At 70.9% G+C, this 225,036-nt stretch carries 204 protein-coding genes, 1 tRNA gene and 2 pseudogenes (1 of these 207 only partly in view); 118 read left to right on the forward strand and 89 right to left on the reverse strand.

Going from position 1 to position 225,036, the window contains the following annotated elements; translation table 11 throughout:
- Positions 1–384: 384 nt before the first annotated feature.
- The 8 genes from J2X36_RS04145 (at position 385) to J2X36_RS04180 (ending at position 10,649) form a co-directional block, all read left to right on the forward strand.
- Entirely contained in the window at positions 385–1,434 is a 1,050-nt protein-coding gene (locus J2X36_RS04145) for a methyltransferase (protein WP_310346577.1), read from the forward strand.
- Positions 1,431–2,093, forward strand: coding sequence for a uridine kinase (locus tag J2X36_RS04150; protein ID WP_310346579.1), 663 nt, complete (start codon positions 1,431–1,433; stop codon positions 2,091–2,093). The genes J2X36_RS04145 and J2X36_RS04150 overlap by 4 nt, the downstream gene beginning before the upstream one ends.
- Positions 2,090–4,498, forward strand: coding sequence for a tryptophan 7-halogenase (locus J2X36_RS04155; protein WP_310346580.1), 2,409 nt, complete (start codon positions 2,090–2,092; stop codon positions 4,496–4,498). Before J2X36_RS04150 ends, J2X36_RS04155 begins: the two co-directional genes overlap by 4 nt.
- Positions 4,495–5,367, forward strand: a complete 873-nt coding sequence (locus tag J2X36_RS04160; protein ID WP_310346581.1) for a hypothetical protein — start codon at positions 4,495–4,497, stop codon at positions 5,365–5,367. Before J2X36_RS04155 ends, J2X36_RS04160 begins: the two co-directional genes overlap by 4 nt.
- A 13-nt stretch (positions 5,368–5,380) precedes the next feature.
- Positions 5,381–6,292, forward strand: a complete 912-nt coding sequence (locus tag J2X36_RS04165; RefSeq protein ID WP_310346583.1) for a radical SAM protein — start codon at positions 5,381–5,383, stop codon at positions 6,290–6,292.
- 328 nt (positions 6,293–6,620) lie between these two features.
- On the forward strand, positions 6,621–7,676 hold the full coding sequence (locus J2X36_RS04170; protein WP_310346586.1) for a hypothetical protein: 1,056 nt from the start codon (positions 6,621–6,623) through the stop codon (positions 7,674–7,676).
- A 116-nt stretch (positions 7,677–7,792) separates the two neighbouring features.
- Positions 7,793–9,955 (forward strand): methylmalonyl-CoA mutase, encoded by a 2,163-nt coding sequence (scpA, locus tag J2X36_RS04175; RefSeq protein ID WP_310346588.1) that lies wholly within the window; start codon positions 7,793–7,795, stop codon positions 9,953–9,955.
- Between the two features lie 91 nt (positions 9,956–10,046).
- Positions 10,047–10,649 (forward strand): PRC-barrel domain-containing protein, encoded by a 603-nt coding sequence (locus J2X36_RS04180; RefSeq protein WP_310346591.1) that lies wholly within the window; start codon positions 10,047–10,049, stop codon positions 10,647–10,649.
- A 59-nt stretch (positions 10,650–10,708) separates the two neighbouring features.
- On the opposite strand, the gene J2X36_RS04185 is transcribed toward J2X36_RS04180, so the two are convergent.
- Together J2X36_RS04185 and J2X36_RS04190 are read right to left on the reverse strand one after the other, a co-directional pair.
- The gene (locus J2X36_RS04185; RefSeq protein ID WP_310346592.1) at positions 10,709–12,166 is read right to left on the reverse strand and encodes a helix-turn-helix transcriptional regulator; all 1,458 of its coding nucleotides are present in this window, start codon (positions 12,164–12,166) and stop codon (positions 10,709–10,711) included.
- Positions 12,167–12,637: 471 nt separating this feature from the next.
- The gene (locus tag J2X36_RS04190) at positions 12,638–12,790 is read right to left on the reverse strand and encodes a hypothetical protein (RefSeq protein WP_310346594.1); all 153 of its coding nucleotides are present in this window, start codon (positions 12,788–12,790) and stop codon (positions 12,638–12,640) included.
- Between the two features lie 252 nt (positions 12,791–13,042).
- Here J2X36_RS04190 and J2X36_RS04195 point away from each other — a divergent pair, with 252 nt between their 5' ends.
- Positions 13,043–13,450 carry a hypothetical protein gene (locus J2X36_RS04195; RefSeq protein ID WP_310346597.1) on the forward strand — a complete coding sequence of 136 codons (408 nt, stop codon included), beginning with the start codon at positions 13,043–13,045 and terminating at the stop codon, positions 13,448–13,450.
- Between the two features lie 9 nt (positions 13,451–13,459).
- Here J2X36_RS04195 and J2X36_RS04200 read toward each other — a convergent pair whose 3' ends face one another.
- Together J2X36_RS04200 and J2X36_RS04205 are read right to left on the reverse strand one after the other, a co-directional pair.
- On the reverse strand, positions 13,460–13,594 hold the full coding sequence (locus J2X36_RS04200; protein WP_310346601.1) for a hypothetical protein: 135 nt from the start codon (positions 13,592–13,594) through the stop codon (positions 13,460–13,462).
- A gap of 438 nt (positions 13,595–14,032) precedes the next feature.
- Positions 14,033–14,257, reverse strand: a complete 225-nt coding sequence (locus J2X36_RS04205; protein WP_310346603.1) for a hypothetical protein — start codon at positions 14,255–14,257, stop codon at positions 14,033–14,035.
- Positions 14,258–14,669: 412 nt separating this feature from the next.
- On the opposite strand from J2X36_RS04205, the gene J2X36_RS04210 reads away from it, so the two are divergent.
- The 4 genes from J2X36_RS04210 to J2X36_RS04225 all read left to right on the forward strand — a co-directional run bounded on the left by J2X36_RS04210 (position 14,670) and on the right by J2X36_RS04225 (position 20,086).
- On the forward strand, positions 14,670–15,794 hold the full coding sequence (locus J2X36_RS04210; protein WP_310346606.1) for a carboxylate-amine ligase: 1,125 nt from the start codon (positions 14,670–14,672) through the stop codon (positions 15,792–15,794).
- A 171-nt stretch (positions 15,795–15,965) separates the two neighbouring features.
- Positions 15,966–16,358: a hypothetical protein gene (locus J2X36_RS04215; protein WP_132255681.1), complete on the forward strand. Its 393-nt coding sequence runs from the start codon at positions 15,966–15,968 to the stop codon at positions 16,356–16,358.
- Positions 16,359–16,549: 191 nt separating this feature from the next.
- On the forward strand, positions 16,550–16,765 hold the full coding sequence (locus tag J2X36_RS04220) for a hypothetical protein (protein ID WP_132255682.1): 216 nt from the start codon (positions 16,550–16,552) through the stop codon (positions 16,763–16,765).
- A gap of 627 nt (positions 16,766–17,392) precedes the next feature.
- Positions 17,393–20,086 (forward strand): ATP-binding protein, encoded by a 2,694-nt coding sequence (locus J2X36_RS04225; RefSeq protein ID WP_310346611.1) that lies wholly within the window; start codon positions 17,393–17,395, stop codon positions 20,084–20,086.
- Positions 20,087–20,127: 41 nt separating this feature from the next.
- Here the strand turns inward: J2X36_RS04225 and J2X36_RS04230 are convergent, their stop codons facing one another.
- Entirely contained in the window at positions 20,128–20,718 is a 591-nt protein-coding gene (locus J2X36_RS04230; protein WP_310346614.1) for a pilus assembly protein, read from the reverse strand.
- 581 nt (positions 20,719–21,299) lie between these two features.
- Here J2X36_RS04230 and J2X36_RS04235 point away from each other — a divergent pair.
- The 3 genes from J2X36_RS04235 (at position 21,300) to J2X36_RS04245 (ending at position 24,430) form a co-directional block, all read left to right on the forward strand.
- On the forward strand, positions 21,300–22,343 hold the full coding sequence (locus tag J2X36_RS04235) for an HD domain-containing phosphohydrolase (protein ID WP_310347178.1): 1,044 nt from the start codon (positions 21,300–21,302) through the stop codon (positions 22,341–22,343).
- Positions 22,344–22,451: 108 nt separating this feature from the next.
- Positions 22,452–23,864: a pilus assembly protein gene (locus J2X36_RS04240; protein ID WP_310346616.1), complete on the forward strand. Its 1,413-nt coding sequence runs from the start codon at positions 22,452–22,454 to the stop codon at positions 23,862–23,864.
- On the forward strand, positions 23,861–24,430 hold the full coding sequence (locus J2X36_RS04245) for a TadE/TadG family type IV pilus assembly protein (protein ID WP_132256857.1): 570 nt from the start codon (positions 23,861–23,863) through the stop codon (positions 24,428–24,430). Before J2X36_RS04240 ends, J2X36_RS04245 begins: the two co-directional genes overlap by 4 nt.
- Positions 24,431–24,567: 137 nt before the next feature.
- Here J2X36_RS04245 and J2X36_RS04250 read toward each other — a convergent pair whose 3' ends face one another.
- Positions 24,568–24,717, reverse strand: a complete 150-nt coding sequence (locus J2X36_RS04250) for a hypothetical protein (protein ID WP_310346619.1) — start codon at positions 24,715–24,717, stop codon at positions 24,568–24,570.
- A gap of 114 nt (positions 24,718–24,831) precedes the next feature.
- Here J2X36_RS04250 and J2X36_RS04255 point away from each other — a divergent pair, with 114 nt between their 5' ends.
- Positions 24,832–25,560, forward strand: coding sequence for a M15 family metallopeptidase (locus J2X36_RS04255; protein WP_310346620.1), 729 nt, complete (start codon positions 24,832–24,834; stop codon positions 25,558–25,560).
- 102 nt (positions 25,561–25,662) lie between these two features.
- Positions 25,663–25,821 (forward strand): hypothetical protein, encoded by a 159-nt coding sequence (locus J2X36_RS04260; protein ID WP_165937977.1) that lies wholly within the window; start codon positions 25,663–25,665, stop codon positions 25,819–25,821.
- A gap of 67 nt (positions 25,822–25,888) precedes the next feature.
- Here the strand turns inward: J2X36_RS04260 and J2X36_RS04265 are convergent, their stop codons facing one another.
- The 3 genes from J2X36_RS04265 to J2X36_RS04275 all read right to left on the reverse strand — a co-directional run bounded on the left by J2X36_RS04265 (position 25,889) and on the right by J2X36_RS04275 (position 27,159).
- Positions 25,889–26,167: a hypothetical protein gene (locus tag J2X36_RS04265; protein ID WP_245516750.1), complete on the reverse strand. Its 279-nt coding sequence runs from the start codon at positions 26,165–26,167 to the stop codon at positions 25,889–25,891.
- Positions 26,168–26,169: 2 nt separating this feature from the next.
- Positions 26,170–26,406 (reverse strand): hypothetical protein, encoded by a 237-nt coding sequence (locus tag J2X36_RS04270; RefSeq protein ID WP_132256861.1) that lies wholly within the window; start codon positions 26,404–26,406, stop codon positions 26,170–26,172.
- A 135-nt stretch (positions 26,407–26,541) separates the two neighbouring features.
- Positions 26,542–27,159: a DNA-3-methyladenine glycosylase gene (locus tag J2X36_RS04275; protein WP_132256863.1), complete on the reverse strand. Its 618-nt coding sequence runs from the start codon at positions 27,157–27,159 to the stop codon at positions 26,542–26,544.
- A gap of 261 nt (positions 27,160–27,420) precedes the next feature.
- On the opposite strand from J2X36_RS04275, the gene J2X36_RS04280 reads away from it, so the two are divergent.
- A complete protein-coding gene (locus tag J2X36_RS04280; protein ID WP_310346626.1) occupies positions 27,421–28,308 on the forward strand; it encodes an alpha/beta hydrolase in 888 nt (295 codons plus the stop codon).
- A 105-nt stretch (positions 28,309–28,413) separates the two neighbouring features.
- On the opposite strand, the gene J2X36_RS04285 is transcribed toward J2X36_RS04280, so the two are convergent.
- Positions 28,414–36,675, reverse strand: coding sequence for a VCBS domain-containing protein (locus J2X36_RS04285; protein WP_310346630.1), 8,262 nt, complete (start codon positions 36,673–36,675; stop codon positions 28,414–28,416).
- A gap of 639 nt (positions 36,676–37,314) precedes the next feature.
- Here J2X36_RS04285 and J2X36_RS04290 point away from each other — a divergent pair.
- The 3 genes and pseudogenes from J2X36_RS04290 to ppk2 all read left to right on the forward strand — a co-directional run bounded on the left by J2X36_RS04290 (position 37,315) and on the right by ppk2 (position 42,501).
- A complete protein-coding gene (locus J2X36_RS04290) occupies positions 37,315–38,433 on the forward strand; it encodes an efflux RND transporter periplasmic adaptor subunit (protein WP_310346633.1) in 1,119 nt (372 codons plus the stop codon).
- 4 nt (positions 38,434–38,437) lie between these two features.
- Positions 38,438–41,623, forward strand: a pseudogene (locus tag J2X36_RS04295) (efflux RND transporter permease subunit).
- 56 nt (positions 41,624–41,679) lie between these two features.
- A complete protein-coding gene (ppk2, locus tag J2X36_RS04300; protein WP_405029729.1) occupies positions 41,680–42,501 on the forward strand; it encodes a polyphosphate kinase 2 in 822 nt (273 codons plus the stop codon).
- Positions 42,502–42,530: 29 nt separating this feature from the next.
- Here ppk2 and atpC read toward each other — a convergent pair whose 3' ends face one another.
- From atpC to J2X36_RS04330, 6 genes and pseudogenes are all read right to left on the reverse strand, one after another.
- On the reverse strand, positions 42,531–42,938 hold the full coding sequence (atpC, locus tag J2X36_RS04305) for an ATP synthase F1 subunit epsilon (protein WP_132249285.1): 408 nt from the start codon (positions 42,936–42,938) through the stop codon (positions 42,531–42,533).
- 37 nt (positions 42,939–42,975) lie between these two features.
- Positions 42,976–43,758, reverse strand: coding sequence for an enoyl-ACP reductase FabI (gene fabI / locus J2X36_RS04310; protein ID WP_310346638.1), 783 nt, complete (start codon positions 43,756–43,758; stop codon positions 42,976–42,978).
- Positions 43,755–46,113: pseudogene (locus tag J2X36_RS04315) on the reverse strand (DUF3141 domain-containing protein). The gene fabI and the pseudogene J2X36_RS04315 overlap by 4 nt, the downstream one beginning before the upstream one ends.
- A 25-nt stretch (positions 46,114–46,138) precedes the next feature.
- Positions 46,139–46,639, reverse strand: coding sequence for a hypothetical protein (locus tag J2X36_RS04320; protein ID WP_132249279.1), 501 nt, complete (start codon positions 46,637–46,639; stop codon positions 46,139–46,141).
- 16 nt (positions 46,640–46,655) lie between these two features.
- Positions 46,656–47,861, reverse strand: coding sequence for an acetate/propionate family kinase (locus tag J2X36_RS04325; protein WP_310346642.1), 1,206 nt, complete (start codon positions 47,859–47,861; stop codon positions 46,656–46,658).
- 3 nt (positions 47,862–47,864) lie between these two features.
- Positions 47,865–48,839 carry a phosphate acetyltransferase gene (locus J2X36_RS04330; protein ID WP_132249275.1) on the reverse strand — a complete coding sequence of 325 codons (975 nt, stop codon included), beginning with the start codon at positions 48,837–48,839 and terminating at the stop codon, positions 47,865–47,867.
- 521 nt (positions 48,840–49,360) lie between these two features.
- Between J2X36_RS04330 and J2X36_RS04335 the strand changes: the two genes are divergently transcribed.
- Together J2X36_RS04335 and J2X36_RS04340 are read left to right on the forward strand one after the other, a co-directional pair.
- Positions 49,361–49,726 carry a PRC-barrel domain containing protein gene (locus J2X36_RS04335; RefSeq protein ID WP_310346645.1) on the forward strand — a complete coding sequence of 122 codons (366 nt, stop codon included), beginning with the start codon at positions 49,361–49,363 and terminating at the stop codon, positions 49,724–49,726.
- 79 nt (positions 49,727–49,805) lie between these two features.
- The gene (locus tag J2X36_RS04340) at positions 49,806–50,342 is read left to right on the forward strand and encodes a GNAT family N-acetyltransferase (RefSeq protein ID WP_310346648.1); all 537 of its coding nucleotides are present in this window, start codon (positions 49,806–49,808) and stop codon (positions 50,340–50,342) included.
- A 39-nt stretch (positions 50,343–50,381) separates the two neighbouring features.
- On the opposite strand, the gene J2X36_RS04345 is transcribed toward J2X36_RS04340, so the two are convergent.
- From J2X36_RS04345 to J2X36_RS04385, 9 genes are all read right to left on the reverse strand, one after another.
- Positions 50,382–50,723, reverse strand: a complete 342-nt coding sequence (locus tag J2X36_RS04345; RefSeq protein WP_310346650.1) for a hypothetical protein — start codon at positions 50,721–50,723, stop codon at positions 50,382–50,384.
- A 146-nt stretch (positions 50,724–50,869) separates the two neighbouring features.
- The gene (locus J2X36_RS04350) at positions 50,870–51,301 is read right to left on the reverse strand and encodes a hypothetical protein (protein WP_310346653.1); all 432 of its coding nucleotides are present in this window, start codon (positions 51,299–51,301) and stop codon (positions 50,870–50,872) included.
- Between the two features lie 124 nt (positions 51,302–51,425).
- Complete coding sequence (locus J2X36_RS04355; protein WP_310346655.1) at positions 51,426–51,848, reverse strand: hypothetical protein; 423 nt, start codon at positions 51,846–51,848, stop codon at positions 51,426–51,428.
- Between the two features lie 300 nt (positions 51,849–52,148).
- Positions 52,149–52,240: transfer RNA gene (locus J2X36_RS04360), tRNA-Ser, on the reverse strand.
- Positions 52,241–52,338: 98 nt separating this feature from the next.
- Complete coding sequence (locus J2X36_RS04365) at positions 52,339–53,871, reverse strand: AMP-binding protein (RefSeq protein ID WP_310346658.1); 1,533 nt, start codon at positions 53,869–53,871, stop codon at positions 52,339–52,341.
- Between the two features lie 74 nt (positions 53,872–53,945).
- Positions 53,946–56,171 (reverse strand): xanthine dehydrogenase family protein molybdopterin-binding subunit, encoded by a 2,226-nt coding sequence (locus J2X36_RS04370; protein WP_310346661.1) that lies wholly within the window; start codon positions 56,169–56,171, stop codon positions 53,946–53,948.
- A gap of 19 nt (positions 56,172–56,190) precedes the next feature.
- Positions 56,191–57,162: a xanthine dehydrogenase family protein subunit M gene (locus J2X36_RS04375; RefSeq protein ID WP_310346664.1), complete on the reverse strand. Its 972-nt coding sequence runs from the start codon at positions 57,160–57,162 to the stop codon at positions 56,191–56,193.
- Between the two features lie 10 nt (positions 57,163–57,172).
- Positions 57,173–57,781 carry a 2Fe-2S iron-sulfur cluster-binding protein gene (locus tag J2X36_RS04380; protein ID WP_310347180.1) on the reverse strand — a complete coding sequence of 203 codons (609 nt, stop codon included), beginning with the start codon at positions 57,779–57,781 and terminating at the stop codon, positions 57,173–57,175.
- 230 nt (positions 57,782–58,011) lie between these two features.
- Entirely contained in the window at positions 58,012–58,749 is a 738-nt protein-coding gene (locus J2X36_RS04385) for a sigma-70 family RNA polymerase sigma factor (RefSeq protein WP_310346667.1), read from the reverse strand.
- A 377-nt stretch (positions 58,750–59,126) separates the two neighbouring features.
- On the opposite strand from J2X36_RS04385, the gene J2X36_RS04390 reads away from it, so the two are divergent.
- From J2X36_RS04390 to J2X36_RS04410, 5 genes are all read left to right on the forward strand, one after another.
- Positions 59,127–59,957, forward strand: a complete 831-nt coding sequence (locus tag J2X36_RS04390; RefSeq protein ID WP_310346670.1) for an aldo/keto reductase — start codon at positions 59,127–59,129, stop codon at positions 59,955–59,957.
- Between the two features lie 151 nt (positions 59,958–60,108).
- The gene (gene nadA, locus J2X36_RS04395; protein ID WP_310346673.1) at positions 60,109–61,128 is read left to right on the forward strand and encodes a quinolinate synthase NadA; all 1,020 of its coding nucleotides are present in this window, start codon (positions 60,109–60,111) and stop codon (positions 61,126–61,128) included.
- Positions 61,125–62,648 (forward strand): L-aspartate oxidase, encoded by a 1,524-nt coding sequence (locus J2X36_RS04400; protein WP_310346676.1) that lies wholly within the window; start codon positions 61,125–61,127, stop codon positions 62,646–62,648. The genes nadA and J2X36_RS04400 overlap by 4 nt, the downstream gene beginning before the upstream one ends.
- Positions 62,645–63,502 (forward strand): carboxylating nicotinate-nucleotide diphosphorylase, encoded by an 858-nt coding sequence (nadC, locus tag J2X36_RS04405; RefSeq protein WP_310346679.1) that lies wholly within the window; start codon positions 62,645–62,647, stop codon positions 63,500–63,502. Before J2X36_RS04400 ends, nadC begins: the two co-directional genes overlap by 4 nt.
- A gap of 490 nt (positions 63,503–63,992) precedes the next feature.
- Complete coding sequence (locus J2X36_RS04410; RefSeq protein WP_310346681.1) at positions 63,993–64,658, forward strand: L,D-transpeptidase; 666 nt, start codon at positions 63,993–63,995, stop codon at positions 64,656–64,658.
- A 91-nt stretch (positions 64,659–64,749) separates the two neighbouring features.
- Here J2X36_RS04410 and J2X36_RS04415 read toward each other — a convergent pair whose 3' ends face one another.
- On the reverse strand, positions 64,750–65,169 hold the full coding sequence (locus J2X36_RS04415) for a gamma-butyrobetaine hydroxylase-like domain-containing protein (protein ID WP_132249135.1): 420 nt from the start codon (positions 65,167–65,169) through the stop codon (positions 64,750–64,752).
- A 150-nt stretch (positions 65,170–65,319) separates the two neighbouring features.
- Between J2X36_RS04415 and moaA the strand changes: the two genes are divergently transcribed.
- Complete coding sequence (gene moaA / locus J2X36_RS04420; RefSeq protein ID WP_132249134.1) at positions 65,320–66,348, forward strand: GTP 3',8-cyclase MoaA; 1,029 nt, start codon at positions 65,320–65,322, stop codon at positions 66,346–66,348.
- A gap of 49 nt (positions 66,349–66,397) precedes the next feature.
- Here the strand turns inward: moaA and J2X36_RS04425 are convergent, their stop codons facing one another.
- From J2X36_RS04425 to J2X36_RS04435, 3 genes are read right to left on the reverse strand one after another with little or no spacing between them, the layout of a single operon-like run.
- Complete coding sequence (locus tag J2X36_RS04425; protein ID WP_310346687.1) at positions 66,398–67,030, reverse strand: hypothetical protein; 633 nt, start codon at positions 67,028–67,030, stop codon at positions 66,398–66,400.
- Positions 67,020–67,784, reverse strand: a complete 765-nt coding sequence (locus J2X36_RS04430) for a TPM domain-containing protein (protein ID WP_310347182.1) — start codon at positions 67,782–67,784, stop codon at positions 67,020–67,022. The genes J2X36_RS04425 and J2X36_RS04430 overlap by 11 nt, the downstream gene beginning before the upstream one ends.
- 19 nt (positions 67,785–67,803) lie before the next feature.
- Complete coding sequence (locus J2X36_RS04435; protein WP_132249131.1) at positions 67,804–68,439, reverse strand: LemA family protein; 636 nt, start codon at positions 68,437–68,439, stop codon at positions 67,804–67,806.
- 129 nt (positions 68,440–68,568) lie between these two features.
- On the opposite strand from J2X36_RS04435, the gene J2X36_RS04440 reads away from it, so the two are divergent.
- The 3 genes from J2X36_RS04440 to J2X36_RS04450 all read left to right on the forward strand — a co-directional run bounded on the left by J2X36_RS04440 (position 68,569) and on the right by J2X36_RS04450 (position 71,985).
- Complete coding sequence (locus tag J2X36_RS04440; RefSeq protein WP_310346691.1) at positions 68,569–69,324, forward strand: exonuclease domain-containing protein; 756 nt, start codon at positions 68,569–68,571, stop codon at positions 69,322–69,324.
- 92 nt (positions 69,325–69,416) lie between these two features.
- Positions 69,417–69,719, forward strand: coding sequence for a SelT/SelW/SelH family protein (locus J2X36_RS04445; RefSeq protein ID WP_310346694.1), 303 nt, complete (start codon positions 69,417–69,419; stop codon positions 69,717–69,719).
- A gap of 121 nt (positions 69,720–69,840) precedes the next feature.
- A complete protein-coding gene (locus J2X36_RS04450; RefSeq protein WP_310347184.1) occupies positions 69,841–71,985 on the forward strand; it encodes an HWE histidine kinase domain-containing protein in 2,145 nt (714 codons plus the stop codon).
- Between the two features lie 66 nt (positions 71,986–72,051).
- Here the strand turns inward: J2X36_RS04450 and J2X36_RS04455 are convergent, their stop codons facing one another.
- A complete protein-coding gene (locus J2X36_RS04455; RefSeq protein WP_132249127.1) occupies positions 72,052–73,044 on the reverse strand; it encodes an NrtR DNA-binding winged helix domain-containing protein in 993 nt (330 codons plus the stop codon).
- Between the two features lie 319 nt (positions 73,045–73,363).
- Here J2X36_RS04455 and thiE point away from each other — a divergent pair, with 319 nt between their 5' ends.
- The 3 genes from thiE to J2X36_RS04470 all read left to right on the forward strand — a co-directional run bounded on the left by thiE (position 73,364) and on the right by J2X36_RS04470 (position 75,636).
- The gene (gene thiE, locus J2X36_RS04460) at positions 73,364–74,047 is read left to right on the forward strand and encodes a thiamine phosphate synthase (protein WP_310346698.1); all 684 of its coding nucleotides are present in this window, start codon (positions 73,364–73,366) and stop codon (positions 74,045–74,047) included.
- Positions 74,044–74,853 (forward strand): bifunctional hydroxymethylpyrimidine kinase/phosphomethylpyrimidine kinase, encoded by an 810-nt coding sequence (gene thiD / locus J2X36_RS04465; protein WP_310346701.1) that lies wholly within the window; start codon positions 74,044–74,046, stop codon positions 74,851–74,853. The genes thiE and thiD overlap by 4 nt, the downstream gene beginning before the upstream one ends.
- A 153-nt stretch (positions 74,854–75,006) precedes the next feature.
- Positions 75,007–75,636: a helix-turn-helix domain-containing protein gene (locus J2X36_RS04470; protein ID WP_132249299.1), complete on the forward strand. Its 630-nt coding sequence runs from the start codon at positions 75,007–75,009 to the stop codon at positions 75,634–75,636.
- A gap of 24 nt (positions 75,637–75,660) precedes the next feature.
- On the opposite strand, the gene J2X36_RS04475 is transcribed toward J2X36_RS04470, so the two are convergent.
- From J2X36_RS04475 to J2X36_RS04495, 5 genes are all read right to left on the reverse strand, one after another.
- On the reverse strand, positions 75,661–76,245 hold the full coding sequence (locus tag J2X36_RS04475) for an ABC-type transport auxiliary lipoprotein family protein (RefSeq protein ID WP_310346703.1): 585 nt from the start codon (positions 76,243–76,245) through the stop codon (positions 75,661–75,663).
- A 109-nt stretch (positions 76,246–76,354) separates the two neighbouring features.
- Positions 76,355–77,437: an MlaD family protein gene (locus J2X36_RS04480; protein ID WP_132249119.1), complete on the reverse strand. Its 1,083-nt coding sequence runs from the start codon at positions 77,435–77,437 to the stop codon at positions 76,355–76,357.
- An 89-nt stretch (positions 77,438–77,526) separates the two neighbouring features.
- Entirely contained in the window at positions 77,527–78,330 is an 804-nt protein-coding gene (locus J2X36_RS04485; RefSeq protein ID WP_310347185.1) for an ABC transporter ATP-binding protein, read from the reverse strand.
- 26 nt (positions 78,331–78,356) lie between these two features.
- Positions 78,357–79,481, reverse strand: coding sequence for an MlaE family lipid ABC transporter permease subunit (locus J2X36_RS04490; protein WP_310347186.1), 1,125 nt, complete (start codon positions 79,479–79,481; stop codon positions 78,357–78,359).
- A 66-nt stretch (positions 79,482–79,547) separates the two neighbouring features.
- Entirely contained in the window at positions 79,548–80,744 is a 1,197-nt protein-coding gene (locus J2X36_RS04495; protein WP_405029730.1) for an MFS transporter, read from the reverse strand.
- Positions 80,745–80,877: 133 nt separating this feature from the next.
- Here J2X36_RS04495 and J2X36_RS04500 point away from each other — a divergent pair, with 133 nt between their 5' ends.
- Together J2X36_RS04500 and J2X36_RS04505 are read left to right on the forward strand one after the other, a co-directional pair.
- Complete coding sequence (locus J2X36_RS04500) at positions 80,878–81,948, forward strand: hypothetical protein (protein WP_310346709.1); 1,071 nt, start codon at positions 80,878–80,880, stop codon at positions 81,946–81,948.
- A 110-nt stretch (positions 81,949–82,058) separates the two neighbouring features.
- Positions 82,059–82,499 carry a DUF1489 domain-containing protein gene (locus J2X36_RS04505; protein ID WP_310346713.1) on the forward strand — a complete coding sequence of 147 codons (441 nt, stop codon included), beginning with the start codon at positions 82,059–82,061 and terminating at the stop codon, positions 82,497–82,499.
- A gap of 54 nt (positions 82,500–82,553) precedes the next feature.
- On the opposite strand, the gene J2X36_RS04510 is transcribed toward J2X36_RS04505, so the two are convergent.
- A complete protein-coding gene (locus tag J2X36_RS04510) occupies positions 82,554–89,174 on the reverse strand; it encodes a hypothetical protein (RefSeq protein WP_310346715.1) in 6,621 nt (2,206 codons plus the stop codon).
- Positions 89,175–89,434: 260 nt separating this feature from the next.
- Here J2X36_RS04510 and J2X36_RS04515 point away from each other — a divergent pair, with 260 nt between their 5' ends.
- Together J2X36_RS04515 and J2X36_RS04520 are read left to right on the forward strand one after the other, a co-directional pair.
- A complete protein-coding gene (locus tag J2X36_RS04515; RefSeq protein ID WP_310346718.1) occupies positions 89,435–89,773 on the forward strand; it encodes an Hpt domain-containing protein in 339 nt (112 codons plus the stop codon).
- Positions 89,774–89,961: 188 nt separating this feature from the next.
- The gene (locus J2X36_RS04520) at positions 89,962–90,282 is read left to right on the forward strand and encodes a 2Fe-2S iron-sulfur cluster-binding protein (protein WP_132253556.1); all 321 of its coding nucleotides are present in this window, start codon (positions 89,962–89,964) and stop codon (positions 90,280–90,282) included.
- Between the two features lie 29 nt (positions 90,283–90,311).
- On the opposite strand, the gene J2X36_RS04525 is transcribed toward J2X36_RS04520, so the two are convergent.
- Positions 90,312–91,487: a VWA domain-containing protein gene (locus J2X36_RS04525; protein ID WP_310346723.1), complete on the reverse strand. Its 1,176-nt coding sequence runs from the start codon at positions 91,485–91,487 to the stop codon at positions 90,312–90,314.
- 296 nt (positions 91,488–91,783) lie between these two features.
- Here J2X36_RS04525 and J2X36_RS04530 point away from each other — a divergent pair, with 296 nt between their 5' ends.
- Positions 91,784–92,188 (forward strand): hypothetical protein, encoded by a 405-nt coding sequence (locus J2X36_RS04530; protein WP_132253552.1) that lies wholly within the window; start codon positions 91,784–91,786, stop codon positions 92,186–92,188.
- Positions 92,189–92,197: 9 nt separating this feature from the next.
- On the opposite strand, the gene J2X36_RS04535 is transcribed toward J2X36_RS04530, so the two are convergent.
- Positions 92,198–94,039: a cation:proton antiporter gene (locus J2X36_RS04535; RefSeq protein WP_132253549.1), complete on the reverse strand. Its 1,842-nt coding sequence runs from the start codon at positions 94,037–94,039 to the stop codon at positions 92,198–92,200.
- Positions 94,040–94,375: 336 nt separating this feature from the next.
- Here J2X36_RS04535 and J2X36_RS04540 point away from each other — a divergent pair, with 336 nt between their 5' ends.
- The 5 genes from J2X36_RS04540 to J2X36_RS04560 all read left to right on the forward strand — a co-directional run bounded on the left by J2X36_RS04540 (position 94,376) and on the right by J2X36_RS04560 (position 98,752).
- Positions 94,376–95,584, forward strand: coding sequence for an ATPase (locus J2X36_RS04540; RefSeq protein WP_132253547.1), 1,209 nt, complete (start codon positions 94,376–94,378; stop codon positions 95,582–95,584).
- Positions 95,581–96,231 carry a hypothetical protein gene (locus J2X36_RS04545; protein WP_132253545.1) on the forward strand — a complete coding sequence of 217 codons (651 nt, stop codon included), beginning with the start codon at positions 95,581–95,583 and terminating at the stop codon, positions 96,229–96,231. Before J2X36_RS04540 ends, J2X36_RS04545 begins: the two co-directional genes overlap by 4 nt.
- Positions 96,232–96,313: 82 nt before the next feature.
- A complete protein-coding gene (locus J2X36_RS04550; RefSeq protein ID WP_310346730.1) occupies positions 96,314–97,165 on the forward strand; it encodes a MoxR family ATPase in 852 nt (283 codons plus the stop codon).
- A gap of 70 nt (positions 97,166–97,235) precedes the next feature.
- Positions 97,236–98,216, forward strand: a complete 981-nt coding sequence (locus J2X36_RS04555; RefSeq protein ID WP_310346733.1) for an aldo/keto reductase — start codon at positions 97,236–97,238, stop codon at positions 98,214–98,216.
- Between the two features lie 11 nt (positions 98,217–98,227).
- The gene (locus J2X36_RS04560) at positions 98,228–98,752 is read left to right on the forward strand and encodes a histidine phosphatase family protein (protein ID WP_310346735.1); all 525 of its coding nucleotides are present in this window, start codon (positions 98,228–98,230) and stop codon (positions 98,750–98,752) included.
- 15 nt (positions 98,753–98,767) lie between these two features.
- Here the strand turns inward: J2X36_RS04560 and J2X36_RS04565 are convergent, their stop codons facing one another.
- A complete protein-coding gene (locus tag J2X36_RS04565) occupies positions 98,768–99,757 on the reverse strand; it encodes an alpha/beta hydrolase (protein ID WP_310346737.1) in 990 nt (329 codons plus the stop codon).
- Between the two features lie 190 nt (positions 99,758–99,947).
- On the opposite strand from J2X36_RS04565, the gene J2X36_RS04570 reads away from it, so the two are divergent.
- The gene (locus tag J2X36_RS04570; protein ID WP_310346740.1) at positions 99,948–100,421 is read left to right on the forward strand and encodes an Hsp20 family protein; all 474 of its coding nucleotides are present in this window, start codon (positions 99,948–99,950) and stop codon (positions 100,419–100,421) included.
- Positions 100,422–100,486: 65 nt separating this feature from the next.
- Here the strand turns inward: J2X36_RS04570 and J2X36_RS04575 are convergent, their stop codons facing one another.
- Both J2X36_RS04575 and J2X36_RS04580 read right to left on the reverse strand, forming a co-directional pair.
- Positions 100,487–100,786 carry a hypothetical protein gene (locus J2X36_RS04575; RefSeq protein ID WP_310346743.1) on the reverse strand — a complete coding sequence of 100 codons (300 nt, stop codon included), beginning with the start codon at positions 100,784–100,786 and terminating at the stop codon, positions 100,487–100,489.
- A 60-nt stretch (positions 100,787–100,846) separates the two neighbouring features.
- On the reverse strand, positions 100,847–101,293 hold the full coding sequence (locus J2X36_RS04580) for an RNA polymerase subunit sigma-70 (protein ID WP_310346746.1): 447 nt from the start codon (positions 101,291–101,293) through the stop codon (positions 100,847–100,849).
- 178 nt (positions 101,294–101,471) lie between these two features.
- Here J2X36_RS04580 and J2X36_RS04585 point away from each other — a divergent pair, with 178 nt between their 5' ends.
- From J2X36_RS04585 to hemC, 3 genes are all read left to right on the forward strand, one after another.
- On the forward strand, positions 101,472–102,338 hold the full coding sequence (locus J2X36_RS04585) for a Kdo hydroxylase family protein (protein WP_310346748.1): 867 nt from the start codon (positions 101,472–101,474) through the stop codon (positions 102,336–102,338).
- Between the two features lie 24 nt (positions 102,339–102,362).
- Positions 102,363–102,662, forward strand: coding sequence for an antibiotic biosynthesis monooxygenase family protein (locus J2X36_RS04590; protein ID WP_310346750.1), 300 nt, complete (start codon positions 102,363–102,365; stop codon positions 102,660–102,662).
- A 78-nt stretch (positions 102,663–102,740) separates the two neighbouring features.
- Positions 102,741–103,664, forward strand: coding sequence for a hydroxymethylbilane synthase (hemC, locus tag J2X36_RS04595; protein WP_310346752.1), 924 nt, complete (start codon positions 102,741–102,743; stop codon positions 103,662–103,664).
- 8 nt (positions 103,665–103,672) lie between these two features.
- On the opposite strand, the gene J2X36_RS04600 is transcribed toward hemC, so the two are convergent.
- On the reverse strand, positions 103,673–104,740 hold the full coding sequence (locus tag J2X36_RS04600; RefSeq protein ID WP_310346757.1) for a GSCFA domain-containing protein: 1,068 nt from the start codon (positions 104,738–104,740) through the stop codon (positions 103,673–103,675).
- Positions 104,741–104,837: 97 nt separating this feature from the next.
- On the opposite strand from J2X36_RS04600, the gene J2X36_RS04605 reads away from it, so the two are divergent.
- The 6 genes from J2X36_RS04605 (at position 104,838) to glmM (ending at position 112,512) form a co-directional block, all read left to right on the forward strand.
- Positions 104,838–105,866, forward strand: coding sequence for a WcbI family polysaccharide biosynthesis putative acetyltransferase (locus J2X36_RS04605; protein ID WP_310346760.1), 1,029 nt, complete (start codon positions 104,838–104,840; stop codon positions 105,864–105,866).
- Positions 105,867–106,149: 283 nt separating this feature from the next.
- Complete coding sequence (gene pal / locus J2X36_RS04610; protein WP_310346762.1) at positions 106,150–106,650, forward strand: peptidoglycan-associated lipoprotein Pal; 501 nt, start codon at positions 106,150–106,152, stop codon at positions 106,648–106,650.
- Positions 106,651–106,749: 99 nt separating this feature from the next.
- Positions 106,750–107,724, forward strand: coding sequence for a tol-pal system protein YbgF (gene ybgF, locus J2X36_RS04615; protein ID WP_310346765.1), 975 nt, complete (start codon positions 106,750–106,752; stop codon positions 107,722–107,724).
- A 185-nt stretch (positions 107,725–107,909) separates the two neighbouring features.
- Positions 107,910–109,058, forward strand: a complete 1,149-nt coding sequence (gene tilS / locus J2X36_RS04620) for a tRNA lysidine(34) synthetase TilS (protein ID WP_310346767.1) — start codon at positions 107,910–107,912, stop codon at positions 109,056–109,058.
- Complete coding sequence (ftsH, locus tag J2X36_RS04625) at positions 109,055–110,977, forward strand: ATP-dependent zinc metalloprotease FtsH (protein ID WP_310346769.1); 1,923 nt, start codon at positions 109,055–109,057, stop codon at positions 110,975–110,977. The genes tilS and ftsH overlap by 4 nt, the downstream gene beginning before the upstream one ends.
- A gap of 194 nt (positions 110,978–111,171) precedes the next feature.
- A complete protein-coding gene (gene glmM / locus J2X36_RS04630) occupies positions 111,172–112,512 on the forward strand; it encodes a phosphoglucosamine mutase (RefSeq protein ID WP_132253509.1) in 1,341 nt (446 codons plus the stop codon).
- 10 nt (positions 112,513–112,522) lie between these two features.
- Here the strand turns inward: glmM and J2X36_RS04635 are convergent, their stop codons facing one another.
- On the reverse strand, positions 112,523–112,861 hold the full coding sequence (locus tag J2X36_RS04635; protein ID WP_310346772.1) for an MmcQ/YjbR family DNA-binding protein: 339 nt from the start codon (positions 112,859–112,861) through the stop codon (positions 112,523–112,525).
- Positions 112,862–112,873: 12 nt separating this feature from the next.
- Entirely contained in the window at positions 112,874–113,116 is a 243-nt protein-coding gene (locus tag J2X36_RS04640; protein WP_310346775.1) for a hypothetical protein, read from the reverse strand.
- Between the two features lie 253 nt (positions 113,117–113,369).
- On the opposite strand from J2X36_RS04640, the gene J2X36_RS04645 reads away from it, so the two are divergent.
- From J2X36_RS04645 to J2X36_RS04655, 3 genes are all read left to right on the forward strand, one after another.
- Positions 113,370–114,362, forward strand: a complete 993-nt coding sequence (locus J2X36_RS04645) for an outer membrane protein (protein ID WP_132253504.1) — start codon at positions 113,370–113,372, stop codon at positions 114,360–114,362.
- 294 nt (positions 114,363–114,656) lie between these two features.
- Positions 114,657–115,598 (forward strand): outer membrane beta-barrel protein, encoded by a 942-nt coding sequence (locus tag J2X36_RS04650; RefSeq protein WP_310346778.1) that lies wholly within the window; start codon positions 114,657–114,659, stop codon positions 115,596–115,598.
- Positions 115,599–115,627: 29 nt separating this feature from the next.
- Entirely contained in the window at positions 115,628–115,942 is a 315-nt protein-coding gene (locus J2X36_RS04655) for a hypothetical protein (protein WP_310346781.1), read from the forward strand.
- Between the two features lie 2 nt (positions 115,943–115,944).
- On the opposite strand, the gene J2X36_RS04660 is transcribed toward J2X36_RS04655, so the two are convergent.
- The gene (locus J2X36_RS04660) at positions 115,945–116,493 is read right to left on the reverse strand and encodes an HNH endonuclease (protein ID WP_132253497.1); all 549 of its coding nucleotides are present in this window, start codon (positions 116,491–116,493) and stop codon (positions 115,945–115,947) included.
- Between the two features lie 601 nt (positions 116,494–117,094).
- On the opposite strand from J2X36_RS04660, the gene J2X36_RS04665 reads away from it, so the two are divergent.
- The gene (locus J2X36_RS04665) at positions 117,095–119,848 is read left to right on the forward strand and encodes a DUF3772 domain-containing protein (protein WP_310346783.1); all 2,754 of its coding nucleotides are present in this window, start codon (positions 117,095–117,097) and stop codon (positions 119,846–119,848) included.
- A 20-nt stretch (positions 119,849–119,868) separates the two neighbouring features.
- Positions 119,869–120,378 (forward strand): CAP domain-containing protein, encoded by a 510-nt coding sequence (locus J2X36_RS04670; protein ID WP_405029723.1) that lies wholly within the window; start codon positions 119,869–119,871, stop codon positions 120,376–120,378.
- Positions 120,379–120,396: 18 nt separating this feature from the next.
- Here the strand turns inward: J2X36_RS04670 and J2X36_RS04675 are convergent, their stop codons facing one another.
- Together J2X36_RS04675 and J2X36_RS04680 are read right to left on the reverse strand one after the other, a co-directional pair.
- A complete protein-coding gene (locus tag J2X36_RS04675; protein ID WP_132253490.1) occupies positions 120,397–121,230 on the reverse strand; it encodes a flagellar motor protein MotB in 834 nt (277 codons plus the stop codon).
- Positions 121,231–121,259: 29 nt separating this feature from the next.
- Entirely contained in the window at positions 121,260–122,033 is a 774-nt protein-coding gene (locus tag J2X36_RS04680) for a motility protein A (RefSeq protein ID WP_132253488.1), read from the reverse strand.
- A gap of 293 nt (positions 122,034–122,326) precedes the next feature.
- Between J2X36_RS04680 and J2X36_RS04685 the strand changes: the two genes are divergently transcribed.
- On the forward strand, positions 122,327–124,105 hold the full coding sequence (locus J2X36_RS04685) for a glucan ABC transporter ATP-binding protein/ permease (protein ID WP_310346787.1): 1,779 nt from the start codon (positions 122,327–122,329) through the stop codon (positions 124,103–124,105).
- A 232-nt stretch (positions 124,106–124,337) separates the two neighbouring features.
- Here the strand turns inward: J2X36_RS04685 and J2X36_RS04690 are convergent, their stop codons facing one another.
- Complete coding sequence (locus J2X36_RS04690; RefSeq protein ID WP_310346789.1) at positions 124,338–125,222, reverse strand: YihY/virulence factor BrkB family protein; 885 nt, start codon at positions 125,220–125,222, stop codon at positions 124,338–124,340.
- A 233-nt stretch (positions 125,223–125,455) separates the two neighbouring features.
- Between J2X36_RS04690 and J2X36_RS04695 the strand changes: the two genes are divergently transcribed.
- Entirely contained in the window at positions 125,456–127,855 is a 2,400-nt protein-coding gene (locus tag J2X36_RS04695; RefSeq protein WP_310346792.1) for a PAS domain-containing protein, read from the forward strand.
- Between the two features lie 91 nt (positions 127,856–127,946).
- On the opposite strand, the gene xoxF1 is transcribed toward J2X36_RS04695, so the two are convergent.
- Positions 127,947–129,752, reverse strand: coding sequence for a lanthanide-dependent methanol dehydrogenase XoxF1 (gene xoxF1, locus J2X36_RS04700; RefSeq protein ID WP_310346795.1), 1,806 nt, complete (start codon positions 129,750–129,752; stop codon positions 127,947–127,949).
- Positions 129,753–130,520: 768 nt separating this feature from the next.
- On the opposite strand from xoxF1, the gene J2X36_RS04705 reads away from it, so the two are divergent.
- From J2X36_RS04705 to J2X36_RS04715, 3 genes are all read left to right on the forward strand, one after another.
- Positions 130,521–131,444 carry a DMT family transporter gene (locus J2X36_RS04705; RefSeq protein ID WP_310346798.1) on the forward strand — a complete coding sequence of 308 codons (924 nt, stop codon included), beginning with the start codon at positions 130,521–130,523 and terminating at the stop codon, positions 131,442–131,444.
- Positions 131,445–131,547: 103 nt separating this feature from the next.
- Positions 131,548–133,230 carry an acyl-CoA dehydrogenase family protein gene (locus J2X36_RS04710; protein WP_310346801.1) on the forward strand — a complete coding sequence of 561 codons (1,683 nt, stop codon included), beginning with the start codon at positions 131,548–131,550 and terminating at the stop codon, positions 133,228–133,230.
- Between the two features lie 218 nt (positions 133,231–133,448).
- Positions 133,449–135,389 (forward strand): C1 family peptidase, encoded by a 1,941-nt coding sequence (locus J2X36_RS04715; protein WP_310346804.1) that lies wholly within the window; start codon positions 133,449–133,451, stop codon positions 135,387–135,389.
- A 6-nt stretch (positions 135,390–135,395) separates the two neighbouring features.
- On the opposite strand, the gene J2X36_RS04720 is transcribed toward J2X36_RS04715, so the two are convergent.
- Together J2X36_RS04720 and J2X36_RS04725 are read right to left on the reverse strand one after the other, a co-directional pair.
- The gene (locus J2X36_RS04720; RefSeq protein ID WP_132255719.1) at positions 135,396–135,581 is read right to left on the reverse strand and encodes a hypothetical protein; all 186 of its coding nucleotides are present in this window, start codon (positions 135,579–135,581) and stop codon (positions 135,396–135,398) included.
- A 143-nt stretch (positions 135,582–135,724) separates the two neighbouring features.
- On the reverse strand, positions 135,725–137,017 hold the full coding sequence (locus J2X36_RS04725) for a glycosyltransferase family 4 protein (protein ID WP_310346808.1): 1,293 nt from the start codon (positions 137,015–137,017) through the stop codon (positions 135,725–135,727).
- A 121-nt stretch (positions 137,018–137,138) separates the two neighbouring features.
- Here J2X36_RS04725 and J2X36_RS04730 point away from each other — a divergent pair, with 121 nt between their 5' ends.
- The 6 genes from J2X36_RS04730 to J2X36_RS04755 all read left to right on the forward strand — a co-directional run bounded on the left by J2X36_RS04730 (position 137,139) and on the right by J2X36_RS04755 (position 142,890).
- Positions 137,139–138,407: a glycosyltransferase gene (locus J2X36_RS04730; RefSeq protein WP_310346811.1), complete on the forward strand. Its 1,269-nt coding sequence runs from the start codon at positions 137,139–137,141 to the stop codon at positions 138,405–138,407.
- A gap of 331 nt (positions 138,408–138,738) precedes the next feature.
- Positions 138,739–139,092, forward strand: coding sequence for a phasin (locus J2X36_RS04735; RefSeq protein WP_132255722.1), 354 nt, complete (start codon positions 138,739–138,741; stop codon positions 139,090–139,092).
- A gap of 177 nt (positions 139,093–139,269) precedes the next feature.
- Positions 139,270–140,106, forward strand: coding sequence for a hypothetical protein (locus J2X36_RS04740; RefSeq protein WP_310346814.1), 837 nt, complete (start codon positions 139,270–139,272; stop codon positions 140,104–140,106).
- A gap of 210 nt (positions 140,107–140,316) precedes the next feature.
- Positions 140,317–141,771 carry a Do family serine endopeptidase gene (locus J2X36_RS04745; protein ID WP_310346816.1) on the forward strand — a complete coding sequence of 485 codons (1,455 nt, stop codon included), beginning with the start codon at positions 140,317–140,319 and terminating at the stop codon, positions 141,769–141,771.
- A gap of 44 nt (positions 141,772–141,815) precedes the next feature.
- Positions 141,816–142,190, forward strand: a complete 375-nt coding sequence (locus tag J2X36_RS04750; RefSeq protein WP_310346818.1) for a hypothetical protein — start codon at positions 141,816–141,818, stop codon at positions 142,188–142,190.
- A gap of 73 nt (positions 142,191–142,263) precedes the next feature.
- Positions 142,264–142,890 carry a DUF305 domain-containing protein gene (locus tag J2X36_RS04755; RefSeq protein WP_310346820.1) on the forward strand — a complete coding sequence of 209 codons (627 nt, stop codon included), beginning with the start codon at positions 142,264–142,266 and terminating at the stop codon, positions 142,888–142,890.
- Between the two features lie 120 nt (positions 142,891–143,010).
- Here the strand turns inward: J2X36_RS04755 and htpX are convergent, their stop codons facing one another.
- Positions 143,011–143,919 (reverse strand): zinc metalloprotease HtpX, encoded by a 909-nt coding sequence (gene htpX / locus J2X36_RS04760; protein ID WP_405029724.1) that lies wholly within the window; start codon positions 143,917–143,919, stop codon positions 143,011–143,013.
- 155 nt (positions 143,920–144,074) lie between these two features.
- Between htpX and J2X36_RS04765 the strand changes: the two genes are divergently transcribed.
- The 9 genes from J2X36_RS04765 (at position 144,075) to J2X36_RS04805 (ending at position 152,732) form a co-directional block, all read left to right on the forward strand.
- Positions 144,075–145,403, forward strand: a complete 1,329-nt coding sequence (locus J2X36_RS04765) for a replication-associated recombination protein A (protein ID WP_310346823.1) — start codon at positions 144,075–144,077, stop codon at positions 145,401–145,403.
- Positions 145,400–145,732, forward strand: a complete 333-nt coding sequence (locus J2X36_RS04770; protein WP_310346826.1) for a GlpM family protein — start codon at positions 145,400–145,402, stop codon at positions 145,730–145,732. The genes J2X36_RS04765 and J2X36_RS04770 overlap by 4 nt, the downstream gene beginning before the upstream one ends.
- 72 nt (positions 145,733–145,804) lie before the next feature.
- A complete protein-coding gene (locus J2X36_RS04775; RefSeq protein ID WP_132255728.1) occupies positions 145,805–146,056 on the forward strand; it encodes a hypothetical protein in 252 nt (83 codons plus the stop codon).
- A gap of 73 nt (positions 146,057–146,129) precedes the next feature.
- Positions 146,130–147,377 (forward strand): Hsp70 family protein, encoded by a 1,248-nt coding sequence (locus J2X36_RS04780; RefSeq protein ID WP_310346830.1) that lies wholly within the window; start codon positions 146,130–146,132, stop codon positions 147,375–147,377.
- A 136-nt stretch (positions 147,378–147,513) separates the two neighbouring features.
- Positions 147,514–148,935, forward strand: a complete 1,422-nt coding sequence (locus J2X36_RS04785) for an RluA family pseudouridine synthase (protein ID WP_310346833.1) — start codon at positions 147,514–147,516, stop codon at positions 148,933–148,935.
- A 145-nt stretch (positions 148,936–149,080) separates the two neighbouring features.
- A complete protein-coding gene (locus J2X36_RS04790) occupies positions 149,081–149,506 on the forward strand; it encodes a hypothetical protein (protein ID WP_310346837.1) in 426 nt (141 codons plus the stop codon).
- Positions 149,507–149,540: 34 nt separating this feature from the next.
- A complete protein-coding gene (locus J2X36_RS04795; protein WP_310346840.1) occupies positions 149,541–150,242 on the forward strand; it encodes an HAD-IA family hydrolase in 702 nt (233 codons plus the stop codon).
- A 42-nt stretch (positions 150,243–150,284) separates the two neighbouring features.
- Positions 150,285–151,088 (forward strand): ATP12 family protein, encoded by an 804-nt coding sequence (locus J2X36_RS04800; protein ID WP_310346843.1) that lies wholly within the window; start codon positions 150,285–150,287, stop codon positions 151,086–151,088.
- A 111-nt stretch (positions 151,089–151,199) separates the two neighbouring features.
- Complete coding sequence (locus J2X36_RS04805) at positions 151,200–152,732, forward strand: acyl-CoA carboxylase subunit beta (RefSeq protein ID WP_132255099.1); 1,533 nt, start codon at positions 151,200–151,202, stop codon at positions 152,730–152,732.
- A 24-nt stretch (positions 152,733–152,756) separates the two neighbouring features.
- Here J2X36_RS04805 and J2X36_RS04810 read toward each other — a convergent pair whose 3' ends face one another.
- The 5 genes from J2X36_RS04810 to J2X36_RS04830 all read right to left on the reverse strand — a co-directional run bounded on the left by J2X36_RS04810 (position 152,757) and on the right by J2X36_RS04830 (position 156,621).
- Positions 152,757–153,236 carry a hypothetical protein gene (locus J2X36_RS04810; protein WP_310346846.1) on the reverse strand — a complete coding sequence of 160 codons (480 nt, stop codon included), beginning with the start codon at positions 153,234–153,236 and terminating at the stop codon, positions 152,757–152,759.
- The gene (locus J2X36_RS04815; protein ID WP_310346849.1) at positions 153,203–153,649 is read right to left on the reverse strand and encodes an ABC transporter ATPase; all 447 of its coding nucleotides are present in this window, start codon (positions 153,647–153,649) and stop codon (positions 153,203–153,205) included. The genes J2X36_RS04810 and J2X36_RS04815 overlap by 34 nt, the downstream gene beginning before the upstream one ends.
- A 62-nt stretch (positions 153,650–153,711) precedes the next feature.
- A complete protein-coding gene (locus J2X36_RS04820) occupies positions 153,712–154,644 on the reverse strand; it encodes a metallophosphoesterase (protein ID WP_310346852.1) in 933 nt (310 codons plus the stop codon).
- Between the two features lie 111 nt (positions 154,645–154,755).
- Positions 154,756–154,968 carry a hypothetical protein gene (locus tag J2X36_RS04825; RefSeq protein WP_132255102.1) on the reverse strand — a complete coding sequence of 71 codons (213 nt, stop codon included), beginning with the start codon at positions 154,966–154,968 and terminating at the stop codon, positions 154,756–154,758.
- A 255-nt stretch (positions 154,969–155,223) separates the two neighbouring features.
- Positions 155,224–156,621, reverse strand: coding sequence for an aminotransferase (locus J2X36_RS04830; RefSeq protein ID WP_310346859.1), 1,398 nt, complete (start codon positions 156,619–156,621; stop codon positions 155,224–155,226).
- A gap of 106 nt (positions 156,622–156,727) precedes the next feature.
- Between J2X36_RS04830 and J2X36_RS04835 the strand changes: the two genes are divergently transcribed.
- The 5 genes from J2X36_RS04835 (at position 156,728) to greA (ending at position 161,046) form a co-directional block, all read left to right on the forward strand.
- On the forward strand, positions 156,728–157,264 hold the full coding sequence (locus tag J2X36_RS04835) for a hypothetical protein (RefSeq protein ID WP_132255104.1): 537 nt from the start codon (positions 156,728–156,730) through the stop codon (positions 157,262–157,264).
- A 230-nt stretch (positions 157,265–157,494) separates the two neighbouring features.
- Positions 157,495–158,649 carry a cell wall hydrolase gene (locus J2X36_RS04840; RefSeq protein WP_245516618.1) on the forward strand — a complete coding sequence of 385 codons (1,155 nt, stop codon included), beginning with the start codon at positions 157,495–157,497 and terminating at the stop codon, positions 158,647–158,649.
- Positions 158,650–158,875: 226 nt separating this feature from the next.
- Complete coding sequence (locus tag J2X36_RS04845; protein WP_310346862.1) at positions 158,876–159,469, forward strand: hypothetical protein; 594 nt, start codon at positions 158,876–158,878, stop codon at positions 159,467–159,469.
- 64 nt (positions 159,470–159,533) lie between these two features.
- Positions 159,534–160,520, forward strand: a complete 987-nt coding sequence (locus J2X36_RS04850; RefSeq protein ID WP_310346864.1) for an MDR family oxidoreductase — start codon at positions 159,534–159,536, stop codon at positions 160,518–160,520.
- Positions 160,521–160,584: 64 nt separating this feature from the next.
- Complete coding sequence (greA, locus tag J2X36_RS04855; protein ID WP_132255107.1) at positions 160,585–161,046, forward strand: transcription elongation factor GreA; 462 nt, start codon at positions 160,585–160,587, stop codon at positions 161,044–161,046.
- Here greA and J2X36_RS04860 read toward each other — a convergent pair.
- A complete protein-coding gene (locus J2X36_RS04860; protein ID WP_310346870.1) occupies positions 161,039–161,920 on the reverse strand; it encodes a LysR family transcriptional regulator in 882 nt (293 codons plus the stop codon). The two genes, greA and J2X36_RS04860, sit on opposite strands and share 8 nt — an antisense overlap.
- A 160-nt stretch (positions 161,921–162,080) precedes the next feature.
- Here J2X36_RS04860 and wrbA point away from each other — a divergent pair, with 160 nt between their 5' ends.
- Positions 162,081–162,680 carry an NAD(P)H:quinone oxidoreductase gene (wrbA, locus tag J2X36_RS04865; protein ID WP_132255108.1) on the forward strand — a complete coding sequence of 200 codons (600 nt, stop codon included), beginning with the start codon at positions 162,081–162,083 and terminating at the stop codon, positions 162,678–162,680.
- Positions 162,681–162,825: 145 nt separating this feature from the next.
- On the opposite strand, the gene J2X36_RS04870 is transcribed toward wrbA, so the two are convergent.
- On the reverse strand, positions 162,826–163,833 hold the full coding sequence (locus tag J2X36_RS04870) for an L-threonylcarbamoyladenylate synthase (RefSeq protein ID WP_310346875.1): 1,008 nt from the start codon (positions 163,831–163,833) through the stop codon (positions 162,826–162,828).
- 151 nt (positions 163,834–163,984) lie between these two features.
- Between J2X36_RS04870 and J2X36_RS04875 the strand changes: the two genes are divergently transcribed.
- The 8 genes from J2X36_RS04875 to J2X36_RS04910 all read left to right on the forward strand — a co-directional run bounded on the left by J2X36_RS04875 (position 163,985) and on the right by J2X36_RS04910 (position 172,875).
- Positions 163,985–165,760: an acyl-CoA dehydrogenase gene (locus J2X36_RS04875; protein ID WP_310346878.1), complete on the forward strand. Its 1,776-nt coding sequence runs from the start codon at positions 163,985–163,987 to the stop codon at positions 165,758–165,760.
- A gap of 25 nt (positions 165,761–165,785) precedes the next feature.
- Positions 165,786–166,565 carry an enoyl-CoA hydratase-related protein gene (locus J2X36_RS04880; protein ID WP_310346882.1) on the forward strand — a complete coding sequence of 260 codons (780 nt, stop codon included), beginning with the start codon at positions 165,786–165,788 and terminating at the stop codon, positions 166,563–166,565.
- Complete coding sequence (locus tag J2X36_RS04885) at positions 166,562–167,413, forward strand: SDR family NAD(P)-dependent oxidoreductase (RefSeq protein WP_310346885.1); 852 nt, start codon at positions 166,562–166,564, stop codon at positions 167,411–167,413. Before J2X36_RS04880 ends, J2X36_RS04885 begins: the two co-directional genes overlap by 4 nt.
- Positions 167,414–167,477: 64 nt before the next feature.
- Positions 167,478–168,338 carry an NAD(P)-dependent oxidoreductase gene (locus tag J2X36_RS04890; protein ID WP_132255112.1) on the forward strand — a complete coding sequence of 287 codons (861 nt, stop codon included), beginning with the start codon at positions 167,478–167,480 and terminating at the stop codon, positions 168,336–168,338.
- 8 nt (positions 168,339–168,346) lie between these two features.
- Positions 168,347–169,351 carry a magnesium transporter CorA family protein gene (locus J2X36_RS04895; RefSeq protein WP_132255113.1) on the forward strand — a complete coding sequence of 335 codons (1,005 nt, stop codon included), beginning with the start codon at positions 168,347–168,349 and terminating at the stop codon, positions 169,349–169,351.
- Positions 169,352–169,489: 138 nt separating this feature from the next.
- On the forward strand, positions 169,490–171,010 hold the full coding sequence (locus J2X36_RS04900) for an ATPase domain-containing protein (RefSeq protein WP_310346890.1): 1,521 nt from the start codon (positions 169,490–169,492) through the stop codon (positions 171,008–171,010).
- Complete coding sequence (locus J2X36_RS04905) at positions 171,007–172,095, forward strand: HWE histidine kinase domain-containing protein (RefSeq protein WP_310346893.1); 1,089 nt, start codon at positions 171,007–171,009, stop codon at positions 172,093–172,095. Before J2X36_RS04900 ends, J2X36_RS04905 begins: the two co-directional genes overlap by 4 nt.
- A gap of 24 nt (positions 172,096–172,119) precedes the next feature.
- Entirely contained in the window at positions 172,120–172,875 is a 756-nt protein-coding gene (locus J2X36_RS04910; RefSeq protein ID WP_310346896.1) for an SOS response-associated peptidase, read from the forward strand.
- A 39-nt stretch (positions 172,876–172,914) separates the two neighbouring features.
- On the opposite strand, the gene J2X36_RS04915 is transcribed toward J2X36_RS04910, so the two are convergent.
- The 3 genes from J2X36_RS04915 to J2X36_RS04925 all read right to left on the reverse strand — a co-directional run bounded on the left by J2X36_RS04915 (position 172,915) and on the right by J2X36_RS04925 (position 175,249).
- Complete coding sequence (locus J2X36_RS04915; protein WP_310346899.1) at positions 172,915–173,193, reverse strand: hypothetical protein; 279 nt, start codon at positions 173,191–173,193, stop codon at positions 172,915–172,917.
- Between the two features lie 65 nt (positions 173,194–173,258).
- A complete protein-coding gene (locus J2X36_RS04920; protein WP_310346901.1) occupies positions 173,259–174,506 on the reverse strand; it encodes an RNA methyltransferase in 1,248 nt (415 codons plus the stop codon).
- Positions 174,503–175,249 carry a TlyA family RNA methyltransferase gene (locus tag J2X36_RS04925; RefSeq protein WP_310346904.1) on the reverse strand — a complete coding sequence of 249 codons (747 nt, stop codon included), beginning with the start codon at positions 175,247–175,249 and terminating at the stop codon, positions 174,503–174,505. Before J2X36_RS04925 ends, J2X36_RS04920 begins: the two co-directional genes overlap by 4 nt.
- A gap of 126 nt (positions 175,250–175,375) precedes the next feature.
- Between J2X36_RS04925 and J2X36_RS04930 the strand changes: the two genes are divergently transcribed.
- Entirely contained in the window at positions 175,376–175,924 is a 549-nt protein-coding gene (locus tag J2X36_RS04930) for a superoxide dismutase family protein (protein ID WP_310346907.1), read from the forward strand.
- Positions 175,925–175,978: 54 nt separating this feature from the next.
- Here J2X36_RS04930 and J2X36_RS04935 read toward each other — a convergent pair whose 3' ends face one another.
- The gene (locus tag J2X36_RS04935; protein WP_132255121.1) at positions 175,979–177,346 is read right to left on the reverse strand and encodes an MFS family transporter; all 1,368 of its coding nucleotides are present in this window, start codon (positions 177,344–177,346) and stop codon (positions 175,979–175,981) included.
- A 265-nt stretch (positions 177,347–177,611) separates the two neighbouring features.
- On the opposite strand from J2X36_RS04935, the gene J2X36_RS04940 reads away from it, so the two are divergent.
- A complete protein-coding gene (locus J2X36_RS04940; protein ID WP_310346909.1) occupies positions 177,612–178,445 on the forward strand; it encodes a DUF1236 domain-containing protein in 834 nt (277 codons plus the stop codon).
- A 39-nt stretch (positions 178,446–178,484) separates the two neighbouring features.
- Here the strand turns inward: J2X36_RS04940 and hrcA are convergent, their stop codons facing one another.
- Positions 178,485–179,522 (reverse strand): heat-inducible transcriptional repressor HrcA, encoded by a 1,038-nt coding sequence (hrcA, locus tag J2X36_RS04945; protein WP_245516560.1) that lies wholly within the window; start codon positions 179,520–179,522, stop codon positions 178,485–178,487.
- A gap of 303 nt (positions 179,523–179,825) precedes the next feature.
- Between hrcA and rph the strand changes: the two genes are divergently transcribed.
- From rph to J2X36_RS04975, 6 genes are read left to right on the forward strand one after another with little or no spacing between them, the layout of a single operon-like run.
- Positions 179,826–180,551, forward strand: a complete 726-nt coding sequence (rph, locus tag J2X36_RS04950) for a ribonuclease PH (protein ID WP_310346911.1) — start codon at positions 179,826–179,828, stop codon at positions 180,549–180,551.
- Positions 180,548–181,177, forward strand: coding sequence for an RdgB/HAM1 family non-canonical purine NTP pyrophosphatase (gene rdgB, locus J2X36_RS04955; RefSeq protein ID WP_132254105.1), 630 nt, complete (start codon positions 180,548–180,550; stop codon positions 181,175–181,177). The genes rph and rdgB overlap by 4 nt, the downstream gene beginning before the upstream one ends.
- A gap of 40 nt (positions 181,178–181,217) precedes the next feature.
- The gene (gene hemW, locus J2X36_RS04960) at positions 181,218–182,384 is read left to right on the forward strand and encodes a radical SAM family heme chaperone HemW (RefSeq protein WP_310346915.1); all 1,167 of its coding nucleotides are present in this window, start codon (positions 181,218–181,220) and stop codon (positions 182,382–182,384) included.
- A gap of 9 nt (positions 182,385–182,393) precedes the next feature.
- Positions 182,394–182,576, forward strand: a complete 183-nt coding sequence (locus tag J2X36_RS04965) for a hypothetical protein (RefSeq protein WP_310346917.1) — start codon at positions 182,394–182,396, stop codon at positions 182,574–182,576.
- An 11-nt stretch (positions 182,577–182,587) separates the two neighbouring features.
- The gene (locus J2X36_RS04970) at positions 182,588–182,905 is read left to right on the forward strand and encodes a hypothetical protein (protein WP_310346920.1); all 318 of its coding nucleotides are present in this window, start codon (positions 182,588–182,590) and stop codon (positions 182,903–182,905) included.
- A gap of 9 nt (positions 182,906–182,914) precedes the next feature.
- Entirely contained in the window at positions 182,915–183,217 is a 303-nt protein-coding gene (locus tag J2X36_RS04975; protein WP_310346923.1) for a hypothetical protein, read from the forward strand.
- A 10-nt stretch (positions 183,218–183,227) separates the two neighbouring features.
- Here J2X36_RS04975 and J2X36_RS04980 read toward each other — a convergent pair whose 3' ends face one another.
- Positions 183,228–184,433 (reverse strand): penicillin-binding protein activator, encoded by a 1,206-nt coding sequence (locus J2X36_RS04980; RefSeq protein WP_310346927.1) that lies wholly within the window; start codon positions 184,431–184,433, stop codon positions 183,228–183,230.
- Positions 184,434–184,566: 133 nt separating this feature from the next.
- Between J2X36_RS04980 and rsmI the strand changes: the two genes are divergently transcribed.
- Both rsmI and J2X36_RS04990 read left to right on the forward strand, forming a co-directional pair.
- Positions 184,567–185,523, forward strand: a complete 957-nt coding sequence (rsmI, locus tag J2X36_RS04985) for a 16S rRNA (cytidine(1402)-2'-O)-methyltransferase (protein WP_310346930.1) — start codon at positions 184,567–184,569, stop codon at positions 185,521–185,523.
- Entirely contained in the window at positions 185,513–185,896 is a 384-nt protein-coding gene (locus tag J2X36_RS04990) for a YraN family protein (RefSeq protein WP_310346932.1), read from the forward strand. Before rsmI ends, J2X36_RS04990 begins: the two co-directional genes overlap by 11 nt.
- Positions 185,897–185,905: 9 nt before the next feature.
- Here J2X36_RS04990 and J2X36_RS04995 read toward each other — a convergent pair whose 3' ends face one another.
- On the reverse strand, positions 185,906–186,295 hold the full coding sequence (locus J2X36_RS04995) for a response regulator (protein ID WP_132254116.1): 390 nt from the start codon (positions 186,293–186,295) through the stop codon (positions 185,906–185,908).
- A 262-nt stretch (positions 186,296–186,557) separates the two neighbouring features.
- On the opposite strand from J2X36_RS04995, the gene J2X36_RS05000 reads away from it, so the two are divergent.
- From J2X36_RS05000 to J2X36_RS05010, 3 genes are read left to right on the forward strand one after another with little or no spacing between them, the layout of a single operon-like run.
- Positions 186,558–187,499 (forward strand): ABC transporter substrate-binding protein, encoded by a 942-nt coding sequence (locus J2X36_RS05000; RefSeq protein ID WP_310346939.1) that lies wholly within the window; start codon positions 186,558–186,560, stop codon positions 187,497–187,499.
- Positions 187,496–188,710, forward strand: a complete 1,215-nt coding sequence (locus tag J2X36_RS05005; protein ID WP_310346942.1) for an ABC transporter permease subunit — start codon at positions 187,496–187,498, stop codon at positions 188,708–188,710. Before J2X36_RS05000 ends, J2X36_RS05005 begins: the two co-directional genes overlap by 4 nt.
- Positions 188,711–188,729: 19 nt before the next feature.
- Complete coding sequence (locus J2X36_RS05010; protein ID WP_405029731.1) at positions 188,730–189,452, forward strand: ABC transporter permease; 723 nt, start codon at positions 188,730–188,732, stop codon at positions 189,450–189,452.
- Here the strand turns inward: J2X36_RS05010 and J2X36_RS05015 are convergent.
- The 3 genes from J2X36_RS05015 to J2X36_RS05025 all read right to left on the reverse strand — a co-directional run bounded on the left by J2X36_RS05015 (position 189,442) and on the right by J2X36_RS05025 (position 191,839).
- Positions 189,442–189,696 (reverse strand): DUF6894 family protein, encoded by a 255-nt coding sequence (locus tag J2X36_RS05015; RefSeq protein WP_132254123.1) that lies wholly within the window; start codon positions 189,694–189,696, stop codon positions 189,442–189,444. The genes J2X36_RS05010 and J2X36_RS05015 overlap by 11 nt on opposite strands.
- 121 nt (positions 189,697–189,817) lie before the next feature.
- Positions 189,818–190,921: a L,D-transpeptidase gene (locus J2X36_RS05020; RefSeq protein WP_310346948.1), complete on the reverse strand. Its 1,104-nt coding sequence runs from the start codon at positions 190,919–190,921 to the stop codon at positions 189,818–189,820.
- A 72-nt stretch (positions 190,922–190,993) separates the two neighbouring features.
- Positions 190,994–191,839, reverse strand: coding sequence for an extensin family protein (locus J2X36_RS05025; RefSeq protein ID WP_310346950.1), 846 nt, complete (start codon positions 191,837–191,839; stop codon positions 190,994–190,996).
- Between the two features lie 61 nt (positions 191,840–191,900).
- Here J2X36_RS05025 and J2X36_RS05030 point away from each other — a divergent pair, with 61 nt between their 5' ends.
- The 3 genes from J2X36_RS05030 (at position 191,901) to J2X36_RS05040 (ending at position 195,746) form a co-directional block, all read left to right on the forward strand.
- Complete coding sequence (locus J2X36_RS05030; RefSeq protein WP_310346953.1) at positions 191,901–192,575, forward strand: dienelactone hydrolase family protein; 675 nt, start codon at positions 191,901–191,903, stop codon at positions 192,573–192,575.
- A gap of 95 nt (positions 192,576–192,670) precedes the next feature.
- Positions 192,671–194,752 carry a M3 family metallopeptidase gene (locus J2X36_RS05035; protein WP_310346956.1) on the forward strand — a complete coding sequence of 694 codons (2,082 nt, stop codon included), beginning with the start codon at positions 192,671–192,673 and terminating at the stop codon, positions 194,750–194,752.
- 115 nt (positions 194,753–194,867) lie between these two features.
- Positions 194,868–195,746: a hypothetical protein gene (locus J2X36_RS05040; RefSeq protein ID WP_310346959.1), complete on the forward strand. Its 879-nt coding sequence runs from the start codon at positions 194,868–194,870 to the stop codon at positions 195,744–195,746.
- A 15-nt stretch (positions 195,747–195,761) separates the two neighbouring features.
- Here the strand turns inward: J2X36_RS05040 and J2X36_RS05045 are convergent, their stop codons facing one another.
- The 13 genes from J2X36_RS05045 to rpsT all read right to left on the reverse strand — a co-directional run bounded on the left by J2X36_RS05045 (position 195,762) and on the right by rpsT (position 210,078).
- Entirely contained in the window at positions 195,762–195,980 is a 219-nt protein-coding gene (locus J2X36_RS05045; protein ID WP_132254137.1) for a hypothetical protein, read from the reverse strand.
- 265 nt (positions 195,981–196,245) lie between these two features.
- Positions 196,246–197,130, reverse strand: a complete 885-nt coding sequence (locus J2X36_RS05050; RefSeq protein WP_310346965.1) for an SMP-30/gluconolactonase/LRE family protein — start codon at positions 197,128–197,130, stop codon at positions 196,246–196,248.
- A gap of 71 nt (positions 197,131–197,201) precedes the next feature.
- Complete coding sequence (locus tag J2X36_RS05055; protein WP_310346967.1) at positions 197,202–198,101, reverse strand: NAD(P)/FAD-dependent oxidoreductase; 900 nt, start codon at positions 198,099–198,101, stop codon at positions 197,202–197,204.
- A 135-nt stretch (positions 198,102–198,236) separates the two neighbouring features.
- A complete protein-coding gene (gene grxD, locus J2X36_RS05060) occupies positions 198,237–198,575 on the reverse strand; it encodes a Grx4 family monothiol glutaredoxin (RefSeq protein WP_132254144.1) in 339 nt (112 codons plus the stop codon).
- A gap of 69 nt (positions 198,576–198,644) precedes the next feature.
- Positions 198,645–199,139 (reverse strand): DUF29 domain-containing protein, encoded by a 495-nt coding sequence (locus J2X36_RS05065; protein ID WP_310346972.1) that lies wholly within the window; start codon positions 199,137–199,139, stop codon positions 198,645–198,647.
- 26 nt (positions 199,140–199,165) lie between these two features.
- Positions 199,166–199,402 (reverse strand): BolA family protein, encoded by a 237-nt coding sequence (locus J2X36_RS05070; protein ID WP_109886983.1) that lies wholly within the window; start codon positions 199,400–199,402, stop codon positions 199,166–199,168.
- A 31-nt stretch (positions 199,403–199,433) separates the two neighbouring features.
- The gene (gene purL, locus J2X36_RS05075) at positions 199,434–201,659 is read right to left on the reverse strand and encodes a phosphoribosylformylglycinamidine synthase subunit PurL (protein ID WP_310346980.1); all 2,226 of its coding nucleotides are present in this window, start codon (positions 201,657–201,659) and stop codon (positions 199,434–199,436) included.
- A gap of 162 nt (positions 201,660–201,821) precedes the next feature.
- Positions 201,822–203,027, reverse strand: coding sequence for a hydrolase (locus J2X36_RS05080; RefSeq protein WP_310347192.1), 1,206 nt, complete (start codon positions 203,025–203,027; stop codon positions 201,822–201,824).
- Between the two features lie 144 nt (positions 203,028–203,171).
- On the reverse strand, positions 203,172–205,025 hold the full coding sequence (recQ, locus tag J2X36_RS05085; protein ID WP_310346982.1) for a DNA helicase RecQ: 1,854 nt from the start codon (positions 205,023–205,025) through the stop codon (positions 203,172–203,174).
- 269 nt (positions 205,026–205,294) lie between these two features.
- On the reverse strand, positions 205,295–206,476 hold the full coding sequence (recF, locus tag J2X36_RS05090; RefSeq protein ID WP_405029732.1) for a DNA replication/repair protein RecF: 1,182 nt from the start codon (positions 206,474–206,476) through the stop codon (positions 205,295–205,297).
- 20 nt (positions 206,477–206,496) lie between these two features.
- A complete protein-coding gene (dnaN, locus tag J2X36_RS05095) occupies positions 206,497–207,618 on the reverse strand; it encodes a DNA polymerase III subunit beta (protein ID WP_132254152.1) in 1,122 nt (373 codons plus the stop codon).
- A gap of 160 nt (positions 207,619–207,778) precedes the next feature.
- A complete protein-coding gene (gene dnaA, locus J2X36_RS05100) occupies positions 207,779–209,272 on the reverse strand; it encodes a chromosomal replication initiator protein DnaA (protein WP_310346985.1) in 1,494 nt (497 codons plus the stop codon).
- Positions 209,273–209,799: 527 nt separating this feature from the next.
- Complete coding sequence (gene rpsT / locus J2X36_RS05105) at positions 209,800–210,078, reverse strand: 30S ribosomal protein S20 (RefSeq protein ID WP_132254157.1); 279 nt, start codon at positions 210,076–210,078, stop codon at positions 209,800–209,802.
- Between the two features lie 310 nt (positions 210,079–210,388).
- Here rpsT and speB point away from each other — a divergent pair, with 310 nt between their 5' ends.
- A complete protein-coding gene (gene speB / locus J2X36_RS05110; RefSeq protein ID WP_310347197.1) occupies positions 210,389–211,330 on the forward strand; it encodes an agmatinase in 942 nt (313 codons plus the stop codon).
- A 19-nt stretch (positions 211,331–211,349) separates the two neighbouring features.
- On the opposite strand, the gene J2X36_RS05115 is transcribed toward speB, so the two are convergent.
- Together J2X36_RS05115 and J2X36_RS05120 are read right to left on the reverse strand one after the other, a co-directional pair.
- The gene (locus tag J2X36_RS05115; protein ID WP_310346989.1) at positions 211,350–212,276 is read right to left on the reverse strand and encodes a pyridoxamine 5'-phosphate oxidase family protein; all 927 of its coding nucleotides are present in this window, start codon (positions 212,274–212,276) and stop codon (positions 211,350–211,352) included.
- Positions 212,277–212,283: 7 nt separating this feature from the next.
- Positions 212,284–212,907, reverse strand: a complete 624-nt coding sequence (locus tag J2X36_RS05120; RefSeq protein ID WP_310346993.1) for a glutathione S-transferase — start codon at positions 212,905–212,907, stop codon at positions 212,284–212,286.
- 98 nt (positions 212,908–213,005) lie between these two features.
- On the opposite strand from J2X36_RS05120, the gene J2X36_RS05125 reads away from it, so the two are divergent.
- Complete coding sequence (locus tag J2X36_RS05125; RefSeq protein ID WP_310346997.1) at positions 213,006–213,908, forward strand: LysR family transcriptional regulator; 903 nt, start codon at positions 213,006–213,008, stop codon at positions 213,906–213,908.
- A 12-nt stretch (positions 213,909–213,920) separates the two neighbouring features.
- Here J2X36_RS05125 and coaBC read toward each other — a convergent pair whose 3' ends face one another.
- From coaBC to ubiE, 3 genes are read right to left on the reverse strand one after another with little or no spacing between them, the layout of a single operon-like run.
- Positions 213,921–215,207 carry a bifunctional phosphopantothenoylcysteine decarboxylase/phosphopantothenate--cysteine ligase CoaBC gene (gene coaBC / locus J2X36_RS05130; protein WP_310346999.1) on the reverse strand — a complete coding sequence of 429 codons (1,287 nt, stop codon included), beginning with the start codon at positions 215,205–215,207 and terminating at the stop codon, positions 213,921–213,923.
- Between the two features lie 9 nt (positions 215,208–215,216).
- Positions 215,217–216,773 (reverse strand): 2-polyprenylphenol 6-hydroxylase, encoded by a 1,557-nt coding sequence (gene ubiB / locus J2X36_RS05135; protein WP_310347002.1) that lies wholly within the window; start codon positions 216,771–216,773, stop codon positions 215,217–215,219.
- Between the two features lie 43 nt (positions 216,774–216,816).
- The gene (gene ubiE / locus J2X36_RS05140) at positions 216,817–217,590 is read right to left on the reverse strand and encodes a bifunctional demethylmenaquinone methyltransferase/2-methoxy-6-polyprenyl-1,4-benzoquinol methylase UbiE (RefSeq protein ID WP_310347005.1); all 774 of its coding nucleotides are present in this window, start codon (positions 217,588–217,590) and stop codon (positions 216,817–216,819) included.
- A gap of 248 nt (positions 217,591–217,838) precedes the next feature.
- On the opposite strand from ubiE, the gene J2X36_RS05145 reads away from it, so the two are divergent.
- The 5 genes from J2X36_RS05145 (at position 217,839) to gmk (ending at position 222,413) form a co-directional block, all read left to right on the forward strand.
- Complete coding sequence (locus J2X36_RS05145; RefSeq protein WP_132254174.1) at positions 217,839–218,171, forward strand: hypothetical protein; 333 nt, start codon at positions 217,839–217,841, stop codon at positions 218,169–218,171.
- A gap of 85 nt (positions 218,172–218,256) precedes the next feature.
- Complete coding sequence (gene mutM, locus J2X36_RS05150; protein ID WP_132254176.1) at positions 218,257–219,168, forward strand: bifunctional DNA-formamidopyrimidine glycosylase/DNA-(apurinic or apyrimidinic site) lyase; 912 nt, start codon at positions 218,257–218,259, stop codon at positions 219,166–219,168.
- Between the two features lie 179 nt (positions 219,169–219,347).
- Complete coding sequence (gene mltG / locus J2X36_RS05155; RefSeq protein WP_132254178.1) at positions 219,348–220,727, forward strand: endolytic transglycosylase MltG; 1,380 nt, start codon at positions 219,348–219,350, stop codon at positions 220,725–220,727.
- A 69-nt stretch (positions 220,728–220,796) separates the two neighbouring features.
- Positions 220,797–221,663, forward strand: coding sequence for a YicC/YloC family endoribonuclease (locus tag J2X36_RS05160; RefSeq protein WP_310347012.1), 867 nt, complete (start codon positions 220,797–220,799; stop codon positions 221,661–221,663).
- Positions 221,664–221,720: 57 nt separating this feature from the next.
- The gene (gmk, locus tag J2X36_RS05165; protein ID WP_310347016.1) at positions 221,721–222,413 is read left to right on the forward strand and encodes a guanylate kinase; all 693 of its coding nucleotides are present in this window, start codon (positions 221,721–221,723) and stop codon (positions 222,411–222,413) included.
- 96 nt (positions 222,414–222,509) lie between these two features.
- Here gmk and J2X36_RS05170 read toward each other — a convergent pair whose 3' ends face one another.
- The gene (locus J2X36_RS05170) at positions 222,510–223,100 is read right to left on the reverse strand and encodes a biliverdin-producing heme oxygenase (RefSeq protein WP_310347019.1); all 591 of its coding nucleotides are present in this window, start codon (positions 223,098–223,100) and stop codon (positions 222,510–222,512) included.
- Positions 223,097–225,036, reverse strand: partial view of a histidine kinase dimerization/phosphoacceptor domain -containing protein gene (locus J2X36_RS05175; protein WP_310347022.1) — the 3' portion only. Its footprint extends 664 nt past the window's final position; 1,940 of the gene's 2,604 nt are visible here — the last part of the coding sequence; its start codon lies off the right edge, out of view — the gene reads right to left on this strand; its stop codon occupies positions 223,097–223,099. The genes J2X36_RS05170 and J2X36_RS05175 overlap by 4 nt, the downstream gene beginning before the upstream one ends.

A 225,036-nucleotide genomic window follows, 5' to 3' on the forward strand; every position in this document is an offset into this window, starting at 1 on the left:
TTGGCGAAGTGGGTCGCCATGGCCTCCTCGCGCCACGCGATCGCGCGGACCGCCTCGGGTCCGGTCTGCCTGGTGTCGCTCACGGGCGTCCCTCTTCTGGCGCGAGCGCGGCGCGGGGCCGCGGTAGTCAGGTGTTGGTGGAGTAAAACCGCGGCTTTGTATGCGGTCTGGCCGTGTTGCATATCGGTTTGGCGAGGCTTGGCAAGTGTCGCGCGGCCACAGGAACAGTGCTATCCCGGCGCGGGATGGAAGCGAATCAGGATTGGAATGTGGCGCGGTCGGGCGGCGGGGGGATTTGGTGTTGATCAAGCGTCTCACGCCCGCCCCTGCCGGCCCCGGCTCTCGCCCGGGTCCCGGCCCGGCCAGCAGCCGAGATCCCGGCCGATGCCCGCGCTGAGCCGGCCCGCGCCGGGCCCGAGCCCTGCCTTCCCCCGCATCGACACCTTCCTCAAACACCACATCGCCGCCCGAGCCCTGGCCTTCGCTCTCGAGCGCGGTCTCGTCGATCGGCTCGCCACGCGCCCGATGCCGGCTGGCGAGCTCGCCGCGGCGCTGCGCCTGCCGCCGGAGAGGCTCGACGTCCTCGTTGGTCTTCTCGTCGCGAGCGGCGTCCTCTCCGACGGTCCCGCGGGTTCGATCAATCTCTCGCCGGCGTTCCGAGCCGTTCTGCCGGCCCGCGACCTGATCGAGGCAAAGCTTGCCTTCGCGACGGCGGCCGCGGACGATCTGAACACCCTCTTCCCGGAATTCATCGCCGACCTGCCGGCCTTCATGGAGCGCTCGCGGACCTTCGAGCTGTTCCGGTACGACCGCTGCTTCGAGGTGACGGAGGACAATCTCGTCGCAACCCGGCGCTGGGTTTCCTACACGACCTGCCTGACCCGTTACGAGGCTGGGCCCTGCCTGGATCACCTCGATCTGGCGCGGCACCGTCGCATGCTCGATCTCGGCGGCAACAGCGGCGAATTTGCCGCCCAAGCCTGCGCCCGCGCCCCAGACCTCCGCGCGACCGTGGCCGATCTGCCCGTAGTCTGCGTGCTCGGCCGGGAGAACCTCGCGGGCCGACCCGAGGGGGAGCGCGTCGCCTTCCATCCCTGTGACATGCGCCGCGACCCGCTGCCGGAGGGGCAGGATCTCGTGACGTTCAAGTCGGTGCTGCATGACTGGCCCGAGATCGAAGCGCGCGCGTTGCTCGCTCGCGCTCACGCGGCCCTCGTACCGGGAGGCCGCCTCGTCATCTTCGAGCGCGCGCCGATGTCTCTCCGGAGCACAGAGTCCGATTTCGCGGCCTCGGCCAACCTCGTCTTTGAGCCATTCTTCCGTCCGGCCGACTTCTATCGATCGGCCCTGTGGGGCGTCGGCTTCGGGCGCATCGCCGTCGCCAGCGTCGAACTCGAGACGGCCTTCCACCTCATCGAGGCGACCAAGCCTTGACCTTGGCTGCAAACGGGCCGGCATTCGTCATCGCCATTTCCGGGGCGCCCGGCAGCGGCAAGACCACGCTCGCCGAAGCGCTTGCACGCGATCTCGGCGGCGCGCCGATCCTCGATTACGATTCCTACGAGCAGATCACGATCTGGCCACCGGAGCGGGTGGCGGCCTGGCTGGGGCGCGGCGCGCCCATCGCGGAGGTGCCGCTGCCGGGGCTCGCAGCCGACCTGGCAGCGCTCAAGCAGGGCCGGGCCGTGGCCGACCGTGCACGCGGCGGGACGATGCGCGTCTCCCGCGCGGGTCCCCGTGCCATCGTGTTCGACACTCTGCTCGGTCGCGCGCATCAGGACAGCGGCCTCCTGATCGACTATCTGATCTGGCTCGACGTGCCCCTTGACGTGGCCCTGTCGCGCAAGCTGCGCAGCTTCACCGCGGAGGCACGGGGCGACCTGCGTGCAGGTGCGTCCCTCCTCTCCCACATCGACACCTATCTCGGCCATTACGAGGACCTCTTGCGCCCGACCTACGCGATCCAGCGGCAGCGCGTGCGCCCGGGTGCCGACCTCGTCCTGCCGGCAGCGCCTCTCGCCGCCCACCGCGATAAGGCGCTCTCCGCCCTGATGCGCGCCGTGCCCGATGCAACGAGCGAGACTTCGGAATGATGCGACCGCAGCCCGAGACCCCAGCGCCCCGCGTCGTCGTGGTGGGGGGTGGCCTCGCGGGCTGGATCGCCGCGGCCTATCTCCGCCGCGTCCTGCGCCGGCTCGGCGGGCCGGTGACGCTTGTGGCTTCCTCTAGCGTGTCGGCCACGGGCGTCCTCGCCACCCGGCCCGGCCTCACCCGTTTCCTGCGCGGCTTCTCCATCGACGAGACCGTGTTCATGCGTCGCTGCGGAGCGACGTTTCGCCTTGCGAGCCGGTTCGAGGACTGGTTCGAGGTGGGCCGGGGGCATTGGCACCCCTTCGGCGAGTGCGGACCGCGGGTGGATGGGCTCGACCTGTTCCATTTCTGGCTGAAACAGGGCTTGGAGGCCGAGGATGCGGGCGCCTACGCGGACTACGCGCCGCAGGCCCGAATGGCGGCTGCCGGGCGCGGGCCGATGAGCGAGGCCGGCAGCTCGACGGCGATGGAGGCCGGAAGCTACGGCTACCACCTCGATCGCGCGGGTCTCGTCCGCTTCTTCCGGGAGGTCGCTCTCTCCGAGGGCGTACGGGTGGTGACGGGACGCGTCCAGTCGGCCGAGCTCGGCCTCCTCGGGGATGTCGCGAGCCTCTCGATCGAGGGTGGAGGCACGGTCTCCGGCGACCTCTTCATCGACGCCACCGGCGCCGCGGCCTTCCTGATCGGCGAGACCCTCGGAGAGCCCTGGATCGATGGCCTCGCGGGAGCCTGTGATCGGGTCGCGAGCCTCGCGCTGCCGCCCGATCCCGAACGGCCGCCCTTCACGACCTATGCCGGATCGGCCGAGGGCTGGATGGCGCGAGTGCCCGTCGCGGGTCGCACCGAGGCGTCGCTCGCCTACAGTGCCACCCTGAGCACGCCGGAGGCCGCCGAGGCGGCCCTGCGCGGATGGACCGGCGCGGATCCTGCGACCGCTATCGGTCACCGCCCCCTACGCATCGGGCGCCGCCGGACGCCATGGCTCGCCAACGTCGTCGCGATCGGCGCCGCGGCACGCGAGATCGGACCGCTCGCCGGTCTCGAAACTGACCTCATCGTCTCCGCGCTCGAGGCGTTCGTGGAGCACCTGCCACGTGGGGAGGGGACGCCGGTGCTGAGACGGGCCTACGGCGCGCGGATGGCGGCGCTCGCCGACGAGGCGGAGGGCGCACTCGCCCTGCACTGTGCGCTCGGCCGCCGTCCGGAGCCGGTCTGGGCGGCCCTGCGCGCCGGTTTCCTGCCTGACGCCCTGGCCGACCGCCTTGATCTCTACGAGATCGGCGGCCGGATCGCCGTGCCGGAGGCGCAGCTCTTCGACGAGACGGACCATTACCATCTCCTCGCCGGCGCCGATCTGCTGCCGCGACGCCCCTTCGCTCCGGTCGATCTCGCCGGCCCGCGCGGGCTCGGCACCTTCCTCGCCGGCATCCGCGCGCAGGCGGATCAGATCGCGGGCGCGATGACGCCGCACGCCGTCCTGATGGAGCGCCTGCACGGCCCCGCCGAGATAGCCCGCCCCCCCGCCCGGCTCGCACCGGTCACGCGCCCCGCCACCGGTCCGGCAAGCCTGCGCAGGACGCCTGAGGGCGCACGGCTCGCGGACCTCGTCGCCGCGTTGGGCCAGCCCTTCGGCTACGAGCGGTCGGTCAAGGCATCCGACGGCGTGCTGCAGACGGATCGTTTCCTGATCAGCGTCCACAAGGTCGGACTCGGGCCCGAGCCGGGCCCTGCGCTCTCCGTCCTCGCCGCCAAGCTCGGCCTGGGCGAGGCAGAGCGCGACGAGGCCGCGGCCCTCGTCGCGGATGCCGACATCGTCCATCTCGGCTACGAGGACGGACCCTCGGGTGCCCTCTACAAACTCTACATCGAGTGGTCCGCGCGCAGCGATACCGCCTGGGCGAGCGCCGAGAACGGGGCGGCGGACCCGATCCTCGTCCACCGTGCCTATAAGTGGAACTTGCAGCGGCCTGGTCCGGCTGTCGTCACCCTCTATCACTGGCCCTGGGTGCGAAGCGCCGACGAGATCGCCGGCCGATTGTCGCGGATCGGCTCGGGACAGGCCGGCTGGGGCGAGGCTGGCCCCCGTGTCGTCGGTATTGCGCAGGCATTGCTGCGCCTGGCCGAAACGCAAGGGCGCGGCACGCCGCACTACCTGGAGGCCCGCGAGGCACAGGGGCCGCGTCTCTCCTACGACCTGAACCTGTACGATTGCCACCTGACGGTCGGACAGGCCGAGTCGCTGCTCGCCACGGCCTTCGTCGATCTCGATGTGCCGCGCGCCGAAGCGGCCTCGGTGCTCGCTGACCGCCGCGAGGACGTACTCGGCCATGTCGCGGGCGGAGTCGGCCGGGACGGAAGGCCCTTCCTCACCGTCTATTCCCGCACATCCAGGGACAGGACAGAATGAGGCTCGACCCGGCCCGTATCGAGCTCGCCGAGCCGGGCGACCGCTACGCCGATTACTGCCTGTGGGATTACGAACCGCTCGGGCCGACCCGCGGGCGGCTCAAGCAGGCGACCGTCCTGTGGCATTCATTGGCCTGTGCGGGGGCGCATCCGCGCCTCTACGCGATCTGCGAGACCTTGCGCGCCGGTCTAGGGCCGGGGCGCAGCGTCTGGGGCGCCAAGCGGCGCGGTGACGTCACGACCTGGGAATTCTACTTCTACGATTATGAGCGGCTGGAGCGCACCGTCTCGGTGGAGCGCGTCCTCGAGATCCTTGCCCCCCTCGCTCCCTCTCGACTCCGGTATTCCGGCCGCCGGCCCTACTTCATGTTCTCCCTCGATCTCGACGAAGCGCTGGCGCGGGGCGAGCGCGAGATCGATCAGATCAACATCTATGTCGGCAATCCCGGAAGCACCGTCTCATCGGGCCTGTCCTACGCGGTCACGGAAACGGATCTGCGCTTCGACAACCTCTACTGCTTCTTCGATGCACGCACCGAGCGAGACGCGATCCGTGACAAGGTCGCCTGCTCCGCCCATCTCGACCAGCCCGGCCTCGATCTCGACGCGATCCTCTGGCCCGAGCTGATGACGTGCCGCACCTTGGTCGTGGCCAACAAGCGCCTCTGCGACGGCATCTATTTCTCGCGGGTCGACATCGACCTCCTGATCGTCGCCCTTGAGCGACTCCACTATCCGGAGGAGGAGGTTGCGTTCCTGCGGGAGGAGCGGCGGCGGCTCGCGCATCTGCTCTTCGACGTCGGTATCGACTACGCCGTGGTGAACGGAGCGCCGAGGGTGACCAAGAGCGCCTATTACGGATTGCTGTGAGGCACGGGGGCCGATGACGGGACGCTACGATCACGCCGCCTACGTCTCTCTGACGATGGAGTTCCGCTGCAATCTCAAGTGCGTCCACTGCATGATCGAGGGCACGATGGACCGGTTGGCACCGGAATCCGACGCCCATTTCGAGGCCGTGCTCTCCGAGAATCTGCGGACGCGGCGCTGGACCGGCCTGATCCTGACCGGGTCGGAGATCACCCTACGCAAGGATCTGCCCGAACTCGCCCGGCGGGCGCGCGCCAGCGGGTTCGAGCACGTGCGCATTCAGACTCACGGCATGCATCTCGGCCAGCCGAGCTTCTGCCGACGGCTCGTCGAGGCCGGCGTCGACGAGTTCTTCGTGTCGATCGCTGGCTCCGATGCCGCGACCCACGATGCCCTGACGCTCGTGCCCGGCTCCTTCGAGAAGGCGATGCGCGGTCTAGAGACGCTCGACGCGATGCACGGGGTCGAGACCCTGACGAACACCGTCGTCACGGCGCGCAGCTACCATCTCCTGCCCGGCATCGTGCAGCGGCTCGCGCACCTGAAGCGCCTGACGCAGATGGAATTCTGGGTCTATTTCCCGATGGCGGAGCGGGACGAGAAGGACCTCGTCGCCTCGCACGCCGTCGTCCTGCCCTACTTGCGGGAGGCCGTAGCAGAGGCACGAGCGCTCGGCCGTGCGGTCGAGGTGAAGAACTTTCCCGAGTGCCTGCTCGGGGATCTGGGAGACGCGCTCGCCAACGGGCAGCCCGAACTCCACATCGATCCGGATTTCTGGCGCGAATTCGAGCGCAACGGCTTCTACCAGTGTATTCATCGCGAGAGCTGCGCGTCGCGGGAATGCCTCGGGTTGAACAGCGCCTACATCGCCAAGTTCGGCACCGAGGCCGACCTGCTGCGGCCGTTGCGTGGGCGCCGCGTCTGACTTCTGCGCGCTGCGCGCCGCTACCGCGGCACCTTCCCTGCCTGTTCGCGCCGACCGCTTTCACTCTCACGCCGGCGATCACCGGTGTTCTCCGGCGATTCGCCGGAGACGAGCGGGGCAGCGAACTGAGGCTCGCGTTACTCCCGCCGGCCGATCTTGAACCTGTGCGACGCCTCGCGCGTCGCGCGGAGCAATTCGTTTTCCCTTTCCGTACGGCGCAGCTTGGGTTTAATCTTTCGATACGGCTCGACGTGCGAAGTTTCGTGGGCTGAAAATCAGATTCGCCGGCGGAACAGCCGGGAACGACCGATCTTTCTGGGGGCATGGCATGAAGTTTGGACCGCTCTCGTTGCGCCTCACCGGCGCGGCGCTCCTGTTCCTCGCGGCCGCGCCCGGCGAGGCCGCCAACCGGAAACTCTTCGAGAAGATCGGCAAATGGGAGGTCGAGCGCGATTTCGCGGTCGACGGCCCCCACGCCTGCCTCGCCGCCAAGCTCTACAAGGACAAGAGCGACGAGGACGCCGAGAACGCGATTGTGCTGAAGCGCGAGGAAGGGGCGATCGTCATCTCCCTCGGCTACGAGAACTGGGGCTGGGACAAGAAGGAGGAGGTCGAAGTCGCCTTCCTCCTCGACAAGCGCATGGTCCTCAAAGATTCGAAATGGACGGGTGACGATACGATCCTGGTGACGAGCTTTCCCGACAAGATTCTGCCCGACCTTGTCGGTGCCAAGAAAATCGTCCTGCGTTTCAGCGACGGAGACGCGGATTTCGACTTGGCCGGCTTGCCGGACGCCTACGATGCCTTGAAGCGCTGCGATGCGGCAGCGTCCGTCGCCGCGGATCTCGGGCGCGCGGTCGCTCCGGCGCCCGCTCCGCAAATCGCGGCTGCGCCCCCGGCCGCCGCTCCCGCTCCGCAGGTGGCAGCCGTGCCTCCGGCCGCCACGACGCAAGCCGCGGCACCGCTCCCGGTCGCGCCCGCAACGCCGAGTGCAGCCGCGGTTCCGGCCGCCCAGCCTGCTCCGGCCGCGGCCCCGGTCTCGCCGGCGCTGCCGAACAAGGAGCGCATCGCGGTCTATTTCTTCGGGAGCATGGTGCAGGAGGCGCTGAAGACCTGCGACATTCGCTCGACCGGCAAGCAGCGCATGGACCTCGACGCCAAGCTTGCTTCGATGAAGGCCGAAATGGCCCCGGTCGAAGCTGAAATCCGGCAGAGCGTCAAGGAGGCCCTCGCCGCGAAGCCGTGCCCGGGCGGTGCGGACCTCGCGAAGGTCGAGCGCACGCTTCAGAACTTCATCGACAAGTCTCCCGAGGCTTTCGCAGCGCAGATGGAGACCGAAGCTGCGGCCGCGTCGAAGGAGGCGGCGGCTGGCGCAAACCCTTGAACCGCCGATGCTGATCGGGAGGCGGGAGGGGATCTCAGGTCGACCAGAGTAGGAGTAGCCCTGCCTCCCGCCTTGCCTATAATGCGCCGCAATTCGAGCCCCGCACGAGCGAGCGCATGACGTCCCGCATTCCCGACTTCACGACGATTCCCTTCGAAGCGAGCTCCGCGGCTCCGCTGCCTCCGGCGAGCGAGCCGTGGATGACGCCCGAAGGGATTCCGGTGAAGGGCCGTTACGGGCCCGAGGATCGCGCCGGCATCGAGTTCTTGAACACCTATCCGGGCGTCGCACCCTATCTGCGGGGCCCCTATCCGACGATGTACGTCACCCAGCCTTGGACGATCCGGCAATATGCCGGCTTCTCCACGGCCGAGGATTCGAACGCCTTCTACCGGCGCAATCTCGCAGCCGGGCAGAAGGGACTCTCGGTGGCCTTCGATCTCGCCACCCATCGCGGTTACGATTCGGACCATCCGCGGGTCTCGGGCGATGTCGGCATGGCGGGCGTCGCGATCGACTCGATCTACGACATGCGCACCCTCTTCTCCGGCATCCCGCTCGACGAGATGACCGTGTCGATGACGATGAACGGCGCCGTGCTGCCGATCCTCGCGCTCTACATCGTCGCCGCGGAAGAGCAGGGCGTGCCGCCGCAGAAGCTCGCCGGAACGATCCAGAACGACATCCTGAAGGAGTTCATGGTCCGCAACACGTACATCTATCCCCCCAAAGGATCGATGCGGATCATCTCGGACATCTTCGCCTACACCTCGGCGAACATGCCGAAGTTCAATTCGATCTCGATCTCCGGCTACCACATGCAGGAGGCCGGGGCGACGAACGATCTCGAACTAGCCTACACGCTCGCCGACGGCGTCGAGTACATCAAGGCCGGCCTCGCGGCGGGGCTGACGATCGATCAGTTCGCGCCGCGCCTGTCCTTCTTCTGGGCAATCTCGACGAACTTCTTCATGGAAGTCGCGAAGATGCGGGCTGCGCGCCTGATCTGGGCGAAGCTCGTGAAGGAGTTCAAGCCGAAATCCGACAAGTCCCTGCCCCTCCGCACACATTCGCAGACGTCGGGTTGGTCGCTCACCGCGCAGGACGTGTTCAACAACGTCACCCGCACCTGCATCGAGGCGATGGCGGCCACTCAGGGGGGGACGCAATCCCTGCACACCAATGCCCTCGACGAGGCGCTGGCTCTTCCGACCGACTTCTCGGCCCGCATCGCCCGCAACACGCAGCTCTTCCTCCAGCAGGAGAGCGGCACCTGCCGCATCGTCGATCCCTGGGGCGGCTCCTACTACGTCGAGCGGCTCACCGCCGATATCGTGGCCCGCGCCTGGGAGCACATCCGCGAGGTGGACGAACTCGGCGGCATGGCGAAGGCCATCGAGGCCGGCATCCCCAAGCTTCGGATCGAGGAGGCAGCGGCCCGTGCACAGGCGCGCATCGACTCGGGGCGGCAGACCATCGTGGGCGTCAACAAGTACAAGCCGGACGACGAGCGCGCGATCGAGTTGCTGCGCGTCGACAATGGCAACGTGCGGACCCTCCAGATCGACAAGCTCAAGCGTCTGCGCTCCGAGCGCGACGAGGCCGACGTGCAGGCCCGCCTCGCGGCTCTCACGAAGGCGGCCGAGGGTACGGAGAACCTTCTCGCGCTCGCCGTCGACGCCGCGCGCGCCAAGGCCACGGTCGGCGAGATCTCCGAGGCGCTCGAGAAGGCCTGGGGCCGGCATCGGGCGGAGATCCGTTCGATCTCGGGTGTCTACAAGCGTGAGGTGGGTGGCATGTCGCCGGTGGTGGAGCAGGTCCGCAAGCTCGTCGAGGCTTTCGAGGAGAACGACGGACGGCGGCCGCGAATCCTCGTCGCGAAGATGGGCCAGGATGGGCACGACCGCGGGCAGAAGGTGATCGCGTCGGCGTTCGCCGATCTCGGCTTCGACGTCGATATCGGCCCGCTCTTCGCGACCCCCGCCGAGGCGGCGCGGCAGGCGGTGGAGAACGACGTCCACATCGTCGGTGTCTCCTCGCTGGCGGCGGGCCACCTGACGCTGGTGCCGGAATTGCGGTCCGCTCTCGCAGAGGCCGGGCGCGACGACGTGATGATCGTCATCGGAGGCGTCATCCCGCCCGCGGATTATGCCGCGCTCTACGAGGCCGGTGCGTCGGCGATCTTCCCACCCGGAACGGTGATTGCGGAGGCGGCCGTCAAGCTCATCGGCGAGTTGAATGAGCGCCTCGGCTACGTCGAGCGGCAGGCCGCCGAGTAATCGGCGGCAACGGAGGCACCCCGCCCGTCGATGAACCCTCCCGCCCTCCAGCCGTTGCTCCCGGCGAACGGAGATTCGGTTGGAGTACGAGATGGTTCGATTTGCCTGCGCGGCCGTGCTCATGGCCGCGGCATTCGCTCACGGCGCGTCCGCCGCAGCGGAGGAGGCGCCCGGCACACCGTTTCTCGGTGCCCGTCCGCCGGGTCTCTTCAGTGCAACGAAGCTGAAGGGGCTTCGCGTCATCGGGCAGGACCATGTCCGGGTCGGGTCGATCGACGACGTGCTGGTGGACGAGGAGGGCAAAGTCCGTGCGGTCGTGATCGACGTCGGCGGCTTCCTCGGCATCGGCGAGAAGCAGGTGGCGGTCCCCTTCGACCTTCTGGCCTGGAACGCGGGCGGCGGCGAGACGACGCGCGCGACCTCGGTCGCGACGCCCGCCAATGCACCCTCCGCCGAGGCGGCGCGATCGGCCGGACCCGACACGATGCCGGGTGCTGGAACCAGTGATCAGGCCCTGGCCGCCGTCGAGGAGCGACGGAGCGGGACGGTCGACGGCACGACGGGATCGACGAGCCGAACGGACACCTCCCGCGGGCGGGCCACGGTGCCGATCGGGGAGCCGACGGAGACCGAGATCCGACTGACCAAGGCACAACTTGAGGCTGCCCCGACCTTCGACGGCAACCGCCGCTGAACTTCAGGCGCTCTGTTCTTCGAGCGGTTTTGCCGGCCGACACGCATCCTCGGGCCGCGTCATGCTCCAGTCGGGGCCGAAGGAAAGCCGTGGTTGCGTCCCCAGACGATCACTTCCGACCGCTTGTGCAGGCCGAGCTTGCGGTAGAGGGCCGCCGTGTGGTTCCGGACCGTGTTCCGCGATAAGCCGAGGCGTTGGCTGATCGCATCGTCACCGAAGCCTGAGCAGATCAATTCGAGCATCTGACGCTCGCGAACCGTGAGGTTCAGGGTGGCATCCTCGCCACTCCGGCCAGGGTGGCGCAGACTGGCGAGCTTCTCGATCAGTCCGCGACTGAACCACGACGTGTCCGCCATCACGGCCTCGATCGACGCGAAGAGCTCGCGCTCGCTCCGCTTGCGATCCGTGATGTCCTGCAGGACGCAGAGCAGAAAGTCCTCATCTCCTATCGCAACGCGCTCGGCCGCGATGAGACTGTCGAGTTCGCCACCGTCCTGATGACGGAGGCAGGTCTCGAATCCGGCAACGATACCGGTGGTGGCCACCTGCGCCTCGAATTGCTGCCGAGCCGTCTCCCGGATCCACAGCCCGACCATCTGGGGTGAACGCCCAATGACAGCCTCCTCCCCGTAGCCGAAGACACGGGTGAAGGCCGTGTTGACGCCGCTGATCACGAAGTCCGAGGCCCGCATCAGCACGGTCGGCACGGGTGTGAGGCGGAATGCCCTCTCGAACCGCTCTTCGCTCTGGCGCAACGCCGTCTCGGCCTTCTTGCGCAGTTCGAGATCGGCGAAGGTGAAGAGCATGCAAGGCTCCTCGGCCATCTCGATCGGCTGCCCCGCAACGATCACGAAGCGCGTGCCGCCCTCCGGCAAGCGCAGGCATGCCTCCATCTGCGGTATGGTCCGGCCCGCGTTGAGGCGCTCGATCGCCAATTCCCGGTTGAGGGCGCAACCCAATACGTCGAGTTCATAGACACTGCGCCCGATCACGTCGCTCCGGCGGTAACCGGTCATCTCCAGGAAGCCGCTGTTCACCTTGACATGGCGCAGGTCGGACAATCGGCAGATGACGGCAGGCGCCGGATTGGCGTTGAACGTCCGCTCGAACCGCTCCTCCGCCTCGAATTGCGGCGTGACGTTCTGCAGGATCAGGGCGAGGCAGGTGGGCTCGCCTGCCGCGTCGCGCACGATCAGGCTGCGCAGGGAGTGGACGAAGGCGATCCCGGGCTCCGTTCGGGACACGACATCGACGATCACGTCTTGGAAATGCTCACCCGCTGCGGCGCGCCGCATGGGCGGGGATGAGATCGCCCCGTCCTCTCGATAGCCTGACCGAAACTGCGCCTCGTAGTTCGCGATCGTGGCGCCGAGAGCCGGAAGGCTGGAGACGCCGTGCATGGCGAGGGCTGCGTCGTTCGCCCACGTGATGCGCCCATCGCTCTCAAGCAGGATGATGCCCTCGGAGAGGCCGGCGACGATCTGCCGAAGTTCCGATCGATCGACGCCTTCCGTCAACTTTGGTGCCTTGACCCTGCCAGAACGGATCCGAAAACCCAGCTACAACAGGGCCAAAACAGACAAGTTCCCATTTGTCAGAGTGAGGCCTCGTTGAGGGGAGACCATTCGGCCTCGCCGGAATGATGCGGCGAATTACGCGAAATCCCCTCCGACCGCCTGTTCTCCACGCGACTTCGTCATCGAGCGCGTTATGCGAGAACAATTCTGAGTTGTGTGTCCGCGACGAGGCTGGGTGAGTCTCACTCGAAACGATCACGACGCCACCCCGTCGAAGCGCAATCTCAAGCAATCGTCGCCCGGCCAGACGTCTGATTTCTCGGACAGGGCGGAACCGGGCACCCGGACCACGATCCTCGATAGCGTCCGATCCTTCCTACCCCGCGCAGACCGCCTCAAGAGGCGAGCGCGGATTTGCGGCAGCCGCGATCCCACCAAGGTCGATCTGCGCCACGTCAGAGCCGCAGAGGCTCAGATGTAATGCCGGAAGACGACGCTCGACGTGGCCTCGGGTTTGACAGGGCTGGCTTGGCGAAGGCCGCCCTCACGGCAGGTCGCCGCGAAGGCGGGTATGACGAGAGCGGTGAGGGTGAGGAGCCAGCGGAAAGGACGGGCAGCGAGCATGCGAGCCTCCTCGACAAGGGGGCCGGCTGGTAGGCCCCGGATCATTCCTGGCGCAACCGGGCCGGAAAGGCCGTGCTTCAGCGCACACGGCCGCGCCCGGCGCCCCGTTTCGTGACGACCAAACCTCCGAGGGATGATCTAAGTTAGGAAATCCAGGCCGCGACTAATACTTTCGATCATCAAGACAAGCCGCCCTACTATAAGCTAAGACGATCGGGGACACAGACGGCGAAAGCCGCGTGAGGGGACTCGATGAGATCGCTGATCGGCATCGCGATTGTGCTCGCACTGCTCGGCACGATACCATCCCTGTCGCAGTCGCGCCGCGCCCTGATTTGCGTGGAGGAAGTGTCTGTCGGCCTCTCGCCCGCGGAAACCCCGGCCGTGCCGAAGCCCGAGCCGGTGGCGCCCCGTACCTTCTCGCTGATCCTCAACCGCGATATGCTGAATCTGATCTTCGCCGGCCGGACGGAGTTCTTCGAATGCCAGGAGGTCTACTACCGCGGTGAGGGACGCCGGCGAACGAACACGATCAAATGCCAGAACGCCACCAACTTCTTCACGCTCGACCTCGTGCGCCTGAAGTTCGCCAAGTCGCAGCTCAACCCCGAGGACCAGACCGAGATCAAGTTCAGCTATGGGTCCTGCAAGCCGCTGTGAGGCCAGCATTCATTCGAGCATCATCAGCGCAGCCCCGTAGGCGAGGATCACCACCATCACGAACGCGATGAGGAGGATGAAGCGGCCTCCGGTCTCTCGGTTATCGGAAGGGTTCGGATCGTTGCCCATGCGACCGCCGACCATGTACCCGTCGACGGATCATCCGTGAAGGCGGCAGATCTTGCCTGAACAAATGAACGCTCGCCATCCGCACAGAATATGGACGATCGCACCGCGTACGGGCCCGTACAGGGCCAAGCGTTACTGTGCTGAAGTGGGCGCTAGACCATGCCTCTCAGCATCCGATGCAGATGTCGTGGACGGCTCGATCGCGTTTGGGGCCGGTGTGCTGATTGGGTAGGCGGCCCGGAAACGGAGCCGGATCGGCGGGTCGCACAATCGCTGCCCTCCGGAAGCCCGACGCTTCGGGCATTCCGGGCTTTGCAACCAGCGCCATCCCCTGCCAGGGGGTGGTCAAAGCCATCCCGCCCGCAGGAGCGAAGCCAGGGCGCTCCGCCGCAGGCGCGGTCGTCGTCAGACAGGCCAGGGCAAGTCCGGGAACGAGGTAGGATCGAAGGGTCATCAGGCGCCTCCGTCGCCGTCCTCAACGCCGCCGTCCCGTCGAGGTTGCAAATCCGACACGGGCCGGCCGAGGAGGTCCGCACCATCGACGCCGAGCGCCCAGGCGAGACGGAGCAGTCCAGCAAGATCGAGGCCGCCCCCGTCGCCGGCCTCGATGGCACGCAGAAGGTCTTCGTCCAGCTCGGACAGGTAGGCGAGATCCTCGCATGTCAGACCGAGCCTCAACCGGCTCCGCCGGGCACTGACGCCCAACCGGCGGAGCAAGTGGGCTGCGTCTCGCGCGCGGCTGGGCATGCCGCAGAGATGGGGGCGCCCGCGCGATTCCGGCCAGAGGGTGCGTCGCCATCGCCCCGGCGCATCCGCACCGTCGCGGTGAGCCTCTCGAATTCGGCAGCCGGCGATCAAGTCGCTGGGGCTGCCATCAATCCCGATCCGCAGCGCGCCGCTCGGAAGGCCCTCTCGTGCTCTGGCGTGGAGGATGGGATGGCGCTCCTGACGAGCGGCATTCGCGGTCCGAACCTTGCTCAAGCGAATTTGACGCTCCGCATCCGCAGGGCGCCGCTCCTTCTGCGCGGGCGAACCGCCGACAGGATCCGTCCGTTACGATCGGCGAGCGTTGCGGTGGCGGGGTATGGGTATGGCGGACGGATACCAGTTCGGAATCGAGGAAGAGCTCTTCCTGGCGAGCGCGCGCTCACGCTCGGCACCGCGTCGGTCGGTCTCGGCCTTCCACGTGGAGGCGGAGCAGCAATTCGATTCGGTCGAGCGGGAACTGCTGAAGAACCAGGTCGAGATCTGCAGCGCTCCCTCGTCGAGCTTTCCGGAGACACGGGCCGCGCTCGTGCGGCTTCGCTCCGGCCTTGCCGGGGTCGGACGCCGGCACGGGCTTCTCGTCTTCGCCGCCGGCACCCACCCGACCGCTCTCTGGCCCCACCAGCAGCAGACCGAGAAGGCGCGCTACGAGGCGATGATGCACGATCTGCAGATCGTCGGGCGCCGTTCCATCGTGTGCGGCCTCCACGTCCATGTCGAGGTCCCGCGCCCCGAGCGGCGCGTCGACACGATGCAGCGCCTGATGCCCTTCCTGCCCGTGCTTCTTGCGCTCTCGACCTCCTCGCCGTTCTTCGAGACGCGCCGCACCGGACTCGCCGGCTACCGGCTGCGGGCCTATGCCGAGCTGCCCCGGACCGGACTGCCGGAACTCTTCCACGACGCGGCGGATTTCGATCGCTACGTCAAGGGCATGACGCAGGCGGGCGCTGTGAAGGACCCGACCTATTTCTGGTGGCAGATCCGTCCATCGGTGCGCTACCCGACCCTCGAACTGCGCGTTGCCGATAGCTGCACGCGCATTGCCGACACGATCACGATCGCGGCGCTGTATCGGTGTCTCGTCCGCCTCGTCGACCGGCAGCCCGACCTGCATGCCGGGATGACCGGCTCCTCCCGCGGCTTCGTGATGGAGAACCTCTGGCGGGTCGAACGGGACGGTGTCGCGGCGACCCTCATCGACGAGAGGAGCCTCCGCGCGATCCCGCTATCCCAGGCGCTCGACGAGATCCTTGATCTGACCGAGGAGGATGCCGCGATCCTCGGTTGCCGCGCCGAGTGCGAGCATGCGCGGCGGATCGCCCGCGAGGGGTCGAGCGCGGACCGGCAGGTGTCGATCTACGAGGCGGCTCTGAGCGAGGGCCGGCCCGAGCGGGACGCGCTGGCGGCCGTAATCGACTGGCTGGCAGACACGACGGCGGCCGACAGCTGAAGGCCGCTTGGCCGCAGGCCGCGAGGCTCGATGCCGGCGGGTGAGGCGCAAGACGCCACGCCCGAGCTCCAGTACGATATCTAACTCATTCTGAACGCGCCACTTTCTCGCCACGCACCAAGTCCTAGGCTTGGGGTGGGTGTTGGCGTGTGGGTAGCGTAGGAGAGCGGTATGGGCGACCGGAGTCAGGAAACCCTCGCCACCATTCTGGAGAATGCCTGGGCGCAGACACAGGCCGTTCGTGAGCGGAGTGGGATCGTCATCGAACTTCGGTTCACCACCCTTGGCCTCACCGTCGTCTCGAACGACTTCCTGTGCGGCCGCATGGTGAGCATCTCTTGGAGCGACTTGAGGCGGGCCGACGATCTCGCCGCCCGGCTGTCGGACGCGATCGAAGCGGTCGCCGACCAGCCGCGGCGAGATCTGCGCGCGCCGCACGGATCGACGCACCGAGAGCCCGCTCCCGCGGCGGCCCGAAGTCAGGAGGCCCATCGAAGGCGCCGGTCCGTCGGCCGGTCGCCTGCCAAAACAAGCCGCGCCGAGCGCAAGCGTTCGCAGGGCTGACATGTCCAGGCAGGCGAGCCGGGGCCGCGGGCGGAACCCGTGCGGCCCTTGCATGGCAGGGCCGGGACGCGCCGTTCCCGGCTCTCCGACACCGCAGTGCAACAGCAACCGGCATGCGGTTTGCTCGTTCCCATTTCAAGAAGAGAGAGCAGTTCGGAGGTAGCGCCCGGAACGCCAGAGGATCACGGCGCATGCTCTACGGCCTCTACTTCCTGACCTGCCTGTCCGCGAACCCGACCCATTGCGTGACCCGCGTGCATTATTTCAGCGAGGAGGTGACCACTCCGCAGCAGTGCCTCACCGTGGCGCAGCCGCAGATGGCGCAGTGGCAGCGGATGCACGAGCGCTGGCGCGTGGAGAAGTACCGCTGCGGCAAGCCGCCGAGGGATGATGGTGCGCGGATCTGATCAGTCCATCGGGATCCGGCTTCCCGCAAATCCGGCGCTCGACGGGCCTGCGCGATAGCATCGCATCCGCCGCCCGCTCGGGCCGCGGCGCCGTCATCCAATCCTGTCGTTCGCCGCGCGGGATGGACCGATCGTCCAATGCGCATCGTCGGCCTTTCCGGGCGCGAGAACCGATCTCGTCTCACCGAAGGCTTACATACGTCTCTCACTCCCGGATGCGGGCGAGCCGCGACGAGATCCGGCGCATCGCTGCGGCCCGCTCGATTGTTGCAGGCGTGTGACGCTCGCTCTTTAAGCGCATGGTCAGCACTTATCCTCACACGGTGGTCAGATTTGGGGTGTTAATCGGTGGGCCATCCACCCTCGGTCCGCAGGCGCCATCCGATCATGTCTAGCGCCCTCGACAATCTCCTGTTCACGTATCGTGAAGTCGTCGCCGTCGCCCTAAGCTCCAGCCTGTTTCTGGCTGCCGTGCTTCTCGGGACCTGGATCGTCACCTGAGCCGGCCGTCACGAACCGGCACGCACTCCCCACCGGCCTGACGCCGCCGTGATCGGCGGCCCTCGTAAGACGATACAAAGATGTGGCGGTGCATCCTGGCAGCGAGACCCGCGGGCCGAGCTGCCGATGACATCTTCGAACACGTACCGCTCCCTGGCGCGCCGACTGGGCCGCGCCGTGGTCAGCGCCGTCCTCATCGCCCTCGTCGTCGGCTCGGCTCTGACCGTTCTGAGCGAGGCCGGCCGCTATGCCGCCGACAAGCGCGATGCCCTGCGCGCGGTCGCGACGATCTTCGCCAGCGCGACCGCGAAGGCCGTCGCGGCAGGCGATGAGGTCGCGGCCGCCGCCGCTCTTCGGGGCATTGCCGAGCAGCGCAACGTCACCTACGCCGCCGTCGTGCGCGCGGACGGGTCGCTCGTCGCGGAGCAGGGCCTCGGACTGCGCCTCGCCGACGATCTGGATCTCGACCGGAAGGAGGGCGTCTCCGCCGTCGATCTTGCCCTGACCCGCTCCGTCCGTCTCAGCGTGCCCGTCATCGATGGCGGACGGGAGATCGGGTCTGTCACCGTCGTGGCCGAGACCGCCGACCTCGCCGAGCGCCTGCTGGCGGTTCTGCAGAATGCGGCTCTCGCCGCGGTGGCGGCCGTCGCGATCGGTCTCCTCGTCGCCTGGCGGCTGCAGAAGGCACTGACGACCCCTCTGCGCGCGCTCGCCGAGACCATGAACGCGGTGCGCGAGAACCACGATTACGCGCGCGTTGCGGCCGTCACCACCAACGACGAGGTCGGCGTCCTCGCCACCACCTTCAACGGCCTTCTCGGCGCCGTGCGCGAACGCGACCAAGCCCTTGCCGAGCACCGCGCGAGCCTGGAGCAGGAAATCCTCGACCGCACCGTCGACCTGCGCGACGCCAAGGACATGGCGGAGGCCGCGAATGCGGCGAAATCGACCTTCCTGGCCACAATGAGCCACGAGATCCGCACGCCGATGAACGGCATGCTCGTGATGGCAGAGCTTCTCGCCGGCGCCGATCTTCCCGCCCGCCAGCAGCGCTACGCCGAGGTCATCGCGCGCTCCGGTCAGAGCCTGCTGGCCATCATCAACGACATCCTCGATTTCGCGAAGGTCGAGTCGGGCAAGCTCGAACTGGAGCGCATCCCAGTCTCGACCTCCGATCTCGTCGACACGGTCGTCACCCTGTTCGGCGAGCGGGCCCGCGCGAAGGGCCTCGACATCGCGGCCGAGGTGGCCGCCGACGTGCCCGCGAGCTTCGTCGGCGATCCCGTCCGGCTCGGGCAGGTGCTCGGCAATTTCGTCAACAACGCGCTGAAGTTCACCGAGACCGGCCATGTGCTGATCCGCATCGCCGCGCTCGGGGCGGGCGGCATTGAGATCCGCGTGAGCGACACCGGCATCGGCATCCCGGCCGACAAGCTCCCGACGATCTTCTCGGCCTTCTCCCAGGCCGACCAATCCACGACGCGCCGCTTCGGCGGCACCGGTCTCGGCCTCTCGATCGCCCAGTCGCTCGTCGCCGCGATGGGCGGCGAGATCGGCGTCTCGAGCGAGGTGGGCGTTGGCTCGACCTTCTGGATCCGACTGCCGGTCGAGGCTCTGTCTCCCGCAAACCCGGCAGAGCGGGCGCCCTCCGTTCTGCCGCTCGTCGGCATCGCGGGTCTCGGCTCCGCGACAGAGGCTGCGTTGCGAGCCGGGCTCGACGCCGCGGGCTTCACTGCGGCCGCGTCTAGCGAGAAAGGAGCCGTCCACTGGGTCGTCGCCGCGGACGCGCTGCTGCGGCAGGGTCGGCGGCCGTCCGAGGGCGGCCGGGTTCTTGCCGTCGCGCCGATGGGGGATGCGAGCGGACCACAGGTGCAGAGACGCGGCCTCGCCGACGAGGTGCTCCGCTGGCCCCTGGTGCAGGCCGAGTGGCAGGCGGCGCTCGCCGCGCTCGCCGGGGGGCACCCCTTCGCGAGCGGCGAGGCGTCCGCGACCGCGTCAGACGGGCCTCCTCGGTTCGCGGGGCTCCGGGTGCTCGTGGCCGACGACAATGCCGTCAACCGAGAGGTCGCGTCGGAGGCTCTGCACCGCTGCGGCGTGACCGACATCCGCATGGCGGAGAACGGCCGCGAGGCGGTCGATCTCGCTCGGCAGGGCAGCATCGACCTCATCCTCATGGACGGGAGCATGCCGGTGCTCGACGGATTCGATGCATCGCGCGAGATCCGCGCCGCGGAGGCGGCGGGCAATGCGGATCGCGTGCCGATCTTCGCCCTCACGGCCCATGTCATCGGCACGGCCGCCGATGCCTGGCGGGACGCGGGCATGGACGGTGTCCTCGTGAAGCCCTTCACCCTGGCCGACCTCGCCCAGCTCCTGGCGTCGATCGCCGATCCCGCACCGAGGGTCTTCGAGCCTGCGGCGGCGGGAGCCGAGATGCAGCCCGTTGCCGAAGCGGAGACGCCGCTCCTGAACCTCGACACGCTGGCGAGCTTGTTCGAGATCGCCGAGCAGAGCGGGACCGACTTCATCGATCGCCTGTTGCGGCTGTTTCGCGAGCATGGGCCGACGGCGCTCGACGCGCTGCAGGCGGCCATCGATTCCGCGGACGCCGCCGCGGTGGGGAGCGCCGCCCACAGCCTCAAGTCGATGAGCGCGAATATCGGCGCGGCGGCACTCGGCCACGAACTTGCGCAGATCGAGCGCGGAGCGCGGATCGAGGCGGTGTGCCCAGAGGCCACGATCCTGCCCATCCTGCGCACGCTGTTCGAACGGACCAGCACGGAACTTGAGGGCGTCTTCGCGCAGAAGATCGCGGCCTGAGGGGTTTCTTCCGCTCGCGAGGAGCAACGAAGCGCCGCGGCTCAGGTCGCGATCAGCGGGCAGGCCTGTCCACCCGGGAGGATGACCTCGTCCCGACCGTTGACAGCCTTGCCTTCGCGCACCGGCCAGAGCGTGGTGTAGGAGAAATCCCAGCCGTTGAGCAGCGGGACCAGCTTGAAGACCGCGCGGTAGCGCATCTTCACCTCCGCCATCACGAACCGCGCTCCCTCCGTTCGCATTCCGAGCGGTGCCGGCCCGATCGTGGAGCCCGCGGCGCGGGCCGTATCGCGCTGCGCGGTGCTGGAGCAGACCTTCGCCACGTACCCGTCCAGGGTCTTGTAGATGCCGCCCGCGGTCAGCACGATCCGCGCCGTTCCGACATCGTAGGGTGTCGCGACAGCCTGCACCGCGGCAAAGACCGCGTCGAGATTCTGGAAGTCGTTGCGCGAGATGAGATCCGCCATCGTGCTGGCGCCGTAGGAGAGGCGCCGGCCGGTCGAGAAGGCGCGCGGCACGTCGATCGTGGCGGTGAAGAGGAGGATCAGCGCGGGCGCGATCAGCGCGAATTCGACGGCGCTCACGCCGCCGCGTGCCGCCGCGAACCGACGCAGATGGCGTCGCACCGTGCTCACGCCGCCCATCCGTCGGAATTGCGGGAACGCGACGGCGCAAAGCCGCCGCCGCGGGTGGATTCCTTGCGGCGTGAACGCGGGTGGATCGGGGCGCTCCACGGTCTCAGCATGGACCGCCCCGCCGCGCGGACCGTTTCGGAGACAGCATCCGGCAGGAGCGCCCGTGCAGATGCGCGCCCCCGGTCAGTGTGGGGCCGATACGGTCTGCAACAGACGAGAGAGAACCGCCGCCGACCATCTTCCGAAACGTCCTCCCGCTCGTTCCGGGACAGTCTGCGCAGGCAAAGCACAAGACAAGGTGAAACAGATGGCCAACGTTCAGGAGATGAATTCGCGTCGTTAACGCTTTCTCATCAGGAGCAATTCCCGCGGCCCTCGCGATACCGCGCTGCATTGGCGTGCGGCGGCGGATCGTGGCCACTGGGGCGCAGGGCGCAGAAGCGCAACCGCAGAAACAAAGCTCTCGCTAACACACTCAGGGGTTGCTCAAACACTTGCCCGAAAGGTCGAACGGTTTGGCAAGATTCTCGGCATAACAATCGCGTTCCAAGGGGAGGGCGGCTTCGGCACGGGTGGAGATGATGAGGGTACTCGTCCTCGACGATGCGGAGATGAACAACCTCCTGATGGTGGAGGCTCTGCGCCCTATCGCGGATTGCCGGTCGCACGATTTCACCCGGCCCGCGGACGCGCTCGATTTCGCCGAGGCGCATGCGCAGGATCTCGGCGCGATCCTGACCGACTACGACATGCCGGGCATGAACGGGGTCGCCTTCATCCGGGCGATCCGGGCGATGCCGGCCCTCCTTCACGTGCCGATCGTGATGGTGACGAGCATCGAGGAGCGTCGGCTGCGCCGCGAAGCGCTCGAGGCGGGCGCCACCGATTTCCTCAACAAGCCCTTCGATCCGATCGAGATTCGCGCCCGGGTGGCGAACCTGCTCGCGCTCAGCCGCGCCCTGCGGCAGGAGCGCGCGCACGCGGAGATCCTCGAGCGGGAGGTCGCCGCGGCGGTTGCCACGGTGGAAGCTCGCGAGCGGGAGATCATCACGCTTCTCATGCGGGCCGCCGAGCATCGCGACACCGATACGGGCAACCACATCGCCCGGGTGGCGAACTATGTCGCGCTGACCGCGGCGGCGCTCGGCTTCTCGGTGGAGGAATGCCGGCAGATCAGCCTCGCCTCGACGATGCATGACGTGGGCAAGATCGCCGTGCCGGACTCGATCCTGCTGAAGCCCGGCCCGCTGACGGGGGCGGAGCGGGACGAGATGGAGCGGCACGCCGAGCGCGGGCAGCGCATCCTGGAGACGTCGTCCTCACCGATCGTCCGGCTCGCAGCCGAGATCGCCGGCACGCATCACGAGCGCTGGGACGGCAGCGGCTACCCGAACGGCATCGGCGGAGAGACAATCCCCCTGTCGGGCCGCATCGTCGCGGTCGCCGACGTGTTCGATGCGCTCACCACGGCGCGTCCCTACAAGCAGGCTTGGTCGCCGCAGGAGGCGCGCGCTTATCTCCTCGACAAGAGCGGGTCTCATTTCGACCCGGGCGTCGTCGCGGCCTTCCTCAGCCGTTGGGCCGACATCGCGGCCCAGCTCAATTCGGTGAGCGAGGCGGCATGAACGCGGCGAGCTGCCGGACGATCTGACATGCACGAGACGACCAAAGACCGGATGTCCGCGGGGCGCCTTGGGGCTGCGGCGACACGCTTTAGACGGGCATGGGACAGCATGCAGGGTGGTGAGACGGGCCGGAGCGGTTCCTGGCAGGGCAGCGCGTGGCGGCGTCGCGCGAGCCTTGCGGCGCTGCGCACCGACCGGCGCGGCTCGGTCGCCGTGCTCTTCGGCCTCGGGGCGACGGTGCTGATCGGCCTCGCGGGTGGAGCGAGCGACTATGCGCGCCTGATCCACCGGCGCAGCCAATTGCAGGCGGCGGTCGATGCCGGGACTCTGGCCGGCGGCAATGCTCTGAAACTCGCCGCCTCGACCCCGGCCAGCATCGTCGGCCTCACCGAGCAGACCATCCGCGACGCCGCGAAGGCCGCCCCCGATCGACCCATCACCGTCAACGTCACCGTCTCCGAGGACCGTACGGGCGTCTTCGCGCGGGCGGAGGAAAGCATTCGCCTAACCTTCGGGGCATTCGTCGGCTACGGAAGCACGATTGTCGCCGCAAAAGCCCGGGCGAATATCGTCGGCCGGATGCGGCTGTGCATGCTCGCCCTCGATCCCGGCGCGGCGGGCGCGTTCAACCTGCAGAAGAATGCCCAGGTCACGGCCAACAATTGTTCGCTGTACTCGAATTCCCGCAACCCGATGGGGATGGTGGGCGGCGACAATGCGCTCGCCAAGGCCCAGACGATCTGCTCCTCGGGCGGCTATCTCGGCCCGAGGGCCAACTTCTCACCGAACCCCCAGACGGATTGCCCGGCGATCGAGGATCCGCTGAAGGACCGGCCGGCCCCGACGATCGAGGCGTGCCGGGAGCTGCCGTTCCCGCTGAACCTCCTCAAGCTCACCGAGAACAAGATCGACACCACCGTCACCCTCGAGCCCGGAACCTATTGCGGCGGCCTCCACATCACGAAGAACGCCGTCGTCACGCTGAAGCCCGGCATCTACGTGATGAAGGACGGGCCGCTCGTCGTCGACAAGAAGGCGACGATGACGGGCACGGAGGTGGCCTTCTACTTCACGGGCAACAAGGGCGGCCTCGTCTTCGACAAGAAGACCACCATCAGCCTCACGGCGCCGACCACGGGCGTGATGGCCGGCCTGCTGATGTCCGAGGAGCGGACCGTCGCCCTGCCCATCGACCCAACGACCCTGGTCGAGACCCTCGTCGGCGACATCATCTCGCCGACTCCGCCGGCGCTGAGCCTGACGAAGCCGCTGCGGGTCTACCGCATCATCAGCGACAACGCCCGCACCATGCTCGGGACGATCTACCTGCCGAGCGGGCGGCTCGTCATCGACGCGAGCAAGCCGGTGGCCGACCAGTCGGCCTACACGGTCGTCGTCGCGCAGCAGCTGAACCTCTACGAGGGGCCGAACCTCTATCTCAACGCCAATTACGACGCGACGAGCGTGCCGGTCCCGAAGGGCGTCGGCCCCGTATCGGGCAAGCTGATGCTCACGCAATGAGCTGGCGCCGCGCAGTCTCGGCGAGGTTCGGACGTCTCTTCGCCCAGAACAGCGACGGCGCGACGGCGGTCGAATTCGCGCTCGTCGCCTTTCCCTTCATCGTTCTGCTGTGCGCCACCTTCGAGGCCGCGTTCCTCTTCCTGTCGCAACAGACGCTCGACGTCGCGGTCGACCGCGCCGCCCGCCTGCTGCGCACCGGCGAGTTCCAGGACCTCGCCGATGGGACCGAGGCGTCGGAGCGGATGCGGCGGATCATGTGCGGGAGCAGGGCGGTGTTCTTCCGCTGCGACGACCTGCGCCTCGACGTGACCCGGCAGTCCGGCTTCTCGGCGAGCGAGATTCCGCCGGCCTATGACGGGAAGCGGAAGGATTTCGTCGTCAGCTTCGGTACGCATTTCGAGTGCCCGGAGGGCAACGACGTGGTGGCGATCCGCGCGGCGGTGCCGGTGGCCCGGCCGTTCAGCTTCCTCGATGTCAGCGGCAACGGCATGACCGGCGGGCGGCAGCTCCTGACGACGACCGCGATCTTCCGGACCGAACCGTACAGCGGCAAGTCGTGCACCTGAGAGCGCGATCACCTCACCAGGGCGCGATCCTGTTTCGAGGCCACCGAACGTAGATCGCGATCATGGGCCGCCGAGGCGCGAAGGCCCGCGCGGATCGCCGCCGGCCCGCTCCCGACGCCGTGCCCGACGCCTGCGCGCTACCTGCTCTTTCCGGCCGTCTTGCCGCCCTTCTTGCCGAGTTCGGCCTGGGCCGAGGAGGAGGTGCGCGGGTTCGATTTGCCCTCGTGGCTCGCCTTGGCGTTCGCCCTCTTGGCCGCCGCGCTGCCGTGGCCCTTCTTCTCCGTCATGGTCCGCTCCTCCGCGATCACCGGCAATGCGGGCAAACCGCGATGCGTTCCGGGAGCCGCGCGCCTATGAGATGCCCGGGACCGGATGCCACTGGGCCGAGAGGGTGAAGGGCGATGCCGAGGGACGCAATTCCCGTGTCGGGCGACGGGCCGGGGCGGCGCGGGTGGCGGCTGATTCGCGCCGCGTCGGTCGCCGCGCTGCTCCTGGCGGCGGGCGGCGCGCGGGCCGAGCCCGATCTCGTCGACGCCGCGCGCCGCGTGTCCGGCCTCGTCACCGAGATCCGCTACGCGGGCCGGCACAATTTCGTCGGGAGGCCGATCGCGGGCTACGAGGCGCCGCTCTGCCTGCTGACCCCCGCCGCCGCGGCCGCGCTTGCCCGCGCCCAGGCCGCTCTGGAGCGGGACGGGCTCGGCCTGAAGGTCTTCGATTGCTACCGGCCGCTCCGGGCGGTGGCCGATTTCGTCCGCTGGGCCCGCGACACGGCCGATGTCTCGGGCAAGGCCGAGTTCTATCCCGATCTCGACAAGGGCGACCTGTTCCGGCTCGGCTACATCGCCGAGCGATCCGCCCATTCCCGCGGCTCCACCGTCGACATCACCCTCGTCGAGCGCGCCACCGGGCGCGAGCGGCCGATGGGCACGCCCTTCGACCTGTTCGGGCCGCGCTCGGGGGAGGGGGCCGCGCTCTCCGACGAGGCCCGTGCAAACCGGGCGCGCCTGCGCGAGGCGATGAGCGCGGCGGGCTTCACGCCCTACGCGCCCGAATGGTGGCACTTCACCTTGCGCGACGAGCCTCACCGGACCCAGGGCTTCGACGTTCCGGTGCGCGCGCCGGAGCCCTAGCAGAGAGCGGCCGGAGCGCCGCTCGGACCCGGCCGTCTGTGTGCGAATCGGGACGGGGAGCGAAAGCGGGCGGATGAGGGTTGATGCAGGGAGGGCCTGCTCATGACACCATCCCCGTTCGACCGCCTCGATCTGGTTCGCCTGCCCGACGGGCGCGTGGGCGCCATCGTCGGCGTCTGGAACCTCGGCGAAGCCTACGAGATCGATGTCGGCGATGTCCGCGAGACGTGGTCGGCCGACGATCTCACGCCGACGGATTAGGCCGCCTCAGGGCACAGGCGCCGCCGGCGCGCGCAAGCGCCGGCCGCCTCTGCGCGTGCGCGTCGCGCTAGCTGCGCGACGCCATGAGGTCGTGCGTCAGGACCGTCAGCTTGCCGATCAGGCTCACAATGTCCTCGTTGGTGCAGGACCAGTGCGTGCCGACGGCGCCGCCATCGGCCGCGACCGAGACGACGGCCACGGAGCGGAGCTTGCCCTCGCGGGCCAGGGCGAGCTGATCCTGCAGGACCGCGATCAGCGAGGCGATGTTCTCGTCGGCCTCGACATCGACGGCGCGGGTCGGCAGCCGCGCGACGTTGACGCGCTCGGGGGAGGAAGTGCCTGCCAACATCACGCAACCTTTCGACGCGAGGAGGCCCGGAACGGGCCCAGAGGCCCGCTCAACAGGCGCCGGATCAGGGGATCGAAGCGCGTCGGAAGCGCCTCCCCGTCCGGAAGGGGCAGCACGTCGCGCAGCCCGGAGGCGACACCGCGGGTGACGCAGCCGGCGGCGTGCCGGTCGAGATCGGCGACGGGCCGTCCGGGGCCGATGGCCGCCGAGCTTCTGGCCGTGCGAAGAGCAAACATGACGCGCTCCCTGGTTCCCCGATCCGCCGCGCACCTCATCCTCCCCGGGTGGAGGGAATGTGGCCGCGGCGAGGGGGCGGCACGTTTGTGCGGCCTGCGTGTCCTTTGGGCGACACCCCGGTGTGATCGGACCGGTCAGGCCACGAGCGCGTCCCGCACGTCGCGGATGCGCCACGCGTAGCGCGCCAGGATCGACCGGTAGGGCGCAAACGCGGCGGCGAAGGAGGCCGTGTCCGTGCAGCCGGTCAAGCGCCGGAGGCTGCCCACGGCGGCCACGTCCCCGACCGGCCAGATGTCCGGGTCGAGGTAGTGGAAGATGCCGATCATGTCGGCGGTCCATTGCCCCACCCCGCGGATGCCGCAGAGAATGGCCGAACGGTCCGCGTGGGGCATTCCGGCGAGATCGGCCGTCAGCAGCCCGGCCTCGTCCGCCTCGCGGATCGCCTGCAGGGCCCGCACCTTGTTCCGGGAAATGCCGCAGGCCCGCAGTGCCTCCTCGTGCCCAGCGACGAACAGGTCCCGCGGCGACAAGGCCCGCGCCGCCGCCGCGGCCTCGACCCGTGCCCAGATCGCGGCCGCGGCCCGGGTGGAGAGCTGCTGGTTGACGACCTCGACGAACAGCCGGTCCGCGACGCGGGCATGGATCGGCACCGCGATGCCGATCGGCCCGACGCGCTCGATGGCGGACAGGAGCGGCTCGGAGACCGTGCCGGCCACCTGCCGCAAGTGATCGTAGACCTCGGGATCGAGCATCGGACCCGGCCACCCCCTTCGACGCGTCTCGACTGACGCTCCCCCGGGACAAGTCGGTCCCTCCGGCGTCGCCTGCAACCAAACCCGGCCGGGGGCCCTTGGTTCGGCGGCGGCGCAGGCGCGATGCGGCGCCGGCCTACGACGTCCCCCAGCCGGACGGTGGGCGCTGCCCGCGCCTGGATGCGGGCCGAGCGAGCCCGGCATGCCGGCCCGCCGATGTCGCCGCGAACGCCCCCCGCAGGAACAGGATGCCCCCCCGCGATGACCGAGCCTTCGCCCCTCCTGCAGCCCGGCTGGCGCGACACGGCGCGGACGATCAACGGCCTCTCGCTCCACGTCGTCGAGGCCGGCCGCCCCGGCGATCCGCTGCTCGTCCTGCTGCACGGCTTTCCCGAGTTCTGGTGGGCGTGGCGCCACCAGATCACCCCGCTCGCGGAGGCGGGCTTCCACGTCGTGGTCCCCGACATGCGCGGCTACAACTCGAGCGACGCGCCTCAGGAGGTCGGCGCCTACGACCTCGACACGCTCGCGGCGGACGTGGTCGCGCTGGGCGACGCCTACGGGGCAGGCCGGTTCCACCTCGTGGGCCACGATTGGGGGGCGGTGATCGGGTGGTGGGTGGCGGCCCGGCACCCCGAGCGGATCGGGCGCGCGGTGCTGATGGACGGTCCGCATCCCGACATCTGGGCACGGCAGGTTCGGCGCCATCCGACCCAGGCGCTGCGCAGCACCTACGTGGCCTTCTTCCAGCTGCCCTGGCTGCCCGAGGCGAGCCTCGGCAGCTTCGATTTCGCGGGCCTGCGGACGATGATGCAGGGGAGCGGGGGGCCCAAAACCTTCGAGCCCGGCGCGCTCGACCGCTACGCCGAGGCATGGGCGCATCCCGGCTCGCTCACGGCGATGCTGAACTATTACCGAGCCCTGCGCGAGCGGCCGGCGCGGGGCGAGCCGGCCCGGCTGGCGCCGCCGACGCTGATCCTCTGGGCGGGCGAGGACAGCTTCCTGGAGCGTCACGTCGCCGAGGCCGGCCTCGCGCTCTGTGACGATGGCCGGCTCGAGATCGTGGAGGGCGCGAGCCACTGGCTGCATCTCGAACAGCCCGACCGCATCAACCGGCGCATCGTCGCGTTCCTGTCCGGCGAGGGATGACGCTCTCGGGCGGCGCGCCGCTTCGAGGATCGCCTGACATGGCCAGGAATGCGCCCCGCCCGGTTCGGCAGCCCCTGCCCGGTGGCGGGCGAAGGCGACGCGGCATCAGACGACGTGGAAATCCGCCGCCGTCAGGCTTGCCGTCGCCACGTTCTGCAGGGTCAGGCTGTGGGTGGCGTCGAGGCTGATCACCGTGTCGGCGCCGACCTGCGTCGCCTGGGCGAGGATGGCCGCTTCATCGGCGAATGCGTTGGACGACACTTCGACCACGTCGCGGTGGATCTCGAAATCGGCGATCCGCGCATGTCCGGCGAGGGGGCTGAACACGAAGGTGTCGGCCCCCGCTCCGCCCGAGAGCAGGTCGTCGCCGCCTCGCCCGTCGAGCCGGTCGTCGCCCGCGCCGCCTTGCAGGACATCGTCGCCGGCCGTTCCCGTCACGACGGACGCAGCGGTGCCGCCATTCGCCGGAGGCGCGGCGGCGTCCGGCTTGACCGTCAGGTCGATGGTCCCGGTCGCGGCGAGGCGGCCGTCGCTCGCCGTGAAGGTGAAGCCGTCGCTGCCGGCGTAGCCCGCGTCCGGCGCGTAGGTGTAGCGGCCGTCCGCGCCGAGGCTGAGTGTGCCGTGCACGGGTGCCGTCCCGACCGAGTAGGTGAGGGCGTCGCCATCGATGTCGGACGCGGAGACGCTGCCGGAGAGCGGCGTGCCCGCCTCGGTCGCCGCTGCGGCGCTCGAGGCCGAAGGGGCGTCGTTGACGCCATGGAGGACGAGCGTCTGCGTCTGCCGAACGCTGCCGCCCTGGCCGTCCACGATGTCGTACGCGGCCACGATGGTCCGTGTCGCCCCCTCGGCCAGGGCGTCGAAGGCCGGATCCGACGGATCGACCGCGAGCGTGCTGCCGGACAGGCTCAATCCGGCCGGCGGGGCGGCCGAGGGCTGACCGTCCACGCTGTAGCGGAGATCGGTGATGGCGAGGGCGTCGCCGTCCGCATCCCGGGCATTGAGGAGAAGGTCGAGGAGGCGGGCGGCGCTCCCCTCGTCCGCCTCGAGGGTGAGCGGGCCGGCCACCCTCGGCGCATCCTCGACCGGCCGCACCGTCAGCGTGACGGTGGCGACGTTGCCCGCGTCCGATCCGTCATTGACCCGATAGGTGAATTGGTCGGTGCCGTTGAAATCCGCGTCCGGCGTGTAGGTGTAGTGGCCCCGTGCATCGATCGCGACGTGGCCGTGGGCGGCCTCACCCACCAGCGCGACGATGAGGTCGTCCACCGAGGTGTCGGGGTCGATCGCGGAGAGCTGTCCTGCGAGAACGCCATCCTCGTCGCCCGAGGCGGCGGCGTCCGCGGCGACCGGCGCGTCGTTGCTCCCCGTGATGGTGAAGGCGATGTCCTTGTTCAGGCCGCCGACGAGACGGATCTCGACCTTCTCGGTGACGATGGCGCCGGCCTGGAGCGCGTTCGTCGCGCTGCGCGCGTTGTCGAGGGCGTAGGTCAGCGTGTTCGCTGCGGTATCGAGGAGGGTGGTGCCGTAGGTCCCGGCCTTGGCGAAGGTCGCGGGCGTGAGTTGCGTCCAGCCGGCGGTGTCGTAGGCGGGCGCATTCGCGGCGCGCACGAGCCTCACGACCGATTCGGGCACGCCCGCGGTCTCGGCGCCGGCCTCCACCAGGATCTCGCTCGGCGGCGAGGCGCCGAGGCCCGGCGGATCGAAGGCGTGCGGCAGCACGCCCGTCACGACGAGATCCGTGACGAGGGTGGTGCCGTCCGTGAAGGTGACGCTGGCCACGACCGTGTTGCTGTCGCCGAGATAGGGCTTGAGCGCGGCGAGGTTCGCGTCGATCTTGAGGCCGAGCGGCGTGGAGACGAGGTTCGCCTTGGTGATGCCGGGCACCACGCGCGCGTTCACGCTCAGCGTGAAGGCGGCGATGCTCGCCGAGGGCACCGGCGAGCCCAGAAGCGAGGCCGAGAGCGCGCTCGGCGTCGTCACCTTCTCGGCCCCGCCGGTGTTGTCGATCGGATCGAGATAGGTCAGCGAACTGTCGCCGATGCCGATGGCCGAGATCTTCGCCTTGTAGACCTCGGTCAGCGTTTTCACCTCGTCGGCGAATTTCGCGATGATGGCGGCTTGGTTGGTGGGGCTCGGATTGATGGTGACGACGCCGGTCGTCCCGCTGGCCGGCACTTGGTTCGCAGGGGTGGCGGCGTTCTGCGAGGTCGGCTCGCCGTCCGAGACGAAATAGACGAAGTTGCTGGCCGTCCTGTTCGGGTCCATCACCGCGAGCGCCGAGATGGTGCTGCGCAGGGCGTCCTCGTAGTTGGTGCCGCCGGTGGCCCGGAGGGTCTTCAGGTAGCTCGTCGCGCTGGAGACGCCGGCCGCGTCCAGCGCGAAGACCGGCTTGGCCTCGGGCGCGGACCCGTTGACCCCGAAGGTCTTCCCTGCCGAGTCGAAGGGCACGATGGCGAGCCGCGTCGAGGCCGGGTTGAAGCCCTGGGCCAGGATCTTGTTGCTGAGGGCCGTGAGCGCCTGGATCTCGGCGTCGATGCGGGTGTTGGCGGTCCCGTCTCCATTCAGGTCGCCGATGCCGTTGGCGAAGAAGGTCTGCTCGCTGCCGGACGTATCGACCACGTAGACGATGTTGATGGCGGGCTGCTGCACGGTGCCGAGGCCGATCGTGGCCGTGACCTTGGTGCTGCCGTCATTGGCGCGGGAGGCCCCGTCGAGCTGCAGGAACACGGCCTGTTTGTTGCTCGTCAGGACGGTGCTGCTCGTATCCGTCTGGTTGCCGGGCACGAAGGCGCCCGAACCCTGAACCTGCACGGTGGCGCTGGCCGTGTCGGTGCCGCCGCGCCCGTCCGAGACCGTGTAGGCGAAGCTCACCGTCGCGGTCTGGCCCGCCGCGAGGCCGGCGAAGGTGCTGCCGGGATCGAACACGGCCCGGCCGTTCTCGATCGTGACCCGGCCCTCCAGGGGCTGCGTCACCGCCGTGATGGCGAGGGCGTCGCCGTCGGGATCGCCGTCGTTGGCGAGGAGGTCGAGGACGGTGAGGCCCTCCCGTGCGGCCGTCTGCTGGTCCGCGGCGGCGACCGGCGAGTGGTTGGTGCCCGTCACCGTCACCGTGGCGGTCCGGGTGACGGCGGCGCCGGCCGAATCCGTGACCGTGTAGGTGAAGCTGTCCTGCGCGGTGATTCCCGCCGGCAGGTTCGCGAAGGCGCCGTTCGGATCGTAGCTGAACGTGCCGTCGGCATTCAGCGCGACATGCCCCCGCGTCGGCGTCGCATCGAGGCTGAGCCCGTGCGTGTCGCGTGTATCGACGTCGGTGTAGGCCGGGTGCAGGACGAGCGGCGGGCTCCCGGTCGCGGCCGTGGCGCCGGTGATGTCGAGGACGACCGGCGCGTCGTTGGTACCGGTGATCGTCACCGTCACGTCCTGGCTCGCGATACCGCCCTGGCCATCATCGACCGTGACAGTGAAGACCTCTTGGCGGGTCTCGCCGGCCGCCAGGAACTGCGCCTTGGCTTGATCGAGGACGTAGCTCCAGCCGAGCGAGCCGGTCGCGGCATCGGCCGCCTCGTCCACCGCCGTCAGGGCGAAATGGCCGAGGGCAGTCTGGCCGGGAGCCGGGACGAAGCTCGCCGTATGTCCGTCGGAAAGGTCGACATCGGTGAAGCTGATGGTGCCCGTGGCCGGGGCCGGCGCATCCTCCGTCACGCTGCCCGCCTGCGCGGCGGAGGTGATGGTCGGCGCGTCGTTCGTGCCGGTGATCGTCACCGTCACGTCCTGGCTCGCCCGACCACCGCGGCCGTCATCGACGATGACGGTGAAGATCTCCCGCCGCGTCTCGCCGGCTGCCAGGAACTGCGCCTTGGCCTGATCGAGGACGTAGCTCCAGCCGAGCGAGCCGGTCGCGGCATCGGCTGCCTCGTCCACCTCCGTCAGGGCGAAATGACCGAGCGCGGTCTGGCCAGGGGCCGGGACGAAGCTCGCCGTATGTCCGTCGACCAGATCGACATCGGCGAAGGTGATGGTGCCGGTGGCCGGTGCCGTGACGTCTTCCGTCACACTCCCCGTCTGCGTCGCGGACGTGATCGTCGGCGCGTCGTTCGTGCCGGTGATCGTGATCGTGACGTCCTGGCTGGCGGTGCCGCCCTGGCCGTCATCGACCGAGACGGTGAAGGCTTCTCGCCGCGTCTCGCCGGCTGCCAGGAACTGCGCCTGCGCCTGATCGAGCACGTAGCTCCAGCCGAGCGAGCCGGTCGCGGCATTGGCCGCCTCGTCCACCGCCGTCAGGGAGAAATAGCCGAGGGCAGTCTGGCCGGGAGCCGGGACGAAGCTCGCCGTATGTCCGTCGGAAAGGTCGACATCGGTGAAGCTGATGGTGCCCGTGGCCGGGGCCGGCGCATCCTCCGTCACGCTGCCCGCCTGCACGGCGGAGGTGATGGTCGGCGCGTCGTTCGTGCCGGTGATCGTGACCGCGACGTCCTCGCTGGCGGTGCCGCCCTGGCCGTCATCGACCGTGAGGGTGAAGCGCTCGACACGGGTCTCGCCCGCCGCGAGATACTCCACCTTCCCCGCCTCGACCGCGTAGGCCCAGCCCAGGCTCCCGTTCGCGCCCGAGCCCGTCGTGTCGCTCACGATCCGGGGGCTCAATGTGCCGAGGACGCTGCCCTGCGCCACCGCCGTGACGCTGTGGCCGTCCCTGAGGTCGAGGTCGGCGAAGCCGATGCTGCCGCCGCTGGTCAGGCTGCCCACTGGCGTCGCGAGTTCCGTCACGCCGCCCGCGACGCTGCCGCCGGTGATGGTCGGCGCGTCGTTGGTGCCGGTGATCGTCACCGTCACGTCCTGGCTCGCGGTGCCGCCGCGGCCGTCATCGACGATCACGGTGAAGACCTCTCGCCGCGTCTCGCCGGCCGCCAGGAACTGCGCCTTGGCTTGATCGAGCACGTAGCTCCAGCCGAGCGAGCCGGTCGCGGCATTGGCTGCCTCATCCACCGCCGTCAGGGCGAAGCGGCCGAGCGCGGTCTGACTGGAAGCGGCCACCACGCTCGCCGTATGCCCGTCCGAGAGGTCGGCGTCCGTGAAGCTGATGGTGCCGGTGGCCGGGACCGGCGCATCTTCCGTCACGCTGCCCGCCTGCGCGGCGGAGGTGATGGTCGGCGCGTCGTTGGTGCCTGTGAGGGTGACCTCGACCGACCGGGAGACGGTTCCGCCCTGGCCGTCGCTGAGCGTGACGGTGAAGCGCTCGATCCGCATCTCGCCGGCCGCGAGATATTCGAGCTTGCCGGCCTCGACGCTGTAGACCCACTCGACGCTGCCGCCCGTGCCGCGCCCCGTCGTGTCGGTGACGACCCGCGCCGTGAGCGCCCCCAGCACGTCGCCCGCGGGCGCCGCGGCCACGGTATGGGCATCGGTCAGGTCGAGGTCGGCGAAGCCGATGCTGCCGCTGCCCGTCAGGCTGCCCGCAGGCGTCCTGAGCTCGGCCAGGCCGGCGGCGACGCTGCCGCCCGTGATCGTCGGCGCGTCGTTGGTGCCGGTGATCACGAAGCTGACCGGCCGCGTGCTGGCGCCGCCATTCGCGTCGCTCACCGTCACGTCGTAGGTCACCGTCAGCGACTCGCCCGCCGCCAGGAAATCGGCGAGCCGGTCGGGCAGCGCGAAGGTCGCCGTCACCTGCCCGGCGGCGCCGCCCGTTGAATCCGCCGCCAGGCCGAGGCCGAGCGCGCCCGCGAGGGCCGCCTGCGTCGCAGTCGGCAGGACGCCCTTCGAGGCGGTGGCGGAGGCGAGCTTGGCCGAGAGCGTGTGCCGGTCACCGAGATCCGCGTCGGTGAAGCTCAGCGTCGTCGTGGCGCGGTCGAGGGCGTCGCTGCCCGCCGTGCCGGCCCGCTCGGAGAGCGCTGTGGGCGCCCGCAGCGAGACATTGTCGACAAGGCCGCCATAGCCGTCGTTCAGGATTTCCCGGAAGGCCAGGGTACCGCTCGGGCCGGTCGCCACCACGGCGTAGCTGTGGCGCTCGAAGGCGGTGGAGGCGGCGGTGACGCGGTCGATCACCTGCCCGTTCCAGAGCACCTCGAAGGTGTTGGTCTCGGGCCGCGTTCCGGCGCGCAGGGCGGTGTCGAAGCTGAAGACGTAGGTCTGGCCCGCCTGGGTGGCGATCGTCTGCGATACGGTGTCGAGGGCGTTGGCGTAGTCGACCTCCATGACGGCGCCGGCGGCCGGATCGACGCCGTAGGCCCAGGAGGGATAGACCTCGACGAGGCCGCCGGTATTGGCCCAGCCCTGGCCGCCGGCCGAGAAGTCGCCGTCGCGGACGAGTTCGCCCGAGGCGAGGATCGGCGCGTCGTTGGTGCCGGTGAGGGTGACCTCGACCGGCCGGACGACCGTCCCGCCCTGGCCGTCGCTGAGCGTGACGGTGAAGCGCTCGACGCGCGTCTCGCCGGCCGCGAGGTACTCGAGCTTGCCCGCCTCCACGCCGTAGGACCACGCGAAGCGTCCGCCCGCGCCCGTCCCCGTCGTGTCCGCGAGCTGGGTCACGGAGGCGCTGCCGAGCACCGTGCCCACCGGCGCGATCGTGACGCTGTGGACGTCGCGCAGATCGACATCCGCGAAGGCGATGACGGAGGCGGCGGACAGCGTGCCCGCCGGTGTTGCCTGCTCCGTGAGCCCGGCCGCGAAGCTGCCGCCGGTAATCGTCGGCGCGTCGTTGGTGCCGGTGATCGTGACCGCGACGTCCTGGCTTGCCCGTCCGCCCTGGCCGTCATCGACCGTGAGGGTGAAGCGCTCGACACGGGTCTCGCCCGCCGCGAGATACTCCACCTTCCCCGCCTCGACTGCGTAGGCCCAGCCCAGGCTCCCGCTCGCGCCCGAGCCCGTCGTGTCGGTCACGATCCGCGGGCTCAGCGTGCCGAGGACGCTGCCCTGCGCCACCGCCGTGACGCTGTGGCCGTCCCTGAGGTCGAGGTCGGCGAAGCTGATGCTGCCGCCGCTGGTCAGGCTGCCCACCGGCGTCGCGAGTTCCGTCACTCCGCCCGCGACGCTGCCGCCGGTGATGGTCGGTGCATCGTTGGTGCCGGTGATCGTGATCGTCACGTCCTGGCTCGCGGTGCCGCCGCGGCCGTCATCGACGATGACGGTGAAGACCTCTCGCCGCGTCTCGCCGGCCGCCAGGAATTGCGCCTTGGCCTGATCGAGCACGTAGCTCCAGCCGAGCGAGCCGGTCGCGGCATTGGCTGCCTCGTCCACCGCCGTGAGGGCGAAACGGCCGAGCGCGGTCTGGCCGGAAGCGGGCACCACGCTAGCCGTGTGCCCGTCCGAGAGGTCGACGTCCGTGAAGCTGATGGTGCAGGTGGCCGGGGCCGGGATGTCTTCCGTCCCGCTGCCCGCCTGCGCGGCGGACGTGATGGTCGGAGCGTCATTGGTGCCGGTCAGGGTGACTTCGACCGACCGGGAGACGGTTCCGCCCTGGCCGTCGCTGAGCGTGACGGTGAAGCGCTCGATCCGCGTCTCGCCGGCCGCGAGATACTCGAGCTTGCCGGCCTCGACGCTGTAGACCCACTCGACGCTGCCGCCCGTGCCGCGCCCCGTCGTGTCGGTGACGACCCGCGCCGTGACGGCGCCCAGCACCGGACCGATCGCCGCCGCGCTCGCCGTGTGCACGTCGCGCAGATCGACGTCGCTGAAGGTGATCGTGCCGCGATCGGTGAGGGCCGCGCCCGGAACGGCGGCCTCCGTCACCGCGCCCGCGAGCTTCGCGCCCGTCACGACGGGCCCCTCGTTGGTGCCCGTCACCGTGATGGTGACCGTGGCCGTTCCGCTGTCGCCGTCCGCGTCGGTGACGCGGTAGCTGAACGAGACCTGCGTCGCCTCGCCGGCGGCGAGATAGGCGAAATCCGGACCGGCCTGGTAGGTGAAACTGCCGTCCGGACGAAGGGCGAGGGTTCCGGCGGCGGGCTTCGAGACGAGCTCGACGGATCGCACGAGGTCGGCGACCCGGTCGTTGGCCGTGACGTTGCCGCTGACCGACCCAGCCGCCAGCACCGAATATGCGTCGTTGACCGCGAAGACGGCATCGTCGGCGAGGGAGAGGACGGTGCCGTCGACGACGAAGTCGATCGCCTCGATGTCCTCCATGCTGAGGGGGAAGGCGGTGAAGCTGAAATCCCGGGAGAGGCGGCCCTCGGCGAAATAGGCCCTCAGGCGCTCGAGATCGGCCTGGAAGGCGGCGCTCATCCACTGCTCGCGGGTCAGCAGGAGACGCAGTGTGTCGTAGCCGCCGTCGCCGTCGTAGCGGTAGGCGGTCCCGGCTTGCGAGGACGCGTTGTAGGTGAAGGTGTCGGCGCGCGACGAACCATCGATGCGGATCGTATTGGAATAGGTCATGACGCCCCCGCTCGGCTGCGCCCGCGACGCGCCGAATTGTTGTTCTGATGGAAATGGAATGTCGTTCCGGTCACGCGCATCGAGCGCGCGCGGTCAGGGCCGCACGAACAGGTTTGGCATGATCATCCCCCGTGTCGCCTGCTTGCCGCGGGGCCTCTTATCTGCGGGGCCTACGCGGTCGATCCCGCAATCGCTCTAAAGCAGCATAGCGCGTCAGCATATACCGTATTGAGTGCGGATCAACATGTCTGATCCTGGCGATCAAGCCTGTAGATCCACTCGCTGCCCGCTATAATCCCTTGCCGATATTATCGATTGTGGATAGAGGGTGATCATTATTTAGAGTTGCGTCCTCGCGCCCCAGCGGCGCCGCGTCGACGGCGTCCGGCGTCCGGCGTCCGGAGCAGGGCACGCGCGGTTTTGCTCGCGCAGTGTCGGGCGAGCGGGTCTCCGAGCGGTGTGGAGCCCGGTTCGCGCGAAGAAACGGGCTTTCATCAAGGGGTTGGAGTGATTTCCCGGATCCGCGGTTCCCGGAAAATGCCCTCGTCCTGTCCCCTCCGATCAAGCCGGCGCCGGCCGGAACTGCGAAGATCGGGCGTCCGCGCGGGCATCCGAGGCGCGGCGAAGCGAGGGACGATCATGGCCCGATTCTCCCTTCTCCTGTGCGCTCTGGGATTGGCCGGCGGTCTCGTCTCGGCCGCGCGGGCCGAGCCGGACCCGGCGGCCGCGCTGCCGGTCGGGACGGTCGCCGCCGAGCGCAGGGCCATCGATCAGGCGCTCGACTTCGTCGGGCGCGTCGAGGCGATCGGCCGGGTCGAGGTGCGCGCGCGGGTCACCGGGTTCCTCGACGCCGTCCTGTTCCGGGAGGGCGAGCCGGTGAAGGACGGGGCGGACCTGTACCGCATCGAGCCGGACCTGTTCGTGGCCGCCGTCAAGCAGGCGGAGGGTGCCCTGGAGCGCAGCAGGGCCGCCCAGACGCTGGCCGAGATCCAGCTGCACCGGGCGCAGGAACTCCTCGACCGGAATTCCGGGACGGTCGTGGCCCGCGACCAAGCCCGCGCCGCCCTCGACCAGGCCAAGGGCGCGGTCACCGGGGACGAGGCGAATCTCCAGACCGCCCAGATCAACCTCGGCTACACGCGGATCCTCGCCCCGATCACGGGCCGGATCGGCCGCACGAGCGTCACCAAGGGCAACGTCGTCGGCCCCGACAGCGGCGTGCTGACCTCGATCGTCAGCCAGGATCCGATGTACGTCACCTTCCCCGTGAGCCAGCGGGAATTCCTGCGCTACCAGCAGGGCGCCGACCGGCCCGACCGCAGCAAGGTCGGGGTGAGGATCCGGTTCCAGGACGGCTCGGATTACGGCCAGGTCGGCCGCCTCGACTTCGTGAACATCAGCGTCGACCGCGCGACCGACACCGTCGTGGTCCGCGCCGTCATGCCGAACCCGGCCGGCGCCCTGCGGGACGGGCAGCTCGTCCGGGTCGCCCTCCAGATCGGGGCGCCCGAGCAGAAGGTCGTCATCCCGCAGGCGGCCCTCATCGCCGACCAGGGCGGCGTCTACGTCTTCGCCGTGGAGGACGGGCGGGCGGTCACGAAGCGGGTCAAGCCGGGCCAGGGCGGCACCGGGGCGGACGTGGTCATCGAGGAGGGCCTCTCCGGCGGCGAGCTCGTCATCGTCGACGGCCTGCAGCGGGTGCGGCCCGGGATCCCCGTTCGGGCGAGCCCGATCGGCCCCTCCGCGAGCAGGACCTGAGCCCATGCTCTCCGCCATCTTCGTCGACCGGCCGCGCCTCGCGATCGTCATCGCGATCGTGACCTCGATCGCGGGCCTGCTGGCGCTCGTGACGATCCCGGTCGCGCAGTACCCGGACATCGTGCCCCCGCAGGTCTCCGTGACGACCACCTATCCGGGCGCCGCCGCGGACGTGGTCGAATCGACCGTTGCGCAGCCGATCGAGTCCCAGGTCGTGGGCGTCGACAAGATGATCTACATGAAGAGCGTCAGCGGCAACGACGGCAGCTACACGCTCACGGGCTCGTTCGAGCTCGGCACGGATCCGGACATCAACGCCGTCAACGTCAACAACCGGGTCCAGATCGCCCTCGCCAAGCTCCCCGAGGACGTCCGCAAGCAGGGCGTCACGGTGAAGAAGAAGTCCTCGGCCCTGCTCGGCGTGCTGGCGGTCTACTCGCCGAAGGCGACCCAGGACCCGCTCTTCATCTCGAACTACGTCACGATCAACCTGCTCGACCGGATCAAGAGCACGCCGGGCGTCGGCGACGCCACGCTCTGGGGGCCGCAGGATTACGCCATGCGGGCCTGGGTGCGCACGGACCAGCTCACCGGGCTCAACCTGACCACCGGCGACGTGATCGGCGCGATCCAGGCCCAGAACGTGCAGGCGCCGGTCGGGCGGATCGGCGCCCGCCCGATCTCGAACGAGCAGCAGCTGCAGCTCAGCATCCAGACGCAGGGGCGCCTCGCCTCGGCCGACCAGTTCCGCAACATCGTCCTGCGCACGAACCCGGACGGCTCGGTGCTGCGCCTCGGCGACGTCGCCCAGATCGAGCTCGGCGCGGCGAATCTCGACCGCGAGACGCGGCTGAACGGCAGCCCGGCGACCGTGATCGCGATCTACCAATCGCCGGGCGCGAACGCGATCACCACCCTGAAGGAGGTCGAGCGGCGGGTCGGCGAGCTCGCCAAGACCTTCCCCGAGGGGCTCGCCTGGAAGGTCACCTACGATCCCACGAGCTTCATCACGGAGACCGTCCACGAGGTCCAGAAGACGCTCGTCGAGGCCTTCATCCTCGTGGTGATCGTGGTGTTCCTGTTCCTCGGCAGCCTGCGCGCCACGCTGATCCCGACGCTGGCCGTGCCGGTGAGCCTGATCGGGACCTTCATCGTCCTGAAGGCGGTCGGCTACTCGGCGAACTCGGTGTCGCTCCTCGCCCTGGTTCTCGCGATCGGCATCGTCGTCGACGACGCGATCGTCGTCGTCGAGAACGTCGAGCGCGTCATGGAGGAGCACCCCGAGCTGACCCCGCGCGAGGCGACGAAGCAGGCGATGGCCGAGATCACGGCGCCGATCATCGCCATCACGCTCGTCCTGCTCTCCGTCTTCGTCCCCGTCGCCTTCGTGCCGGGCATCTCGGGCGAATTGTTCCGGCAATTCGCGGTCGCGGTCGCGGTCTCGATGCTGCTCTCGGCGATCAACGCGCTGACGCTCTCGCCGGCCCTGTGCGGCGTGCTGCTGCGGCCCCATCACGGCCCGCGGCGGGGCATCATGGGCTGGGTGATGCGGGGGATCGACCGGATCCGGGACGGCTACGGCGCGGCCGTGGCCCGCATCGTGCGCCTCTCGGTGATCGGCCTCGTGCTGGCCGGCGCGGCGGCCTACGGGACGGTGCAGCTCGCCCGGATCACCCCGACCGGCTTCCTGCCCGAGGACGACCAGGGCGCCTTCTTCGTCGTGGTGCAATTGCCCGAGGGCGCCGCGGTCGGGCGCACCTCCGCCATCGTGGCCCGCGCCGAGGAGATCCTGCGCCAGGAGCACGCGGTGGCGGACTACACCTCGGTGATCGGGCTCAACTTCATCGACAATTACTCGCAGGGCAACGCCGCCTTCATGGTCGTGACCCTGAAGCCCTTCGAGGAGCGCAAGGGGGCCGCGGACGGGGCCGCGGCGATCATCGCGCGCCTCGGCCAGCGCTTCCGGGAGATCCAGGGCGGCGTGGTGGTGCCGCTCGCGCCGCCGCCGATCATCGGCCTCGGCACAGGCGGCGGCTTCGCCTACGTGCTCGAGGACCTGCGGGGCGGCGATGCGAAGGAACTCGCGCAGGTGCTGCGCGGCCTCGTCGTGGCCGCGAACGAGGAGCCGAAGCTCAACCGCGTCTTCAGCACCTTCTCGGCGACGAACCCGTCGGTCTACCTCGATATCGACCGCAACAAGGTCCAGATCCTCGGCGTGCCCCTGAACAACGTGTTCCAGGCGCTGCAGGCGTCGCTTGGCGGCTACTACGTCAACGACATCAACCTGTTCGGCCGGACCTGACAGGTGCAGGTCCAGGCCGATGCGGCCGACCGGGCGCGGATCGACGACATCTACCGCATCAACGTGCGCAACAAGGACGGCCAGATGGTGCCGCTGCGCAGCCTCGCCGAGGTCCGGATCGTGGTCGGGCCGCCGGCGCTGATCCGCTACAACAACCTGCGCGCCGTCACGATCCAGGGCTCGCCCGCGCCGGGCGTCTCCTCCGGTCAGGCGCTCGCCGCGATGGAGAGCGTCGCCGCCCGCACGCTGCCGGCGGGATTTGCCGGCGAGTGGACCGACACAGCCTTCCAGGAGAAGCGGGCGGAGGGCAAGACGGCGATCATCCTCAGCTTCGCGATCCTGTTCGCCTTCCTGTTCCTCGTCGGCCTCTACGAGAGCTGGACGATCCCGGTGCCGGTGCTGCTGTCGGTCACGGTCGGCATCCTCGGCGCCTTCGTGGCGATGGTGTGGGGCCGGCTGACCCTCGACCTCTACGCGCAGATCGGCATGGTGGTGCTGATCGGGCTGGCCGCCAAGAACGGCATCCTGATCGTCGAGTTCGCCAAGGAGCAGCGGGAGCGGGGCGTGCCCGTCCGCGAGGCGGCGACCGAGGGCGCGCGCCTGCGCTTCCGCCCCGTCATGATGACGTCCTTCGCCTTCATCCTGGGCCTGCTGCCGCTCGTGATCGCGACCGGCGCCTCGCAGCTCGCGCGGCGCGACGTCGGCACGCCGGTCTTCGGCGGCATGATCGCGGCCTCCTTCCTCGGCATCTTCGTGATTCCGCCCCTCTACGTGGTCTTCCAGACCCTGCGTGAGCGGGCCTGGGCGGTGATGGGCGGCAAGGGCGCGAAGAAGGCGGCCGGACCCGGGAAGCCGGCGGGCGGCCCGGAACACCTCCCGGCCGAATGAGCCGAGCGGCCAGGCGGACGTGAAGGAGCACGGCGATGCAGGATACCGGTGAGATCATGCTGACCGACCGGCCCGAGGCGGATCCGGGCGAGGGCGAAGGCGCGGGCAAGCTGAAGCGGAAGGTCTACGAGCGGGAATTGCGCAAGCTGCAGGTCGCGCTCTGCCACATGCAGGAAGCGGTCAAGCGCGACGGCGCGCGCATCATCGTCGTCTTCGAGGGGCGGGACGCCGCCGGCAAGGGCGGCACGATCAAGGCGATCACGGAGCGGGTCAGCCCGCGCGTGTTCCGGGTCGTCGCGCTGCCGGCCCCGTCCGACCGGCAGAAGACGCAGATGTTCCTCCAGCGCTACATCGAGCATTTCCCGGCCGCCGGCGAGATCGTGATCTTCGACCGCAGCTGGTACAACCGTGCCGGCGTCGAGCGCGTGATGGGCTTCTGCAGCAAGGCCGAGTCCCGGCGCTTCCTCGATCTCTGCCCGCGCGTCGAGCACTTCATGATCGATGGCGGGATCCAGCTCATCAAGTTCTGGCTGGAGGTCGGCAAGCAGGAGCAGAAGCGTCGCTTCGAGGCGCGGATCGAGGATCCCCTGCGGCAATGGAAGCTCAGCCCGATGGATCTCGAATCCTATCGCCGCTGGTACGATTACTCGAAGGCCCGCGACGAGATGTTCGCGGCCACCGACACCGACGAGGCGCCCTGGCACGTCGTCCGCTCCGACGATAAGCGGCGGGCGCGCCTCAACTGCATCGCCCATCTCCTGAACCTCATCCCGCACAAGGCGGTGAAGCGCGAGCCCGTGACGCTGCCCAAACGCTCCAAGGACGAGGCCTACGACGACACGCTCCGGAACAGGCGCTTCGTCCCGGAGGTGTACTGACGAAGGCCGCGCCCCGGCTTGCGGCCGGATCAGGACCGGAGATCGAGGCTCGCCTTGTACTCCTCCAGGCGCCCGATCGAGACGTCGAACTGGGCGCGGATCGCGTCGTCCATCGTCCCGTCCCGCTGCGTGTGCAGGTGGAGGATCTCCTCCTCGAGCTGGTCGCGGGTGAGCTCCTCCATCGGGAGCACCCGTTCGGCCAGGATAGTGAGGCGGTTGTTGCTCATCTCCGCGAAGCCGCCGCTCACGAAGGCGCGGCGTCCCGTGCCGGTCACGTCGGTGGCGAAGACGATGCCCGGATGCAGCATGGTCAGGATCGGGGCGTGGTCCGGCAGGATCGTCATATCGCCCTCGACGCCCAGCAGCACGACGGACCGGACCTCCCCCGAGAAGACGATCCGGCCCGGTGATACGAGCTCGGCGAAGAGCGTGGCCATGGCTCAATCCCCTGCGGGTTCGGGTGGCGGAGAGGCCTCAGGCCATGATGCTGAGGCCGCCATCAACGTAGACGGTCATGCCGGTCAGGTGGGCGGCGGAGGGCGTGGTCAGGTAGGCGGCGGTGAGGCCGACATCGTCGATGTCGACGAGCTCGCCGATGGGTGCGCGCTGCACCGCCTCCGTCAGGAGCAGGTCGAAATCCTTCAGGCCGGAGGCCGCCCGGGTCTTGAGGGGGCCGGGCGAGACCGCGTGGACGCGGATCTCCTGCTTGCCGAGTTCGTAGGCGAGATAGCGGACCGCGCTCTCCAGGGCCGCCTTGACCGGTCCCATCAGGTTGTAGTTCGGCACGACCTTGTTGGCGCCGTGATAGCTCATGGTCAGGAGCGTGCCGCCCTCCGGCATCAGCGGGGCGGCGAGCCGCGCCATGCGGATGAAGGAGTGGCAGGAGACGTCCATCGCCACCTTTAAGCCCTCGGACGAGCTGTCGACGAGCCGCCCCTGCAGATCGTCCCGGGGCGCGAAGGCGATCGAGTGCAGGGCGATGTCGAGCCCGCCCCAGCGCTCGGAGATCTGTCGGAACACGCCCTCGAGATCGCCCTCCCGCTGGACGTCGCAGGGCAGGAAGAGCGGCGCTTCGAGCTCGCGCGCCAGCGGCTCGACGTAGGGCCTCGCCTTCTCGTTCAGGTAGGTCAGGGCGATGTCCGCGCCGAGCCGGCGGAACACCCGGGCGCAGCCGTAGGCGATCGAGTGCGCGTTGGCGACGCCGAGGACGAGGGCGCGCTTGCCGGCGAGGGCGTGGCCGTCGGGGATCTGCGTCATCTCTGAGCCCTCTGCGACTTGCCGTGGCCGGCCTGGCGTCGGGGCGACCGTGCTGCCACGGCCGCCGGCATCAGCTCCGGCACCGCGTCCGCTGCCAGGAGGCGCCGGAAGGCCGGCATCAGCGCCCGCTGCTCCGGCTCGAGGTCGATATTGCCCATCAGCCGCTCCAGCAGCCGGAGCAGGCGCCCCCGCTCCTCGTCCGTCCGGAGGAGCCTCGGCAGCGTCTCAAGCGCGCGCTCGGGCGCGTGCTCGACGATGCAAGCCTGCAGCCGCACGACCTGGCTCGCCTCGCCGGCCGGCAGGTCGAGCAGGCCGACATCGTGTCCGACGAGCTCGCGCATGCGCTTGAAGGTCGAGAGCCGGCGCTCGTGCCCGCCCTGCCGGGCGGCCAGCAGGGCCGCGCGGACCGCGGCCTCGGTGAAGCCGCCCGCCTCGATCCGGTCCAGGGCCTCGCGGACGAAGGGCGTGTCGCGGCCGGGCTGCGCCTCGGGCTTGGCGGCGGCCGGTTGCGCCAGGGCCGAGACGCTCATCGGGGCGTAGAGATTGTAGAACAGGTTCTCGACCGCGGCGTCGCGCAATTGCCGGTAGAGATCCCAGGAGGCGGTGACCTCGGCCGCGACAAGCCGCTCGGCCGCGACGCTCGGGCCGGCCTCGTCGCGCGGCGTGCGATGGGCCCGGGCGATGTCGGCCCACCCCTTCACGGGCGCGAGCCAGGGGTTCAGGTCCGAGAGCGCCCAGCGGCGCGCCCGGAGCGGGTGCCAGGCCCGGGCGAGGGGAGCCGCGTCCCGCGGCACGAGCGCGCCGAGCACCGGATGGACGAAGGTTTCGTAGAGCGAGGCGTTGAACTCCGAGACCTTCTCCACCGCGCCGAAGGGGACCTCGTCCTTGCGGGCGTATTTCTGGAGCGTCTGCAGATCCTCGACCCGGTGCTCGGTCAGGACCACGTCGTAGCGGCTCGCGCCGTTCGTGCGCTGCTCCTCGACCTTCATCCCGTAGAGGCCGGGGGGCAGGTGCTCGATGTATTCGAGCAGGTCGACGATCTGCGCGTGCTCCTTCCGCGCCACGCTCGCCGAGACGAAGATGCCGAGATGGCCGATGCTCCGGTGCATCAGGCCGACGATGACCTGCCCGTTCTCCTTCAGCGCCTCGGTCGTCGGATAGAGATCCGCGACCCAGTTGAAGGCCTGCTGCGGCGGGGTGATGTTGTCCCCGAGCGAGGCGAACAGGATGATCGGCGAGCGGATGGCCCGCAGGTCGAACGCGTGGCCCGCCGACCATTCCGCGTCGCCGCCGGCCAGCTTGTTGCCGACGAACAGGTTGTCGACGATCCAGCGGATCTCGTCCCGGTTCATCAGGAAGTACCCGCCCCACCAGCGCTCGAATTCCAGGTAGCGCTCGGGCTCGGTGTCGATCTTCGCGAAGAGATTGTAGCTCTTGCCGAAATAGGTGTTGGCCGGGTTCAGGGCCTCGAAATTCTCGACGAGGTAGGCCCCGTCGAAGGTGCCCCCTCCGAGGTCGCTCGCGAGCAGCGCCGTCCAGCTTCCGCCGAGCATGCCGCCCGCGTAGCGCATCGGGTTCTCGGCGTCGTTGCCGGCCCAGTAGGACATCGGGGCGCCGTTCACCACGATGGGGCCGGCGCAATCCGGATCGAGGGCGCCGACCAGCATCGCGGCCCAGCCGCCCTGGCAATTGCCGACGATGACCGGCTTGCCGCGGGTCCGATGGCGCGTGCGGACGATGCGCAGGAACTCGGCCTCCGCCTGCGCGACGTCGGAGAGCGTCTGCCCCTCGACCGGGTCGGGAAAGAAGATCACCACGTAGACCGGGTGTCCCGCCTTGAGGGATACGCCTACCTCGGAGTCCGCCTTGAAGCCGCCGATGCCGGGGCCGTGGCCGGCGCGGGGATCGATGATGACGTAGGGGCGCTTGTCGGGGTCGGTCCGCGTGCCGGGCGGGGCCTTGATCCGCACGAGCGCGTAATTCACCGGCCGCGCGAAGGTCCGCGCATCCGCCACCATCTCGTAATCGAAGGCGAGGAGCGGGGGCTTGCCCGCCTTCTCGTGCTCCAGCCAATTGTTGCCGCGCTGCCGGAGCGTGTCCCAGAACAGGAGCGAGCGCTGGGTGAAGTCGCTCCAGTAGCCGGCGGCGTCGCTCCAGGCCTGCATCGGCGTGGAGCGGCCGCGCCGCATCGAGCCAAGCGCGGTTCGCCGCGCCGAGCGCGTCGAGATAGGTCTCGGCCGCCGATGCGCAGCGGTCGCGGTAGACCTCCGCGACGCGGGTCTGGATCGCGGCGAGCGACGGCGGCGCGGCGCCCGCGGCTGCCGGGGCGGATGGGATCGTCTGGGCATCGGTCATGGTTGCCGTCCCGAACCGTGAGGATTCATTGGCGGCGGCCTTCCCAGGTGAGGAAGAAGCCGACATCGCCCGGCATGCCGTCCGGCCAGTCGACGATCATCGCCTTCAGGCCGTAGCCGGCGGGCCGCAGGCGGTCCTGCCAGAACTCGAAGGCTTGGCGTGGCCGGCCCGTCAGGGTCTGGGGCCACTCCGCCTCCGAGTTGTTGATGGCCCGCCCCGCGTCGCTGCACATCACGTTCGGGAAGCGCATCACGAGGAGCTCGTTCTTGCCCTGCTCGGCGGCGATGCGCAGCTTGTGCAGCAGCGACTTCGTGATGTCGTGCACCTTCTCGGGCGTGACCTCGACGGGCTCGGACAGGGCCTTGATCAGTTCGGTCCGCGCCTTGCCGGCACGGTCCTGGGCCTGCATGTCCTTCATGACCTTCGCGGCCTTCAACTGGGCCGTGTAGGCGCCGAGTTCGGCGGCGGACATGAAGGTCTCGTCCCCGAGTTCGTGCTCGGCCGGCTTCGTCTTCAGCGCTTCCATCTCGGGCTCCCTTCGCTCACAGGGCCGGCTGGCGCCGGGCATGATCCAGCGCGTCGCGGGTGCCGCGCGCGATCATCGATTCCTCGTCCGTCGGAATGCCCCAGGCCGCCGGTCCTGCCCCCCGCGTCAGGCGCGGGCCGCCCGCCGCGTTGGCGGCCTCGTCGAGGGCGAATCCGGCCCAGGCCGCGCCGTGCAGGACCTCGGCGCGGGTGGCGGCGTCGTTCTCGCCGATGCCGCCGGTGAAGACGACGGCGTCGAGGCCGCCGAGCGCCGCCGTCAGGGAGCCGAGTTCCCGCCCGATCCGGTAGACGAACAGGTCGATCGCGCGCCGCGCATCGGGGTCGGCGCCCGCCAGCGAGCGCAGCCTGCGCATGTCGTTCGACAGCCCGGAGACCCCGCGGAGCCCGGACTGCGTGTAGAGCACCTGCTCCGCCTCGTCGGGCGTGAGCCCCATCTCGCGCAGCATGTAGAACACCACCCCCGCATCGAGGGCGCCGCAGCGGGTGCCCATCGGCAGGCCGTCCAGGGCGGAGAAGCCCATCGTGGTCGCGACGCTCCGGCCGCGATCGAGGGCGCAGAGGCTGGCGCCGTTGCCGAGATGGGCCACCACCACGCGGGAAGAGGCGAGGGCGGGGTCGTAGGCCGCGAGCACCGAGGCGATGTAGGCGTAGGACAGGCCGTGGAAGCCGTAGCGGCGCACGCCCTTCTCGGTCATCGCATGCGGCAGGGCGAAGAGCTGCGCGATCTCCGGCTGGCCGCGGTGGAAGGCCGTGTCGAAACAGGCGATCTGCGGCAGGTCGGGGAAGCGCTGCCTGAGGATGCGGATCGGCTCGAGATTGTGCGGCTGATGGAGCGGAGCGAGGGGCACGAGGCGCTCCAGGTTCTCCAGCACCTCCGCATCCACGCGCACGGGCGCGTCGTAGGCGAGGCCGCCATGGACGACCCGATGCCCGACGGCAGCGAGCCGGAGGCCGCTGCCGTGCGCGCGCAGCCACGCGGCGACGTGCAGGAGCGCCTCCTCGTGGCCCCACCCGGGACCCTCGAAGGCGTCGTCGGCGACCGCATTCCCGGCCCCGTCCCGGATGAGCAGGTGCGCGGACCCGCCCAGGCCCTCGAACAGGCCCCGGAAGAGGCGCAGCGGCTCCTCGGCCTCGCCGAGCTCGAAGACCTGGAACTTCAGGCTCGACGAGCCGGCATTGAGGACGAGCAGGACCGGGACCATCGCCTAGACCTCCGGCATGACCCGCCGCGCGCGCTCGGCCGCGGCGACGAGGGAGGCGACCGCGCAGGAGGCGAGGCGGGTCAGCCGCGCATCGGCCCGGCTGGTCAGGATGATGGGCACCCGCGCGCCGAGCACGATGCCGGCCGCGTCCGCGCCGGCGAGGAAGGTCAGGCTCTTGGCGAGCATGTTGCCCGAGGCGAGATCGGGGACGACGAGGACGTTCGCTTGGCCCGCGACGGGCGAGCGGATCTTCTTGATCCGCGCGGCGCCGAGATCGATGGCGTTGTCGAGGGCGAGCGGCCCGTCGAGCACGGCCCCGGTGATCTGCTCCCGGTCCGCCATCTTGCAGAGGGCGGCGGCATCGAGCGTCGAGACCACCTTCGGGTTGATGGTCTCCATGGCCGACAGGATGGCGACCCGCACGGTCCCGACGCCGAGGGCGTGGGCGAGGTCGATGGCGTTCTGCACGATGTCGCGCTTGTCCTCGAGGGACGGCGCGATGTTGACGGCGGCGTCCGTGACGATCAGCGGCGTCGGGTGGCCCGGCACGTCCATGACGAAGCAGTGGCTGAGGCGCCGCGCGGTCCGCAGGCCCGCATCCCGGGCCACCACGGCCCCCATCAACTCGTCCGTGTGCAGGCTGCCCTTCATCAGCGCCTCGGCCTCTCCGGCCCGCACGAGGGCGACGGCGGCCTCGGCGGCCGCGTGGCTGTGCGGGGCCTCGCAGAGGCGCAGCGCGCCGATATCGGCGCCGAGCGCCGCCGCGGCCGCCGCGATCTTCGCCCGCGGCCCGACCAGGATCGGCTCCGCGATGGCGAGGGCGGCGGCTTCGAGCGCGGCGCCGAGCGCGGCCTCGTCGCAGGGATGCACGACCGCCACTTTCAGCCGGGGCAGCGCCTGTGCGGCGGCGATCAGGCGCTCGTACTTCTCGTGGCCGCGGGCCTCGGCCGGGGGCCGCTTGAGCGTCGAGGTCGGCACGGTGGTCTCTCCTGGGATGTCGAGGAAGGACCTCTCGCCGGCGCGCCCCGCGTCGCGGGCGATCGAGGCCGGCCCCGCCGCGCGGGCGGACCCGGTCGCATCGCGCGGCTCCGCGCTGGCGATCGAGGCTCAGTCTGCCGCGTTCGGACTGGACGGGCTTGATCGAACGGGACGGGAGGCCCATCCGCCGATCTGCGGCGTCACGTTGTCAGGATCGTACCGGCAGGACGCGCCTCTTCGCGCCCGGATGTCTCGAAGCAGAGACGAGGTCGAGCCGCAGTCATGGGCGGCCGGTACTTCGGAATACGCCGAATATCACTCGGTCGCGTGCGTACAAACAAAAGGCAGCGCCGGATGTTGACGGCAATCGACTCGATTTGCGGCAGCATCCTTGCCCGTCAACCATCGGTCCTCGCACCCCGCCGGAAGGATCGCCATGCGAAGGCGATGCGCCGAACGGATGGCCCGCTCGGGCCTATCCCCCTCGGCCCGGGCGGCGGGGCGCGGTGCGGGAGCGTGAGATGCGCAAGCCTGTCTTCCGCGCGGCCGGCGTCGCCGCCGCCGTGACGCTCAGCGGCGCCGCGCTCGGCCAGGCGGCTCCGACGCCGCTCGTGAACCGGGCGGATTCGATGATGCAGATGAGCGCCGCCTCGCTGATGCCGACCCTGCGCGGGCGCTGGCTCTACGCCGACGAGGGGCTGGTCGTCGGCCGCGTGCGGGAGGTCCGCGTCTCCGCGGACGGCAACACCCTCGTCGCCGTGGTGCTGCGTCGGCGCTGGCTCGGCGGGGGCGAGGTCGGCGTGCCCGTGCCCCGTCTTCGGCAGGTCGGCAACGACCTCAGCATGAGCGGGACGCGTGCGGCGATCCGGGCGATGCCGCCGCTCTGAGATTCAACTGCCGGTGGGTTCCGGCGCCGGTGCCGGAAGCCCCACGCCGGTCTCGATGGGTCCGGAGAGCCGCGCTGCCATGGACGACCTCGCGCATTACTCGGCCCTCGAACGCCTCCGCGACGGGGGATTGCTGGAGATCCGCGCCCTGAGGCCGGAGGATCGGGATGGGCTCCTCTGGGCCATCGACCATGCCAGCGAGCAGTCGCTCTACCGGCGCTTCTTCGGCGCGAGGCGCCACTTCAGCGACACGGAGGTCGCCGTCTTCCTCAACGTCGATTTCGAGAACCAGGTCGCGCTGGTCGCGGTGGCCGACGAAGCGGGCGAGGCCAGGATCGCCGGCGGCGGCCGCTACGTGGTGACCCGGCCCGGTCAGGCCGAGGTCGCCTTCACCGTCATCGACGCGTTCCAGGGGCGGGGCGTCGGCGCGGTGCTGATGCGGCACGTGATCGCGATCGCGCGAAGGCGCGGGCTCGGCGAGCTGATCGCCGAGGTCCTGCCCGACAACGCTCCCATGCTGAAGCTCTTCGAGAGATGCGACCTGCCGCTGAGGCGAAGGCGCGAAGGCTCCGTCATCCATGTAAGCCTTCAACTGCCCGGCGCCGCGCCGCCGTGACCCCCGGCATCCCTGGCGGATCGAAGGGCGCAAGCCTCTCTACAGGCTCTGCAGGAAGCGGCTCCGCGCCCTCTCGAAGCCGCTCGTCCATCGCAGCGTCTCGTCCCGCAGCACCCGGGCGCCCTGGCCGTAGGACGACCCGAAGGCGACCTGCCGGTCGGCATCGACGAAGCCGTTGATCGCCCGGACCGCGCGGCGGGGCATGACGTTCGGGTCATCGGCAAGGGCGTCGCAGATCATCAGCAGGGCCCGCTCTCCGCACGCACCGCCGAGACCGGCGGCGACCGACCGATCCTCGCCCTCGACGAGCGCGCAGAATGCCTCCCGCACGAAGGCCCGCTGCCTCAGATCGAGTGCCCCCGCCATCCCGCTTGCGGACATTCCTGCCTCCCTGCTTCGGCCGGCCCGCCTGCCCCGTTCGTGCTTCGACCTCCCTCGGGTCGCGGAAGGTTGCCGACGCACCGGCAGGGCAGCGTCGGGGCTCGCGCGCGATCATCCTCGCGACATGCGCACCGCCCGGCGGTGCGCTAATAGGCGCTCGAGGCCGGCCGATACCGGATGCCCGGCGGCACCTCGAACGGCGCAGGCAGCGGCAGGCGGGTGACGACCACGGGAGAGCCGGCGTCGAAGGGCAGCATCGCGGCCCCTGCGGAGATGAAGCCCGCCAGCGCACGCAGGTCGTCCGGCTGCCTCGGGTCGCGCGAGATGACATCGGCCTCCCGCTGCAGGCGCATGTTGCAGGCCCGCGAGGGCAGGCCGCCGCTCGGGGTGCAGGCGTCGTGCCGGGCACAGGCGAGATCGAGCGCGTCGACGGGCAGCAACGGCGCGTTGTTGCCCATGCCGCAATAATTGCCGTGAATGAGCGCCGCCGGCGGGCGCAGGGCGCCGTTCGTCTGCGCCAGCGCCGGCACGATCAGGCAGGAAGCGGCGATCGGAAGGAATGCGAGTCTCGGGATCATGGCGTGCGACCTCGCGAGCCTTCGGGCAAGGCCCCCCGTGGGAACGGCCGGGCGGGTCGCGAACGGTTCGGGGCTGTCCGCCCGGGGGAGGGGTGCGCCCAGATCCGGCGCACCCGGACGCCGCTCAGTAGGGGCGGCAGGTCCCGGCATAGGAGTCGTAGTAGCTGTAGGGGCCGCAGCCGCCGTAGGTCGCGCCGTAACCGGCGACCGCAGCCGCACCGACCGCCGCCGCGCCCAGGCCGTATCCGTAGGGACGGTAGCCGTAACCACCGTAGCGGCCGACCCGGGCGTATCCGCCGCGGTAACCGCCCGCCACGCCGCCGCGATAGCCACCACGATAGCCCCCGGCCATGCCACCGCGATAACCGCCGGCCATGCCGCCGCGGAACCCGCCGCCCCGGAATCCACCGCCCCGCATGCCGGCCCCGTGGAACCCCCCGCCGCCCCGGAACCCGCCGCCGCCTCCCCGGAAGCCGCGCGCGTCGGCCACGACGCTGGTGAGGATCAGGGCGCCGAAGGCGACGGATGCGATGAGCAGCGTTTTCATGAGACCATCTCCTCGCCGGAAGGGGACGTGTCGAGATGAGGCGCGACCAGCCCGCCGGTTCGGGCGGCCCCGGGATGGGCTCAGCTTCGACACCTGCGCCATTCCGACACTAGGGCTCGCCGCCAAGGGCCGCTTGATCCGACGAGACACACGGCCGGATTTCGCACGGGCTCGTCAGCCACGAGCGGCCGGTCCGCCGGTCAGCGCCACGCCGATGCGCGGCAGCCGTCAGCGCCCGTGTCGGGTTCGTCATCATGGATGCGGGAGGAGGCGGCCGCGGCAGGGGCTCACGGACTCAGGTGGCGGAGACGGAGGGATTCGAACCCTCGATACCCATTTCTGGGTATGCTCATTTAGCAAACGAGTGCCTTCAGCCGCTCGGCCACGTCTCCACGGCTCTGGCTCTAGAATTTCGCGTTCGGCCGGTCAACCCGCTTTGCCGCGGCCTCTGCGGCGCGGGCTCGGGAGCGGGCGACGGGCGTCGGCGGTCTCACACGCCCGCCGCCGCCTCGGCAAGGCGCTTGCGCTGGACCTTGCCGTTGGCGGTGCGCGGCAGCGTTTCGAGGAAGCGGATCTCGCGCGGGCATTTGTAGGCGGCCAGCCGCGCGCGGCACCAAGCGAGCAGCGCCTCCGCATCGGCCGCGGCGTCCGCGTTCAGGACTACGAAGGCGCCGATGACGCGCACGTCCGCGCGCACCGCCAATTCGGCGACGCCGACCTCGGCCACGTCGGGATGCTCGGCCAGCACGCCCTCCACCTCGTTCGGCGAGACGCGGTAGCCCATCGCGTTCATCAGGTCGTCGTTGCGGCCCTCGAACCAGAGATATCCGTCCGGATCGAGGCGCGCGAGGTCGCCGCCCGCGAACCACTCGCCGCGCAGAACGGCCGCTTCCTCCTCCGGCCGGTTCCAGTAGCCGAGCATCAGGCCCGGTTCGGAGCGGTGGATGGCGAGGAGACCGGTCTCGCCGGCCGGCAGCGGGACCGGCTCGCCCTCGACGGGGAGGATGGCGACGCGGCGCCCGGGCTGCGGGCGGCCGGGCGAGCCGGGGCGCACGGGGATGGTCGGGCCGCTCGACACGTAGGTCGAGATCTCGCTCATGCCGAGGGCCTCGTAGAGCGGCTTGCCGGTCGCCCGCTCCCAGGCGTCGAGCAGGTCCGGCGGCAGGGCCTCGCCCGCGGTCACGCCGTGGCGCAGGCTCGAGAGATCGCAGGCGGCGAGGTCGGCGTATTTCAGGATCTGCCGGTAGAGGCTCGGCACGGCCGCGAACAGCGTCGCCCGGTGCCGCGCGATGAGGCCCGGCCAGATCGCCGGGTCGCGCGGGCCGTTGTAGAGGACGGTGGTGGCGCCCACGGCCCAGGGATCGGTGATGCCGACGCCGAGCGTGTAGGTCCAGTTCATCGTGCCCGCGTGCAGCATCACGTCGGATTCGGTCAGGCCGAGCCAGTGCGGGTGCATCGGGCGGCGCCCGTAGACGGCGCGGTGAGCGTGCAGAACGCCCTTGGGACGGCTGGTGGTGCCGGAGGTGTAGACGAGGGTCGCGGGATCGTCCGCGCCCGTGTCCGCGTAGTCCGGCAGGGGCGGGCCCGCCTTCATCGCGGCGATCGAGCCGGCATCGAGGAGCAGGCGGCCGCCGAGGCTTCCCGCGTCGACGGGGCAGTCGGCGCCGGCCACGACGAGCGCGGCACCCGAATTCTCCATCAGGAAGCCGGCCTCGCCGGGGGTGAGAAGCGGGGAGGAGGGCAGGGCGACGAGGCCGGCGGCCAGGGCGCCGAAATAGACGAGGACGTAGTCCGCCTCGTTGCCCATGCGGATCATCACGCGCGCGCCGGGCTCCAGCCCGAGGCCGAGGAGGCCCGCCGCGATGCCGCGCACGGCCCGGTCGGCCTCCGCGAAGGTCAGGCTCTCGGTGCCCGCGTCCCCCACCATGACCAGGGCGGTCTTGTCCGGCCGCAGGCGCGTGTTTTCCGCGAGGCAGTAGCGCGCGGCGTTGAAGCGCTCGGGCGGGCGGGTGGAATCTGTCACGGGCGGATCCGGGCGGAGCGTTGCCGCCCCGTGATCCCTCCGGACCGGGCGCCCGTCAATCCGAACGCCGCCGGTCAGGTCCGGCGGAGTTGCGCGCCGCCGTCCCGCTCCTCCAGCCCCCGCAGCACCTTGTCGAGGGTGAGGGGATAGTCGCGGATGCGGATGCCGGTGGCATTGTGGACGGCATTCGCGATAGACGCGCCCGCACCGCAGATGCCGAGCTCGCCGAGCCCCTTGCTCTTGAGGGGGTTCGCCTTGTCGTCGAGTTCGGGCAGGAAGACCGCATCGATCGCCGGAATGTCCGCGTGGACCGGCACGTGGTACTCGGCGAGGTCGTGGTTGACGAAGGTGCCGAAGCGGCCATCGATCGCCACCTCCTCGGTCAGGGCGGCGCCGACGCCAAAGATCATGCCCCCGATCGCCTGCGAGCGGGCGGTCTTGGCGTTGAGGATCCGGCCGCCGGTGAAGACGCCGAGCATCCGGCGCAGGCGCACCTCGCCCGTATCGATGTCGACGCCGACCTCGGCGAAATGGGCGCCGTAGGAATATTGCGAGAAGCGTTTGTTGAGGTCGCCCGGCTTGATCTCGCCCGTCACCTCGATGCCCTCTCCGGCGAGGTCGGCCAGCGCCACCGAGGGACCGCCCCCGCTGATCCGCCCGTCCGCGAATGCGGCGGCCGCCGGGTCGAGCCCGGCTTTCTCCGCGAGGCGGCGGCGCAGGTCGTCACAGGCGACGTAGAGGGCCGAGCCGGCGCTGGCGGCGCCCCACGAACCGCCGGAGCCCGCCGCCTTCGGGAAGAGCGTGTCGCCGAGCTCGACTCGCACGCGGTCGACGGGCACGCCCATCATCTCGCCCGCGATCTGAGCCAGGATCGTGTAGGTGCCGGTCCCGATGTCGGTCATCGCCATGCGGACGGTGAAACTGCCGTCCCGCTCCAGGCGCAGGCTCGCGGAGGAAGGCTGCAGCGGGTTGAGGCGTGCGGCCGCCGACATGCCGAGGCCGACGAGCCATTGCCCGTCCCGGATCGATCCCGGCGCGGCGCGCTTCTCCCAGCCGAACAGGCGGGCGCCCTCGCGCATGCAGGGCACGAGCTGGCGGGTGGAGAAGGGCACCTTCTTCTCGGGGTCCTCGGAGGGCTCGTTGCGCACGCGCAACTCGATCGGGTCGAGCCCGAGCCGCTCGGCGAGTTCATCCATCGCGCACTCGAAGGCGAGCTGGCCGACCGCCTCGCCGGGCGCGCGCATGGCGGAGGAGAGCGGCAGGTCGAGATGCGCGAGCCGGTGGCGGGTGAGCCGGTTCGGCGCCGCGTAGAGGGAGCGCGTGACGTTGGCCGAAGTCTCGTAGAAATCGTCCCCCGAGGTCGTGTCCGACCAGGATTCGTGGGCGATCGCGCTCAACCGCCCCTCGGCATCGCTGCCGAGGCGGACCCGCTGAATCGTGTCGCTGCGCCGGGTCGAGCCGTGGAATTCCTGCTGCCGGGTCAGCGCCACCTTGACGGGCCGGCCGATGACGCGGGAGGCGAGGGCGGCGAAGACGGCATCCGCCTGCGGCTGCAGCTTCGCGCCGAAGCCGCCGCCGATGTATCGGCTCACGAGGCGCACGTTCTCGACCGGCAGGTCGAGCACCGAGGCCAACGAGACCTGCCCCCGGTTCAGCATCTGGTTCGCCGTGTAGAGGGTGACGCGGTCCCCGTCCCACCCGGCGATCGTCGCGTGCGGCTCCATCATCGCGTGGGTCTGCACGGGGGTCGTGTACTCGACGTCGAGCTTGACCGCCGCCGCCGCGAAGGCGCCCTCGAAATCGCCGAGGCTGGAATCGGGCGGGCTCGCGACCTGCTTCGGGACGATCGCCGCGGGCATCGCCGCGCGCAGGTCGAACCGGCCCTCCGCGCGCTCGTAATCGACGCGGACGAGCGCCGCCGCGGCCCGGGCCTGCTCGAAGGTCTCGGCGACGACGAAGGCGATCGGCTGGCCGAAATGGACGATCTCCGGCCCCTTCAGCACGGGGCCGACCTGCTCCTTCTTCTTGCCCTGGGGTGGGGCGTTCTCGTGCGTCATCACGTGGATGACGCCCGGCGCCCGGCGGGCCGCCGTGAGGTCGATCGCGCGGATGCGGCCCCTGGCGATGGCGGCCTCGACGATCATGCCGTAGGCCGGGTTCTTCAGTTCGCGGGTCTCGTAAGCGTAGGGCGCGGCGCCCGTCACCTTGAGGCGGCCCTCGATCCGGTCGATGCCGCGGCCGACGAGGCCGTCCGGCTTGGCGTCGAGGGGCGTCGGCCCGATCGGCTGGCTCATGTCCATGACAGCTTGTCCCCTCGGCTCAGGCGCGCGTCGCTTCGGCGACGACGGCGCGCAGGGTCCGCCGCGCGAGCGGGATCTTGAAGTCGTTGCCGCCCTGGCCGCGGGCGCCCCGGAGCACCGCGTCGGCCGCGTCGTCGGCACGGCCCGAGGCGACGAGGGCCGCCTCCGCGCCCTCGACCCGCCAGGGCTTGTGGGCAAGGCCGCCGAAGGCGAGCCGCGCGGCGCCGACCTTGTCCCCCTCCTTGTCGATGATCGCCGCCACCGAGACCACGGCGAAGGCGTAGGAGGCGCGGTCGCGCACCTTCCGGTAGAGGTGCACGCCCTTGACCGGCTTCGGAAGCGTCACGGCCGTGATCAGCTCGCCGGGCCGGAGGTCGGTCTCGGTCTGGGGCGTGTCGCCGGGCAGCCGGTGGAAATCCGCGATCGGGATCTTTCGCGCGGCGCCGTCCGGCGCCACCGTCTCGACCACGGCGTCGAGGGCGCGCATCGCGACGTTCATGTCGGAGGGGTTCGTGGCGATGCAGGCCTCGCTCGCGCCGAGCACGGCGTGGATGCGGTTGAAGCCACCGATCGCCGCGCAGCCGGAGCCCGGCTCGCGCTTGTTGCAGGGTTTCGTCGTGTCGTAGAAATAATAGCAGCGGGTGCGCTGGAGCAGGTTTCCGGCGGTCGTCGCCTTGTTGCGCAACTGCCCCGAGGCACCGGCCAGCAGCGCCTTCGAGAGCACCGCGTACTCGCTCCTGACGCGCGGATGCGCCGCGAGATCGGCGTTGCGCACGAGCGCGCCGATGCGCAGACCGCCGTCCGGCGTGGCCTCCACACGGCCGAGCGGCAGCCGGTTCACGTCGATCAACGTCGCGGGCGTCTCGACCTGCAATTTCATCAGGTCGAGCAGGTTCGTGCCGCCCGCGATGAAGCGGGCATTCGGGCGGTCGGCGGCGAGCCGGGCCGCCTCCTCGATGCTCGCCGGGCGCTCGTAGCGGAAAGCCTTCATCGCGCGCCCCTCAGAGCTTCGTGCCGGCGGCGTCGCGGATCGCCGCGACGATGTTCGGGTAGGCGCTGCAGCGGCAGAGATTGCCGCTCATCCGCTCCCGGATCTCCGCATCCGTCAGGGCGACCGGTTCGGTGAGATCCTCCGTGACGTGGCTCGGCCAGCCGGCCTCGACCTCGGCGAGCATCCCCGCCGCCGAGCAGATCTGGCCTGGGGTGCAATAGCCGCACTGGTACCCGTCCCGGTGCAGGAAGGCGGCCTGGAGCGGGTGCAGCTCGTCCCCGTTCGCCAAGCCCTCGATCGTCGTGATCGCGTCGCCCTCGTGCATCGCGGCGAGCGACAGGCAGGCATTGATGCGGCGCCCGTCGACGAGCACCGTGCAGGCGCCGCACTGGCCGTGATCGCAGCCCTTCTTCGTTCCGTTCAGGTCGAGATGCTCGCGCAGCGCGTCGAGGAGCGTCGTGCGGGTGTCGAGGACGAGATCGCGCGGCGTGCCGTTGATCGTCAGGCGGACCGGCATCGTCTCGGGAGCCGGATCGCCCGGGCTCGGCGCCGCGTCGGCGGGACGGACGGGAAAGCCCGCGGCCCCGAAGGCGGCCGCGGCGACGCAGCCCTCCATCATCGCCCTGCGAGTGAGGTCCGACGGCCGGTCGGTCGCGCTCCTGTCCAGACTGCTCTTGCCCGGACCGCCGTTGCCCGAGATGTCCTTGTCCGAGTTGCCCATGCGCACGATGCCCAAGCCCGCGACAGCTTCGCTACGAAGCTCGGACAACGCGGGCTCGGCGGAGATCGATCCGGGCCGGCCCACCGGCCGGGCTGCGCCGATTGCGCGCGGGCAGGCCTATGCGGGCCTCACATCTCGGCGCTGACCACCGGGCCGCCGAGGGCGGAGAGCGTGATGCGATCGGCGCCGATCTCCTCGGCCGTGTAGCCGAGCAGGAGCGCGAGCTGGTCGCGCGCCCGCCAGACACGGCTCTTCACGGTCCCGACGCGGCAATTCATCACCGCGGCGGCCTCCTCGTAGGTCAGATCCTCGATCGTCACGAGGATCAGGGCCTCGCGCATCGGGGCGGGGAGGCGGTCGAGGGCGGCGCGGGCATCCTGCAGGTCGAGATGGCCGGTCTGGCTCGGCACCGTGGCGACCCGGGCGGCGAGATCGCCCTCGCTGTCGGACACCTCGCGAGCCTGCCGCCGGTGCTCGCTGTAGAAGGCGTTGCGCATGATGGTGAAGAGCCACGCGCCGAGATTCGTGCCCGGCTCGAACCGCTCCCGGCTGCGCCACGCGCGCATCACGGTGTCCTGCACGAGATCGTCGGCGCGGGTCGGATTGCGGGTGAGCGAGACGGCGAAGCTCTGCAGGCTCGGCAGCGCGTCGACGAGCCCGTTGCGGAAGGCGCGCGCATTCCGGTCGTCCGTCTCCGCGAGCGCGTGCTGCAGCCGGGCGAGCAACTCGCCGATGCGGTCGGGAGGCGCGGCGGCCGTCACGTCCGCGTAGGCCTTCTTCAAGAGGTTCCCGAGATGGACCCGGATCGCGGCGGTCAGAGAGGCGGGGAGAAGCGCGATCGCATCCTGTTCCTTGGCGGCAGGCATCGTTCTCCGATCGACCAGGCAGACGCGTCCGGAAGAAGATCCGCACGCTTGAATCCCGATCTTGCCGGCCCGCACAAGCGTCGCCTCAACATAGGTTACCGCGCAGGCTCGATTGATGCGCAGATCGTTGCTCGAAATCCGCGCGCGCGACCCTACGCGCGAAGTGGCTGCTTCCAAGTACACGGCGATAACCGTCGCAATGCAGTGAAAGACAGTAGAGCTTGGCACTGCTTGAGGGGACTGTGCGAGATGCGGTCGAGCGCCGCCCTGGACATGGGGGCTCGCGGCGCCACCTGTGGCCCCATCGATGCCGGCGTCACGCTCCCTGCGACGCCCGGCGAACCGTCGCGCAGGCCGCGGCGTCGACGGAGTGCCCGATGCCCGTTTCCGTGCCGACCCTTCGCCTCAACGACGGCCGCGCCATGCCGCAACTCGGGTTCGGCGTCTATCAGCTCCCCGAGGCGGACGCCCCCGACATCATCGGCCGCGCCATCGGCGCCGGCTACCGCTCCATCGATACCGCCGCCATCTACGGGAACGAGCGCGGCGTCGGGCAGGCGATCCGGGAGGCCGGGGTCGGGCGGGAGGATCTGTTCGTCACGACGAAGCTCTGGAACGACAGCCAGGGCCGTGACGCGGCGCGGCGCGCCTTCGACGAGAGCCTCACCCGGCTCGGGCTGGAGCATGTGGACCTCTACCTGATCCACTGGCCCTGCCCGGAGCGGAACCTCTACCTGGAGACGTGGCGAGCGCTTGCCGCGCTGCGCGAGGAGGGGCGCGCCCTCTCGATCGGCGTCTCGAATTTCACGGTGGCCCAGCTCGAACGGATCATCGGCGAGACCGGGATCGTGCCCGCAATCAACCAGATCGAGCTTCACCCACGTTTCCAGCAGGCGGAGCTGCGCGCCTTCCACGAGGCGCACGGCATCGTGACCGAATCCTGGAGCCCGCTCGGGCAGGGCAAGGAACTCGCCGACCCCGTCCTCACCCGCATCGCAGGCGCGCATCGCCGCACACCGGCGCAGATCGTGCTGCGCTGGCACCTCGAGACCGGTCTCGTCGCGATCCCGAAGACGGCGACGCCGGCCCGCATCGCCGAGAACATCGGCGTGTTCGATTTCGCTCTCGGCGAGGAGGATCGCCGGGCCATCGCCAGCCTCGACAGGCCGGACGGGCGCATCGGCCCGAACCCCGACACCTTCGGCTGAACCGCAACCCGCGGAAACGGGCTTTTTGCGACGCACACCGAACAGTGCGTCGCAAAATTGATATGCTCAGTCTCAGCATATCTGGACATCGGGATCTGCGCCGCCTAACTTAGGCTCCGGAATGCTCAAAGTGAGCATAATGGAGGACGCCATGGCGGCGACCAGTTTCCCGCTCGCGCGCGGAGCCACGCCCGGATCGCTTCCCCTGCCGGACATCTACGCGCGGGTGAGCCATCACGTTCCCGCGATCGAGTGGCCGGCCCTGGCGTCGGACGTCGAGGCGATCCTGCGCCTGAAGCGCGAGCGCAACGCGGTCATCCTGGCGCACAATTACCAAGCGCCGGAGATCTTCCACACGGTGTCCGACATCGTGGGCGACAGCCTCGCCCTGGCGCGGGAGGCGGCGAAGGTCGACGCCGACGTGATCGTCCTCGCCGGCGTCCACTTCATGGCCGAGACGGCGAAGCTCCTGAACCCGTCGAAGACGGTGCTGATCCCCGACATGCGGGCCGGGTGCTCGCTCGCCGATTCGATCACGCCCGAGGACGTGCGCACGCTGCGCGCCCGCTATCCGGGCGTGCCGATCGTGACCTACGTGAACACCTCGGCCGCGGTGAAGGCCGAATCCGATCTCTGCTGCACGTCCGGCAACGCGGTCGACGTGATCAAGTCGCTGAACGCACCGCGCGTCCTGATGATCCCGGACGAGTTCCTGGCCCAGAACGTCCAGGCGGCGCTGCCCGAGATCGAGATCCTGACCTGGGCCGGGCATTGCGAGGTGCACGAGCGCTTCACGCCCGCCGACATCCGCGAGGTGCGCGAGAGCTATCCCGGCGTCACCGTGATCGCGCATCCGGAATGCCCGCCCGAGGTCGTGGCCGAGTCCGATTTCTCCGGCTCGACCGCGATGATGATGAACTTCGTGGAGCAGAAGCGTCCGGCTCAGGTCGTCCTGGTCACCGAGTGTTCGATGGCCGACAACATCGCCGCGGCGAACCCCGACATCGAGTTCATCAAGCCCTGCAACATGTGCCCGCACATGAAGCGGATGAGCCTGTCGAACATCCGGCGCGCGCTCGAGACGATGACCTACGAGGTCACGGTCGAGCCGGAGCTCGCCGACCGCGCTCGCGCGGCGGTCGAGCGCATGCTGGCGGTCAAGGCGCGATGAACGCTCCGGCTCGCAATCCCGCCGACCGCGTCGTCGTGGTCGGGGCGGGCGTCGCCGGCCTCGCGGTCGCGCTGCGCCTCGCGCCGCGCCCGGTGACGCTGGTGACCGCGGCCCCGCTCGGCTCCGGCACCGCCACGGGCTGGGCGCAGGGCGGCATCGCGGCGACGATCGGGGCGGATGATGCACCCCACCTGCACGCGGCCGACACGGAAGCGGCGGGCGCCGGCCTCACCGAGCCCGCTGTGGCGCGGCGGGTCGCGGAAGCCGGACCGGGGCTGATCGACTGGCTCGTCCGGATCGGCGTGCCCTTCGACCGCCAGGAGGACGGGGCGCTCGCCCTCGGCCTCGAGGCCGCCCATAGCCGGCGCCGCATCGTCCGGGCAGGTGGCGATTCGACCGGGCGTGCCGTGCTCGACGGGCTCGTCCGCGCCGCCGCGCTGACGCCGTCGATCGAGGTCGTCGTCGCGACCGTGCGCGATCTCCTGCAGGACGAGGCGGGTGCCGTCGCCGGCGTCGTCTGCGAGCGCGACGGGGCGCGGTTCCGGATCCAGGCGCGGGCCGTCGTCCTCGCGACGGGCGGCGTCGGCGGCCTCTACGCTTCGACCACGAATCCGCGTGGCGCCGTCGGGCGCGGCCTCGCGCTGGCGGCGCGGGCGGGCGCGAGCCTGCGCGATCTCGAATTCGTGCAGTTTCACCCCACCGCGATCGCGGCGGGCGGCGACCCGATGCCGCTCGCGACAGAGGCGCTGCGCGGGGAGGGCGCATGCCTGATCGACGGGCGCGGAGACCGGGTGATGGCCGGCATCGAGGGGGGCGACCTCGCGCCCCGCGACGTCGTCGCCCGCGGCATCTTCCAGGCTCTCGCGCGCGGCGAGCGGGTCTTCCTCGACGCAAGGGGCGAGCTCGGCGCGCGGATGCCGACCCGATTCCCCACCGTCGCCGCCCTCTGCGCGGCCGCCGGCATCGATCCGGCGCGCGAGCCGATCCCGGTGCGCCCCGCCGCGCATTACCACATGGGCGGCGTGCTCGTGGACGCCGCGGGCCGCAGCACGGTGCCCGGTCTCTACGCCTGCGGCGAGGTGGCCTCGACCGGGCTGCACGGGGCGAATCGGCTGGCCAGCAACTCGCTCCTCGAGGCGCTCGCCTATGCCGGCTGGATCGCGGATCGCCTCGAGGAGCCGCCGACCGGTGCCGTGCGGCCGCCGCGCGAGGCCGACGCACCCGCGCCGAGCCGCATCGCGGCCGTGCGCGCCGTGATGGAGCGGCGCGTCGGCGTCGTGCGCGATGCGGAGGGCCTTACCGAGGCCGTGGCGCGCCTCAGCGCCCTCGCCGAGACGGGATGCGGCGCCGCGCTCACCGCCCTGCTCATCGCCGAGAGTGCCCTGCGTCGGCAGGAGAGCCGGGGCGCGCATTGGCGCAGCGATCATCCCGGGATGGGGGCGGCCCGCCACAGCGAGACCCGCCTCGCCGAGGTCGAGCGCGCCCTCGAAGGCCAGCGCTTCGCGGAGATGCTGTCATGAGCGAGCCCATCCTGCCCCTGCCGCGGCTTCTGGTCGAGCCGATCGTCCGGGCCGCTCTGGTCGAGGATCTCGGCCGGGCGGGCGACATCACCACGGACGCGATCGTGCCGCCCTCCGCGCGGCTCGACGGCGTCATCGCCGCCCGCCAGGAGGGCGTCGTCGCCGGAACCGATGCAGCGGTGATCGCCTTCGGGCTGATCGATCCCGCCGTCAGCGTGAGCGTCGAGCGGGCGGACGGCGCGCGGATCCGGCCCGGCGATACGGTGATCCGCCTGTCCGGCCCGGCACGGGCGATCCTGACCGCCGAGCGGGTGGCGCTGAACCTCCTCTGCCGCCTCTCGGGCGTCGCGACCGCCACCGCCTCCCTCGCGGATTCGGCGCGCCCGCACGGCAAGGCGCGGATCGTCTGCACCCGCAAGACCACGCCCGGCCTGCGCGCCCTGGAGAAGCATGCGGTGCGGGCGGGCGGGGGCTCGAACCACCGCTTCGGCCTCGACGACGCGGTGCTGATCAAGGACAACCACGTGGCCGTGGCAGGCGGCATCGTTCCCGCGATCGAGCGGGCGCGCGCCCATGCCGGGCACCTCGTGAAGATCGAGGTGGAGGTCGACGATCTGGGTCAGCTGGCGGAGGCGCTCTCGGTCGGCGCCGACGCCGTGCTGCTCGACAACATGACGCCCGCCCAGCTCGCCGAGGCCGTCGCGATGATCGACGGGCGCGCCATCAGCGAGGCTTCGGGCCGGATCAACCGCGACACGGTCGCGGCGGTGGCGGCCTCGGGGGTCGACCTGATCTCCTGCGGCTGGATCACCCACAGCGCGCCGATCATCGACCTCGGGCTCGACGCGGCCTGAAGGCCGGCGGGAAAAGGGCGCGCCCTCCGTCGGAGGGACGCGCTCTCGAGAGTTGGCCCGCGGTCTCAGAGACGGGCAGCCGGAACTCTGGACGCTTGCCGGCCGCCGCGCGACGGGGGCTCGGGCGGGGCGGCTTTCATCGCGGGGCGGTTTGTCTCTCGCCCGCCCCGTCGCGCATCGCGCAAGAGGCGCTAGGCCAACGCCGCCCCACCACGAGCGCGCCACGCGAAAGCCACGAATCGGCGGCGTGCGGGCCCAGCGAAAAACACTCCCGCCCCTGAGGGTTAATCCCGTCTCGCGGGTAAGCGAACGGCAAAGCTGCCACAGTGTTGCCACCGAGTCACGGCGGCCCACAAGCGCTCCGGCCCACCCGTTTTCAGCTTGGCTTTGGTACGGCAGCGTTTACCCCTTGGCGACGCATGGCACGTCAACGTGCCCCTGTTTTCCAATCGCGTTCCCAGAACGATTCGCCTGCCGACGAGAGGCTTCGATGCGCCGTTTCGCCCCCGCCCTGATCGGGCTCGCCTGCGCGGCCGCCGCGTGGGCGACGCCCGCTATCGCCTATGAGATCGACCCCCTGACCCGCCAGCCGCTCGACACCGCGCTCATGGTGCGGGTGCGGCCGCAGACGCAGCAGACGGTCGCCGTGCCGACCGCCAGCGCGTCGCTGAACACCGCCGATCCGATGTCGGGCTCGGCCGTGCCGCAGATGTCTGCGATCCCGCGCGAGCAGGTCGCCTATGCGGGACCCTACGGCGCCGGCACGATCGTCGTCTCGACGGCCGAGCGGCGGCTCTACTACGTGCTCGGCGGCGGGCAGGCCCTCCGCTACGGCGTCGGCGTCGGCCGGCCCGGGTTCACCTGGGGCGGCGTGCAGACGATCACGATGAAGCGCGAGTGGCCCGATTGGCGTCCGCCGGCCCAGATGCTGAAGCGTCGTCCCGACCTGCCGCGCTACATGAAGGGCGGCATCGAGAACCCGCTCGGCGCGCGTGCCATGTATCTCGGCGGCACGATCTACCGGATCCACGGCTCGAACGAGCCGGAATCGATCGGCACGGCCGTCTCCTCGGGCTGTATCCGCATGACGAACGACGACGTCTCGGACCTCTACACCCGTGCCAATGTCGGCACGAAGGTGATCGTGCAGCGCTGAGCGCTCGGGATCATTCACGCAAAGCAGGGGCCGGCGGAGACGCCGGCCCTTCGCCGTTTCGGACCGTGCCGGAACCCGCCGGCGACCCGCGTCAGTGGCAGCCGCAGCCGCTTCCGCAACTGCCCGCCGCCGGGGCCGTCGCGGACCGGGTGCTGTCCCGGTCGAGGCCGCGGGCCGCGAGTTCGGCGAGGTAGGTCGCCCAGCGCGGCTCGTGCTCCCGGCCGAGCCGGTGGAGATAGTCCCAGCCGTAGATCCCGGTGTCGTGCATGTCGTCGAAGCGCAGCTTGACGGCGTAATTGCCGATCGCCTCCACCGCCAGGATCATCACGTTGCGCTTGCCGCCGATCACCTTGCGCTCGGCGGGCGAGTGGCCCTGCACCTCGGCCGAAGGGCTGTTCACGCGCAGGTACTCGGCGGGCAGCGCGAAGCGCGCGCCGTCGTCGAAGGCGACGTCGAGGCTGCGCCGGTCTGCGGCGAGGCGGATCTCGGTCGGCCAGATTTCCGTGCTCATCGCATCGCTCCTCGCCAGCCCGCTCGGCCGGCCCTGCGTCCACAACCCGCGCGCTTGCTCGCAAACGCGCGAGACCTCATATGCCAGGACATGTTAGGTTCGCCACGGCACGAAGCCGAAATCCCGTCCCAGCAGAGCCTCGAGTCCCGTATGTGGGGTCCCCGCACCGACGCGTCCGCACCTGCCGTCGCTCCGCTGATCGATCCGTTCCAGCGCGCCATCACCTACCTGCGCATTTCCGTGACCGATCGCTGCGACCTGCGCTGCGTCTATTGCATGGCCGAGGAGATGCAGTTCCTCCCCAAGCGGGATCTGCTGACGCTGGAGGAGCTCGACCGGGTCTGCGGCGTCTTCATCGATCGCGGCGTGCGCAAGCTGCGCATCACCGGCGGCGAGCCGCTGGTGCGGCGGGACATCATGCACCTGTTCCACCGCCTGTCGCGCCATCTCGGCACGGGTGCCCTCGACGAGCTGACGCTGACCACGAACGGCACGCAGCTCGGCCGCTTCGCCCATGAGCTCGCCGATCTCGGCGTGCGCCGCGTGAACGTCTCCCTCGACACGCTGGACCCCGACAAGTTCCGGGCGGTCACGCGGCGGGGCGATCTGAAGGTGGTTCTCGACGGCATCGCCGAGGCGCGCCGCGCCGGGATCAAGGTGAAGATCAACGCGGTGGCGCTCAAGGGCGTCAACGAGGACGAGATCGCCGACATGATCGCCTGGGCGCATGGCGACGGCATGGACATGACGCTGATCGAGGTCATGCCCCTCGGTGAGATCGAGGGGGACCGGACGGACCAGTTCCTTCCCCTGTCCGTGGCGCGGGCCCGGCTCGAATCCCGCTACACGCTCACGCCTCTGCCCGACCGCACCGGTGGCCCGGCCCGCTACGTGCGCGTCGCGGAGACGGGCGGGCGGCTCGGCTTCATCACGCCGCTCACTCACAACTTCTGCGAGAGTTGCAATCGGGTGCGCCTGACCTGCACCGGCAAACTCTACATGTGCCTCGGCCAGGAGGACGCGGCCGATCTCCGCGCGGCTCTGCGCGCCTCGCCGGAGGACGATCTCGTGACGCAGGCGATCCTCGAGGCCATCACACGCAAGCCGAAGGGGCACGACTTCGTCATCGAGCGGGCGAAGCCCGCGGTGCCGCGCCACATGAGCGTCACGGGCGGCTGACCGGGCGGCTCTCGGCTCCGCGGCGGCGGGCGGGCTTCCGCGTCGCGCCTCACTCGCTGACGATCACGCGGTTCGGCAATTCGTCGATGTCGCCCGCGCTGCGGGGGCAGGCCTCGGCAAGGATGGCGCCGACCGAGCGGACGGCACCGACGAGACCGGCCTCGATCTCGTCGCGCCGCAGCGCGACGAGGAGCGCGGCGATGGTGGCGTCCCAGGTCCCGGGTGCCACCGCGCGCAGGACACCGGCATCCGCGACGATCTCCGCGTGCTGCTCGGCGAGGGCGATGTGGATCAGTACGCCCGTCCGGCCCCGGGTGCGGGTGAGACCCCGCTGTCGGAAGGCGCGCCGCGCCGCCTCGCGGGCGCGCGCCCGCTTCGCCCGCGCAGGCACGAGGCGAAGACGCAGGGCCTCGCTCGCACCGAGCGAGAGGATCGCGAGGGCGAGGGCGGCCTGCGCCAGGGCGATCCCGGCCGCGCTCCAACCGGTCAGGGCGATCAGGGGCCAGGGTGCCGCGAGCGCGGCGATCAGCGCCGCCAGCAGGACCGGCGACCGGTAGAGCCCGGCGCGCGCGCTCACCATCACGACGATTTCGCCCGCGGTGCGGCTCTCGGCCTCGCCGACCGCCTCCGCGATGCGCGCCAGCGCCTCGGGCGAGAGCGACCGTGTCACCCTACCAGTCACCGGATGCACCTCCGCCCCCCGAGGAGCCGCCGCCGCCGGAGAATCCGCCGCCGGAATCCCCCGATACGCCGCCGCTCCAGCCTCCGCCGAACCCGCCCGGCCCCGGTCCGGGAAGGACGACGAAGCCGCCACGGCCGCGCTGCGCCCGCCCCATGCTCCAGAACAGGAGCACGATGACGAGGATGATCACGACGAAGATCACGACATCGGCAGCGCCCGTCTCGTCGTTCCGCACCTCCGCCCGCCGGTGCCACGCCTCCGCGTCGCCGGACAGGATCGACAGCATCGCGTCGACCCCCGCACCGATGCCGCCCGCGAAGTCCCCGGCCTTGAAGCGCGGGGCGATTGCCGTGGTGATGATCACCTTCGAGAGGGCATCGGTGAGCGCGCCTTCGAGGCCGTAGCCGACCTCGATGCGGACCTTGCGCTCGGTCGGCGCGACGAGAAGCAGGGCACCGTTGTTGCCCGCCTTCTGGCCGAGCGCCCAGGCACGGAAGAGGCGGTTCCCGAAATCCTCGACGGTGTAGCCCTGCAGGCTCGGCACGGTCGCGACCACGACCTGATCGGAGGTCTTGTCCTCGTAGCCCTTAAGCTTGGCCTCGAGGGCGGCACGCTCCTCGGGCTTCAGGATGCCGGCCGCGTCAACCACCCGCCCGGTGAGGGGCGGAAAGCTCGGCTCGGCAGCGAGAGCGGCCCACCCGGCAAGCGGCAGGGCTACGATCAGGAGGAGGCAGGCGGCGAGCCCGCGCGCCAGCCTCGGCACGGGTGCCTCCCTAGAACTTCACGTTCGGCGGACGCTCCGCGTTCGGCGTCGCCGTGAAGGTCTCCATCGGCTTCGCGTCGGGGTAGAGGAACGCCGCGATCCAGCGGCCGGGGATCGTGCGGACCTCGGTGTTGTAGGCCTGCACGGCCTGGATGTAGTCGCGCCTCGCCACGGCGATCCGGTTCTCGGTGCCCTCCAGCTGCGATTGCAGGGCGAGGAAGTTCTGGTTTGATTTCAGGTCCGGATAGCGCTCGACGGTGACGAGCAGGCGCCCGAGCGCGCCGGAGAGCTGGTTCTGCGCGTCCTGAAATTCCTTGAACTTCTGCGGATCGCTCACCGTCGCGGCGTCGACCTTCACGCTCGTCGCCTTCGCCCGCGCCTCGACGACGCCGGTGAGCACGTCCTTCTCCTGCTGCGCGTAGCCCTTCACCGTCTCGACGAGGTTCGGGATCAAGTCGGCCCGCCGCTGATACTGGTTCTGGACCTCGCTCCAGGCGGATTTCGCCTGCTCCTGGAGGGTCGGCACCCGGTTGATCGCGCCGCAGCCGGAGAGGCAGGTCGCGAACAGGATCGCGACGAGCGCCCCGAGGAGCCGGGCGAGAACGGGGGTGCGGGCCGGCGCCTCGCCGATCGAGCCTGACGTCATCACGGGTCTCCCTGAAGCAGTCGCGAGGCCGAGCTTGGCCTTGGCGCCCCTGCGACAGATAGGCATCGCGGAGCGCTCGAAAAGGCCGCGCGGTTTCCGCCCGGGCGGCCCGGCGCCATATCGGCGTAGATGCCCGCCGACCACCTCGTCATCCGCGTCGTCGACCTCGAGACCACCGGCGGACGCGCCGGCACCGACGGTGTCGTCGAGATCGGCTGGCAGGACGTCGAGGGGAGCGATGGGACGTGGCGGATCGGCGCGGAGCGCGGCGCCCGCTTCGTCGATCCGGAGCGGCCGATCCCGGCCCGCACGCAGGCGGTGCATCACATCCTCGACGGGGACGTGGCGGGCGCGCCGACCTGGCTCGCCGTGGCGCCGGCGGTGCTGCAGCCCCCGGGCCGCCCGCTCGCGGCGCTGGCCGCGCATCGCGCCGCCTTCGAGCGGCGCTGGTGCCGGGACGCGCTGACCGGCCGCCGCCCCTGGATCTGCACCTACAAATGCGCCCTGCGCCTGTGGCCGGACGAACCCTCGCACGCCAATCAGGCGTTGCGCTATGGCCGCCGGCCGGAGGGGCTCGACCGCAGGGCCGGGCTGCCCGCGCACCGCGCCGGCCCCGACGCCTACGTGACGGCCCACCTCCTGCGCGAGATGCTGCGCGAGGCGCCGCTCGAGACGCTGCTCGCCTGGACGCGGGAGCCCGCCCTGCTGCCGCGCGTCACCTTCGGCGAGCATCGCGGCCGGCGCTGGGACACGATGAGCGACGATTTCCTCGCCTGGGTGCTGACGCGCGGCGGCTTCGACGCGGATGTGCGCTTCACCGCCCGCCGCCAGCAGGCGTTGCGCGCCGAGCGCCCCGGCACGGAGCCGCCCGCCCGCCTGCTCTGACGGTACCCGGGTGCCGGAGGCTCGGCGCCGCGCGCGGGGGGCGGCGGCTTGAGCGGTTGACAATGCGTCGGCGGCGGTGCGCTGTGCGCCACATGGACGGAACGCCCGAAATACCGGTCGCGAAGCCGCGCGTCGCCATCACCTACTGCACGCAGTGCAACTGGCTGTTGCGGTCTGCATGGATGGCTCAGGAGCTGCTCTCGACCTTCCGGGACGATCTCGGGGAGGTGGCTCTGGTGCCCGGCACCGGGGGCGTGTTCGAGATCGCGGTGGACGAGGACGCGATCTGGGAGCGCAAGCGCGATGGCGGGTTCCCCGACGTCAAGATCCTGAAGCAGCGCGTGCGGGACCGGCTCGACCCGTCGCGCGATCTCGGCCATATCGACCGCCCATGACCGATCACCGACAGCGGCTGGTGAGCGCGCCGATCGCCTTCGGCGGGGTCTCGGCGTGAGGCCGGATCTCGACACCGCGACCCACCCGGCCGGTGCCGTCGAGGCGCGCCCGCCCTCCCGGCTGCGCCGGTTCCTCGACCGGCTGATCCATCGCGGATTCTCGACGCAGGTCTACCTCGTCGCCCTCGTCATCGCCCTGATCGGGCCGGGGCTGATCTTCACCGCGATCCTCCTGATGCGCTACGCCGCGGCCGAGCGCGCCCGCTTCGAGCAGGATGCGCGGGAGAACGTGCGCGGCATCGCCCTCTCGATCGACCGCGACACGGCCGGCCTCGTCTCCGTGCTGCAGACGCTCGCGACCTCGCCGCGCCTGAAGGACGGCGAGTTCGAGGCGTTCGACGCGCAGGCCCGCCTCGTACGGGACGCGATCGATCTCGACATCGTCCTTCGCAAGCCGGACGGGCAGCAGGTCGTCAATACCGGCCTGAAGCGCAATGCCACGCTGCACCTCTCCACGCTCCCTTTCGACCGGGAGATCGCCTCCGGCTCCCAGCGGGCGATGGTCTCCGGCTTGATTCCGGGTGCGAGTGCGGCGCTGGCTACCTACGCGGTCGCCGTGCCGGTGCTCGTCGAGGGCGAGGTGACCTACATCCTCAGCTTCAACGCGCCCGTGTCACGGCTCCAGGCGATCCTGGCGCGGGAGGTGGTCGACGGCTGGACGACGGGCATCTCCGACCGGGACACGACCATCCTGGCGAGGCTGCCGGAGAACGAGTCGCTCGTCGGCCGCCCGCGCCTGAACTCCCTGCGCGAGACCCAGACCGACACGCCGGGCGTCTGGGAGGGCAAGGACCGGGAGCAGCGGCCCGTGATCGTGGTGGAGGCGCGCTCGCGGCTGACCGGCTGGACGGTGGCGGCGAGCATCCCGCAATCCTTGGTCGACGCGCGGCTTCGGCGCTGGATCTGGGCCTTCGGGGGCTTCGGCCTGCTCGTCCTCGCCACCTCCTCGGCGCTCGCGGTCAACCTCTGGTCGCGGGTCTCGCGGCCCTTGCGCCAGCTCGCCGCCTCCGGCCCGGCCCTCGCCCGCGGCGAGGCCATTCCGCGCATCGCCTCGCCCGTCCACGAGATCCGCCTCCTCGCCGACGTGCTCGCCGACGCGTCGCTGCGCATCCGGACCCGCGAGGAGGAACGCGACCGGGCTCTGGCGGAGACGCGGCGCGGCCTCTCGGACCTGCGCGAGAGCGAGGCGCGCTTCCGCCACATGGCCGATTCCGCGCCGGCGCTGATCTGGATGACGGACGAGGCCTCGAACGTCACCTTCGCCAACATGCATTTCGACCACCTGTTCGGCATGCCGGCGGCCGAACTGGAGGACGAGGGCTGGAAGCGGATCATCTACCCGGACGATCTCGAGACTTTCTCGGCGACCTTCAATGAGGCCTTCGAGGCGCGCGCGCCCTTCCGGACGGAAGTTCGGGTGATCGACGGGGAGGGCACCGTGCGGTGGCTGCGCTGCGAGGGGGTGCCGCGCCTCAACGATGCCGGCACCTTCCTCGGCTACACGGGCTGCAACGTCGACATCACCGACGCGAAGCTCGCCGAGGAGCACCTGATCCTCCTCATCCACGAATTGAACCACCGGGTGAAGAACACGCTCGCGACCGTGCAATCGATCGCCGGTCAGTCGCTGCGGCGCCTGGAGGGCGAGGAGGCGAGCGCCGCCCGTGCCGCCTTCGAGGCGCGCCTCCTCGCCCTCGCCCGCGTGCACGACGTGCTGACCCGCGAGAGCTGGGAGGGCGCGGAGCTCGGGACCGTCGTCGCCGACGCGATCCGCCCCCTCGACGTGGCGGAAGGGCGCTCGCGCTTCAACGTCTCCGGACCGGCCCTGCGCCTGCCGCCGCGCCTCGCCCTCTCCATCGCCATGGCTCTGCACGAGCTGGGCACCAACGCCGTGAAATATGGCGCGCTCTCGCGGGAGGGCGGCACCGTGGCGATCGCGTGGTCCGTGCAGCGGGAGGAGGGGGAGACGCGGCTGTTCCTGCGCTGGACCGAGACCGGCGGACCGCCGGTGACGCAGCCGACCCGCACCGGCTTCGGCTCGCGCCTGATCGAGCGCAGCCTCGCCCGGGAACTCGCCGGGGAGGTCCAGCTCCTGTTCGCGCCGACGGGGGTCGTCTGCACCATCGAGGCGCCGGTGCCGCCGCCCGGGCTGCTCGAGCGGCGCGGCGGGGCGACCCAGGGAACGGCCGTGGCGGCGGTGGGGTAGGGAGCCTCGCGCCGTCACCCTAACCCAACGCGACCGGACCGGTGAGGCAGGCAAGTCGGGCGGCAATCAGCCCGGACGGCGCGACGGCGTCAGGCGCAGGCCCGGAGCGGGGCGTTCGAGGAGAACCTCCCGGCGGAAGCGCACGAGCCTCGCCGGCCGCCCGGCGGTGCCGCTCGTGATCCCTTCCGTCTCCTCGACGAGGCCCTGCTGGGCGACCAGGCGGCGGAAGTTCTGCTTGTGCAGCGGCGTGCCCGCCAGTGCCTCGACGGTGCGCTGAAGCTGGAACAGGGTGAAGGTCGGCGGCATCAGCTCGAACACCACCGGCCGGTACTTGATCTTGCCGCGCAGACGGCCGATCGCCGTCGCGAGCACCCGGCGATGGTCGAAGGCCATCGGCGCGCCGGTCGGGTCGCCGGGGAATGCCGCGCCGGCATTGCCCTTGGCCTCCGGGATCAGCCCCGCCTCGAAGAGAAGCTCGTAGCGCTCCAGCACGCGCTCCTCGTTCCAGGAGCCGCCGCAGAGGCCGAAGGTGAGACCGAGGCGGTCCTCGCGCAGGCGCCGCAACTTCGCGTCGGGCGCCTCCGCGGCCCAGGCGAGGAGCTTCGGCTCGATCGCGTCGAGGGCCTTCGGACGGCCGTTCCGGAAATCCTCGTAGGGCAGATAGCGATACCAGTTCCGCCAGGATGCCTCGGCGAGGCCGCCGGGCCGCACCTCGCGCACGAGGGCGAGGTAGGCGACCGACAGCGAATGCACGCCCTCCGAGCCTCCCCCCTGCCGGTCGCGGTCGCCGAAAGTGTAGAGCTGCTCGACATAGCCGAGGCGCTGGTGTGTCTGCCGTTCGACCCAGGCGCGCAGGCCGCGCTCCAGGGTGGCGTGCTCCGGCACGAGGGGGCCTGCGGGCAGGCCGTCGCTGCGGCCCTCCGCCTGTCCCGGAACCTGCACGGTCAGCGCCCGCGGCTCGCCCTCCGTCGCCGCCACGATGACCGCGACGAGGCCCACCGAGGACGGGCTGGCGACCGGCCGGGGACCGAGGCTCGCGCGCGTGTCCGCCGTCGTCATGGCAGCGGGTGACCTCCTCTGCGAGGGCGTCGGGTTCGAAGCGAGGATCGCGCCCTTGGCGAGCGGGCGCGCCGCAAGCCGTGCAGGAGGCCGCCCACCCCCGCGCGACGTCACGTTGCTTTAGCCGCAGATCGCACCCCGGCGTCAACGCGCCGACGCGATCGCGCGGGGGATGAACACCGGTGACGCTGTCCGAACGGACAGGGCCTTGCCAATGGGCGCGGCGGGCGCCTAACCCGGAATGCGGGACACACTCCGCGCAGGGGCACCACCTGATGGCGCAAAGCCTGAGACATTGCCGCGCGGCGGAACGGCGGGCATGACCGGCCCTACCGTCGATCTGCGCGTCTACGGCATCCTCGACGTGGATGTCTGCGGCGGCGCCGGCGACCGCCTTGCCGCGATGGCGGCCGAGGCCGTCGCCGGCGGCTGCACGCTTCTGCAATATCGCGAGAAGGGAATCGAGGACGCGCGCGCCGCACTCGCCCGCATCCGCGCCATCCGCGCCGCCGTCGCCGGGAGGGCACCGCTCCTCGTCAACGACCGGGTCGACCTCGCCCTCGCCGCGGAGGCGGAGGGTGTGCATCTCGGCCAGTCGGACATGCACCCGGCCGACGCGCGACGCCTCCTCGGCGCCTCGTCGATCATCGGGATCACGCTCAAGACCGGGGCGCAGGCGGACGAACTCTACCGCCTGCCGGTAGACTACGCCTGCATCGGCGGGGTCTTCGCGACGCGGAGCAAGAACAATCCCGACCCTCCGGTCGGCATCGACGGGTTCCAGCGCATCGCCTTCCGGGCGCGCCTCGCCCGCGGCAGCGCCCTTCCGGTGGGCGCGATCGCGGGGATCGACGCGAGCAACGTGGCGGCCGTCGTCGCCGCGGGAGCCGACGGCGTCGCGCTCATCTCGGCCCTGTTCGGGGCGGAATCCATCGAGGCGCGGGCCCGGGACCTTCGCGACCGGGTCGACGGCGCCCTGCGCGCCCGCGGGGCGGCGGCATGAGCACCCCGATCGCCGTCACTATCGCCGGCTCGGATTCGGGAGGCGGCGCCGGCATCCAGGCCGACCTCAAGACCTTCTCGGCGCTCGGCGCCTACGGGGCGAGCGTCGTGACGGCGCTGACCGCACAGAACACGAGCGGGGTCCAGGGCATCCACGACGTGCCGCCCGCCTTCATCGCGGCGCAGATGGAGAGCGTGTTCTCGGACCTCGCGGTCACGGCCGCCAAGATCGGGATGTTGTCCCAGGCCGCCGTGATCGAGACCGTGGCGGACGGCCTCGCGCGGCTGGCCTCTGGGATCCCGATCATCCTCGATCCCGTGATGGTCGCGACGAGCGGCGACCGGCTCATCTCGGAGGCGGCGATCGAGACCCTTCGCCGGCGCCTGCTGCCGGAGGTCGACCTGATCACGCCGAACCTCCCTGAGGCGGCGGCCCTTCTCGGCGAGCCCGTCGCGGAGAGCGAGAACGCGGCCGTGGCCCAGGGCCGGCGCCTCCTCGCCCTCGGCGCCCGAGCCGTCCTCGTGAAGGGCGGCCATGCGCGAGGGGGCGAGAGCGTCGACCATCTGCTCACCCGGGACGGGACCCTGCGCCGCCTCGCCGCTCCCCGGTTCGCGACGGAGAACACTCACGGGACGGGCTGCACCCTGTCCGCGGCGATCACGGCGGGCCTCGCACGCGGCCTCGCCCTGCCCGAGGCGGTCGTCGCGGCGAAGAGCTACGTCACCGCTGCCATCGCTGCCGCGGACAGGCTCTCGATCGGTCGCGGGCACGGGCCGGTCCACCATTTCCACGCCGTCTGGAGCTGAATCCCGCGAGCGCGCGCCCCCGGAAAAGAGGTCGGCCGGACGCGATCCGCCCATGGCCCGGTGTCGCTCGCAGCCTTGCATCCATCCGCCGATTGCGTTTGAAGTAGCGTACGATCGTTCGATGAACGGAACGATGCGGGCAGGCACGGGATGATGCACGATCAGATGGAACGGCCGGAGCGGGTGCGGCAGAGGGATCTTCTCGGCGGTGCCCAGGTCCTGTCCGGTCAGCTCGGCAAGACGATCCAGCGCCTGCGCAAGGCCTACAATCTGTCGCTCTCCGAGCTGGCCGAACAATCCGGCGTCGCGAAGTCGATCATCAGCCAGATCGAGCGCAACGAGACCAACCCGACCCTCGCTACGATCTGGCGTCTGAGCCAGGCGCTCGACGTCTCTATCGAGCGTGTGCTCGCGACCGGCGACGAGGAGCCCTTCATCGAGCGCTCGTCGCGGGCCGACACGCCGATCCTCCTCTCCGAGGACGGGAAGGTGCGGCTCGCCATCATCGGCTGGATCAAGACGATCGAGTGGCTGCAATGGTACGACGTCTCGGCCGACCCGGGCGGCGTCCTCGATTCCGACCCGCACCAGCGCGGCTCGGTGGAATCCCTGTCAGTCTCCGAGGGGGTGTTCGAGGTCGACGTCAGCGGTAGCGTCCAGCGGGCCCGCGCGGGCGAGACCCTTCGCTACCGATGCGACCGGCCGCACACCGTGCGCTGCGTCAGCGAGGTTCCGGGACGGGCCACGATGGTCGTGATCATGAAGGCCGCGGTGATGGAGTGACCGGCTAACGCCTGTCCGGAGTGTCTAGCGGCCGGAATTCACCCAGCGCACCATCTCACCGAGCACCTGCGCGAGCGCCGCGTCGAGGGCGATGGCGGCGCTGCCGGCATCGACCTTGGACACCGCCACACGCGCCTGGAAGACGCGGGCGGCCGCGACGCGCCCGGAACCCTCCGCGATCAGCTTCGCCGAGAGGTCGACGACCGCCTCGCCGGAACCCGCGGAAATGTCGAAGGCGCGGATCTCGCTGATGAGCTGATAGTCGGAGACGATCTTGTCGCCGGGGCGGCTCACGGAGCGCAGACGCCCCGAATTCTCCAAGCTCTGGATGAGCCGGGTCTGGATCAGGCGCGGCAGGCGGTCCGCCCATTGTCCGCCGCCGAGGAAGGAGAGGGCGCCGCCCGCCTCCCGCACGATGATGCGGTCCGCTTCGAAGGGCTGGATGCCCACCGGCTCCGCCACCACGATCGAGCGCGCCGACGCGGCCGGTCGCCCCGAGGCCGGCAGGGCCGCGAGGTCGAAGGTCAGGGGCGCGGAGCCGGCGCAGCCGCCGAGGACGGCCGCGAGGAGCGTCGCGCCGAGCGCGAGGGCGTAAAAACGGACGGTCATCCGGGGACCTGGACATCTCCTGACGCCGCACGGGAGCGGCGAGGGGAAACTACGGCAAAGCTGGAACCGTGCCGTGCGCGCGGGCACATCGACAGGTGGGAATCAGGAATTACCGCCCACCGTTGTATTCGGGCAACGAGGGCTTGCCGCCGAACAGGACCTGCGAGGGGTCGCGTTCCAGGCTCTTCACCGTGCGGTTGAGCGTGTTGAGCGTGCGCTGCCCGTCCGTCGAGAGCGCCTCGACCTCGCGGCGCCCGGTGCCGCTGAGGCGGTTGAAGCTCGTGGCGATGTTGGCGGTGCGCTTGTCGAGGTTCTCGGAGAGGGTCCGGAAGGCCCGCCCGGCGTCGCGGACCGACACGGCCGCCTCGCGCACCTCCGCGAAGGTGCTGGTGCCGGCCTCGCCCGAGGCGGAGCCGAGGAAGCCCTGCGCGCCCTTGAGAACGCCGTCGATGCGGTCTGCCGAGGCGTTGAGCTTGGCGGCGAGCGTGCGCGCATCGTGCAGGCCGGCCTCGATGTCGGGGCTCGCCGCGCTCAGCGCCGCCGAGAAGCGGTCGGCGTTGTCGACGACGCGGTTGAGCTTCTGCCCGTCGATCGCCTTGACGAGCCCGCCGATCGAGGGGCCGGCATCGGCGAGCGTCTTCGAGAAGGCCTCGACATTGGCGAGCGTCCGGTTGATCGCGCCCTCGTTGCCGGCCACCACCTTGTCGAGGCGCTGCAGCACGTCGTCGGCGCGCTGCGCGATCTGCTTGGCGGCGGCCAGCATGTCCTGGATGTCGGAGGAATCGGCGAAGATCGTGGGCATCTGCTCACCCGTGCCGGCCGGAAGGGGCGGCGCGTCGGCATTGCCGCCGCTCAGCGCGATCACGGAGACGCCGGTGAGCAGCGCGGAATCGAGGCGCGCGCGGGTGTCGGCGCGAAGGGGCGTCGAGGGCGCGACATTGATGAGCGCGATCACCCGGCGCGGGTCCTGAGGCAGGAGCCGAACATCGGTCACTTCGCCGACCTTGATGCCGTTGAAGGTGACGCTCGAACCCTTGGCGAGACCGCCGACGCTGCCCGAGAAGACGATGCGTACGGCCTGCGCGACCTGCCGCGAGGCGCCGCCCTGCAGCCAGAACACGAAGCCGAACCCGGCGACGATGACGGCCAGGGTGAAGGCGCCGATCAGGGCGTAATTGGCACGCGTTTCCATCGGATCAGCGGTGTCCCGGATCGGCGAGGGCGGGGCGGTGCGTCAGCGCACGCGGGCGGCGCACATCCGCGTGAGGGCACGGCGCGAACTCAGACATGCGCGGGCTCCCGCGCGGCGCCGGGCTCGCCGACGACGATCGAGCGGGCGCGCTTCCCGTGGAAGTAGGAGCGCAGCCAGGGATGGTCGGAGGCGAGCATCGCCTCGATCGGCCCCTCGGCGATGATCTGCCCGTCGCCGAGCGCGGCGATGCGGTCGCAGGCCGTGTAGAGGCTGTCGAGGTCGTGGGTCACCATGAAGACGGTCAGCCCCAGCGTCCGCTTCAGGGTGGCGACGAGCTCGTCGAACTCGCCCGCCCCGATCGGGTCGAGGCCGGAGGTCGGCTCATCGAGGAACAGGATCTCGGGGTCGAGGGCCAGCGCCCGGGCGAGCGCCGCGCGCTTGATCATGCCGCCGGAGAGCTCGGAGGGCAGCTTGTCCGCGGCGTCGGGCTTCAGCCCCACCATCTCGATCTTGAGGCGCGCGAACTCGTCGAGCAGGCGCTCGGACAGGTTCAGATGCTCGCGCATCGGCATCTGGATGTTCTGCTTGACCGTCAGTGCCGAGAACAGGGCACCCTGCTGGAACAGCACGCCCCAGCGCTGCTCGATCCGGCGGCGGCGGGCGAGGCTCATCCCCTCCGTGTCCTCGCCGAACACGGTGATCGTGCCCGAGCGCTTCGGCACGAGCCCGAGGATCGTGCGCGTCAGCACCGACTTGCCCTGGCCGGACGGCCCGACGAAGCCGAGGATCTCGCCGCGGCGAATGTCGAGGTTCAGGCCTTTCAGCACGGTGCGGTCGCCGAACCCCACGACGAGGTCGCGCACGCGGATGATGGCGTCGCCGGATCCGGTCATGGCAGGCGTGCGGTCGCTCACGTGGTTTAGAAATCGATAGCCGCGAAGAACACCGCGAAGAGTCCATCAAGCACGATGACCATGAAGATTGACTTGACGACTGAGGCGGTGACGTGGCGGCCGAGCGACTCGGCCGAGCCCTCCACCGCAAAGCCCTCGATCGTCGCGATGATCCCGATGATCAGCGCCATGAACGGCGCCTTGATCAGGCCGACCGCGACGTGGTGGAGCGAGATCGCGGCCTGAAGGCGGGACAGGAAGCCCTCCGGCGTCATGCCGCCGTAGAGCATGGCGGTCAGGCCGCCCCCCGCGAGCGCCGCGAGCGAGGCGATCAGCGCCAGCATCGGCAATCCGACCACGAGGGCGAGAATGCGCGGCACGATCAGGATCTCGATCGGGTCGAGGCCCATCACGCGCAGCGCATCGACCTCCTCGCGCATGCGCATCGAGCCGATCTCGGCCGTGAAGGCCGATCCGGACCGGCCCGCCACCATGATCGAGGTGAGGAGCACCCCGAGTTCGCGCAGGATCAGGAGGCCGATCAGGTTGACGACGAAGGTCTGCGCCCCGAACCGCTGCAGCTGGAAGATGCCCTGCTGCGCGACGATGCCGCCGACGAGGAACGAGATCAGCACGATGATCGGCACGCCGCGAAAGGCGACCTGATCGATCTGGTTGACGAAGGCGGTGCCGCGGAAGGTGCCCGGACGCGCGGCGACGCGCAGGCAGGCAACGACCACCTCGCCGAGGAAGGCGAGGCCCGTCACGACGTCGCGCCGGGCCGCGACGACGCGCCGGCCGAGATCGTCGAGGAACCCGTAGATGCGCCCGTGCCCGGGGCCGGTCGCCGGTTCAGGCTGGCGCAGGCCCATCTCCCCGAGGAGGATCCTGTGCTCGGGCGTCGCGCCGGCATAGGCGAGGCGACCGCCCGCGGCCTCGATCTCGCCCCGCGTCCGCTCCAGGACCCAGGCGCCGAGCGTGTCGAGCCGCTCGATCCGGGCGAGATCGACGAGGACAGGCTGCCCGGCGGCGGCCGCGATCCGGGCGGCGGCGGTCTCGACGGACGGCGCCTGGTCGGCGGTCCAGCGCCCGCTCAGCACGACGCGGCCGCTGCCCGCCTCATGGGTCGCGGAGGCCGCCTCGCTCAGCATGGTGCCGTCCTCGGTCCGCACGAACCGCGTCTCCCGTTCCTCATCGTTATGCTGAAGCGCCCGTTACTATACCGTCTCCGGGGCCGCCCTGCCAAACGGCCCCGCTGGGGGCAGGCGCGCCGCGCGCGCCGCGGCCGCCGCCAAGACAAGTCCGGCCAGGGCGAGCGGCGCCATCAGAGCGAAGGCGAGGGGGCCCCCGCTGCGGTAGGCGAGCCCGCTCATCAGCGTGGCGCAGGCCGCCGCGAGCGCGCTCGCGGCGCTGAGCGTGCCCTGCGCACGGCCGCGCGCGCCCTCCGGCGCGAAGGCGGAGACGGCGGCCATGGCGCCGAGCTGCGTCGCGCCGAAGGTGAGGCCGTGGAGCGCCTGCAGCGCGATCACGGGGCCGAGTTCGGTCCCGGCGACGGTCATCCCGATCGCGCGGAGAAAGGCCGCGCATCCGCCGAGGGCGAGGAGGCGGAACGGGCTGCGCCAGCCGGCCGGCGCAAAGCCGATGAGGGCAAAGAGCAGGATCTCGGCGCCGACCCCGATCGCCCAGAGGCTGCCGACCCAGGCGGTGGCGATCCCGTGGCCTGTCCAGTGAAGGCTGCCGAAGCCGTAGATCGCGGCGTGGCTCGCCTGGATCGCGGCCGCCGCCGCGATCGCGAGCCACAGGCAGGCGGGCAGGGGCGGGCGCGCCTGCGTCGCGTCGCGTGCGGCGGCTGGCGGGGTGACCGAATGGCTGGCGAGGGCGACGAGGCTCGCGCCGAGGGCGAGCCCCGTGAGGAGGAGCGGCACGGCGACCGCCTCGCCCAGCGCCCCGAGGAGTGCGCCCCCGAGGATGTTCGCCGCGAGGAAGGCCAGGGAGCCGGCCAGGCGGATCCGAGCGTAATCGAGGCGGGGCTCGCGCCGCACGGCCGCGAGCGTCAGGTAGTCGATGCTCGGCACGAGGGGGGCGGCCGCGACCGCGTTGAGGACCGTCAGCACCGCGAGCGCCGGCCAGCCGAAGGCGGAGGCCGCCGGCATCAGCCCGTAGGTGAGGGCGACGCCGAGGCTCCCGGCGGTCAGCAGCGTGCGGGCGGAGACGCCGCGGTCGATCAGGGCCATCAGCGGCGCCGTCGCGACGATCCGCGTTGCGATCGGCAGGGCCAGCAGCAAGCCGATGATCGAGGGATCGAGGCCGAGCGCGCCGAGCCAGAGCGGCATGAACGGCATCGCGATGCCGATCTCGACGAACACGACCGCGTAGAGGAGGGCGAGGCGCAGGGCGCCGGAGGGTGCGTGGATGAGCAACGGGGGATCGGGCTGAGATCGGATCGAGCGGGTGCGTAAGCACGCGTTAAACCCGGCCTGTCAAATTGCGCGGGCCTGAACGAGGGCGGGGACGCTCGCGTCCCGAGATAACCCGAGGCCGTTTTCGATGTCAGGATCCCAGTCGCTCAGCACGATCGAGCCGTCCGAGTACGAGCGCATCGAAACGGCGATGAGCGAGAGCGCGCGCGGGCGCTGGTTCCTGTCCGAGTTCGCCCGGCGGAACCGCAGCGCCGACACCGACATGCTGCTCGGCGCGATCGGCCGCCTGGAGAACGCCGTGACCGGCGAGCGCGGCCTCGACGGGGTCGGACGCCTGCGCGGCGACCTGATGGAGATGGCGAACGCGATCGCCAGAACGAAGGCCGAGATCGCCGCTCTCAGCGCCCCCGACCAGGATCAGACCCGCCTCAGCGTGGCCTCGGAGGCACTGGATGCGATCGTGCGCGCCACGGAGCGCGCCACGTCCGACATCCTCGGAGCGGCGGAGGAGGTTCAGGAGGCCGCCTGGACGCTGCGCGAGCGCGGCGCCGACGTCGCGATCTGCGACGAGCTCGACCGTCGCGCCACCCAGATCTACACCGCCTGCTCGTTTCAGGACCTGACGGCCCAGCGCACCAGCCGGATCGTGCACACGCTCCGGTATCTCGAGGAGCGGCTGATCGCGATGATCGGTATCTGGGGCGATGAAGCCCTGGAGATCCCGGCGGCACCCGGAGCGTGGAATGCGCGCCCGGAAATGGAATCGGCCGCGGTCGATCTCAGCCAGAGCGACGTCGACCGGTTCATCGACATGGAAGCCGCGGTTCCGATGGACGTGGTCCGCCCGCCCATCGCCGCGGTGCCGCTGCACGAGGACCTCGTCTTCGTCCAGACCGAGGCGGAGCCCGCCTGGGAGGAGCCCGAGACCGAGGCTGCGGCCACCGTCGATCTCGATCTCGACCTGACGCGCGCCTTCGCGCAGGCGGCTGCGCCGGAGGCGGACGTTGCGGTCCGCGAGGTGGACGAGGAATCGGAGGCGGAGCCGGAATTCGACCTGCGCCCGCCGGCGGCCCTGGTCGCGGCGGCTGCGGAGCCCGCTTGGGCGGCCGCCTCGATCGATCCGGAGCCCGACCACGCGATCACCTTCGCCGACATCGATGCGCTGAGCATCGAGCAGAAGCTGCGGCTGTTCTCCTGACAGGCGTCACGGCTGCGACTTGCGTGGGCGCGCCGGGTGCTTAAGTCCGGCGAATCCACGCATCGCGCCGCCGTCCCGCACGGTCCTTCAGGACTTCGCTCGCACCGATCATGCCCCTTCACCTGATCAAGCTCTGCGTCGGCCCGCGGTCGATCGAGGATCTCGTGGATCGGCAGGAGCGCCATCGCGGCGAGGCGCTGCGGACGGGGGCGGACCCGGCGCCCTTCCACACGACGCGGATGATCCCGAAGCGTCACGGCGAGATCGTCGGCAGCGGTTCGATCTACTGGGTGATCAAGGGCACGCTGTCCTGCCGGCAGGGCATCACCGCGATCGAGCCCTTCACGGGCACCGACGGCATCGCCCGCTGCCGCCTCGTCTTCGACCCGAAGCTCGTGCCGGTGAGCCCGCGCTCCTACCGCCCCTTCCAGGGCTGGCGCTATCTCACGGCCAAGGACGCGCCGTCCGACCTCGACGCCGCGAGCGCGGGCGATCTCGCCGAGATGCCCGAGACCCTGCGGCGAGAGTTGGTGAGCCTCGGGCTGCTCTGATCAGGTCCCGCGCCAGGATGCGAGCGGGCCATCCGCGGATGGCCCGCTTCCGCCTCACGCACCGTCGAAACGGCCGCTCGCATGGGCGAGCATCGTGTAGACCTTGCCCGTCTCCGAGGTGAGGTAGGCGTCGGCGCGCTTGGAATCGCGGTCGTTCTTCGAGACGTCGCCGAGCAGCCTCTCGAACTCGTTCACGTAACGATCGACCGTCCGCCGGAAATCGGCGTCGCTGCGATAGCGGCGCTGCAGCTCGCCGAAGGTCTGGCGTCCCTGCGGCGTGTAGAGGCCGGGGTCGAACAGGTTTGGCTCGCCGCGGCGGTAACGCTCCCACAGGTCCACCGCCGTCCGATGGTCGATCATCCGCGCGATGTCGGTCGAGATCGTCTCCAGCGTCGTCCGGCTGCGCTCGCTGCCGCCCTTGGTCGCCTCAGCCTGTACGTTGCGCGCAGGCGGCGCCTCCTCCTCGTCGATGGAAGCCCGGGTCAGGAGGTCCGAGAGCCAGCCGCGCTTGTCGGCGCCCGCCGGGGCCGGCTTGGCCGGGGTTGCGGGCCGCTGGCCGGCCGGCTCGGTGCGGGCCGGCGGCGTCGCGGTCCGGGCCGGGGCCGGTTGCGGCGCGCCCGTCGCTGCCGCGGGCGCCCGCGGGGCGGGGCCGGCCGCGGCCGGTGCCGACGAGGCGCGCACGTTCGGCGAGGCCGGACGACCCGCCTCGGCCACACGGCGCTGCTCGACGGCCTGCGGCAGAGAGACGTCGATGGAGCGGTTCGAACGCGAGACCAGGGCCGACAGCTCGTTGAGCGCCTTGATCTGGTCGGAGACGACGCGGCGCATCTCGCTCGTCGCATCCTGCGTCTCGCGCGGGATCTCCAGGACGCCCCGGCCCAGATCGGCCCGGGTCGCTTCGAGTTCCGAGCGGATGGCCGAGGCCATCTCCCGCATGCTCGCCACGGACTCGCCGAAGCGGGCCTGCGATTCCTCGAAGACGGTCCGCATCTGCTGCGAGGCGGCCTCGATGGCGCTCCGCACGGCCTCGGTGGTCCGCTCGCTCTCCGCCCCTGCGCCGGAGCGCAGGCGCTCGAACTCGCCGGTGACGGTGGCACCCGCCTGCTGCGCGGCCTTCGAGAGGTTCGCGCCGACGCTCCGGGCCCGCTCCTCGGCCGCCCGCAGGGTCTCCTCGATCATCTGGCCGAAGCGAGCCGTCTGCGCCTCGAGATCCGACGAGCGGCCCTCGATGGCGGCGAGCGCGGCCGTGACGGCGCCCTCGCGCCCGGAGAGGGTCTCGGAGAGGCGGCCCTCGACCGTCTCCAGCGTGCCTGCGGCCTCGGCAAGCGTGCGCACATGCGCGCTCGCCCGCTCGGCGAGGGCCCGCCCGTGCCGGTCGAGCGACGCCGCCAGTTCCGACGCCTCCTGCAGGGCGCCCTCCGACACCGCCTTCAGGGCGGCGACCTGCGTCGAGACGCCCTCGGTCGCGCGGCTGGTCTCCGCCGCGATCTCGGCAAGCGCGGCCTCGACCTGCTGGACCCGGCCCGCGAGCCCGGTCTCGATCGCGCCGAGGTTGTCTCCCGCGCCCGATACGAGATCCTTGAGCGCGTCGTTCGCCTGCTCGATGCGGGCGAGGACGCCGTTGAGGTCGCGCCGCAGGCGGTCGTTCGTCTCTGCGAGCCCGGCAACGGTGCGCGAGGCCCCGTCCTCGATCGCCGCGCGGAGGAGGCGGGCGGATTCGCCCGACTGGGCGACGAGTTCTTCGGTGCGGGCGCGCAGGGCCTCGACCAGCGGCGTGCCGGTCTCGGCGAGCGCCCGCTCGATCGCGTCGCCGCGCTCGGCAAGAGCGTCGGCGAGGTGAAGGACCGGGCCGTCGATCACCGCCCGCAGCCGCTCGACATTGCTGCCGAGCGTCTCGGCCACGGCCTGACCGCGATCGTCGACATGCGAGACGAGGGCCCCGCCGCGCTCCTCGATGGCGCGGACGATGCGCTCGGCGCTCTCGGCGAGGCGACGGGACAGCGCCTCGCCGCGCGAATCGACCAGGGAGCCGAGGGCCGCGGAGCGGCGCTCGAAGCCCTCCGACATCTGCCGGTTGCGCTCGTCCAAGAGGGCGGCGACGGCGGCGTTGCGCTCGTCGAGGGCCGCGCCCAGCGCCTCCGTGTGCGCGTCGGCGAGGGCCGCGTGGCTGCGCGCCCGCTCGTCGAGGGCGGCCGCCATCGCGACGATGCGTTCCTCGATCAGCGCGGCGAAGGCGTCGTGGCGGTCGTCGAAGGCGGTCGCCAGCGCATCGCCGCGAGAGGCCACGAGGGTCGCGAACGTCTTCATGCGGCTGTCGATGCGACCCGTGAAGGCCTCGCTGCGCGAATCGACCGCCTGCGTGAGGGCACTTCCCTGCGCCTCGATGGTGCGGGCGAGCGCGGCGGTGCGGCCCTCGACCAGCCCGTCGAGCTCGCGCAGACGCTCGTCGAAGAGGCCGGCCAGGGTACGGCTGCGGGCGTCGACCTGCTCGGTGAAGGCGCCGGTGCGGGTCTCGACCAGACGATCGAGCCCGTGCAGCACCTCGTCGAACAGGGCGCGCAGACCCTGAGCGCGCGCGTCGACCGTCTCGGCGAGATGCAGGCCGCGGCCCTCGACCAGCGCGTCGAGGTCGCGCAGGCGCTCGTCGAACAGGCCGCCGAGGTGGCGCGTCCGGTCGTCGAGGCTGCCCGCCGCGCGGCCGAGCGTCGTCTCGATGGTGGCGACGAGGTCGCGGCCGCGCTCGTCGAGGGCGTCGTGCAGCGGGCCGAGGCGCCCGTCGAGGCTGTCGCTGAGCGTGCGGGCGTGGCTGTCGAGGAGCATGCGCATCTCGCTCGTCCGCGCGTCGAGGAGCCCGTGCACCGTCCGGACGCCTTCGTCGAGAAGCGCCGAAATGTCCGCGGTGCGGGTGTCGAGGGTGCGGCCGAGGCGGCCCTCTCCGTCGCCGAGCATCCTGTCGGCCTCGGCGATGGTCTCGCGCAGCTTGGCGAGCACGCTGTCGCCGCGGCTCTCGATGAGCTCGGCGAGGGAGGTGCCGCCCCGGTCGAACAGGCGTGCCAGCTCGGTGACGCGGCCACCGATCGCGCCGAAGACGATGCGGCCCTTCTCGTCGAGCTCGCTCGACATCGCCGCGGTGCGCTCGTCGATGAGCTGGCCGAGGCCGTCCGCGCGCTCGGCGAAGGCGGCGCGGATCGCGTCCGCGCGAGCGGCGAGCGCCGCGTCCGCCTCTCCGGTCCGGGTCTGGATCAGGTCGATCAACTCGCGGGTACGGCTGGCGAGGTCCTCGTCCACGGAGCGCGTGCGCGCCTCGATCAGGCGGATCGCCTCGAAGGCCTGCGAGCCGAAGGTCTCATCGATGAGGCGGCTGCGCTCCTCCAGCGCCGTGCCGATGGCCTCGAGCCGGGCAAGGACGCCGGTATCGAAGCGGCTCGCGCCCTCGTCGAGGCGCTGGGCGAGGTCGCGGGTCTGGCCGTCGAGCCGCTCGCCGATCTCGGCGCTGCGGGCTGCGAGGGCGTCGCCCAGGCTGGCGGAGCGGGCCGCGATGTCCTGAGCCATGTTGTCGGCCCGGGCGTCCAGCGCCTGGATCAGGTCGCGGCTGCCCTCGGCCATGATCCGCGCCATCTCGCCGGTGCGCACGATCAGGGTCTCGTTGAGGGCCGTGGCCCGGGTGCCGAGATGGCCGTCGATATGGGTCACGAGGGTGGCGAAGGTCTCGCCGATCTCCTCCGAGCGCTTCGCCGTGCGCTCTTCGAGGGCACCCAGATGAGTCTCGACGATCTCCCGCGCCTCGCGGGCGCGCTCGGCGATGCTCTCGGCCACCGCCTTGCCCTGGACCGTGATGACGCGATCCATCTCCTCCAGGCGGCCGGTGACGACCTCGCTCAGGGAGTTCGTGTCGCGGGAGATTCGATCGGCCAGGATGTCGCCGCGCGCGATCGTCTCCTGCAGGGCCGCGAGCCGGTTGCCGAGCACCTCGTCCATGGCGCGGGCTCGGCTCTCCGCGGTCTCGGCGAAGCTCGCACCGGTCTGGTTGAGGGCGTCGGCGACCCTCGCGCCCTGGCTCGCCACCGCCAGCACGATGTCGCGGCCGGTCGTGGCGAGGCGGCCATGGGCCTCCTCCGCATGCTGCGTGATCAGGTCCGTCATGCCACGGCTGTGCGTGCCGAAGGCGGTCTCGACGTCGCCGATCCGCGAGGCGATGTCGGTGCCCAGGGCGTCGGCCGCCCGCGCGATGGCGCCCGTCGCCTCCTCGGTCCGCTCCGCGACCGCGGCCTGAAGCTCCGCCAGCGTGCGCCGCAGCGCTTCGAGCGACGTCTCGACCCGGTCGCCCATCTGCCCGTGCAGGCCCTCGGCCTGGCTCCGGAAATCCGCCAGAAGGCCGGCGGCGCGCGTCTCCAGCGCGCTCGCGCCGGTGTCGGTGGCGGTGCGCAGCGCCTCGGTCGCCTCCGTGAAGCGGGCCACGAGCGCGGCGGCGCGCTCGGCTGCGGCCCCCGTCGCCGACTCGGTGAGGTCGCGCAGATGTGCGGCGGCCTCCTCGGTGCGGGTGGCCAGGGCCTCGGCGGTGGCGGAGAGCCGGCGCTCGAAGATCTGCACCGCCTCGACCGTGCGGGCCTCCAGCTCGCCCGTGGCGCCCGCCGCCGAGCGGCGCAGAGCCTGTGCGGCTTCGGCCGTGCTCGCGCCCAGGGCGACCGTGGTCTCCTCCGCGCTGCGGCGGATCGTGTCGGCCGCCTCCGCGGAGCGCCCGCCGAGATCGGCGTTGAGGCCCTCGACGGTGGCGCGCAGGGTCGCGAGGGTGGCCTCCGCGTTGGACGCGAAGGTCGCCCCAAGGCTCGCGAAAGCCCCCTCGAGAGCCTGCGTGGCGGCGTCGGTGCGCGTGACGACGAGGCTCCCGAGGCGCTCGCCGGCGGCGGCGAGGTTGGTCTCCAGGCCCGAGCCCTGAACGGAAATCGTCTCGTGCAGGCGGTCGGCGACCGCCTCGATGCGCTCGGCGAGCTCGCCGCCGTTGCGGCCCATCGTGTCCGCGAGGCGTTCGACCGAGCCGACGAGGTCGTCGCGCAGGCCCGTGGCGCGCTGGGAGAAGCTCTCCACGATACCGCTCGCGGCGAGGGCGAGCCCGGCCTGGGTCTCGCGGCCTCGGGACTCGATCATCTCGGACACGTTCGCGCCCGCGGCCTCGATCTCCGCACGCAGGCCGGCACCGCGTCCGGCCAGATCGTCGGTGAGCGCGGTTCCGGTGGCGGCGAAATGCGCCCGCAGCCCCTCGCCGATCTCGGCGAAGCGCGCCGTGATCTCGCCGCCCGTCGACGAGAAGCGCTCGGTGAGCTCGCTGCCACGGGACAGGAAGGCACTCTCCAGCCCCTGCGCGGACCGCTCGAAGCTCTCGCGTACGGCGCCGCCCTGGCGGTCCAGCGCCTCGATGACGCCGGTCCCCGTCTCGGCCAGGGTGCGGGCCACCTGCCCGGCATTGTCGGCGAGGGTCGAGGTCAGCAGGCTGCCGGTGCGCTCGAAGGCGCGCGTCACCTCGTCGGCGCGGTTCTCCAGCGACTGGGTGAGGGCGTTTCCGACCTCGGTCAGGCTCGAACGCACGCCCTCGCTCGTGGTGACGAGGCGCTGGACGAGATCGTCGCCGCGCCCGGACACGACCTCGACGACACGGTCGCCCGCCTCGCCGAGCGCCGCCGTGATCGCGTCGCCGCGATCGCCGAGCGCACTCGTGATGGCCTCGCCCCTCTGGTCGAGAGCGCTGGTCACGCGCTCGCCCGCGCCGGTCATCGCGGTGACGATGCGCTCGGCCGCCCCCTCCAATTCCTGGCTCAGGCTCTGATGCGTGCCCGCGATCGCACCGCGCACGCGCTCGGCATTGGCGACGATCGACTCGCGCTGGGCGACCAATTCGTCGACGAGGGAGCGGATGCGGATCTCGTTGTCGGAATAGGCACGCTCCAGCGTGGCGATCTCGCCACGCACCAGGGTCTCCAACTCGCCCGCGCGGGCCAGCGCCCGCTCGACGCCGTCTCCGACGGCGGCGACCTCGCGGCGCACGGTCTGCGACATCGTGAGCACCGCGTCCGTCGAGAAGCTCTCGGGCTCGGCCAAGCGCACCGCGACCTCGCCCACCGCGCGGGCGACGAGGCGCATCTCCTGCGCGCGCACCGCCAGCATCGCGGTGATGAGGAAGAGCAGGATGGGGCCCAGCACCGCGGCGGCACCGACGGTCGCCTGCAAGGCGGTGAGGCCGAGAAGGAAACCCTTCAGCTCGCCGCCGGACTGGCTCCAGGCCAGCAGGACGAGGCTGTTGAGCCACAGGAAGGAGGCGGCGGCGGCGATCAGGTAGGGCTTGCGGGAGGGCCGCACCCGCAGGGTCTGCTGCAGGATGCCGATGTTGCGGCGGTCGTCGTTCGCGACGAGGGAGCGGTCCGGCGGCAGGAGCCCGCCCTCGCGATGCGGCCGGTTGCGGTCCGGCGGCGGCACGTCCGAGGCGAGGGGCTCGTCGAAGCTGAGGCGGGGCGGGGTCTGGCGGCCGTTCGGCTCGTCCAGCGGGTCGTTGTCGCCGACATCCGGCAGGCGCGGCTCGGAGCGCTTCTCGGCACCAGGCGTCAGGAGGTCGAGGTTCAGCGCCTGCTCGATCGCAGACAGCGCCGCCTCCGCCGGATCCTTCAGCTTTTTCTCGGTCGCCATGCAACGCCTCGCCACGCGCAGTCCCGCGCCGCCGGCCGCGTCCGGAAGCGGAGACAGAAATTCCCGTTTACCAAGGAAGTTTAGCCCTCGGCGGCGGCCCCGGATACCCGAGCCGACGGAGCGCTCGAAAAAACCTTAACGGAATGGTTACCACACGGCCGGTCGGGCCGCGCGGACCGCTTTATCCCTTGGCGCCCCAAGGCTTAAACGGTTGCCGTGGCCACGGGCGCTCCTGTGGATAGCACGAGGGCTCCCGTACGGTGCAGGACGAACCCGCCATCGACCGTGCCCATCTCGACGCGCAGACCTTCGGCGACAAGCCTCTGGCCGCGGAACTGCTCGGCCTCTTCGCAGGGCAGTGCCGCGCGCTGCTCCCCGGCATCGTGAACGCGAAGGTGTCGGCCGGCGAGCGGGCGGACCGGGCCCATACTCTGAAGGGGTCGGCGCTCGGGGTCGGCGCCGCGGCCGTGGCGGCGTCGGCCGCGCGGGTCGAGGAGGATCTGCGACGAGGTGGCGCGAGCGGGATGGCCGATCTCGAAGCGCTCGAGCGGGCGGTCGCCGCAGCGCTCGCGGAGATCGACCGCCCGCGCGCCATGTGATGCTGCCCGCACTCCCCTGCGGCAAAAGCGGTCCCGGCTTTGCGAGCGGGAACAGGGGCCGCGCTTCGGCGTAAGGGCCCAAGAATCTCTGTTCTCGGTGCGCGCGCGCTTGCAATCCGCTTCCGGCCCCGCCAAGCAGGCGCCGCCGCACGACCGTTGTCGCCCGTTGGACGAGCCTGGAGCCCGCGATGCCGAAGATCACCTATGTCGACCATGCCGGCACGGCCCGAACGGTCGAGGGCAGCGTCGGCGCGACCGTGATGGAAACGGCCTTGCGCAACAACGTGCCCGGCATCGATGCGGAATGCGGGGGCGCCTGCGCCTGCGCGACCTGCCACGTCTACGTCAACGAGCCCTGGGCGGAGGTCGTGGGGACCGCCGAGGACATGGAGCGGGACATGCTCGATTTCGCGAGCGACGTGCGCGACAATTCCCGTCTCTGCTGCCAGATCCGGATCACGTCCGAACTCGACGGGCTGAGCGTGACGACGCCCGCGCGGCAAGGTTAGCGGCAAGGTCAGGAGCCGGGCGGCAGGCTTCAGCGCACGAGGGCCCGCATCGCCCCGTCCAGCCCCTCCAACGTCAGCGGGAACATGCGTTCGGCGACAATCCGCCGGACCATCGCGATCGACTGGGTGTAGGCCCAGTTCTCGTGCGGAACCGGGTTCAGCCAGACCGCCTTCGGGAAATGGTCGAGAACCCGCTGCAGCCAGACCGCTCCGGCCTCTTCGTTCCAGTGCTCCACCGAGCCCCCCGGCATCGCGATCTCGTAGGGGCTCATCGAGGCGTCGCCGACGAAGACCACCCGGTAATCCGGCGGATAGGTCCGGATCACGTCGAGGAGCGGCGTGCGCGCATCGTGCCGGCGCGCATTCTCGGTCCACACCGCCTCGTAGGGGCAGTTGTGGAAGTAGAAGTGCGCGAAGTGCTTGAACTCGGACCGCGCGGCTGAGAACAGCTCCTCCGCAAGTTCCACATGCCAGTCCATCGAGCCGCCGACGTCGAGGAAGAGCAGCACCTTGACGGCGTTGCGCCGCTGCGGCCGCAGCTTCACGTCGAGATACCCCTGACGAGCGGTCTCGCGGATCGTACCGTCGAGGTCGAGCTCCTCCGCGGCCCCCGTCCGGGCAAAGCGGCGCAGGCGCCTCAGGGCGAGGCGCAGGTTGCGCGTGCCGAGCTCGACGCCGTCGTCGAGGTCGCGGAACTCGCGCTTGTCCCACACCTTCACGGCGCGGAAGTTGCGGTTGCCGTCCTGCCCGATGCGGATCCCCTCCGGGTTGTAGCCATAGGCACCGAAAGGCGAAGTCCCCCCGGTGCCGATCCATTTCGAGCCGCCCTGATGCCGCTCCTTCTGCTCGGCGAGGCGCTGCTTCAGGGTCTCGAACAGCTTGTCCCAGCCGAGCGCCTTCAGTTCGGCCTTCTCGGCCTCGGTGAGGTACTTCTCGGCGAGCTTGCGCAGCCACTCCTCCGGGATCGCGCTGGGCGCAGCCCCCTCCGCCAGCGTCTCCAAGCCCTTGAAGACGGTGCCGAAGACTCGATCGAACCGATCGAGGTTGCGCTCGTCCTTGACGAGGGCGGTCCGGGCAAGGAGGTAGAACTCATCCACCTGCTTGCCGGCCAGATCGCGCTCGAGGGCGCCCAGCAGCGTCAGGTACTCGCGCAAGGTGACCGGAACCTTGGCCTCGCGGAGGGCGGTGAAGAACTGCAACAGCATCGCGCGAGATCGGCGCAAGCGGGGGGCGAGGTCAAGCGGCACGCGCGATCGCGGGGTCGGAGGCAGCCGCAACCTGCTTGGACTTGATTCAAGCAGAAGTAGTATCTGACCGAATGACCGACAGATGCGCCGGCCGGACGCGAACAGGAATCCTGGGTATAAGTCCCGTTTCCTGTTGATAGGTAGTCACGAGTCTCTCGCGACCGGCACTTCATTGTCATCGAAATCAAGACGAGATCAGGCACGGTTCATGCACAGGATGTAACCTCAGCGGTCGGCTCTAGTAGGAGTGCGTCATGGCCGTCGTCTTGCGCTCCCTGAGCGATTTCAAGCGGTTCCTTGAGAGGCCCGGCGCGACGATTCAGATCGTGCAGAATACCTTCATGGACCGGCAACCCGAGGCCGCGCGCGACGCCTACCGGGCCAAGGGCATGTACGAGCCCCGGACCGTGCAGGCCCTGTCGCGCAAGGCCGCGATCTTCGCCGTGAAGGGTCATCCCACCACGGTCTGGCTCTACTGGGACAAGGGCGTGCGGCGCTGGCGCTTCTCTGGCGACACCGTCACGGTGCCCCTCGACACGGCGATCGGACCGCCCGACGCGGTGACCTACCGGTGCAGCTTCGCGCCCGGCTTCGAGCCGACGGAGAGGCGGACCCGCGCGCGACCGCCGCGCGAGGACGGCCCGCAGGCGCATCCCTGAAACCGGGCATCACGCGCGCTTGCTGACGGTGCCGGGCTCGTCCTTCGCGGGTGCCTCGCGCGCCTCGACGGTCTTGCCCACCGTCCGCCGCGCCCGGAAGGTGGGGCGCGCCTCGGATTCCTTCCGTTTCAGCATGACGCGGTACTCGTCGCGTCGCTCGTGGATCGAGGCGATGACGAGGCCCATCGGCACGCCGACATCGACGAGCACGGCCTCGGAGAGCTGAAGGGAGGCCTCGATCGTCTCGGGCACGGCATCGTCGACGCCGAGGTCGTAGAGGGCCGTGGCGTGGCGCGCGTCGCGTGCGCGGGCGACGATGGTGAGGTCGCGCCGCTCGGCGCGCGCCGCCTCGACGACGGCCTCGACGGCACGCGGATTGTCCAAGGTGACGACGAGCGCGCGTGCAGTCGCGATCTCGCAGCGCCGCAGCAATTCAGGATTGGCCGAGTCGCCGAAATAGACCGGGTTGCCGAGCCGCCGCTGCTCCGCGACGCGGGCGGCGTCCGAGTCGAGGGCGAGATACGGGATCTTGTGGCGCGCCAGCATCTCGCCGACCATCCGCCCGACGCGGCCGTAGCCCGCGATGATGACCCGGTTCTGCATCTTGTCCGGGGGCGGCTCGGCCCGGGCGCGGCCGAGCTGGGAGCCGGCCATGCGCTTGCCGGCCCGCCGCCCGATCGCGGCGAGCGCCGGGATCGCGACCATCGACACCGTGGTCACGATGAGCGCCGCTCCGCCGACGCCCTCCGGCACGAGACCCGCCGTCATCGCACCGCCGACGAGGACGAAGGCGAATTCGCCCCCGGGCGCCAGCAGCAGGGCGGCCTCCAGAGCGACGGGCCGGGTCACCTTCATCACGGGGGCGGCGACGAGCACCATGGCGGCCTTGATGACGATCAGCGCGAAAGCGAGGCCGAGGATCGTGCCCGGCGCCGCGACGAGCTGCGCCGGATCGATGTTCATGCCGACGGAGACGAAAAACACGCCGAGCAACAGCCCCTTGAACGGGTCGATCGTCGCCTCGATCGCGCGGCGGTACTCGGTCTCGGCAAGGAGCAGGCCGGCCACGAGGGCGCCGAGCGACATCGAGAGCCCGCTCGCGGCCGCGGTCAGCGCCGTCGCCACGATGGTGAGCAGGCAGGCCGCCATGAAGAGCTCGGGCGAGCGCGTCCGCGCGACGAGCTGGAACAGCGGTCGCAGGGCGAGGCGGCCCGCCACGACGATCAGCACGAGGGCGACCGCGGCCTGACCAAGCGCCAGCGCCAAGGCCCCTCCAACATTCGCGGTGTCGCTGCGCCCGAGCACTGCGATGGCGAACAGGATCGGCGCCACGGCGAGGTCTTGGAACAGCAACACCGCGAAGCTCGCGCGGCCGGCGGGCGTGTTCAGGCGCTTCTGCTCGGCCAGCACCGGCAGCACGACCGCGGTGGAGGACAGGGCGAGCGCCAGCCCGACGATCACCGCACCCGCGAGCGGCACCCGCAGGCCGTAGAGGATCGTGCCCAGGACGAGGGCGGAGGACAGAACCTGGATCGAGCCGAGGCCGAAGACGAGGCGGCGCAGCGTGCGCAGGCGCTCCCAGGACAGCTCGATCCCGATCATGAACATCAGGAAGATCACGCCGAATTCGGCGAGGTGCGAGATCTCCGTGCGGTTCGCGATCGTGACGACGGAGAGCCAATGGACCTCGTCCGCGAGGCGCCCGAGGCCGAACGGGCCGAGAAGCGCACCGGCGCCGATGAACCCGAGCACCGGGCTGATCCGCAGCCGGTGAAACAGGGGCACGACGATGCCCGCGGTGACGAGGAAGAGGATCGCTTCCTTGTAGGAGCCGGCGTGGACCTCGGGCATCGGCTGTCCGCGTGAGCCTCTCGTCGGGCGGGGTCGCGGGCCGCCTAGCAGGAGCGATGCCGCGATCATGGGAGGGCGAGGGAATGCCGGCAACCGCAAACCGCGCGTCCGCACACCGCCCCGGCGGCCATCCCACGCCTGCCGCGGTCGCGCAACAACCGGACGGCGCCTCTCAGACGCGATCAGCGAGGACATGAGGTATTTCGGCAACCACCGCACCGTTGGCGGTGGATAGCCCTGACGCAACGCAAAAACGGCACAATTCCCGCACACGCCGATCGATTAACGGAGTGTTAAGCTCAACCTTTCGTGGCGGAGCACGGAACCCGGGTGCCCATGTTCAGGCTGTCCAACTCGCCCCCGAGCCGGGACGTCCAGCGCGAGAAGCGCGACTGGATCCTCGAATCCCAGAAGTGGCGCCATGCGCGCCACGTCGAGCGGGGCTACCGCATCAAGTGGGGCTATGTCGGCATCGCCTACCTTGTCGAGGCGATGGTGATCGGCGCCTCGCTCGCGGGCGCATGGCTGTTCGCCGGCGTCTACAGTGACGGGAACGACCAGAGCTTCTACTTCATGCTGCTCGCGCCGCTCGTCTACGCGGCGGTCGAGTTGTGCCGCGTGCCGCTCGGCATCCTGGCGCGCACGCAGCGCTCCTACTTCGTGCGCGGCCTCGCCATCGTCGGCATCATCTTCGCGGCGGGCGTGACCACGAAGTCCGTCTCGCAGCTCGGCGAGATGATGTTCCATCCTCGCCTGATGGAGGCCGCGCGCACCAAGACCGCGCTGAAGGACGCCCAGGCCGACCGGGCGAGCCTCGACACCCGCATCGCCTCGGCCGATGCCCGCGTCGCGCAGTACACGAACGAGCTCGACCAGATCGAGAAGCGCTCGGCCGACAATGCCTCGCAACTCGCGGGCCTGCCGGCGCAGCGCTGCGAGAAGGTGTTCGGGACGAACAGCAAGGGCGTGCGCTACCAGAACCTGAAATGCGTCACCGATCCGCGCGTCGCGACGCTCTCGGCGAGCGTCGCGAAGGCGGGCGCCGACCGGTCTGCCCTGACGAAGGACCTGGAGGAGGCGCGCAAGGCCCGCGCCCAACTCGACCGCGGCTCGGCCGACCGGCGCGTCGCCGACGCCGAGCAGGCCTACCGGCAAGCGGTCAACCGCTCGCAGCTGCATTCCTTCACGGCGATGGTCTACGGCGTCGACCCGATCGAGGTGACGGATGCCCAGGTCCACGCCTTCCTGCGCATCTTCGTGTTCGTGCCCGCCCTCTGCGCCGCCTTCGCCTCGACGATCCTCGCCCTCTCCGCGGTGTCGGTGCGCAAGACCTTCATGGACGAGGACGACCTCGGCGCCACGGTGAATCCCGAGGCGACGAACTACATGCTGGCGCCCTTCGCGGAGGGCATCGTGCGCGAGGTCAACGCCTCGCTGCAGAAATCGGTGAAGGACGCGGTCGCTTCCGGCGCGGCGATCCCCCTCGAACGGCGTCCCGGGCCGGCGGTGAGCCCGGCCGCGGGCAGCGCGGGAGCCGGTGCATGAGCTACCTCGCCCCCGGATCACCCGAGAACGTCGCGCTCGCGCAGCACGTCAACGGTCGCCTGCGGGCGGAGGCTCGTATCGTCGCGGCCCGCGCCTTCCTGTTCCGCGCGGCGGGTGCGGGCGTGTTCTCCGCGCTTCTCGGCGTCGGCATCGGCGCCGCGGCCTACGGCTACGCCACCCTGAACCAGTTCGACACGGCGGCCGAGCGCATCGCCGCCGCGATGCAGGCCGCCCTCTCCGACGTGACCCTGAAGACCAAGGGCGAGGTCACCCTCACCGACAACACCCTGCGCGTCGAGGGCCTGCCGAAGGGCGGCGGCGGCGTGCCGACGCCGACACAGGCCCAGCTCGGCCAGGACGCGACCCCGGCCTCGAAGGCGCCGGTGAACACGACCTTCACCGTGTTCAAGCAGGTCCCCTATCTCGACGGGCAGATCGTTTCCGGCTGGAACTTCCGGGCGAACGAGGACAAGCCGTTCCAGCAATATTGCTACTTCTCCCGCCGCTCGAACGAGCCGAAGGGTCAGGTCGAGATCAAGATCGACCTGGCAATGGACGGCAAGGTGCTGCCGCAGCCGCAGAAATCGGACGTCAACCTCGGCATCCTCGCCAGCAACTGCGTCTGGCACGACGGCAAGTCGTTATAGACCGCGCCGAACGGCATCCCGCTTGCGAGCTCGGCCTCCGCCGCGTAACCGGGCGACCTCAGCCCGCAGCCGCGAGACGCCGATGCGCTTCACCGGAACCGAGTCCTACGTCGCGACGACCGACCTGACGGTCGCGGTCAACGCCGCCATCGTGCTGGAGCGGCCCCTTCTCGTGAAGGGCGAGCCCGGCACCGGCAAGACGGTGCTGGCGGAGGAGATCGCGAAGGGGCTCGGCGCCCCGCTCCTGACCTGGAACGTCAAGTCGACCACGAAGGCGCAGCAGGGCCTCTACGAGTACGACGCGGTCTCACGGCTCCGCGACTCGCAGCTCGGCGACCCGCGCGTCTCCGAGATCGGCCATTACATCCGCCGCGGCAAGCTCTGGGAGGCCTTCACGGCGCCCGAGCGCCCTGTGCTGCTGATCGACGAGATCGACAAGGCCGACATCGAATTCCCGAACGACCTCCTCACCGAGCTCGACCGGATGGAGTTCCACGTCTACGAGACCGGCGAGACGGTGCGGGCCGTGCGTCGCCCGATCGTGATCATCACCTCGAACAACGAGAAGGAGCTGCCGGACGCGTTCCTGCGCCGCTGCTTCTTCCACTACATCAAGTTCCCGGACGCGGAGACGCTCAAGCAGATCGTGGACGTGCATTATCCGGGCATCAAGCACCGCCTCGTCGAGGAGGCGCTGCGGGTGTTCCTCGAGATCCGCGAGGCGCCTGGGCTCAAGAAGAAGCCCTCCACCTCGGAACTCCTCGACTGGCTGAAGCTCCTCGTTTCGGAGGATATCGGCCCCGAGGAGCTGCGCGAGCGCGATCCGCGCCGGCTGATCCTGCCGCTGCACGGCGCGCTCCTCAAGAACGAGCAGGACGTGAGCCTGTTCGAGAAGCTCGCCTTCATGATGCGCCGGGAGGGCAGGGGCGGCTGAGAGCCCTGGCGATCCGGCTCCGGCGGCCCAGATAGGGATTTCGCCCCGCGATCCCGACGGACAGCCCGCCATGCGCATGAAGAAGCTCGGCCGCACCGGCCTCGACGTCTCCGCGATCTGTCTCGGCTGCATGACCTACGGCGTGCCCGAGCGGGGACCCCATCCCTGGACGATGGGCGAGGACGAGAGTCGCCCGCTGATCAAGCGAGCCCTCGACCTCGGCATCAACTTCTTCGACACGGCGAATTTCTACTCGGACGGGACCAGCGAGGAGATCGTCGGGCGGGCGCTGCGCGACCATGCCGACCGCGACGCGATCGTGCTGGCGACGAAGTGCTTCTTCCCGCTGAAGGACCAGCCGAACGCGGGTGGCCTCTCCCGCAAGGCGATCTTCTCGGCCATCGACGCCAGCCTGAAGCGGCTCGGGACCGACTACATCGACCTCTACCAGATCCACCGCTGGGACTACGACACGCCGATCGAGGTGACGCTGGAAGCCCTCCACGACGTGGTGAAGGCGGGCAAGGCCCGCTACATCGGCGCGTCCTCGATGTTCGCGTGGCAATTCGCCAAGGCGCTCTTCACCGCCGACCTGAGGGGCTCCACCCGTTTCGCGACGATGCAGGACCATTACAACCTCCTCCATCGCGAGGAGGAGCGCGAGATGCACCCGCTCTGCGCCGACCAGGGGGTTGCGCTGCTGCCCTGGAGCCCTCTGGCCCGCGGGCGGCTCACCCGCGATTGGGACGAGACGAGCCGCCGCCAGGATTCGGACGATTACGGCCGCACCCTCTATGGCGCCGCCGAGGAGTCCGACCGGGCGATCGTGCGCACGGTCGCCGAGATCGCGAGGGCGCGCGGCGTCAGCCGGGCGCAGGTCGCGCTCGCCTGGGTGATGAGCAAACCGGGCGTCGCTGCCCCGATCGTCGGCGCCTCGAGGCCGGCCCATCTCGACGACGCGGTGGCGGCCCTCGATCTCGTCCTCACCGACGAGGAGGTGAGGGCGCTGGAGCAGCCCTACGTGCCGCATCCCGTCGTCGGTTTCGCCTGAGGATCACGCCTTTGCGCCGCCTCATCCTCCTGCGCCACGCGAAGTCCGACCGGCCGCCGGGGCTGCGGGACCTCGACCGCCCGCTCAATCCCCGCGGCCGGCAGGCGGCCCCCCTGATGGGCCGCTATCTCGCCGATGAGGAGCTTCGGCCCGATCTCGCGCTCGTCTCACCGTCCGCGCGCACGCAGGAGACCTGGGAAGCGGTCGCGGCTGCGCTCGGAGCGGTGCGGACCGAAACCGTGCGGACGATCTACGAGGCGCCGGCCTCGGCGCTCCTCGCAGCGATCCGCAGCGCTCCGGACGAGGCCGGTCGCGTCATCCTCGTCGGGCACAATCCGGGGATGCAGGATCTCGCCGTCAAACTCGTCGGCCGCGGCGACGCGGCGGCCCGTAACCGGTTGCGGACCCAGTTTCCGACCGCCGCGGTCGCGGTGATCGATTTCGAGGCCGCCTCTTGGTCCGAGATCGGCTGGGGCGGCGGCACGCTCGAACGTTTCGTGAGGCCCAAGGACCTCGCTGGCGACCTCGACGAGTGACGCCCTCGGAAAGGCTCAGGCGCTGATCGCGGCCGGCGCCCCGTCACGCGCATCCTCCAGCGCGAGACTTCCCGGCATGAAGGCGTCGAAGGCGGCCCAGAAGTCCGCACGGATCGCGTCGCGCTCCGAGAGGATCTCGTGGCGGGCATCCGGCAGCACCAGGATGTGACCGGCCTTCAGGCGAGCGGCAAAGCGCTCCGTCTGGGCCGTGCCGCAGACAGGGTCGGCGCCCGCGGCGACGATGAGCGTCGGGACCGTGATGCGCGGCGGCACGCGCGGATCGCGCAGGCGCGCCATGGCCCGGAAGGCGCCGGCCAGCCACGCGACGGTCGGATCTCCGACAGCGCCGGCCCCGACCGCCGTCGCAGCGGCGGCGTTGCGGGCATATCGCTCGGGATCACGCGAGAGGCGGTTTCCGGGATACGGCTTCGAGGCGATGGAGACCGCGCTGCCGAAGGGCACGAAGCGAGTACCGAGCCCGAGCCGCTGCAGGGTGCGGGCGAGGACCGACACGCCGGCCGGCCAGCTGACCATCCTGATCGACAGCATCGGCGCGACGGTGACGAGGCGCGAGAAGGGGAGCCAGCCTTCGAGTGAGCCGGTGAAGGCGACGCATCCGCCCATCGAATGGGCGAGGCAGAGATGCGGGCGCGGCATCAGCGGCGTCAGGACGCTCTCCGCGACGGCAAGAAGGTCGAGCCGGTAATCGTCGAAGCGGGCGACATGCCCCTTGTGCGGATTGTCGACCTCCCGGGCCGACTCGCCCTGGCCGCGCCAATCGAAGGCGACGACGCAGAAGCCGCGGCGGCGCAGGTCGCCGATCGTCTCGTAGTACTTCTCGATGAACTCGGCGCGCCCCTGCAACAGGCAGATTGTGCCCTTCACCGTCCGGGTCGTCGGCCGCCAGGTGGCCGCGCGCAATTCGAGCCCGTCGGCGGTGCGCACGGGGACGAGGACGCCGCCGGGCGGGACGGGATTGCCGGGCGTGGAACGCAGGGTCAGCATCGGCTCAGGGCTCGTCCGGAAAAAGTGAGGGAGGCCGCAAAAATTTCGCAGTTCGGCAGCATTCGAGCTCTTGCAGCGTGGCGGGAGTGCCCCGATATCCAGTCTGCGCCGGCCATCAGGCGGCGCGATACCGGTCCGGCCCCTGGGCGGACCTTGCAGATAGCATGTTGCTTCTTGTGGAGAATATGTGATGCGTCAGTTCGATCTTGCTCCCCTCTACCGCTCGACTGTCGGCTTCGACCGTCTCTTCTCGGCCCTCGACCAGTATGTGAGCGCCGATTCGGTGCCGAGCTACCCGCCCTACAACATCGAGCGCACCGGCGAGAACGCCTACCGGATCACGGTCGCGGTCGCCGGCTTCACCGAGGCCGATCTGTCGATCGAGGTCAAGGAGAATGCGCTCACCCTGAAGGGCGACCGCAAGGCCGACGCGGTCAAGCGTGTCGAGGTGCTGCACCAGGGCATCGCCGCCCGCGGCTTCGAGCGCCGGTTCCAACTGGCCGACTACGTCCAGGTGACGGGTGCGGTGCTCGAGAACGGCCTCCTCCATATCGATCTCGTCCGCGAGATTCCGGAGGCGAAGAAGCCGCGCCAGATCCAGATCGCCACCGGCCGCCCCGCCGAGGCGCCCGCGATCGAGGGTCAGGTCCAGCAGGCCGCCTGATCGCGGCTCGTTCGGAGTTGGAGCGCCCCGGCCAGCGGCCGGGGCGTTTTCGTTGGGCGCCATCCTCAATAATCGCCGAACCAATCTCCGCGGCCCGGCTCGAAGCAGGTGTAGCCGATGAAGCAGCGCGGGTCCGTCCGCGTCGGCGCGTAGGCGGCCCGGGTGTACTCGGTCGGAGCGCAGAAATTGCGGTCGCGGACGAAGCGGTCGTAGGTCGGGCCGCCCGTGCCGAGCACGATGCCGCCGGCCCGGGCCACGATGCCTTGGGCCTGAGGGCAGGTGAGGTCGGTGGTGGATTGGCGCTGAGCCTGCGCCGCCGGACTGGCGAGCGTGACCGCGAGGGCGAGAAGGGCGAGGCGGGTCATCGGAGGTCCCTCGGGATGGACCGATGGCAACGCTCGAATGGTGGCTCAGGCTCCGGCGCCTCACAGGTCGCCGAAGGCGAGCTGCCCCTGGCTCGTGCCCTTGCGCGGTGCTGCGGGCTCCTTCGTGCCGCGGGCCGACTTCGCGGGGCGGGCGGCCTTGCGGGGGCGAGGGTCGCCCCGCATCCGGGCGATGGCCTTGTCGCGGGCGACGGCCTCGGGCGCGTGCGGATCGTCGCTGAGCCACTTGCCGCGCTTGATCACCTCGTTCACACGGCCCTGGTTCACCCCGACCTTGAAGGCGATCTCCTGCTGCGTCATGCCGGTCGAGGCGTGGAGGTCGAGGATGGCCCGGGCAAGGTCCGGCGTCATCTTCTGGCCCGTCAGGCGGCGGGCCGGCTTTACCGTGCGGGTGGCGCGGTCGCGTTTGCGCAGGCGTTCCAGCAGGGCGAGCGCCATGTTCATGCCGTGCTCGCGCAGGGCCTCCTCGAATTCCTTCAGCGTCGCCATGGGCCGCTACCTCGCGGGACGCGCCGACCGGAACGGCGCTCGCTGAATCGTGGTGCGCAGGGTCCGGCCTGACAACCCGCGCCCCGATTCATCCACCGGAAAACGCGCGGCGCTGGCTTGGCGCACGCCCCTCGGCTACACCGCGGGCGAGCGGCGCGGCACGAGGATGTATCTCAGCATGATCAGCCCCATCCTGACGGTCTCCGGCGCCGACGCCGCGCCGGGCGCGCGCTCCCTGGCGCAGGCGCTGGAGGACGGGGCGGTGCTGATGTTCCCCGATCTCGATTTCCCCTTCAGCGCCTTCGAGACCCGCTTCGTCGAGCGGCCCTTCGCCGACGGCAAGGCGAAGAACGTGAACATCCGGGGCGAGGCGGCGGTCCTCAAGGGCGCGGCGGGCTCTCCGGAGGAGCAGGAGGCGCTTCGCCAAGTCCTGATCCGCTACCGTTCCTTCGCTCAGGGCCTGATCGACCGCTTCCTGCCGGAATACACGGGCCGGATCAGCCTCGCCGGCACCTCCTACCGGCCCTTCGACGTCGACCGGCGCAAGCTGAGCTGGCGGCGCGACGACACGCGGCTCCACGTCGACGCCTTCCCCTCGAACCCGATCGGCGAGAAGCGCATCCTGCGCGTCTTCCGCAACATCAACCCGAGCGGCCAGCCACGCCGCTGGCGGGTCGGCGAGGATTTCGGGTCGATGGCGGAGAAATTCCTGCCGCGGCTGCCGGGCTACTCGCCGCTCTCCGCGCGCCTGCTCGCCACCTTGCGCATCACCAAAGCGAAGCGCTCGGAATACGACCATCTGATGCTCCACCTGCACGACGCCCTGAAGCAGGACGCGGCCTATCAGGAGACGGCGCCGCAGGCCGATGTCGCGTTCCTGCCCGGCCAGACCTGGGTGACCTTCTCGGACCTCGTCATGCACGGCGCCATGGGCGGGCAATACATGCTGGAGCAGACGGCCTACCTGCCCGTGACGGCGCAGGCCCACCCCGAGAAGAGCCCCCAGCGCATCCTCGCGGCCAAGCTCGGCCGACCTCTCCGCTGACATGTCACGCACAGGACCCGATCGATGATTCTCGAGATCGCCCAGATCGACGTGAGGCCAGGCGCGGAAGCGGCGTTCGAGGCCGGCATCCGCGAGGCCTCGGCCATCTTCCGCGCAGCCAAGGGCTGCCGCTCCTTCACGGTCCGCCGCTCCGTCGAGAAGCCGCAGCGCTACCGGCTCCTGATCGAGTGGGAGACGCTGGAGGCCCATACCGAGGACTTCACCGGCTCGCAGGCCTGGAAGGACTACCGGGCGATGGTCTCGCCGTATTTCGAGAGCCCGCCGAGCGTGGAGCACACGGAACTGACGCTGCAGGCCTTCTGACGGCGGTGCGGTGACAGACCTGCGCCGAACAGCTACGCCTGTCGCAACGACCCCGACGACACAAGCGCCCGCCACCCCATGATCCAACGTCCCCTCCGCATCGGCACCCGCGGCTCGCCGATGGCGCTTGCCCAGACGGGCATGGTCCGCGACCGCATCGTGGCGGCCAATCCGGGACTCGAGACCGAGATCGTCGTGATCACGACGGTCGCCGACAAGGTGCTCGACCGGCCGCTCTCCGAGATCGGCGGAAAGGGCCTGTTCACCAAGGAGTTGGAACAGGCTCTCTACGCGGACCAGATCGACGTCGCCGTGCACTCGATGAAGGACGTCGAGACCTGGCTGCCCGAGGGGCTCGTCATCGCCTGCATCCTGGAGCGGGACGATCCGCGCGACGCCTTCCTGTCGCCGCACGCGGCGGGCCTCGCCGATCTGCCGGCCGGCGCGCGCGTCGGCACCTCCTCGCTGCGGCGGGGCGCGCAGGTGCTGATGCACCGGCCCGATCTCAGGATCGTGCCCCTGCGGGGCAACGCCAACACCCGGATGCGCAAGCTCGAATCGGGCGAGTGCGACGCGACCCTGCTGGCGCTGGCGGGCCTTCAGCGGCTCGGCTTGGAGTCGATGGCGCGCAGCGTCCTCTCCGTGGACGAGATGCTGCCGGCGGTGGCGCAAGGTGCGCTCGGCATCGAGTGCCGCGAGGGCGATGCGGAGATCCGTGCCCTGCTGGCTCCGATCGCCTGCGCCCGCACGACGACCGAGATCGCCGCCGAGCGGGCGCTGCTCGCCGAGCTCGACGGCTCCTGCCGGACCCCGATCGCGGCGCTCGCGCGGATCGACGGCGAGACCCTGCGCCTCGACGGGCTGCTCTTCCTGGCCGACGGAAGCGCCCATTGGGGCGTCTCGCGCTCCGGGCCGATCGCCGATGCGGAGGCGATCGGCCGCGAGGCGGGCGCCGACCTGAAGGCGCAGGCCGGCGACACCTACGCGAAACACCTGAAATAGGGCGCCGCCTAGGCGACGCTCCGCTCGATCTGCTCCTCGTCGCAGATCACGCCCGCCGTGCCCTCGAACTCCGCGGCCGAGTCCGCGGCGGAACGTGCGACGGCCGGGCGGGCATGGTCGGGGGCGAAGGTCGACAGGAAGCAGCGCATGACGTGGCGCACGCCGGCATCGTTGATGCTGCGCTGGTCGTCGTCGTAGTAGCGCCCGGCATTCACGTTGCTCGCAACAAGGTCGTAGGACGGGAAATAGACGAGGCGCGGGTCGGCGATGGCGCAGGCCTCGCCCGCGCCTGCTCTTAAAACGGACTTCGAATAGTTGTTCGCGATCATCACGTGCTGGGGCAGGTAGGTCGCGATGATCGGCACCGGCGAGACCGTCACGATGACCCGCGCAGAGGGGTTCACGCTCCACAGCCGGTCGAGGAGGCCGCGCAGGTCGGCCGCGACCTCGCCCGCGGTGACGTTCACGAACTCGTAGTGATCGCGATCAAAGGTCCCGCCCGCGACCCCGGGCGCGAGCGGCAGCGCGGCCCCGTCGCTCCGGCAGCGGAAGCCCTCCGTGAGGCCGAGGGTGATCACGAAGACGTCGAGGGTCTCGAACATCCGGCGCACCGACGCGAAATGTCCCTCGCGCGCGGCGATGACCGCCTCGGGGCTTTCGAAGCCGGCCGGCTCGACGGTGGGGCGGAACGGGTCGACGAAGCGCCCGTCCTCCCGCTGCCAAGCCTTCAGCTCCGGCTCGAACAGGCCGAAGGCGCGGTCGAACAGCTGCGGAAACTGGCGCGACAGGTAGAGGTTGCCGTAGCGCGCCGTGAACAGGCCGAACTGGCGCGCCTCGGCCTCGGCCGGCCCGACCCCGTCCGGCGCGGCCTCGGTCACGTAGTAGTTGAAGCCCGCCGCGCGCAGGGCCTGCGCGACGCGCTGGGCGAAGCAGGAGCCCCCGGTGGCGACCCGGTCGTCCCGGGAGATCGCGAAGTCGGTGCGGGGCCGCGGATCGACCGCGAACGGGGCCACGCTGGCCACCGCCTTGCGCCAGAAACGCTCGGCCGGTAGATCGCTGTAGGGGTTCAACGCCATATCTCGGCCTCTTCAACTCCGCCTCGGGCGGCTGCATTCCGGCCGGCGACGGCGCCCGGACGTCCGCGATCCCACGAGCTCAGACCCGACGCATCACGTGGCCCTCTCGACCCTGCACCGGCGTGCGTTCAGAGCCGTCGGATTATCGGCACCATCCTGGGCGAAGCCGTGGCAAACCCGCCAGACGGCGACGGCTGGCCGTCAGGGGCCCAAGATCGCCGTCCTCGGCAATTGTCAAGCTCGAGCCATCGCGCAGGCGATGCGCCTCCTCGCGCCGGCGAGCGCGGTCGACCTCGTGCCGTTCGGGCGCCTGAAGCGGGATCACGGACACATCGACACGCTCGCGCGGGCCCTCGGAGCCTATGATCACGTCTTCGCGCAGCAATTCACGGCGGACCTGATCCCGGGCGGCGATATCCACGCGCTGCGCGCGGCCCGCCCCGGGATCGTCCTGTTCCCGACGATCGTGTTCACGGCCTTCCACCCCGACACGCTCTACGTTCTCGGTCGCCCGGAGCGCGGCCGTCCGCACTTCGCGCCCTCGCCGATGGGGCTCTACCACTCGGCTCTGGCTCTCGCGGCGCACCGGCTCGGCCTCACCCTGCCGCAGGCGATCACGCTGTTCCGGGAGGAGGTCTTCGCGCCGCTCGGGTACCTTGACGTCTGGGACGCGGCTTCGCGCGAACTCCTGACGAGCGCGGCCGAGATCGGATTTCCCCTCAACCGGGAGATTCTGCGCTGGGCGCGGGCCGGCTCCTTCATGCACATCATCAACCATCCGAAGGCGATGGTCGTCGAGGACATCGCCCGCCGCCTCTTGGCGGAGAGCGGTCTCGCGCCGGAACCGGTCGCGGTCGCCGATTATCTCGGCGACGAGCTGATCCGCGACGTAGTCTGGCCGGTCTACCCGGAGGTCGCCGAGACGTTCGGCTTCACGGGCTCGTACCTGTTCAAGAACAAGCCCGTGGGAGGGGCCTTCCCGGCTCTGTTCGATTTGGAGAGCTTCCTGCGCGCCAGCTTCGCGATCTACGACGCGCAGCCCGGGGACGCGCTGCATTGCGCCCGGGTCGACGCTTGGCTCGCGACGCCGGAGATCCGCGCGCTGCTCGAGGCCGCGCGGGCCTGAATCCGCCCTGTTGCCGCTGCACCACAGCCGCGCCGCGAACGGCGTCCTTTCTCCCCGGCGCCGCAGCCGCGCCCCATTCCGCGGGTGAGACCTTGCCGCCCGGACGACGCCGAAGGTGCGCGGAAACACATCCGCCGCATCCGGGGGATGTTCGATACGCACCGTCAAGGTTGACGGAACATTCGCTTAACCCGCTCGGCCTTAGAACAGAGCCATCAGGAGTGCGGAGACCGCCTCGAAGACCGCAGCCGGCCTTCGGCGCCGCCCGAGGAGAACGACCATCATGCTCAAGACCGCGCGCAACCGCGTGCTCCCGCTCGCCGCGGTGCTCGCCGCCGCGCTCAGCGTCGCAGCCTGCAGCAACGACAAGGACCTCGCCGACGCATCCGCCTTCGGGGCCGGCGCCGCGACGCCGGGCAGCGCCCAGGACTTCGTGGTGAACGTGGGCGACCGCGTCTTCTTCGAATCGGACTCGACCGACCTGACGCCCACCGCCACCGCCACGCTCGACAAGCAGGCCGCCTGGCTGCAGCGCTATCCGCGCTACACGTTCCTGATCGAGGGCCACGCGGACGAGCGCGGCACCCGCGAGTACAATTTCTCGCTCGGCGCCCGCCGCGCCCAGGCCGTGAACGACTATCTCGCCTCCCGCGGCATCGCGAGCGGGCGCATCCGCACCGTCTCCTACGGCAAGGAGCGGCCGGTCGCGGTCTGCAACGACATCTCCTGCTGGTCGCAGAACCGCCGCGCTGTCACCGTGCTCGACCGCGGTGCCGGCTCGTAGCCGCGGTCGCCGCATTTTTGCCGCCGCGCGGCGCATCTGATAGTGCGGGCGCGCCGCGGATCTCGCGGCGCACCATCGCTGCAACGATCGGCCCACGCCATGTTTCGCCGCCTCCTGCTCGCGCTCAGCCTCAGCCTGCCTCTCGCCCTCCCGGCGGCGGCGCAGGACGCTTCGGAGTTCGTGGTGCGCCTCAACCGGCTGGAGAACCAGTCGCGGATGATGGCGGGGCAGATCGAGACCCTCCAGTACGAGAACCGCCAGCTCAAGGAGCAGCTGCGCAAGTTCCAGGAGGACGTCGAGTTCCGCCTGCAGGAGGGCAAGGGCGGCGCCGGCAAGCCCGCCGGGGCCGCGCCCGTGAACGGCGCCAATCCCGGTGCGGGGAAGCCCCAGAAGCGCGGCGACGCCTTCGACCCGGACCAGAATCCCGGAAGGCCGGGCGCGCCGCAGCAGCTCGGCACCACGACGCCCGCCGCGCCCTCCGCGCCCATGGCGGTGCAGGCCGCACCCGTTGCGCCGGCGCGCCTGCCCGCGGCCGCCATCGACGCGGGCGAGGAGGCGGAGAGCGAGGGGACGGCACCGGATTACGACGCGCCGGTCGACCTGACACCGCCTTCGCGCATCGGCACCACCGGCGCCCTCCCGCCGGCCGCGCGGCCGAAGGCCAGCGTCGCGGCGACCGGCAGCGGCGACGCCAAGGGCGATTACGAGGTGGCCTACGCCTACATCCTCCAGCGCCAGTATGAGCAGGCCGAAATGAGCCTGCGCCAGTTCATCCAATCGCACCCGCGCGACGGTCTGGTGCCCGCGGCGACCTTCTGGCTCGGAGAGAGCTACCTCCAGCGCAACCGCAACCGCGAGGCGGCCGAGCAGTTCCTGAAGGTCTCGACCGACTACGCGCGCTCGCCCCAGGCCCCCGAGGCGATGCTCAAGCTCGGCGCCTCCCTTCACGCCCTCGGCGCACGCGAGCAGGCTTGCGCGACGCTCGCCGAGCTGGAGCGGAAGTTCCCGAGCGCCTCCGCCAATGTCCGCCAGGGCGTGACCCGCGAGCAGAAGCGCGCCCGCTGCGCCGCCTGAGCATGTCGCGCACCTTTGGCCGGCGCCTGCCGCGCCATGCCCCGTCACCAGCGACGCGATTCGGAAGCGCGAGCGAGGCGGCGTAGAGTTTCGTCGTGCCCGACGCCCCGTCCGATCCCCCGGCCTCACCTCGCGAGACAGATGGTCGATGCGCGCCGAGCGATCGCGCGGCGAGCCCGCACGATATGCGCGCCGACCGCGATCGCCGAGTCGCCGCGGCCCTGGAGCCGGCTCTCGCCCACGGGACGGTCGCGATCCTCGCGGTCTCGGGCGGCCCGGATTCCACGGCCCTCCTGCACGCCGCTGCCACCCTGGCGCCGGGGCGGCTGCACGTCGCCACCATCGACCACGGCCTGAGGCCGGAATCGCGCGACGAGGCGGTCGCGGTGGGCGCCGCGGCCGGCAGGCTCGGCCTGCCGCACCGCATCCTCGCCTGGGACAATGCGGCGCGGCCGGCCGCGGGCGTCCAGGCGGCGGCTCGCGCGGCCCGCTACCGGCTTCTCGCGGGTCTGGCGCGGGAGGTCGGGGCCGACCGCATCCTGACGGGCCACACCCTCGACGACCAGGCCGAGACGGTCCTGATGCGGCTGATCGCGGGAAGCGGCCTCGCCGGTCTTTCGGGGATGCGGGTCGAGCGGGACCTCGCGCCGGGCTTGCGCCTCGTCCGTCCCTTCCTCGCGATCCCCAAAGCCGATCTCGTCGCGTGGTGCGAGGCGCGGGGCATCGGCTTCCTCCGTGACCCCTCGAATGCCGACGACCGCTATGCCCGCGCCCGCCTGCGCCGCCTCCTGCCCGATCTGGCCCGCGAGGGGCTCGACGCGAGCCGCCTGGCCCGCTTCGCGGAGCGCGCGGCCCGGGACGAGGCGGCCCTGCGGCGCGCCGCCGACGAGGGCTTCGCGGCTGCGCGCGCATCCGGCGGGGCGCTCGAACTGCGCCTCGACGGAGCGGCGCTGCTCGGGCGGCCCGAGGCGGTGACGCTCCGGCTGATGGAGCGTGCCGTCGATGCGGCGGGAGGGGAGGGGCCGCACCGCCTGGAACGGCTGGAGCGGCTGACCTTCGGGACGGTGCTGCCCGCCCTCAGGGCCGCGCGGACGGCGCGAGGCACGCTTCGCGGTCTCGTCGTCACGGTGGGACGGGACGGCACGGTCACCCTCACGCGGGCTCCGCCGCGGCGGCGCGGGGCCGCGACGACCGGGGCACCCGAACCGCCTTCCGAGTTACTTGGCAAGGGGGGTCCCGCCACCTACATTGGCCCGGAGTGCGAGGATGATCCCCCCGTCATGGGCAAGGGGTCCGCGGCAGGGGGCCCGCACTCGCCAAGGATTGATCGATGAACCCGAACTTTCGGAATTTTGCCCTTTGGGTCGTCATCTTTCTCCTCGTCCTCGCGCTCGTGACCCTGTTCCAGAACCCGGGTCATCGCGGCGGCGGGAGCGAGATCGCGTATAGCCAGCTCCTGAACGACGCCGATGCCGGCAAGATCCAGTCCGTGGTCATCTCGGGCCAGGATGTCAGCGGCACGTATGTCGGCGGCGGTAACTTCACCTCCTACGCGCCGAACGATCCGAGCCTCGTCTCGAAGTTGCAGGGCAAGGGCGTGCAGATCACGGCGCGGCCCCCCTCCGACAACACGCCCTGGTTCATCCAGCTCCTCGTCAGCTGGCTGCCGATCCTCGTTTTCATCGGCGCCTGGATCTTCCTCTCGCGCCAGATGCAGTCGGGCGCGGGCCGGGCCATGGGCTTCGGCAAGTCGAAGGCCAAGCTGCTGAACGAGGCACACGGGCGCGTCTCGTTCGACGACGTGGCCGGTGTCGAGGAGGCCAAGGAGGACCTGCAGGAGATCGTCGAGTTCCTGCGCGACCCGCAGAAGTTCCAGCGGCTCGGCGGCCGCATCCCGCGCGGCGTGCTGCTCGTCGGCCCGCCCGGCACGGGCAAGACGCTGATCGCCCGCGCGGTCGCCGGCGAGGCGAACGTGCCCTTCTTCACGATCTCCGGATCGGACTTCGTCGAGATGTTCGTCGGCGTCGGCGCGTCCCGGGTGCGCGACATGTTCGAGCAGGCCAAGAAGAACGCGCCCTGCATCATCTTCATCGACGAGATCGACGCGGTCGGCCGCCATCGTGGCGCCGGCCTGGGCGGCGGCAACGACGAGCGCGAGCAGACCCTGAACCAGCTCCTCGTGGAGATGGACGGATTCGAGGCGAACGAGGGCGTGATCATCATCGCGGCCACGAACCGCCCGGACGTGCTCGACCCGGCGCTGCTGCGTCCCGGCCGGTTCGACCGTCAGATCATGGTGCCGAACCCGGACGTCACGGGCCGCGAGCGGATCCTGCGCGTGCACGTGCGCAAGGTTCCCCTGGCGCCCGACGTCGACCTCAAGACGATCGCCCGCGGCACGCCCGGCTTCTCGGGCGCGGACCTGATGAACCTCGTCAACGAGTCGGCGCTCCTCGCGGCGCGGCGCGGCAAGCGCATCGTCACGATGCACGAGTTCGAGGATGCCAAGGACAAGGTCATGATGGGCGCCGAGCGGCGCACCCTCGTGATGACCGAGGACGAGAAGCGCCTCACCGCCTACCACGAGGGCGGCCACGCCATCGTGGCGCTGAACGTGCCCGCGACCGATCCCGTCCACAAGGCGACGATCATCCCTCGCGGCCGGGCGCTCGGCATGGTCATGCAGTTGCCGGAGCGCGACAAGCTTTCGATGAGCTACGAGCAGATGACCTCCCGGCTCGCGATCATGATGGGTGGCCGCATTGCCGAGGAGATGATCTTCGGGCCCGAGAAGGTGACCTCGGGCGCGCAGTCGGACATCGAGCAGGCGACGCGGCTGGCCAAGATGATGGTCACGCGCTGGGGCTTCTCCCCCGAGCTGGGCACCGTCGCCTACGGCGACAACAACGACGAGGTCTTCCTCGGCATGTCGATGGGGCGGCAGCAGACCGTCTCCGAATCGACAGCCCAGAAGATCGACGCGGAGGTGCGTCGCCTCGTGGAGCAGGGTCTCGAGGAGGCGCGCCGCATCCTCGGCGAGCGCAAGGACGATCTCGAGGCTCTGGCGCAGGGGCTCCTCGAATACGAGACGCTCTCGGGCGAGGAGATCCGCAACCTCATCAACGGACGGCCCCCGGTGCGCGATGGCGGCGACGTTCCGCCGACGCCCGCCCGTGGCTCGCCGGTGCCGACCGCCGGGCGCGGCCGCCCCCGCGAGAACGATGGCAGCCTGGAGCCTCAGCCTCAGGCCTGAGCCTCCCCGGACCCGATGACGAGAGGGCGCCCTGTAGGGCGCCCTCTCTCGTTTCGCCCCACTTCGACCGTGTTTGCGGGTGAACGGCTCCTCCCGGAGAGTTACGATTCACTACCCCGGAATCTCGTCGCCCCGCGCCGTGCGAATGCTGGTATCGTGGCGGCCAAGATCTCTGTGGACGATCGGAGACGCAGGTGCGCAAGTATTTCGGGACGGACGGCATCCGGGGCCGCGCGAACGGCGTCATCACGCCGGAACTCGCCCTCAAGGTGGGTCAGGCCGCGGGCCTCGTGTTCCAGCGCGGCGACCACCGGCACCGTGTCGTCATCGGCAAGGACACCCGTCTCTCCGGCTACATGATCGAGACGGCCCTGGTGGCGGGCTTCACCTCCGTCGGCATGGACGTTCTGCTGCTCGGCCCGATGCCGACGCCGGCCGTCGCGATGCTGACGCGCTCCATGCGCGCCGATATCGGCGTCATGATCTCAGCCTCGCACAATCCTTTCGAGGATAACGGCATCAAGCTGTTCGGCCCGGACGGGTTCAAGCTCAGCGACGAGGTCGAGCACGCCATCGAGGCGCTGATCGACGGGGAGTTGCACAAGCGGCTCGCGCCCTCGCAAGAGCTCGGGCGGGCCAAGCGCATCGAGAGCGTGCACGCCCGCTACATCGAGTTCGCCAAGCGGACGCTGCCGCGCCACGTCACGCTCGACGGCCTGCGCGTGGTGGTCGATTGCGCCAACGGCGCGGGCTACCGCGTGGCGCCGGAGACCCTGTGGGAGCTCGGGGCCGAGGTCATCTCGATCGGCGTCGAGCCCGACGGCTTCAACATCAACCGCGACGTCGGCTCCACGGCGCCCGGCGCCCTCGTCAGCAAGGTGCGCGAATTGCGCGCCGATGTCGGCATCGCGCTGGACGGCGACGCCGACCGGGTGATCATCGTCGACGAGAAGGGCCAGGTCGTGGACGGCGACCAGTTGATGGCCGTCGTCGCCCGCTCCTGGAAGGAGGACGACCGGCTCACCCAGCCCGGCCTCGTCGCCACCATCATGTCGAATCTGGGCCTGGAGCGGTATCTCGGCGGCATCGGCCTGACGCTGGCTCGCACGGCGGTCGGCGACCGCTACGTGCTGGAGCACATGCGCGAGCACGGCTACAACCTCGGCGGCGAGCAATCCGGCCACATCATCATGTCGGATTATGCCACGACCGGCGACGGCCTCGTGGCGGCGCTCCAGCTCCTCAGCGTGGTCAAGCGGCAGGAGCGCCCGGTGAGCGAGGTCTGCCACTGCTTCGATCCGCTGCCGCAGATCCTCAAGAACGTCCGCTATCGCTCGGGCGAGCCCCTGCGCCAGGAGGCGGTGGTGACGGCGATCGAGAACGCCCGCGAGCGCCTCGGCAATGCGGGCCGTCTCGTGATCCGGCCCTCTGGCACAGAGCCGGTGATCCGCGTCATGGCCGAAGGGGACGACCGCAGCCTCGTCAACGAAGTGGTGGACGAGGTGGTCGACGCCGTGACCCGGGTCGCGGCCTGACGAGCGCGCCTCAGGCTGGCTCGTAGGCGGCGACGAGGGCGGTCGGCGCGGTGTGCCGCCACGCCGCGAGCAGCGCGCCGCGCAACGTGTCCTCCTCCGCCTCGGCGAGATCGAGATTCGTCCAGCCCCGGCGCCCCCAGGCGCCGTCGATCGGCGAGAACAGGTGGGGCTCTGCCTCGACGAGCATCGCCTGATGCGCGGGCGGCAGCCGCAGGACGGTCCGCTCCTCCTCGACCCAGAGCGTCGCGTAGATGCGGCCGCCGACCCGGAAATCGGGGTTGCCCCTATGGGCGCCCTCGATCGTCTCGGGCAGCAACAGCGCCAGCGCGCGCACGTCTTCGGGCAGCACCGGCGATGCGCCTCAGAGGCGCGGCTCGGCCGAATCCGGCCACGCGGCATCCTGAAGCTCGCGGATGTCGCCCGGAGCGGCGCCGGTATCCGAGTCGGAGACCCAATCCTCGGGTTCAGCCACGGCCTCGACCGTGTCGTCGGGATAGTGCGCCTCCAGGAAGAGGCGGGCCTCGCCCTCGGCGGCCGCGCGGACCGTGATCAGGGGTCGCTCGCCCTCGGGCGACCGGAGCCGGGCGATGAACAGGCGCGTCATGGCGTCTCGCTTCGAAATCTCGGGGCCGGCTTGAACGCGGCCGCGCATCCGGCGAGCCAACGCGCGAAGGGCCGCTTCGTCGCGCCCGCACCCGATATTCGCCCCATCCCTCCCGCCTTCGGCAGGGTCGGCAACGGTCCCGCAAGGATAAGATTTAACGTTAAGCGCGGTTTAAGACCTTTCAGCCAAAGTCCCTTCGTCATCCGAGCCGGCACAGCAAGATTCCGGCACACGTTCCAGTGAAGGAAAACTTATGGCCCGCTCCAAGCTTCAAGCCTTGGCGCGCTCCCTCACGCTCGTCGCGAGCGTCGGCGCGCCCTGCCTCGCCCAGGCCGCGGATCTGCTGCCCCCTCCGCCCCCGCCTCCGGTTGCGCCCCCCGTCGAGGTCGGCGGCGGCTGGTACCTGCGCGGTGACGTCGGCGCGAGCGCCTACGCGAACACGACGTACACGGCCTACGGCGAGACCAAGGGCGCAACGATCTACGACGAGAGCTATCGCAACACCGGGATGGGTGGCGGCGCCTTCGCCGGCGTCGGCGTCGGCTACCAGTTCAACAACTTCTTCCGCGGCGACGTGACCGGCGAATACCGGTTCTCGAACGGCATCGAGGGAACGCGCCGCTACGAGACCGAGGGCACCTACACCAACTTCAACCCGACCGGGCCGGACACGCAGGTCAACCTGCGCTCGCGGACCGACGACGATTCGAAGGCGCGCTTCGACTCCGTGGTCGTGCTGGCCAACGGCTATTTCGACCTCGGCACGTGGTATGGCGTGACGCCGTTCGTCGGCGGCGGCGTCGGCGTCGCCTTCAACACCCTGTCGGGCGCCAAGACCGATGCCCGCCGCACCGAGCCGACGATCGCCTACTGCATCGACGCCTGCGGCAACTTCCTCCCCTACGCCGTGCCGGGCGCGTACTCGACCCGTACGGACCGCTACGACTACAAGGACAAGACCACGACCAGCTTCGCCTGGGCGCTGCATGCCGGTCTCGCCTACGACGTGACCTCGAACTTCAAGGTTGAGCTGGCCTACCGCTACCTCAACCTCGGCTCGGCCAAGACAGGGCTCGGCGAGAGCTACTGCTGCTCCGGCATCGGCGGCTACAAGGTGAAGACCCTTGAGGCGCACGACGTGAAGCTCGGCGTCCGCTACCTGCTCGGCGGCTATGCCGCGGCTCCCCTGCCGCCGCTCATGGCCGATTACCAGCCGGCCCCGGGACCGCTCGTCCGCAAGTACTGAGCGCAGCTCCCCACATCGAAGTCGAACGGCGCGGATCGGATCCGCGCCGTTTTCGTTTGGGCGAGACGTGGCGAGGGCGATCGACCCGGCAATATTTGCCGATCAAAGAAATTCCTGCGCTTCGATGGCCTTGAAACAACATGGTCGCCGTCTTCGATCCAAGAGGACTGCACCATGATCTTTTACGGGAAGCGGAATTACTCCGCGTGAAACGGAGCATTAAGGTTACTGGCGTATCAATGCCTCATGGGGGCTGCAGATCGAGTCGCGTTGCTGCCCCGGGGGATGACTTCGATGCGTACCGTCACCGTCTCGGTCCTGTTGGCCCTTGGCCTGTGCGGAATCTCGGGGGCGCAGGCCGCCGATCTCGACTACGGCATATTGCGCGGGCCGGAATACGACGCGCCCGTACCGGTGATCGATTGGAGCGGCATCTATTTCGGGGCGCAGGCCGGCTACACCTCGGCAGCAATGAATTTCGGCCGCGATGTCTACAAGCCGATCGTCGGCAATGCCCTCCGTTCCACCTATTTCGAAAGCACCCTGAGTGCCTCCGATCTCCTGCTCGGCGGTTCTCGCCGCGTCGATGGGACGAGCTTCGGCGGCTTCGCGGGTATCAACTACCAGTTCGACGAGACCGTTCTCGGCCTCGAGGTCGACTACACGCGGTTTGAACAAACGGCGGCCGTCTCGGATCGGATCGGCCGCTCCTCGACGGGGACAGATGGCTGGCTCCACGGGGTGAACCTGGACGGGAAGTCGACGACGCGGATCGAGGATTACGGCACGATCCGAGGCAGAGCTGGGTACGCGTTCGGGAACTTCCTTCCCTTCGTGACGGGCGGCCTCGCGATTGGCCGAGCACAGATCTCCGACTCCGTCGGGATCCAGGCTTACGAGTACGATCAGGCAGCAGTCAGATCGAATGCTGCCCTTACGGACAAGAGCCTGGCGATACCGGTTGGCCGCACGGGATACGCTAGCTTCAACAGCCAGTATCCCGATCCGAACACGAGCCCGCCGGGCGCGACCCAATCCACCTTGAGGCCTGCCGTCGTCTACAATCAGGATAAAACCAAGGTTGTCGGCGGTGTCACACTGGGCGCGGGCCTCGAATACGCGCTCACGCAGAACATCGTCCTGCGCGGAGAGTACCAATGGGTGCTCTTCAACGATTTCGACGGGCACAAGGCCAATCTCAACACCGTGCGCGGCGGCGCGGCGGTGAAGTTCTGAGCGCACCGGATCCGCGGGAAGGGGACGTGATGGCCATGACGAGCGGATCGCCCGCACTTCGCACGCTGCTGATGATCGGCGCTCCTCTGGGCTTGGGCGCGATGCTCCTCGCCGCGTCGTGGCAGCCGGTCGCGGCCGATGGCTACCGGCCGATCGAGCGGTCCGCATCCGGGAGGCACGTCATACGCCGGCAGGGGCGCCCGCTTCCGCCCGAGATAGCCTATCGGGATCCGCGCTACCGCCCACCCGTCGTAGCCGGCCCGCCCGTGATCGTGCGCGCCTACCTGCCGCGGAACAACGCGGTGCCCATGTACAACGAGCCGCCCGCCCGCTTCCCGGAATAGCCTCAGCTGTCGAGCTCGCTGTCCCAGTACAGGTAGTCGAGCCAGGTGTGGTGGTATTGCCGGTGGTCGAATTCGGGCTGCCGATGGTGCAGCTCGTAGCGCGTCGGCCGGCGCGGCGCGTTGAGGAGCGGCATCTCGGCCTCGGACGGCGTCCGGTTCGCCTTGCGCAGGTTGCAGGGGGAGCAGGCGGCGACCACGTTCTCCCAGGTGGAGAGGCCGCCGCGCGAGCGCGGCACGACGTGGTCGAAGGTCAGGCCGCCCGCGGGCAGGCGCAACCCGCAATATTGGCAGGAAAACCCGTCCCGCAGGTAGATGTTGTAGCGCGTGAAGGCCGGTGTCCGGGCGAGCGTGACGTAATTTTTCAGGGCCACCACACTCGGAACCCGCAGCGATCGGCTCGGGGAGCGGGCCTCGACATCGTAGCTCGCCACCAGGGTGACGCGGTCGAGGAACAGGGCGGTGAAGGCGTCCTTCCAGGACCAGAGCGAGAGCGGATTGTAGGAGAGCGGCCGATAATCCGCGTTCAGGACGAGGGTTTGAAGGTCCATCATCAGCGCTACTCTCGGAACGGCTGCTGCAAGGGACAACGCGCGGGAATCGGCCGGCGCGCTGCCCCGAAGTGATGAAAGACGGCAGACCTCCTGCCGCTATGGCGACGCGATGCCTGGAGGCGGCCGGCGGGCGCGTCAGACCCGAGGTGGTCCCGGCCGGCGGGGCAAGCTCTCGGAACGGGGGACGGGACGGGCGTCGGCCGCTCGCGGCGGCCGCTATGGGCACTGACGCCCAGATTCTGGCGGGGCTGAACGCGGAACGCCGTCAGCGCCACCTCCTCGCGAAGAAACGAAAAGGCCCTGTCCATCGGCCCTGAGTGTAATATCAGCGTGACACGGTTGTGAAGGTTCGCGCTCGATCCGCGACGACGCACCCACAGGTGCCGCGCGGGAGCCCTGCGGTCGCCGCGCCGCTTCCCGGCGAGCAGGCGGGTGGGCAGGGCGGTCCTTTGCCGTTAAGGATCGGCCACAACGATCAGACCCGCCCCGCGACGCGGCCATCATGGCCCGCCGCGCGCTGCCCGCCCGCTCGGCCCCGGGGCCGCGAGGCTGTGCCCGACCGGTGACCCCGGTGCGCGGCGCGCATCGAGAAAGGACGCTCATGAGCCGAAGCCTGCCGACCCGCAGCCCGCGCCTCGCGACGCTCACCGCCGTGCTCCTCGCAGCTCTGCTCGCCGCTCCCGTCTCCGCGCCCGCACAGACATCGGCCCCCGCGCCGGCCGTTGAGCAGGCGAAGCCGCAGCCCGGGGCCAAACCCGAGCCCTCCAAGCCCGAGTCCTCCAAGCCCGACTCTTCCAAGCCCGACTCTTCGAAACCCGCGGACCCGAAAGCTGGAGAGGCGAAACCGGCCGAGGCGAAACCGGCGGAGGCCAAGCCCGCGCCGCCGAAGCCCGAGATGTCGGAGGCGCTCAAGGCCGTGCGGGCGAAGCTCGATACGGCCAAGGCCGACCTGAGCCAGCGCGAGAAGGAGCTGGGACGCCAGAATCTCACCGCCATCGACCTCGCTCGCCTGCGCGACGGCCTGACGCCCGTGGCCGACGAGATCCGCACCATCGTCGACCGGCTCGATACCCCCCTGGAAGCCGCCCGCGAGCGCCTGACCCAACTCGGGCCGAAGCCGAAGGACGTGGAGGAAAGCGCCGAGGTGATGCAGGAGCGCGTCGAGCGGGAGGCCGCGGTCGCGCGTATCGACGAGACCCAGCGCCTCGCCCGCTCGCTGCTCGTCCAGAGCGACCAGATCGTCGACCGGATCTCGAATCGGCGCCGCGAATCCTTCACCCGCGGGCTGTTCGAGCGCTCCCAGGGCCTGTTCACGCCGACCCTGTGGAGCCGGGTTGCCGCGGACATGCCCCGCGACATGCGGGCGCTGCAGAGCGCCCTCTCGGACATTCTCCTCCTGTTCGGGCGCAACGGCACGCTGGCGAACCTGCTGCTGCTCGGCATCGCCTTCGGCGTGTCGGTCGCCCTGTATTTCGGGCGTCGCAACATCGCGCCGCGCTTCGGGCGGCGCGACCAGACGAAGAACGATCCGACGCGACGCCAGAAGCTGCTCGGCGCGTGGCGGGTGATCCTGCTCGGCACGGTGCCGGCGGTGGTCGGCAGCTACGCCGTCTACTACGCCCTCGACGCCACCGACCTCCTGCCCTCCCGCCTGCTGCCGGTCGCGGGCGCGATCCTCGGCGGCCTCGCCTTCATCGCCTTCGTCGAGGCGCTCTGCGACGGCCTGCTCTCGCCGGACAAGCCGTCCTGGCGCCCGGCGCCCGTGAGCGACGCGGCCGCCGCCCGCGTCCGTCGCCTCGCGGTCGGCATCGCCACCGTGATCACGGTCACGAAGTCGATCGAGGCCCTGAATTCCGGGATCTCGGCGGCGCTCCCCATCTCCATCGCCACCCGCGGCATCGGCGCCCTCGCGATGGTCCTGATCCTCGCGATCGGCCTGCACCGCTTCGCCGACCGCGAGGAGGAGGAGGAAGCCTGCCTCGGCCCCTACGTGCCGACCCGCACCACGACCGGCGTCGGCGGCCCGGCGCGGCTGATCGGCTGGGCCGCGGTCGGCCTCATCGGCGCCGCCGATCTCGGCGGCTACGTCGCCTTCGCCGCCTTCCTCATCGACCAGCTCGTCTGGACGACGAGCCTGCTCGTGCTCCTCTACCTCCTGATCCAGAGCGCCGACACCTTCATCGGCGGCTCGCTCAGCGACGACACGCGGCTCGCGACGACGCTGCAGGCCAATACGGGGCTGCGCAAGCGCTCCCTCAACCAGATCGCGGTGCTGGCCACCGGCGCCTCGCGCGTTGTGCTGATCCTGCTCGTCGCGCTCCTCGCGCTCGCGCCCTGGGGGCTCGATTCCACCGACGTGCTGAGTTCGGTGCGCACCGCCTTCTTCGGCTTCAAGGTCGGCGACGTCACCATCTCGCTCTCCTCGATCACCTTCGGCATCGGCATCCTGATCCTCGGCGTCGTGATCACCCGCGCGGTGCAGCGCTGGCTGGAGCACACCTACCTGCCAGCCACCGACCTCGATGCCGGCCTGCGCAACTCGATCTCGACGGTCAGCGGGTATTTCGGCTTCCTGCTCGCGCTCGCGCTCGCCTTCTCGTATCTCGGCCTCAGCCTCGAGAAGCTGACCATCGTCGCCGGCGCGCTCTCGGTCGGTATCGGTTTCGGCCTGCAATCGATCGTCAACAATTTCGTCTCGGGTCTGCTGCTCCTCTGGGAGCGGCCGATTCGCGTCGGCGATCAGGTGCTGATCGGCGACAGCGAGGGCATCGTGAAGCGGATCTCGGTGCGCTCCACGGAGATCCAGACCTTCGACCGCTCGGCCGTCATCGTGCCGAACTCGAACCTGATCTCCGGCGTGGTCAAGAACCGCGTCCGCGGCGACCGGACGGGCCGCGTCACGCTCACCGTCAGCGTGCTGCGCAACCAAGACCCGGTCCGGGCGGCGGAACTCATCGTCGGCTGCGCCCGGGAGCATGCGGACGTGCTGAAGGAGCCCGAGCCCCGCGTCGTGTTCCGCAAGATCGGCGACCCGTTCCTGGAGTTCGAGCTGATCGCCATGATCTCCGACGTCAGCCTCGGCCAGAAGGTGCAGACGGACTTGAACTTTGCGGTCTTCAGAACCTTATCGGAGGCCGGCTTCATCCCGCCGCTCGGACCGGGCTCCAGCGTCGTGACGGTGCAGGGCCTCGACGGGATGCAGAACGCGCTCGGCGAGATCGCGGGCCGCTTCGTCCGGCCGGACCCCGAGCCGGAGACGGCGCGGGACGCGGCACCTTTACCCGAGGAGCCGGAACCGGTCCGGTCCGCGACGCCGCGGGACCTGAGCCGGCGAAGCGCGGGCACGGTTGGCTGAGGCAGGGACGACGGACGGGGATGAGGGGCGTGGAATTGGTGCGTGATCTTGGTTTCGTGGCGGCCATCCTCGCCACTTGCGGCCTTGCGGGCTGCGCCGGCGAGCCGCAGGCGACGTCTGCCCTGCCGAGCCTCTACTGGCCGCTCACGACCAACACCGCGCAACTCGACACGAACGCGGCCCGCGACATGATCTCGGCCTATCGACGAGGGCGTGGAGAGGCACCGCTGACCCTCGACCCGGACCTGCAGCGCCTCGCCGAGACCGAGGCCGCGGCGATGGCGGCGGCCGACCGGCCGAGCAAGGCGCAGACGGTGAAGGTCGCGGTGGAGCGCCTCGGCTACGACAAGGCGAACGCCAACCTCTCGGCCGGTTACCACACCCTCGCCGAAGCTTTCTCCGGGTGGCGCGACAGCCCGCCCCACAACGCGGTGATGCTTGACGCCAGCGCGACGCGCATGGGCATCGCCACGGCCTACGCTCCGAACTCAAAGTACAAGGTCTACTGGGCGCTGCTCGTCGCCAAGTGACGCTTCACGGACGGCGCGTCACGGCAGGCCGCGGCCGGCCGGCGTCGGTGGCGCTTCCTTCAGGAGCGTGACCGTCACGCGGCGATTGGCCGGCAGGAAGGGATTGTCCGGAAACAGCGGCTCGGTGTCGGCCTTGCCGCTGACCGAAGCGAAGCGGTCGTCGGGAACGCCCGCGCCCGCCAGGATCTCGCGCACGCTGATCGCGCGGTTCGCCGAGAGCTCCCAGGGCGGGGCAGGGGGCCGGTTGCCCGGCCGGTCGCTCGCGGTGAAGCCGGTCACGGCGATCCGGTTCGGCAATTGCCGGAGCGCGGGAGCGAGCTTCTCCAGAAGACGGCGGGTCCGGTCGTTCGGCCGGCTCGATCCCTCCGGGAACATCGAGCGCCCGTCCTGATCGACGATCGTCACGTCGAGGCCCTTGGCGGTGGGCGCGATGATGATGTTCTTCGAGATTTCGGCGACCTCGGGCATGTCCTGCAGCGCCTGCCGCAGCGAGGCCGCGGCGAGCCCGAAATTCTCGACCTCGCCCCGGTCGGAGAGGCCGCTCTCGACGGTCTGGTCGATCCGCGGCGGCGTCGTGCGGTCGCTCGCGCGCTCGGGCGGCACGTCGCGCAGGTAGCGGACCCGGTCGGCGGTCGGCAGGCCCGTCTGCTCGATGATGCCGGCGAAGCGCGATTCCTTGTTGACGCCGAAGGCGTCGCGCATCGAGCCGGCGACCGCCTGCATCTTCTTCTGATCCTGCGTCGAATACGCCGCGATCATCACGAAGAAGCTCATCAGGAGCGCCATCAGGTCGGCGAAGGTCACGAACCAGCCGTGGCCGCCATGCGCGCCGCCGCGCTTCTTCTTGGCCACCGGACAGCCCTCCTAGCGGCCCGCCGCGCTCACGCTGCGGCCTCGGCGAGTTCCTCGCGGTGATTGTGCGGCAGGTAGGCGATCAGCATCTCGCGCACGAGGGACGAACTCTTCTGGTCGCGGATCAGCAGGATGCCGTCGATGATGAGCGAGCGGGAGACGTCCTCCTCCTCGAGCTTCACGTGCAATTTGTCGGCGAGCGGCAGGGTGATCATGTTGGCGATCAGCGCCCCGTAGAGGGTGGCGAGCAGCGCCGTCGCCATGGCGGGGCCGAGCTTCGAGGGATCGGACATGTTGGCGAACATGGTCACCATGCCGAGGATGGTGCCGATCATGCCCCAGGCCGGCGCGCAATCGCCGAAGGCGCGATAGATCTTCGAGCCCTCGTCGAGATGCATCAGGAAGTTGTCGCGGTCGCGCTCCATCGTGTCGCGGATGAACTCGCGGTCGTAGCCGTCGGCGATGTAGCGGGCGCCCTGCGCCAGGAACGGGTCCGAGATCTCCATGTTCTCGAGCGCCATCGGCCCGCTCTTGCGCACCACGTCGGCGATCTTGGTGATCTCGTCGATGAGGTCGCGCGGCTTCACCGAGCGCATCGTGAAGGCGAAGCGCAGGCCCATCGGCAGGCCGTGCATGATGGTCGAGAAGGGGAACCGCATCATCGTGGCGGCGGTCGCGCCGCCGAAGATCACGATGACGGCGTGCTTGTCGAAATAGGCGGCGAAGTTGCCGCCGTCGATCATGATCAGCACGAACACGACGGCGAAGCCGCCGATCAGGCCGACACCGGTTGCGAGATCCATGACGACGATGCCTGACGGTAAGCCCGCGCCGTCCCTTCGGGACAACGTCGTCCCCATGAGTAGGGAAACGGGCTGAACGAACCGTAAAAGTGGCGACGATGGCCTTTACCGTGGCCCGTCCGTCTGGGAATGATTTCGGGCGCTCCGCGTCATGCGGCGTTCAGGCAGGATCTGCCATAAGCCACTCTACCTCGGACGGTTTCCAGCCTTCTTCCAGGCTGCGGAGCGCCGGGGCGCGCACGGCGAAGGACCGGGGTCACACCGGCCGCGTCGGGAGGTTTTCGGAGCTCGGGATGTCGATGTTTCGTCTCTACGGACGGGTGATGGGCCTTCTCGGCCCGGACAAGCGCCTCGCGATCGGCCTCGCCGTCGCGAACGTGGCCCTCGCGGTCGCGGCCTTCGCCGAGCCGCTGCTGATGGGCCGCATCATCGACCAGCTGACCCATCTGAGCCGCAACGCCGACGCGTTCGGCACGTTGGTGCCGCTGATCGGCGCCTGGGTCGCCTTCGGCTTCTTCACGATCGCGGCGGGCGTCGCCATCGCCCTGCACTCGGACCGGCTCGCCCATCGCAGCCGCCTCTCCACCATGGCGAACTACTTCGAGCACGTGCTCGACCTGCCGCTCGCCTTCCACTCGGCCAACCATTCCGGCCGCGTCCTCAAGGCGATGCTGGAGGGCACGAACGGCATGGCCTGGCTCTGGCTCGGCTTCTTCCGCGACCATTTCGCGGCCCTGGTCTCGCTCGGCGTGCTGCTGCCGCTGACGCTGTTCGTGAACTGGCAGCTCGGCTCGATCCTCGTCGTGCTGGTCGTCGTCTTCACGGGGCTGACCACCTTCGTGATGCGCCGCACGGAGGCGCTCCAGGGCGAGGTCGAGCACTATCATTCGGGCCTCGCGGCGCACGCCTCGGACGCGCTCGGGAACGTCGCGGTCATCCAGTCCTTCACCCGCGCCAAGGCGGAGAAGGAGGCGATGCACGGCATCATCCACAACCTGCTGAAGGCCCAGATCCCGGTCCTGTCCTGGTGGGCGCTCGCCGCGGTCGCGACGAAGGCCTCGGCGACCATCACCATGACGGCGATCTTCATCACCGGCATCGCCCTCTACCAGGCCGGCTCGACCACGGTCGGCGAGGTCGTCGCCTTCATGAGCCTCGCCACGATGCTGGTGGCGCGCCTCGACCACGTCGTCTCCTTCGTGAACGGGCTGTTCCAGCAGGCGCCGAAGATGGCCGAGTTCTTCGAGATCCTCGACACGGTGCCCGCCGTCCGCGACCGGCCGAACGCGCGGCCGATCGCGCGGCTCGACGGCGAGGTCAGCTTCGAGGAGGTCGGCTTCTCCTACGACGGCCGCCGCCCGGCCCTCGACGGCGTGTCCTTCACGGCGCGGGCCGGGGAGACGGTGGCGCTCGTCGGCACGACGGGCTCGGGCAAGTCGACCACGCTCGGCCTGCTGCACCGGACCTTCGACCCGGATGCGGGCGCGATCCGCATCGACGGGACCGACATCCGCGAGATCGGCCTCGCCTCCCTGCGCCACAATATCGGCGTCGTGTTCCAGGAGCCGATGCTGTTCGCCCGCTCGATCCGCGAGAACCTGCAGGTCGGCCGGCCGGACGCGACGGATTCCGAGATGCTCGACGCGCTGGAGCGGGCGCAGGCCAGCGAGTTCATCGCCCGCCAGCCCGACGGGCTCGACACCGTCATCGGCGAGCGCGGCCGTTCGCTCTCGGGCGGCGAGCGCCAGCGCCTCTCGATCGCGCGGGCGCTCCTGAAGAACCCGCCGGTCCTCATCCTCGACGAGGCGACGAGCGCCCTCGACGCGGCCACCGAGCGCAAGTTGCAGACCGCGCTGGAGGCGGTGATGGAGGGGCGCACGACCTTCGTGATCGCGCACCGCCTCGCCACGATCCGCAACGCCGACCGGATCCTCGTCTTCCACGAGGGGCGGATCGTCGAGAGCGGGAGCTTCGACGCGCTGGTGGCGGAGGGCGGGCGCTTTGCGGAGCTGGCGCGAGCCCAGTTCATGGCCGCCGAGAGCGAGCCGGCGGAGATGGCGCTCGCGGCCTGATCCCGATCACCGTGCGATCACCGTTCGGCGCCCCTCCGCGTAGATCGCGATCATCCCGGCGACCCGACACAAAACGGCCCGCCTCCCTTGTGGGAAGCAGGCCGGGCAAGGTGGAAACATCGCATGGAGCATGGGGCCAAGTCGCCGAACCGACGTTCGGTTCCCGCCCCGGCGCACGCGATCGTACGATGCGGCCGGCCGGGGCGCCCGTCCGGAGCGGGGGACGGAAGGCTCAGAGCATCGCCGCCCGCTCGTGCTTGGCCTGCATCCGGGCTTGGAGCCGCCGGCGCTTGGCGGCGATCACGGTGCCGTTGATCTCGCCGCCGAACAGGAACATGGCCGCGAGCCAGTAGAGGAAGACGAGGAACACCATCGCCGTGGCGAGGCCCCCGTAGGTGGAGGCGTAGGCCGAGGAGAAGCGGTCGAGGTAGAAGCCGAAGCCGAGGCCGGCCAGGAACCAGAGGGCGAGCGTCACCGCGACCCCCGGCAGAACCGACCAGAGCGAGCGCCGGCCGGCCGCCACGAATTTGTGGGCGATGACGAGCACCGTCATGATCAGGAAGGCCGTCACGCCGATCCGCCCGATCGCGACGGTGAGGCTGAGCGGCTCCAGCCCCGGGGCGACGTTGATGAGGTTGCGCCAGATCAGCGGCCCGAGCACCACGAGGAGCGCGAAGGCGAGCATCGCGAAGGCACCGCAGACCACGTAGCCGATCGATTCGAGGCGGGTCAGCCACCAGGGCCGCATCTCGCGCAACCCGTAGGCCCGGTTGAGGCCGACCCGCAGGCTCTCGACGCCGGAGGACGAGAAGTAGAGGGCGAGCACGGCGCCGAGGGTGAGAACGCCGCCGCGCTGCTCGGTCAGCACCCGGTGCATCTCGTTGACGATGGGCTTGGCCACCTCGCGGGGCCACGCGTCGAAGATCAGCACGCCGGCCTCGTCGGCGAGCGACTTCGTGCCGAACAGGCCGGCGACCGCCGCCAACAGGATCAGGAACGGGAACAGGGAGGTCAGCATCGAGAGCGCGATGTGGCTCGCGATGGCCCAGCCGTCATGGGCGACGAACCGCTGCGCGGCGATCCCGGCCACTTCGAAGCTGGTGCGGAGGCGTCTCACGGCGGGAAGCGGTCTCGGGAGGGCGGGCCGGTGCGGAATGCCGGCCGGATACGAAGAGCGCGGATCCGGTTCGTCAACGCGTCAGGCGGCAGGCGGCGCCGTTCGTCGGTCAGGTGACGATTTCGGGCAACGCCGCCGAAAGTCGCGCCCGGCCCGGCAGCGGCGCGAAGGGCGCGGCGAGGGCGGCCGCGCGGCGGGGTGACAGGCAGCGGGGAACGTGCGTTCTCTGCAGCATGGATGCCGAGCACGCGGAAGACTGGCCCGTCGGCGATGGGGAGATGGCCGCCCGCATCCGCGCGCACGATTGGGCGAGGACGCCGCTCGGCCCCATCCCATCCTGGTCAAGCCGCCTCAAGCTGATGGTCGAGCAGGTGCTGGCGAGCCCGCTCGTGGCGAGCCTCGTCTGCCGGCCCGACCACATCCTCATCTACAACGATCCCGCCGCCCGCCTCTACGGCGCGCACCACCCCGCCGCCCTCGGGCGGCCCCTGCCCGAGACCTGGCCCGAAGCCTACCCGGCCGTCGCCCAGCATTACGAGCGGGTCTTCGCGGGCGAGAGCGTGCACGTGCCGGCCCAGGCGCTCGCCGTGAGCGGACCGGGGCAGGTGTTCGACGCCTATCTCAGCCCCGTGCGGGACGGCGGGGGCTGCGTCGTCGCCGCCCACATGATCGGCTTCGAGATCAGTGGGCGGCTGCGGGCGGAGGCGGCCTTGCGCGCGAGCGAGGACCGGCAGGCCTTCCTGCTCAGGCTCAGCGACGCGCTGCGGCCGCTCACGGACCCGGTCGCGGCGCAGGGCGTCGCGTGCCGGCTGCTCGGCGAGCATCTCGGGGTCGACCGGGCCTGGTACGTCTCGGTGGACGAGGCGGCCGGCATCGCGCGGGTCGGGCGGGATTGGGTGCGCGACGGCGCGCCGTCTCTTTCGGGCGAGCATCCCGTCGCGCGCTTCAAGTGGTCCCTCGGCATCCTGCGCGGCGGGGCGTGCCACGCCGTGGACGATGCGCGGACCTCCCCGCTCGTCCCGGCAGAGGACCGGCCGGCGCTCGCGGCGCTCGAGATCGTCGCCTGCGCGGGGGCCCCCCTGATCAGGGATGGCGGCTTGGAGGGCGCGCTCTGCGTCGCGGGCCCCGCCACGAGGCCATGGCGCCCCGACGAGATCGAGCTTCTGCGCGAGGTGGCCGAGCGCCTCTGGGCCGCCATCCAGCGCGCGCGGGCCGAGGCGGCGCTCCGCGACAGCGAGGAGCGGTTCCGGCAATTCGCCGCCTCCTCGTCCGACGCCCTCTGGATCCGGGAGGCGGCGACGCTGGCGATGGAATATGTCAGCCCGGCCATCCGGGCGATCTACGGCGTGGAGCCGGAGGCGATCCTCGGCGATCCGAAGCGCTGGGCCGGGCTCATCGTGCCCGAGGACCGCGACGCGGCCATCGCGCATCTGGAGCAGGCCCGGCGCGGCGAGGCGGTGACGCACGAGTTCCGCATCCTGCGCCCGAGCGACGGCGCCTTCCGCTGGGTCCGCGACACCGATTTCCCGCTCCTCGACGCGGCAGGCCGCGTCCAGCGCGTCGCCGGCATCGCCGAGGACGTGACCGAGGCCAAGCAGGCCGCCGAGCACCAATCCGTGCTGCTCCTCGAATTGCAGCACCGGGTACGCAACATCCTGGTCATGATCCGCTCCATCGCCGCCCGCACCGGCGACACGGCCGGCGACGTGGGCGATTACCGCGACCTGCTCGAAGGACGCCTGCGGGCGCTCGCCCGGACGCAGGTGCTGCTGACCCGGGCCGCCAATGCCGGCGTCGATCTCGCCTCGCTGATCCGCGCCGAGGTGGAGGTTCAGGCCGCGCGCGAAGGCCAGTTCACGCTCGCGGGGGCCGGGCTGCTTCTGGCGCCGAAGGCCGCCGAGGTGCTGACGCTCGCGGTGCACGAACTGGCGACGAACGCGCTGAAATACGGCGCCTTCTCGCACGCGGCCGGGCGCCTCGCCGTCGCGTGGCGCGTCGCCCAGGCGGAGGACGGGCCCCGCCTGCTCATCGACTGGGTCGAGACGGGAGCGCCCGCGCCCCTCGCGCCGCCGCAGCGGCAGGGCTTCGGAACGACGCTCATCGAGCAGCGTATCCCCTACGAGCTGAAGGGACGGGGCCGCCTCAGCTTCGAGCCGGACGGCCTGCGCTGCCGCCTGGAATTCCCGCTGCGGCAGGGCGACAGCATCCTGGAAACGGACACCGTCGTTCTGAGCACGACGATCGCGGGGGGATCGCTGGACATGGCGGGCGAGCCGGACCTCAGCGGATGCAGGGTCCTGGTGGTCGAGGACGATTACTACATCGCGACCGACACCGAGCGCGCCCTGCGCGGGGCGGGGGGCACGGTGCTGGGGCCGGTCGGGAGCGAGGATCAGGCCCTGGGCCTGATCGCCCGCGAGGCGCCGGATTGCGCGGTGGTGGACATCAATCTCGGGGCGGGGGTCCGCTTCTCGGTGGCCGAAGCCCTGCAGGAGCGCGGCGTGCCCTTCGTGTTCGTGACGGGCTACGACGACGTGATGATTCCGGCCCGGTTCGACGCCGTCGAGCGCCTGCGCAAGCCGGTCGAGTTCCGGCAGGTCGTGCGGGCCGCGGCCCGGCTGTGCGCGGCCTGAGAAGACCCGCTGTCGCGTGCAGGCCGCCCATGGTGATGCCGGCGCGGAATCCCGCGCCGGCATCGATTCGCCCGAAGCTGACCGACCGGCTTTAGTTGTTCGGCAGCGTGAAGACGGTGAGCTGACCGCCGAGATTGGTGTAGCTCGTCAGAGCCGCGTAGCCGCCGACCGCGCCGAGACCGGCATTCGGATCGGTCAGGCCCGCCGCCAGGCCGATGCCGGCCCAGCCGCCGACACCCGACAGGATGCCGACATACTGCTTGCCCTTGTGCTGGTAGGTCATCACGTTGCCGATGATGCCCGACGGGGTCTTGAACTTGTAGAGTTCCTTGCCCGTCTTCGAGTCGACCGCCTTCAGGTAGCCTTCCAGCGTGCCGTAGAAGACCACGTCACCGGCGGTGGCGAGCGCGCCGCCCCAGGCGGAGAACTGCTCCGGGTTCGACCACTTGATCTTACCGTTCACGCCGTCCCAGGCGATGAAGTTGCCCATGCCGCCATGCGAGTTGGGGGCCGGGTACATCGACAGGGTCGCGCCGACATAGGGCTGGCCCGGGGTGTAGGACACCTTGAAGGGCTCGTAATCCATGCAGACGTGGTTAGTGGGCACGTAGAACAGCTGTGTCTTCGGCGAGTAGGCCGCGGGCTGCTGATCCTTGGTGCCGAGGGCGGCCGGGCAGATGCCCTTCGAGTTCACGTCCTCGCCGTTCTGCTCGGTCGAGTATTTCGACACGACCAGCGGGCGGCCGTAGGTGGGGGACTTCTTGTCCATGTCGACCTTGGTGGCCCAGTTCACCACCGGATCGAACTTCTCCGCCACCAGCAATTCGCCGGTCGCGCGGTCGAGGGTGTAGCCGAAGCCGTTGCGGTCGAAGTGGGTCAGCAGCGGACGCTCCTTGTCGCCGACCTTCTGGTCGGAGAGGATCATCTCGTTGACGCCGTCGAAATCCCACTCGTCGTGCGGGGTCATCTGGTAGACCCAGCGCGCCATGCCCGTATCGGCGTCGCGGCCCCAGATCGTCATCGACCAGCGGTTGTCACCCGGACGCTGCTTCGGGTTCCAGGTCGAGGGGTTGCCCGAGCCGTAATAGACGAGATTCAATTTCGGGTCGTAGGAGTACCAGCCCCAGGTGCAGCCGCCGCCGGTCTTCCACTGATCGCCTTCCCAGGTCTTCAGCGAGGAATCCTTGCCGACCGGCTTGCCGAGATGGGTCGTCTTCTCGGGATCGACCAGAAGCTGATCGTCGGGGCCGACCGAGTAGCCGCGCCAGACTTTCTTGCCGGATTTCAGGTCGTAGGCGGTGACGTGGCACTGCACGCCGAACTCGCCGCCCGAGATGCCGACGATGACCTTGTCCTTCACCGGCAGCACGGTGGCGGTGTTGGTCTCGCCCTTCTTCGGGTCGCCGTTGACGACCGACCAGTTCACCTTGCCCGACTTGGCATCGAGCGAGACGAGAGTGGTGTCGGCCTGGTGCAGCAGGATGGCGCCGTCGGCATAGGCCAGGCCACGGTTGACCGTGTCGCAGCACATGACCGGGATCACGGACGGGTCCTGCTTGGGCTCGTACTTCCAGACGATCTTGGCGTCGTGGTCGAGGTCGAGCGCGTAGACGATGTTGGGGAAGGGGGTGTGCACGTACATCATGTTGCCGACGACGAGCGGGGAGCCCTCGTGGCCACGGAGCACGCCGGTCGAGAAGGTCCAGGCGACCTGGAGGTTCTTGACGTTGCCGGCGTTGATCTGGTCGAGCTTCGAGTAACGGGTGTTGGCGTAGTCGACCGTCTGAAGCACCTGCTGGGCCGGGTCCTGGCTGCGCTTCAGCACGTCCTCATTGGCGAGCGCGGGCGTGGCGGCTGCCAGACCTGCACCGAGGGCGAGACAATGGACCGCTCTCATGATTCCTCCGTGGCATTTTCTCGACCGATCCGGCGGCACGATTGCCGCCGGGCTTCGGGGTTGCTGGAAAAGCGCGTGGCGCATCTCTCCTCGTCAGTCTTGGACCCGATCAGACGAGTCTAGAACGACGATCTCTCAATCAATAATCAGATTTGAGAAAATAGCAATAAGGGTAATATAAATATTCGTCTATTGATATCATGAAACCATAGATCTTCTCTGCCGCAGACACCGATAGTGCCGGCACGTTGATCGTCAAACTCAGCAAGACTGACGAATAAAAGCCTGATCTTTCCGCCGATGTTCTGTTGACTTGGCGGGGATGATCGTTAGGGTCACTCCTGTTTGCGACTGGATCTTACGGCTCTTCAGCTTGGACCGCTCGGGAGCTTATCGATCACGGCGAGGCTAACCGGCCTCGCCGTTTCTTTTCGTGCGTCGTTGCGCAAGTCGGGCCTTGGCGGCGCGATGTCCCGCCTCCTGCGAAGACAGTGTTGCGGCACATTCGGGGAGCATGAAATCTTTCTCAGAACGAGTCAAATGACGGGATGATTTGGCAATCACTGCCGGTCAAATCAGACGCTTGCGCCGGGTGTTTGAGCAAGACGAGGCAGAAGAATAGGAGCATAATCCGTTTCTGTGCCACCCTGGGCTCGCCGCCTCGCCGCTCCGGTCGATCGGACGAGAAGCGGGTTCCCCGCGCCGTCATGGGAGCCCTGCGCCCGCGCGGTTGCCTTGCGCGGCCGGGCATGCTGCCTGCCGCTCGCCATGCCCAGGATTTCCCCCGCATCGTCCGAGGCCGGGCGGCTGCTCGCCCCGCTCGTGCCGAGCCTGTTCGTCGTCATCTGGGCGACGGGGTTCGTCGCGGCGCGCTTCGTGGCTCCCTTCGCGGAGCCGCTGACCTTCGTGGCGATCCGCGTTACCGGGGTCGCCCTCGTGCTCGCGTCGCTCGCCCTCGTCATGCGGGCGCCCTGGCCGCAGGGACGGGCCGGCTGGCGCGACGCCCTCGTGGCCGGCGTGCTGATGCAGGGCTTCTACGTGGCCGGCGTGTTCTGGTCTGTCCATCGCGGGCTGCCGGCCGGCATCGCCGCCCTGGTCGGGAGCCTGCAGCCGCTCCTCACCGCGATGCTGGCCCGGCCCATCCTCGGCGAGTATGTGAGCCGCCGCCGCTGGCTCGGCATCGGGGCGGGCTTCGTCGGGGCCGCGCTGGTCCTCGCCCCGAAGGTCGGCGCGGCCGACGCCTCCGGCATCCCGCCCGTCGCGCTCGGGGCCTGCCTCGGGGCGATGGCCGCGATGACGCTCGGCACCCTCTGGCAGAAGCGCACGGGCGCCGGCGCCAACCTCGTCACCAACGCCGCCGTGCAATTCGTCGGCGCGGCCCTCCTCACGATCCCGATGGCGCTCGCCTTCGAGGCGGGCCGGATCGAGAACGTCCCCTCGTTCTGGCTCGGCCTGTCCTGGTCGATCCTCGTCAACTCGGTCGCGGGGATCCTGCTGCTGCTCTGGCTGATCCGGCGGGGCGCCGTGGCGGGCGTCGCCTCGCTCCTGTTCCTGGTGCCGCCCGTCTCGGCCGCGATTGCCTTCGCCCTGTTCGGCGAGACCCTCAGCCCGGTCCAGTTCGCCGGCATGGCGGTCGCCGCCGCGGGTGTCGCCGTCGCCAGCCGGGCCGAGGCGGGCCGGCCAAAAGTATAATGAATTCAGGGGCTCTCAGGCGGGGAGAGCGACATAAAACCTCTACTGTCATGGCCAACCTGCCTATAATGACCCCAAGACCTTCCTTCACGAGAGACCGCCTATGTCAGCCTCACCCGCCCTCTCGCCCGCGCCGCAGGACCTCGTCTCGCTGAGCCGCGAAGCGGCCGACGACGCGAAGAAGCTCGTCGCCGAGGCGACCCGCCGCGTCCGCAGCCGGGTCCTGTCGCCCGAGGGCAAGCTGGATTCCGCCAAGCTCGAGACCGAGCAGCACGCGACCCACGGCCTCGCCTGGCTCGCCACCTACGGCGAGGCCGTGCGCGAGCTCGCCCACTACGCCGCCAATCTGGAGGCGGCCGGCCGCCTCGGCGAGACCGAGACGCTGCTCGTGCGGATCGGCCTGGGCGAGTATCTCGACCAGATGTTCGGCGGCATCCCGATGAGCCAGGGCGAGATGGTGCGCCCGACCACCTCGCTCGGCCTCTCGGCCCGCGAGCTCGCCCAGTTCCGCACCGGCGCCATCGAGGCGATGATCGCGGACGGCAACACGCCCGAGCACCGCGCCGCGCTGGTGGCGCGGATCCGCGACGGCGGCGGCTCCGCCACGGTCGGCGATTCCGGCCTCGACGAGGACATGGAGGCGATCCGCACCGAGATGCGCCGCTTCGGCAAGGCCGAGGTGGTGGAGAAGGCGCAGGAATGGCACCGGGAGAACGCCTACATTCCGATGGAGATCATCGAGAAGATGGCCGAGCTCGGCGTCTTCGGCCTGACGATCCCCGAGGAATACGGCGGCATGGGGCTGCCCAAGATCTCGATGTGCGTCGTCTCGGAGGAGCTGTCCCGCGCCTATATCGGCGTCGGCTCGCTCGGCACCCGCACCGAGATCGCCGCCGAGCTGATCCTGTGCGGCGGCACCGAGGAGCAGAAGCATCGCTTCCTGCCCAAGCTCGCCTCCGGCGAGATCCTGCCGACTGCCGTGTTCACCGAGCCGAACACGGGCTCGGACCTCGCCTCGCTCCGCACCAAGGCGGTGAAGGACGGGGACACCTGGAAGATCTCGGGCAACAAGACCTGGATCACCCATCCGGTGCGCGCCGACATCATGACGGTGCTCGTGCGCACGAAGCCCGAGGAGAAGGGCCATCGCGGCCTCTCGATGCTGATCGCCGAGAAGCCGCGCGGCTCGGATGCGGACCCGTTCCCGGTGCAGGGCCTGTCGGGCGGCGAGATCGAGGTTCTCGGCTATCGCGGCATGAAGGAATACGAGCTCGCCTTCGAGAATTTCGAGGTGCCGGCAGGAAACCTCCTCGGCGAGGTCGAGGGCAAGGGCTTCGCCCAGCTCATGCAGACCTTCGAATCGGCCCGCATCCAGACGGCGGCGCGCGCCATCGGCGTCGCGCAATCGGCCCTCGACGTGGCCCTGCGCTACGCGGAGGAGCGGGTGCAGTTCGGCAAGGCGCTCGTGAACTTCCCGCGCGTGGCCGACAAGCTCGCCATGATGGCGGTCGAGATCAACATCGCCCGCCAGCTCACCTACTTCTCGGCCCGCGAGAAGGACGAGGGCAAGCGCTGCGACCTCGAGGCCGGCATGGCCAAGCTGCTCGGCGCCCGCGTCGCCTGGGCGGCGGCCGACAACGCCCTGCAGGTCCACGGCGGAAACGGCTTCGCGCTGGAATACACGGTCAGCCGCATCCTCTGCGACGCGCGCATCCTCTCGATCTTCGAGGGCGCGGCCGAGATCCAGGCCCAGGTCATCGCCCGCCGCCTGCTCGAGACGGTCTGAGCCGGGGCTCGCCCGGCGCGAAGCATCGACGAGACGGGGCGGCCGGGAGCAACGAATCCCGGCCGCCATGCCCATCATCGATCGGCGGCCGGGATCTTCGGCGCGAACGATCTTTCCTGCAGCATCCTGCAGGATCTCGCCTTCTCCCACCCATCGCCGGATCTATAGTTCCCTCCAGGACGGCGCGCGTCGACCGATTCGCCGCCGCGAGGGAGGGGATGATGGCGGGGCGGAAACAAAAGGCGCCGACGCGCCGGCTCGACGCCCTGCCCGACACCGTCGATTTCCGCGACGCGCTCTACGTCCCGGCGCTGATCGCGGTGAGCGCGATCTCGGATATCGAGGGTTATCGGAGGGCCGCAATCCCCGTGCTCGACCAGGGCCGCGAGGGCGCCTGCACGGGCTACGGCCTCGCCACGGTCGCGAACTACCTCCTGCAGGCGCGGGGCAAGGACCCCTCCGCCGACGAGGTTAGCGCCTGGATGCTCTACACGATGGCCAAGCGCTACGACGAGTGGCCGGGCGAGGACTACGAGGGCTCGAGCGCCCGCGGCGCCATGAAGGGATGGCACAAGCACGGGCTCTGCGCGAAGGCCCTGTGGCAGGACGCCGATCCGAACCGCACCCTCACCGAGGCGCGCTCCGCGGACGCGCTGAGGCGCCCGCTCGGCGCCTATTTCCGGGTGAACCACAAGGATCTCGTCGCGATGCACGCGGCGATCGGTGAGGTCGGGATCCTCTACGCGACGGCGAGCGTCCACGAGGGCTGGCAGCAGGTCGGGACGGGCGACGAGCGGATCGCCTACCGTCCCGGCGCCGTGCCCATCGGCGGGCACGCCTTCGCGATCGTGGGCTACAACCGCGAGGGCTTCTGGATCCAGAACAGCTGGGGGCGCGACTGGGGCGCGGACGGCCTCGCCCTCGTCACCTATGCCGACTGGTTCGCGAACGGCACCGACGTGTGGGTGGCCGCGCTCGGAGCCCCGATCGAGCTCGCCGAGGATGCCGGCCCGGCCGCGATGCTGTCCGGCGCGCCGCGCAGCTACGAGAGCCGGATCTACGCCGATCTCCGCCCGCACATCATCACGGCGAAGAACGACGGCATCCTCGACGACAAGGGGGCCTACGGGCTGACGGAGGCCGGCCTGAAGGACATCGTCGCGGAGCGGATGCCGCGGCGGATGGCCGGCTGGGCCCGCAAGCGCGTGGTGCTCTACGCCCATGGCGGGCTCGTCTCGGAGGAGGCCGCCGTCCAGACGGTGGCCAGCAACCTCGATCCGCTGCTCAAGGCGGAGGTCTACCCGCTCTCCTTCATCTGGCGCTCCGACGCGCTCTCGACGATCGGCAACATCCTGCGCGACGCGCTCGGCAGGCGGCGCAGCGAGGGGATCCTCGACGCGGCGAAGGACTTCATGCTCGACCGGATCGACGACACCCTCGAGCCGCTCGCCCGCCTGCTCGGCGGCAAGGCGCTCTGGGACGAGATGAAGGAGAACGCCACCCGCGCCACGACTCGCGCGAAGGGCGCAGCCCGGCTGACGGCGGCGCACCTCGCCGACCTGAGCAAGAGCGGAGCGATCGACGAGATCCACCTCGTCGGCCACAGCGCGGGCGCGGTCTTCCACGCCCATCTCGCGAGCCATCTGGCCGCCGAAAGCGTGCCCGTCAGGAGCCTGACGCTCTGGGCGCCGGCCTGCACCATGGCGCTCTTCGACGCGGTCTACCGGCCGCTGATCGACGCGCGGGCAATCGAGAGCTTCGATCTCTACACGCTCGACGACGCGACCGAGCAGGACGATGATTGCGCCGGCCTCTACAACAAGTCGCTGCTCTACCTCGTGCGCGCCGCGTTCGAGGAGCGGGCGGGGATCTTCGGCGGAACGCCGCTCCTCGGCCTGGAGCGGGACGCGCGGTCCATCCCCGCCGCGTTCTGGCGGCCGAAACGGACCGCCTGGCACTTGGCGCCGGGGCCCGACAGCAAGGCCCTGCATCACGGCGACTTCGACAATGACCCCGCCACGCTCCTGTCGACGCTCCGCCGGATCACGGAGCAACCTCAGCCGGTGGCCGTCGTCGAGGCGGCGCGCGCGGGCCGAACCCGCTCCAGAGCGGCCAACCGGCAGATCCGGCGAAGGCTCGACCTCGTGCCTGCGCGCTGAGGCAGCCTACTTCGTGATCTTCACGGAGATCGGATCGCTCGACGGGAACGTCTCCTCCAGCGCCTCGTCCAGGCGCTCGCTCATCGCCTCCTGGCGGTTCTCGGGATTCTTCGCGTCGCCGGGCTTCGCGCTGCCCTGCTGGAAGCCGGGCTTGTCCTGCCCCTCGGGGGGCTTCGTCGTGGTCTCGGCCATCTTGGCACTCCTCTGACGCGGGAGGCACCGGGGCCGGTGCCGATACGCGTCAACGCAGGGGGCGGACGGGTGTTTCCGCTTCCGCGGTCGGGCTCCGTCGACCGATCCCGCGAAACGGCGGGGGCGCGGGCGCCCCCTGCGGATCAGCCTTCCGCCGCGCCCCGCTTGCCGAAGGGTAGGGTGAGCGCGGCACCCGGAACGGGACGCGCGGCGCGGGCGGTGGCGGCCTCGCGCATCACCGCGTCGTAGACGAGCATCAGCCGGTCGAGATGCGCGTCGAGGGTGAGGGGCGACGACCAGTAGCGGTCATGCGCGGCGCGGCCCATCCTCTCGGCGAGCTCGTCGTCGGCGAGGCGACGCAGATGCGCGGCCAGCGCGTCCGGATCGCCGGAGCGGAACCAGAAGCCGGTCTCGCCGTCCTCCACCGCCTCGCGGCCGGCGCAGGCGTCGCTGACGATCACGCCCGTGCCGCAGGCGAGCGCCTCGTGGACGGTGAGGGGCTGCCCCTCGTACCAGACGCTCGGGAAGACGAGGGCGCGGGCCTCGCGCAGCAGCGCCTGCACCGAGGCGGAATCCTGCCAGCCGAGCATCACCGCCTCGGGATAGCGCGCGGCGAGCATCCCCGCCTGCTCCCCGTCGCCGGCGAAGACGGGGCGGATGCCGGCACGCCGCGCGGCTTCCGCGAAGATCGGCGCGCCCTTCTCCGTCGAGATCCGGCCGACGAAGAGGAACGCGCCGCCGGCCTTCGGCCGCGGCGGGGCCTCGGGCACCGGGATCGGATTCGGCACGCGGTGGAAGGTCGTGGCGCGGGGCAGGTGCTGGGCGGCGGCCCGCTCCTGCAGGTCACTGATCGTGATCACGTGGCGGAACAGATCCGGCAGGCGGGCGACGGTCTCGAGCCCGAGATGCCGCACCACGCGCAGGAGCTTGCGCGGGTAGGAGCGGGCGTCGCAATTCGTGGTCAGGCAGTCCCGCGACATCGGCGTGCGATGGCAGATGCGGGCCGCCGGATACTCGTAGAACCCGCCATTCGGGCATACGAGAAAGAACTCGTGCATCGTGTAGAGGAGGGGCAGCCCGCTCGCGCGCAGAGCCGTCCCGATCGAGGGCGAGAGCGCCTTGGCGAAGGCGTGAACGTGCACGATCGTGTCGCGCGGGTCGACGCGCTCCAGTTCCGCGGCGAGGCGCCGTGCGGCCGTGCGGTTCCAGATGGCCTGGACGGCGAAGGCGAGCTTGCTCGGCGCGGTCGCGATGTCGTGCTGGTCGAGGCAGACGACGCGGATGCCGGCCTGCGCGAGGCGCGGGTCGGCCGGCCCCACGGCCGCGAAGAGGGTCACCCGGTGGCCGCGGCCGGCCAGCCCGAGCGCCGAATCGATCGCGACCTTGGCTTGGCCGCCGTTCACGAAGGCGTGGTCGGCGACGAGTACGACGTGCAAGGCAACACCATCCCGGCGCCGGAAACTGTCCTCCATTTACCGGACGGCAGTTGATTGCGCGTAAACCCCGGACCTCCGCCCGAAGAATTCGCGCCGCGGATTCTCGCGTTCCGAGCGCGCCATGCACGTCGTCATCCTGGCGGAATTCGCCGTTCCGAGCGGCGGGGCCGAGAAGGTCGCGCTCGAATCGGCGCGGGGACTGGCCGAGCGCGGGCTCGACGTGACCTTCATCCAGGGCGCCGCCGGCCCCGTCGACCCGATCCTCGACCATCCCCGGCTCCGGCACGTCGCCCTCGGCCTGCCCGACATCTGGAGCCGGCCGGCCCTGTCGGCGGCGGCGTCCGGCATCTGGCACGGCCGGGCGGCGCAACGCCTCTCCGCCGCCCTCGCGGGCCTGCCGCGGGCCGATTGCCTGCACCTCCACCAATGGACGCGCTCGCTCTCGCCGAGCGTCTTCCCCGTGCTGCTCGGGGCGGGTGTGCCCGTCGTCGTCACGCTGCACGACTACTTCCTCGCCTGCCCGAACGGCGTCTACTACCGCTTCGACCGGGCCGAACCCTGCGCGCTGCGGCCGCTCTCCGGGGCCTGCCTCGCCGCGCCCTGCGACGCCCGGAGCCGGGCGCACAAGCTGGTGCGGGTGGCCCGCACCGGCGCCCTTCGCGCGGCCGCCGGGACCGGCAGGCTCCACCTCGTCCATGTCTGCGACGCGACGCGCTCCCGGACTGAGGGGATGCTGCGGGGCCTCGCGGCTGCCCACCACCGGATCGACAACCCCGTCGGGGTCGCGCGCGGCGCGCCGGCACGGCCCGAGCGAGGTGACGCGATCGTCTATGTGGGCCGCATGACCGAGGAGAAGGGCGCCGACCTCGTGGCGGACGCCGCCGAAGCGGCCGGGTTGCCCGCGCTCTTCATCGGCTCGGGTCCGCTGGCGGAATCGTTGCGCGGGCGCCCCGGACTCGAGATCCTCGGCTGGCGGAGCCCGGCGGAGGTTCAGGCGATCCTGCGGGCGCGAGCCCGCGCCGTGGCCGCCCCCTCCCGCTGGCTGGAGACGGGGCCGCTCACGATCTACGAGGCGCTCGCCGCCGGAATCCCGGTCGTCGCCTCCGAGCGGTCCGGAGCCTCCGAGAAGGTCCGCCACGGCCAGACCGGTTTCGTCGTCGCGCCCGAGCCCGGCGCGCTCGCCGCCGCCTTCGCGGTCCTGCGCGACGACGCCCTGGTCGAGGATCTCGGCCGGGAGGCCCACGCGCGGTACTGGGCCGCCTCCATGGACCTCGGCGCCCATTGTGCGGCGCTCACCGACTTGTACCGGAGCCTCGCCCGCGCGGATTTGGTTGCACCGCAACAGAGAGGCGCGGCCGTGGCCGCCTCTCGCTCCGCGCCCGGGGAATAATCGGCGGGGCGCATAGGGGCCGCGAGGCTATAATCCGCTCCTACCTCCGCGCGGGAGGAAGGATTTTGACCTCTTCGTACCGTCGCTGACAATTCCGTGACCTGAATTCAAGATACGGGTCCGGGCTGCATCCGCGATTTGACGCGTGGCCGTGCCCATTCTAAGCTCTCTGCCTGCGTCGCGCTCAGCTTCTAGAGAGTTGAGAGAGTTCGACCGATGACAGATGCCGCTCCGCCGGCCTGTTGACTTCTTTGCTGCAATGCAACATAAGTCCGGTCGTTGATCGCGGCCCGAAGCGCCGCATCGGACGCAAGACCTGCGAGGAGACGATATGACGACCCAGACCTTCGAGATTCCGAGCGAGCTGCGCGACTTCGCCGAGAAGTCCGTCGATCAGGCGCGTACCGCGGTCGGCACGCTGATCAGCAACTCCGTCAAGGCGGCCGATCAGGTCCAGTCTTCGTCGCAGACGTTCCAGTCCACCCTTCAGGCCGCCGTCGCCAAGGGCTTCGACCACGCCCAGAGCAACGCGAACGCGACCTTCGACTTCGCGCAGAAGCTCGTGCGCACCAAGGACCTCCGCGAGGCCTTCGAGCTGCAATCCGAGTTCGTCCGCAGCCAGTTCGCCGCCCTTCAGGCCCAGGCGAAGGATTTCGGCGCCCTCGCGCAGAACGCCGCCCGCTGATCGGGCCCGGCCCGGCCCCACGGGGCCGGGCCTCGTACCCCGCCGGCCGAACCCGGCGCGGGACCATCGTGAATCGCCTCGACGAGGCCCCGTTTGAGGTCGGCCGGGGGCTGACATCGGCCCGCCGCGCCGCCACCGTGCGCGATCGGGACCGAGGGGTGTTGAGGAGACCAAGCCATGGTGAAACGGCCTACACATCAGCCGTCCCGCACGGCCGGGCGGCGCGCGCCGCGCGCGTTGGCGAGCGCGACATCGAACAAGGACGCGGTGAAATCCGCCCTGCCGAAGGCCGCACCCGGCCCGGCTTCCGCGCTAAAGCCCGCGCCGCAGGCGGCGAAGCCCGCGCCTGAAGTGGCGAAGCCCGCCCCCGCGAAGGCGCCCCCCGCACCGGCTCCCAAGGCTTCGGCCGCCCCCAAGGCTCCGGCTGCGAAGCCGGTCGAGAAGGCCGTCGAGAAGGTCGCCCAGGCGAGCTCCGCCGTGCAGAAGCCGGCCGAGATCAAGCCCGCCGCCAAGTTCGATCCCAAGACCGAATCGAAGCCCGAGACGAAGCTGCTCGACAGCGTGTCGCCGGCCTCGCTGACGAAGCCCGCCCAGAGCCCGGCTCCCGTCGCGGTCGCCCAGAAGGCGGTCGAGGCCGCGGTCGAGGTCGCCAAGGCGGCGCCCGCCGCCACGGCCAAGGCGGCCGAGACGGTGCGGACGGAAGTCCGGAACGCGGCCGAGAAGGCCGCCGAGACCGCCCCGCGCGCCGCGAAGCTGCCCTTCGAGCTCCTGAGCGTCAGCCTCTCGACGCCGTCGATCGACGTCAGCGGCATCAACGCGACGGTGCTCGCCTTCATCCGCAACGAGAGCGCGGCGGCGCTCAGCCACCTTCAGGCCCTCGGCACGGCGAAGTCGCCGGCGGACCTGATCCGGCTTCAGGTGGCCGAGCTGCAGCGCGTCGCCGACGCCTCGCTCACCTGCTGGAACGACGTCGCCCGCAAGGCGAGCCGGATCGTCGAGCGCCCGAAGGCGTGAGGCCGGCCGAGGGCGGAAACGTCCTGAAGAGACCCCGGGCGCCGGTGAGGCGCGCCCGGGACGTCGGCGCGAAGGTGCGACGCCGACTCTCGCGCGCCGCAATCGGCAGCGCTACATAGCTCCCGGACAACCGCCCTGCGCCCGTGCCGTCCCGTGGACGTCCGGTCGATGCGGGTGCGGATGCCGATCCGTGCCATTCGGGAGCCCTGCATGATCCGTTCGCCCCTTCCGCTCGCCCTCGCCGGCGCGGTCGCGCTCGTCCTCGCGGGGATGCCCGCCTCCGCGCAGATGATGAAGACGCCGGAGGCCGCGCCCGCGAAGGGGGCGCCGCAGACCCGCGGCGAGGTCCAGCTCTCCTTCGCGCCGGTGGTGAAGCGGGCCGCGCCCTCGGTGGTGAATGTCTACGCCTCCCACGTCGACAAGCGCCCGCAGGCGCGCGCCAACGCCATGGACGAGTTCATGCGCCGGTTCTTCGGCGAGCCGGGGCGCGGCGGGCGCGGCATGCCGGGCGAGCGGGCCCAGCGCTCCCTCGGCTCCGGGGTGATCGTGGACGATGCGGGCCTCGTCATCACGAACAACCACGTCATCGACAACATGAACGAGGTGCGCATCGCGCTCGCCGACCGGCGCGAGTTCGAGGCGACGATCGTGCTGCGCGACCCGCGCACCGACCTCGCGGTCGTGAAGATCAAGAACCCGGGCAGCGCCCTCGTCTCGATGCCCTTCGGCGATTCGGAGACCCTCGAGGTCGGCGATTTCGTGATGGCGATCGGCAACCCGTTCGGCGTGGGCCAGACGGTCACGCAGGGGATCGTCTCGGCGCTCGCCCGCACGCAGGTCGGCTCCTCGGACTACCAGTTCTTCATCCAGACGGATGCGGCGATCAACCCGGGCAATTCGGGCGGCGCGCTCGTCGATCTGCAGGGCCGCCTCGTCGGCATCAACACGGCGATCTACTCGCAATCCGGCGGCAGCCACGGCATCGGCTTCGCCATCCCCGCCGGGATGGTGAAGGCGGTGGTCGACGCGGCCAAGGGCGGCGACAGCACGGTGCGCCGCCCCTGGCTCGGCGCCCGGGTGCAGAGCGTGACGACCGACATCGCCGAGAGCATGGGCCTCGACCGGCCGACCGGCGTCCTCGTCGCGAGCCTCCAGGCCAAGAGCCCGGCGGAGGAGGCCGGCCTCAAGCGCGGCGACCTGATCCTCTCCGTGGACGGCCAGAACGTCGACGACCCGGAAGCCTTCGGCTACCGCTTCGCCCTCAAGGGCATCTCCGGCCAGACCAAGTTCGGCGTGCTGCGCGGCACGGGGCGCACGGCGGTGACGGTGAAGCTCGGGCCCGCACCCGAGACGCGGCCGCGCGACGTCCTGAAGGTGCGCACCCGCTCGCCCTTCCTCGGCGCGACGCTCGTGAACACCTCGCCCGCCGTGGCCGAGGAGCTTCAGGTCGAGCTGCCCGGCGAGGGCGTCGCGGTCCAGGCCGTCGAGGACGGCTCGGTCGCGAGCCGCGCCGGCCTGCAGAAGGGCGACCTGATCGTCGCCATCAACGGCGTGCCGATCTCGACCACGAAGGACCTCGAGCGCGTGACCCGCAACACGCTGAACATGTGGGAGGTCTCGATCAACCGCGGCGGCGAGGTGCTGACCTCGGTGTTCGGGGGGTAGCGCGGCGGTTGCGGGCGGCGAGCGGCGTGACTAGGGTCTGGCGCATGCGGCTCCTTCGCGCCCTGGCCCGTCTCGTCCTCGCCCTCGCGCTCGTGACCGCAGCGGGCGCGCATGCGCCGTCCTCCGCCGCCCCTGCGGACGCGGCCCATCGGCATCCGGACCACCACGCCACGGCCCACGCCACGGCCGCCGGGATCGACTGCGCGGCGCAGGGTCACCACAGCCGCGGGGACAAGCATCCCGCGCCCGGCGACGATGGCTGCCGCACGGCCTGCTGCTTCGTGGCCGGGTACCTGCCGGGCCGCCCGGAGGCGAGCGAGGCCGCGTTCTTCCGCACCCTGCGCTTCGCGATCGTCGCGCAGCCGATGTCGGGCCGGCACTCCGCACCCGATCCTGAGATTCCGAAACGCGCGGCCTGAGGGCCGGGGCCGCGGCCCCGGCACCCCCGCCCACGCTGGCGCAGCACGCCTTTCGCTTCTTCAGGAGATTCTCATGCACCCCGTCTCGGGTCGTCGCTTCGCGACGCGTCGCCTCACGTCCCACACACTCTTGATCCCGGCGCTGGCGGCCGGGCTGAGCCTCGCCGCGCTGCCGGGCGCCTCCGCCCAGCACGAGGGCCATCACGGCCATCGGGAGCCCGGCGACGGCAGGCCAGCCGTCGCCAAGCACGCCCCGCCGCGCCCCGCCGCGGCCGCGCACCACGCGGGGCACGGCCCCACGGCGTCCGACACGCCGGCCGTGTCCGAGTTCAAGGCCGCGCATGCGGGCATGATGCGCGGCATGGCCGTGCCGTATACCGGCGACCCGGACGCCGATTTCCGCATCCAGATGATCCCGCACCATCAGGGCGCCATCGACATGGCCCGCGTCGCGCTGCGCCACGCCAAGGATCCGTGGACGCGCCAGCTGGCCGAGGCCGTGATCGTGGAGCAGCAGCGGGAGATCGCCGAGATGCAGGCGTGGCTCACCCGGCGCGGCCTCCCGATTTCCCGGGGCGGGCAGCCGACGCACGTCCTCGGCCCCGATTCCTACCGGTCCCACACGGAGGAAGCCGGCACCCGGGACGAGGCGCGGGGGCAATCCTGGGCGCCGGGAGCCGGCGTGCCCGCCGCGAACTGACCCGTCTCGCCGGCCGCTGGCGCGTCGTCCACGATCCCTCGATCGTGGCCGACGCGTCGGCCTCCCAGGAGGGCGCATCGTCTTCCTGGCGGGAAGACATCCGCGCCGCATGACAACGCGCTAGCCCCAGGGGCCGCCCCGGCCGGTCCAGTGTGCGTCCCGAAAGCCGCCCGCGCGGGCCGGGGCGCCGCCGACCTCGCCGGCGAGGCGGTGCAGGGCCGCGACGCGTTTCGCGGTCGCCGGGTGCGTCGAGAACAGCGTGTCGAGGCCGCGGCCGGACAGCGGGTTCACGATGAAGAGCGGCGCCGTGGCCGGATGGCTCTCGGCCGACGGGCTCGGCACCTGCGCGACGCCGGCCTCGATCCGCTGCAGCGCGGAGGCGAGCCAGAGCGGGTTGCCGCAGATCAGGCCGCCCTCCCGGTCGGCCGCGTATTCCCGCGAGCGGCTGATCGCGAACTGGACGATCATCGCCGCGATGGGCGCGAGCAGGGTGGTGCCGATCAGGACGAGAGGGTTCGGCCGTGCCTCGCCCCGGCCTCCGAACAGGAAGCCGAATTGCGCGAGCGTCGCGATGGCGCCGGCAAGCGTCGCCGAGACCGTCATGGTGAGCGTGTCGCGGTTTCGGATATGGGCAAGCTCGTGCGCCATCACGCCCGCCACCTCCTCGCGGCTCAGCGCCGAGAGCAGGCCGGTCGTCGCCGCGACGGCCGCGTTGCGCGGGTTGCGGCCGGTGGCGAAGGCGTTCGGCTGCGGGCTGTCGATCAGGTAGACCCGCGGCATCGGCAGGCCGGCGCGGGACGCGAGATCCCGCACCAGCGCGAACAGGTCCGGCGCGGTCCGGGCGTCGACCTCGCGGGCGTCGTGCGCGGCGAGCGCGAGGCTGTCGGAGCGCCAATAGGCGTAGAGGTTCGTCAGCGCGGCGATGCCGAGAGCCACCGCCATGCCGCGCCCGCCACCGAGCAGGAGGCCGACGGCGCCGAACAGGGCCGTCAGGCCGGCGAGCAGCAGGGCGGTCTTGAGGACGTTCATCGGTCGGACCCTCCGGGAGACGGATTCTTCAGGTGGGAGCGGCCGGCGCCCCCGCAAAGGCCCCGCTTCGGCGGGTGCCCTGTCCGACGAAGACGTCCGGGGAGAGCGGCCCCGCCGGCCTTGCGGAGGAGGGCGCCCGGGGTGTTCATGGCACGATGTCAGACCTCTTCGCCACGGCCGGGATCGAGACCGACACCAACGGCTCCGACGCCCCGCGGCCGCTCGCCGACCGCCTGCGCCCGAAGACGCTCGGCGATGTCGTCGGGCAGGAGCACCTCACCGGCCCGGACGGGGCGCTGACGCGGCTCCTGCGCTCGAACAGCCTCGGTTCCCTCGTGTTCTGGGGTCCGCCCGGCACCGGCAAGACGACGGTGGCGCGGCTGCTCGCCCGCGAGACGAGCCTGCATTTCGAGCAGATCTCCGCGATCTTCTCGGGCCTCCCCGACCTGCGGAAGGTCTTCGACGCCGCCCGCAAGCGGCGGGCGACGGGGCAGGGGACCCTGCTCTTCGTCGACGAGATCCACCGCTTCAACCGGGCGCAGCTCGACGCCTTCCTCCCCGTGATGGAGGACGGCACGGTGACGCTCGTCGGCGCCACCACCGAGAACCCCTCCTTCGAGCTCAACGCCGCGCTCCTCTCGCGGGCGCGGGTTCTCCTGTTCCGGGCCCTCGACGAGGCGGCGATCGCCAAGCTCCTCGTGCGTGCCGAGACCCTGACCGGCCGGGCGCTGCCCCTCGACGAGGAGGCGCGCGGGGTGCTGGTGCGGATGGCGGACGGCGACGGGCGCGCGGCGCTGACGCTCGCCGAGGAGGTCTGGCGCTCGGCCAAGCCCGACGAGACGATCGACGCCGAGACGCTGCAGGCGATCATCCAGCGCCGCGCGCCGATCTACGACAAGGCGCAGGAGGGCCATTACAACCTCATCAGCGCCCTGCATAAGACCGTGCGCGGCTCGGACCCGGACGCCGCCCTCTACTATCTCTGCCGCATGCTGGACGGGGGCGAGGACGGGCTCTTCATCGCGCGCCGCCTCGTCCGGATGGCGGTGGAGGATATCGGCCTCGCCGACCCGCAGGCCCTCGTCGTCGCCAACGCCGCCAAGGACGCCTACGACTTCCTCGGCAGCCCCGAGGGCGAACTGGCCCTGGCACAGGCGACGATCTACCTCGCCTGCGCGCCGAAATCGAACGCCGTCTACACCGCCTACAAGGCGGCGACGCGGGTCGCCAAGGAGAACGGCTCGCTGGCCCCGCCCCGCACCATCCTCAATGCGCCGACGAACCTGATGCGCAAGCTCGGCTACGGCGAGGGCTACCGCTACGACCACGACGAGCCGGATGCCTTCTCGGGCCAGGATTACTGGCCGGACCGGCTCGGTCGCCAGCATTTCTACGCGCCGACCGACCGCGGCCTGGAGAGCCGCTACGCCGACCGCCTCGCCCATTGGGAGCGCCTGCGCCGCGAGCGCCGGGGCGAGGGGTGATCGAGGTTCTCTGGAAGGGGCTCGTCGGCGGCCTCGTGACGATCGCGATCGTGCTCGCCTCGCGCCGGGGCAACGTGCTGCCCGGCATCCTGCCGCTGGCGCCGACCTTCGCGATCATCGCGCTGCTAGCGGTCGGCGCGAAGGGCGACGCTGCCGGATTCCGCGAAGCCTGTCTGGCGGGCGCGAAGACGATCCCCGCCTACCTCGTGTTCCTCGCCGCCGCCTGGTGGCTCGGCGACCGGCTCGACTACCGCCTCGCCATCCTCGGGGCGCTCTCCGCGTGGCTCGCCGTCGCCGCCATGATCTTCTGGCTGCCGCGCTGGCTCTGATCTTGCTGATCCGTCCTCGACGACGGGGCGTCGGGCGCTAGCTTGCCGTGGGCGCGGAGCAGGAAGATCCTGATGCGGTGCTCGATTCTCGTGTTTCTCCTGTCGGCGGGTCCGGCGCTCGCCCTCGACGCGGGGATGACGCCGCCGCCCGAGACGCCGCCTCGCGGCTCGCGCCTCTACGGGAGCGATTTCAGCACCTTCGTCGAGGAGACCTACGCCCCGCCCCCGTCGAACGAGGGGGTGCGTCCGCGGGTCGACGGCCGGATTGAGTTCCCGATCGAGCCCCGCGGCGAGGAGCGGGGCCGCCGCTCGGGCCGGCCGTAGACGCGCGGCCGCCGAGCCGCTAGGTCAGCCGCCCCTTCCCCAGCGCGATCCTCAACCCGGAGATCCTTCTCTGATGGCGGCCTGCGGCCTCGATTTCGGCACCTCGAACACCACCCTCGGCCGTTGGCACGACGGCGGCCCCCGCCTCCTGCCCCTGGAGGACGGGCAGGTCACCATCCCGAGCGCGATCTTCTTCGCGCCGGGCCGCGAGGCGGTGATCGGGCGCGCCGCCATGACGGCCTACGTGGAGGGCGTGCCGGGCCGGCTGATGCGCAGCCTCAAATCGGTGCTCGGCTCCTCGCTCCTCGAGGAGACGACGCAGGTCGGGCGCGAGCGGCTGCGCTTCCGCGACGTCATCGCGCGCTACCTCGCCGGCGTGAAGGCGCGGGCGGAGGCCGAGGCCGGCGCGGCCTTCGACACGGTGGTGCACGGCCGGCCGGTGCATTTCGTGGACGACGATCCCGACGGCGACCGCAAGGCCGAGGCGGCGCTTCGCGCCATCGCGGAATCGATCGGCTTCCGGCACGTCTCCTTTCAGTACGAGCCGATCGCCGCCGCCCTCGATTACGAGCAGGGGATCGCGCGCGAGGAACTCGCCCTCATCGCCGATATCGGCGGCGGCACCTCGGATTTCTCGATCGTGCGGCTCTCCCCCGGGCGCCATCGCGGCGCGGACCGGGCCGAGGACATCCTGGCTAATGACGGCGTGCGGATCGGCGGCACCGATTTCGACCGGATGCTCAGCCTCGGCACGGTGATGCCGCTCCTCGGCCTCGGCAGCCCGATGCGGCGCGGCGACCTCGCGGTGCCCAACGCCTATTTCCACGACCTCGCCACGTGGTCGAGCATCAACCGCCTCTACAACCCGAAGACCCTGCGGGAGATCGAGGAGACCCGGCGGGATGCGGGCCGGCCCGAACTCCTCGGCCGGTTGCACGCCGTCGTCGAGGCGGAGCGCGGCCACAGCCTCGCGATGGCGGTGGAGGGCGCCAAGATCGAGACCTCCGAGAGCGGCGGGGCGCGGCTCGAACTCGGCTGGGTGGAGAGCGGGCTCGCGGCCGAGATCGACCGGGACGGGCTCGTGCGCCACACGGGCGATCTCGCCCGGCGCATCGCGGAGCGGGTGGGGCGGTGCCTGCGCCAGGCGGGCGTCGGCGCGGAGGCGATCGACGCGCTCTTCCTCACCGGCGGCTCGACCGGCCTGCCGCATGTCCGCGCGGCGCTGACATCCTGCCTGCCGCAAGCCCGCGTCGTGGAGGGCGACACGTTCGGCTCGGTCGGGACCGGGCTCACGCTGGAGGCGGCGCGCCGGGCGCGCTGAAGGCGTCGTTTGTCGCAGCCGCGGGCGGGTGCTAGATCAGCGCGCCCCGCGGCGCTCAGGCCGCGCGGGGAGACTCTGCGTCAGAGCAATGAGACGGGGCGAGGCCGGCTGACGCCGTCGCCCGAGCGGCAGGACCATGACAGGAAAGCCTCCCCATCGCGGCGGCCCGAAGGGCGGAAGGCCCGGAGGCTCGGGCAAGCCGCGCGCGACCGACAAACCGCGCGCAAGCGGCAAGCCTCGCTTCGGCGCGTCGAAGCGGCCGGAGCGCGAGCGCACCGGCCCGCGGGCCAGCGCCCTCGACGCCGCCCAGCGCGCCGCCAGCCTGCGCGGCGACGACCGGGCTGAACGCTCGCCCTGGGATGCCGGCGAGGGAGCGGCCGAGCCCGCCGGCCGGACGCGCGCGCCCCGGGCCAGGCCCGAGCCCGCCCGCGAAGCCCGCGCCGAGGCGCGCCCGCAGCCCGGCCGCGAACGCGGCCCGCGCCGCGAGCCCTCGCGCGAGGCGGCGCCGACCGAGGGGCCGACCCGGCGCCAGCAGCGGGAAGCGGCGAGCGCGACGCTCGCGAGCGGCGTGCAGACCCTCACCGTCGAGACGGACGAGGCGGGCATGCGCATCGACCGCTTCCTCACCGCGCGCTTTCCCCAATTGCCCTTCACCCGCGTGCAGAGCATCGTCCGCAAGGGCGAATTGCGCGTCGACGGCAAGCGCGCGAAGCCCGGCGACCGGCTGGAGCCCGGCATGAGCGTGCGCGTGCCGCCGCTCAAGCTCGATCAGCCGGGCGAGCGGCCCCGCAGCCCGGTCCGCGACCGGGACGACGCCGCCTTCCTGCGTTCGCTCATCCTCTACGAGGACGCGGACATGATGGTGCTGAACAAGCCCTTCGGCCTCGCCGTCCAGGGCGGCTCGGGCACCGTGCGCCACGTCGACGGGCTGCTCGAGGCGCTGACGGAGCCCGGCGGGCAGAAGCCGCGCCTCGTCCACCGCCTCGACAAGGACACGGCGGGCTGCCTCATCGTCGCCAAGACCCGCCTCGCGGCCGCGACGCTCGCCAAGAGCTTCCGCTCGCGCGCGGCCCGCAAGGTCTACTGGGCGCTCACCGCCGGCGTGCCGCGGATGCGCCAGGGCCGCGTCTCGACCTACCTCGCCAAGGAGGAGCCGACCGACGCCGACGCCCGCATGCGCATCGCCAAGCACGGCGAGGAGGGGGCGAGCCACGCGCTCACCTACTACGCGGTGATCGACCAAGCGGCGCAGAAGGTGTCCTGGCTCTCCTTCAAGCCGGTGACGGGGCGCACGCACCAGTTGCGCGCGCACGCGGCCCATATCGGGCATCCCATCATCGGCGACCCGAAATATTTCGACGTGGAGAACTGGGCGCTGCCGGGCGGCATCCAGAACCGCCTGCACCTGCTGGCCCGCCGGATCGTGATCCCGCATCCGCGCACGGGCAGGCCGATCGACGTGACGGCGCCCCTGCCGACCCACATGGCGCAGAGCTGGAACCTGCTCGGCTTCGATGCCGCCCGCTACGACCCGATCGTCGAGGCGCCGGAGGAGTGAGGGCGGCACGGCCGCTTGCGACGACGGCGCCGTCGAGGCCGTCACCGTACCGCCTTGGCAATTGGGGCGAGGACCTTATTCTCTCGCTCGGCCGCGCGGCGTCCCGCGACGCGTCGGCCGGTGTCGTCCGTTTCCCGGAGAGGCCGTGAGCATCATCGATTGGAAGCCTGCGACCGCCGGGCGCCTCGCCGGTCTCGGCCTGCTCGGGCTGGCCCTGGCGGCGTGGCCGGCCTGCGCGGCGCAGCCGACCGTTCAGCCGCCGGCATCGGCGCCCGCGCGCAGCGCGGCACCCGCACCCGCCGCGGCGCCGGGCGCCCAGGCCCCTCAGGGCGCTCAGACTCAGCAAGGCGGCCAGACTCCGCGGGTGGGCGAGCGGCGGCGGCGCAATTCCTACGCCTCCTGCAACCGCACCTCGAACCAGAGGGGCCTGCGCGGCGGCGCGCGGCGGCGCTTCCTGATCCGCTGCCGCCTCGGCTACGAGCGCAAGAACCAGAACCAGGGCGCGCCCGCCCAGACCCAGCAGCCGGCGCCGCAGGCCCCGGCGGCCCAGCCGCCGGCGCGTCGGCCATGAGGAGGCCGGCCGCGACGCGGCCGCGCCGCCGACCGTGAAGCTCGTCGTCTTCGACGTCGACGGGACGCTGGTCGACAGCCAGCACCTCATCGTCGCGGCCCAGGGCGCGGCCTTCGCCGAGCACGGCCTGACGCCGCCGAGCCGCGCCGAGGCGCTCTCCGTCGTCGGCCTCTCGCTGCCGCAGGCGTTCCGGCGCCTCGTCGGCGACGACGGGCCGATCGCGGCCCTTTCCGAGAGCTACAAGCGCGCCTTCAACGCCCTGCGGCTCGACCCCGAGCACGAGGAGCCGCTGTTTCCCGGCATGGCGGAGCTGCTCGTGCGCCTGCGCGCCCGGGACGACATCCGGCTCGGTATCGCCACGGGCAAGTCGCGCCGCGGCGTGAACCATCTGATCGCGGCGCATGGCTGGGAGGGGTGGTTCTCCACCACGCAGACCGCCGACGACGCGCCCTCGAAGCCCGACCCGGCCATGCTGCGCCAAGCCATGGCGGAGGCCGACGTGCCGCCCGAGCGCACCGTGATGATCGGCGACACCAGCTTCGACATGGCGATGGCGGTGGCGGCCGGCGCGGCCGCGATCGGCGTCGCCTGGGGCTACCATCCGGCCGGCGCCCTCTACGGGGCCGGCGCCGTCACGGTGGTCGAGAGCGCGACCGCGCTCGGCGATCTCTTCTCCGGACCCCTCTCGGAGCCGGAGCGGGGCACGATCGCGGAGGAGATCGCCCGGGGCGGCTGACCGGCCTCGCGCGGGCTCGCGCGATGCACTATCTCCGCTGCCATGAGCGACCCGAACAACGACGACGTCACCCGCGACTGGCTCGGCGAGCCCTCCGACGCGCCCGCACCGGACCCGATGCGCGCCGCGCGCGGCCCAGCCAAGCCCCTGCCGAAGCGGTTCTACCGCGAGGCCGGGATCGCCGAGGCGGAGGGCGGCTTCCGCCTGACGCTCGACGGGCGCCCCGCCAACACGCCCGCCCGCAACCCCCTCAGCGTCCCGAGCCGGGACCTCGCCGAGGCGATCGCCGCCGAGTGGCAGGCGCAGGACGAGATCATCGATCCGGCCCGGATGCCCGTGACGCGGCTCGTCAACACCGCGATCGACGGGGTGGCCCCACGCCGCGACGCGGTGATCGACGATCTCGCGGCCTATGCGGGCACGGATCTCCTCGCCTACCGGGCGGAATCCCCGGAGCGCCTCGTGGCGGCGCAGGGCGCGGCCTGGGACCCCGTGCTCGACTGGGCCCGCGAGGCGCTCGGCGCCCGCCTCATCCTCAGCGAGGGCGTCATGCACGTCACCCAGCCAGAGGAAACCGTGGCCGCGCTCCGCGGGGCGATCCATGCGGCGCAGGGGCCGTTCCGGCTCGCGGCGCTCCACACCATGACGACGCTCACCGGCTCCCTCCTCCTCGCCCTCGCAGTGCTGAACGGCCGCCTCACTCCGGAGGAGGCCTGGGCGGCCGCGCATGTCGACGAGAGCTATCAGGCGAGCGTCTGGGGCCGGGACGCCGAGGCCGAGGCGCGGCTGAGCGCGCGGCGCGCCGAGTTCGACGCGGCGGCGAGGGTGGCGGCGCTGGCCGAATAGGGGCGTTTTCGCCGACGAAACTCTCGTGCTAAGGGGCCTGATCCCGTGAACCGCCAAGCCTGCGCGGTTCAGTGGAATTCTGTATTCAGTTCAGCCCGAGGCCGTCACGACATGAAGGATATTCTCGAAAAGCTCGAGGAACGGCGCGCGCAGGCCCGCCTCGGCGGCGGCGAGAACCGCGTCGTCGCCCAGCACAAGCGCGGCAAGCTGACGGCGCGCGAGCGCATCGAGCTCCTCCTCGACCACGGGTCGTTCGAGGAGTTCGACATGTTCGTGCAGCACCGCTCGAACGATTTCGGGATGGAGAAGCAGAAGATCCCCGGCGACGGCGTGGTGACCGGCTGGGGCACCATCAACGGCCGCACGGTCTTCCTGTTCTCGAAGGACTTCACCGTCTTCGGCGGCTCGCTCTCGGAGGCGCACGCCGAGAAGATCGTCAAGGTGCAGGACATGGCGCTCAAGATGCGCGCCCCGATCATCGGCATCTTCGATGCCGGCGGCGCCCGCATCCAGGAGGGCGTCGCGGCGCTCGGCGGCTACGGCGAGGTGTTCAAACGCAACGTGATGGCCTCGGGCGTGATCCCGCAGATCTCGGTGATCATGGGGCCGTGCGCGGGCGGCGACGTCTACTCGCCGGCCATGACCGACTTCATCTTCATGGTCCGCGACACGAGCTACATGTTCGTCACCGGCCCGGACGTCGTGAAGACGGTGACCAACGAGGTCGTTACGGCGGAGGAGCTCGGCGGCGCCAAGGTTCACACCACGAAATCCTCGATCGCCGACGGCTCGTTCGAGAACGACGTCGAGGCGATCCTGCAGATCCGCCGCCTGCTCGACTTCCTGCCCGCCAACAACATCGACGGCGTGCCGGAGATCGAGAGCTTCGACGACGTCAACCGCCTCGACAAGTCCCTCGACACGCTGATCCCGGACAACCCGAACAAGCCCTACGACATGGGCGAGCTGATCCGCCGCGTCGCCGACGAGGGCGATTTCTTCGAGATCCAGGCGACCTACGCGCGCAACATCATCACCGGCTTCGGCCGCATCGAGGGCCGCACCGTCGGCTTCGTGGCGAACCAGCCCCTGGTGCTGGCGGGCGTGCTCGATTCGGACGCCTCGCGGAAGGCCGCCCGCTTCGTGCGCTACTGCGACGCCTTCTCGATACCGATCGTCACCTTCGTGGACGTGCCGGGCTTCCTGCCGGGCACCGCGCAGGAATATGGCGGCCTGATCAAGCACGGCGCGAAGCTCCTGTTCGCCTACAGCCAGGCGACCGTGCCGCTCGTCACCATCATCACCCGCAAGGCCTTCGGCGGCGCCTACGACGTCATGGCCTCGAAGCATGTCGGCGCCGACCTCAACTACGCGTGGCCGACGGCGCAGATCGCGGTGATGGGCGCGAAGGGCGCAGTCGAGATCATCTTCCGCAGCGAGATCGGCGATGCGGACAAGATCGCGGCGCGCACCGGCGAGTACGAGGACCGCTTCCTCTCGCCCTTCGTGGCGGCGGAGCGGGGCTACATCGACGAGGTGATCATGCCCCACTCGACGCGCAAGCGCATCGCGCGGGCGCTCGGCATGCTGCGCACCAAGAAGATGGAGCAGCCCTGGAAGAAGCACGACAACATCCCGCTCTGAGACGCGAGCGGGCCGATAGCCCGCTCAGCGCGGCGCGAAGATCGTGATGTTGGAGTTGATCTGGTAGGCGGCCGTCGGCTCCGTGTTGACGAAGCGCAGCCGGATCGGGCTCTCGCCGAGCGCCGCGCCGAAGCTCGGCGTGACGGGGATCGGGAAACAGCGGTCGAGGGCCGCGAAGGCGGCCTTCTCGTACGCGTCCTTCGCGTCCTGGTCGCCGACGAGGCGCCGCGCGGTCACGAGCGGCGTCCCGCGGATCGCGCCGGTCTTGTCGAGGCCGAAGCGGAAGGCGATGGTCGAGCCCTCGGTCGCGTCCGGCACCTGCCAGCACTGCGCGAGCGCAGCGCGCAGCATCGACCAGTTGTTGACGGGATCGCGCGTCTCGCGCTCCTCCCGGGGCTTCTCGGCGCCCTCGGGCGACTGCGCCCGTGCGCCGGGCGCGGCGGCGAGAAGGGCGAGGGCTGCGGCAGCGATCAGCTGCGATCGGTCGATTCGATCACGGCGCATAGGGTGAGCGGGCCCTTCTCCCCGGTGCTGACGGAACAGGTCACGCGCACGCCGCCCGCATCGACGTTGCTGTGCCGCAGGCGGCTCGCGGCGTCGCGGGCCCGGTGGGCCGCCGCCTCGATCACGCCGGCCTCGATCCCCGTCACCGCATGACCCGCGCGCCCGAACAGGGCGTAGTAGGCATCGGGCGGCGTCTCGCCCCGGAACTGCGCGCCGACGGAGGAGGGATAGGAGCCGCCGCAGGCAAGCGTCAGCGTCGTGTCGGGGGCCACCGTGAAGGTGGCGTAGTCGAGGCTGCGAAGGCCGACCTCGGCCCGCGTCTCCGCGGTCACGCGGCCGATCAGGTCGCCGCACGAATCGGCGAGGGCGGGGCCGGACACGGCGAGGAAGAGGATCGTGAGGAGCGCGCGCATGCCCTCATGCTAGCGCATTTCGCGGCCCGACAGGCAGAGGGCGGATGAGGCGTGTCGCCGCCTCAGGCCGCGCCGCGCGAGCCTGCTGCCAAGGCGGGCGCCGCGCCGAGTTCGAGGAGCACGATCTCGGGCGGGACGCCGAGCCGCACGGGCACGCGGCTCACCCCGAATCCCCCCGACACGATCATGTGGCGGCCGCCGTGCTGGACATGGCCGTAGGCGAAGTCGTTGCCGTGCACGGAGGGGAGCACCGGCGAGTAGCCGAACAGGCGGATCTGGCCTCCATGCGTGTGGCCGGCGAGGGTGAGGGAGACGCGCTCCGGCACGTCGAGGAAGATGTCGGGCTCGTGCACCATCAGGAGCACGGGCGCGTCGTCGGTGACCTTGGCCAAGGTGCCGGGCAGGTCGTCGCGCCCCCGCGAATCGCCCCAGAGCACGTAGGGCTCCTGGTCGCCGATCCCCGCGATCCAGAACGGGTGCCCGTCCTTCGTCAGGCGAAGGACCTCGTTCTCCATCACCGGGATGCCGACGGCCTCGAGTGCGCGCCACGCCTCGCAGGTCGGGCTGCGCCGCATCTGCGCCTCGTGGTCGTCCCACCAATCGTGGTTGCCGAGGATGGCGTGCACCCCGAGGGGCGCCTTCAGGCCCGCGACGACGCGCGCGAAGTCCGCGAGCGGCACCTTGCGGCGCGCGACGCGGCCGGCCGGGTAGTCCCCGAGCATCAGGATGAGGTCGGGGGCGAGCGCGTTCGTCGTGTCGACGATCTCCGCGACGCGGTCGAGCGGCATGTAGGGCTCGCAGACATGGAAATCGGCGAGCACCGCGACGCGCAGGGAGAGACCCGGCGTCCAGCGGGGCAAAGCGGGCGCGTAGCGGGTGACGACGAGGCGATAGAGCGGCTCGATCCCGAAGGCGTAGACGCCGGTCGACCCGACGAGCGCGGTCGCGCCCCCGAGACCGGCCAGGAACTGCCGGCGGCTCGGCAGGATCAGCATGCGACGTCCCTCGCGCGAGGCCCGGGCCATGGGCGCCCGGGACGAGGGCCGAGCCTGTGCCAGCCGATTCAGACCGTTTGACGGCGCGCGAGCCGCGCGCCGGTCACGCGATCAGGCGAGCGGCGCGTCCTCGTGCAGCAGTTCCAGAATGCCGCGGCGCTCGGTGCGCTGCGAGGCCTTCTGCGCGGCGGGTCCCTTCATGCGTACGGCGGCGGCGAGGGCGGGAAGAGCGAGGGGACGGAAGCTCTCTGCGTCCTGACCCTTGTCCGTCTGGCGGCGTCCGGTCTCGGCTGCCGCGATCGGGGTCTCGCTGGAGGGGAACATGGTTGGCGTCCTGTCTGAGCACTCGTGAAGGCGGTTGCGTCACCGTTCTGGGAGGTGATCGCGACCGCGCCTGGGCACCTTTGCGGCGGCCGCGGGACGATCCGCGGGCGGCCACAGCGCCATAGAGGAGCAGTCAAACTGAATGACACCTTAAGGAAAAGCCGATCTTTGGCATCACTCCCAAAGAGAAGCTTTCAGCTTCTTCTGAATACAAAACACACATTGCTGGGAGGCCGGGTGGAGCGGCGGCCCGGTTCAGACCCGCTCCAGCGGCGCGGCTTCGAGCCCCTCGGCGGCGATCCAGGCCGCGGTCCGGTCGAGCGCCCGGGTGAGGCGGTCGAACAGGGCGTCGACCTCCTCGGCGGTGATCACGAGTGGCGGGCAGACGGCGATGCGGTCGCCCGCGAGGAAACGCACGATCAGCCCCTCGCCCTGCGCGAAGGCGACGCAGCGCGCCGCGACCCCGGCCTTCATGTCGTATTGCCGTTTCGAGACCTTGTCCGCGACGATCTCGAGCCCGCCGATCAGGCCCATGCCCCGCGCCTCGCCGACGAGCGGATGCTCGGCGAGGCCCGAGAGCCGGGCCTGGAAATGCGGCGCCTTCTCCTGGACGCCCTCGATGATGCGGTCGCGCCGGTAGATCTCGATCGTCTTGAGCGCGACCGCGCAGGCGACGGGGTGGCCCGAATAGGTGGTGCCGTGGCCGAAGGTGCCGATCTTGCTGCTCTCGGCGAGCATCGCCCGATAGAGGGGCTCGTCGATCGAGACGCCGCCGAGGGGCAGATAGCCGGAGGTCACGGCCTTGGCGAAGGAGAGGGTGTTCGGGCGCAGGCCCAGGGCCTCAGAGCCGAACCACGTGCCCAGGCGCCCGAACCCGCAGATCACCTCGTCGGCGACGAGGCGGACGTCGTGCCGCTCCAGCACCGGCTGGATCGCCTGGAAATAGCCCTCGGGCGGAACGATGGCGCCGCCCGCGCCCATCACCGGCTCGGCGACGAAGGCGGCGACCGTCTCGGGGCCCTCCCGCTCGATCAGCGCGTCCAGCTCGGCCGCGAGGCGGGCGGAGAAATCCGTCTCGCTCTCGCCGGGCTCCGCGCCCCGGTAATGGTGCGGGCAGCGGGCGTGGATGAAGCCCGGCAGAGGCAGATCCCAATCGGCGTGATTGGCGGGCAGGCCGGTCATCGAGGCGGTGGCGACGGTGACGCCGTGATAGCCCCGGACATGCGAGATGATCTTCTTCTTGGCGGGCCGCCCGAGGGCGTTGTTCATGTACCAGAGCAGCTTGACCTGGGTGTCGTTGGCCTCCGAGCCCGACGAGGTGAAGAACACCTTCGAGGTCGGCACCGGCATCAGCTCCTTCAGCGTCTCGGCGAGTTCGATCGCCGGATCGTGGCTGCGCCCGGAGAAGAGATGCGAGAAGGGCAGGCGCGAGAGCTGCTCGGTCGCCGCCTCGACGAGTTCCTCGTTCGAGTAGCCGAGGGCCGTGCACCACAGGCCCGCCATGCCCTCGATGTAGGGGCGCCCGTCCGTGTCGTAGACGTAGACCCCGTGGCCCCGCTCTAGGACGAGCGGACCGGTCTCGCGGAAGGTCGCGAGATTCGTGTAGGGGTGCACGAGAGTTTCGACGTCGCGGGCCGCGAGGTTCGAGCGCATGGGGGGATCCGGAAGCGGGCGGGCGTTTCTGCCACACTACCGGCCCGTTGGCCCATCATAAACCCGAGACCGGCGCGACGCCCCGACGCCCCACGGATTCCGAGAGATGCTCGATCCCGCCACCATCGTTGCCGCGCCGGCCGCCGGCCGCGCCTGCGGGACCTGCACCCTGTGCTGCAAGGTCTACGATGTGCCGGCCGTCGAGAGCGTTGCCGGGCAATGGTGCCGGCACACGCGGCAGGGGCGGGGCTGCGCCATCCACGAGACCCGGCCGGATCATTGCCGCGCCTTCCACTGCCTCTGGATGACGGAAGCGTGGCTCGGACCCGAGTGGAAGCCCGAGCGGGCCAAGATGGTCCTCAGCCTCGACCCGGTGTCGCGCCACATGAACGTGCAGGTCGATCCCGGCCAGCCGAACGCGTGGCGGCGCGAGCCCTATTACGGGCAGCTGAAGCGATGGGCGGTCGCCTCTCTGCCCCGCAAGCGGCACGTCCTCGTCCATCTGAACAAGGTCACGACCGTGGTGCTGCCCGACCGCGACGTGCCCCTCGGCGAGTTCGGTCCGCAGGACAGGCTCGTGATCCGCGAGCGACCGGGCCCGGGCGGTCCCGCCTTCGAGGTCGAGAAGGTCCGCGCCGCCTGACCGAAGGTTGCAGCAAAGGTCGACCGCACGCTGAAGTCGTGCCGAATCGCACCGCTTAACCCTCGAGCAACCATACCGCGCGATACAGGAGGTCCGGCCATCCTGCGCCCGAAATGGGTCGCGACGATTGCCGGGCGTGGCTTTCCGGTACGGGTCGGTTCGGCGTGGCGACAAGACGAGTTCGACGCAGATCGAGCCTGCACTGGCTCGGGACGGCGGTCACGCCCTGGCTGGCCGGTCTCGGCCTGCTCGTGTCCTTCACGGCGACGGCGGGCACCCAGAGCACGATCGGTTCGAGCCTCCTGCCCGAGCGCGACGCCCGCTTCGCGCCGGCTCTGCCCGGCGGCACGCTCCTCATCGGCGGGTCGGGCCTGCACGACGGCACCGGCCATCTCCTCTCGATCGCCCGCGCGGACGCGTCGCTCGCGCCGATGCGGATCGGCGACGACCCGCTCCGGGCGGACATGAAGGCGCAGGCCCGAGTGTTCCCGGTGGTGCAGCGGGGGGGCAAGGGACCCGCCGCCCTGGCGCCGGGCGCGAGCTTCGAGCGCAGCGCCGCCGCCTTGCGCGACACCGGAACCTCGCTCGTCTTCGCGAACCTCACGAGTTCCGTGGCCGGGGTGCTGAGCCCCGGCTCTGCTACCTGGAATCCCGAACTCGAACCGGATCCCGGTTTCGTGCCCGTCCCCGACCTCGGCCTGACGACGGGTGCGGGCAGCGCCGCCTCGACGGGCGAGGCGGTGGCCGACGCGACGCCCCCCGAGCGGCACGACGGCTCGACCCCGGCGATCCCGCGCGCGGTCGCACTCTCCTCGACGACCCCGGCGCCCGCCGACGCGACCCCGATCGAGGTTGCGGCCGCGAGTCTCGCGCTGCCCGGCTTCAGCTTCCGGGCGGACCGGCCGGAGCCCGGCAGGAGCGAGGCGGCCCCCGATTCCGCGCGGCACCGCTACGCCGACCTGATCGTGCCCGAGGCGATGGACAAGGAGCAGCGCTGCCTCGCCGAGGCCGTCTATTTCGAGGCCCGCAGCGAGCCCGAGGAGGGCCAGGCCGCGGTGGCCCAGGTGGTGCTCAACCGCGTCAAGAGCGGGCTCTATCCCGGCAACGTCTGCGGCGTCGTCTACCAGAACCGGCACCGCTACATGGGCTGCCAGTTCTCCTTCGCCTGCGAGGGCAAGTCGCTGCGCATCACCGATGCCGGCGCCTGGCAGAACGCCACCCGCATCGCCCGCTCCGTGATCGACGGCCGGACCTATCTCAGCGAGGTCGGCAACGCGACGCACTATCACGCCGACTACGTGAAGCCCGGCTGGTCGCGCCGCCTCAAGAAGATGGACGTCATCGGGCGGCACATCTTCTACCAGCTCAAGCGCGGCCAGACCTGAGCGGAGCGCTGTTCTGAATTGGCACCGTTAAGCATAACAGGTGCCGAAGAGAGGATGCTGATTTACTTAGGTAGATTGACGCCTGCGTAGTCCTAAGCGAGGGTTAATTTTACCCTATCACGCGATAGAACTTGCTTGTCCTGCAACTTGACGGCCTCCTGCACGTCGAGAGGTGCGCACGCCAGCGTACCATCCCGCCGTACAGCGTATCTCCGAGGAAGCCGTCATGACCGCGCCGGTCACCCGTCTCACGTCCCTGCTCGTCGCCCTCGCCGGCACGCTCTTCGCCGCTCCGGCAGAGGCCGGAGGCTGCTACGGCAGCGAGTGCTACCGACGCGTGACGACCCCTGCGGTCTACGACACGGTCTCGGAGCAGGTGCTGGTCCGGCCGCCGCGGACGATCTACCGGACGACGCCGCCCGTCTTCGACACCGTGTCCGAGCGCGTCCTGGTCGCCCCCGGGGGCCGTGTCTGGCAGACGCGGCGCGGACCCTACGGAGATTTGATCGGCTGCTGGGTGACGACGCCGCCGCAATACGCCGTCCGCCAGCGCCGGGTCCTGGTGCAGCCGCCGCAATCGATCCCCGAGACGATCCCCCCCGAATACGCCAGCGTGTCGCGCCGCGTCCTCGTCCAGCCGGCCCGCGCGGGCTGGGTTCCGGTCGGCGGCGGCTACGGGCCCGGCCCGGCCTACGGGCCCGGCATCGGCGGGCCGCTCGTCGGCTCGATCCCGGACGCCTTCGGCATCACCGGCGCGAGCTCGGCCGATATCGGCGTCGGGCTCGGCTTCTCCTCGGGCAGCATCTACGACGGCTATTGAGGCCGGGCTTGAATCGTCCCCGCGCCGCCACAGGTCATCGGCACCGGGTGGAGGCGCGGGACTCATGGCGACGTTCAAGGCTTGGGTGGTCGAGAAGGGCGAGGGCGGGCAGAGCCTGACCTTCAAGGATTTCGACGATGCCGATCTCATGGAGGGCGACGTCACTGTCCGCGTGACGCACTCGACCCTGAACTACAAGGACGGGCTCGCCATGACCGGCAAATCGCCGGTCGTGCGCCGCTTCCCGATGATCCCCGGCATCGATTTCGCGGGCGTCGTCGAGACCTCCGAGCATCCCGACTACAAGGCAGGCGACGCCGTGGTGCTCACCGGCTGGGGCGTCGGCGAGACGCATCTCGGCGCCTATGCCGAGCGGGCACGGGTCAAGGGCGATTGGCTGGTCCCGCTGCCGGACGGCCTCAGCCCGGCCCAGGCCATGGCGATCGGCACCGCGGGCTACACCGCCATGCTCTGCCTGATGGCCCTCGATCATCAGGGCCTGACGCCGGAGCAGGGGCCGGCGATCGTCACCGGCGCCTCGGGCGGCGTCGGCTCGGTCGCCGTGGCGCTGATGGCGCGCGCCGGATGGCATGTCATCGCCTCGACGGGTCGCGACAGCGAGGCCGAGTATCTTCGCCGCCTCGGCGCGGCCGAGATCCTCGACCGGGCGGAGCTTTCCGGCACGCCGAAGCCGCTCGCCAAGGAGCGCTGGGCCGCGGGAATCGACGCCGTCGGCTCGACGACGCTCGCCAACGTCCTCGCGATGACGAAGGCGGACGGGGCGGTCGCCGCCTGCGGCCTCGCGCAAGGCATGGACCTGCCGACTTCGGTCGCGCCCTTCATCCTGCGCGGCGTCTCGCTTCTGGGCATCAACAGCGTGACCACGCCGCAGCCGAAGCGCCGCAAGGCCTGGGAGCGTCTTGCCCGGGAACTCGACCTCGACACGCTGGCCGCGATGACCACCACGGTCGGGCTTCGCGACGTCGCCGGGCTCGCCGACGAGATCCTCGCCGGCCGGACGCGCGGGCGGACAGTGGTCGAGGTCTCCTGACGGCTGCCCCGGACGGAACGGCGGCGCGCGGAACCTGTACCGTTGCCGGCGCATTGCTTTTTGCATGAGCATCGCATTCGTTCGTGAGCGGGAAGGCGGAGAGGCCTTCGAGGATCTGCCGGACCGGCCGATCTCGCCGCACCCCAATTTCGTGACCCCTCAGGGCCTCGCGCAGATCGATGCCGAGGTGAAGCGCCTGCAGGCCGAGGCCGGAAAGCTCAGCCCCGAGGACAAGGCGGACAGCGCCCGCGTCTCGCGCGATCTCCGCTACTGGACCGCGCGGCTCAACTCGGCCCAGCTCGTCGAGAAGGTCGCGGGCGACACCGTGCATTTCGGCTCGACGGTCTCGATCGAGCGCGAGGACGGCTCGAAGCAGACCTTCCACATCGTCGGCGAGGACGAGGCGGACCCGAACAAGGGCTCGCTCTCCTACGTGGCGCCGCTCGCCCGCGCGCTAACGGGCAAGAGCGTCGGCGACGTCGTCGAGGTGAACGGCCACGAGGCGGAGATCCTCGAGATCAGGTGATCGGCCGCGCACCCGCGAAGAGCGGGCGCATCGGCGCGACCTCCTCGGCCATGAAATTCATGAAGGCCCGCACCCGCGGCGCGTGGCGCAGGTCTGGATGCGTGAGGAGCCACAGGGTGCTGGCAAGCTCCGGCTCGGGTGGAGCGAGGCGGGCCAGGGCCGGGGTGGCATCCCCCTGCATGCAGGGCAGCGGCGCGATGCCGATGCCGGATTCGACCGCCTCCGCGAGCCCGAGGACCGTGTTGAGCTGAAGCCGAACCCGGTCCTTCCCGGCGCGCGCCTGCACGAACCGAAAATGACGGCCGCCTCCGACACCCTCGCTCGGCGCCACCCAGTCACGCCCCTCGATCTCGCGGCTCGCATCAGCGCGGCCGTAGATCGCCCAGGCGATGTCGGCGAGCCGGCGCCCGACGAGGGTCGGCGGCGGCCCGTCGGTCGCGCGAAGCGCCACGTCCGCGTCGCGGCGCGAGAGATTCAGGGCCTCCTCCGACACGACGACGTCCAGCCGGATCTGCGGGTACCGGTCGCAGAAGCGGCCGAGCAGCGGCATCATCACGCTCGACAGGAAGCTCGCCGCCGCGGTGACGCGCAATTCGCCGGCCGGCGCCTGCGCCCGGCCCGCGATCTCGCGGGAGAACGTGGCGACGTCCGTCTCCATCCGCGCGGCGGCGCGGACCATCGCCTCGCCCGCCGCGGTCGGGACGTAGCCGGAGCGATGCCGCTCGAAGAGCCGCGCGTCGAGGCTCGCCTCGATCGCGGCGAGGCGGCGGAAGGCCGTCGAGTGATTGATCGCGAGCGCCTCCGCCGCCAGGGTCAGCCCGCCGCGCTCGGCGATCGCCTTGACGAGGCGAAAATCGTCCCAGTGCAGGGCCATGAGCGACGGTTCCAACGATCTTGCAAACCTGCAAAGATGATCTTGCAGGACAGGGCATTTCGGCAAGGCCGGAAAGCACGATATCGGTGGCACCCGAGGCTGGGCGCGGGCCATTCCGGCTGCGCGAACGGATCCGTTCCCGAAACGTGGAGATGCCGCGATGGCGAAGGTTCTGGTGCTTTACTACTCGTCCTGGGGCCATGTGGAGCAGCTCGCTCTCGCGGCCGCCGAGGGCGCGCGCGAGGCGGGTGCCGAGGTCAGCGTGAAGCGCGTGCCCGAGCTGGTGCCCGAGGAGGTCGCCAAGCAGTACCATTACAAGCTCGACCAGTCGGCGCCGATCGCGGACCCGAACGAGCTCGGCGAGTACGACGCGATCATCTTCGGCACGCCCACCCGCTACGGCAACATGGCCGCGCAGATGAAGCAGTTCATCGACCAGACGGGGGGTCTCTGGGCGGCGGGCAAGCTCGTCGGCAAGGTCGGTTCCGTCTTCACGTCGACGGCGTCCCAGCACGGCGGACAGGAGACCACGCTGACCAGCTTCCACACCGTGCTCCTGCATCACGGCATGGTGATCGTCGGCCTGCCCTATGCCTTCCCGGGGCTCAACGGCGTCGAGACGGTGAAGGGCGGCACGCCCTACGGGGCGACGACGATCGCGGACGGCGATGGCAGCCGCCAGCCGAGCCAAGTCGAACTCGACGGAGCGCGCTTCCAGGGTCGGCACGTGGCGCAGATCGCCGCCAAGCTCGCGGCCTAGCGCGGGGCGCAGGATCGCGCGCAAGAAAAAAGGCTCGGATTGCTCCGAGCCTTGAAAGGAAAAAGGCCATTGGGGGCTGAACTGGCCTTCGTGACCCATCAACGGGCCGCCCCCCGGGTTGGTTCCGCGTCTCACAGAAAAATTTCTAACGAGGGGCTGCGGCACGCCGGAGCCGGTCGTTGATGGCCTCGCCGAGGCCCGACATCGGCACCGGCGCGACCGCGATCACGGACGCGCCCGAGGCATCGAGATCCCGCAGGGCCGCGAACAGGTGCGCCGCCGCCTCGGCCGGGTCGCCCTGCGGGCTGAGGTTGAACGTGGCGCGCGCCTCAACGCATCCCGGCGGCGTATCCGGTCCGAACAGCAGCGCCGCCTCGCCGGGCTCGATCCGCTCGGCGTCGAGGCGCACCCGCGCTCGCGGCGCGTAGTGCGAGGCCAGAAGCCCGGGACCGACAGGGCGCTCGGCCGCATCCGCCTCCGCATCGAGGATGTCGGTGCCGAGCACCGCCCGGATCGCCTCGCGCGGCAGGCCGCCGGGCCGAAGCAGGCGCGGCGGGCCACCGAGGCAGGCGATCACCGTCGATTCGAGGCCGACCGGCGTCGCGCCGCCGTCGAGCACGGCGGCCACGCGGCCGTCGAGATCGCCGAGCACGTGCGCGGCGCTCGTCGGGCTGACGCGGCCGGAGCGGTTGGCCGACGGCGCGGCCACCGGGCGGCCGACGCGGGCGAGGAGATCCTGCGCCAGCGCGCTTCTCGGAACCCGGAGCGCGAGGCTCGGCAGGCCGGCCCGGGCGAGATCGCAGACCGATGTGCGCGCGTGCGCCGGCACGACGAGCGTGAGCGGGCCCGGCCAGAACGCCTCCGCGAGCCGCGAGGCGGCCGCATCGAAGCGCCCCTCTGCGCGGGCCGCCGCCGCGTCCGGCAGATGGGCGATGAGCGGGTTGAAGCGGGGACGCTCCTTGGCCGCGAAGATCCGCGCCACGGCGCTTGGGTCGGTCGCGTCGGCTCCGAGCCCGTAGACCGTCTCGGTCGGGAAGGCGACGAGCTCGCCCCCGGCCAGGAGACGCGCGGCCTCGGCCAGGCCCGACGCGTCGGCACCCAGGCGGCGCGTGGCGATACGGCCCTCGACAGGCATTGACCCGAGATCGTTCATATATAAACTATCTCCGACCGTGACGGGAGACGCCGTTCGGGCGTATGTCGGCGGGGCGACGCGTGCGGGCCTATTCCCGGCCGGGCATTGCCGTCAAACGCCGAGACCGTCAGGGACAGCGCCGCCGAAGACGGCGCGGGAGGGGAGTACCATGAGCTACCGCGCACCCGTCGCCGAGCTGGCCTTCACCCTGCGCCACGTGGCGGGTCTCGAGGCGGCGCTGGCCGGTTCCGGGCAGGGCGATCTGACGCTGGAGGATGCGCGGGCCGTGCTGGAAGAGGCGGGCCGCCTCGCGGGGTCCGTCCTGGCTCCCCTGAACCGCGTCGGCGACCGCCACGGCACGCTGCTCGCCGACGGCGTCGTGACCACGCCGCCGGGCTGGCGGGAAGCCTACCGCACCTTCGTGGAGGGCGGCTGGAACGGGCTCAGTGCGCCGGAGAGCCACGGAGGGCAAGGTCTTCCGCACCTCCTGAACGCGGCCTGCACCGAGATGTGGAACGGCGCCAACCTCGCCTTCAGCCTGTGCCCGCTGCTGACCGCGGGCGGCATCGAGGCGGTGGAGAAGCACGGCTCCGATGCCTTGAAGGCCGGCTATCTCGAGAAGCTCGTCTCCGGCGAGTGGACCGCGACCATGAACCTGACCGAGCCGCAGGCGGGCTCCGACCTCGCCCTGCTGCGGACCCGCGCCGAGCCGAACGGCGACGGCAGCTACCGGATCACCGGCGCCAAGATCTACATCACCTACGGCGAGCACGACCTCACCGAGAACATCGTCCACCTCGTGCTGGCCCGCCTCAAGGACGCGCCGGCGGGCACGCGGGGCATCTCGCTCTTCCTCGTGCCGAAGGTGCTGCCGGACGGGAGCCGCAACGACCTGCGCTGCTCCGGCATCGAGCACAAGCTCGGCATCCACGCCTCGCCGACCTGCTCCATGGCCTTCGGCGACGGCGGCGGGGCCACGGGCTGGCTGATCGGCGAGGAGAACCGGGGCCTCGCCTGCATGTTCACCATGATGAACAGCGCCCGCCTCGGCGTCGGCCTGCAGGGCGTGGCCGTGGCCGAGGCCGCGACCCAGAAGGCACTCGCCTACGCGCAGGAGCGGCGGCAGGGCCGGGCGCCGGGCGCGGGCGAGGGCGAGGGCGGCGCGAGCCCCATCATCGAGCACGCGGACGTGCAGCGCATGCTTCTCACCATGAAGGCCGGGACGGCGGCCGCGCGCGGCATCTGCTACCTGACCGCGGCGGCGCTCGACGCCGCGCGCGGGCCGGAGGGGCAGGCCGCCTACGACCGCGCCTCGCTGCTGACGCCGGTCGCGAAGGCCTTCTCCACCGACATCGCCAACGAGGTGACCTCGCTCGGCGTGCAGGTCCATGGCGGCATGGGCTTCGTCGAGGAGACGGGGGCCGCCCAGCTGATGCGCGACGCCCGCATCCTCGCCATCTACGAGGGCACCAACGGCATCCAGGGGCTCGACCTCGTCGGCCGCAAGCTGCCGCTCAACGGGGGCGCCACGGTGCGGGCGCAGATCGCGTCGATGCGCGAGGTCGCCGAGGGGGTGCTCCGGGACAACAGCCCCGCCTTCGGCCACACGGCGGCGCGGCTGCGGGCCGCGATCGAGAGCCTCGACCGGGCGACGAGCTTCGCGCTGAGGGCGCTCGCCTCGAACCGGCCGGAGGAGGCCCTGGCGGGCGCGACCCCGTATCTGCGCCTGTTCGGACTGGCGCAGGGCGGGACCTGCCTCGCCAAGGCGGCGCTCGCGGCGAGCGCGGCGATCCGGGACGGCGAGACCGACCCGGCGCATGCCGCGCGGATCGCGCTGGCGCGGTTCTTCGCCGAGAACCTCGCGACGGCGGCGGGCGGGCTGGAGCAGACGATCCTCGACGGCGGCGGCTTCGTCCACGAAGCCAGGATTGCGCTGGCGAGCTGAGTTCAACGAACGCGGGAAGAGCCGGATGAGCGAGTTCATCGGAATCGAGGATCACGGACCCGTCCGAGCGATCACGATTCGACGCCTGGAAAAGAAGAACGCGATCATCGGCCCGATGTACGACGCCATGCGCGAGGCGCTGGTCTCGGCGGATGCTGAGGGCTCGGGAATCGGCGCCGTGCTCTTCTCGGGAAGCGCGGGCGTGTTCACGGCCGGCAACGATCTCGCCGACTTCCTGGCGATGGCCGGCGGCCCCTTCTCCGAATCGCCGCCCCTGCGCTTCATCCGGCAGCTCGCCCGCACCCGCACGCCGATGGTGGCGGCGGTGGACGGGATTGCGGTGGGCATCGGCACGACGCTGACGCTCCATTGCGACCTCGTCTACGCGAGCCCGTCCGCGCGCTTCCGCATGCCCTTCGTCGAGCTCGGCCTCGTGCCGGAGGCGGCATCGAGCTACCTGCTGCCGCGCCGGGTCGGCCACTTGCGCGCGACCGAGATGCTGATCCTGTCGGAGGCCTACGACGCGGACACCGCGGTTGGGCTCGGGCTCGCCAACGCAGTGATCCCGGCCGACATGCTGGCCGAGCACGCGTTGGCGCAGGCAAGGCGCCTCGCCGCCCTGCCGCGCGGTGCGGTGGCGGCGACGCGGCGCCTGATCCGCGGCGATCAGGCGGCGGTCGAGGCGGCGCTGGAGGCCGAGGCGGTGGCCTTCGACGCGCAGCTCCGCTCCGAGGAGGCGCAGGGCGCGCTGCGCGCCTTTTTCGCGCGCGGCGCCGCGAAGGCGAAGACGGACACCGCCGCGTGAGCGTGCCCGACCTCCGCGGCCGGGTCTGCCTCGTCGCGGGGGCCTCGCGGGGCGTCGGGCGCGGCATCGCGCGGGGGCTCGGGGAGGCCGGCGCCACCGTGATCGTCACGGCCCGCTCCAGCGAGACCGGGGCACGCACGGAGATGCGGCCGGAGGCGGTGGAGGACACGGCGCGCGAGGTCGACGCGGCCGGGGGCCAGGGCCACCACTATCTCTGCGACCACACCAGCGAGCGCGCCGTCGACGAGCTGATCCGCTGGACGCTGCGCCGCTTCGGGCGGATCGACGTCGCGGTGTCGAGCGTCTGGGGCGGCAACGAGGGCTTCGACGGAACCCGCTACCCGGACGGGACGGGCTGGGGCACGCCGTTCTGGCGCCGCTCGGCCGAGCCGTTCGGCCGCTTCCTCGAAGGCGGCCCCTACGCCGCCCTGCTGCTGGCGCGGGCGGTCGCGCCCGCCATGGTCTCGGCGAAGGGCGGGCTGATCGCGCTCGTCTCCTTCGACACCCAGGACGGCTATCTCGGCGACGTCTTCTACGACCTCGCCAAGGCGGCCACCAACCGGCTGGCGCTCGCCTTCGCGGAGGAATTGCAGCCCCACGGCGTCACGGCGCTCGGCCTGTCGCCCGGCTACGTGCGCACCGAGCGGGTGCGCGACCTCGGCCAGGAGGAGCGCGCGACCGAGAGCCCGCTCTACGCAGGCCGCGCCCTCGCGGCCCTCGCGGCCGACCCGAGCGTCGCGGAGCGGGCCGGGCAGATCCTGCACGCGGGCGATCTCGCCCAGGTTTACGGCTTCACCGACGCGGACGGCGCCCGGCCGCCGCGCTTCCGAGTCGGGCAACAGGACTGAGGGCGGCGCGGGGCTCCCGGTCGACGGGAGCCTCGGGAGCGCCGCGAGATCCGGGGAGGGTTCGATGGTCGCATCACTGAAGGGCAAGACCCTGTTCATCACCGGCGCTTCGCGGGGCATCGGCCTCGCGATCGGCCTGCGCGCGGCGCGCGACGGGGCGAACGTCGCGATCGCGGCCAAGACCGACACGCCGCACCCGAAGCTTGAGGGCACGATCCACACCGCCGCCGCCGAGATCGAGGCGGCGGGCGGCCGGGCGCTGCCCCTCGTCGTCGACGTGCGGGAGGAGGAGAGCGTGGCGGCGGCGATCACCCGCACCGCGGAGACCTTCGGCGGCATCGACATCGTGGTGAACAACGCGAGCGCGATCTCGCTGACGCGCACGCCGCAGACCGAGATGAAGCGCTTCGACCTGATGCATCAGATCAACACCCGCGGCACCTACATGGTCTCGAAATACGCGATCCCGCACCTGGAGAAGGCCGAGAACCCGCACATCCTGATGCTGTCGCCGCCCCTCGACATGCAGGAGAAATGGTTCGCCCCCCACCTCGCCTACACGATGGCGAAGTTCGGCATGTCGCTCTGCGTGCTCGGCCTCTCGGGAGAGCTTCGCCGGGCCGGCATCGCCGTCAACGCGCTCTGGCCCCGCACCACGATCGCGACGGCCGCGGTCAACAACCTGCTCGGCGGCGAGGCCCTGATGCAGGCGAGCCGGACACCCGAGATCATGGCGGATGCGGCCCATACCCTGTTCCTGATGCCGTCCCGCGAGGTGACGGGCCGCTTCCTGATCGACGACAGCTTCCTGGCCGAGAGCGGCGTCACGGACTTTTCAAAATACCGCGTCACACCCGGCGTACCCCTTGCGCCGGACTTCTTCGTGCCGGATGCGAGCGTACCGCCACCGAACGCGTTCGCCTGAGAGACCTCGTGATCTTCATCCACCAGCCGGCGGCCGGCGCCGGCCAGATCCTGCTTGAGCGGCGCGCCCTCGACCTTCAGGACCCGATCCCCGACGACACGGTCTGGCTCGACATGATCCGCCCGACCCGCGAGGAGGACCTCAAGGTCGAGGCCTTCATGGGCATCCAGGTGCCGACCCGCGAGGAGATGAAGGACATCGAGCCCTCGGAACTCCTCTACGTGGAGGAGGGCGCCCGCTACATGACGGGCCGCGTGCTCAGCAAGGTCAGCGATTCGGAGGATCCGGGGCTTGCCGGCATCACCTTCATCCTGCGCGAGAACCGCCTCGTCACCGTGCGCTACGAGGAGCCGCAGGCGTTCCGGATGTACACGCAGCGCGCCGGGCGCACGACGGGCAACGGCCCGGCCGGCATCACTTCGGGCGAGACCATCCTCGCGGGGCTGATCGAGGCCGTGATCGACCGGGCGGCCGACGTGCTCCAGCTCCAGGGCGAGCGGATCGACCGGCTCTCGGGCAAGATCTTCGAGGTGCAGGACGACCCGAGCGTGCGCAACACCGCGCTGCAGGACACGCTGCGCGCGCTCGGGCGCCACGGCGATCTCATCTCCAAGCAGCGCGAGAGCCTCGTCTCGATGGAGCGCATCCTGCTCGCGCTCTCGGCGACCTACCGCACCAACAAGGCGCCGCGCGAATTGCGCGAGGACGTGCGCTCGACCCTGCGCGACCTGCAATCGCTGGAGGAGCACGCGACCTTTCTCTCGACCAAGATCCAGTTCCTCCTCGACGCGACGCTCGGCCTCGTGAACCTGGAGCAGAACAACATCATCAAGCTGTTCTCGGTCATGGCGGTGGTGTTCATGCCGCCGACCCTGATCGCGTCCATCTACGGCATGAACTTCAAGGCGATGCCGGAGCTCGAATGGCCCTTCGGCTACCCGATGGCGGTGCTGATGATGGTGGTGGCCGCCGTGCTGCCTTACGTGTTCTTTCGGTGGAAAAAATGGCTCTGAGGTCGAACCAAGCCGTCCCGTCAGAGTTGTGAAACGGCTTCGCTTGGCACATTTCGGGGGTGCCGTTAGAGAAGGGTGGGCGTGCATTCGGCTGCCCGTCCGAAGCGGGCTCTCCCCGAGATGACGAGACCGGACTTCATGAGTGCGATGGCCGGACAGTCGAAGAAGGCGAGGATCGGGATCTCCGGCCTCGACGACGTGCTCTCCGGCGGCCTCGTCCGGAACCGCCTCTACCTTCTGGAAGGCAGCCCCGGCACCGGCAAGACCACGGTGGCGCTGCAATTCCTGCGTGACGGCGCCGCGCAGGGCGAGAAGTCCCTCTATATCACGCTCTCCGAGACCGAGGAGGAGCTGCGCGAGACCGCCACGTCGCATGGCTGGACCATCGACCCCAGCATCGCGATCTTCGAGCTGATCCCGCCCGAGAGTCTCCTCGACGCCAACCAGCAGCAGAGCCTGCTCTACTCCTCGGATCTGGAGCTCGGCGAGACGACCCGGCAGATCTTCGACGCGGTCGACCGGGAGAAGCCGGACCGGGTCGTGCTCGACAGCCTGTCGGAGATCCGCCTGCTCGCGGGCTCGTCGCTGCGCTACCGCCGCCAGATCCTGGCGCTGAAGCACTATTTCGCCCGCCACGCGATCACCGTCCTGATGCTCGACGACCTGACGGCAGAAGCTCTCGACAAGACCGTGCACAGTGTCGCCCACGGCGTCATCCGCCTGGAGGAGCTGGCGCCTGATTACGGCGCTGAGCGTCGTCGCCTGCGGGTCATCAAGTACCGCGGCCAGCACTTCCGCGGCGGCTTCCACGACTTCACCATCACGACCGGCGGCGTGCAGGTCTTTCCCCGCCTCATCTCGCTGGAGCACAAGACGGGTTTCGCGCGCGATCGCCTCGCCAGCGGCATCCCGGAACTCGACGCGCTTCTGGGCAACGGCGTCGAGAAGGGGTCGAGCGCCCTCATCCTCGGCCCGGCGGGGACCGGCAAGTCCCTTTTCGCGGTGCAGTACGTGCTGGCGGCGATCGCTCGCGGGGAGCGGGCGGCGATGTTCGTCTTCGACGAGGAACTCGGCCTCCTGTACGACCGCACCCGGCAGCTCGGCTACGACCTCGAAGGCGCGCGCGACGCGGGCCATCTCCTGATCGAGCAGGTGGACGCCGCCGAGCTCTCTCCGGGCGAGTTCGCCCACAGGGTGCGCGCGCTGGTCGACGCGCACGGGGTCAAGACGGTGGTGGTCGACAGCCTCAACGGCTACCAGGCCGCGATGCCGCACGAGAACGCCCTCATTCTCCACGTCCACGAGCTGTTGCAATACCTCAACCGGCAGGGCGCCACGACCTTCCTGACGGTTGCTCAGCACGGCCTCGTCGGGGACATGAAGTCGCCCGTGGACGTCACCTACCTCGCCGACACCGTGATCCTGCTGCGCTACTTCGAGGCGTTCGGCCGGGTCCGGCGGGCGATCTCCGTCGTCAAGAAGCGCGCGGGCCCGCACGAGGACACGATCCGCGAATACACGATCGGCGGGAACGGCCTCGCCATCGGCGCTCCGCTCGCCGGCTTCCAGGGGGTGCTCCGCGGGATCCCGACCTTCATCGGCGGGGCGGGCGAGTTGCGCCTGCCCGTCGACGAGGCGGGGCAAGAGGGCGACGCGTGACGCAGCCCAACAACCCGCACTCGGAGCGCGTGCTGATCCTCGCCCCGCACGGCCGCGACGCGCCGATCGCCGCCTCGCTGCTCGGCGAGGCGAAGATTCCGGCGGTGATCTGCCAGGATCTGAACGATCTTCACCGCGGGCTCGTCGAGGGCGCCGGCATGGTCCTCCTCACGGAGGAGGCGATCCGCACCGCCGATCTCGGCGCGATCAGCAGCTGGATCGAGGCGCAGCCGCCCTGGTCCGACATGCCGTTCGTCCTGCTCACCGGCCGGGGCGGAGGGCCGGAGCAGAACCCGTCCGCCGCCCGCCTCTTCGGTATCCTCGGCAACGTCACCTTCCTCGAGCGGCCCTTCCATCCGACGACCCTGGTCAGCGTCGCCCGCACCGCGCTCCGCGGGCGCCGGCGCCAGTACGAGGCCCGCTCACGCCTCGAGGAGCTTCACGAGGGCGAGAGCCGGCTGAAATCGGCGCTGATGGCCGAGCAGCGCGGTGCGCAGCACCAGCGGCTGCTCATCGACGAGCTGAACCACCGGGTGAAGAACACGCTGGCCACCGTGCAGTCGATCGCGACGCAGACGCTGCGCAACGCCGACACCAACGACGAGGCCTACGCCTCGCTGGAGACCCGGCTGCTCGCCCTGTCGCGCGCCCACGACGTGCTGACCCGCGAGAACTGGGAGGGCGCCGACCTCGTCGAGGTCGTGTCGCAGGCGATCGCCCCCTACCGGGGCCGCAACGGCGAGCGCTTCCACATCACGGGGCCGGGCGTGCGGCTGTGCCCGCGCATGTCCCTCGCCATCGCCATGGCGATCCAGGAACTGGCGACGAATGCCGTGAAGTACGGGGCGTTGTCCAAGGAGGGCGGCGCCGTCGAGATCGACTGGGCCGTGCGCAACGGGCCAAAGCCGCCGCGCCTCGCCTTCCGCTGGACCGAGGTGGGCGGCCCCTCCGTGAAGCCGCCGAAGCGCCGCGGCTTCGGCTCGCGCCTGATCGAGCGCAACCTCGCCCGCGACCTCGACGGGGCGGTCGAGATCAACTTCGCGCCGACCGGCGTCGTCTGCACGGTGGACGCGCCGATCGCGTGAGGCTCGGGAGGGAGGGCTGAGGCGATGTGCGGGCGGTTCTTCATTGCGCAGGCGCCGGAGATCTTCCGGGACTTCTACGGCTACCCGGAGCGGCCGAACTTCCCCGCCCGCTACAACGTGGCCCCGACGCAGCCCGTCGCGATCGTCCACGCGGAGGGCGGCGAGCGCCATTTCCGGCTCGTCCGCTGGGGCTTCTGGCCGGGCTGGCTCAAGGACCCGAAGGGGTTCCCGCTCGTCATCAATGCCCGCGTCGAGACCCTCACCGAGAAGCCGACCTTCCGCGGCGCGCTGCGCCACCGCCGCTGCGTCTTCCTCGCCGACGGCTTCTACGAGTGGCGGCGGGAGGGCACGGGCCGCGGCGCGATCAAGACGCCCTTCATGATCCGCCGGGCGGACGGGGCTCCGATGGCGCTGGCGGGGCTCTGGGAGACCTGGGCGGGCGCGGACGGCTCGGAGATCGACACCGCGGCCATCGTCACGACGGGGGCGAACGGCACGATGGCGGCGATCCACGACCGGATGCCCGCGATCCTGGCGCCCGAGACGATCGAGCCCTGGCTCGACACGCGCGGCGTCGATGCCGGCCCCGCCGCCTCGCTCTGCCGGCCCTGCCCGGACGCGTGGCTGCGCCTCGACCCCGTCGGCGCCCGCGTCAACGACGCGCGCAACGACGATCCCGGGCTGATCGAGCCGGTGGGCGAGCCACGGCCGGCGCCCCCCGAGCCCGGCGCGCCGCCCCGCCGCTCCAGCGACGAGGACGCGCAGGGCGCGCTGTTCTGAGGCGCCGGCTCCCTGTCCGCGAGGGGCGCAGCCCGCGGGTCAGTTGCAGCCCTGGCAGATGCTGCGCTCGATGCGGTCGTCGGCGGAGCGCTCGCGGCGCTGCTCGGCGGCGCTCGGCACCTCGCCCGGGCCGAGGGAGCCCGGCGGCTTCGTCACCCCTTCCGCATTCGTGTAGGGCGCGGTGATCGTCGAGGCCGGTCCGCCGCCGGTGCCGGTCCGGTCGGGCGCCGTCGTGCTGTCCTGCGCGTGCAGCATCGTCGGCAGGGCGAGGGCGAGGCAGAGCCCGGCGGCTCCGCGGGCGAGGGCTGAGGCAAGCATGGCCGTCTCCTGTGCCCGCAGAACGCGGCGCCCGCGCGAAGGTTCAGGGGCGGGTACCGTACGCTCTAGCGCCGCCGCTTCTGGGGAGGCCGCCGGAACACGCCGACGAGCTCGACATGGGGCGACCACGCGAACTGGTCGACGGGCGTGATGCGCTCCAGCGCGTAGCCGCCGGCGACGAGGGTCGCCGCGTCGCGGGCGAAGGTCCCCGGATCACAGGACACCATGATCACCTGAGGCGTGCGGGATTGGGCGAGCTGCGCCGCCTGCGCCTGGGCGCCGGCGCGCGGCGGATCGAGCACGACGGCGTCGTAGGCATCCGCCTCGTGCGCCAGGAGGGGGCGGCGGAAGAGGTCGCGCCGCTCGTGGCTGATCCGGCGCAGGCCCGTGGCCGCGCGCGCCGCCCGATCGAGGCTCGCGAGCGAGGCCGCGTCGCCCTCGAGCGCATGCACCTCGGCGCGGCGGGCCAGCGCCAGGCTGAAGGGGCCGCTGCCCGCGAACAGGTCCGCGACGCGCTTCGGCCGGCCCGCGAGGGACTCGACCACGATCTCCGACAGGATCGCCTCGCCGCTCTCCGTGGCCTGCAGGAAGCCCCCCGGCGGCGGGACGCGGGACGGGCCGCCGGACCCGATCGCGGGCGGGCGCCGCTCGACGACGACGTCGCCGTGGAGCGCGAGGCGGGCGAGGTCGAGCTCGTCCGCGAGGCGGACGAGGACGGCGCGCACGCCCTCGCTCACCGGCCCGTGGCCGCGGATGTCCACGTCGAGGCCCGCTCGCGTCGCGGTCACCGCCACGTCGAGGGGCTTGCGGCCGTGGCCCAGCGGCGCGGAGAGCCTGCGCGCGATCTCGGGCGCCCGGTGCAGGGCGGGCACCGTGATCGGGCAATGGTCGATCGCCACCAGCGCGTGGCTGCGGGCCGCCATCAGGCCGGCCTCCGCCTGCCCCTCGACGTGGCGCACGTGGAGCGTGATGCGCCGCCGCCCGGGCGCCGAGGCGTCGCGCAGCGGCTCCGGCTCCACGGCGAGCCCGGCCTGAGCGAGCGCACCCGCCACGAGCCCGCGCTTCCAGGCAGCGTAGGCGGCGGGCGCGAGGTGCTGCACGGCGCAGCCGCCGCAGCGCTCGAAATACGGGCAGAACGGCGCGATCCGGTCGGGCGAGGGGGTCTCGACCGCGACCAGTTCGGCGCGCGGGCCGGCGCGGCGCACGGCGACGCGCTCGCCCGGCAGGGCGCCCGGCACCGGCGTGCCGTCCTCGGCGATGCCGTCGCCGCGGGCGCCGAGATGGCGGATCGCGACCGTCTCGAGTTCGCTCAACGCCGATCTCCCATGCGGCCGCCGATCAGGAATTCCCGGTTGCCGTCGCCGCCCGCGACCGGGGAGGGGACGAGGCCGAGGATCGTCGCGCCGAGCCCTTCGAGGCAGGCACGCACCTCCGTGCAGACGGCGTCGTGCACGGCTTCGTCACGCACGATCCCGCCGCGGCCGACGCGTTCGCGCCCGGCCTCGAATTGCGGCTTGATCAGCGCGGCGAGGCCGGCGCCTTCCGCCAGGAGCGGCACCACGGCCGGCAGGACGAGCCGCAGCGAGATGAAGCTGACATCGACCGCCATCAGGGCCGGCGCCCGCGGGATCGACGCCCGGTCGAGGCGGCGCGCATCCGTTCCTTCGAGGCTCGTCACCTCGGCGCGCGCGCGGAGCGAGGCGTGCAGCTGGTCGCGCCCGACATCGACGGCGTAGACATGGGCTGCGCCGCGCTGGAGCAGGACGTCGGTGAAGCCACCCGTCGAGGCGCCGACATCGAGGCAGACGAGGCCCCGCGGGTCGAGGCCGAAGGCGTCGAGGGCGGCGGCGAGCTTGACGCCGCCGCGGGACACGAAGGGGTAGGGCTCCCGCGCCTCGATCCGCGCCTCGGGCGCGATCCGGTCGGAGGCGCGCAGGATCGGGCGCCCGTCCGCGCTGACGAGCCCCGCCTCGATGGCCGCCTGCGCCCGGGCCCGGCTCTCGAAATGGCCGCGCTCCACCAGAAGGCGATCGGCTCTCGGCCGGTCCCGCGTCATGTCGCCCCGATGGTCCCGTCTCGATGTGTGGTCAATGCGCCACCCGACGCTTCGGCTTGGCGGCAAGCCCTGTCGAAGGGCAAGCTCGGCGCCTAACTAGCCCAGCGTGGAGAGGAGAGCCATCACATGAAATGCCACCTGCCGTTGCTCGCGGCCCTCGCGAGCGTGACCCTGACCGCATCCGCCCTGGCCCAGACCGCCGAGGCGCCGGCGAAGCCCGCCGCGCCGCAGACCTTCGAGAGCGAGATCAAGAACAACAAGGGCGAGCCGATCGGCACGATCCAGCTCCGCGACGGCTCGAACTCGCTGGTGGTGCGGGTCTCGATCAAGGCCAACGGCCTGCCGCCGGGCTGGCACGGCATCCATTTCCACGCGGTCGGCGACTGCTCGGACACCGAGAAGTTCGAGAAGTCGAAGGCGCACGTGAACCACGACCAGAGCAAGCACGGCCTGCTCAACCCGGACGGGCCGGACGAGGGCGACCTGCCGAACGTCTTCGCCAATGCCGACGGCTCGGTGAATGCCGAGGTGTCCAGCGAGACCCCGCTGACGGGCGAGGGCGGCCTCAAGGACGGCGACGGCTCGGCCCTCGTCATCCACGCGAACGAGGACGACCACGCGAGCCAGCCGATCGGCGGCGCGGGCCCGCGCATCGCCTGCGCGGTGATCAAGTAGGTCGCGGGATCGAAGGGCGCGTCTCCGGCCCGCGCGGGGCGGAGACGCGGCTGCTCATGCGTGGGCGAGCCGCGGCTTGGCGCCGAGGGCCTCCTCGACCGTGCCGTCGCCGTCGAGATAGCCGTGGCGCTTCGGGTTCGGCATGATGACCGACCCGACGAAGGCGACGGCGAGCATCACCGTCACGTACCAGAAGAAGCTCGACTCGATGCCCTGGTCCTTGAACCAGAGGGCCGCGTACTCGGCGGTGCCGCCGAAGGTGGCGTTGGCGAGTGCGTAGGAGAGACCGACGCCGAGCGCCCGCACGTTCGTCGGGAACAGCTCCGCCTTCACGATACCGCTGATGCCCGTGTAGAAGCTGATCACGGTGAGCCCCAGCGTGATCAGGGCGAAGGCGAGATAGGGGTCCTTGTTGCCCCCGAGCAGGGTCATCAGCGGCACGACCATGATCGTGCCGAGCCCGCTGTAGAGCAGCATGTTCGCCTTGCGGCCGATGCGGTCCGAGAGCGCCCCGAAGATCGGCTGGATCAGCATGTAGACGAGGAGCGCCAGGGTCATCACCTGCGAGGCGGTGGTCTTCTCCATGTGGGCCGTGTTGACGAGGTATTTCTGCATGTACGTCGTGAAGGTGTAGAAGCTCAGCGAGCCGCCGGCGGTGTAGGCCAGCACCACGCAGAAGGCGCGCCAGTGCTTGAACAGCTCCTTGAAGGTGCCGGCCTGCTCCCGGTCGCCGCCCTTCTCCATCGTCTCGGCCAGCGAGCGCCGCAGGTAGAGGGCCACCACGGCGGCGAGCGCTCCGATGAAGAACGGGATGCGCCAGCCCCAGGCCCTGAGCTCGTCGGCCGTCAGGAGCGCCTGCAGCGACACGAGGACCAGCGAGGCGAGGAGCTGTCCGCCGATCAGCGTGACGTACTGGAACGAGGCGTAGAAGCCGCGCTGCCCCTTCAGCGCCACCTCGCTCATGTAGGTGGCGCTGGTGCCGTACTCGCCGCCGACCGAGATGCCCTGGACCATCCGGGCGACGAGGAGCAGGATCGGCGCGGCCGTGCCGACCGTGGCGTAGGTCGGCAGGAGCCCGATGGCGAGCGAGCCCGCGCACATCATCAGGACCGAGATCACCATCGAGGTGCGGCGCCCGAGCCGGTCCGCGATGCGGCCAAACAGCCAGCCGCCGACCGGCCGCATGAAGAATCCGACCGCGAAGATGCCCGCCGTCTGCAGGAGCTGGCTCGTCGGATCGCCCTGCGGGAAGAAGGCGGGCGCGAAGTAGAGGGCGAAGAAGGCGTAGCAGTAGAAGTCGTACCACTCGACCAGGTTGCCGGAGGAGGATCCGACGATCGCCATGATCCGGCGGCGGCGGTCGGCGGCATCGTCCTGCGCGGAGGACGCGATTCCGATCGTGTCGGGCGGGGACGTGTGCATGGGCGTTTCCTCTGCGGCACGCGGCGTTCGCGGTGATTGTACTTCGCGCCACCCGCACGTTTATCCCCTGCCGCCCCATCCGAACAGGCTGGCGGGCGCGCTAACGCACTGAGACACCTCGGGGTGTCACCGTCGGGCCGCATCGCCCGCGCGGGGAGCGCGCGATCGGCGGATCCGGCATTTGCGGAACGGTTTCCTGCACCTTCTCGTTGCGGGGCGGAGTCGACGCCAGAACGGCGTCGCGAAAACGGGATCGGATCACGCCATGAGCAAGCTCGTTCGGAGCACGGTGACGGCCGCCGTGCTGGTTCTCGGGGCCGCGACGGCCCTCGCACAGGGCGGAGCCGGCGGTGGCGCCGGCGGTGGTGCTGGCGGAGGGGCAGGCGGCGGTGCCGGGGTCGGCGCAGGTGGCGCGGGCGGCGGCGCGGGCGGTGCGGGTGGCGGTGCCGGCGGCGGCGTCCGCGGCGGTGGTGAGGCCGGCGGTGCCGGCGGTGCTGCAGGGGCCGGCGGCGGCGCCCGCGGCGGCGAGGCGGGCGGCGCGGGCGGCGCCGGCCCCCGTGGCGGTGCGGCCGAGCGCGGCGGCGAGGCCGGCCAGCGGGGCGGCCGAGAGGATGGTGGCGCGGCGCAGCGCGGCACCGAGCCCGGGGGCCGCGACGGCGCCGGGCGCGCCGGCGAGCGGGGTGGCCGCGACGGCGGAGCCGAGCGCGGCGAGCGCGGTGGCCGCGAGGGTGGAGCGGAGCGGGGCGACCGCGATGGACGCGGCGGAGCCGACCGTGACGGACGCGGCGGGCGCGAGGGCGCGGCCGAGCGCGGTGGCGGGCGGAGCGAGGCGCGGGGCGCCGTCAACCGCCTCGACACGCGCCAGCGCACGGAGTTCCGCCAGTCGGTCACGAGGCTCGGCGTCTCGCCGGTGCGCAGCGTGAACTTCAGCCTCAACGTCGGCACCGCGATCCCGCGCTCGGTGACGCTGCACGCGCTGCCGCCGGCGATCCTGACCCTGGTCCCGGCCTATCGCGGCTATCGCTTCATCCTGGTCGAGGACGACATCGTCATCATCGATCCGGACACCTACGAGATCATCGACGTCATCCCGGCCTGAACCGGTACCGGGCGGCGCTCCGGCGCCGCCCGAACCTTCTCATCGCCCTCCGTCGAGGAGCTTCGAGACCACGCGGGCGGTGTAGTCGACCATCGGCACGATGCGGGCGTAGTTGAGCCGCGTCGGCCCGATCACGCCGACCACGCCGACGATCTTCTGCGAGCCGTCGCGGAAGGGCGCGGCGATCATCGACGAGCCGGAGAGCGAGAACAGCTTGTTCTCCGAGCCGATGAAGATCCGCACGCCCTCGCCGCCCTCGGCCCGGGCGAGCAGGTCGATCACGTCCTTCTGCGTCTCCAGATCGTTGAAGAGCAGGCGGATGCGCTCGAGATCCTCGACCGCCCTGAGATCGTCGAGCAGGTTCGCCTGCCCGCGCACGATGAGCTGGCGCGCGTCGGACGGCCCCACCGTGGTCGCGAGCCCCGCATCGACGAGGCGCTCGGTGATGACGTCGAGTTCCCGCTTCATCGCCTGGCGCCCGGCCTCGATCTCGGCGCGCAGCGCCCCGAGGGTGCGCCCCTGCAGGCGGGCATTGAGGTAGTTCGAGGCTTCCTGCAGCGCCCCGGTCGGCAGGCCCGCCGGCAGGTCGAGGAGGCGGTTCTCCACCGAGCCGTCGTCCGAGACGAGGACGACGAGGGCGCGGTCCCGGTCGAGCCGCACGAACTCGATGTGCTTCAGGTGCACGTTCTGCTTCGTCGTCACGACGACGCCCGCGCCGCGCGAGATGCCCGAGAGCAGCGTCGAGGCCTCCGCGAGCGCGGAATCGAAGGTGTGGCGGGAGGCGGCGGCGCGCATCTGCGCCTCGATCAGCGCCTGCTCCTCGCGCCCGACATCGCCGAGCTCCAGCATCGCGTCGACGAAGAAGCGCAGGCCCTGCTCCGTCGGCAGCCGCCCGGCCGAGGTGTGGGGCGCGAAGATGAGGCCTGCATGCTCCAGATCCGCCATCACGTTGCGGATCGAGGCCGGGGACAGGGTCATCGGCAGAATGCGCGCGAGATTGCGCGACCCGACCGGCTCCCCCGTCGAGAGATAGCTCTCCACGATCTGCCGGAAGATCTCGCGGGCGCGCTCGTTCATCGCGGCGAGCGCTTGGAATTGCTGCGGGGAGGAGAGGGAGCGGGGAGTTTCCGTCACTGGGTTCTTGTCCTGACCGCCGATTGTGTCGCCGCTCAGGCCGCGGATCAACCGTGCCGCCCGCGCCGCGGGGCCGCAGCGTCCCGCCCGGGGCGCATGGAGACTCTACAAGACCTGTCCTCAATACCTGCCCGCGCGGCCGGCATCTGCAAGGGAGCGCTGCGGGGAGGGGCCGTGCGGGTTGCCGCCTCCGCCGGGCCGGCCTATGAGCGCAGCCCTGACATCCGACAGGACGGGGAGAGTGGCATGCGGCCCTCGAAGCGCGCGGCCGACGAGCTGCGCAAGGTGACACTCGAGCGTGCCGTGGCGCGCTACGCGGAGGGGTCGTGCCTCGTCACCTTCGGCGAGACCAAGGTCCTGTGCACGGCCTCCCTGGAGGAGCGCGGGCCGCCGTGGCTGCGCGGCTCCGGCAAGGGCTGGGTCACGGCCGAATATGCCATGCTGCCGCGCGCGACCCACGACCGCACCCGCCGCGAGGTGAATTCGGGCAAGCCCTCCGGGCGCACGCAGGAGATCCAGCGGCTGATCGGCCGGTCGCTGCGCGCGGTGACGAACCTGCCGGCGATCGGCGAGCGTCAGATCACGGTCGATTGCGACGTGCTCCAGGCCGATGGCGGCACCCGCACAGCCGCGATCACGGGCGCCTGGGTGGCGCTGCACGATTGCTTCGCCTGGATGCAGAAGCGCTCGATCATCTCGGTCAACCCGGTGCGCGACCACGTGGCGGCGGTCTCCTGCGGCATCTACCAGGGCACGCCCGTCATCGACCTCGACTACGCCGAGGATTCCGCCGCCGAGACGGATGCGAATTTCGTGATCACCGGCACCGGCGGCCTCGTCGAGGTTCAGGGCACCGCCGAGGGCAAGCCGTTCTCGGAAGAGGAACTGCTGGAGCTCCTGCGCCTCGCCAAGGGCGGCGTGGGCCAGCTCGTCGCGCTCCAGAAGCAGGTTCTGGCGGGGGCGGCCGCGTGAGCCACCGCATCCTCTCGGGCCGCGTCGTCATCGCGACCCACAACGCGGGGAAGCTCGTCGAGATGCGCGAGCTGCTCGCGCCCTTCGGCGTCGAGGCGGTGTCAGCCGGCGATCTGAACCTGCCCGAGCCCGAGGAGACGGGCACGATGTTCGCCGAGAACGCGGCGATCAAGGCGCTCGCCGCGGCGGAAGCGTCGGGCCTGCCCGCCTTCGCGGACGATTCGGGGCTCTGCGTCGACGCCCTCGACGGGGCGCCGGGCCTGTTCTCGGCCCGCTGGGCGGGGCCGGCGAAGGACTTTTCCGGCGCGATGGCCCGCATCCTGTCCGAGCTCGAGCGCCGCGGCGCCACGAACCGCCGAGCGCATTTCGTCTCGGCCCTCGTCCTCGCCTGGCCGGACGGCCACACCGAGCTCTTCGAGGGCCGGGTCTTCGGCGATCTCGTCGAGCCGCGCGGCACGGCTGGCTTCGGCTACGACCCGATGTTCCGGCCGGACGGGTTCGAGCGGACCTTCGGCGAGATCTCCTCGGAGGAGAAGCACGGCGTCGATTGGCAGAGCGGCAAGGCCCTTTCCCATCGGGCGCGTGCCTTCGTGACCTTGGCGGAGGCCTGCCTGCGCCGGCCGTGAACCGGCTTCGAGCAACGGGCCCGCAGGGGCCGGTGACACCATGCTGATCGATCACCCGACCCGCGACGCCGGCTTCGGCGTCTACCTGCACTGGCCCTTCTGCGCCTCGAAGTGCCCGTATTGCGACTTCAACAGCCACGTCCGGCAGGCGCCGGTCGACGAGCCGCGCTTCCTGGCGGCCTTCCGCGCCGAGATCGCGCATGTCGCCGCCCGCACGCCGGGGCGGCGTGTCTCAAGCGTCTTCCTCGGGGGCGGCACGCCCTCGCTGATGCGACCGGAGACGGTGGCGGGCCTCCTGGAGGCTGTCGAGGCCGCGTGGGGGATGACGGCGGATGTCGAGATCACCCTGGAGGCCAACCCGACGAGCGTCGAGGCGGGCCGCTTCCGCGGCTACCGCGCGGCCGGCGTCAACCGCGTCTCCCTCGGCGTGCAGGCCCTCGACGACGCCTCGCTGAAGGGCCTCGGGCGCCTGCACACGGCCGAGGAGGCGTTCCACGCGGTGCGGACCGCGCAGGCGCATTTCGAGCGCACGTCCTTCGACCTGATCTACGCCCGGCCGGCGCAAACGCCGGAGGCGTGGCGCGCTGAGCTGACGGAGGCGATCGCGCGGGCGGCCGAGCACCTGTCCCTCTACCAGCTCACCATCGAGCCGGGCACGCCCTTTTACGGCCTCGCCAGGGCCGGGCGCCTCGTACCGCCGGACGAGGAGAGCGCGCGCATCCTCTACGACGTGACGCAGGAGGTCTGCGACCGGGCGGGCCTGCCGGCCTACGAGATCTCGAACCACGCGCGGCCCGGCGCGCAATCGCGCCACAACCTGCTCTACTGGCGCTACGGCGAGTATGCCGGCATCGGACCCGGCGCGCATGGGCGCCTCGTGACGGAGGCCGGACGCATCGGCACCGTGACGGAGCGGGCGCCGGAGGCGTGGCTCGCCCGCGTCGAGGCCGAGGGCCACGGCATCACCGAGACGGAGGCGCTCGCGCCCGCCGACGAGGGCGACGAGTTCCTGATGATGGGCCTTCGCCTCACAGAGGGGATCGACCCGGCCCGCTACGCCGCGCTCAAGGGCCGCCCGCTCGATGCCGTGCGGCTCGCGGCCCTCGTCGAGGACGGGCTCGTCGCCCGGTTGGCCTCCGGCCGCATTGCGGCAACGCCGAGGGGGGCGCCGGTGCTGAACGCCCTCGTCGCCGAACTCGCAGCCTGAGCGGCGGCCATGCCGGGGGCCACCCTCGGCCTCGTCCTGTTCGCGGCCGTCCTGCACGCGGCCTGGAACACGCTGCTCCGCGGCGGCTCCGACCGCCTCGGGTCGATGGCGGTGATGAACCTCGCCAGGGGCCTGCCCGGGCTCGCGGGCCTCGCGCTCTACGGCCTGCCGGTGCCGGCGGCGTTTCCCTAGCCGCCGCCGGCGTGATCCACCTCGCTGACAACCTCCTCCTCGTCGCCACCGACCGCAGCGGCGATCTCGGCGAGACCTACCCGATCGCCCGCGGCTCATCCCCCATGATCGTCGCCCTCGGCGCGGCGAGCGCGGCGGGCGAGCGGCCGGCGCCGGGCACCTTCCTCGGCATCGCCCTCGTGAGCGGAGGCATTCTGGCCCTTTCCGTCGCGCGGGGCAGCCTCGGCCGCACGAGCCTTGGCGCCGCGCTCGCGACCGGCACCACGATCGCCGCCGACACGCTCGTCGACGGGCTCGGCGTGCGGGAATCGGGCGACTGGCGGGCCTAGTCGGCGGCGATGTTCTGCTTCCACCTGATCCAGCCCGGTTGGCTCGTCCTGCGCCGCGGCGCCGACGTGCTCGACGTCACGGCCCGCGAGGCTCTGAAGGCTGTGCGCGGCCTGATCTCGTTCGCGGACTACGCGGCGGTGATCTGGGCGATGCAGCGCGGCGCGATGGGGCGGTCTCGGCCCTGCGTGAGACGAGCGTCGTCTTCGCCGCCTTTCTCGGGGCGGATCGTGCTCGGCGAGCGGCTCACAGCGGGGCGCGTCGCCGCCTGCATCGTGATCGCGGCGGGCGCCGTGCTGATCGGCGGCGCCTGACGAGCCCGCCTCAGGTCCCGGACTTGCCGAGGGTCCGCGGGGCCGGGCTCACCACCGTCGCGGCGTTGTTGCGGATCTCGTAGACCGCGAGCGCCCGGTCGCTCGTTCCCTCCGGACGGAAGCGGAAGGTGCCGTCGATGCCGGAGAAGCCCGCGCCGTTCGTCAGCGTCCCCTCGGCGAAGCGCTGCGAGCCGTACTGGCGGCTGAGCGCCGCGCTGAGCGAGACCGAATCGTAGGCCAGCGAGGCGACCCTTGGCGGGCTGGCGCCGAAGCGCGCCTGATACCGGCCCGCGAAGCCTCCGAACCCCGCGCGGTCGGGCGAGGCGAACCACGCCCCCTGGAGCGCGGGAAGGGCGAAGACCCTGGGCTCGTTCCAGACGGCCGTGCCGAGGGGGCGCACCCGCGCGGGCGAGAACCCGGCCTTCTGCAGGGCCGGGGCCACGACGGCGAGCCCGTCCGGGGTCTCGGGCAGGAACAGGGCGTCCGCCTGCGCGGCCGGTCCGGAGATGACGCCGGCGAGCCGTTGGACCGCCGGTTCCGGCGCGCCGGGCGCGTAGCGTTCGAGGCCGGCGAGGCGCGCGCCCTTGCGCGCCACCGCCTCGCGGAACTGTGCCTCGACGGCGTTGCCGTAGCTGTTCTCGGGGATGAGCGCCGCGAAGGAGCGCTTGCCGCTCGCCACCGCCTCCTCCACGACCCGGTCGACCTCGGATTGGGGGAGGAAGCTCAGCAGGTACACGCCCTTCGTCGCGACGGTGGCGTCCGTCGAGAAGGCGATGACGGGCTTGCCCGCCGCCCGGGCGGGCCCCGCGGCCGCCTGCACGTTCGCGGCGAAGAGCGGCCCCAGCACCAGCTCCGCCCCCTCGCTGATCGCGCCCTGGGCAGCCTCGCGGGCGCCCTCCGGCGTGCCCCTATCGTCGCGCACCAGGATCTGCAGGTCGGGCTGCTGGAACTCTTCCATGGCGAGTTCCGCCGCGTTGCGCAGGGCGGCCCCGAGGGCCGCGCCCTGGCCGCTCAGGGGAACGACGAGCGCCACCTTGACCGCGCCGTTGCCGATCCGGCCCGGCGCCGAGGCGGAAGCCGCCCCTGCCTCGGGCGGCGGCGCGGTGCGGGCGGTGCGCGGGCCGTCCGGGCCGCCGATGCAGGCGGAGAGGGCGAGAAGCGGCAGAGCCGCGACGAGGCGGCCGATGCCGCCGAGGCCGGGTCGGGATCGCGCCATCCGTGCTGTCCTCCGCGGTGGCCCGTGCGCTCGAGCGTACTTGAAGGGATAGGATGCATGCGGCCAAAGCAATAGTGCGCGCAAGCCACGGACCATTCCGCCGGGCCTGCGCGCCGTGGCAATGTCCACAGCGATGACCCAGCGAATCGACAAGCCCGGCCGCCGCCCCGAACACGGGGCGCCGAGGCCGCCCGCCACCTTCACCGCCTTCGGCCTCGCGGCGGAGGCCGAGCCCATCGAGCCGGGGCTGCACATCGTCGCGACGCCGATCGGGAACCTGCGCGACGTCTCCTTCCGGGCCCTCGCGACGCTCGCCGCCGCCGATGCGGTGCTTGCCGAGGATACCCGCGTCACCCGCACGCTGCTCATGCATTACGGGATCACGACACCGCTCGTGGCCTATCACGAGCATTCGAACGCCGCGGTGCGCGAGCGGATGGTGGCGCGCATGAAGGCCGGGGAGGCCCTGGCGCTCGTTTCCGATGCCGGCACGCCGCTCGTCTCGGATCCCGGCTTCAAGCTCGTGCAGGCGGCGATCGAGGCCGGCCTCACGATCACGCCCATTCCCGGCCCCTCGGCCGTGATGACCGCCATCGTCGCGGCGGGCCTGCCGACGGACCGCTTCTTCTTCGAGGGCTTCCTGCCGCAGAAGTCGGGCGCGCGGCGCAACCGCCTCGCGGCGCTCGGTGCGATCCCGGGCACCCTGGTGCTGTTCGAATCCCCCCACCGCCTGCCCGAGATGCTGACCGACGCCGCCGAGACGCTCGGCGGCGCCCGGCCCGCCGCGGTCGCGCGCGAGTTGACGAAGCTCTACGAGACGATCCGCCGAGGCACGCTCGGCAGCCTCAGCGCGCTCTTCGCGGAGGAGGGGCCGCCGAAGGGCGAGGTGGTGGTGGTGATCGGCGCGAGCCCCGAGGAGGCGCCCTCCGAGGATGCGGATGCAGCCCTCGACGCCGCGCTCGTCGCCGCGTTGGAGCGCCACTCGATCAAGGACGCGGCGAGCCTCGTCGCCGACGAGACCGGGCAGCCCCGGCGCATCGTCTACGCCCGCGCCCTCGTTCTCGCCCGGCGCGGTCCCGATGCGTCCTGACGGGGCGGAGGCGCGGCGGCGCGCGGCCTACCGGCGCGGCCTGCGCGCGGAGGTCATCGCCCTGGCGCTCCTCTCGATCAAGGGATACCGCCCGCTCGCCCGGCGCTTCTCGGCCTCGGGCGGCGAGATCGACCTGATCGTTCGGCGCGGGCGCAACGTCGTGTTCGTCGAGGTGAAGGCCCGCCCCACGCTCCTCGCGGCGCAGGAGGCGATCAGCCACCGCAAGCAGCAGAGGTTCTCGCGGGCGGTGCGCGCGTGGCTCGGCCGCAACCCGCATCTCGCGGGGCTGACTTTCCGGGCCGACGCCGTCTTCCTGGAGCACGGGGCGTGGCCCATGCACCTCGTCGACGCGTTTCCGATCGAAGGTCTCTAGGCCGGCGTCCTAGCGCCGCGCCGCGCTGATCGCCGAGATCAGGGTGCGCTTGAGATCCGCCTGGCTGAACGGCTTCTGCACCACCGGACGGTCGCGGAAGGGCTCGCGGATCCCGGCCCCGCCGTAGCCCGTCGAGAAGACGAGCGGCAGGTCGCGCTTCACGATCGCCTCGGCCACCGGATAGATCGGCTCGCCCGCGACGTTGACGTCGAGGATCGCGACCTCGAAGGTCTCTCCCTCCGCCATCTCGAGGGCGGTCGCGAGACGCGCCGCGGGACCGACGACCGTGCAGCCGAAATCGAGCAGCATGTCCTCGAGCAGCATGGAGATCGCCGCCTCATCCTCGACGACGAGCACCCGGGCCCCGTTGAGCAGATCGTCGTTAGCTTCCGCACTCACGCCGGATGGTCTTCCCTTGGGTTCGTCCCGAGGCCGGGACGCTGCCTGCGAAGGTCGTGGTTGTATCGACGACCGCGGTGCCTCCCGTCGCGAATGCGCCGGGCGCCCCCCGGAACAAGGCCCGGAACCCTTCGAGCCGTCGCCCGTAAAGCCGGGCGTGTCAAGCGCCCGGGCCGTTCCGCGAGCGAGGCTTAACGGCGCAATGTTACGCTCTGATACATTTTCTCACACCGGTGCTGCAACCGTGCATCGTGCTCCGAGGATGCAACCGTCGATCGGTCGAGCGGGCCGGCCCACCCGCCGGCACGTGCTGGCGGGCGCCGCCTGCCTGCCGCTCCTGCGCCGTGCCCAGGCTGCCGACGGGCGGCCCGTCGTCGTCGCCTCGAAGAGCGACACGGAGGGCGCGCTCACGGCCAGCATGATCGCCCTGTGCCTGGAGGATCTCGGGATCCCGGTCGAGCGGCGCCTCGGCCTCGGGCCGACCCTGATCGTCCGCACGGCGCTCCTCTCCGGCGAGATCGGTCTCTACCCCGAATACACGGGCAACGGCGCCTTCTTCACGGGCACGGAATCCGATCCGGCCTGGAGGGATGCGGAACGCGCCTTCGCCACGATCCGCGCGGCGGATGCGGGGCGCGGCCTCGTCTGGCTGCGCAGGGCGCCGGCCAACAACACGTGGCTCATTGCCGTGCGCGGCGCCCTCGCACGGCGGGAAAACCTCGTCAGCATGGCGGATTTCGCCGGCGCGGTCCGGCGCGGGCTGATCCGGCTCGCCGCCTCCACCGAGTTCGTGGAGAGCCCGGCCGCCCTGCCGTCCTTCGAGGCGGCCTACGGCTTCGCCATGCCGTTCGACCGCATCATCAGCCTGCCCGGCGGCGACACCGCGGTGACGGCGCGGGCGGCCGCGCAGGGCATCAGCGGCGTCAATGCCGGCATGGTCTACGGCACCGACGGCGCCCTCGACGCCCTCGACCTCGTCGTGATGTCGGATCCCAAGGGCGCGCAGATCGTCTACGAGGTGGCGCCCGTCGCCCGCGCCGAGGTGATCGCGCGCCATCCCGGCATCCCGGGCAAGCTCGAGCCGCTGTTCGCCGCCCTCGACGCGAAGACGCTGCGGCGGCTCAACGCCCGCATCACCGTCGAGGGGGAGCCGGCCGAGAGCGTGGCGCGGGCATTTCTGATCGAGCGCGGCGACATCGGATGACGACCGGGATGACGGGCCGGCCGGACCCTCGCTCCCGCCGCGCACGCGACGCGACGGGCCTGCGCGCCGTGCGCGGCGTCGCCCGCATCGGTGCGCCGGCCGCGGCCGGTCTGTTCCTCGCCGCGCTCTACGGATTGCCGCTCCTCGCGACCGCCGGAAACCGCCTCGCCGTGGGTGACCCGGTCTACGCGTCTCAGATGGTCGGCCTCGGGGCGCACGCCGCGGCGGGCCTCGTCGTCGCGGCGGCCCTGGTGTTCCGCGCCCATCCCTCGCGCCGCGTGGCGCTGGCCGCGGCGGCTCTTCTCGCCACGGCCCTCTGCCTGCTCGCGACGGGTCTCGGGGCCACCGCCTCCGACCTGCTCGCCGGGCGCCCCCCGGCCGCGCGGGCGAGCCTCGCGAGCGGCGCCTGGATCGCGCTGGCCCTGATCGGGGGCGGCCTCGGCCTCGCCCTGCGCCGGGCGGCGCTGCCCGGGCTCGGCCCGGCACTCGCGGCCGGCCTCGCCCTGCTCCTGCTCCTCGCGTACCGGCAGGGCATCCTCGACGGGCTCTCCCTCGTCGTCGAGTTCCGCGCGCGCCGCGGCGTTCTCCTGAGCGCACTCGGCGAGCACCTGATCCTCGCGGGCGGCGCGCTGCTCCTCGCGATATCCGGCGCGATCCTCCTGGCGCTGTGGCGGCGCGGCCAGGGGCTCGTCGAGGGTCTGCTGGGCGGCGTGCAGGTCGTCCCGGCGGTCGCCCTGTTCGGAGCCCTGGTGGCGTTGCTGGCGGGGCTCCTGCGCTGGATGCCGGCGCTCCGTGATTTCGGGATCGGCGCGCTCGGCCCGACGCCCGCGATCCTCGGGGTGGCGGCCTACCTGCTGCTGCCGCTCTGGCGCGGGATCAACCAGGCCCTTCGGGCGCCGGATCCTGCGACGCTCGACGCCGCCGCGGGGCTCGGCCTGACCCGGGCGGAGACCCTCCGGCGCGTGCGCCTGCCCATCGGCGCGCCCACGCTGATCGGGGCGCTGAGGGTCGCGAGCGTGCAGAGCATCGGGCTCGCCACGCTCGGCGCGCTGATCGGCGCGGGCGGCCTCGGCCGCATCGTGTTCGAGGGCATGGCACAATTCGCGCCGGACCTCATCCTCCTCGGCGCCCTTCCGGTCGTGGGCCTGTCGCTGGCGGCCGAGACCGCCCTCGCCCGGGCCGAGGACGCGATGCGGAGGCGGCGCGCATGAGGTCCCCGCCATGACCCTCCTGCGCCGCCTGCGCCCCGCCCTCGGGCTCGCCGCCGCGGGGCTCGTCCTCGGCGCCTGCGCCCACCCGACCGTCGCCTCCGGCCTCGCGGCCGCCCTCGGCGAGGCGCCGCGGCGCGCGCTGAGCCCGGCCCACCTGTCGGCGCTGGCGCTGAACCACCTCGCCCTCGCCGTCTCGGGCCTCGCCCTCACCGCGATCCTCGGCATCGGGCTCGGCATCCTCGCGACGCGTGAGGCGGCCGCGCCCCTCCGCGGCGGGATCGACGCCATCGCGGCAGCGGCGCAGGCGGTGCCGCCGGTCGTGGTCGTGGCGCTCGCGCTGCCCGTTCTCGGCTTCGGCGGCCCACCGACGCTCCTCGCCCTCGTCCTCTACGGGCTGATGCCGGTCCTGCGCGGGACGGTCTCGGCGATCGAGGGGGTCTCGCACGAGGCGCGGGAGGCCGCCGAGGCGATCGGCCTCACGCGCGTCCAGGTTCTCGGCCGGGTGGAGATCCCGCTCGCGGCACCGGGCATCGTCGAGGCGGTGCGAACGGCGCTCGTCCTCGCGGTCGCGACGGTCGCGGTCGGGGCGCTGGCCGGTGCGCCCACCCTCGGGACGCCGGTCGTCGCCGGCCTGCAGAACCAGAACATGGTCCCCATGCTGCAGGGAACGTTCGCGACCGCGGCGCTCGCCTTCCTCTGCGACGCCGCGATGCTGGCCCTTCTCGCGCTCCTCAGGCGATGAGGGCGGCCGCGCCGACGCGCTCCGTGGCGAGCGTCATGGTGGTGCGGAAGAGCGCCCCGCGCTCGTGCGAGCGCACCGTGGCGACGAAAACCTGAGCCCTGCCGGAGGGAAGGGTCGCGAGGGCGACGTCGTGGAGGACGCTGGCCACCGCGAGGCGGGCGGCCTCGTCATTGGCGAGCACCACGCCCTCGCGGTCCAGGGCGGAGTTGCCGCAGATGTTGATGTCGAAGAAGTAGCGCGGCATGTCCCGTCCCCCGGGTCCGGCGAGCAGGCCCGGGCACACAGCTTCATCACGCGGAACGATCCCGCATTAACCCAGATCAGGGCCTGCCGCGGGCATGCGGCCCGCGGGGTTGGGGGATCGCTCATTCCTCCTTGAAGGAGACTTTCGCTCCGCGCTCGACGTGGAGGGCGAGGTCCCGCGCGTCCCAGTTGGTGAGCCGGATGCAGCCGTGCGATTCCGTCTTACCCACCTTCTCGGGCTCCGGTGTGCCGTGGATGCCGTAGGAGGGGATCGACAGGTCGATCCAGACCACGCCGACCGGGTTGTTCGGCCCCGGATGGATCGAGAACTTCGTCTTCGATTTCACGCCGGCGAATTGATATTTCGGGTTGTAGGTATAGTCAGGCTCGAACGCGACGCCCTTCACCTTGGCCTCGCCGCTCGGTGCCGGCTTCTCGTCGCTGCCGATCGAGGCCGGATAATAGGCGATGAGCTTGCCGTCCTTGTCGAAGGCCCGCAGGTCGCGACTCGACTTGTCGATCTCGATGCGGGTCACCTTCGGCGATTGCGGCAGTTCCTTCGCCTTCACCTTGCCGCGCTCCAGGGGCGGTACCGCCGCCACCGCGACCACCGTCCCGGCCTTGTCGAGGGCCGCGCCGGGGTTGAGCGCGCTCAGGAGGTCGCGGCTCATGTGGAAGCGCTCGGCCAGCATCTCGCGCGGGTTGGTGTAGTGCATCGCGTCGAGCTCGGCCTGCTCCTCCATCTTGGCCGGGATCTTCTCCACGTAGGGTCCGCGCACATCGTCCTCGGTGAGGGTGTACTCGGCGATCACCGGGCCGGTGCCGGCGGCCTGCAGCTTCTCGAAGAGTTCGGGCGTCAGGCTCTTCGGCTCCGGCAGACCCTGCGCCTTGGCGAAGGCCGCGAGCGCGCCGCGATAATTGTCGCCCTGGCGCCCGTCGATGGCACCGGGCGAGAAGCGGGCGCGGTCGAGGAGGACCTGCGCCTTCACGATCAGCGGGTCGGGATCGTCGTCCTTGCGCGCGCCCTTCCGCTCCGGCTTGGCTGCCTTGTCCTTGGCGCCTCTGTCCTTGGCTTCCGCGCCCGGCGCCTCCGGCGCCGCGGCGTTGACCGCATCGCGCGTGAGCGTAGGGGATTCCTCCCGCTTCGGCGCCGCGAGGCCCGGCGCGGCGAGGGCGAGAAGCCCGACCAGGGCGACGCCCGCCCGCAACGCAAACCCAGCCGACATGGCCCGACATCCCTCCGGAGGCGGCAGCGCCCCGGGCGATCAATCCGCAGGGCGCTCAGAGCGTTCCGGCGCTCATTGGCACAGGCGGTGACCGGCGCTGCGCTCGCGCTCGTCGAGATGCAGATGGTTGGCGTGGGCGGCGTCAGAGCCGGGGCCCAGCACCGTGCGGAAGAAGCCGCAGGCGCGGGTGCGCACCCCCGCCAGGAAGCGCGCCTCCGCCGTCCCGTTCGGCAGGGGACCGACCGTGATCGGCGCGCGCCCTTCGATCGTGAAGCTCATCACGTCGATGCCGTTCGCGTAGGCGTGTTCACTGAGCTTGGCGTCGGGGTCGTGGTTCTGCCCGCGGCACTCGTAGGACGTTCCGATGGCGATCGCCTTGAGCGGGCTCCCGAGCTCGGCCTCGGCCACGGCCTGGACCTCGGTCGCCCAACGGGCCAGCGCCTCGGCGGCGCCGCAGACGAGGGTGGCGGATTGCGGCAGCGCGATGCCCTCAAGCGCCGTGAGCCTGAGCGGGCTCGCGGCCCCGCACTGCCCGCTCTCCAGGCGCGGCAGAGGCTCGAAGGCGCCGCCGAGCCGCTTCAGGCGGACCCGGCAGGCGCCGTCGTCGGGCGCCGCGACCTTCAGGGCAAGCGCCGCGTCGCCCGAGAGCTCGGCCGGCCGGGCCGGGGGGAGGGGCGGCGGAGCCGGTGGCAGCGTCGGGGCCTCGGCCGCCGGGGCCGGCTCCGGCACGGAGGGTTTCAGCTCGGCCGGGCGCTCCGGCGGAAGCGGCACCTCGGGAGAGGGGGCGGCCGGCTTCAGCTCGTCGGGGCGCTCCGGCGGCAGCGGTGTGGCGGCAGCCGGTGCCCCCGCGGCACGGGCCGGCTCGGCTCTCGCGCCGGACGTGGCAGCCATGCCAAGGAGAAGTGCGGCGAGGAGCATCAGACCGCTGCAACCGGCTGCTCCGGGGACGATCCGCCGGACGGGAGAACGACGCATACGCATGCCAGACAAACCCCCTCAGGCCGGAACGCGCGAGACGCTGACATGCGCGGGCCACCTGCTGACGATCGAGATGTTCCGCCCCGTCGGCAAGGACGGCGCTACAACGCCCACGATCATTCTGCTCCACGATGCCGAAGGGGCGGGTCCGAATCGCCCCGTCCGCCACGAGGCGGCGTCGCTCGCGGGGGCGGGCTTCACGGTGCTCCTGCCGCACTATCTCCTGCGCACGGGCCAGGAGCGGGCGGGCTTCTCCGAGATCGCGCGCCACTTCGCCGCGTGGCGGGAGGGCCTGGCGTCGCTCCTGGAGCACGTGCACCGGACGGCGCCGGGCGGCATCGCCCTGATCGGGCGCTCCCTCGGCGGCGCTCTCGCCCTCGCGGTGGCGCTGGATGCCGGCGGCGCGGCGGCACTGTGCCTGCGCTCCGCCTTCCTGCCCCCGGAGATCGCGGACCGGCCGCTCGTCCTTCCGCCAGTCCTCGTTCAGCACGGCGCCCGCGACGTGCTCGTCCCGCCGAGCCACGCGCGGCGCCTCGCCGAGGGCGTGGCCGCGGCGGGCGGGCGCTGCCGCATCGCCCTCTACCCCGATCAGGCCCACACTTTCGACGCGCGGGCCGAGGCCGAGGCGACGGCGCTGACGCTGTCCTTCCTGCGGGAGCACGTCGTGCGAGCCTGAACCGGACCGCGCGCCTTTGCAGGCCGGGAGGCCGGCCCCTATCTTGCCGGGCACCGTACGGGGCGCGTCGCCCGCCGACAGCATCGAGGACCGGAATGAGCGCAGGACAGACCGCAGCCGGGCTGCAGGGCCTCGAACCCGGCAACCCGTTCTCGGAGGCGGATTGGGACACGCCCCACGGCCTGCCCCCCTTCGAGCGGATCCGGCCCGAGCATTACCTCCCGGCCTTCGAGGCGTCCCTCGCCGCCCACGAGGCGGAGATCGGGCGGATCGTCGGCGACGCGGCGCCGCCGAGCTTCGCCAATACGGTCGGCGCGATGGAGCGCGCGGGCCTCGCCCTGGACCGGGTCGCCTCGGTCTTCTTCAACCTGACGGGCAGCCACACGAACAAGGACTTGCAGGCGATCGAGCGCACGATCGCCCCGCGCCTCGCCCGGCATGGCAGCGCCATCTACCTGAACCCCGACCTCTGGGCGCGCATCTCGGCGGTCGATCCGGCGGCCGAGCCCCTGAGCGAGGAGGAGCACCGGGTGCTCGACCGCTACCGGACCCGCTTCCGCCGCGCGGGCGCCGACCTCGGCCCCGAGTCGAAGGCGCGCGTCGCCGAGATCGCGGCGCGGATGGCCGAACTCGGCACGCAGTTCAGCCAGAACCTCCTGGCCGACGAGAGCGGCTTCGAGTTGCCGCTCTCCGGGGAGGAGGATCTTGCCGGCCTGCCTCCCTTCCTGCGGGCCGCCGCCGCGAGCGCCGCCACCGAGCGCGGCGGCCGGCACAGCCACGTGATCACCCTCTCGCGATCCCTCATCGAGCCCTTCCTCGTCTTCTCGACCCGGCGCGACCTGCGCGAGCGCGCCTACGAAGCCTGGACCCGGCGGGGCGAGATGGGCGGAACGACCGACAACCGCGCGATCATCGCCGAGATCGTGGCGCTGCGCGCCGAGCGGGCGCGGCTTCTCGGCTACGAGAGCTTCGCCCATTTCAAGCTCGACGACACGATGGCGGGCTCGCCGGACGCCGCGATGGAACTTCTGCGCGACGTCTGGACGCCCGCCCGCCAGCGGGCGGGTGCGGAGCGCGAGCGCCTCCAGGCGCTGATCCAGGCGGAGGGCGGGAATTTCGCCCTGCAGGCCCATGATTGGCGCCACTACGCGGAGAAGCTGCGGCGGGCCGAGCACGACCTCGACGAGAGCGAGGTGAAGCCGTACCTGCCGCTCGAGGGCATGATCGCGGCGGCCTTCGACACGGCGGGCCGCCTGTTCGGCCTCCGCTTCGAGGAGTTGCCCGAATTCCCGCGCTACCATCCCGACGTGCGGGCGTGGCGCGTCTCGAACGCGGACGGCTCGGAGGTGGGACTGTTCCTCGGCGATTATTTCGCGCGGCCCTCGAAGCGCAGCGGCGCCTGGATGAGCGCCTTCCGCTCGCAGGAGCGGCTCAACGGCACGGTGACGCCGATCATCGTCAACGTGATGAACTTCGCCCGCGCGCCGGCCGGCGAGGCGACGCTCCTCTCCTTCGATGATGCCCGCACGCTGTTCCACGAGTTCGGGCACGCCCTGCACGGGCTCCTCTCGGACGTGACCTACCCGCTCCTCTCCGGCACGGCCGTCTCGGGCGACTTCGTGGAACTGCCTTCGCAGCTCTACGAGCACTGGCTGGAGCAGCCCGAGGTGCTGCGGGCGCATGCCCGCCACCATCTGACCGGGGAGCCGATGCCGGAGGCCCTCTTGGAGAGGCTGCTCGCCGCCCGGACCTTCAACCAGGGTTTCGCGACCGTCGAGTACGCCGCCTCGGCGATCATCGACATGACGCTTCACCTCTCCGCGGCGGCCGAGGACGGGCTCGACGTGCCGGCCTTCGAGGCGGACGCTCTGCGCCGCATCGCGATGCCCGCCGAGATCGGCATGCGGCACCGCTCGCCCCATTTCGCGCACATCTTCTCGGGCGACGGATACGCAGCCGGCTATTACAGCTATCTCTGGTCCGAGGTGCTCGACGCCGACGCTTTCGACGCCTTCCGCGAGGCGGGGGACATCTTCCACCCGGAGACCGCAGCGCGGCTGCGCCGCTACGTCTACGGGGCCGGCAACCTGCGGGATGCGCGCGCCGCCTATACCGGCTTCCGCGGCCGCCTGCCGAGCATCGATCCCCTGCTGCGCAAGCGCGGGCTCGCGGCCTGAAGGCACGGCCTCCGCCCGTCTTCGTACGCGCGGCGGCCGGTAACCTTTCGGTAAACAAACGTCCTTAACCAAAGCTTTCGTGATCCATCGACAAGCAGCGGCCGGGACGAGAGCCATGATCCCATCGGGCACCCAGACGAGCGCCGAGAAACCCGCAACCCCGAGCGCCCCGTCACCGGAGGAGCAGCTCAAGGCGATCGTCTCGGGCGCCGCAAAGCCGGAGCCGGCGAAGGTCGAGGCTCCGGCAGCAGCCCCGCAGGCCACCGCTACGGCGTCCCGGTTCAGGCCGAAGGTCAAGCTCGACGCGCGTGTTGCGGGCATCGCCTGCGCGGCGCTTGCCTTCGGCACGCTCGTCGGCGCTGGAGCCAGCACGCTCTCGGCGCCGCGGCCGGAGCGCATCGCGGGCGCGTTCACCGAGGTTCAAGCGGGCCTCGAGTCCAACCGGGTCGAGGCCGCGCGATTGAACACCGAGATCGAGCGGCTGGGCCGCTCCCTGGCGGCTCTGCGCGACGCGACCGAGGCCGCCCGGGGCGACGCCAAGACCCGCGCGACCGGCGTGACCGAGCGCCTGACCAAGGTCGAGCAGACCGTGACGGCGCGCCTGAACGCGCTCGGCGAGCGCATGGAATCATCGGACCGCGATCAGGCGACCCGCCTCGCTGCCCTCTCGACGCTCCTCGAGAAGCGTGCCGCAGCGGCTCCCGCGCCGGCCGTGGCCGCTGCGCCCGCACCGGTGCCGACCCCGGCGCCGAAGGCCGAGCCGGCGCAGACGGGGGCGATTCCCGAGAAGCCGAAGCCGGCGATCGTCGAGGGCTGGGCCCTGCGCGACGTCTATGACGGAGCGGCGATGCTGGAGGATAAGCGGCGGCGCCTCGTCGAGGTCGCGCCGGGAGACACGGTGCCGGGCGTGGGCAAGGTCGAGGCCGTGGAGCGGCGCGGGCGCGACTGGGTCGTGGTCACGCGTCAGGGCCTGATCACCTCGCAAGCGTGGTGAGCACCGGACGTCGCCTCAGGTCGTCGGGACCGGGGTCGCGGCGAGGTCGTCGGAGCGCACCGGAAAGCGCGGCTCGACCGCCATCGCCTCGGCCATCGTCGCGGCGCGCATGGCGCGGCGGCGGCCGTTAATGCGCGCCCGGGCCTGCTCGGCCCGCGTGGGATGCAGAAGCGCCGTCAGAAGGGCCTGCCCTTCGAAATCGCTGTCCAAGTTCTTCGCGTCGAAAACAGGCATGGCTTCCTCGCACCGGCGGTGACGAGAGGGCGGCGGACGGCCGTGATAAGCTCGGCCGTATGTGGATAACGGGGACAGTCGGTAGAAGTTCCGAAAGTCGTCCCACGTCAACCAATAATTAATCGTCGCATTCCTTCCGCCCCATTGCGGTGCGAAACCGCACCCACTCTTGCGCTGGTCCGCATTCGCAAGGCTTCGCCACCGCCGCCTGCAATGACCGCAAATGTTCGCAAGGGGACGAAGTGCCCAGCCCTCACCCCAGCCCTTACGTCCCGACGCCGCGATAGATGTTGGCGGGAAAGCCCCGGAACTCGGTCTCAACGCGGAAGACGTGCCCCGCCATCGGGTCGAGGGCGGGATCGCGCCCGCGGCGGCAAGTCGTGATGTAGAGGGTCGAGAGGTCGGCGCCTCCGAAAGCGCATTTGGTGACGAGTGCCGTCGGCACGGGCAGGATGCGCTCGACCTGCCCGTCGGGCGCGAAGCGCGTGATCCGCGAGCCGGCGTAGTGGCAGATCCAGAGGTGGCCGTCGGCGTCGAGGGTCAGGCCGTCGGGCTTGCCCCAGCCCGGCTCGAAGGTGATGAGCGGTCGCGGCTCGCCGACCCGGGTGCCGTCTAGGTCGTGGACCCGCACGACTCCGTTGCCCGTATCGATCGTGTAGAGGCGGTGCCCGTCCGGGCTCACCACGGGGCCGTTCGTGACCGCCGCCGAGCCGCCGAAATCCAGCAGGCGCTCCCCGTCCCAGCGGTGAAACCCGCCGGTGGGCTCCGTCTCGCCATCATCCATGCTGCCGAACCAGAGGGCGCCGTCCGGCCCGACATTGCCACTGTTGAGCCGGTTGCCCGGCGGGTACGGCTCGGGCCGCACGAGGTCCGTGCGCGCGCCGCTTTCCAGGTCGAGACAGGCTACGCCCGACTTGAAGCCGGCGATGACCCGCTGCGGATCCGGCGTGAGCAGTGCGAAGCTCAGCTTCTCGTCGAGGGGAAGGCGGTGCGTCTCGTCTGTCTCGGGGTCGTGGCGCCAGACGGCCGGGTTCTCGATATCGACCCAGACCAGGGTGCCCGAGCGCGCGTCCCACAGGATCTCCTCGCCGAGTTCGCAGCCGCAGGCGACCGCGACGCGGGGCGTATGGGGATGGACGATGGGGGACATGCGGGACGGGCCTCCGAGGGGGATGTCGGCTCAACGCCGCAAGTCCGCGCATCGTCCCCGCCACGATGCCGTCAGCGCGTATCCTCGCGGATCAGCTCGGTGTTAACGGCGAAGGCGGCCATCGCCCCCTCGGCGGCGGCGACAACCGCGAACTGGACGCGCCGCGAGGCGTCGCCCGCCACGAACAGCCCGGGCACGTTGGTCCGCTCGTAATCGCGGGTCGGCACCGTGCCGTTCTGCTTGAGCTCGCAGCCGAGGCCGCGAATCAGGTCCGAGGGCCGGCACTCGGCCGGCATCAGGAAGACGGCGCGGCAGGGGATCGCGCCGCCATCCTCGAATTCGAGGCGCTCCGGGCCCGCCTCGTCGCCGACGAGCCGACGGAGCTTCGCCTCGACGATCCGGATGCCGTGGCGGTCGAGCCGGGCGCGATCCTCTTCGGACAGGTCCAGCCCGTGCCCGTCCGTGCAGAGGGTGACGTCCCGGCTCCAGACCGTCAGCTCGAGGGCGAGCCCCTTGGCGGACGGGCCATGGGCGTAGGCGACGACGGGGTGGTCGCGGGCTTCGTAGCCATCGCAATAGGGGCAGGAGTGGACCCCCGTCCCCCAGTAGCGGGAGAAGCCATCCACATCCGGCAGATCCTGGTGGAGACCGGTCGCGAGGATGAGGCGGCGTGCCCGCTCGCGCGTGCCGTCCGCGAGCCGAACCTCGAAGGCGCCGTCTAGACGGGTGGCCTCCACCACCTCGACGGCACGCCGCTCCACCGTCGGGTAGCGCTCCAGATCGGCCTGCGCCGCCTCCCGCAGGGCGAAGGGCGGGATGCCGTCGCGGGTGAAGACCCCCCAGGTGCGGGGGGTAACGGCGTTGCGGGGCTCGCCCTTGTCGCAGAGGAGCACGCTGCGTCGGCAGCGCCCGAGGATCAGAGCCGCATTGAGGCCCGCCGGGCCCCCTCCGACGATGACGACATCGCGCATGGGAACATTCCCCCGTGACGGGACCTGCCGGAGGAGGTCCTGCACGAGGCAAGCCGCGACGCGCGCCAACGTTTCCCGTCCGCCAAGAAAAAGGGCGCCCGCGGCGCCCTTCGTCGGGGACCGTTCCGGAGCCGATCAGGCCGCGGCGGTCTTCACCGGGATGCCCTTCTCGGACAGGAACTGCTGCAGCTCGCCCGACTGGAACATCTCACGGGTGATGTCGCAGCCGCCCACGAACTCGCCCTTCACGTAGATCTGCGGGATCGTCGGCCAGTTGGAGAAGGCCTTGATGCCGTCGCGGATCGCCATGTCGTCGAGGACGTTCACGCCCTTGAACGGCACACCGAGGTAGTTGAGGATCTGGACCACCTGACCCGAGAAGCCGCACATCGGAAACTGCGGCGTGCCCTTCATGAACACGACCACGTCCTGCGACTTGATCTCGGTCTCGATGGTGGCATTGACGTCGGTCATGGGGCCTTCCTTGTCGGTCACTTGGATTGATCCGTCGCGCTGGATGATCCTTCGGACGAACGCCGCGGGTCAATGCTGGGACGTCGCATCCGCAATCCGGCGAAGTGCTGCATCGATGTCGATCGGCTGAGCCAGAATCTCCTCCAGCGCGATGGGGCACGCCTCCGGAAGGCGTGGCAGCAGCGCGTCGCCGTAAGCGATGAGACTGGAATTGGCGATGGTCTGTGCCAACTTCCAGGTCTGATCCCAGCGGATTCGCTGACGCATCGAATTCTCGTACCGGACCACGACCGCCGCGTGGAAGGTCAGGACCTCCTCGCGCCAGTGGATGTTCGCACGCGCTGCCGGTGCCGAGACCTGCTTGAGGAGATGCGACAGGATCTGCGCGAGGAGGCTCTCGACGGCGTGGATCTGGGACCGTCCCACGCTCTCGATCTCCTCGGCGACGTTTTCCCAGTCGACGGCGTTCGAAGAGTCCGCTCGCGCGCCGAGCTCGCGCAGAGCCGCCGCCTGCGTCTCCGCCCAGGTCACGATGTCGTCGTCGTAGAGGCTCGGGTGATCCATCGGGCCCTCGGTCCCGCGTTCGCCCTTCAATCCTGGGGGACGCCCGTCGTCAGCGCAAGAGCGTGGAGAACGCCCCCCATCCGCCCCTGGAGCGCGCCGTAGACCATCTGGTGCTGGGCGACGCGGGTCTTGCCCCGGAAGGCCGAGGAGATGACGGTGGCGGCGTAGTGGTCGCCGTCGCCGGCGAGATCCTTGATCTCGATCTGCGCGTCGGGCAGGGCCTCGCGGATCATCGCCTCGATCTCGCGCGCGTCCATCGGCATCGTCTGGCTCCTCGGGTCTCGGAGGGAGGGATCAGGCCGCCGCGCCGGCGGGCTGGCTCGCCATGTAGGCCGGGAACCAGCCCTGGTTCGCCTCGCGCAGTTCCGCGACCGATATGGTCTGCCCGCCTGGCAGGGTCAAATGCTCGGTCCCGGTCACGCCGACGACGCCCGCGTCGATCCCCTGCGCGGAGGCGCTGTAGAGGATCTCGGTGGCCGTCTCGGGATCCACCGCGATGAGGTAGCGGCCCTGGTCCTCACCGAACAGGTAGGCGTGGGCGGGCAGGTCCATCGGCACCTCGGGCAACGCCGCACCGATATTGCCGGCCATCGCCATCTCGGCGAGCGCGACGGCGAGGCCGCCATCCGAGAGGTCGTGGACCGTGTCGACGAGGCCCGACGTGATCAGCCCGCGCACGAAGTCGCCGTTGCGGCGCTCGATCCCGAGATCCACGGGCGGGGGCGCACCCTCCTCACGGCCCTCGATCACCGCCAGATAGGTCGATTGGCCAAGCCAGCCGTCCGTCGCGCCGATCAGGAGCAGGGCGTCGCCCTCGCGCCTGAGGGCGATGCCGGCGCGCCGCTCGACGTCGTCGAGCACGCCGACGCCGCCGATCGTCGGGGTCGGCAGGATGCCGACGCCGTTCGTCTCGTTGTAGAGCGAGACGTTGCCCGACACGACGGGGAAGTCGAGCGCCCGGCAGGCCTCGCCGATGCCCTGGAGGCAGCCGACGAGCTGGCCCATCACCTCGGGCTTCTCGGGGTTGCCGAAATTCAGGTTGTCGGTGATGGCGAGCGGGCGCCCGCCGACCGCCGTGATGTTGCGCCACGCCTCGGCCACGGCCTGCCGGCCGCCCTCGACCGGGTCCGCCTCGCAGTAGCGGGGCGTCACGTCGGTGGTGAGCGCAAGGCCCTTCGGCCCGTCCTCGACGCGCACGATCGCGGCGTCGCCGCCCGGGGTCTCGACGGTGTTGCCGAGGATGAAGTGGTCGTACTGCTCGTAGACCCAGCGCTTCGAGGCGAGGTCGGGCGAGCCGACGAGGCGCTTCAGCGCATCGGTGAGCGAGGGCGGCTCCGGCACCTCCGAGGCGTTGAGGATCGGCAGGTGCACGTTCGAGCGGTGCGGCCGGTCGTAGAGCGGAGCCTCGTCGCCGAGTTCCTTGATCGGGAGGTCGGCAACGGTCTCGCCGTGCCACTTGATGACGAAGCGGAGCGTGTCGGTGGTGTGCCCGATCACCGCGAAGTCGAGGCCCCACTTCACGAAGATGGCTTCCGCCTCCCGTTCCATGCCGGGCTTGAGCACCATGAGCATGCGCTCCTGGCTCTCCGAGAGCATCATCTCGTAGGGCGTCATGCCCTCCTCGCGGGCCGGCACCTTGTCGATGTCGAGCTCCACGCCGAGATCGCCCTTGGCGCCCATCTCGACTGCCGAGCAGGTCAGGCCCGCCGCGCCCATGTCCTGGATCGCGATCACGGCGCCTGAGGCCATCAGCTCCAGGCAGGCTTCGAGCAGGAGCTTCTCCGCGAAGGGGTCGCCGACCTGGACGGTCGGCCGCTTCGACTCGGAGGCCTCATCGAACTCGGCCGAGGCCATGGTCGCGCCGTGGATCCCGTCGCGGCCGGTCTTCGAGCCGAGATAGACGATCGGGTTCCCGACGCCGGTCGCCGCCGCGTAGAAGATCGAATCCGTCCTCGCGAGGCCCACCGCCATGGCGTTGACGAGGATGTTGCCGTCGTAGCGCGGGTGGAAGCCGACCGCCCCGCCCACGGTCGGCACACCGAAGGAATTGCCGTAGCCCGCGATGCCGGCGACCACGCCCGAGACGAGGTGGCGCGTGCGCGGGTGGTCCGGCGAGCCGAAGCGGAGCGCGTTCAGCGCCGCGATGGGCCTCGCGCCCATGGTGAAAACGTCGCGCAGGATGCCCCCGACGCCGGTCGCCGCGCCCTGGTAGGGCTCGATGAAGCTCGGGTGGTTGTGGCTCTCCATCTTGAAGACGCAGGCGAGCCCGTCGCCGATGTCGATCACGCCGGCATTCTCGCCGGGGCCCTGGATGACCCAGGGCGCGCTCGTCGGCAGGCCGCGCAGGTGCTTGCGCGAGGACTTGTAGGAGCAGTGCTCGTTCCACATCGCCGAGACGATGCCGAGTTCGGTCAGGGTCGGGTCGCGCCCGATCAGCCCGCGGAAGCGCTCGTACTCGTCCGGCGTCAGGCCGTGCTGGCGGACGAGATCCGGAGTGATGGGAACGTCGTTTCGGAACATGCGGCGGTCTCGACGGAATTCGGGCCGTCCCGCACGAGGCGGACGGAGGTGTTCCTCGTCCCCGTGCGGGTGGCCGCTCTGGCGACGGCTCTAGAGCGGAAGCGTCCGGGCTGGCAACAATCGATCGCTTCGCATCATGTATTCAGATCGGATTGTAAACGCTTAGCTCAAGGTTGCCGCCGGGATTTCGGGTTGCGGGCAACCCGGCGCGTGCGGGGCGGGGTCACGGGCGGCGCGCGCCCGCGCCACGACGGCGTGAACGGGCTCGGGGCCGGCGACGAGCGCGATGTAGTCGAAGGCGTCGGGCTCGTGGGCCGACATCAGAAGCTGGAAGTGGGTCTGGAACAGGTTGTACTGGCGGGTCTTCCGCCTCAGCAATTCCGGCGCGACGAGATCCTGCAGCCGCACGCGGATGACGGCCGGTCGGCCCGGCCCGGGCGAGGGGACGTTCGAGGCGGCCAGCGGGTCGCGCAGGTGGATGGAGAGCCAGTCCCAATCGGCCCGCACGTCGAGCCAACCGATCGCCGTGGCCGCGGCGACGCGGGCCAGGGCCGCGCGCGCCCGGTCCGCCAGCGGATCGAGGCCGATCCAGGGAATCACGCTGCCGATCGTGACGAGGGTCACCGGCGTGCCGCGGCGGCCGAAATCGGGGTCGCGGGCGAGGATGCGGTCGAGGGCCTCGATGGCGAGAAAGCTCGACGAGGAATGCCCGATCACGACGATCTCCGGCGCCGTGCCCTCCGCGGAGCGGATGCGCTCGGCGAACGCGTCGAGGCGCGCGTGCATCCGGGTTTCGGCACCGCTCGCGTGGTCGTGCGTGAAGGTGGTGTCGTCGACGAGGTGTGCGACGTAGAACGGCCTGCCGCGGGTGAGATGGGTCAGGAGGGCGAGCACGACGTAGGCGATCGCGGGAAGGGCGAGATAGGACCAGGGCCGCACAGCGGCCGGCAGGAGGGCGATCAGCCCGGCCGCGAGGACGAGGCTCAGGAGCACCAGTCCCAGGTAGATCTGGTGGACGCCGAAGATGATGGTCGAGAAGCGGCGCGCCTCCCGCCGGAACCGCCGGAGGTACCCGGTGCGCCAGAGCCGCCACCACAGAACGGGCACGTCCCGCAGCCGGCGCCAGTTCGGCAGGGGGAAGCGGGCCGCCACGATGTCGTCCCACCGCAGCAGCCCGTAGCGCGTCGTCCGCTCGTCGAACGTGACCGTCCAGTCGAGGCTGAGGCCGTCGGCGGCCCGCACGGCGTCGCCCACCGCGATGGCGTGCCCGCGCCGGGAGGCCGTGAGCCGGCTCTCCCGCCGGAACAGCCCCCAGTACGTCTCGGGCGGGCGCGGGTCGAAGCCCGGCATGTAGAACACCTGGCGGATCGGCGCGGGATGGGGATCGCGTCGTGAGATGGCGGACTCGTCCGGGATCGAGGGCTGCGGGAACGAGGCGGGCATACGCTGAACCGCGGGCAGTGGCTACAGGCGGCGCGGCGCCTGGCCGTCGCGGAGTGCCGGCTCGGCGGCTCAGGCCCGCTCGGCCTGGGGCTGGGCGAGGAAATCCGCGATGGCCGCGACGAAGCGCTCCCCATAGGCCTCGCGCTTGCGCTCGCCGACTCCGTGAACCGAGCGTAGCGCCCAGAGATCCACGGGCTTCTGGCGCGCCATCTCGATCAGCGTCCGGTCTGGAAAGACCATGAACGCCGCGATGCCCTCGGCGCGCGCGATCGTCGCGCGCAGGCCCCGCAGGTGCTGGAACAGGGCCTCGTCCGCCTCGCCGAGCGCCATCGCCTCGTCGTCGCGGGCAGCCGTGCGGCGGCGCTCGCGCGGCTCGGCGGCCTTCGGCTCCGGGTCCGGCCTGAGCTGGATCGGCTCCCGCCCGAACAGGATCGCCTCGCCCTTCTCCGTCATCGAGAGGCCGCCGAAACCGTCGCCGTTCTCGGCGACCGCGCCCGCCGCGAAGAGCTGGCGCAGGATGGCGCGCCAGGCCGCTACCGGCTTGTCGGAGCCGACCCCGAACGTCTTGAGCTGGGCGTGGCCGTTGCGGCGGATCGATTCGCTCTCCTTGCCGCCCACCACGTCGCAGATATAGGCCGCGCCGAAGCGCTGCCCGGTGCGGACGATCGCCGAGAGCACCTTCTGCGCCGAGACCGTGCCGTCGATGAGGGTGACGCCGCCGCGGCAGAGATCGCAGCGGCCGCACGGCCCGCTCGTCTCGCCGAAATAGGCGAGCAGCGATTGCCGCCGGCAGGAAGCGCCCTCGCAGAGCGCGATCATCGCCTCGAGCTTGCGGCGCTCGACCCGGCGGCGCTCGTCGGAAATCTCCTTCTCGTCGATCTGGCGGCGGCGCAGCGCCATGTCGTCGAGGCCGTAGATGGTCAGCGTGTCGGCCGGCAGCCCGTCGCGGCCGGCGCGGCCGATCTCCTGGTAGTAGCCCTCGACGTTCGAGGGCATGTCGGCATGGCAGACGAAGCGCACATCCGGCTTGTTGATGCCCATGCCGAAGGCGACGGTCGCCGTCATCACCACGCCGTCCTCCTGCAGGAAGCGGTCCTGGTTGCGCATGCGCGTGCCCTGGTCGAGGCCGGCATGGTAGGGCAGCGCGTTGAACCCGTCCTTCGTCAGCGACTCGGCAAGCTGCTCCGTGCGCTTTCGGGACGAGCAATAGATGATCCCGCTCTCCGCGCGGCGGTGGCGCAGGAAGCGCTCGATCTGGCGGGTGGGGTTGTCCTTCGGCACGAAGGTGAGCCGGATGTTCGGCCGGTCGAAGGAATGGACGAAGGTCTTCGCCGCGCGTCCCGCAGGAAACAGCCGCTCGGCGATGTCGGAGCGCGTCGCCGCGTCGGCCGTGGCGGTGAGCGCCAGCACCTGCACATTGCCGAGCGCCTCGCGGGCGCGGGCGATGTCGCGGTATTCGGGCCGGAAATCGTGCCCCCATTGCGAGACGCAATGCGCCTCGTCGACGGCGAGCCGCCGGACGCCCGCGCCCCGCAGCGCCTCCATGCAGCCGTCCATGAGGAGCCGCTCGGGCGAGACGAAGAGGAGGCGCAGCTCGCGCGAACGGATCTTGCGCCAGGTCTCGCGGCCCTGGGATTCCGGCACGGAGGAGTTCAGCGTGGCGGCCTCGATGCCGAAGGCGAGCATCTGCTGCACCTGATCGTGCATGAGCGCGATCAACGGCGAGACAACCACGGTGAGATCGGATTCGACGAGGGCCGGCAGCTGGTAGGTCATCGACTTGCCGGAGCCCGTCGGCATCACGGCGAACACGTCCGACCCGTCGAGCACGGCCTCGATCACCTCGGCCTGGCCCGGCCGGAAATCGTCGTAGCCGAAGGTGGCTCGAAGCGCGGCGCGGGCCTCGTCGAGACGTTGGGTCATGGGACTCGTCGGGGCTCGGAACGGAGAATGATCGGCGGCCTACGCTGCGCCGACACGGGAGGGCACCCTATCGTAGCGGATCGAGGCGCGCAGCCACGTCACGCACGATCGCGGGCGCGGTCGGCGCCCGGCTTCCCGGAAGCTGGCCCTCATCGCCCGCCTCGGCAAGACCGCGGCGTTGCCTACGGCGCTCGCTGACGGACCGCAACGGCGCGAAGCGTCGCTGCCGCCCTCGGAGCCGGTCGGCCGCCCTCGCCCGGTGAGGCTTCTCAGGCAGCGTCCGGCGGCACGATGTGCCCGTCGGCCACGCGCACCATGTCCGCACGCGCGCCGAGCTCCGCGAACAGGGCCTCGTCGGCGCCGGTCATCCAGACCTGACCGGGCAGCGCCTCCAGCGCGTCGAACAGGCCCGCCCGGCGGCGGGGGTCGAGATGGGCGGCGACCTCGTCGAGAAGGATGATGGGCGCGAGCCCGCTCATCGCCTGGACGAGACGGGCATGCGCCAGGACGAGGCCGATCAACAGGGCCTTCTGCTCGCCGGTCGAGGCGGTTGCGGCCGGCACGTCCTTCGGGCCGTGGCGCACGGTGAGGTCGGTGGTCTGCGGCCCCGTCAGGGTTCGGCCGGCCGCTCGGTCGCGGTGCCGGCCCTGGCGCAGCGCGAGGCGGAAGCGATCCTCGGCCTCGATGGCGGGCCAGACGGCGACGAGGTCGTCGAGGTCGCCCTCCAGACGCACGCTGGCCCAGGGGAAGGGCTGCGCGTCGTCGCGAGTCTCGGCGATCAGGCGGTCGAGGCGCTCCACGGTCTCGCGGCGGGCGAGCGCCACGGCGACGCCGAGCTCGGCCACTTCGCGCTCGATCGCGTCGAGCCACTGGCCGTCGCCGGGGCGTTCCTCCAACAGACGGTTGCGCGAGCGCAGGGCCCGCTCCATCGCGCTCACCCGGGCGCCGTGGCCGGCATCGACCGCCAGCACCAGCCGGTCGAGGAAGCGCCTTCGGTCGCCCGCCGGCCCGCGAAACAGACCGTCGAGATCCGGGGTCAGCCAGACGATGCGCAGGAACTCGGCGAAGGCGACCGGCGAGTGGACGCCCGCCCCGTCGATCCGGCAGATCCGGCTTGCCCGCGCCTCGTAGGCCGGCGGCTCGTAGCCGGTGCCCAGTCGGTGCTCGGATTCGTCGCGTGCGAGCGTCAGCGACACGGCGAAGCCGCCGGGTCCGCCGACGCGCGCCATCGTGGCGAAATCCGCCCGCCGCAGGCCGCGGCCCGGCGAGAACAGGGAGATCGCCTCAAGCAGGTTGGTCTTGCCCGCGCCGTTCTCGCCGACCAGGGCGACGAAGCGCCGGTCGAGCCGGAGATCGAGGTCGGCGTGATTGCGGAAATCGCGGGCGATCAGGCGGCTGAGGCGCTGGCCGCCATTCGCCACATCGCGCGAACCATCACCTCCGGAGACGATCGGGGAATCTCCCGGCCCGCTCACACTCGCATCGGCATCAGCACGTAGAGCGCCGCCGCGCCGTCGCGGTCCTGGATCACCGTGGGGGAGCCCGGATCGGCGAGCTTGAACAGGGCGGTGTCGCCTTCGAGCTGGCCCGTGATGTCGAGAAGGTAGCGGGCGTTGAAGCCGATATCGAGGCTCGCCGCCTCGTAATCGACGTCGAGCTCTTCCGTCGCGCTGCCGGAATCCGGGTTGTTCACGGAGAGCGCGAGGCGGCCCTCCTGCAGCCCGAGCTTCACGGCCCGGCCCCGCTCGGAGGAGATCGTCGAAACGCGGTCGACCGCCTTGGCGAAGGGCTCGCGCTCCACTGTCAGGCGCTTGTCGTTGCCCGTCGGGATGACGCGCTGGTAATCGGGGAAGGTGCCGTCGATGAGCTTCGAGATCAGGACGACCCCGCTCGCGAACTGGAGCCGGATCTTGGCCGGCGACAGCTCGATCTCGACGCTCTCGCCGCCGTCGTCGACGAGCTTCTGGATCTCGGCCACCGCCTTGCGGGGCACGATGATGCCGGGCATGCCGCGGCTGCCCTCCGGCGCCTCCATCTCGACGCGGGCGAGGCGGTGGCCGTCGGTGGCGACCGCCCGCATCTTGAGGCTGCCCTCGGCCTCCAGCGTGTGCAGGTAGATGCCGTTGAGGTAGTAGCGCGTCTCCTCCGTCGAGATCGCGAACTGCGTCTTGTCGATGAGGCGCTTGAGGTCGGCGGCGGCGAGCGTGAAGCGGTGGGGAAGCTCGCCCGCGGCGAGATCGGGGAAGTCGCCCTCGGGCAGGGCGCCGAGGGAGAAGCGCGAGCGGCCGGAGCGGATCGTCATCTGGCCGGAATCCGACCCCGTCTCGAGCGAGACCTGGGCTCCGTCCGGCAGCTTGCGGACGATATCGTAGATCACGTGCGCCGGAACGGTGGTGGCGCCGGCATCCACCACGTCGGCCGGCACCGTTTCCGTGACCTCGATGTCGAGGTCGGTCGCCTTCAGCTGCAGGCCGCCCTCGTCCGCGCGCAGGAGAACGTTCGAGAGGATCGGGATCGTGTTCCGCCGCTCGACGACGCGGTGCACGTGGCCGAGCGACCGAAGGAGGGCCGCGCGCTCGACTGTCACTCTCATCGCAATAAACTCTGGTGTTCGAAAAAGCCCTGCCGCGGCCGGCAGCCCGGGTGCTCCGGGACCCTGGCCGGCCAGCTTGGCGAAGGGGCGCGGCGAACGCAAGACGGCGATTCGCGCCGTCCCGGGCTTAGGCCGGGGCGCAAGGGCCCCGGCCGCCGCCTCAATCCTGCAGCATCCGCTTCAGGAGCTCGACCTCGTCGCCGAGTACCGCGTCCTCGCCGATCTGCTTCTCGATCTTGCGCACGGCGTGCAGCACCGTGGTGTGATCGCGCCCGCCGAAGCGGCGGCCGATCTCGGGCAGCGAGCGTAGCGTCAGCACCTTCGAGAGATACATGGCGATCTGGCGCGGCTTCACGACGGCGGCGGTGCGCCGCTCGGACAGGATGTCGGAGCGCGAGACGTTGTAGCGGGAGGCCACCAGCTTCTGGATGTCCTCGATCTTGATGCGCTTCGGCTCGCGGTTCTTCACGAGGTCGCGGATCGCGGTCTCGGCGGTCTCCAGCGTCACGGCGGTGCCGGTCAGCGTGGCGTGGGCGAGGAGCCGGTTCACCGCGCCCTCGAGATCGCGGCCGTTCGCCGTGATCGCCTTGGCGACGTAGGCGGCCACCGTCGGGGAGACCTCGAAATTCGGGTGGCTCGCCCGCACGGCGGCGAGCCGCGCGGCGAGGATCGAGGTGCGCAGCTGCTCGTCGAGATTGCCGATCTCGACCACGAGGCCGCCTGCGAGGCGCGAGCGCACGCGCTCGTCGAGGGCTTCGAGCTCGGTCGGCGGGCGGTCGGAGGCGACGACGACCTGCCGGCCGGCGTCGATCAAGGCGTTGATGGTGTGCCCGAACTCGGCCTGGATCGACTTGCCCTGGATGAACTGCACATCGTCGAGGATGAGGAGGTCGATCGCCCGCAGGCGCTCCTTGAAGGCGAGGGCATTCTGCGTCTTCAGGGCGTTGACGAAGCCGTACATGAAGCGGTCTGCCGTCAGGTAGATCACCCGGCGGCCCGCATCGCGGGCGGCGTGGCCGATGCCGTGCAGCAGGTGCGTCTTGCCGAGGCCGACGCCCGCGTGGAAGTAGAGCGGATTGTAGAGGGCACCCTCGCCGTCGTGCCGGGCGACGCGCTCGGCCGCCGCGTGCGCCAGCGCGTTCGAGCGGCCGACGACGAAGCTCGCGAAGGTGAGGCGCACGTCGAGGGGCGCGCCGTTCAGGTCTGCCGGCTCGCCGCGGACGATGCTCTCGGGCTCGGCGGCCGGCATGGGTGCCGGAGCGGCCGCGCCGGCCGCGTGCAGCCGGGCAAGCGGGCCGCTCGTCGGGTTCGTCTTGGCCACGCCGCCGGCGACCGGGCGGATGGGGGCCGCAGCGCCGCGCACGGAGACCTCGATGCGCGCGACCTCGTCGGCCTCGCTGCGGAAGGTGGTGAGCACGCGGTCCAGGTAGTGGGACTCGATCCAGCTCTTGAGGAAGCGGGTCGGGACCGTCAGGCGGGCCGTGCCGGCGGAGACCTCCTCCAGTTCGAGCCGCGCGAACCAGCTCGCGAAGACATCTTCCCCGAGCTCCGCCCGCAGGCGTCGCTTCACGCGCGACCAAGCGGCGGCGATCTCGTGCCCTCCCGAGCCGTTATCCCCGTTCCCGCCGTCCGCCAAGCTGCCGTCCACACGCATTCTCGCTCTCCTCGCCCAGAGGGCGGAGGACCGCCGTTCGGAGCGTACTCAACACCACGCTTGACGCCCCGCACTCTCGTGCCAGACGCAGATCATCAGCAGAGTCAAGCCCTAGACCGCGGTCTTTTGCCGACAGGGACAGCCTATCAACAATTCGCTACGGTTCTCCTAACAGTGGGACTTACGGGGAAAGGCAAAACCGGCCCCGAACATCGCTCGGCCGAGACGCGCAGAGTCGAGGCACGCGACTGATCTTGCAAACGATTCGGTCCCGGTGCGCGCAAGGGGAGAAGTGTCTGAAATTGCGTTAGCGTTTGTTAAGCTACACTGGAGGCGAAGCAGCCGCAACGAGGCCGATTCCCGAACAGAGTTAACGGAAGGTGCATGAAGCCGGCTTCGAGCGGTCGCGGACGCTCGCGACAGATCGCAGGCGCCGGCCGGGCGGCACAGCACGCGCCGGACGACGGACATGAAAAAGCCCGGCGCGAAGGCCGGGCTCGATCGTCAGCGTTCCGGGGAGGAGCGTGTCAGGCCGCCGGAGCGGCACTCAGCGACTTCACGCGCGCGGCGAGGCGCGAGACCTTCCGGGACGCATTGTTCTTGTGCACGATGCCATGCTGAGCGGCCCGCATGATTTCGGGCTCGGCGCTCCGGAGGGCGGTGAGGGCCGTCTCGGCGTTGCCGGAGGCGATCGCCTCCTCGACCTTGCGGACGAAGGTGCGCATGCGCGAGCGGCGCGAACGGTTGATCGCCGTACGCTTGGCGATCTTGCGGGTCATCTTCTTGGCCGACACGGTGTTGGCCATGGGCATCCTCGTCTGGTCGGGCGGTACCGACCGGCCGGGAGCGGCCGCATGTCGGTCAACGCGTGATGTTGTCAGGCAATGGCGAAGCCGAGGGTTCGCGAAAAGCGCAAGCCCTCGGCGGAGCGGGTCCTATACGCGCACACCCTTGAGTCGTCAACGCGAGCACCGGCTCGGGTGGCTTGATCCCGGAAGCCCCCCTGTCCGATGATCCGAACCTCGCAGCCGACGGAGGTCCAGGGTGGGGCAGAGGTTCAGCGCGGCGAGCGGAACACCCTCGGAGCGCATCGCCCGGTTTCGGCCCGCCTCCGGCATGGAGACGCCGCGCTACGCGGGCGTGGCGAGTTTCATGCGCCTGCCCGTCCTCGCCCCCTCCGCGGCGGCGGGCGAGATCGACATCGGCCTCGTCGGCATACCCTTCGACGGCGCGACCACGAACCGGCCGGGCGCCAGGCTCGGCCCCCGCGCCGTGCGGGAGGCCTCGACGGGCACGCGCCAGTTCAATCCGGCCACGGGCGTCGCGCCCTACGCGCTGGCGGCCTGCGCGGATCTCGGCGACGTGCCCGTCAATCCCCTCGACGCCGCCGATACATGCCGCCGCATCGAGGCATTCCACGGTGGCCTCAGGGCGGGAGGCGTGGTGCCCCTCTCCATCGGCGGAGACCACCTCGTCACCTATCCGATCCTGCGGGCGCTCGCAGATGGCCGCCCCCTTGGCCTCGTGCATATCGACGCGCACAGCGACACGGATGACGGCCAGTACGGCGGGATGCGCCTGACCCACGGCACGCCGTTCCGGCGGGCGGTGGAGGACGGCGTGCTCGACCCGCGCCGCACGGTGCAGATCGGCATCCGCGGCAGCCTCGATGCCGCCGACGAGAGGGACTGGGCCTGTGCCCAGGGCATCCGCATCCTCACCATGGAGGAGACGCTCGCCCGTGGATTGCCGGAGATCGTCGCCGAGGCCCGCGCCATCGTGGGCGAGGGGCCGGCCTATCTGAGCTTCGACATCGATTCCCTCGACCCCGCCTATGCGCCGGGCACCGGCACCCCGGAAATGGGTGGCTTCACCGCTCGCGAGGCCCTCTATCTCGTGCGGGGGATGCAGGGGCTCGATCTCGTCGGCGCCGATCTCGTCGAGGTCGCGCCCCCTCTGGATCCGACGGGCGTGACGGCCCTCGCGGGCGGGACGCTCGCCTTCGAGATCCTGTGCCTCCTGGCGGAGGCGGTGGCGCGGCGGCGCTCGTCCAACTGACCGCGCGCCCCCCCGGGTGTCAGGCCGGAGCGGACCAGCCGCCCGTCCCGGTGAGAAAGGGCGAGGCGTCGAGGAAGGACCAGCGCAGCGGAACCGCGGCAGGGCGCCACCAACCGCGCAACGTGCGAAAGCGCCAGGAGCGGTGCGCCCCCGCGAAGCCGGCGGCCTCCGCCCCGCTCCAATCGATCAACGCCTCGCCCTGAAGCGTGAGGATGTCGCCGCGCTCGAAGTCGATGAAGAGCAGTGAGGCCCGCTTCTCGCCGAGCAGGTTTCCCAGCGTGTTGAAATAGCGGTTGCCGGCAAAATCCGGGATCGTCAGCACGTTTCCTTGGACGCGCACGAAGCCCGGGCGGCCGCCGCGGTGGGAGATGTCCGCCCCACCCGCCGGCCCGATGCCGGCGCGCGCGCGGCTCGCCACGAGGAACGTGTCGGCGCCTTCGATGAGCGCGCGCGCCCTATCGTCGAGCCCGTCGAGCGCTTCGGTCGGGCCGCGGACGCGCGGAACCGCCTCGACGTCGCGCCGCTGGATGTATTTCGGGCAGTTCCCGAAGCTCTGCGCGATCGAGACCGTGAAACCGGCGGAATCGATCGCGGCGATCGACCCGTTCGCCCGGTTGCGCCGGCGCGTCGCGAGATCCAGGCCGAGAAGCCCGATCTCGGCTCCGCGCCGGAGCGCGGGCGCGGCGGGGTCGTCGGCGGGGGGCAGGGCCGAGACGCGCAGGGTGACCGGATCCTCCGCGGAAACGAAGCCGGGAGGTCCTGAAAGGAGCGTGGCCACCGGGGCCCCCGTGTGGTCGACGAGGCCGACGAAGAGGTAGGGCAGGCCGGCGAAGAAGCCGCGGTGCTGCTCGGGCATGAAGGCGCGGATGGCCGGCGTGTCGCCGATCACGCCGTCGCCGAGGGCCTGCGCGGCCACCTCGTCGGCGTGGAAGCTGGGTGTATCCATCGCGCCCTCACGCGGCGGTGGGGAGGGGCGAGCGCGGCATGGGCACGAAGCCCGGCAGTGCCTCGATGCGGCCGAGCCAGGCCCGGATCGCCGGGTAGGGCTCCAGCGAGACGCCACCCTCCGGCGCATGGGCGACGTAGGAGTAGCAGGCGATGTCCGCGATCGTCGGGTGCGCGGCGGCGAGGAAGGCGCGACGACCGAGATGTGCCTCCATGAAGCTGAGGATGCGCGCAGCCGTCGCCTCCACGGTACCGCGGTCGGCCTGCGCGCGGAACAGGATCATCAGCCGGGCGAGGGCCGGCCCGAAGCGGATCTCGCCGGCGGCGATGGAAAGCCAGCGCTGAACCTGCGCGGCCGTCTCCGCCGCGTCCGGCAGCCAGTCGCTGCCAGGGGCATAGCGCCGGGCGAGGTAGACGAGGATGGCGTTGCTGTCCGCGATGACGACATCTCCGTCGACGAGCACGGGGATCTGCCCGAGCGGGTTGAGGCGCCGGAAGGGCTCGCTCGCCCGCACGTCGCCGGGACTCTCGACAAAGCGGTAGGGCCGGCCGAGCAGCGACAGGAACAGCTCGGCCCGGTGCGAGTGGCCCGAGAGGCGCAAGCCGTGGAGCGTCAGGGTCGGTTGGGACATGGCGGGTCTCCCGTGGAACGCCTCCACCATATTCTTGCGTCTCCCTACCGAAATCCGTCAGGATCGAAGGACAGACTTTCAGTTTTCGGAACGATCGCGTGGACCGGCTCGACGAATTGGCGATCTTCGTCGCGATCGTGGACCAGGGCAGCCTCGCTGCCGCGGCGCGCCGGCTCCGGCGCTCGGCGCCGGCCGTCACCCGTGCGCTGGCGGGGCTCGAAGATCGGGCCGGGGTCCGGCTGATCGAACGGACGACGCGCCGCCTCGCGCCAACCGAGGCCGGACGGCTGCTCGCGGAGCGCGCGCGGAGTCTGATCGCCGATTATGAGGCCGCGATGTCGGGCCTCTCCGAGGTGCCGGTCCGGGGCCTGCTGCGCGTCACCGCGCCGATCCAGTTCGGCCGCCTGCACGTGGCGCCGATCGTGGCGAGCTTCCTCGACGCGCATCCGGAGACGCAGGTCGAACTCGTCCTCGCCGACCGCAACCTCGACCTGATCGAGGACGGGCTCGACGTCGCGGTCCGGATCGACCACCTCGCTGATTCGAGTCTCGCGGTGCGCCGGGTCGGCGCTGTCAGGCGCGTGCTCGTGGCGAGCCCCGCCTATCTGGCGGCGCGCGGCATTCCGGAGAGCCCGGCCGACCTCGCCGGGCACGACACCATCTTCGGCTCGCCCCGCACGGATGTCCGGGAATGGCGCTTCGGGGCGGACGGGGCGGGCACCGTGGTCCGGCTCGCGCCGCGGCTCCTCGTCAACGAGATCGAGGCGCAGCTCATCGCCGTCCGGGCCGGACGCGGCATCGCGCGGGTCCTGTCCTATCAGGTCGCCGAGGAGGTGGCGGCGGGCCGCCTCGTCCGCCTGCTGAAGGGGCACGAGCCGCCGCCGATCCCGGTCCAGCTCGTCGCGCGGGGAGGCGCCCACCGCCCGCCCAAGATCGCGGCCTTCCTCGATCACGCCGCCGAGCGCCTGCGGCGCCTCCCCGTGATCCGCGAGGAGGCATAGCTCGCGCCCTACTCAGGGGGCGGTCAGCATCCGTGCGAAGACCTCGACGAGGCGGCGCGCCACCTCGTCCTTGTCGAGCGTCGGCCAGGTCTCGACCGAGCCGTCGCGGGAGACGAGATGGACGGTGTTGCGCTGCCCGCCCATCACGCCGCCCGCAGGCGAGACGTCGTTCGCCACGATGAGGTCGCAGCCCTTCCGGGCGATCTTGGCGCGCGCGTAATCCACGACCGTGTCGGTCTCGGCCGCGAAGCCGACGACGAGGCCCGGGCGGCCCTCCTGACGCTGCGCGACCGTCGCGAGGATATCCGGGTTCTCGACGAGCCCGAGCGGGGCGGGCGCGGCGCCGTCCTTCTTGATCTTCGCGTCCCGGGCCTCGGCGGGCCGGAAATCGGCGACAGCTGCGGTGAAGACCGCGAGATCGGCGGGCAGCGCTCCCTCGACGGCGGCCAGCATCTCCCGGGCGGTCTCCACCCGGACGACGTGCACGCCCTCCGGGTCGGGGATCGCGACCGGCCCTGAGACGAGGGTCACGGCAGCGCCCGCGGCCGCGGCCGCGGCGGCGATCGCGTGGCCCTGGCGGCCGGAGGAGCGGTTGGCGATGTAGCGCACCGGATCGATCGGCTCGTGGGTCGGACCCGAGGTCACGAGGACCCGCCGGCCGGCCAGCGGGCCCGCCGGCCGGCGCCCGGCCAAGAATCCGAACCCGCCGCCGTCTCCTACGGCCGCGGCAAGCATCGCCTCGACAGCCTCGACGATCTCGCCGGGCTCGGCCATCCGGCCCGGCCCGTGCTCGGCCTCGGCCATCGGGCCCTCGTTCGGGCCGACGACGCGAACGCCGTCGCCGGTGAGCGTCGCGAGATTGCGGCGAGTGGCCGGGTGCTGCCACATCCGGACGTTCATGGCGGGCGCGATCAGGATCGGCAGCGTCGTCGCGAGCAGGACCGTCGAGGCGAGATCGGGCGCGAGGCCGCCGGCCATGCGGCCCATCAGGTTGGCGGTGGCGGGCGCCACCACGACGGCGTCGGCGTCGCGGGCGAGCTTGATGTGGCCGATATCGGCCTCGTCCGCCCGGTCGAACAGGTCCGTGTGCGCCCGCTCCCCGGCGAGCGCGGCCGCGGCCAGCGGCGTCACGAATTCCTGCGCCCCCTTGGTGAGGAGCGGGCGAACGGACGCGCCGCGCTCGCGCAGACGCCGGATCAGGTCGAGGGATTTGTAGGCCGCGATCCCCCCGCCGATGACGAGGAGGATGCGGCGGTGCCGCAGGGGCCGGTCCGAGGGCTGTTCCGATGAACGTTCCATGGGACGAGCTTACCGGAAGGCCATGACCAGCGCACCGATGGCGATGCCCCAGAGCGCCAGCGTCGACCAGAGCGCCCGACGCTTCTCCTGCCGGGCGAAGGCCTCGAGGCGCTGCGCGTCTCCGGTTCCGGCCTCGTCGAGGCGGATCAGGATGCGCTTGAGGCGTTGCGACAGGTCGGGCACGTCGCCCACGACATCGGCGATGGTGAGCACCGCGCGGCCCGCACTCTCGATGCGGCCGATCGGCCCGAGGTTGCGGGCGATCCAGCTCCGCACCACAGGCTCGGCGCCGGTCCACATGTCGAGCTGCGGATCGAGGGAGCGGGCGACGCCCTCGACGACCACCATGGTCTTCTGCAGCATCACGAGCTCGGTGCGCGTGCTCATGTCGAAGAGGGCGGTCACGTCGAAGAGCAGCGTCAGCACCTTCGCCATCGAGATCTCGTCGGCCCGGCGCTGATGGATCGGCTCGCCGATGGCGCGGATCGCCTGCGCGAAATCGTCGACGGAATGGTGGGCCGGCACGTAGCCGGCCTCGAAATGAACCTGCGCCACGCGCTTGTAGTCGCGCAGGATGAAGCCGAGCAGGATCTCGGCGAGGAAGCGCCGCTCCTTCAGCCCGAGCCGCCCCATGATGCCGAAATCGACGGCGGTCAGGCGCCCCTCGGCATCCACGAACAGGTTTCCGGGGTGCATGTCGGCATGGAAGAATCCATCCCGGATCGCTTGGCGCAGGAAGGACTGGATCACCGTGCGGCCGAGCGCCCGCAGATCGTGGCCGGCCGCGATGAGGGTCGCGTGGTCGTGGAGCCGCGCTCCCTCGATCCACTCGCTCGTCAGCACGTCCCGGGCGGTCAGTTCCCATTCCGGCTTCGGCACCCGGAAATCCGCATCGTCCGCGGTGTTCTGGGCGAGCTCGGACATCGCGGCCGCCTCGAGCCGGAAATCCATCTCCATCATCACCGAGCGGGCCAGGATCTCGACCACTTCCCGCGGGCGCAGGCGCTCGGCCTGGGGCGAGAGGGCGTGCACGACGCGGGCCATGAAGCGCATCGCCTGGAGGTCGCGCTGGAAGCGCTCGCGCACGCCCGGCCGCATCACCTTGACGGCGAGGTTGCGCTGCGTGCCGTCCGCGTCGATCACCGTCGCCTTGTGCACCTGCGCGATCGAGGCCGCCGCGATCGGCTCGCTGAACGAGGCGAAGACCTCGCGGAGCGGCCGCCCGAACGAGGTCTCGACGACGCGGATGGATTGCCCCTGCGGGAAGGGGGGAACGCGGTCCTGCAGCTTCTCCAGGTCGATCGCGGCGGCCATGCCGACGATGTCGGGCCGCGTCGCCAGGAACTGCCCGAACTTCACGTAGGAGGGGCCGAGACGCGTGAGCGCCGCCGAGAGGCGGGCAGCCCCTTCACCGAGGCCCGGCCGCTCCAGCATGCGGCCGACCCTGAGGGCGAGGCGCAGGTGCGGGGGCAGTTGCGAGGGGTCCATGAAGGCGAGCCCGCCCTCGCGGGCCAGGACGAATCCCACATGCGCGCCGCGCACGAGATGGAAGACGGCGCCGATCACGAGAGCCGGGGCTCCCGACGGGTCGGTGTCTCGGCGACCGCCATCAGGAGACTTTCCAGCCCGAATGGATCGCCACGATGCCGCCCGACAGGGAGCGGTGCGTGACGTGGCGCAGGCCGGCCGCCTCGATCATGCCGGCGAAGGCGCCGGGGGAGGGGAAGCGGCGGATCGACTCGACGAGGTAGCGGTAGGATTCGGCATCGCCCGCGACCCGAGCGCCGATCCGCGGGATCACGTGGAAGGAGTAGGCGTCGTAGATCCGGTCGAGGACCGGCATGTCCACCTTCGAGAATTCGAGGCAGAGGAAGCGGCCGCCCGGCCGCAGCACCCGGCGCGCCTCGCTGAGCGCGGCCTCGATGCGCGGCACGTTCCGGATGCCGAACGCGATCGTGTAGGCGTCGAACGCGGAATCGGGCAGCGGCAGAGTCTCGGCATTGCCGGTCACGAAATCGATGCGGCCCCGAAAGCGCTCGCCGGCCCGCTCGGCCCCGACCCGCAGCATGGCCTCGTTGATGTCGAGGACGGTCACCTGCGTCTGCGGGCCGCCGGCCTCGAGCGACCGGAACGCGATGTCGCCGGTCCCGCCCGCCACGTCGAGATGGCGGAAGGGCCTGGCCTTGGGCGGGCGCAGCATCGCGATGAGCTGCGCCTTCCAGGCGCGGTGCAGGCCCCCCGACATCAGGTCGTTCATCAGGTCGTAGCGCTTCGCGACCGAGCGGAACACGTCGTCGACGCGCCCCTGCTTCTCGCCGAGCGCCACCCGCTCGAACCCGAAATCCGTCGTCCCGTCGCCGGACGGCCGCTCGTCGTGACGCATGGCACCTACCCTTCGCCCGCCTCCATAGCGAAGCGAGGGGGAAACCGCCATGCGTCGAAACCCGCACCGCGACAGCGGGGACAGGCCGGACAAATCAGGGTCTCGGGTCAGAAAGTGCTCACATTACTGGGTCGGCGAGACATAATTTCTTCCAAACCCATCGAAGATCTCGGACTTGCAGGGTGAGCGCGAATGTTTCACACTGCGAATGCTGCAGAGTCGATCCCGCCTGTCAGACGACGTCTTCGATGTCCATCGCTTTCCGGACGCGCTCCCCGGGCGCCCTGCTCGCGCAGATCGAGCGGGCGGTCGCGGATGGGCTGATCCTCGAATGGATTCGAGAGGAGGGCGGCTTCACCCACGGCACGCATCGCTGGCAGAGCCGGGCTTTTCTGGTGCCGCGCCTGTGCCCCGGCGAACTCGTCTTCCACATCGTGCGCGGCGAGCGGGAGCCGGTCTCCAGCGGGGTCTACGCGTTCTATCACGCGAGCTTCATCGAGTGCCTGCTCACCCATTGCGACGGGGCCTTCGCGGAGGCCTGCGCCTCCGCGCAGCCGATGCCGGGCGACCGGGTTTCCTGACGCGCGGCGTCGCAGCGGGATTGCTCGGCGAGCGCAGCAGGCCGATATCCGGGCTCCGTTCCGCCACCGCAACGCACCCGAGCGCATGCCCGAACTTCCCGAGGTCGAGACCGTCCGCCGCGGGCTTCAGCCCGCCATGGTCGGGGCGCGGTTCTCCCGCGTCACCCTGCGGCGGCCGAACCTGCGCTTCCCCTTCCCCGAGCGCTTCGTCGAGCGCCTGGAAGGCCGCCGGGTCACGGACCTCGCGCGCCGGGCGAAGTACCTGACGGCACCTCTCGATTCCGGCGAGACGCTGATCATGCATCTCGGCATGAGCGGTCGCTTCGACGTGGCTCTGCCGGACGGGCGCAACCTCTCGCCGGGAGACTTCTACCTGGAGGGCGCGCTCGGCACGCCCAAGCACGACCACGTCGTGATGGCGATGGAGACGGGTGCCACCGTCACCTACAACGACGTGCGCCGCTTCGGCTTCATGGATCTCGTTCCGACCGAGACCCTCGCCGCCTCACGGCACTTCTCCGGCATGGGGATCGAGCCCTTGAGCGAGGCGCTGACGGGCGAGGCGGTGGCACGCCTGTTCCGCCACCGGATCACGCCCCTGAAGAGTGCGCTCCTCGATCAACGCCTGATCGCGGGGCTCGGCAACATCTACGTGTGCGAGGCCCTGCACCGGGCGGGCCTCCACCCCGAGGCGCCGGCGGGAAGCCTCGTCACGAAGGGGGGCCAGCCGACGGCGAAGGCGCGGCGTCTCGCCGAGGTGATCCGCGAGGTCCTGACGGAGGCGGTCGCGGCCGGCGGCTCGACGCTGCGCGACTACGCCCATACGGACGGCAGCGCCGGCGCCTTCCAGAACGCCTTCCGGGTCTACGACCGGGTCGGGGAGCCCTGCACCTCGCCCGGCTGCCGCGGCGTGATCGGCCGGATCGTGCAGTCCGGGCGCTCGACCTTCTTCTGCGCCGGCTGCCAGCCCGTCCCGACCGGCCGCGCGAGGGCCTGAGCGCGGCAAAGTGAGCGCCGCCACGGCAATTTTGCCATAAAGCGGGCTAGGGTCGCCCCTTCCGCGGTCTCCTGACACGCGCGCCCAACCGTGCCATCCTGATCGCGCCGCTCCGGTGGCGCCGTTCCCGGCCGGAGACCGGGCAGGGGTCAGGAAGCGCGAGCCCGAGCAGGATTTCGATGTTCTTCCGCAGACGCAAGCCGCCCGCTCCGACGCCGGCCATCTCCGACGAGCCGGCCCTGCCGAACCGCCTCTCGCCGCGCTCGCCCGGGGAGGCGATCAAGCCCACGGCCGCCCTTCCGCCCCCGGAGGAGCCGGAGCGCGAGCGTGGCGGCCTGCTCGCGACGATCAGCGGCCTGCTGACTTTCGCGGTGGTCCTCGCCATCGGCGCGATGATCGGCCTGACGCTGGTGCAGCGGCAGATCAACGAGCCCGGCCCCCTCGCCAACGACAAGGTGGTGGTAATTCCCTCCCGCAGCGGGACGGGCGAGATCGCGGAAATCCTGCAGCGCGAGGGCGTGATCGCCCATACCGGCCTGTTCGAGATCGCCGCCCGCTTCGGCGGCCGGCCGCCGCTCAAGGCCGGCGAGTACAGCTTCAAGGCCCATGCCACGATCAGCGACGCCCTCGACGTCGTCACCTCGGGGCGCCAGGTCCAGCACGCGATCACCTTCCCCGAGGGCCTGACCAGCGAGCAGATCGTCGCGCGGCTCAACGAGAACGACGTGCTCGCGGGCGAGGTCAGCGAGATCCCGGGCGAGGGCTCGCTCCTGCCCGATACCTACAAGTTCGAGCGGGGCGCCACCCGGCAGCAGATCGTCAACCTGATGCGCGCGAAGCAGAAGGAGGTGCTGAACCAGATCTGGCAGCGCCGGAACACCGAGGTTCCCGTGCGGACGCCTGCCGAGATGGTCACCCTCGCCTCGATCGTCGAGAAGGAAACGGGGCGCGCCGACGAGCGGCCGCGGGTCGCCGGCGTCTTCGTCAACCGCCTGAACAAGCGCATGAAGCTGCAATCCGACCCGACCATCGTCTACGGCCTTGTGGGCGGGCGCGGCACGCTGGGGCGCGGCATCCAGCGCTCCGAGATCGAGCGGGCGACGCCCTACAACACCTACGTGATCGAGGGTCTGCCGCCGGGCCCGATCGCCAATCCGGGCCGCGCCGCGCTCGAGGCGGTGGCCAACCCCTCGCGGACCAAGGACCTCTTCTTCGTGGCGGACGGCACGGGCGGCCACGCCTTCGCGGACAGCCTGGAGGGCCACCAGAAGAACGTCGCCCGCTGGCGGGCGGTGGAGAAGAGCCGTCAATCGCCGACGCCGGACGCGGGTGGCGTCGACAAGGCCGAGCCGCCGCTCGACCCGGGCGCGGTGCCCGGCCGCGCCTCCGCCTTCGCGCCGCCGACGAACTCGGCGCTGGCGCTCGACGGGGCGAACGCGGCGGGCCCGCGCTCCCGCGCCTTCGACGCGTCCGAGGGCACGAAGCTCGACCCGCTGAAGAACAAGACCTTCGACCTGAATTCGGCGAAATCCGTGCCGGTGCTGAAGCAGCCGCACTGACCGACGGGGCTCGCGGGGCGCGGGCCGCACCATGACAGCGGGGGCTCAGTCGACGACATGATCGCCAGCATGACCGGGTTCGCACGGGCCGCGGGCGCGACCGGCCCCGTGCATTGGGCCTGGGAGGTCCGCAGCGTGAATGGGCGCGGGCTCGAGGTGCGGGTCCGCGTTCCGAACGGTGCCGAGGCCGCGGGCGAGGTCGCCCGCACCGCCCTGCAGAAGACCCTGACCCGCGGCCAGTGCCAGCTCTCCCTCTCTCTGACGAAGCCCGAGACGGCGGCGCGGGTGCGGGTGAACGAGGCGCTCCTCGCGGCTTTGGCGGAGGCGGTCGCGCGGGTGCCGGTGCCGGAGGGCATCGCGCCGGCGACGATGGACGGGCTGCTCGGGGTGCGCGGCGTCATCGAGAGCGAGGAGGCGGAGAGCGTGGAGACCGAGTCGCTCGCCCGCGACCTCGCGGAGGGCGTGGTGCGGCTCGTGGCCGACCTCGTCGAGGCGCGCCGGGCCGAGGGGCGCGCTCTTCAAGAGATCATCAATGGACACCTCGGCACGTTGATCGCGATCATCCAGGCCGCGGAGGAGTGTCCGGCCCGCAAGCCCGATGCCGTGCGCGCGAAGCTCGCCGCGAGCGTCGCCAGCCTGACCGAGGCGGGCACCGGACTCGACCCGGACAGGCTCCACCAGGAGGCGGTGCTCCTCGCCGCCAAGGCCGACGTGCGGGAGGAGCTCGACCGGCTCCGCGCCCACCTCGCCTCGGCCGCGGAGCTGATCGCGGGCGGGGGCGCGATCGGCCGGCGCCTCGACTTCCTGGCGCAGGAGCTCGGCCGCGAGGCGAACACCCTGTGCGCCAAGGCCAACGACATCACCCTGTCGCGGATCGGACTCGACTTGAAGGCCGTGGTGGAGCAATTCCGCGAGCAGGTTCAGAACGTCGAGTAGGGTGCGTCGGGGCATGATGCGAGCCAGCGGGCAGGTCGAGATGGGGAGCGGGCGCCGATGAGCGCGGGGGCGTCGGGGGGCCGGCCCGGATCGCAGGGCGAAGCCGAGGGCCGGATCGGCCGGCGGGGCCTGATCCTGATCCTGTCCTCGCCGTCGGGCGCGGGGAAGACCACGCTGACGCGGGCCATCGCGCAGGACGGCGGCTGGGGGCTCGAACTCTCGATCTCGGTGACGACGCGGCCGCGCCGCCCCTCCGAGATCGAGGGCAAGCATTACCGCTTCATCGACCGTGAGGCGTTCGACAGCCTGCGCGCCCGGGACGACCTGCTCGAATGGGCGGAGGTGCACGGCAATTTCTACGGCACGCCGCGTCGGCCGGTGGAGAAGGTCCTGGCCGAGGGCCGGGACATGATCTTCGACATCGACTACCAGGGCACGCGGCAGGTCCGCTCGAAGCTCTCGGACGACGTCGTCACCGTCTTCATCCTGCCACCCAGCATGGCGGAGCTGCGCCAGCGCCTGGAGCGGCGGGCGGAGGATTCGCCCGCCACGATCGAGAAGCGGCTCGCCAATGCCCGCGTCGAGATCCAGCGCTGGAGCGAGTACGATTACGTCATCGTCAACGACGACCTCCAGAACGCCTTCACCTCGCTCCAGGGCATCCTGACGGCCGAGCGCCTGAAGCGGACCCGCCGCACGGGGCTCGGCGCCTTCGTCGACGATCTCCTGAGCGAGAGCGAGGCGCGGTAGGGCGGCCGAGCCGGGCCGCGTTTCCCGCCCCTTCCGGAGCCGGCGCCTCGATATCGTGAGATCCTGACGCGCGTCTTCCTCGGGAAGAGCGCGGAGCTACGCGGCCGCGCTCGCGACGGGCCGGCACAGCCAGACCCGCATCGCCTCGAAGGTAGCGTTGGCCGCCCGCGAGGCGGCCTTCGCCTCCGCCTCACCGGTCAGCGCGTCGAGACGGGCGCGGAAGCTCGCCCAGAGCGCGCCGACCCGCGCACCCCGGCCCCGGTAATAGGCGCAGCCCGCGATCTCATCGAACCCGTGAAGCGCCGCGATGCGGCGGCCGATCACCTGTCCGCCGAGGGTCGAACCTTCGAGCACGTAGAGCGAGCCGAGCGCCGAGGCCGTGCCGTCGAGGCCGGGCGGCGCGGCTTGAGGCAGGCTCTCGATGGAGACGGCGTCGAGGCCGAGATGGAGCAGGTCCGCGGCGAGCGGGTCGAGCCGGCGCCGCTCGTCGAGGAAGCCCGGATCGCCGAGCGCCTCCGCGATCGCGGGCTCGTAGGCCGCGTGGAAGCCGTGGAAGCGGGCGAGGAGGTTGCGGTAGCCGGGGAGCGTCGCGACGCGCGCCTCCCAGTCGAGGTCGCGCTCCAGCGCCTCGTGCGCCGCCGCGGTCTCCGCCCGCAGGCGCGCGTGCAGGCCGCTTCCGGCGCTCACGCGGTGATCGTGAAGCAGGCGCCGGGCGTGTTGGCGACCTCGATGCGGGCGTTGATCTGATCGAGCATCGCCCGGATCATCTTCATGCCGAGCCCCGTCCCCTGGGGCCTCGCCTCGGCCCAGCCCTCGGGCATGCCGCCGCCGTCGTCGCAGACCTTGAGCCGGACCCCACCCCCGGCGGAAGAGGAGACGCTCACCTCGACGCGGCCGCCCCCAGTCGGTCCCGCGGCGTATTTGAACGCGTTGGTGACCAGTTCGGTGGCGATCAGCGAGAGGGCCACCGCCTTGCGGTAGGGCACCATCACGCCGGATTCCGCCACGAGTTCGACCGCGTGGCCGTCGCCCGCCATGCCGGCGAGATCGCTGCACAGGTTCTCGATGGTCTGGCCGAGATCGACCTCCTCGACGCTCTCGGCCTGATAGAGGCTGTCGTGCACCCGGGCGACGCTCATCACCCGCGCGGAGGTCTCCGCGAAGGCCTGGCGGGCATCCGGGTCGGCGATCTGCCGGCGCTGCATCTGCAGGAAGGCGGAGACGATCTGGAGCGAGTTCTTGACGCGGTGATCGATCTCCCGGGTCAGTATGTCCTTCTGCGTGAGGAGCTTCTCCTTGTCGGCGAGGAGGCCGGTCAGCTCGTCGATCTTCCGGCGCTGGCGCAGCACCACGCCCTCGACGGCCTGCGCGAGGGACTGGGCCAGGGAGACTTGCCAGTCGGCGAAGGGCGTGGCGAAGCCCGTCCGTTCCTCGACCCAGCGCTCGAAGGAGCGCCGGGGCAGCACCGCGACGGGGCCGCTGCCGGGGAGGACGGGCTTGCGGGGGTCGCCCCCCCAGGTCACCGTGCTCGGCACTTCCGGACGGAACCAGAGCAGCAGGTGCTCCCGCGCCGGGTCGACGAAGGCGGCGAGCAGCCCGCTCGCGATCTCGCGATAGGCGGCGGCCGGCTGGAATTCGGCGGAGAAGGCGCTGGACGCGTAGGAGGAGGCCTCCGCGGGCAGGTGCTCCCTCAGCCAGACGGCGAGGTCCCGGACCTCGGCCTCGGCCGGGGTCTTGCCGATGAGGGTGACGCCGCCCGCCGAGACGACGCCCGCGCCGGTCGCCCCGAAGAGGTCGAGCAGGGTCATCGTGCCCGACGTCAGCGCGCCGACGAAATCGTCGGAGCGGGTCAGCTCGCGCACGAGGCGGCCTTCGGTGTCGAGATGCGCCTGCTGTTCCGCCCAGAGACGCCGCCCCTCGATCTCCTGCACCCGCATGGCGAAGGCGTCGGTGATCACGGTCGCCGCGGCGCGCGTCTCCGGCGCCACGTAATGCGGCTGCCGGTGATGCCCGATCATCAGGCCCCAGAGCTTGCCCTCGACCATGATCGAGATTGACATCGATCCGTTCACGCCGAGATTGCGCTGATATTCCAGATGGATCGGCGAGAGCGTGCGGTGCTGGGCGAAGGTGAGGTCGATCGGCCCGTTCCCGGCGGGCGGCGCGGCGACGAGGGGGACCGGCACGCTGTCGCGGTCGATCACGAAGCGGCTCTTCGCCTTGGTGTAGAGCGCCCGGGCCTGGGCGGGGATGTCGGAGGCCGGGAAGCGCAGGCCGAGCAGGGTGCGCGACCAGTCCGCCACCTTGTCCTCGGCGATGGCCTCGCCGTTCCAGTCGGCATCGAAGCGGTAGACGAGGACGCACTCGAAGCCGGTCAGCGCGCGCACCTCCAGGGCGGCGATGCGGGCGACCGTTCCGAGCGTCTCGGCACTGCGCAGGCGCGCCACGGAGAGTTCCGTGTCGGTCTGCGTCGCGACGGCGAAATCCTCCGGCAGTTCCGGAGCCATCTCCATCTCGACGATCACGCGGCCGAGATGGGCATGGGCCACGGCGAAGTAGGCGTTCGCGGTCTGGCCCCGGCCGGGCAGCCGGATCGTGCGGCGGATCGAGCGCCCGTCGTCGA

The sequence above is a fragment of the Methylobacterium sp. BE186 genome, assembly GCF_031457035.1.
Classification (GTDB): domain Bacteria; phylum Pseudomonadota; class Alphaproteobacteria; order Rhizobiales; family Beijerinckiaceae; genus Methylobacterium; species Methylobacterium segetis.

What these genes read in the sequence shown, in the direction of transcription:
- J2X36_RS04235 (WP_310347178.1), top strand. Translation starts at nt 21,300, where the DNA reads ATGAGGGTACTCGTCCTCGACGATGCGGAGATGAACAACCTCCTGATG.
- J2X36_RS05040 (WP_310346959.1), top strand. Translation starts at nt 194,868, where the DNA reads ATGATCCCATCGGGCACCCAGACGAGCGCCGAGAAACCCGCAACCCCG.
- J2X36_RS04480 (WP_132249119.1), bottom strand. Translation starts at nt 77,437, where the DNA reads ATGGAAACGCGTGCCAATTACGCCCTGATCGGCGCCTTCACCCTGGCC.
- J2X36_RS04195 (WP_310346597.1), top strand. Translation starts at nt 13,043, where the DNA reads ATGAGATCGCTGATCGGCATCGCGATTGTGCTCGCACTGCTCGGCACG.
- J2X36_RS05070 (WP_109886983.1), bottom strand. Translation starts at nt 199,402, where the DNA reads ATGCCGATGGACGCGCGCGAGATCGAGGCGATGATCCGCGAGGCCCTG.
- J2X36_RS04570 (WP_310346740.1), top strand. Translation starts at nt 99,948, where the DNA reads ATGCGTCAGTTCGATCTTGCTCCCCTCTACCGCTCGACTGTCGGCTTC.
- J2X36_RS04445 (WP_310346694.1), top strand. Translation starts at nt 69,417, where the DNA reads ATGGACGGAACGCCCGAAATACCGGTCGCGAAGCCGCGCGTCGCCATC.
- hemW (WP_310346915.1), top strand. Translation starts at nt 181,218, where the DNA reads ATGCTGATCGATCACCCGACCCGCGACGCCGGCTTCGGCGTCTACCTG.
- nadA (WP_310346673.1), top strand. Translation starts at nt 60,109, where the DNA reads ATGGCGGCGACCAGTTTCCCGCTCGCGCGCGGAGCCACGCCCGGATCG.
- thiD (WP_310346701.1), top strand. Translation starts at nt 74,044, where the DNA reads ATGAGCACCCCGATCGCCGTCACTATCGCCGGCTCGGATTCGGGAGGC.
- J2X36_RS05055 (WP_310346967.1), bottom strand. Translation starts at nt 198,101, where the DNA reads ATGCGCGATGTCGTCATCGTCGGAGGGGGCCCGGCGGGCCTCAATGCG.
- J2X36_RS04545 (WP_132253545.1), top strand. Translation starts at nt 95,581, where the DNA reads ATGAGCTACCTCGCCCCCGGATCACCCGAGAACGTCGCGCTCGCGCAG.
- pal (WP_310346762.1), top strand. Translation starts at nt 106,150, where the DNA reads ATGCTCAAGACCGCGCGCAACCGCGTGCTCCCGCTCGCCGCGGTGCTC.
- J2X36_RS04755 (WP_310346820.1), top strand. Translation starts at nt 142,264, where the DNA reads ATGCACCCCGTCTCGGGTCGTCGCTTCGCGACGCGTCGCCTCACGTCC.
- rsmI (WP_310346930.1), top strand. Translation starts at nt 184,567, where the DNA reads ATGACCCAGCGAATCGACAAGCCCGGCCGCCGCCCCGAACACGGGGCG.
- J2X36_RS04455 (WP_132249127.1), bottom strand. Translation starts at nt 73,044, where the DNA reads ATGACGACGGCGGACACGCGCGCGAGCCTCGGTCCCCGGCCGGTCGCC.
- J2X36_RS04245 (WP_132256857.1), top strand. Translation starts at nt 23,861, where the DNA reads ATGAGCTGGCGCCGCGCAGTCTCGGCGAGGTTCGGACGTCTCTTCGCC.
- tilS (WP_310346767.1), top strand. Translation starts at nt 107,910, where the DNA reads ATGCGCGCCGACCGCGATCGCCGAGTCGCCGCGGCCCTGGAGCCGGCT.
- ybgF (WP_310346765.1), top strand. Translation starts at nt 106,750, where the DNA reads ATGTTTCGCCGCCTCCTGCTCGCGCTCAGCCTCAGCCTGCCTCTCGCC.
- J2X36_RS04350 (WP_310346653.1), bottom strand. Translation starts at nt 51,301, where the DNA reads ATGATCCCGAGACTCGCATTCCTTCCGATCGCCGCTTCCTGCCTGATC.
- J2X36_RS04875 (WP_310346878.1), top strand. Translation starts at nt 163,985, where the DNA reads ATGAGCTACCGCGCACCCGTCGCCGAGCTGGCCTTCACCCTGCGCCAC.
- J2X36_RS04575 (WP_310346743.1), bottom strand. Translation starts at nt 100,786, where the DNA reads ATGACCCGCCTCGCCCTTCTCGCCCTCGCGGTCACGCTCGCCAGTCCG.
- J2X36_RS04735 (WP_132255722.1), top strand. Translation starts at nt 138,739, where the DNA reads ATGACGACCCAGACCTTCGAGATTCCGAGCGAGCTGCGCGACTTCGCC.
- J2X36_RS04810 (WP_310346846.1), bottom strand. Translation starts at nt 153,236, where the DNA reads ATGCGCCGTGATCGAATCGACCGATCGCAGCTGATCGCTGCCGCAGCC.
- J2X36_RS05000 (WP_310346939.1), top strand. Translation starts at nt 186,558, where the DNA reads ATGCAACCGTCGATCGGTCGAGCGGGCCGGCCCACCCGCCGGCACGTG.
- J2X36_RS04275 (WP_132256863.1), bottom strand. Translation starts at nt 27,159, where the DNA reads ATGCTCGATCCCGAGGTCTACGATCACTTGCGGCAGGTGGCCGGCACG.
- dnaN (WP_132254152.1), bottom strand. Translation starts at nt 207,618, where the DNA reads ATGAGAGTGACAGTCGAGCGCGCGGCCCTCCTTCGGTCGCTCGGCCAC.
- J2X36_RS04530 (WP_132253552.1), top strand. Translation starts at nt 91,784, where the DNA reads ATGGCCGTCGTCTTGCGCTCCCTGAGCGATTTCAAGCGGTTCCTTGAG.
- J2X36_RS04160 (WP_310346581.1), top strand. Translation starts at nt 4,495, where the DNA reads ATGAGGCTCGACCCGGCCCGTATCGAGCTCGCCGAGCCGGGCGACCGC.
- mltG (WP_132254178.1), top strand. Translation starts at nt 219,348, where the DNA reads ATGTTCTTCCGCAGACGCAAGCCGCCCGCTCCGACGCCGGCCATCTCC.
- moaA (WP_132249134.1), top strand. Translation starts at nt 65,320, where the DNA reads ATGTGGGGTCCCCGCACCGACGCGTCCGCACCTGCCGTCGCTCCGCTG.
- J2X36_RS04890 (WP_132255112.1), top strand. Translation starts at nt 167,478, where the DNA reads ATGGTCGCATCACTGAAGGGCAAGACCCTGTTCATCACCGGCGCTTCG.
- J2X36_RS04910 (WP_310346896.1), top strand. Translation starts at nt 172,120, where the DNA reads ATGTGCGGGCGGTTCTTCATTGCGCAGGCGCCGGAGATCTTCCGGGAC.
- J2X36_RS05015 (WP_132254123.1), bottom strand. Translation starts at nt 189,696, where the DNA reads ATGCCGCGCTACTTCTTCGACATCAACATCTGCGGCAACTCCGCCCTG.
- J2X36_RS04980 (WP_310346927.1), bottom strand. Translation starts at nt 184,433, where the DNA reads ATGGCGCGATCCCGACCCGGCCTCGGCGGCATCGGCCGCCTCGTCGCG.
- mutM (WP_132254176.1), top strand. Translation starts at nt 218,257, where the DNA reads ATGCCCGAACTTCCCGAGGTCGAGACCGTCCGCCGCGGGCTTCAGCCC.
- J2X36_RS04915 (WP_310346899.1), bottom strand. Translation starts at nt 173,193, where the DNA reads ATGCTTGCCTCAGCCCTCGCCCGCGGAGCCGCCGGGCTCTGCCTCGCC.
- J2X36_RS04260 (WP_165937977.1), top strand. Translation starts at nt 25,663, where the DNA reads ATGACACCATCCCCGTTCGACCGCCTCGATCTGGTTCGCCTGCCCGAC.
- J2X36_RS04345 (WP_310346650.1), bottom strand. Translation starts at nt 50,723, where the DNA reads ATGTCCGCAAGCGGGATGGCGGGGGCACTCGATCTGAGGCAGCGGGCC.
- J2X36_RS04680 (WP_132253488.1), bottom strand. Translation starts at nt 122,033, where the DNA reads ATGGATCTCGCAACCGGTGTCGGCCTGATCGGCGGCTTCGCCGTCGTG.
- J2X36_RS04565 (WP_310346737.1), bottom strand. Translation starts at nt 99,757, where the DNA reads ATGCTGACCCTGCGTTCCACGCCCGGCAATCCCGTCCCGCCCGGCGGC.
- J2X36_RS04815 (WP_310346849.1), bottom strand. Translation starts at nt 153,649, where the DNA reads ATGCGCGCGCTCCTCACGATCCTCTTCCTCGCCGTGTCCGGCCCCGCC.
- J2X36_RS04325 (WP_310346642.1), bottom strand. Translation starts at nt 47,861, where the DNA reads ATGGTCCCGGTCCTGCTCGTCCTCAATGCCGGCTCGTCGAGCCTGAAG.
- J2X36_RS04820 (WP_310346852.1), bottom strand. Translation starts at nt 154,644, where the DNA reads ATGCTGATCCTGCCGAGCCGCCGGCAGTTCCTGGCCGGTCTCGGGGGC.
- J2X36_RS04255 (WP_310346620.1), top strand. Translation starts at nt 24,832, where the DNA reads ATGCCGAGGGACGCAATTCCCGTGTCGGGCGACGGGCCGGGGCGGCGC.
- J2X36_RS04250 (WP_310346619.1), bottom strand. Translation starts at nt 24,717, where the DNA reads ATGACGGAGAAGAAGGGCCACGGCAGCGCGGCGGCCAAGAGGGCGAAC.
- J2X36_RS04505 (WP_310346713.1), top strand. Translation starts at nt 82,059, where the DNA reads ATGCCCCTTCACCTGATCAAGCTCTGCGTCGGCCCGCGGTCGATCGAG.
- J2X36_RS04850 (WP_310346864.1), top strand. Translation starts at nt 159,534, where the DNA reads ATGGCGACGTTCAAGGCTTGGGTGGTCGAGAAGGGCGAGGGCGGGCAG.
- J2X36_RS04655 (WP_310346781.1), top strand. Translation starts at nt 115,628, where the DNA reads ATGGCCATGACGAGCGGATCGCCCGCACTTCGCACGCTGCTGATGATC.
- J2X36_RS04210 (WP_310346606.1), top strand. Translation starts at nt 14,670, where the DNA reads ATGGCGGACGGATACCAGTTCGGAATCGAGGAAGAGCTCTTCCTGGCG.
- J2X36_RS04800 (WP_310346843.1), top strand. Translation starts at nt 150,285, where the DNA reads ATGAGCGACCCGAACAACGACGACGTCACCCGCGACTGGCTCGGCGAG.
- J2X36_RS04765 (WP_310346823.1), top strand. Translation starts at nt 144,075, where the DNA reads ATGTCAGACCTCTTCGCCACGGCCGGGATCGAGACCGACACCAACGGC.
- speB (WP_310347197.1), top strand. Translation starts at nt 210,389, where the DNA reads ATGGAGACGCCGCGCTACGCGGGCGTGGCGAGTTTCATGCGCCTGCCC.
- J2X36_RS04500 (WP_310346709.1), top strand. Translation starts at nt 80,878, where the DNA reads ATGTCAGGATCCCAGTCGCTCAGCACGATCGAGCCGTCCGAGTACGAG.
- J2X36_RS04280 (WP_310346626.1), top strand. Translation starts at nt 27,421, where the DNA reads ATGACCGAGCCTTCGCCCCTCCTGCAGCCCGGCTGGCGCGACACGGCG.
- J2X36_RS04705 (WP_310346798.1), top strand. Translation starts at nt 130,521, where the DNA reads ATGCCCAGGATTTCCCCCGCATCGTCCGAGGCCGGGCGGCTGCTCGCC.
- J2X36_RS04965 (WP_310346917.1), top strand. Translation starts at nt 182,394, where the DNA reads ATGCCGGGGGCCACCCTCGGCCTCGTCCTGTTCGCGGCCGTCCTGCAC.
- J2X36_RS04715 (WP_310346804.1), top strand. Translation starts at nt 133,449, where the DNA reads ATGATGGCGGGGCGGAAACAAAAGGCGCCGACGCGCCGGCTCGACGCC.
- recQ (WP_310346982.1), bottom strand. Translation starts at nt 205,025, where the DNA reads ATGACCCAACGTCTCGACGAGGCCCGCGCCGCGCTTCGAGCCACCTTC.
- thiE (WP_310346698.1), top strand. Translation starts at nt 73,364, where the DNA reads ATGACCGGCCCTACCGTCGATCTGCGCGTCTACGGCATCCTCGACGTG.
- J2X36_RS04740 (WP_310346814.1), top strand. Translation starts at nt 139,270, where the DNA reads ATGGTGAAACGGCCTACACATCAGCCGTCCCGCACGGCCGGGCGGCGC.
- J2X36_RS04860 (WP_310346870.1), bottom strand. Translation starts at nt 161,920, where the DNA reads ATGGCCCTGCACTGGGACGATTTTCGCCTCGTCAAGGCGATCGCCGAG.
- J2X36_RS04925 (WP_310346904.1), bottom strand. Translation starts at nt 175,249, where the DNA reads ATGACGCGGGACCGGCCGAGAGCCGATCGCCTTCTGGTGGAGCGCGGC.
- J2X36_RS04720 (WP_132255719.1), bottom strand. Translation starts at nt 135,581, where the DNA reads ATGGCCGAGACCACGACGAAGCCCCCCGAGGGGCAGGACAAGCCCGGC.
- J2X36_RS04370 (WP_310346661.1), bottom strand. Translation starts at nt 56,171, where the DNA reads ATGGACATGAGCCAGCCGATCGGGCCGACGCCCCTCGACGCCAAGCCG.
- J2X36_RS05045 (WP_132254137.1), bottom strand. Translation starts at nt 195,980, where the DNA reads ATGCCTGTTTTCGACGCGAAGAACTTGGACAGCGATTTCGAAGGGCAG.
- J2X36_RS04775 (WP_132255728.1), top strand. Translation starts at nt 145,805, where the DNA reads ATGCGGTGCTCGATTCTCGTGTTTCTCCTGTCGGCGGGTCCGGCGCTC.
- J2X36_RS04410 (WP_310346681.1), top strand. Translation starts at nt 63,993, where the DNA reads ATGCGCCGTTTCGCCCCCGCCCTGATCGGGCTCGCCTGCGCGGCCGCC.
- grxD (WP_132254144.1), bottom strand. Translation starts at nt 198,575, where the DNA reads ATGACCGACGTCAATGCCACCATCGAGACCGAGATCAAGTCGCAGGAC.
- J2X36_RS04320 (WP_132249279.1), bottom strand. Translation starts at nt 46,639, where the DNA reads ATGGAAGCGCTGAAGACGAAGCCGGCCGAGCACGAACTCGGGGACGAG.
- J2X36_RS04670 (WP_405029723.1), top strand. Translation starts at nt 119,869, where the DNA reads ATGAGGGGCGTGGAATTGGTGCGTGATCTTGGTTTCGTGGCGGCCATC.
- J2X36_RS04750 (WP_310346818.1), top strand. Translation starts at nt 141,816, where the DNA reads ATGCGGCTCCTTCGCGCCCTGGCCCGTCTCGTCCTCGCCCTCGCGCTC.
- J2X36_RS04220 (WP_132255682.1), top strand. Translation starts at nt 16,550, where the DNA reads ATGCTCTACGGCCTCTACTTCCTGACCTGCCTGTCCGCGAACCCGACC.
- hrcA (WP_245516560.1), bottom strand. Translation starts at nt 179,522, where the DNA reads ATGAACGAGCGCGCCCGCGAGATCTTCCGGCAGATCGTGGAGAGCTAT.
- J2X36_RS04845 (WP_310346862.1), top strand. Translation starts at nt 158,876, where the DNA reads ATGACCGCGCCGGTCACCCGTCTCACGTCCCTGCTCGTCGCCCTCGCC.
- J2X36_RS04145 (WP_310346577.1), top strand. Translation starts at nt 385, where the DNA reads ATGCCCGCGCTGAGCCGGCCCGCGCCGGGCCCGAGCCCTGCCTTCCCC.
- ubiE (WP_310347005.1), bottom strand. Translation starts at nt 217,590, where the DNA reads ATGCGTCACGACGAGCGGCCGTCCGGCGACGGGACGACGGATTTCGGG.
- J2X36_RS04155 (WP_310346580.1), top strand. Translation starts at nt 2,090, where the DNA reads ATGATGCGACCGCAGCCCGAGACCCCAGCGCCCCGCGTCGTCGTGGTG.
- J2X36_RS04180 (WP_310346591.1), top strand. Translation starts at nt 10,047, where the DNA reads ATGGTTCGATTTGCCTGCGCGGCCGTGCTCATGGCCGCGGCATTCGCT.
- wrbA (WP_132255108.1), top strand. Translation starts at nt 162,081, where the DNA reads ATGGCGAAGGTTCTGGTGCTTTACTACTCGTCCTGGGGCCATGTGGAG.
- J2X36_RS04400 (WP_310346676.1), top strand. Translation starts at nt 61,125, where the DNA reads ATGAACGCTCCGGCTCGCAATCCCGCCGACCGCGTCGTCGTGGTCGGG.
- greA (WP_132255107.1), top strand. Translation starts at nt 160,585, where the DNA reads ATGAGCATCGCATTCGTTCGTGAGCGGGAAGGCGGAGAGGCCTTCGAG.
- fabI (WP_310346638.1), bottom strand. Translation starts at nt 43,758, where the DNA reads ATGACGCAGATCCCCGACGGCCACGCCCTCGCCGGCAAGCGCGCCCTC.
- J2X36_RS05160 (WP_310347012.1), top strand. Translation starts at nt 220,797, where the DNA reads ATGACCGGGTTCGCACGGGCCGCGGGCGCGACCGGCCCCGTGCATTGG.
- J2X36_RS05020 (WP_310346948.1), bottom strand. Translation starts at nt 190,921, where the DNA reads ATGTCGGCTGGGTTTGCGTTGCGGGCGGGCGTCGCCCTGGTCGGGCTT.
- J2X36_RS05145 (WP_132254174.1), top strand. Translation starts at nt 217,839, where the DNA reads ATGTCCATCGCTTTCCGGACGCGCTCCCCGGGCGCCCTGCTCGCGCAG.
- J2X36_RS04415 (WP_132249135.1), bottom strand. Translation starts at nt 65,169, where the DNA reads ATGAGCACGGAAATCTGGCCGACCGAGATCCGCCTCGCCGCAGACCGG.
- J2X36_RS04540 (WP_132253547.1), top strand. Translation starts at nt 94,376, where the DNA reads ATGTTCAGGCTGTCCAACTCGCCCCCGAGCCGGGACGTCCAGCGCGAG.
- J2X36_RS04470 (WP_132249299.1), top strand. Translation starts at nt 75,007, where the DNA reads ATGCACGATCAGATGGAACGGCCGGAGCGGGTGCGGCAGAGGGATCTT.
- J2X36_RS04525 (WP_310346723.1), bottom strand. Translation starts at nt 91,487, where the DNA reads ATGCTGTTGCAGTTCTTCACCGCCCTCCGCGAGGCCAAGGTTCCGGTC.
- J2X36_RS04340 (WP_310346648.1), top strand. Translation starts at nt 49,806, where the DNA reads ATGGACGACCTCGCGCATTACTCGGCCCTCGAACGCCTCCGCGACGGG.
- J2X36_RS04930 (WP_310346907.1), top strand. Translation starts at nt 175,376, where the DNA reads ATGAAATGCCACCTGCCGTTGCTCGCGGCCCTCGCGAGCGTGACCCTG.
- J2X36_RS04730 (WP_310346811.1), top strand. Translation starts at nt 137,139, where the DNA reads ATGCACGTCGTCATCCTGGCGGAATTCGCCGTTCCGAGCGGCGGGGCC.
- J2X36_RS05025 (WP_310346950.1), bottom strand. Translation starts at nt 191,839, where the DNA reads ATGCTCCTCGCCGCACTTCTCCTTGGCATGGCTGCCACGTCCGGCGCG.
- J2X36_RS04200 (WP_310346601.1), bottom strand. Translation starts at nt 13,594, where the DNA reads ATGGTCGGCGGTCGCATGGGCAACGATCCGAACCCTTCCGATAACCGA.
- J2X36_RS04520 (WP_132253556.1), top strand. Translation starts at nt 89,962, where the DNA reads ATGCCGAAGATCACCTATGTCGACCATGCCGGCACGGCCCGAACGGTC.
- scpA (WP_310346588.1), top strand. Translation starts at nt 7,793, where the DNA reads ATGACGTCCCGCATTCCCGACTTCACGACGATTCCCTTCGAAGCGAGC.
- J2X36_RS04435 (WP_132249131.1), bottom strand. Translation starts at nt 68,439, where the DNA reads ATGACGTCAGGCTCGATCGGCGAGGCGCCGGCCCGCACCCCCGTTCTC.
- J2X36_RS04380 (WP_310347180.1), bottom strand. Translation starts at nt 57,781, where the DNA reads ATGATGGAGGGCTGCGTCGCCGCGGCCGCCTTCGGGGCCGCGGGCTTT.
- purL (WP_310346980.1), bottom strand. Translation starts at nt 201,659, where the DNA reads ATGTTCCGAAACGACGTTCCCATCACTCCGGATCTCGTCCGCCAGCAC.
- J2X36_RS04240 (WP_310346616.1), top strand. Translation starts at nt 22,452, where the DNA reads ATGCAGGGTGGTGAGACGGGCCGGAGCGGTTCCTGGCAGGGCAGCGCG.
- J2X36_RS04225 (WP_310346611.1), top strand. Translation starts at nt 17,393, where the DNA reads ATGACATCTTCGAACACGTACCGCTCCCTGGCGCGCCGACTGGGCCGC.
- J2X36_RS04215 (WP_132255681.1), top strand. Translation starts at nt 15,966, where the DNA reads ATGGGCGACCGGAGTCAGGAAACCCTCGCCACCATTCTGGAGAATGCC.
- J2X36_RS04645 (WP_132253504.1), top strand. Translation starts at nt 113,370, where the DNA reads ATGGCCCGCTCCAAGCTTCAAGCCTTGGCGCGCTCCCTCACGCTCGTC.
- J2X36_RS04685 (WP_310346787.1), top strand. Translation starts at nt 122,327, where the DNA reads ATGTCGATGTTTCGTCTCTACGGACGGGTGATGGGCCTTCTCGGCCCG.
- J2X36_RS04585 (WP_310346748.1), top strand. Translation starts at nt 101,472, where the DNA reads ATGATCAGCCCCATCCTGACGGTCTCCGGCGCCGACGCCGCGCCGGGC.
- nadC (WP_310346679.1), top strand. Translation starts at nt 62,645, where the DNA reads ATGAGCGAGCCCATCCTGCCCCTGCCGCGGCTTCTGGTCGAGCCGATC.
- J2X36_RS05005 (WP_310346942.1), top strand. Translation starts at nt 187,496, where the DNA reads ATGACGACCGGGATGACGGGCCGGCCGGACCCTCGCTCCCGCCGCGCA.
- J2X36_RS04640 (WP_310346775.1), bottom strand. Translation starts at nt 113,116, where the DNA reads ATGACGCGCCTGTTCATCGCCCGGCTCCGGTCGCCCGAGGGCGAGCGA.
- J2X36_RS04490 (WP_310347186.1), bottom strand. Translation starts at nt 79,481, where the DNA reads ATGCTGAGCGAGGCGGCCTCCGCGACCCATGAGGCGGGCAGCGGCCGC.
- J2X36_RS04375 (WP_310346664.1), bottom strand. Translation starts at nt 57,162, where the DNA reads ATGAAGGCTTTCCGCTACGAGCGCCCGGCGAGCATCGAGGAGGCGGCC.
- J2X36_RS04485 (WP_310347185.1), bottom strand. Translation starts at nt 78,330, where the DNA reads ATGACCGGATCCGGCGACGCCATCATCCGCGTGCGCGACCTCGTCGTG.
- J2X36_RS04285 (WP_310346630.1), bottom strand. Translation starts at nt 36,675, where the DNA reads ATGACCTATTCCAATACGATCCGCATCGATGGTTCGTCGCGCGCCGAC.
- J2X36_RS04745 (WP_310346816.1), top strand. Translation starts at nt 140,317, where the DNA reads ATGATCCGTTCGCCCCTTCCGCTCGCCCTCGCCGGCGCGGTCGCGCTC.
- J2X36_RS04900 (WP_310346890.1), top strand. Translation starts at nt 169,490, where the DNA reads ATGAGTGCGATGGCCGGACAGTCGAAGAAGGCGAGGATCGGGATCTCC.
- J2X36_RS04355 (WP_310346655.1), bottom strand. Translation starts at nt 51,848, where the DNA reads ATGAAAACGCTGCTCATCGCATCCGTCGCCTTCGGCGCCCTGATCCTC.
- J2X36_RS04385 (WP_310346667.1), bottom strand. Translation starts at nt 58,749, where the DNA reads ATGCCTGCCGCCAAGGAACAGGATGCGATCGCGCTTCTCCCCGCCTCT.
- J2X36_RS04550 (WP_310346730.1), top strand. Translation starts at nt 96,314, where the DNA reads ATGCGCTTCACCGGAACCGAGTCCTACGTCGCGACGACCGACCTGACG.
- dnaA (WP_310346985.1), bottom strand. Translation starts at nt 209,272, where the DNA reads ATGCGTGTGGACGGCAGCTTGGCGGACGGCGGGAACGGGGATAACGGC.
- J2X36_RS04660 (WP_132253497.1), bottom strand. Translation starts at nt 116,493, where the DNA reads ATGATGGACCTTCAAACCCTCGTCCTGAACGCGGATTATCGGCCGCTC.
- J2X36_RS05120 (WP_310346993.1), bottom strand. Translation starts at nt 212,907, where the DNA reads ATGTCCCAACCGACCCTGACGCTCCACGGCTTGCGCCTCTCGGGCCAC.
- J2X36_RS04825 (WP_132255102.1), bottom strand. Translation starts at nt 154,968, where the DNA reads ATGTTCCCCTCCAGCGAGACCCCGATCGCGGCAGCCGAGACCGGACGC.
- ftsH (WP_310346769.1), top strand. Translation starts at nt 109,055, where the DNA reads ATGAACCCGAACTTTCGGAATTTTGCCCTTTGGGTCGTCATCTTTCTC.
- htpX (WP_405029724.1), bottom strand. Translation starts at nt 143,919, where the DNA reads ATGAACGTCCTCAAGACCGCCCTGCTGCTCGCCGGCCTGACGGCCCTG.
- J2X36_RS04165 (WP_310346583.1), top strand. Translation starts at nt 5,381, where the DNA reads ATGACGGGACGCTACGATCACGCCGCCTACGTCTCTCTGACGATGGAG.
- J2X36_RS05115 (WP_310346989.1), bottom strand. Translation starts at nt 212,276, where the DNA reads ATGGATACACCCAGCTTCCACGCCGACGAGGTGGCCGCGCAGGCCCTC.
- gmk (WP_310347016.1), top strand. Translation starts at nt 221,721, where the DNA reads ATGAGCGCGGGGGCGTCGGGGGGCCGGCCCGGATCGCAGGGCGAAGCC.
- J2X36_RS04695 (WP_310346792.1), top strand. Translation starts at nt 125,456, where the DNA reads ATGGATGCCGAGCACGCGGAAGACTGGCCCGTCGGCGATGGGGAGATG.
- hemC (WP_310346752.1), top strand. Translation starts at nt 102,741, where the DNA reads ATGATCCAACGTCCCCTCCGCATCGGCACCCGCGGCTCGCCGATGGCG.
- rph (WP_310346911.1), top strand. Translation starts at nt 179,826, where the DNA reads ATGCGGCCCTCGAAGCGCGCGGCCGACGAGCTGCGCAAGGTGACACTC.
- atpC (WP_132249285.1), bottom strand. Translation starts at nt 42,938, where the DNA reads ATGGCCACGCTCTTCGCCGAGCTCGTATCACCGGGCCGGATCGTCTTC.
- J2X36_RS04785 (WP_310346833.1), top strand. Translation starts at nt 147,514, where the DNA reads ATGACAGGAAAGCCTCCCCATCGCGGCGGCCCGAAGGGCGGAAGGCCC.
- J2X36_RS04190 (WP_310346594.1), bottom strand. Translation starts at nt 12,790, where the DNA reads ATGCTCGCTGCCCGTCCTTTCCGCTGGCTCCTCACCCTCACCGCTCTC.
- J2X36_RS04580 (WP_310346746.1), bottom strand. Translation starts at nt 101,293, where the DNA reads ATGGCGACGCTGAAGGAATTCGAGGAGGCCCTGCGCGAGCACGGCATG.
- J2X36_RS04935 (WP_132255121.1), bottom strand. Translation starts at nt 177,346, where the DNA reads ATGCACACGTCCCCGCCCGACACGATCGGAATCGCGTCCTCCGCGCAG.
- J2X36_RS04940 (WP_310346909.1), top strand. Translation starts at nt 177,612, where the DNA reads ATGAGCAAGCTCGTTCGGAGCACGGTGACGGCCGCCGTGCTGGTTCTC.
- J2X36_RS04170 (WP_310346586.1), top strand. Translation starts at nt 6,621, where the DNA reads ATGAAGTTTGGACCGCTCTCGTTGCGCCTCACCGGCGCGGCGCTCCTG.
- J2X36_RS04290 (WP_310346633.1), top strand. Translation starts at nt 37,315, where the DNA reads ATGGCCCGATTCTCCCTTCTCCTGTGCGCTCTGGGATTGGCCGGCGGT.
- J2X36_RS04475 (WP_310346703.1), bottom strand. Translation starts at nt 76,245, where the DNA reads ATGACCGTCCGTTTTTACGCCCTCGCGCTCGGCGCGACGCTCCTCGCG.
- J2X36_RS04710 (WP_310346801.1), top strand. Translation starts at nt 131,548, where the DNA reads ATGTCAGCCTCACCCGCCCTCTCGCCCGCGCCGCAGGACCTCGTCTCG.
- J2X36_RS04835 (WP_132255104.1), top strand. Translation starts at nt 156,728, where the DNA reads ATGCTCGATCCCGCCACCATCGTTGCCGCGCCGGCCGCCGGCCGCGCC.
- J2X36_RS04870 (WP_310346875.1), bottom strand. Translation starts at nt 163,833, where the DNA reads ATGAACGATCTCGGGTCAATGCCTGTCGAGGGCCGTATCGCCACGCGC.
- J2X36_RS04990 (WP_310346932.1), top strand. Translation starts at nt 185,513, where the DNA reads ATGCGTCCTGACGGGGCGGAGGCGCGGCGGCGCGCGGCCTACCGGCGC.
- rpsT (WP_132254157.1), bottom strand. Translation starts at nt 210,078, where the DNA reads ATGGCCAACACCGTGTCGGCCAAGAAGATGACCCGCAAGATCGCCAAG.
- ppk2 (WP_405029729.1), top strand. Translation starts at nt 41,680, where the DNA reads ATGCTGACCGACCGGCCCGAGGCGGATCCGGGCGAGGGCGAAGGCGCG.
- J2X36_RS04650 (WP_310346778.1), top strand. Translation starts at nt 114,657, where the DNA reads ATGCGTACCGTCACCGTCTCGGTCCTGTTGGCCCTTGGCCTGTGCGGA.
- J2X36_RS04975 (WP_310346923.1), top strand. Translation starts at nt 182,915, where the DNA reads ATGTTCTGCTTCCACCTGATCCAGCCCGGTTGGCTCGTCCTGCGCCGC.
- J2X36_RS04880 (WP_310346882.1), top strand. Translation starts at nt 165,786, where the DNA reads ATGAGCGAGTTCATCGGAATCGAGGATCACGGACCCGTCCGAGCGATC.
- J2X36_RS04270 (WP_132256861.1), bottom strand. Translation starts at nt 26,406, where the DNA reads ATGTTTGCTCTTCGCACGGCCAGAAGCTCGGCGGCCATCGGCCCCGGA.
- J2X36_RS04510 (WP_310346715.1), bottom strand. Translation starts at nt 89,174, where the DNA reads ATGGCGACCGAGAAAAAGCTGAAGGATCCGGCGGAGGCGGCGCTGTCT.
- J2X36_RS04335 (WP_310346645.1), top strand. Translation starts at nt 49,361, where the DNA reads ATGCGCAAGCCTGTCTTCCGCGCGGCCGGCGTCGCCGCCGCCGTGACG.
- J2X36_RS04830 (WP_310346859.1), bottom strand. Translation starts at nt 156,621, where the DNA reads ATGCGCTCGAACCTCGCGGCCCGCGACGTCGAAACTCTCGTGCACCCC.
- J2X36_RS05065 (WP_310346972.1), bottom strand. Translation starts at nt 199,139, where the DNA reads ATGGATCACCCGAGCCTCTACGACGACGACATCGTGACCTGGGCGGAG.
- J2X36_RS05050 (WP_310346965.1), bottom strand. Translation starts at nt 197,130, where the DNA reads ATGTCCCCCATCGTCCATCCCCATACGCCCCGCGTCGCGGTCGCCTGC.
- J2X36_RS04555 (WP_310346733.1), top strand. Translation starts at nt 97,236, where the DNA reads ATGCGCATGAAGAAGCTCGGCCGCACCGGCCTCGACGTCTCCGCGATC.
- coaBC (WP_310346999.1), bottom strand. Translation starts at nt 215,207, where the DNA reads ATGGAACGTTCATCGGAACAGCCCTCGGACCGGCCCCTGCGGCACCGC.
- J2X36_RS04390 (WP_310346670.1), top strand. Translation starts at nt 59,127, where the DNA reads ATGCCCGTTTCCGTGCCGACCCTTCGCCTCAACGACGGCCGCGCCATG.
- xoxF1 (WP_310346795.1), bottom strand. Translation starts at nt 129,752, where the DNA reads ATGAGAGCGGTCCATTGTCTCGCCCTCGGTGCAGGTCTGGCAGCCGCC.
- J2X36_RS04805 (WP_132255099.1), top strand. Translation starts at nt 151,200, where the DNA reads ATGAAGGATATTCTCGAAAAGCTCGAGGAACGGCGCGCGCAGGCCCGC.
- J2X36_RS04440 (WP_310346691.1), top strand. Translation starts at nt 68,569, where the DNA reads ATGCCCGCCGACCACCTCGTCATCCGCGTCGTCGACCTCGAGACCACC.
- J2X36_RS04590 (WP_310346750.1), top strand. Translation starts at nt 102,363, where the DNA reads ATGATTCTCGAGATCGCCCAGATCGACGTGAGGCCAGGCGCGGAAGCG.
- J2X36_RS04665 (WP_310346783.1), top strand. Translation starts at nt 117,095, where the DNA reads ATGAGCCGAAGCCTGCCGACCCGCAGCCCGCGCCTCGCGACGCTCACC.
- J2X36_RS04780 (WP_310346830.1), top strand. Translation starts at nt 146,130, where the DNA reads ATGGCGGCCTGCGGCCTCGATTTCGGCACCTCGAACACCACCCTCGGC.
- J2X36_RS04535 (WP_132253549.1), bottom strand. Translation starts at nt 94,039, where the DNA reads ATGCCCGAGGTCCACGCCGGCTCCTACAAGGAAGCGATCCTCTTCCTC.
- J2X36_RS04600 (WP_310346757.1), bottom strand. Translation starts at nt 104,740, where the DNA reads ATGGCGTTGAACCCCTACAGCGATCTACCGGCCGAGCGTTTCTGGCGC.
- J2X36_RS05030 (WP_310346953.1), top strand. Translation starts at nt 191,901, where the DNA reads ATGCCAGACAAACCCCCTCAGGCCGGAACGCGCGAGACGCTGACATGC.
- J2X36_RS05035 (WP_310346956.1), top strand. Translation starts at nt 192,671, where the DNA reads ATGAGCGCAGGACAGACCGCAGCCGGGCTGCAGGGCCTCGAACCCGGC.